This is a genomic window from Bradyrhizobium sp. IC3195 (genome assembly GCF_020193585.1).
Taxonomy (GTDB): Bacteria; Pseudomonadota; Alphaproteobacteria; order Rhizobiales; family Xanthobacteraceae; genus Bradyrhizobium; species Bradyrhizobium yuanmingense.
This window is the reverse complement of the sequence record NZ_JADYVG010000003.1, coordinates 118,966-347,547: the sequence shown is the minus strand read 5'-3', so window position 1 is coordinate 347,547 and position 228,582 is coordinate 118,966. Positions and strand designations below refer to the sequence as shown.

Annotated in this window: 206 protein-coding genes, 1 tRNA gene and 2 pseudogenes (2 of these 209 cut by a window edge); 98 read left to right on the top strand and 111 right to left on the bottom strand. The window is 64.8% G+C overall.

Annotated features, from left to right (window positions below; genetic code table 11):
- Positions 1-467 carry the 5' end (the start) of an LLM class flavin-dependent oxidoreductase gene (locus I6F09_RS08935; protein ID WP_036021573.1) on the bottom strand. Its footprint begins 547 nt before the window's first position, so 467 of the gene's 1,014 nt are visible here — the first part of the coding sequence; it begins with the start codon at positions 465-467; its stop codon lies beyond the left edge, outside the window.
- Positions 468-841: 374 nt separating this feature from the next.
- Here I6F09_RS08935 and metF point away from each other — a divergent pair, with 374 nt between their 5' ends.
- Positions 842-1,762: a methylenetetrahydrofolate reductase [NAD(P)H] gene (gene metF / locus I6F09_RS08930; RefSeq protein ID WP_225187900.1), complete on the top strand. Its 921-nt coding sequence runs from the start codon at positions 842-844 to the stop codon at positions 1,760-1,762.
- A 6-nt stretch (positions 1,763-1,768) separates the two neighbouring features.
- Entirely contained in the window at positions 1,769-5,611 is a 3,843-nt protein-coding gene (metH, locus tag I6F09_RS08925; RefSeq protein WP_225187899.1) for a methionine synthase, read from the top strand.
- 282 nt (positions 5,612-5,893) lie between these two features.
- Here the strand turns inward: metH and I6F09_RS08920 are convergent, their stop codons facing one another.
- Both I6F09_RS08920 and I6F09_RS08915 read right to left on the bottom strand, forming a co-directional pair.
- Positions 5,894-6,523: a glutathione S-transferase family protein gene (locus tag I6F09_RS08920; protein ID WP_225134610.1), complete on the bottom strand. Its 630-nt coding sequence runs from the start codon at positions 6,521-6,523 to the stop codon at positions 5,894-5,896.
- A gap of 140 nt (positions 6,524-6,663) precedes the next feature.
- The gene (locus tag I6F09_RS08915) at positions 6,664-6,966 is read right to left on the bottom strand and encodes a helix-turn-helix domain-containing protein (protein WP_036021541.1); all 303 of its coding nucleotides are present in this window, start codon (positions 6,964-6,966) and stop codon (positions 6,664-6,666) included.
- Positions 6,967-6,993: 27 nt separating this feature from the next.
- On the opposite strand from I6F09_RS08915, the gene I6F09_RS08910 reads away from it, so the two are divergent.
- From I6F09_RS08910 to I6F09_RS08900, 3 genes are read left to right on the top strand one after another with little or no spacing between them, the layout of a single operon-like run.
- Positions 6,994-7,977, top strand: coding sequence for a threonine/serine dehydratase (locus tag I6F09_RS08910; RefSeq protein WP_225134609.1), 984 nt, complete (start codon positions 6,994-6,996; stop codon positions 7,975-7,977).
- A gap of 11 nt (positions 7,978-7,988) precedes the next feature.
- The gene (locus tag I6F09_RS08905) at positions 7,989-8,408 is read left to right on the top strand and encodes a DUF6636 domain-containing protein (RefSeq protein ID WP_225187898.1); all 420 of its coding nucleotides are present in this window, start codon (positions 7,989-7,991) and stop codon (positions 8,406-8,408) included.
- The gene (locus tag I6F09_RS08900; protein WP_225187897.1) at positions 8,405-8,881 is read left to right on the top strand and encodes a hypothetical protein; all 477 of its coding nucleotides are present in this window, start codon (positions 8,405-8,407) and stop codon (positions 8,879-8,881) included. Before I6F09_RS08905 ends, I6F09_RS08900 begins: the two co-directional genes overlap by 4 nt.
- 306 nt (positions 8,882-9,187) lie before the next feature.
- On the opposite strand, the gene I6F09_RS08895 is transcribed toward I6F09_RS08900, so the two are convergent.
- The 7 genes from I6F09_RS08895 to I6F09_RS08865 all read right to left on the bottom strand — a co-directional run bounded on the left by I6F09_RS08895 (position 9,188) and on the right by I6F09_RS08865 (position 19,340).
- A complete protein-coding gene (locus tag I6F09_RS08895; protein WP_109142414.1) occupies positions 9,188-9,781 on the bottom strand; it encodes a GNAT family N-acetyltransferase in 594 nt (197 codons plus the stop codon).
- Between the two features lie 269 nt (positions 9,782-10,050).
- Positions 10,051-11,556, bottom strand: coding sequence for a glycerol kinase GlpK (glpK, locus tag I6F09_RS08890; protein WP_035997987.1), 1,506 nt, complete (start codon positions 11,554-11,556; stop codon positions 10,051-10,053).
- 380 nt (positions 11,557-11,936) lie between these two features.
- Positions 11,937-12,710 carry an SDR family oxidoreductase gene (locus I6F09_RS08885; protein WP_225187896.1) on the bottom strand — a complete coding sequence of 258 codons (774 nt, stop codon included), beginning with the start codon at positions 12,708-12,710 and terminating at the stop codon, positions 11,937-11,939.
- Between the two features lie 143 nt (positions 12,711-12,853).
- Positions 12,854-13,996 carry a pimeloyl-CoA dehydrogenase small subunit gene (gene pimD / locus I6F09_RS08880; RefSeq protein ID WP_036021529.1) on the bottom strand — a complete coding sequence of 381 codons (1,143 nt, stop codon included), beginning with the start codon at positions 13,994-13,996 and terminating at the stop codon, positions 12,854-12,856.
- A gap of 184 nt (positions 13,997-14,180) precedes the next feature.
- Positions 14,181-15,371 carry a pimeloyl-CoA dehydrogenase large subunit gene (gene pimC / locus I6F09_RS08875; protein WP_035997966.1) on the bottom strand — a complete coding sequence of 397 codons (1,191 nt, stop codon included), beginning with the start codon at positions 15,369-15,371 and terminating at the stop codon, positions 14,181-14,183.
- Between the two features lie 19 nt (positions 15,372-15,390).
- Positions 15,391-17,085 carry a dicarboxylate--CoA ligase PimA gene (gene pimA / locus I6F09_RS08870; RefSeq protein WP_225187895.1) on the bottom strand — a complete coding sequence of 565 codons (1,695 nt, stop codon included), beginning with the start codon at positions 17,083-17,085 and terminating at the stop codon, positions 15,391-15,393.
- 158 nt (positions 17,086-17,243) lie between these two features.
- Entirely contained in the window at positions 17,244-19,340 is a 2,097-nt protein-coding gene (locus I6F09_RS08865) for a 3-hydroxyacyl-CoA dehydrogenase NAD-binding domain-containing protein (protein ID WP_225183105.1), read from the bottom strand.
- A 130-nt stretch (positions 19,341-19,470) separates the two neighbouring features.
- Here I6F09_RS08865 and I6F09_RS08860 point away from each other — a divergent pair, with 130 nt between their 5' ends.
- From I6F09_RS08860 to I6F09_RS08815, 10 genes are all read left to right on the top strand, one after another.
- Complete coding sequence (locus tag I6F09_RS08860) at positions 19,471-20,337, top strand: IclR family transcriptional regulator (protein ID WP_198399743.1); 867 nt, start codon at positions 19,471-19,473, stop codon at positions 20,335-20,337.
- A gap of 66 nt (positions 20,338-20,403) precedes the next feature.
- Positions 20,404-21,201, top strand: coding sequence for an ABC transporter ATP-binding protein (locus I6F09_RS08855; protein ID WP_035997955.1), 798 nt, complete (start codon positions 20,404-20,406; stop codon positions 21,199-21,201).
- On the top strand, positions 21,198-21,911 hold the full coding sequence (locus I6F09_RS08850) for an ABC transporter ATP-binding protein (RefSeq protein ID WP_035997952.1): 714 nt from the start codon (positions 21,198-21,200) through the stop codon (positions 21,909-21,911). The genes I6F09_RS08855 and I6F09_RS08850 overlap by 4 nt, the downstream gene beginning before the upstream one ends.
- 13 nt (positions 21,912-21,924) lie before the next feature.
- Complete coding sequence (locus tag I6F09_RS08845) at positions 21,925-22,803, top strand: branched-chain amino acid ABC transporter permease (protein WP_035997949.1); 879 nt, start codon at positions 21,925-21,927, stop codon at positions 22,801-22,803.
- A 2-nt stretch (positions 22,804-22,805) separates the two neighbouring features.
- Entirely contained in the window at positions 22,806-23,825 is a 1,020-nt protein-coding gene (locus I6F09_RS08840; RefSeq protein WP_036021517.1) for a branched-chain amino acid ABC transporter permease, read from the top strand.
- A gap of 30 nt (positions 23,826-23,855) precedes the next feature.
- Complete coding sequence (locus tag I6F09_RS08835; RefSeq protein ID WP_036021515.1) at positions 23,856-25,091, top strand: ABC transporter substrate-binding protein; 1,236 nt, start codon at positions 23,856-23,858, stop codon at positions 25,089-25,091.
- 116 nt (positions 25,092-25,207) lie between these two features.
- Entirely contained in the window at positions 25,208-26,434 is a 1,227-nt protein-coding gene (locus tag I6F09_RS08830; RefSeq protein ID WP_109142407.1) for an ABC transporter substrate-binding protein, read from the top strand.
- A 248-nt stretch (positions 26,435-26,682) separates the two neighbouring features.
- Positions 26,683-27,912: an ABC transporter substrate-binding protein gene (locus I6F09_RS08825; protein WP_035997935.1), complete on the top strand. Its 1,230-nt coding sequence runs from the start codon at positions 26,683-26,685 to the stop codon at positions 27,910-27,912.
- Between the two features lie 178 nt (positions 27,913-28,090).
- Positions 28,091-29,320, top strand: coding sequence for an ABC transporter substrate-binding protein (locus tag I6F09_RS08820; RefSeq protein ID WP_035997932.1), 1,230 nt, complete (start codon positions 28,091-28,093; stop codon positions 29,318-29,320).
- Positions 29,321-29,509: 189 nt separating this feature from the next.
- The gene (locus I6F09_RS08815; RefSeq protein ID WP_225187894.1) at positions 29,510-30,793 is read left to right on the top strand and encodes a glycerate kinase; all 1,284 of its coding nucleotides are present in this window, start codon (positions 29,510-29,512) and stop codon (positions 30,791-30,793) included.
- A gap of 31 nt (positions 30,794-30,824) precedes the next feature.
- Here the strand turns inward: I6F09_RS08815 and I6F09_RS08810 are convergent, their stop codons facing one another.
- Positions 30,825-31,346, bottom strand: a complete 522-nt coding sequence (locus I6F09_RS08810; protein ID WP_225187893.1) for a MarR family transcriptional regulator — start codon at positions 31,344-31,346, stop codon at positions 30,825-30,827.
- 173 nt (positions 31,347-31,519) lie between these two features.
- On the opposite strand from I6F09_RS08810, the gene I6F09_RS08805 reads away from it, so the two are divergent.
- Genes I6F09_RS08805 through I6F09_RS08795 form a run of 3 tightly spaced genes read left to right on the top strand, consistent with a single transcriptional unit; the run spans position 31,520 to position 35,063 of the window.
- On the top strand, positions 31,520-32,560 hold the full coding sequence (locus I6F09_RS08805; protein WP_225111654.1) for a branched-chain amino acid ABC transporter permease: 1,041 nt from the start codon (positions 31,520-31,522) through the stop codon (positions 32,558-32,560).
- A 5-nt stretch (positions 32,561-32,565) separates the two neighbouring features.
- Positions 32,566-34,335: a branched-chain amino acid ABC transporter ATP-binding protein/permease gene (locus tag I6F09_RS08800; protein WP_225187892.1), complete on the top strand. Its 1,770-nt coding sequence runs from the start codon at positions 32,566-32,568 to the stop codon at positions 34,333-34,335.
- Positions 34,332-35,063: an ABC transporter ATP-binding protein gene (locus I6F09_RS08795; protein WP_035997921.1), complete on the top strand. Its 732-nt coding sequence runs from the start codon at positions 34,332-34,334 to the stop codon at positions 35,061-35,063. The genes I6F09_RS08800 and I6F09_RS08795 overlap by 4 nt, the downstream gene beginning before the upstream one ends.
- Positions 35,064-35,269: 206 nt before the next feature.
- On the opposite strand, the gene I6F09_RS08790 is transcribed toward I6F09_RS08795, so the two are convergent.
- Positions 35,270-35,878, bottom strand: coding sequence for a pyridoxamine 5'-phosphate oxidase family protein (locus tag I6F09_RS08790; RefSeq protein WP_109142404.1), 609 nt, complete (start codon positions 35,876-35,878; stop codon positions 35,270-35,272).
- A 121-nt stretch (positions 35,879-35,999) separates the two neighbouring features.
- Here I6F09_RS08790 and I6F09_RS08785 point away from each other — a divergent pair, with 121 nt between their 5' ends.
- A complete protein-coding gene (locus I6F09_RS08785) occupies positions 36,000-36,884 on the top strand; it encodes a LysR family transcriptional regulator (RefSeq protein WP_225187891.1) in 885 nt (294 codons plus the stop codon).
- Between the two features lie 55 nt (positions 36,885-36,939).
- Here I6F09_RS08785 and I6F09_RS08780 read toward each other — a convergent pair whose 3' ends face one another.
- Positions 36,940-37,359, bottom strand: a complete 420-nt coding sequence (locus I6F09_RS08780) for a PaaI family thioesterase (protein WP_035997915.1) — start codon at positions 37,357-37,359, stop codon at positions 36,940-36,942.
- Between the two features lie 414 nt (positions 37,360-37,773).
- On the opposite strand from I6F09_RS08780, the gene I6F09_RS08775 reads away from it, so the two are divergent.
- From I6F09_RS08775 to I6F09_RS08760, 4 genes are all read left to right on the top strand, one after another.
- On the top strand, positions 37,774-38,790 hold the full coding sequence (locus I6F09_RS08775; RefSeq protein ID WP_225156735.1) for a TRAP transporter substrate-binding protein: 1,017 nt from the start codon (positions 37,774-37,776) through the stop codon (positions 38,788-38,790).
- A gap of 279 nt (positions 38,791-39,069) precedes the next feature.
- Entirely contained in the window at positions 39,070-39,579 is a 510-nt protein-coding gene (locus I6F09_RS08770) for a TRAP transporter small permease (RefSeq protein ID WP_035997911.1), read from the top strand.
- 2 nt (positions 39,580-39,581) lie between these two features.
- Positions 39,582-40,901, top strand: a complete 1,320-nt coding sequence (locus tag I6F09_RS08765; protein ID WP_035997903.1) for a TRAP transporter permease — start codon at positions 39,582-39,584, stop codon at positions 40,899-40,901.
- Positions 40,902-41,104: 203 nt separating this feature from the next.
- Positions 41,105-41,566, top strand: coding sequence for a DUF3237 domain-containing protein (locus I6F09_RS08760; protein WP_035997901.1), 462 nt, complete (start codon positions 41,105-41,107; stop codon positions 41,564-41,566).
- 83 nt (positions 41,567-41,649) lie between these two features.
- Here the strand turns inward: I6F09_RS08760 and I6F09_RS08755 are convergent, their stop codons facing one another.
- The 3 genes from I6F09_RS08755 to I6F09_RS08745 all read right to left on the bottom strand — a co-directional run bounded on the left by I6F09_RS08755 (position 41,650) and on the right by I6F09_RS08745 (position 42,999).
- Entirely contained in the window at positions 41,650-41,856 is a 207-nt protein-coding gene (locus tag I6F09_RS08755) for a hypothetical protein (RefSeq protein ID WP_025033895.1), read from the bottom strand.
- Between the two features lie 119 nt (positions 41,857-41,975).
- Entirely contained in the window at positions 41,976-42,251 is a 276-nt protein-coding gene (locus tag I6F09_RS08750; RefSeq protein ID WP_035997898.1) for a YiaA/YiaB family inner membrane protein, read from the bottom strand.
- 52 nt (positions 42,252-42,303) lie between these two features.
- The gene (locus tag I6F09_RS08745) at positions 42,304-42,999 is read right to left on the bottom strand and encodes a PspA/IM30 family protein (protein WP_035997892.1); all 696 of its coding nucleotides are present in this window, start codon (positions 42,997-42,999) and stop codon (positions 42,304-42,306) included.
- A gap of 104 nt (positions 43,000-43,103) precedes the next feature.
- Between I6F09_RS08745 and I6F09_RS08740 the strand changes: the two genes are divergently transcribed.
- From I6F09_RS08740 to I6F09_RS08725, 4 genes are all read left to right on the top strand, one after another.
- The gene (locus I6F09_RS08740; protein ID WP_225187890.1) at positions 43,104-43,733 is read left to right on the top strand and encodes a TetR/AcrR family transcriptional regulator; all 630 of its coding nucleotides are present in this window, start codon (positions 43,104-43,106) and stop codon (positions 43,731-43,733) included.
- 69 nt (positions 43,734-43,802) lie between these two features.
- Positions 43,803-45,257, top strand: a complete 1,455-nt coding sequence (gene hydA / locus I6F09_RS08735; RefSeq protein WP_225111649.1) for a dihydropyrimidinase — start codon at positions 43,803-43,805, stop codon at positions 45,255-45,257.
- A 109-nt stretch (positions 45,258-45,366) separates the two neighbouring features.
- On the top strand, positions 45,367-46,638 hold the full coding sequence (locus I6F09_RS08730) for a DUF892 family protein (RefSeq protein WP_035997886.1): 1,272 nt from the start codon (positions 45,367-45,369) through the stop codon (positions 46,636-46,638).
- Positions 46,639-46,766: 128 nt separating this feature from the next.
- A complete protein-coding gene (locus tag I6F09_RS08725) occupies positions 46,767-48,389 on the top strand; it encodes an ABC transporter substrate-binding protein (protein WP_225187889.1) in 1,623 nt (540 codons plus the stop codon).
- On the opposite strand, the gene I6F09_RS08720 is transcribed toward I6F09_RS08725, so the two are convergent.
- Complete coding sequence (locus I6F09_RS08720) at positions 48,386-49,729, bottom strand: glycoside hydrolase family 3 N-terminal domain-containing protein (RefSeq protein WP_225187888.1); 1,344 nt, start codon at positions 49,727-49,729, stop codon at positions 48,386-48,388. The two genes, I6F09_RS08725 and I6F09_RS08720, sit on opposite strands and share 4 nt — an antisense overlap.
- Positions 49,730-49,917: 188 nt before the next feature.
- On the opposite strand from I6F09_RS08720, the gene I6F09_RS08715 reads away from it, so the two are divergent.
- Genes I6F09_RS08715 through I6F09_RS08705 form a run of 3 tightly spaced genes read left to right on the top strand, consistent with a single transcriptional unit; the run spans position 49,918 to position 53,727 of the window.
- Positions 49,918-51,420, top strand: a complete 1,503-nt coding sequence (locus I6F09_RS08715) for a DUF4173 domain-containing protein (protein WP_225187887.1) — start codon at positions 49,918-49,920, stop codon at positions 51,418-51,420.
- Between the two features lie 19 nt (positions 51,421-51,439).
- Positions 51,440-52,144: a response regulator transcription factor gene (locus I6F09_RS08710; RefSeq protein WP_035997877.1), complete on the top strand. Its 705-nt coding sequence runs from the start codon at positions 51,440-51,442 to the stop codon at positions 52,142-52,144.
- The gene (locus tag I6F09_RS08705) at positions 52,141-53,727 is read left to right on the top strand and encodes an ATP-binding protein (protein WP_225187886.1); all 1,587 of its coding nucleotides are present in this window, start codon (positions 52,141-52,143) and stop codon (positions 53,725-53,727) included. Before I6F09_RS08710 ends, I6F09_RS08705 begins: the two co-directional genes overlap by 4 nt.
- Here I6F09_RS08705 and I6F09_RS08700 read toward each other — a convergent pair.
- Positions 53,724-53,864: a hypothetical protein gene (locus I6F09_RS08700; protein WP_167361649.1), complete on the bottom strand. Its 141-nt coding sequence runs from the start codon at positions 53,862-53,864 to the stop codon at positions 53,724-53,726. The two genes, I6F09_RS08705 and I6F09_RS08700, sit on opposite strands and share 4 nt — an antisense overlap.
- A 79-nt stretch (positions 53,865-53,943) precedes the next feature.
- On the opposite strand from I6F09_RS08700, the gene I6F09_RS08695 reads away from it, so the two are divergent.
- The 3 genes from I6F09_RS08695 (at position 53,944) to I6F09_RS08685 (ending at position 57,033) form a co-directional block, all read left to right on the top strand.
- A complete protein-coding gene (locus I6F09_RS08695; RefSeq protein ID WP_225187885.1) occupies positions 53,944-54,513 on the top strand; it encodes an alpha-ketoglutarate-dependent dioxygenase AlkB in 570 nt (189 codons plus the stop codon).
- A gap of 229 nt (positions 54,514-54,742) precedes the next feature.
- The gene (locus I6F09_RS08690) at positions 54,743-55,672 is read left to right on the top strand and encodes an alpha/beta hydrolase (RefSeq protein ID WP_225187884.1); all 930 of its coding nucleotides are present in this window, start codon (positions 54,743-54,745) and stop codon (positions 55,670-55,672) included.
- Positions 55,673-55,806: 134 nt separating this feature from the next.
- Positions 55,807-57,033, top strand: coding sequence for an ABC transporter substrate-binding protein (locus I6F09_RS08685; RefSeq protein ID WP_225187883.1), 1,227 nt, complete (start codon positions 55,807-55,809; stop codon positions 57,031-57,033).
- A 201-nt stretch (positions 57,034-57,234) separates the two neighbouring features.
- Here I6F09_RS08685 and I6F09_RS08680 read toward each other — a convergent pair whose 3' ends face one another.
- On the bottom strand, positions 57,235-58,797 hold the full coding sequence (locus tag I6F09_RS08680; protein WP_225187882.1) for an adenylate/guanylate cyclase domain-containing protein: 1,563 nt from the start codon (positions 58,795-58,797) through the stop codon (positions 57,235-57,237).
- Positions 58,798-58,989: 192 nt separating this feature from the next.
- On the opposite strand from I6F09_RS08680, the gene I6F09_RS08675 reads away from it, so the two are divergent.
- The 3 genes from I6F09_RS08675 to I6F09_RS08665 all read left to right on the top strand — a co-directional run bounded on the left by I6F09_RS08675 (position 58,990) and on the right by I6F09_RS08665 (position 61,702).
- A complete protein-coding gene (locus I6F09_RS08675; RefSeq protein WP_225187881.1) occupies positions 58,990-60,081 on the top strand; it encodes an enolase C-terminal domain-like protein in 1,092 nt (363 codons plus the stop codon).
- An 80-nt stretch (positions 60,082-60,161) separates the two neighbouring features.
- Positions 60,162-60,638 carry an NUDIX hydrolase gene (locus tag I6F09_RS08670; protein WP_225187880.1) on the top strand — a complete coding sequence of 159 codons (477 nt, stop codon included), beginning with the start codon at positions 60,162-60,164 and terminating at the stop codon, positions 60,636-60,638.
- 206 nt (positions 60,639-60,844) lie between these two features.
- Positions 60,845-61,702 carry a glyoxalase superfamily protein gene (locus I6F09_RS08665; RefSeq protein ID WP_035997829.1) on the top strand — a complete coding sequence of 286 codons (858 nt, stop codon included), beginning with the start codon at positions 60,845-60,847 and terminating at the stop codon, positions 61,700-61,702.
- A gap of 11 nt (positions 61,703-61,713) precedes the next feature.
- Here the strand turns inward: I6F09_RS08665 and I6F09_RS08660 are convergent, their stop codons facing one another.
- The 4 genes from I6F09_RS08660 to I6F09_RS08645 form a co-directional block, all read right to left on the bottom strand.
- Entirely contained in the window at positions 61,714-61,956 is a 243-nt protein-coding gene (locus I6F09_RS08660; protein ID WP_036021432.1) for a hypothetical protein, read from the bottom strand.
- An 8-nt stretch (positions 61,957-61,964) separates the two neighbouring features.
- The gene (locus I6F09_RS08655) at positions 61,965-62,438 is read right to left on the bottom strand and encodes an L-2-amino-thiazoline-4-carboxylic acid hydrolase (protein WP_225187879.1); all 474 of its coding nucleotides are present in this window, start codon (positions 62,436-62,438) and stop codon (positions 61,965-61,967) included.
- Between the two features lie 214 nt (positions 62,439-62,652).
- Positions 62,653-62,727, bottom strand: a tRNA-Val gene (locus tag I6F09_RS08650).
- A gap of 74 nt (positions 62,728-62,801) precedes the next feature.
- On the bottom strand, positions 62,802-63,161 hold the full coding sequence (locus I6F09_RS08645) for a response regulator (protein ID WP_007597092.1): 360 nt from the start codon (positions 63,159-63,161) through the stop codon (positions 62,802-62,804).
- Between the two features lie 333 nt (positions 63,162-63,494).
- On the opposite strand from I6F09_RS08645, the gene I6F09_RS08640 reads away from it, so the two are divergent.
- Both I6F09_RS08640 and hisN read left to right on the top strand, forming a co-directional pair.
- Entirely contained in the window at positions 63,495-64,385 is an 891-nt protein-coding gene (locus tag I6F09_RS08640) for an N-formylglutamate amidohydrolase (protein ID WP_035997849.1), read from the top strand.
- A 522-nt stretch (positions 64,386-64,907) separates the two neighbouring features.
- Positions 64,908-65,690: a histidinol-phosphatase gene (gene hisN, locus I6F09_RS08635; RefSeq protein WP_036021430.1), complete on the top strand. Its 783-nt coding sequence runs from the start codon at positions 64,908-64,910 to the stop codon at positions 65,688-65,690.
- Between the two features lie 253 nt (positions 65,691-65,943).
- Here the strand turns inward: hisN and I6F09_RS08630 are convergent, their stop codons facing one another.
- A complete protein-coding gene (locus I6F09_RS08630; RefSeq protein WP_225187878.1) occupies positions 65,944-66,834 on the bottom strand; it encodes a LysR substrate-binding domain-containing protein in 891 nt (296 codons plus the stop codon).
- Between the two features lie 90 nt (positions 66,835-66,924).
- On the opposite strand from I6F09_RS08630, the gene I6F09_RS08625 reads away from it, so the two are divergent.
- Positions 66,925-67,677 (top strand): sulfite exporter TauE/SafE family protein, encoded by a 753-nt coding sequence (locus I6F09_RS08625; RefSeq protein ID WP_035997816.1) that lies wholly within the window; start codon positions 66,925-66,927, stop codon positions 67,675-67,677.
- Positions 67,678-67,682: 5 nt separating this feature from the next.
- Here I6F09_RS08625 and I6F09_RS08620 read toward each other — a convergent pair whose 3' ends face one another.
- Together I6F09_RS08620 and I6F09_RS08615 are read right to left on the bottom strand one after the other, a co-directional pair.
- The gene (locus I6F09_RS08620) at positions 67,683-68,093 is read right to left on the bottom strand and encodes a GFA family protein (protein WP_036021404.1); all 411 of its coding nucleotides are present in this window, start codon (positions 68,091-68,093) and stop codon (positions 67,683-67,685) included.
- A gap of 54 nt (positions 68,094-68,147) precedes the next feature.
- Positions 68,148-68,780 (bottom strand): LysE family translocator, encoded by a 633-nt coding sequence (locus I6F09_RS08615; RefSeq protein ID WP_036036663.1) that lies wholly within the window; start codon positions 68,778-68,780, stop codon positions 68,148-68,150.
- A gap of 221 nt (positions 68,781-69,001) precedes the next feature.
- Between I6F09_RS08615 and I6F09_RS08610 the strand changes: the two genes are divergently transcribed.
- Positions 69,002-70,798 carry a tetratricopeptide repeat protein gene (locus I6F09_RS08610; RefSeq protein ID WP_225187877.1) on the top strand — a complete coding sequence of 599 codons (1,797 nt, stop codon included), beginning with the start codon at positions 69,002-69,004 and terminating at the stop codon, positions 70,796-70,798.
- Positions 70,799-70,982: 184 nt separating this feature from the next.
- Positions 70,983-73,748: a di-heme-cytochrome C peroxidase gene (locus tag I6F09_RS08605; protein ID WP_225187876.1), complete on the top strand. Its 2,766-nt coding sequence runs from the start codon at positions 70,983-70,985 to the stop codon at positions 73,746-73,748.
- Positions 73,749-73,908: 160 nt separating this feature from the next.
- Here the strand turns inward: I6F09_RS08605 and I6F09_RS08600 are convergent, their stop codons facing one another.
- A complete protein-coding gene (locus I6F09_RS08600) occupies positions 73,909-74,856 on the bottom strand; it encodes an alpha/beta hydrolase (protein ID WP_035997802.1) in 948 nt (315 codons plus the stop codon).
- A 216-nt stretch (positions 74,857-75,072) separates the two neighbouring features.
- On the opposite strand from I6F09_RS08600, the gene I6F09_RS08595 reads away from it, so the two are divergent.
- Together I6F09_RS08595 and I6F09_RS08590 are read left to right on the top strand one after the other, a co-directional pair.
- Positions 75,073-75,537 carry an Hsp20 family protein gene (locus I6F09_RS08595; protein ID WP_035997846.1) on the top strand — a complete coding sequence of 155 codons (465 nt, stop codon included), beginning with the start codon at positions 75,073-75,075 and terminating at the stop codon, positions 75,535-75,537.
- Positions 75,538-75,693: 156 nt separating this feature from the next.
- On the top strand, positions 75,694-76,464 hold the full coding sequence (locus tag I6F09_RS08590) for an alpha/beta hydrolase (RefSeq protein WP_036036655.1): 771 nt from the start codon (positions 75,694-75,696) through the stop codon (positions 76,462-76,464).
- A gap of 62 nt (positions 76,465-76,526) precedes the next feature.
- On the opposite strand, the pseudogene I6F09_RS08585 reads toward I6F09_RS08590, so the two are convergent.
- Positions 76,527-77,277 (bottom strand): annotated as a pseudogene (locus I6F09_RS08585) (hypothetical protein).
- Positions 77,278-77,768: 491 nt separating this feature from the next.
- On the opposite strand from I6F09_RS08585, the gene gltB reads away from it, so the two are divergent.
- Both gltB and I6F09_RS08575 read left to right on the top strand, forming a co-directional pair.
- Positions 77,769-82,514, top strand: coding sequence for a glutamate synthase large subunit (gene gltB / locus I6F09_RS08580; RefSeq protein WP_225187875.1), 4,746 nt, complete (start codon positions 77,769-77,771; stop codon positions 82,512-82,514).
- 146 nt (positions 82,515-82,660) lie between these two features.
- The gene (locus I6F09_RS08575) at positions 82,661-84,112 is read left to right on the top strand and encodes a glutamate synthase subunit beta (RefSeq protein WP_225126481.1); all 1,452 of its coding nucleotides are present in this window, start codon (positions 82,661-82,663) and stop codon (positions 84,110-84,112) included.
- A gap of 183 nt (positions 84,113-84,295) precedes the next feature.
- Here the strand turns inward: I6F09_RS08575 and I6F09_RS08570 are convergent, their stop codons facing one another.
- Complete coding sequence (locus I6F09_RS08570) at positions 84,296-86,038, bottom strand: outer membrane beta-barrel protein (protein WP_225126482.1); 1,743 nt, start codon at positions 86,036-86,038, stop codon at positions 84,296-84,298.
- Positions 86,039-86,229: 191 nt separating this feature from the next.
- Between I6F09_RS08570 and I6F09_RS08565 the strand changes: the two genes are divergently transcribed.
- On the top strand, positions 86,230-87,237 hold the full coding sequence (locus tag I6F09_RS08565; RefSeq protein ID WP_225126483.1) for a KpsF/GutQ family sugar-phosphate isomerase: 1,008 nt from the start codon (positions 86,230-86,232) through the stop codon (positions 87,235-87,237).
- 157 nt (positions 87,238-87,394) lie between these two features.
- Here I6F09_RS08565 and I6F09_RS08560 read toward each other — a convergent pair whose 3' ends face one another.
- The gene (locus I6F09_RS08560) at positions 87,395-87,952 is read right to left on the bottom strand and encodes a carboxymuconolactone decarboxylase family protein (protein WP_225187874.1); all 558 of its coding nucleotides are present in this window, start codon (positions 87,950-87,952) and stop codon (positions 87,395-87,397) included.
- A gap of 71 nt (positions 87,953-88,023) precedes the next feature.
- Here I6F09_RS08560 and I6F09_RS08555 point away from each other — a divergent pair, with 71 nt between their 5' ends.
- The gene (locus tag I6F09_RS08555; RefSeq protein ID WP_035997791.1) at positions 88,024-88,350 is read left to right on the top strand and encodes a helix-turn-helix domain-containing protein; all 327 of its coding nucleotides are present in this window, start codon (positions 88,024-88,026) and stop codon (positions 88,348-88,350) included.
- A 233-nt stretch (positions 88,351-88,583) separates the two neighbouring features.
- Here the strand turns inward: I6F09_RS08555 and I6F09_RS08550 are convergent, their stop codons facing one another.
- From I6F09_RS08550 to hemH, 4 genes are all read right to left on the bottom strand, one after another.
- Entirely contained in the window at positions 88,584-89,027 is a 444-nt protein-coding gene (locus I6F09_RS08550; protein ID WP_036021378.1) for an NfeD family protein, read from the bottom strand.
- A gap of 25 nt (positions 89,028-89,052) precedes the next feature.
- Entirely contained in the window at positions 89,053-90,042 is a 990-nt protein-coding gene (locus I6F09_RS08545; protein WP_057028214.1) for an SPFH domain-containing protein, read from the bottom strand.
- Positions 90,043-90,385: 343 nt separating this feature from the next.
- Complete coding sequence (locus tag I6F09_RS08540; protein WP_225187873.1) at positions 90,386-91,363, bottom strand: ABC transporter substrate-binding protein; 978 nt, start codon at positions 91,361-91,363, stop codon at positions 90,386-90,388.
- Between the two features lie 10 nt (positions 91,364-91,373).
- On the bottom strand, positions 91,374-92,411 hold the full coding sequence (gene hemH, locus I6F09_RS08535; protein ID WP_225185236.1) for a ferrochelatase: 1,038 nt from the start codon (positions 92,409-92,411) through the stop codon (positions 91,374-91,376).
- 83 nt (positions 92,412-92,494) lie between these two features.
- On the opposite strand from hemH, the gene I6F09_RS08530 reads away from it, so the two are divergent.
- Complete coding sequence (locus I6F09_RS08530) at positions 92,495-92,893, top strand: MAPEG family protein (RefSeq protein WP_035997738.1); 399 nt, start codon at positions 92,495-92,497, stop codon at positions 92,891-92,893.
- 6 nt (positions 92,894-92,899) lie between these two features.
- Here I6F09_RS08530 and I6F09_RS08525 read toward each other — a convergent pair whose 3' ends face one another.
- The 4 genes from I6F09_RS08525 to I6F09_RS08510 are packed head-to-tail and all read right to left on the bottom strand — an operon-like array spanning position 92,900 to position 97,177.
- Positions 92,900-93,337 carry a thioesterase family protein gene (locus I6F09_RS08525; RefSeq protein ID WP_035997736.1) on the bottom strand — a complete coding sequence of 146 codons (438 nt, stop codon included), beginning with the start codon at positions 93,335-93,337 and terminating at the stop codon, positions 92,900-92,902.
- An 8-nt stretch (positions 93,338-93,345) separates the two neighbouring features.
- Positions 93,346-94,461, bottom strand: coding sequence for a nickel/cobalt transporter (locus I6F09_RS08520; protein WP_225187872.1), 1,116 nt, complete (start codon positions 94,459-94,461; stop codon positions 93,346-93,348).
- Positions 94,458-95,096: a DUF1007 family protein gene (locus tag I6F09_RS08515; protein WP_036021366.1), complete on the bottom strand. Its 639-nt coding sequence runs from the start codon at positions 95,094-95,096 to the stop codon at positions 94,458-94,460. Before I6F09_RS08515 ends, I6F09_RS08520 begins: the two co-directional genes overlap by 4 nt.
- Positions 95,096-97,177: a M3 family metallopeptidase gene (locus I6F09_RS08510; protein WP_036021365.1), complete on the bottom strand. Its 2,082-nt coding sequence runs from the start codon at positions 97,175-97,177 to the stop codon at positions 95,096-95,098. Before I6F09_RS08510 ends, I6F09_RS08515 begins: the two co-directional genes overlap by 1 nt.
- A gap of 136 nt (positions 97,178-97,313) precedes the next feature.
- Here I6F09_RS08510 and I6F09_RS08505 point away from each other — a divergent pair, with 136 nt between their 5' ends.
- From I6F09_RS08505 to I6F09_RS08485, 5 genes are all read left to right on the top strand, one after another.
- Positions 97,314-97,568 carry a hypothetical protein gene (locus I6F09_RS08505; RefSeq protein WP_036021364.1) on the top strand — a complete coding sequence of 85 codons (255 nt, stop codon included), beginning with the start codon at positions 97,314-97,316 and terminating at the stop codon, positions 97,566-97,568.
- Positions 97,569-98,241: 673 nt separating this feature from the next.
- Positions 98,242-99,384: a type III PLP-dependent enzyme gene (locus I6F09_RS08500; protein WP_035997723.1), complete on the top strand. Its 1,143-nt coding sequence runs from the start codon at positions 98,242-98,244 to the stop codon at positions 99,382-99,384.
- 134 nt (positions 99,385-99,518) lie between these two features.
- Positions 99,519-100,106 (top strand): N-acetyltransferase, encoded by a 588-nt coding sequence (locus I6F09_RS08495; RefSeq protein ID WP_035997718.1) that lies wholly within the window; start codon positions 99,519-99,521, stop codon positions 100,104-100,106.
- A gap of 147 nt (positions 100,107-100,253) precedes the next feature.
- The gene (locus I6F09_RS08490) at positions 100,254-100,643 is read left to right on the top strand and encodes a RidA family protein (RefSeq protein ID WP_036036634.1); all 390 of its coding nucleotides are present in this window, start codon (positions 100,254-100,256) and stop codon (positions 100,641-100,643) included.
- Positions 100,644-100,702: 59 nt separating this feature from the next.
- Complete coding sequence (locus I6F09_RS08485) at positions 100,703-102,145, top strand: homospermidine synthase (protein WP_225187871.1); 1,443 nt, start codon at positions 100,703-100,705, stop codon at positions 102,143-102,145.
- A 151-nt stretch (positions 102,146-102,296) separates the two neighbouring features.
- Here the strand turns inward: I6F09_RS08485 and I6F09_RS08480 are convergent, their stop codons facing one another.
- The 11 genes from I6F09_RS08480 to I6F09_RS08430 form a co-directional block, all read right to left on the bottom strand.
- Positions 102,297-102,635: a hypothetical protein gene (locus I6F09_RS08480; RefSeq protein WP_192893073.1), complete on the bottom strand. Its 339-nt coding sequence runs from the start codon at positions 102,633-102,635 to the stop codon at positions 102,297-102,299.
- Positions 102,636-102,736: 101 nt separating this feature from the next.
- Positions 102,737-103,453, bottom strand: coding sequence for an MgtC/SapB family protein (locus tag I6F09_RS08475; protein ID WP_036021362.1), 717 nt, complete (start codon positions 103,451-103,453; stop codon positions 102,737-102,739).
- A 30-nt stretch (positions 103,454-103,483) separates the two neighbouring features.
- Positions 103,484-104,503 carry a WD40 repeat domain-containing protein gene (locus tag I6F09_RS08470; protein ID WP_225187870.1) on the bottom strand — a complete coding sequence of 340 codons (1,020 nt, stop codon included), beginning with the start codon at positions 104,501-104,503 and terminating at the stop codon, positions 103,484-103,486.
- Positions 104,503-105,552 carry a GTP-binding protein gene (locus I6F09_RS08465; RefSeq protein ID WP_036036600.1) on the bottom strand — a complete coding sequence of 350 codons (1,050 nt, stop codon included), beginning with the start codon at positions 105,550-105,552 and terminating at the stop codon, positions 104,503-104,505. The genes I6F09_RS08470 and I6F09_RS08465 overlap by 1 nt, the downstream gene beginning before the upstream one ends.
- Positions 105,553-105,608: 56 nt before the next feature.
- Positions 105,609-106,472, bottom strand: a complete 864-nt coding sequence (locus tag I6F09_RS08460) for a metal ABC transporter substrate-binding protein (RefSeq protein ID WP_225187989.1) — start codon at positions 106,470-106,472, stop codon at positions 105,609-105,611.
- Positions 106,473-106,474: 2 nt separating this feature from the next.
- Positions 106,475-107,344 carry a metal ABC transporter permease gene (locus tag I6F09_RS08455; RefSeq protein WP_225187869.1) on the bottom strand — a complete coding sequence of 290 codons (870 nt, stop codon included), beginning with the start codon at positions 107,342-107,344 and terminating at the stop codon, positions 106,475-106,477.
- Between the two features lie 6 nt (positions 107,345-107,350).
- Entirely contained in the window at positions 107,351-108,106 is a 756-nt protein-coding gene (locus I6F09_RS08450; protein ID WP_225187868.1) for an ABC transporter ATP-binding protein, read from the bottom strand.
- A gap of 2 nt (positions 108,107-108,108) precedes the next feature.
- A complete protein-coding gene (locus I6F09_RS08445; protein ID WP_035997699.1) occupies positions 108,109-108,351 on the bottom strand; it encodes a hypothetical protein in 243 nt (80 codons plus the stop codon).
- A 56-nt stretch (positions 108,352-108,407) separates the two neighbouring features.
- Complete coding sequence (locus I6F09_RS08440; protein WP_036036588.1) at positions 108,408-108,908, bottom strand: hypothetical protein; 501 nt, start codon at positions 108,906-108,908, stop codon at positions 108,408-108,410.
- On the bottom strand, positions 108,905-109,516 hold the full coding sequence (locus tag I6F09_RS08435) for a permease (RefSeq protein ID WP_225187867.1): 612 nt from the start codon (positions 109,514-109,516) through the stop codon (positions 108,905-108,907). The genes I6F09_RS08440 and I6F09_RS08435 overlap by 4 nt, the downstream gene beginning before the upstream one ends.
- Before the next feature lie 258 nt (positions 109,517-109,774).
- The gene (locus I6F09_RS08430) at positions 109,775-110,371 is read right to left on the bottom strand and encodes a superoxide dismutase (RefSeq protein ID WP_027573470.1); all 597 of its coding nucleotides are present in this window, start codon (positions 110,369-110,371) and stop codon (positions 109,775-109,777) included.
- 245 nt (positions 110,372-110,616) lie between these two features.
- On the opposite strand from I6F09_RS08430, the gene I6F09_RS08425 reads away from it, so the two are divergent.
- The 3 genes from I6F09_RS08425 to I6F09_RS08415 all read left to right on the top strand — a co-directional run bounded on the left by I6F09_RS08425 (position 110,617) and on the right by I6F09_RS08415 (position 113,156).
- A complete protein-coding gene (locus tag I6F09_RS08425) occupies positions 110,617-111,144 on the top strand; it encodes a GNAT family N-acetyltransferase (protein WP_225187866.1) in 528 nt (175 codons plus the stop codon).
- Positions 111,145-111,226: 82 nt separating this feature from the next.
- Entirely contained in the window at positions 111,227-112,612 is a 1,386-nt protein-coding gene (locus I6F09_RS08420) for an MATE family efflux transporter (protein ID WP_035997689.1), read from the top strand.
- A gap of 109 nt (positions 112,613-112,721) precedes the next feature.
- Positions 112,722-113,156, top strand: a complete 435-nt coding sequence (locus tag I6F09_RS08415; RefSeq protein WP_036021332.1) for a DUF2147 domain-containing protein — start codon at positions 112,722-112,724, stop codon at positions 113,154-113,156.
- Here the strand turns inward: I6F09_RS08415 and I6F09_RS08410 are convergent.
- The gene (locus I6F09_RS08410; protein WP_225187865.1) at positions 113,153-114,304 is read right to left on the bottom strand and encodes a DUF3095 domain-containing protein; all 1,152 of its coding nucleotides are present in this window, start codon (positions 114,302-114,304) and stop codon (positions 113,153-113,155) included. The genes I6F09_RS08415 and I6F09_RS08410 overlap by 4 nt on opposite strands.
- 221 nt (positions 114,305-114,525) lie before the next feature.
- Here I6F09_RS08410 and I6F09_RS08405 point away from each other — a divergent pair, with 221 nt between their 5' ends.
- A complete protein-coding gene (locus I6F09_RS08405; protein WP_051056810.1) occupies positions 114,526-114,903 on the top strand; it encodes a hypothetical protein in 378 nt (125 codons plus the stop codon).
- Between the two features lie 4 nt (positions 114,904-114,907).
- Here the strand turns inward: I6F09_RS08405 and I6F09_RS08400 are convergent, their stop codons facing one another.
- The 10 genes from I6F09_RS08400 to I6F09_RS08355 form a co-directional block, all read right to left on the bottom strand.
- A complete protein-coding gene (locus tag I6F09_RS08400) occupies positions 114,908-115,117 on the bottom strand; it encodes a hypothetical protein (protein WP_035997682.1) in 210 nt (69 codons plus the stop codon).
- Between the two features lie 126 nt (positions 115,118-115,243).
- Positions 115,244-115,966 carry an SDR family NAD(P)-dependent oxidoreductase gene (locus tag I6F09_RS08395; protein ID WP_225187864.1) on the bottom strand — a complete coding sequence of 241 codons (723 nt, stop codon included), beginning with the start codon at positions 115,964-115,966 and terminating at the stop codon, positions 115,244-115,246.
- A complete protein-coding gene (locus I6F09_RS08390) occupies positions 115,959-117,341 on the bottom strand; it encodes a fatty acid--CoA ligase family protein (RefSeq protein WP_225187863.1) in 1,383 nt (460 codons plus the stop codon). The genes I6F09_RS08395 and I6F09_RS08390 overlap by 8 nt, the downstream gene beginning before the upstream one ends.
- Complete coding sequence (locus I6F09_RS08385) at positions 117,328-117,573, bottom strand: acyl carrier protein (protein WP_015688794.1); 246 nt, start codon at positions 117,571-117,573, stop codon at positions 117,328-117,330. The genes I6F09_RS08390 and I6F09_RS08385 overlap by 14 nt, the downstream gene beginning before the upstream one ends.
- Before the next feature lie 143 nt (positions 117,574-117,716).
- Positions 117,717-119,522, bottom strand: a complete 1,806-nt coding sequence (locus I6F09_RS08380; protein ID WP_225187862.1) for a long-chain-acyl-CoA synthetase — start codon at positions 119,520-119,522, stop codon at positions 117,717-117,719.
- Positions 119,523-119,733: 211 nt separating this feature from the next.
- A complete protein-coding gene (locus tag I6F09_RS08375) occupies positions 119,734-120,012 on the bottom strand; it encodes a DUF3551 domain-containing protein (RefSeq protein WP_035997672.1) in 279 nt (92 codons plus the stop codon).
- Between the two features lie 168 nt (positions 120,013-120,180).
- Positions 120,181-122,058, bottom strand: a complete 1,878-nt coding sequence (gene htpG, locus I6F09_RS08370) for a molecular chaperone HtpG (RefSeq protein ID WP_225187861.1) — start codon at positions 122,056-122,058, stop codon at positions 120,181-120,183.
- A 110-nt stretch (positions 122,059-122,168) separates the two neighbouring features.
- A complete protein-coding gene (locus I6F09_RS08365) occupies positions 122,169-122,591 on the bottom strand; it encodes a hypothetical protein (RefSeq protein ID WP_109142370.1) in 423 nt (140 codons plus the stop codon).
- Positions 122,592-122,839: 248 nt separating this feature from the next.
- The gene (locus I6F09_RS08360) at positions 122,840-123,454 is read right to left on the bottom strand and encodes a nuclear transport factor 2 family protein (protein WP_225187860.1); all 615 of its coding nucleotides are present in this window, start codon (positions 123,452-123,454) and stop codon (positions 122,840-122,842) included.
- A gap of 154 nt (positions 123,455-123,608) precedes the next feature.
- Positions 123,609-124,415, bottom strand: coding sequence for a response regulator (locus tag I6F09_RS08355; RefSeq protein ID WP_035997648.1), 807 nt, complete (start codon positions 124,413-124,415; stop codon positions 123,609-123,611).
- Positions 124,416-124,646: 231 nt separating this feature from the next.
- Between I6F09_RS08355 and I6F09_RS08350 the strand changes: the two genes are divergently transcribed.
- Both I6F09_RS08350 and I6F09_RS08345 read left to right on the top strand, forming a co-directional pair.
- Positions 124,647-124,880 carry a NepR family anti-sigma factor gene (locus I6F09_RS08350; RefSeq protein WP_025032292.1) on the top strand — a complete coding sequence of 78 codons (234 nt, stop codon included), beginning with the start codon at positions 124,647-124,649 and terminating at the stop codon, positions 124,878-124,880.
- Complete coding sequence (locus I6F09_RS08345) at positions 124,880-125,428, top strand: sigma-70 family RNA polymerase sigma factor (RefSeq protein WP_018316216.1); 549 nt, start codon at positions 124,880-124,882, stop codon at positions 125,426-125,428. The genes I6F09_RS08350 and I6F09_RS08345 overlap by 1 nt, the downstream gene beginning before the upstream one ends.
- A 102-nt stretch (positions 125,429-125,530) precedes the next feature.
- Here I6F09_RS08345 and I6F09_RS08340 read toward each other — a convergent pair whose 3' ends face one another.
- The 3 genes from I6F09_RS08340 to I6F09_RS08330 all read right to left on the bottom strand — a co-directional run bounded on the left by I6F09_RS08340 (position 125,531) and on the right by I6F09_RS08330 (position 133,965).
- Positions 125,531-126,229: a nitroreductase gene (locus I6F09_RS08340; RefSeq protein WP_057028232.1), complete on the bottom strand. Its 699-nt coding sequence runs from the start codon at positions 126,227-126,229 to the stop codon at positions 125,531-125,533.
- Between the two features lie 136 nt (positions 126,230-126,365).
- Positions 126,366-128,597, bottom strand: coding sequence for an adenylate/guanylate cyclase domain-containing protein (locus tag I6F09_RS08335; protein ID WP_225183066.1), 2,232 nt, complete (start codon positions 128,595-128,597; stop codon positions 126,366-126,368).
- A gap of 79 nt (positions 128,598-128,676) precedes the next feature.
- A complete protein-coding gene (locus tag I6F09_RS08330) occupies positions 128,677-133,965 on the bottom strand; it encodes a VCBS domain-containing protein (RefSeq protein ID WP_225187859.1) in 5,289 nt (1,762 codons plus the stop codon).
- Between the two features lie 656 nt (positions 133,966-134,621).
- Here I6F09_RS08330 and I6F09_RS08325 point away from each other — a divergent pair.
- Both I6F09_RS08325 and I6F09_RS08320 read left to right on the top strand, forming a co-directional pair.
- Positions 134,622-135,353 carry a transglutaminase-like cysteine peptidase gene (locus tag I6F09_RS08325; protein ID WP_036021290.1) on the top strand — a complete coding sequence of 244 codons (732 nt, stop codon included), beginning with the start codon at positions 134,622-134,624 and terminating at the stop codon, positions 135,351-135,353.
- A gap of 177 nt (positions 135,354-135,530) precedes the next feature.
- A complete protein-coding gene (locus tag I6F09_RS08320) occupies positions 135,531-136,646 on the top strand; it encodes a lysozyme inhibitor LprI family protein (RefSeq protein ID WP_225111610.1) in 1,116 nt (371 codons plus the stop codon).
- A gap of 187 nt (positions 136,647-136,833) precedes the next feature.
- Here I6F09_RS08320 and I6F09_RS08315 read toward each other — a convergent pair whose 3' ends face one another.
- From I6F09_RS08315 to I6F09_RS08290, 6 genes are all read right to left on the bottom strand, one after another.
- The gene (locus tag I6F09_RS08315; RefSeq protein WP_035997612.1) at positions 136,834-138,033 is read right to left on the bottom strand and encodes an ABC transporter substrate-binding protein; all 1,200 of its coding nucleotides are present in this window, start codon (positions 138,031-138,033) and stop codon (positions 136,834-136,836) included.
- Positions 138,034-138,114: 81 nt separating this feature from the next.
- Positions 138,115-139,953 (bottom strand): AMP-dependent synthetase/ligase, encoded by a 1,839-nt coding sequence (locus I6F09_RS08310; RefSeq protein ID WP_225187858.1) that lies wholly within the window; start codon positions 139,951-139,953, stop codon positions 138,115-138,117.
- A gap of 95 nt (positions 139,954-140,048) precedes the next feature.
- A complete protein-coding gene (locus I6F09_RS08305) occupies positions 140,049-140,837 on the bottom strand; it encodes an ABC transporter ATP-binding protein (protein ID WP_057028237.1) in 789 nt (262 codons plus the stop codon).
- A 3-nt stretch (positions 140,838-140,840) separates the two neighbouring features.
- Positions 140,841-141,599 (bottom strand): ABC transporter ATP-binding protein, encoded by a 759-nt coding sequence (locus I6F09_RS08300; RefSeq protein ID WP_035997604.1) that lies wholly within the window; start codon positions 141,597-141,599, stop codon positions 140,841-140,843.
- Positions 141,596-142,747 carry a branched-chain amino acid ABC transporter permease gene (locus I6F09_RS08295; protein ID WP_225152904.1) on the bottom strand — a complete coding sequence of 384 codons (1,152 nt, stop codon included), beginning with the start codon at positions 142,745-142,747 and terminating at the stop codon, positions 141,596-141,598. Before I6F09_RS08295 ends, I6F09_RS08300 begins: the two co-directional genes overlap by 4 nt.
- 5 nt (positions 142,748-142,752) lie before the next feature.
- On the bottom strand, positions 142,753-143,628 hold the full coding sequence (locus I6F09_RS08290; protein WP_035997599.1) for a branched-chain amino acid ABC transporter permease: 876 nt from the start codon (positions 143,626-143,628) through the stop codon (positions 142,753-142,755).
- A 274-nt stretch (positions 143,629-143,902) separates the two neighbouring features.
- On the opposite strand from I6F09_RS08290, the gene I6F09_RS08285 reads away from it, so the two are divergent.
- From I6F09_RS08285 to I6F09_RS08260, 6 genes are all read left to right on the top strand, one after another.
- Positions 143,903-144,652, top strand: a complete 750-nt coding sequence (locus I6F09_RS08285; RefSeq protein WP_225187857.1) for an ABC transporter ATP-binding protein — start codon at positions 143,903-143,905, stop codon at positions 144,650-144,652.
- On the top strand, positions 144,649-146,178 hold the full coding sequence (locus tag I6F09_RS08280; RefSeq protein WP_225126513.1) for a permease: 1,530 nt from the start codon (positions 144,649-144,651) through the stop codon (positions 146,176-146,178). Before I6F09_RS08285 ends, I6F09_RS08280 begins: the two co-directional genes overlap by 4 nt.
- A gap of 91 nt (positions 146,179-146,269) precedes the next feature.
- Positions 146,270-147,082: an MBL fold metallo-hydrolase gene (locus I6F09_RS08275; RefSeq protein WP_225187856.1), complete on the top strand. Its 813-nt coding sequence runs from the start codon at positions 146,270-146,272 to the stop codon at positions 147,080-147,082.
- A 68-nt stretch (positions 147,083-147,150) separates the two neighbouring features.
- Positions 147,151-148,095 carry an EamA family transporter gene (locus tag I6F09_RS08270; protein WP_225187855.1) on the top strand — a complete coding sequence of 315 codons (945 nt, stop codon included), beginning with the start codon at positions 147,151-147,153 and terminating at the stop codon, positions 148,093-148,095.
- 71 nt (positions 148,096-148,166) lie between these two features.
- Positions 148,167-148,688: a hypothetical protein gene (locus I6F09_RS08265; protein WP_225187854.1), complete on the top strand. Its 522-nt coding sequence runs from the start codon at positions 148,167-148,169 to the stop codon at positions 148,686-148,688.
- Positions 148,689-148,798: 110 nt separating this feature from the next.
- Positions 148,799-149,848: an amidohydrolase family protein gene (locus I6F09_RS08260; protein ID WP_225187853.1), complete on the top strand. Its 1,050-nt coding sequence runs from the start codon at positions 148,799-148,801 to the stop codon at positions 149,846-149,848.
- An 86-nt stretch (positions 149,849-149,934) separates the two neighbouring features.
- On the opposite strand, the gene I6F09_RS08255 is transcribed toward I6F09_RS08260, so the two are convergent.
- Complete coding sequence (locus I6F09_RS08255; protein ID WP_225187852.1) at positions 149,935-150,390, bottom strand: cupin domain-containing protein; 456 nt, start codon at positions 150,388-150,390, stop codon at positions 149,935-149,937.
- Positions 150,391-150,627: 237 nt separating this feature from the next.
- Between I6F09_RS08255 and I6F09_RS08250 the strand changes: the two genes are divergently transcribed.
- Entirely contained in the window at positions 150,628-151,182 is a 555-nt protein-coding gene (locus tag I6F09_RS08250) for a hypothetical protein (RefSeq protein WP_035997579.1), read from the top strand.
- Between the two features lie 89 nt (positions 151,183-151,271).
- Here I6F09_RS08250 and I6F09_RS08245 read toward each other — a convergent pair whose 3' ends face one another.
- Together I6F09_RS08245 and pcaB are read right to left on the bottom strand one after the other, a co-directional pair.
- On the bottom strand, positions 151,272-152,531 hold the full coding sequence (locus I6F09_RS08245) for an aminopeptidase (RefSeq protein ID WP_225187851.1): 1,260 nt from the start codon (positions 152,529-152,531) through the stop codon (positions 151,272-151,274).
- 113 nt (positions 152,532-152,644) lie between these two features.
- Positions 152,645-154,006, bottom strand: coding sequence for a 3-carboxy-cis,cis-muconate cycloisomerase (gene pcaB, locus I6F09_RS08240; protein WP_225146321.1), 1,362 nt, complete (start codon positions 154,004-154,006; stop codon positions 152,645-152,647).
- A gap of 370 nt (positions 154,007-154,376) precedes the next feature.
- On the opposite strand from pcaB, the gene I6F09_RS08235 reads away from it, so the two are divergent.
- The gene (locus I6F09_RS08235; RefSeq protein ID WP_109142357.1) at positions 154,377-155,933 is read left to right on the top strand and encodes a winged helix-turn-helix domain-containing protein; all 1,557 of its coding nucleotides are present in this window, start codon (positions 154,377-154,379) and stop codon (positions 155,931-155,933) included.
- Positions 155,934-155,976: 43 nt separating this feature from the next.
- Here I6F09_RS08235 and I6F09_RS08230 read toward each other — a convergent pair whose 3' ends face one another.
- From I6F09_RS08230 to I6F09_RS08215, 4 genes are all read right to left on the bottom strand, one after another.
- Positions 155,977-156,654 carry a hypothetical protein gene (locus tag I6F09_RS08230; protein ID WP_225187850.1) on the bottom strand — a complete coding sequence of 226 codons (678 nt, stop codon included), beginning with the start codon at positions 156,652-156,654 and terminating at the stop codon, positions 155,977-155,979.
- Between the two features lie 90 nt (positions 156,655-156,744).
- Complete coding sequence (locus I6F09_RS08225) at positions 156,745-157,458, bottom strand: hypothetical protein (protein ID WP_192893067.1); 714 nt, start codon at positions 157,456-157,458, stop codon at positions 156,745-156,747.
- Between the two features lie 133 nt (positions 157,459-157,591).
- On the bottom strand, positions 157,592-157,840 hold the full coding sequence (locus I6F09_RS08220; protein WP_035997560.1) for a hypothetical protein: 249 nt from the start codon (positions 157,838-157,840) through the stop codon (positions 157,592-157,594).
- 136 nt (positions 157,841-157,976) lie between these two features.
- Complete coding sequence (locus I6F09_RS08215) at positions 157,977-158,942, bottom strand: nitronate monooxygenase (protein WP_225187849.1); 966 nt, start codon at positions 158,940-158,942, stop codon at positions 157,977-157,979.
- Between the two features lie 108 nt (positions 158,943-159,050).
- Between I6F09_RS08215 and I6F09_RS08210 the strand changes: the two genes are divergently transcribed.
- Entirely contained in the window at positions 159,051-160,613 is a 1,563-nt protein-coding gene (locus tag I6F09_RS08210) for an AMP-binding protein (RefSeq protein ID WP_225187848.1), read from the top strand.
- 374 nt (positions 160,614-160,987) lie between these two features.
- Here the strand turns inward: I6F09_RS08210 and I6F09_RS08205 are convergent, their stop codons facing one another.
- The 7 genes from I6F09_RS08205 to I6F09_RS08175 all read right to left on the bottom strand — a co-directional run bounded on the left by I6F09_RS08205 (position 160,988) and on the right by I6F09_RS08175 (position 166,572).
- Entirely contained in the window at positions 160,988-161,761 is a 774-nt protein-coding gene (locus I6F09_RS08205; protein WP_225126522.1) for a thioesterase family protein, read from the bottom strand.
- Positions 161,762-161,783: 22 nt separating this feature from the next.
- Positions 161,784-162,752, bottom strand: a complete 969-nt coding sequence (locus tag I6F09_RS08200) for a nitronate monooxygenase family protein (RefSeq protein WP_225140946.1) — start codon at positions 162,750-162,752, stop codon at positions 161,784-161,786.
- A 271-nt stretch (positions 162,753-163,023) separates the two neighbouring features.
- Positions 163,024-164,424 carry an aspartate ammonia-lyase gene (locus I6F09_RS08195; RefSeq protein WP_035997546.1) on the bottom strand — a complete coding sequence of 467 codons (1,401 nt, stop codon included), beginning with the start codon at positions 164,422-164,424 and terminating at the stop codon, positions 163,024-163,026.
- A gap of 30 nt (positions 164,425-164,454) precedes the next feature.
- Complete coding sequence (locus I6F09_RS08190; protein ID WP_035997543.1) at positions 164,455-164,994, bottom strand: hypothetical protein; 540 nt, start codon at positions 164,992-164,994, stop codon at positions 164,455-164,457.
- A gap of 47 nt (positions 164,995-165,041) precedes the next feature.
- A complete protein-coding gene (locus tag I6F09_RS08185; protein ID WP_081492862.1) occupies positions 165,042-165,644 on the bottom strand; it encodes a YqaA family protein in 603 nt (200 codons plus the stop codon).
- A gap of 46 nt (positions 165,645-165,690) precedes the next feature.
- A complete protein-coding gene (hisE, locus tag I6F09_RS08180) occupies positions 165,691-166,095 on the bottom strand; it encodes a phosphoribosyl-ATP diphosphatase (RefSeq protein WP_035997540.1) in 405 nt (134 codons plus the stop codon).
- A 117-nt stretch (positions 166,096-166,212) separates the two neighbouring features.
- Positions 166,213-166,572, bottom strand: coding sequence for a hypothetical protein (locus tag I6F09_RS08175; RefSeq protein ID WP_035997537.1), 360 nt, complete (start codon positions 166,570-166,572; stop codon positions 166,213-166,215).
- 227 nt (positions 166,573-166,799) lie between these two features.
- On the opposite strand from I6F09_RS08175, the gene I6F09_RS08170 reads away from it, so the two are divergent.
- The 6 genes from I6F09_RS08170 (at position 166,800) to I6F09_RS08145 (ending at position 174,462) form a co-directional block, all read left to right on the top strand.
- Entirely contained in the window at positions 166,800-167,849 is a 1,050-nt protein-coding gene (locus tag I6F09_RS08170) for an ABC transporter substrate-binding protein (protein ID WP_225187847.1), read from the top strand.
- Between the two features lie 82 nt (positions 167,850-167,931).
- Entirely contained in the window at positions 167,932-169,728 is a 1,797-nt protein-coding gene (locus I6F09_RS08165; RefSeq protein ID WP_036021230.1) for a glucan ABC transporter ATP-binding protein/ permease, read from the top strand.
- 189 nt (positions 169,729-169,917) lie between these two features.
- The gene (locus tag I6F09_RS08160; RefSeq protein WP_109142350.1) at positions 169,918-171,423 is read left to right on the top strand and encodes a D-alanyl-D-alanine carboxypeptidase family protein; all 1,506 of its coding nucleotides are present in this window, start codon (positions 169,918-169,920) and stop codon (positions 171,421-171,423) included.
- Positions 171,424-171,613: 190 nt separating this feature from the next.
- On the top strand, positions 171,614-173,299 hold the full coding sequence (locus I6F09_RS08155) for a long-chain fatty acid--CoA ligase (RefSeq protein WP_035997514.1): 1,686 nt from the start codon (positions 171,614-171,616) through the stop codon (positions 173,297-173,299).
- Between the two features lie 14 nt (positions 173,300-173,313).
- Positions 173,314-173,868, top strand: coding sequence for a DUF924 family protein (locus I6F09_RS08150; protein WP_057028257.1), 555 nt, complete (start codon positions 173,314-173,316; stop codon positions 173,866-173,868).
- 108 nt (positions 173,869-173,976) lie between these two features.
- Entirely contained in the window at positions 173,977-174,462 is a 486-nt protein-coding gene (locus tag I6F09_RS08145) for a peroxiredoxin (RefSeq protein ID WP_028180275.1), read from the top strand.
- Between the two features lie 161 nt (positions 174,463-174,623).
- Here the strand turns inward: I6F09_RS08145 and rnhA are convergent, their stop codons facing one another.
- From rnhA to ispH, 3 genes are read right to left on the bottom strand one after another with little or no spacing between them, the layout of a single operon-like run.
- A complete protein-coding gene (rnhA, locus tag I6F09_RS08140) occupies positions 174,624-175,088 on the bottom strand; it encodes a ribonuclease HI (RefSeq protein WP_035997507.1) in 465 nt (154 codons plus the stop codon).
- Positions 175,085-176,068 carry a homoserine kinase gene (locus I6F09_RS08135; RefSeq protein WP_035997505.1) on the bottom strand — a complete coding sequence of 328 codons (984 nt, stop codon included), beginning with the start codon at positions 176,066-176,068 and terminating at the stop codon, positions 175,085-175,087. Before I6F09_RS08135 ends, rnhA begins: the two co-directional genes overlap by 4 nt.
- 6 nt (positions 176,069-176,074) lie before the next feature.
- A complete protein-coding gene (ispH, locus tag I6F09_RS08130) occupies positions 176,075-177,043 on the bottom strand; it encodes a 4-hydroxy-3-methylbut-2-enyl diphosphate reductase (protein ID WP_036036458.1) in 969 nt (322 codons plus the stop codon).
- A gap of 263 nt (positions 177,044-177,306) precedes the next feature.
- On the opposite strand from ispH, the gene I6F09_RS08125 reads away from it, so the two are divergent.
- Positions 177,307-178,002 (top strand): cell cycle transcriptional regulator TrcR, encoded by a 696-nt coding sequence (locus I6F09_RS08125; protein ID WP_035997500.1) that lies wholly within the window; start codon positions 177,307-177,309, stop codon positions 178,000-178,002.
- Positions 178,003-178,085: 83 nt separating this feature from the next.
- On the opposite strand, the gene I6F09_RS08120 is transcribed toward I6F09_RS08125, so the two are convergent.
- The 5 genes from I6F09_RS08120 to I6F09_RS08100 all read right to left on the bottom strand — a co-directional run bounded on the left by I6F09_RS08120 (position 178,086) and on the right by I6F09_RS08100 (position 184,154).
- On the bottom strand, positions 178,086-178,829 hold the full coding sequence (locus I6F09_RS08120; RefSeq protein ID WP_225187846.1) for an OmpW family outer membrane protein: 744 nt from the start codon (positions 178,827-178,829) through the stop codon (positions 178,086-178,088).
- Positions 178,830-179,021: 192 nt separating this feature from the next.
- On the bottom strand, positions 179,022-179,291 hold the full coding sequence (locus I6F09_RS08115; protein ID WP_057028262.1) for a hypothetical protein: 270 nt from the start codon (positions 179,289-179,291) through the stop codon (positions 179,022-179,024).
- Positions 179,292-179,448: 157 nt separating this feature from the next.
- On the bottom strand, positions 179,449-181,359 hold the full coding sequence (locus I6F09_RS08110) for a propionyl-CoA synthetase (RefSeq protein ID WP_225187845.1): 1,911 nt from the start codon (positions 181,357-181,359) through the stop codon (positions 179,449-179,451).
- Positions 181,360-181,697: 338 nt separating this feature from the next.
- Positions 181,698-183,089: a tetratricopeptide repeat protein gene (locus I6F09_RS08105; RefSeq protein WP_036021203.1), complete on the bottom strand. Its 1,392-nt coding sequence runs from the start codon at positions 183,087-183,089 to the stop codon at positions 181,698-181,700.
- A 306-nt stretch (positions 183,090-183,395) separates the two neighbouring features.
- Positions 183,396-184,154, bottom strand: coding sequence for a hypothetical protein (locus tag I6F09_RS08100; RefSeq protein ID WP_225187844.1), 759 nt, complete (start codon positions 184,152-184,154; stop codon positions 183,396-183,398).
- Positions 184,155-184,240: 86 nt separating this feature from the next.
- Here I6F09_RS08100 and I6F09_RS08095 point away from each other — a divergent pair, with 86 nt between their 5' ends.
- The gene (locus I6F09_RS08095) at positions 184,241-185,818 is read left to right on the top strand and encodes a sodium:proton antiporter (protein WP_085968676.1); all 1,578 of its coding nucleotides are present in this window, start codon (positions 184,241-184,243) and stop codon (positions 185,816-185,818) included.
- A gap of 111 nt (positions 185,819-185,929) precedes the next feature.
- Positions 185,930-186,700, top strand: coding sequence for a hypothetical protein (locus I6F09_RS08090; protein WP_225146309.1), 771 nt, complete (start codon positions 185,930-185,932; stop codon positions 186,698-186,700).
- Positions 186,701-186,775: 75 nt separating this feature from the next.
- On the opposite strand, the gene I6F09_RS08085 is transcribed toward I6F09_RS08090, so the two are convergent.
- Positions 186,776-188,269 (bottom strand): FAD-linked oxidase C-terminal domain-containing protein, encoded by a 1,494-nt coding sequence (locus I6F09_RS08085; RefSeq protein WP_225187843.1) that lies wholly within the window; start codon positions 188,267-188,269, stop codon positions 186,776-186,778.
- Between the two features lie 229 nt (positions 188,270-188,498).
- Between I6F09_RS08085 and cycA the strand changes: the two genes are divergently transcribed.
- Positions 188,499-188,894 carry a cytochrome c-550 CycA gene (gene cycA, locus I6F09_RS08080; protein WP_035997470.1) on the top strand — a complete coding sequence of 132 codons (396 nt, stop codon included), beginning with the start codon at positions 188,499-188,501 and terminating at the stop codon, positions 188,892-188,894.
- Between the two features lie 119 nt (positions 188,895-189,013).
- Here cycA and I6F09_RS08075 read toward each other — a convergent pair whose 3' ends face one another.
- On the bottom strand, positions 189,014-189,970 hold the full coding sequence (locus I6F09_RS08075; RefSeq protein WP_036021165.1) for an alpha/beta hydrolase: 957 nt from the start codon (positions 189,968-189,970) through the stop codon (positions 189,014-189,016).
- 328 nt (positions 189,971-190,298) lie between these two features.
- On the opposite strand from I6F09_RS08075, the gene I6F09_RS08070 reads away from it, so the two are divergent.
- A complete protein-coding gene (locus tag I6F09_RS08070) occupies positions 190,299-190,481 on the top strand; it encodes a hypothetical protein (RefSeq protein WP_028180446.1) in 183 nt (60 codons plus the stop codon).
- Between the two features lie 7 nt (positions 190,482-190,488).
- On the opposite strand, the gene I6F09_RS08065 is transcribed toward I6F09_RS08070, so the two are convergent.
- The 3 genes from I6F09_RS08065 to ykgO all read right to left on the bottom strand — a co-directional run bounded on the left by I6F09_RS08065 (position 190,489) and on the right by ykgO (position 191,755).
- Positions 190,489-190,749, bottom strand: coding sequence for a hypothetical protein (locus tag I6F09_RS08065; RefSeq protein ID WP_225149335.1), 261 nt, complete (start codon positions 190,747-190,749; stop codon positions 190,489-190,491).
- Positions 190,750-190,873: 124 nt separating this feature from the next.
- Entirely contained in the window at positions 190,874-191,509 is a 636-nt protein-coding gene (locus I6F09_RS08060; protein ID WP_225187842.1) for a hypothetical protein, read from the bottom strand.
- A 120-nt stretch (positions 191,510-191,629) separates the two neighbouring features.
- Positions 191,630-191,755 (bottom strand): type B 50S ribosomal protein L36, encoded by a 126-nt coding sequence (gene ykgO / locus I6F09_RS08055; protein WP_006611362.1) that lies wholly within the window; start codon positions 191,753-191,755, stop codon positions 191,630-191,632.
- Positions 191,756-192,097: 342 nt separating this feature from the next.
- Here ykgO and I6F09_RS08050 point away from each other — a divergent pair, with 342 nt between their 5' ends.
- Both I6F09_RS08050 and I6F09_RS08045 read left to right on the top strand, forming a co-directional pair.
- Positions 192,098-192,982 (top strand): amidohydrolase family protein, encoded by an 885-nt coding sequence (locus I6F09_RS08050; RefSeq protein ID WP_036021159.1) that lies wholly within the window; start codon positions 192,098-192,100, stop codon positions 192,980-192,982.
- Positions 192,983-193,393: 411 nt separating this feature from the next.
- Positions 193,394-195,925, top strand: coding sequence for an NAD-dependent epimerase/dehydratase family protein (locus I6F09_RS08045; protein WP_225187841.1), 2,532 nt, complete (start codon positions 193,394-193,396; stop codon positions 195,923-195,925).
- A 411-nt stretch (positions 195,926-196,336) separates the two neighbouring features.
- Here I6F09_RS08045 and I6F09_RS08040 read toward each other — a convergent pair whose 3' ends face one another.
- Positions 196,337-197,071 carry an SDR family oxidoreductase gene (locus I6F09_RS08040; RefSeq protein ID WP_225187840.1) on the bottom strand — a complete coding sequence of 245 codons (735 nt, stop codon included), beginning with the start codon at positions 197,069-197,071 and terminating at the stop codon, positions 196,337-196,339.
- 160 nt (positions 197,072-197,231) lie between these two features.
- On the opposite strand from I6F09_RS08040, the gene I6F09_RS08035 reads away from it, so the two are divergent.
- Positions 197,232-197,603: a helix-turn-helix domain-containing protein gene (locus tag I6F09_RS08035; protein WP_036021178.1), complete on the top strand. Its 372-nt coding sequence runs from the start codon at positions 197,232-197,234 to the stop codon at positions 197,601-197,603.
- A gap of 100 nt (positions 197,604-197,703) precedes the next feature.
- On the opposite strand, the gene I6F09_RS08030 is transcribed toward I6F09_RS08035, so the two are convergent.
- Both I6F09_RS08030 and I6F09_RS08025 read right to left on the bottom strand, forming a co-directional pair.
- Entirely contained in the window at positions 197,704-198,885 is a 1,182-nt protein-coding gene (locus I6F09_RS08030; protein WP_225187839.1) for an acyltransferase, read from the bottom strand.
- Positions 198,878-199,903: a phosphatase PAP2 family protein gene (locus tag I6F09_RS08025; RefSeq protein WP_225187838.1), complete on the bottom strand. Its 1,026-nt coding sequence runs from the start codon at positions 199,901-199,903 to the stop codon at positions 198,878-198,880. Before I6F09_RS08025 ends, I6F09_RS08030 begins: the two co-directional genes overlap by 8 nt.
- A gap of 334 nt (positions 199,904-200,237) precedes the next feature.
- On the opposite strand from I6F09_RS08025, the gene I6F09_RS08020 reads away from it, so the two are divergent.
- Both I6F09_RS08020 and I6F09_RS08015 read left to right on the top strand, forming a co-directional pair.
- Positions 200,238-200,969 carry a haloacid dehalogenase type II gene (locus tag I6F09_RS08020; protein ID WP_225187837.1) on the top strand — a complete coding sequence of 244 codons (732 nt, stop codon included), beginning with the start codon at positions 200,238-200,240 and terminating at the stop codon, positions 200,967-200,969.
- A gap of 41 nt (positions 200,970-201,010) precedes the next feature.
- Positions 201,011-201,478: a YbaK/EbsC family protein gene (locus I6F09_RS08015; protein ID WP_036036398.1), complete on the top strand. Its 468-nt coding sequence runs from the start codon at positions 201,011-201,013 to the stop codon at positions 201,476-201,478.
- A gap of 6 nt (positions 201,479-201,484) precedes the next feature.
- Here the strand turns inward: I6F09_RS08015 and I6F09_RS08010 are convergent, their stop codons facing one another.
- Complete coding sequence (locus I6F09_RS08010) at positions 201,485-201,823, bottom strand: hypothetical protein (protein ID WP_035997417.1); 339 nt, start codon at positions 201,821-201,823, stop codon at positions 201,485-201,487.
- A 252-nt stretch (positions 201,824-202,075) separates the two neighbouring features.
- On the opposite strand from I6F09_RS08010, the gene I6F09_RS08005 reads away from it, so the two are divergent.
- Complete coding sequence (locus tag I6F09_RS08005) at positions 202,076-204,691, top strand: autotransporter outer membrane beta-barrel domain-containing protein (RefSeq protein ID WP_225187836.1); 2,616 nt, start codon at positions 202,076-202,078, stop codon at positions 204,689-204,691.
- Positions 204,692-204,697: 6 nt separating this feature from the next.
- On the opposite strand, the gene I6F09_RS08000 is transcribed toward I6F09_RS08005, so the two are convergent.
- Positions 204,698-205,684, bottom strand: coding sequence for a tripartite tricarboxylate transporter substrate binding protein (locus tag I6F09_RS08000; RefSeq protein WP_225187835.1), 987 nt, complete (start codon positions 205,682-205,684; stop codon positions 204,698-204,700).
- A gap of 142 nt (positions 205,685-205,826) precedes the next feature.
- Between I6F09_RS08000 and I6F09_RS07995 the strand changes: the two genes are divergently transcribed.
- Positions 205,827-206,084 carry a hypothetical protein gene (locus tag I6F09_RS07995; RefSeq protein WP_225187834.1) on the top strand — a complete coding sequence of 86 codons (258 nt, stop codon included), beginning with the start codon at positions 205,827-205,829 and terminating at the stop codon, positions 206,082-206,084.
- A gap of 114 nt (positions 206,085-206,198) precedes the next feature.
- Here I6F09_RS07995 and I6F09_RS07990 read toward each other — a convergent pair whose 3' ends face one another.
- On the bottom strand, positions 206,199-207,134 hold the full coding sequence (locus I6F09_RS07990) for a LysR family transcriptional regulator (protein ID WP_035997402.1): 936 nt from the start codon (positions 207,132-207,134) through the stop codon (positions 206,199-206,201).
- A 115-nt stretch (positions 207,135-207,249) separates the two neighbouring features.
- Between I6F09_RS07990 and I6F09_RS07985 the strand changes: the two genes are divergently transcribed.
- Positions 207,250-207,948 carry a pirin family protein gene (locus I6F09_RS07985; RefSeq protein ID WP_225111576.1) on the top strand — a complete coding sequence of 233 codons (699 nt, stop codon included), beginning with the start codon at positions 207,250-207,252 and terminating at the stop codon, positions 207,946-207,948.
- Positions 207,949-207,994: 46 nt separating this feature from the next.
- Positions 207,995-208,594 carry an NAD(P)H:quinone oxidoreductase gene (wrbA, locus tag I6F09_RS07980; protein WP_225187833.1) on the top strand — a complete coding sequence of 200 codons (600 nt, stop codon included), beginning with the start codon at positions 207,995-207,997 and terminating at the stop codon, positions 208,592-208,594.
- Positions 208,595-208,660: 66 nt separating this feature from the next.
- Here wrbA and I6F09_RS07975 read toward each other — a convergent pair.
- Both I6F09_RS07975 and I6F09_RS07970 read right to left on the bottom strand, forming a co-directional pair.
- A pseudogene (locus tag I6F09_RS07975) lies at positions 208,661-209,544 on the bottom strand (class I SAM-dependent methyltransferase).
- A 103-nt stretch (positions 209,545-209,647) separates the two neighbouring features.
- Complete coding sequence (locus I6F09_RS07970; protein WP_036021132.1) at positions 209,648-210,124, bottom strand: Lrp/AsnC family transcriptional regulator; 477 nt, start codon at positions 210,122-210,124, stop codon at positions 209,648-209,650.
- A 121-nt stretch (positions 210,125-210,245) separates the two neighbouring features.
- On the opposite strand from I6F09_RS07970, the gene I6F09_RS07965 reads away from it, so the two are divergent.
- Entirely contained in the window at positions 210,246-210,785 is a 540-nt protein-coding gene (locus I6F09_RS07965; protein WP_036021129.1) for an alpha/beta hydrolase, read from the top strand.
- A gap of 21 nt (positions 210,786-210,806) precedes the next feature.
- Here I6F09_RS07965 and I6F09_RS07960 read toward each other — a convergent pair whose 3' ends face one another.
- The 3 genes from I6F09_RS07960 to I6F09_RS07950 are packed head-to-tail and all read right to left on the bottom strand — an operon-like array spanning position 210,807 to position 214,408.
- Entirely contained in the window at positions 210,807-211,952 is a 1,146-nt protein-coding gene (locus I6F09_RS07960) for a GNAT family N-acetyltransferase (RefSeq protein WP_225187832.1), read from the bottom strand.
- Positions 211,949-213,301, bottom strand: a complete 1,353-nt coding sequence (locus I6F09_RS07955) for an O-antigen ligase (protein ID WP_225187831.1) — start codon at positions 213,299-213,301, stop codon at positions 211,949-211,951. Before I6F09_RS07955 ends, I6F09_RS07960 begins: the two co-directional genes overlap by 4 nt.
- 3 nt (positions 213,302-213,304) lie before the next feature.
- Entirely contained in the window at positions 213,305-214,408 is a 1,104-nt protein-coding gene (locus I6F09_RS07950) for a glycosyltransferase family 1 protein (RefSeq protein WP_225187830.1), read from the bottom strand.
- Between the two features lie 250 nt (positions 214,409-214,658).
- Here I6F09_RS07950 and I6F09_RS07945 point away from each other — a divergent pair, with 250 nt between their 5' ends.
- Complete coding sequence (locus tag I6F09_RS07945; protein WP_225187829.1) at positions 214,659-215,645, top strand: glycosyltransferase; 987 nt, start codon at positions 214,659-214,661, stop codon at positions 215,643-215,645.
- An 11-nt stretch (positions 215,646-215,656) separates the two neighbouring features.
- Here I6F09_RS07945 and I6F09_RS07940 read toward each other — a convergent pair whose 3' ends face one another.
- A complete protein-coding gene (locus I6F09_RS07940; RefSeq protein ID WP_036021086.1) occupies positions 215,657-216,685 on the bottom strand; it encodes a glycosyltransferase in 1,029 nt (342 codons plus the stop codon).
- Between the two features lie 322 nt (positions 216,686-217,007).
- Here I6F09_RS07940 and I6F09_RS07935 point away from each other — a divergent pair, with 322 nt between their 5' ends.
- The 4 genes from I6F09_RS07935 (at position 217,008) to galE (ending at position 222,274) form a co-directional block, all read left to right on the top strand.
- Positions 217,008-217,808 carry a class I SAM-dependent methyltransferase gene (locus I6F09_RS07935; protein ID WP_225187828.1) on the top strand — a complete coding sequence of 267 codons (801 nt, stop codon included), beginning with the start codon at positions 217,008-217,010 and terminating at the stop codon, positions 217,806-217,808.
- Between the two features lie 282 nt (positions 217,809-218,090).
- The gene (locus I6F09_RS07930) at positions 218,091-220,466 is read left to right on the top strand and encodes a Wzz/FepE/Etk N-terminal domain-containing protein (RefSeq protein ID WP_225187827.1); all 2,376 of its coding nucleotides are present in this window, start codon (positions 218,091-218,093) and stop codon (positions 220,464-220,466) included.
- Complete coding sequence (locus tag I6F09_RS07925; protein ID WP_035997366.1) at positions 220,459-221,262, top strand: WecB/TagA/CpsF family glycosyltransferase; 804 nt, start codon at positions 220,459-220,461, stop codon at positions 221,260-221,262. Before I6F09_RS07930 ends, I6F09_RS07925 begins: the two co-directional genes overlap by 8 nt.
- Positions 221,263-221,281: 19 nt before the next feature.
- Entirely contained in the window at positions 221,282-222,274 is a 993-nt protein-coding gene (gene galE / locus I6F09_RS07920; RefSeq protein ID WP_225187826.1) for a UDP-glucose 4-epimerase GalE, read from the top strand.
- Here the strand turns inward: galE and I6F09_RS37525 are convergent.
- Positions 222,271-222,399 (bottom strand): hypothetical protein, encoded by a 129-nt coding sequence (locus tag I6F09_RS37525; protein WP_276573856.1) that lies wholly within the window; start codon positions 222,397-222,399, stop codon positions 222,271-222,273. The genes galE and I6F09_RS37525 overlap by 4 nt on opposite strands.
- A 99-nt stretch (positions 222,400-222,498) precedes the next feature.
- Between I6F09_RS37525 and I6F09_RS07915 the strand changes: the two genes are divergently transcribed.
- Positions 222,499-222,840, top strand: coding sequence for a hypothetical protein (locus tag I6F09_RS07915; RefSeq protein ID WP_225187825.1), 342 nt, complete (start codon positions 222,499-222,501; stop codon positions 222,838-222,840).
- Here I6F09_RS07915 and I6F09_RS07910 read toward each other — a convergent pair.
- Both I6F09_RS07910 and I6F09_RS07905 read right to left on the bottom strand, forming a co-directional pair.
- On the bottom strand, positions 222,814-226,920 hold the full coding sequence (locus I6F09_RS07910; RefSeq protein WP_225187824.1) for a GAF domain-containing protein: 4,107 nt from the start codon (positions 226,918-226,920) through the stop codon (positions 222,814-222,816). The genes I6F09_RS07915 and I6F09_RS07910 overlap by 27 nt on opposite strands.
- Before the next feature lie 244 nt (positions 226,921-227,164).
- Complete coding sequence (locus I6F09_RS07905) at positions 227,165-227,620, bottom strand: Lrp/AsnC family transcriptional regulator (RefSeq protein WP_036021113.1); 456 nt, start codon at positions 227,618-227,620, stop codon at positions 227,165-227,167.
- Between the two features lie 152 nt (positions 227,621-227,772).
- On the opposite strand from I6F09_RS07905, the gene I6F09_RS07900 reads away from it, so the two are divergent.
- Positions 227,773-228,582, top strand: partial view of an indolepyruvate ferredoxin oxidoreductase family protein gene (locus I6F09_RS07900; RefSeq protein ID WP_225187823.1) — the 5' end (the start) only. 2,640 nt of this gene lie beyond the right edge of the window; only the first 810 of its 3,450 coding nucleotides appear in the window; it begins with the start codon at positions 227,773-227,775; the stop codon falls past the right edge of the window.

Sequence of the window (228,582 nt, the reverse complement as noted above, 5' to 3'; positions counted from 1 at the left end):
ACGTTGTTGTAGGGGTGCCCCGCGGGGAATTCGCGCGTCTCCCACAGGATCAACTCGTGCAGCCGCTCCAGGAAATCGTCGCCCTCGCGGCGGTCGAGCCGGCTCCTGAGCGCGTAAGCCGTCGCACCATCGGTGCCCGGCGCGCGGCCGAGACCGAGATCGATCCGGCCCGGAAATAGCGCCTCCAGCATCTTGAAGCGCTCAGCGACGACCAGCGGCGCATGGTTGGGCAGCATCACCCCGCCGGAACCGACGCGGAGGTGCTTCGTCACCGCCGCGATCTGGCCGATCATCAGGTCGGGCGCGGGGCTCGCGACGGAGGCGAGATTGTGATGCTCGGCGAGCCAGTAGCGGACATAGCCGAGGCCATCCACGTGACGCGCCAAATCGATGCTGTTGCGCAGCGCCGCGGCGGGCTTGGTGCCTGATGTGACGACGGAGAGGTCGAGGACGGAGAGCGGGATCATGGCGGCTTAACGTAATGGAGGCGGTCGCGGCGACAATGGGCAGGCTGCGCAGGCCTGACGTGTACGGACGGGCTGGCACGCCAGCGGCTGGAGTTGGGACAACCGCCGCTACTTTGCAGACGATTCTGATCTGCCCACCAAGAAAATCGTTCATAAAAGATGGCTCACGAGAGATAATATCTGAAAATTCAACACATTATGTCATGCAGCGCGCTTCCCACCCAAAACATGATTCGCAAGAATGACCCGTCGAACTGCACCTGAATGGGCAACTTCCCATGCATGATGGGCTGTCGATCAAGGGGCCTTTGCCGTATTTTAGCTCTCCGAGGCTAGACCCCGATTGCCGGCCTGACATTGGAGTGAGTGGCGCCATGACTGACCTGACGACGCCTGCGACAGTCGACCGGCAGGACAGGCACCTGAAGCGGCCCGCGATCTCCTTCGAGTTCTTTCCGCCGAAGACGGAAGAGATGGAGCGCAATCTCTGGGAGACCATCAACCGGCTGGCCCCGCTCGAGCCGAAGTTCGTCTCGGTGACCTATGGCGCCGGCGGCTCGACCCGCGAGCGCACCCATTCGACCATCACGCGCATCCTGAAGGAGACCGCGCTGCTGCCCGCCGCGCATCTGACCTGCGTCGGTGCTTCGCGCGGCGAGATCGACGAGATCGTCGACCGCTATCACGAGGTCGGCGTCCGCCACATCGTGGCCTTGCGCGGCGATCCCGTCGGCGGCATCGGCACGCCCTATTCGAGCCATCCCGAGGGTTATCAGAGCTCGGCCGAGCTCGTCGCCGGCATCAAGAAGCGGCACGGCGACATCGAGGTCTCGGTCTCTGCCTATCCCGAGAAGCACCCCGAAGCGCGCGACTTCGATGCCGATATCGACACGCTCAAGGCCAAGGTCGATGCCGGCGCGACGCGTGCGATCACGCAGGTGTTCTTCGACAACGATCTCTACTTCCGTTACCTCGACCGCGTGCGTGCGCACGGCATCGACATCCCCGTAGTGCCGGGCATCATGCCCATGCACAATTTCAAGCAGGCGCGCAATTTCGTGACCCGTGCCGGCACCACGGTGCCCGACTGGTTCGCGGCGAAGTTCGAGGGCCTCGATGACGATGCCGAGACGCGCAAGCTGGTGGCCGCGACCGTTGCGGCCGGCCAGGTGCAGAAGCTCGCCAAGCACGGCGTCGACACCTTCCATTTCTACACCATGAACCGCGCCGATCTCGTGTTCGCGATCAGCCATTTGCTCGGCATTCGCGCGAAAAGCGCGCAGAAGGCGGCGTAAGAGAAAATGACCGTGACCATCTCTCCGAAGCGAACTGCCCTGCTCGACGCCGCGCGCGAGCGCATCCTGGTGCTCGACGGCGCCATGGGCACGATGATCCAGAACCTGCAGCTCGACGAGAAAGCCTTCCGCGGCGAGCGCTTCAAGAACTTCCATCGCGACCTGCGCGGCAACAACGATTTGTTGATCCTGACCCAGCCGCAGGCGATCGAGGACATCCACGCCGCCTATTTGCGCGCCGGCGCCGACATCGTCGCGACCAACACGTTCTCGACGACCTCGATCGCGCAGGCCGATTACGACCTCACCGACATCGTCTACGAGATGGCGCGTGAAGGCGCCCGCCTCGCCGGCAATGCTGCACGGCGCGTCGAAGCCGAGGACGGCAAGCCGCGCTTCGTCGCCGGCGCCATCGGCCCCACCAACCGCACGGCCTCGATCTCGCCCGATGTTTCCAATCCCGGTTACCGCGCCGTCACCTTCGACGATCTGCGCAAGTCCTATGGCGAGCAGATCCGCGGGCTGATCGACGGCGGCGTCGACCTCCTGCTGGTCGAGACCATCTTCGACACACTCAACGCCAAGGCGGCGCTCTATGCGATCGCCGAGATCACCGAAGAGCTCGGCATCGACGTGCCCGTGATGGTGTCGGGCACCATCACCGACAAATCCGGCCGCCTGCTGTCGGGCCAGATGCCGGAAGCGTTCTGGAATTCGGTGCGGCACGCCAAGCCCATCACCATCGGCTTCAACTGCGCGCTCGGCGCGGAAGACCTGCGCGCGCATATCGCCGATATCGGCCGCGTCGCCGACACGCTGGTCTGCGCCTATCCCAATGCCGGCTTGCCGAACGAGTTCGGCCAGTATGACGAGACGCCCGAATACATGGCGCGGCTGATCGGCGAGTTCGCGCGTGATGGCCTCGTCAACATCGTCGGCGGCTGCTGCGGTACGACGCCGGACCATATCGCGGCGATTGCCGCGGCAGTGGCGCCGCACAAGCCGCGCATCGTGCCGGAGATCACCCCGCGCCTGCGGCTTTCCGGACTCGAGCCGTTCGTGCTGACCGACGCGATCCCCTTCGTCAACGTCGGCGAGCGCACCAATGTCACGGGCTCCGCCCGCTTTCGCAAGCTGATCACCGCTGGCGACTACACCGCCGCGCTCCAGGTCGCGCGCGACCAGGTCGAGAACGGTGCCCAGATCATCGACGTCAACATGGACGAGGGCCTGCTCGATTCCGAAGTGGCGATGGTGACCTTCCTCAATCTCCTCGCTGCCGAGCCCGACATCGCGCGCGTGCCTGTCATGGTCGATTCCTCGAAATTCTCGGTGATCGAGGCCGGCCTGAAATGCGTGCAGGGCAAGCCGGTCGTCAACTCGATCTCGATGAAGGAAGGCGAGGAGAAGTTCATCCTTGAGGCCAAGATCGCCCGTCGCCACGGCGCGGCCGTTGTCGTGATGGCGTTCGACGAGGTCGGCCAGGCCGACACGTTCGCGCGCAAGACCGAGATCTGCAAGCGCGCCTACGACATCCTGGTGAACAAGGTCGGCTTCCCGCCGGAAGACATCATCTTCGATCCAAACATCTTCGCGATCGCGACCGGCCTCGAGGAGCACAACAATTACGGCGTCGACTTCATCGAGGCGACGCGCTGGATCCGGCAGAACCTGCCGGGCGCGCATGTCTCGGGCGGCGTCTCCAATCTGTCGTTCTCGTTCCGCGGCAACGAGCCGGTGCGCGAAGCCATGCATTCGGTGTTCCTGTATCACGCCATCAAGGCCGGCATGGACATGGGCATCGTCAATGCCGGACAGATGATCGTTTATGACGACATCGACCCGGAGCTGCGGCAAGTGTGCGAGGACGTCGTCCTCAACCGTGACGCGGGCGCCTCCGAGCGGCTGCTGGCGCTGGCGGAGAAGTTCCGCGGCAAGAAGACCGAAGGCAAGGAAGCCGATCTCGCCTGGCGCGAATGGCCGGTGGAGAAGCGGCTGTCGCATTCGCTGGTGCACGGCATCACCGAGTTCATCGAGCAGGACACCGAGGAGGCCCGCAAGAAATCCTCGCGCCCGCTCGACGTCATCGAGGGCCCGCTGATGGCCGGCATGAACGTGGTCGGCGACCTCTTCGGCGACGGCAAGATGTTTTTGCCGCAGGTGGTGAAGTCTGCCCGCGTCATGAAGCAGGCCGTCGCTTACCTCATGCCGTTCATGGAGGAGGAGAAGGCGCGCAACCTTGCGAGCGGCATCGGCACCGAGGGCTCCTCGTCCGCCGGCAAGATCGTGCTCGCGACGGTGAAGGGCGACGTCCACGACATCGGCAAGAACATCGTCGGCATCGTGCTCCAGTGCAACAATTTCGAGGTCATCGACCTCGGCGTGATGGTGCCGGCGGCGAAGATCGTCGAGACCGTGAAGGCCGAGAAGGCCGACATCGTCGGCCTGTCCGGCCTGATCACGCCCTCGCTCGACGAGATGGCGTTCTTCGCCGGCGAATTGCAACGCGAGGGCTTGAGGCTGCCGCTCCTGATCGGCGGCGCCACCACCAGCCGCGTGCATACGGCCGTCAAGATCGACCCGAGCTATCGCGCCGGTCCCGTCGTGCATGTCAACGACGCCAGCCGCGCGGTCGGCGTCGCCTCCGCGCTGCTCTCGCCGGAGAAGCGCGAGGCCTATGCGGCCGAGGTGCGGGCCGAATACGCCAAGATCTCGGAGGCGCATCTGCGCGCACAGGCCGACAAGAAGCGGCTGAAGCTGGCTGACGCGCGTGCCAACCGCGTGCCAGTCGATTTTGCCAAGAGCAAGCCGGTGAAGCCGACTTTCCTTGGCACCAAGAGCTTCGACGAATACGACCTGGCCGAGCTCGTGCCCTATATCGACTGGACGCCGTTCTTCCAGACCTGGGAGCTCGCCGGACGCTTCCCCGCCATCCTCGACGATTCAAAGGTCGGCGAGGTCGCGCGCTCGCTCTATGACGATGCGCGCAAGATGCTCGACACCATCGTCAAGGAGAAGTGGTTCCGGGCGCGCGCGACGATCGGCTTCTGGCCGGCGAACGCGCAAGGCGACGACATCGTGCTCTATGCCGACGATAACAGGACCAAGAGCATCGCGACGCTGCACACGCTGCGCCAGCAGCTGGAAAAGCGCGAGGGCCGCTTCAACGCTGCGCTCTCCGACTTCATCGCGCCTGCCGGCGTGCCCGATTACATCGGCGGCTTCGTCGTCACCGCAGGGATCGGCGAAGACGCGGTCGCCGACCGCTTCAAGATGGCGAACGACGACTACTCCTCGATCCTGTGCAAGGCGCTGGCCGACCGCCTCGCCGAGGCCTTTGCCGAACGCATGCACGCCCGCGTCCGCCGCGAGTTCTGGGCCTATGCACCGGATGAGGCGCTCTCCAACGAGGAGCTGATCCTGGAGAAGTACTCCGGAATCCGCCCCGCGCCCGGCTATCCCGCGCAGCCCGATCATACCGAGAAGGCGACGCTGTTCGAGCTGCTCGACGCGGAAGCCACCGCCGGGGTGAAGCTGACGGAGAGCTTTGCGATGTGGCCGGGCTCGTCCGTCTCCGGGCTCTATTTTGCCAGCCCCGAAAGCTATTATTTCGGCGTCGGCAAGATCGAGCGCGACCAGGTCGAGGACTACGCCGCGCGCAAGGGCATGAGCGTGGCCGAAGCCGAGCGCTGGCTCGCGCCGGTGCTGAACTACATCCCGTCGCAGGACAAGCCCTTCGCCGCCACGCCGGCGAACGACGAAATGCCGAAAGACCTCGCCTCGCATCCGCCGGGCTGCACCTGCGCGGTGCACTTGGTCTGGCAGAAGAAGCGCGCCGGCGCGGGGTAGACGCCGCCGAAACACAAACGTGAAAAACAACCCCATGCACAGTAGCGATGGGGTTAAAAAGGCTTGACGTTTTCTGACTTGCCGAAAACACGGTTGCGGCGTCGGGCAAAACAGGGGTATTATTGCATCATCGACTGCGGTGGCCGTCCGATACTCTCGCCAGGCCCCGCGCTGTCATTCCGGGGCGCGCCTCTTGGCGCGAGCCCGGAATCCATTGCTCCACATCATCCGCTGCACGGATTCCGGGCTCGCGCTTCGCGCGCCCCGGAATGACAGAGCGCTTCACCCCTTCGGCGGGGACAGCGGCTGCACGATCTCCTTGAACGGCGCCAGTGCCTCGCAACGCTCGCTATGGGCCGCGAGCGCCGGATAGCGCGCGGCATCGAACAGCTGCGGATGCGCTTCGCGGGTGAAGCGGACGACACAGGCGACGGCAACGTCGGCGTGGCCGATGCGGTCGCCCAGCCAATACGGCGTCGTCACCTTGGCGCGCTCGGCCTCGAGCACTTTCAGCACGTCCGCGATCTGCGCCTGGCAACGCTCGACCCACAGCGCGAGCTGCTCCTTCCGCAGCACGCGCTCGTAGAGCAGGCTCACCGCCTTGTCGCCGAGGCCGGAAGCGAGCGCGCAGATGCGCAAATGCTTGCGCCGCTCGGTGCCGCCGCGCGGCAGCATGGCCTTGTCCGCGCCGACGAGGTCATCGAGATAATCGAGGATGATCGTGCTCTCGATCAAAGCCTCACCGTCGTCGAGCACCAAGGTCGGCACGCGGCGGAGCGGATTGTACGGCGCGATCTTGTCGGCATCGCCGAAGGTCGACCATGGCCTGTGCTCGAAGGCGAGCCCGTAAAGCCGGAGCGCAATCGCGACGCGGCGGACGAAGGGGGAATCATATTGGCCGATCAGGAACATGGTTCTCGCTCTTCTCTATCATTGAACAAGGCAGGGCCGATCAGTCTCCACGACCAGCTCGGCGCGGCGCAACAAATATCTCGGAAACGGAGCATTGCGCCGGCTGCAACGACCCGCGACGGCCTCACCGCGCACCACGCTCAAAGGCCGTCCTGGATCGAGCGCTTGATCGCGGCAATGGCGGTCTCGTTGCGCTTGTACATCGTCCACTGCTTGATCCGCTTGGCGCGCACCAGCTTGGCTGCCGTCAGCACCCGCATGTGCTCGCTCAATGTCGGCGCGCTGACCCCGAGCTTTTCGGCGATCAGCAATCCGCAGACACCGTCCTCGACCAGGTCGCCGTCTTCCTGCTCGCGAAAATGCTTCCGCGGATCCCGCAGCCATTCCAGGATCTGCAGGCGGCGTTCGTTGGCGAGCGCGCGCAGGGCGACGGCAAATTTCATTTAGCCATTTTGCTAATTACCTAATTGATGTCAACTCTCAGTTGGGTTATCCTGGACGGCATCATGACAGCGACAATGGACATCACACGGGAGCGGATTGCGGCGACCGAGCCGGTCATCCGTCCGCATATCAGGCGCACGCCGCTTGTTCAGGCCGACCTCGCCGATTTCGGCCTGCCGGCCGCGCCTGTTACCTTCAAGCTCGAGATGCTGCAGCATTCCGGATCGTTCAAGGCGCGCGGCGCCTTCGCCAATCTGCTGCTGCGGCAGGTGCCGCAGGCCGGTGTGGTCGCCGCGTCCGGCGGCAATCACGGCGCCGCCGTTGCCTATGCCGCGCATCGGCTCGGCATTCCCGCCACGATCTTCGTGCCCGACATCACCTCGCCGGCCAAGGCCGAGCGGATCAGGACCTATGGCGCAAAGCTCGTGATCGCCGGCAGCCGCTACGCCGATGCGCTCGCCGCGAGCGAGGCGCATGTCGCGCAGACCGGCGCGCTGGCCGTCCATGCCTACGATCAAGCCGAAACCCTGCTCGGCCAGGGCAGCGTCGGGCTGGAGCTTGAGCAGGATGCGCCCGGCATCGACACGCTGCTGGTGGCGGTCGGCGGCGGCGGGCTGATCGGCGGCATTGCGGCGTGGTACGGCGGCCGGACACGCATCGTCGCGGTCGAGCCGGAGCAATCGCCGACCCTTCACAAAGCGTTCGAGGCGGGCGCGCCGGTCGATGCGCCGGCCGGTGGCATCGCCGCCGACAGCCTGGCGCCGCGGCGCGTCGGCGAGCTGATGTTTCCGGTCGCGCGGGCCCATGTCGAGCGCGTCGTTCTGGTCAGCGACGATGCGATCCGGCAGGCCCAGTCCGCGCTGTGGTCGCACTTGCGCCTCGTGGCCGAGCCCGGCGGCGCAGCTGCATTTGCCGCGGTGCTCTCCGGCCGCTATCGTCCCTCGGCCGGCGAGCGCATCGCAGTTCTGGTCTGCGGGGCAAACACGACGGCGGTGACTTTCGAGAGCTGAGCGGGAATGACATGACGCGACCGCGCGGACTGGTCCTGATGGCGATCCTGCTGCCGATGATCGGCGCCGCCCAAGCGCAGGACCGCGCGATCGGCATTCTGACGCCGTCGAAGAACATCGCCTGCCAGTTCTTCACCGACAACGGACAGGGCGTGCTCCGCTGCGACATCATGAACATGGACGTGCGCCCGCGCCGGCCCGCCGATTGCGAGCTCGACTGGGGCCACGCCTTCGAGATGAGCGCGAAGGGCGCAGCAGGCCGCATCTGCGCCGGCGACACCGTGATGGACCCCTCGCTGCCGGTGCTGGCCTATGGCGAGGTGTGGCAGCGCGGGGGATTCACCTGCAGGTCGGAGCAGACGGGATTGACGTGCTTCAACGCGATGCAGCGGGGGTTTTCGCTGGCAAGGGGGAGGCAGGAGGTGTTTTGAGGAAGCTCGACCAGAACGACAAGAATGCCGACCAGAAGCCATCGCTCAGTATCTTGGGCGTCTACTCGTTCAGCGCGGACAAGGCCGCCTATGCCCGCTTCATCCGGGAGCTGATCGATTCCCACGATCCGCCTAATTTCAGCGAAGAAGTTAAGGATATCCTCCGTAACGGCGGCAGGGGTGACGAGATCGTGCCGTTGACTCCTGAAGAGCGGCAGGATTGGGAAGGCGAGCTGCGTTTCTATATGGACGACGCCGCGGTTCTCGAGGTGCTGGTGAAGAATCCGGACCCACGATTTAATCCCCATGACTTTGCTCAGATTGACCCGTCCAACCCCAAGGACCACTCGGAGATGGCGTGGAACGAGATGTTCCTGACGGCAGACGGCGAGACGGAGATTGAGACCGACTACAAGCAAAGGCTGCCTGCGGCGGTATCGCGTGGTATTCGTCATCCATCGCTGGGTGCCTAGCCTCCCACTGCTTTCCAGCTACGGAGAGCTTCAGGCTCCTCCCGTGCAGCCGCTTCCGGAGCGATTATGGTGTCTTGCTTCCTATGACCTTCCGGAGCCGAGTGCTGGTGCAATCCAGTAGTCCGTAGCGCACAATCCGAATGGGTCGGCCCGTTACCCCATCCACGGCCGCCAATTGGAAGATTGACAGCAGCGCAGCACTCCGTCCTTAGCGCAGCGGAGCGATCCAGAATCTCTCCGTACAGACATTCTGGATTGCTTCGTCGCAAGGGCTCCTCGCAATGACGGTGAGGAGGCAGCCGCGCACTATTCGATGATCGGCACATGCTTCGCTGCATCGCGCGGTGCCGTACCGTCGAGGCGCGGATCATCGGCGATTTCGATCTGGCGGCGGAAGGGGCGGAAGCCGGAGCGCTGGTAGAAGGCGACGGCGGCGGGATGGTCGAGGGTGCAGGTATGGACCCAGACGCGGCGGACGTCGTGTGACCAGGCGCGCTCCAGCGCGCGGTTCATCAGGAAGCGGGCGGCGCCGGTGCCGATCAAGCTAGACGTGACGCCGAAATAAGTCAGCTCGCACTGGCCGGGCTCGCGGAAGTCGAGCTCGAGCAGGCCTTCGTCTCGGCCGTCGAGGACGAGGGCATAGACCTCGATTCCAGGCGCATGGATGATCGCGGCGAGCTCGGCGTCGGTCATGCGCGCGCGCGAGAACCACAGCCAGCCCTCGCCGACGCGGCGGAAGAGATCGCGGTACCAGGGAAGCGCGGGGGCATCGACCTTGCGCAAGGTCCAGGCGCCGGGCGGATCATCGCGGCGCGCGGGCGGTGCAGTCATCTCCAGATGGGTGACGATTGCGGCGATCTTGCCGTTCGGGACGTCGGAATAGCCGTCGGGGACGATCATGCTTCGTTTCTTCTTTTGTTAGCGATTAGCGGGCGGCGCCGTTTGAGGCACCACAGCAGCGCCACACTCCGTCATTGCGAGCGCAGCGAAGCAATCCAGGATTTTTCCGCAGAGGCAGTCTGGATTGCTTCGTCGCAAGAGCTCCTCGCAATGACGGTGTAGAGGCGGTGGTGTAGCCCGGATGGAGCGCAGCGCAATCCGAGATTTGTGCCACCATCGACAGCGGACCCGGATTACGCTGCGCTCCATCCGGGCTACGACATTTGCCGCTACCCCTCCCCCTCGTCGCTCGCCAGCACGCCCTTTACCGCGCGCGCCCAGCCGGCGAGCTTCCGCTCGCGCGTGGCCTGGCTCATGTTGGGCTTGAAGCGGTGCTCGAGGCGCCAATTGTCGGCGAACTTGGTCGGCTCGGGATAAACGCCCGCCTGGAGGCCAGCGAGGTAGGCGGCGCCCAGCGCCGTGGTCTCCTGGATCACCGGGCGGTCGACCGGCGCATCCAGGAGATCGGCGAGGCGCTGCATGGTCCAGTCGGAGGCGGTCATGCCCCCGTCGACGCGGAGCACGACGCTTGCGGTTTCCGAACTCGGCCAGTCCGCGCGCATTGCGGCCCAGAGATCGAAGGTCTGGTAGCAGACGCTTTCCAGCGCGGCATGGGCGAGCTCGGCGGGGCCGGTGTTGCGGGTGAGGCCGAACAGCGCGCCGCGGACGCGCGGATTCCAATAGGGCGCGCCCATGCCGACGAAGGCGGGGACCAGGTAGACGCTCTGCATGGAGTCCGACTGATCGGCAAGCGGTCCGGTTTCGGCGGCATGCTTGATGATGCCGAGGCCGTCGCGCAGCCATTGCACAGCGGAGCCGGCGACGAAGATCGAGCCTTCCAGCGCGTAGGTGCGTTTGCCATCGAGCTGATAGGCGACGGTGGTGAGCAGCTTGTTCTTGGAGACGACGGGCGTGGTGCCGGTGTTGAGCAGCGCGAAACAACCGGTGCCGTAGGTCGACTTCATCATGCCCGGGCGGAAGCAGGCCTGGCCGATGGTGGCGGCCTGCTGGTCGCCGGCGATGCCGGCGATGACGATGGGGCCGCCGAACAGGTCCGGCGTGCTCTCGCCGAAGCGGGCGGAGGAATCCTTCACCTCGGGCAGCATCGAGCGAGGCACGCCGATGATCTCCAGCAGCTCGTCGTCCCACGCGCCGGTGTGGATGTTGAACAGCAGCGTGCGCGAGGCGTTGGTGGCGTCGGTGGCGTGCACCTTGCCGCCGGTGAGGCGCCAGAGCAGATAGCAATCGATGGTGCCGAACATCAATTCGCCGCGCGCGGCGCGCGCGCGGGCGCCGGGGACGTGGTCGAGGATCCAGGCGACTTTGGTTCCGGAGAAATAGGGATCGATGATCAGGCCGGTCTTCTCAGAGATCACGGGCTCGCGGCCTTCTGCCTTGAGCTTGGCGCAGATGTCGGCGGTGCGGCGGTCCTGCCAGACAATGGCGCGGTGCACGGCCTGGCCGGTGGCGCGATCCCACACCACGGTGGTCTCGCGCTGGTTGGTGATGCCGATCGCGGCGATGTCCTTTGCGGTGATCCCGGCATGCTCGATCGCTTCGCGGCAGACCATCACGGTCGAGGTCCAGATGTCCTCCGGCTCGTGCTCGACCCAGCCGGAGGCCGGAAAATGCTGCGGAAACTCGGCCTGCGCCTTCGCCGCGATGGAAATATCGCCGCGAAACACGATCGCGCGCGAAGAGGTGGTGCCCTGGTCGATGGCGAGGACGAAAGACATGGCGGCTTACCTTGGCGTTTTCTTTGGGCGTCTTCCCTGGAGGGGTCATTGTGTCGCGCCAAAGGGAGCGGATTAGGGCGGCAAGGTCAAGGTTTGGATCAGTGGGGGCCGCTGCTCTTCCTTCTCCCCTTGTGGGAGAAGGTGGCATAGGCGGCCGTCGGCCGCCGTTCTCAAGAACGCCGAAGCAAGGCTTCGGCTACGGCGCCGGATGAGGGGTATGCTTTAGCGAATACAGCCGCAAAAGAGTCACACGCGGAGGGATACCCCTCACCCGTCTCGCCGCTTCGCCATAGCCGATGCGAAGCATCGGCGTTCTTGAGAACGGCGGCCGAAGGCCGCCTATGCCACCCTCTCCCGCAAGGGGAGAGGGGAAGAGAGAGCTACACCGCCGCCGTCGTCACGCCGCCGTCGATGACGATGGTTTGGCCGGTCATGAAGCTCGAGGCGTCGGAGGCGAGGTAGGCGACGGCGCCGGCGATCTCGTCGGGTTCGCCGATGCGGCGGAGCGGCGTGGTGGCGGTGCGGCGCTTCAGATTGGCTTCGTCTTCCCAGAGGGCGCGGGCGAAGTCGGTCTTGACGAGGCCGGGCGCGATGCAGTTGACGCGGACGCCTTTCGGCCCCCATTCGCCAGCGAGCGAGCGGCACAGCGCGAAGTCGGCGGCCTTGGAGATGCCGTAGGCGCCGATCACGGTGGAGCCGCGCAGGCCCCCGATCGAGGAGATGATGATCACCGAGCCCTTGCCGCGCTCGGCCATTTGCGGGATCGCGAGCGCGGAGAGCCAGATGTTGCTCTTGACGTTCGAGCCCATGATCTTGTCGAAGGCTTCATCTGATATGTCGAGCAGCGGGCCGTAATAGGGATTCACGGCGGCGTTGCAGACGAGAATGTCGATCTTGCCGTAATGCTTCGTCGCGCCCGCGATCAGCGCCTCGACTTCGTTCTTGCGCGCGATGTTGCAGGGAATGACGATGGCATCGCCGCCAACGGCATTGATGCCGTCGGCGACTTCCTTGCAAGCGTCGGCCTTGCGCGAGGAGACAACCACCTTGGCGCCTAACTTGGCGAGCAACTCGGCGGAGGAGCGGCCGATGCCGCGGCTGGAGCCGGTGACCACGGCGACCTTGCCGGTGAGATCGAACGGGGTGTTCTTCATTGTTGTTGCCTCCTCCTGGTCATTCCGGGGCGCGCATAGCGCGAACTACGATGCGCAATTGCGCATCTGAGAATCCATTTCACCGCACGTATTGCCGCCCGATGGATCCCGGGCTCGCGCTTCGCGCGCCCCGGGATGACAGGTCAGATCAACCCGCCCGCATCCGCGACGCGGCGCTGGTGGTAGTCGGTGTCGCCAAAGGTGTTCTCGATCATGGTGAGGCGCTTGAAGTAGTGGCCGATCTTGGCCTCCATGGTCATGCCGATGCCGCCGTGGAGCTGGATCGACTGCTGGCCGACGAATTTCAGCGACTTGCCGATCTGCACCTTGGCCGCGGCGATCGCGTTGCTGCGCTCCTTGGCGTCCTCGAAGTCGTTCGCCATGGTCGCGAACATCGACATCGAGCGCGCCTGCTCGGTGGCGACGAACATGTCGGAGGCGCGGTGCTGCAGCGACTGGAACGAGCCGATCGCGACGCCGAATTGCTTGCGCGTCTTGATGTACTCGACCGTGGTCTTGAGCGATTCGTCCATCAGGCCGACCGCCTCGGCGCAGAGCGCGACGCGGGCTTCGTCCACCACGCGCTCGATCAGCGCGAGCGAATCCTCGGGGTTGCCGAGCACGGCGTCGGGACCGACCTCGACACCGGTGAAGGTGATGTCGGCGGCGTGCAGGCCGTCCTGGGTCGGATAGGACTTTTTCGCGACGCCCTTGGCATTGGCCGGAACCAGAAACACGCCGATGCCTGACTTGTCGCGGCGGTCGCCCTTGGTGCGCGCGGTGACGATCAGGGTATCCGCGTTCTCGCCGTTCAGCACGACGAACTTCTCGCCGTCGATCACGTAGGCATCGCCCTTCTTCTTCGCGGTCGTGGCGACGTCGAACAGATCGTAGCGCGAGTTCTTCTCGAGCTGGGCGAAGGCCAGCGTCTTGCTGCCGTCGATGATGCCGGGCACGTGCGCGGCCTTCTGCGCATCGGTGCCGGCATGACGCAGGAAGCCGCCGCCGATCACCACCGTCGCCAGATAGGGCTCGAGCACCAGCGCCTTCCCGAGCGCTTCCATCACGATCATGGTCTCGACACCGCCGCCGCCGAAGCCGCCGTCAGCCTCGCTGAAGGGCAGGCCCAAAAGTCCCTGCTCGGCGAGCTTGAGCCAGACCGTTTTGCTCCAGCCGCCCTTCTCCGCCATGTACTTCTTGCGCTGCTCGAAATCGTAGGAATCGGTCAGCAGGCCGTCGATGCTTTCCTTGAGAAGCCGCTGCTCCTCGGACAGATCAAAATCCATTTCTTTGGTTCCTCGTACCCGGACTTATTTGACTTCGTCATTCCGGGATGGCCCGAAGGGCCAGGCCCGGAATCCATTTCGCCTCAGCGTATGCGGCCCCGATGGATTCCGGGTTCGCGACTTCGTCGCGCCCCGGAATGACGGTTGAATATTGCCCTCCCCGCTGTCGCGGAGAGGTGGCAGATCACAGCCCCAGCACCGCCTTGGCGATGATGTTGCGCTGGATCTCGTTGGAGCCGCCGTAGATCGAGACCTTGCGGTTGTTGAAATAGCTCGGCGCGATCTGGGCGGTCCAGTCCATGGCTTCGTTCGAGCCGTCGTCGCCGTGCACGTCGTAGGGCGCGGCGAATGGGCCGATCACTTCCATCAGCAGCTCGGTGGTGGTCTGCTGGATCTCCGAGCCCTTGATCTTCAGCACCGAGGAGGCCGGATTGGGCTTGCCCTTGCCGTGCTTGCCTTCGTCGGCGACGACGCGCAGCTGGGTGAGCTCGAGCGCCTTCAGCTCGATCTCGCAGGCCGCCAGCTTCTCGCGGAAGGCGGGATCCTGGATGATCGGCTTGCCGGCGGATTCGACCTTCGAGGCCAGATCCTTGATGCGGCGGATGCGCTCCTTGGAGACGCCGACGCGGGCGATGCCGGTGCGCTCATTGCCGAGCAGGAACTTGGCGTAATCCCAACCCTTGTTCTCCTCGCCGATCAGGTTCTCGTAGGGAACCTCGACGTCGTCGAAGAAGACCTCGTTGACCTCACGGCCGCCGTCGATGGTCTGGATCGGGCGCACGGTGACGCCCTTCGACTTCATCGAGAACACGATGAAGGAGATGCCCATCTGCTTCTTGGCGTTATTGTCGGTGCGGCAGAGGCAGAAGATCATGTCGGCGTGCTGGGCGAGCGTGGTCCAGGTCTTCTGGCCGTTGATGATCCATTTGTCGCCACGGCGCTCGGCTTTGGTCTTGAGCGAGGCGAGGTCGGAGCCGGAGCCGGGCTCCGAAAAGCCCTGGCACCACCAATCGTCGACATTGGCGATGCGCGGCAGGTACTTCTTCTTCTGCTCCTCGTTGCCGAAGGTGTAGATGACGGGGCCGACCATGCTGACGCCGAAGGCGAGCGGCTGCGGCGCCGGATAGGACTGCAGCTCCTCGTTGAAGATGTAGTGCTGCACCGAGGTCCAGCCGGTGCCGCCATATTCCTTCGGCCAATGGCTGACGCCCCAGCCCTTCTTGTTGAGGATGCGCCACCACGTCACCATCTCGTCCTTGGAGAGGTGACGGCCCTCGACCAGCTTGCGCCGCGTATCCGGCGGCACATTGTCGCGGAAGAACTGCCGGACTTCGTCGCGAAACGCCTGCTCTTCTCTAGTGAATGCGAGATCCATTGGATCCTCCTGTGAAACGTTACTTCATTTTCGTCATTGCGGGGGCATCAGCAGCGCGAATCCCGGATAGCGGTTTCTGCTGCTGGCGCAATTCGTGGCGCGACAATTTCCCGACCGGCGTCCGCGGCAGGTCGTCGACGAACTCGACCGCGGCCGGCAATTCGTGCCTGCCGAGCTTGCCGGCAAGCTGCGCGCGCAGCTCGTCGAGCGTGAACGGCTTTGCCTCGGGCCTCAGCTTGATGAAGGCCTTGGCGGCTTCGCCGCGATAGGGATCGGGAATGCCGAGCACGATCACCTCATGCACGCCCGGAATGGTGTAGATCGCCTGCTCGATCATCTGCGGGTAGACGTTGAAGCCGCCGGAGATGATCATGTCCTTCTTGCGGTCGACCAGGAAGAAATAGCCGTCGCCATCGACATAGCCGATGTCGCCGGTGAGAAAGCGGCCATCGACGAAGGCCTCGGTCGATCCCTCCGGCTTGTTCCAGTAGCCCTTGGTGACGTTCGGGCCCTTGATGCGGATCTCGCCGATCTCACCCGGTGGCAGCACGCGCCTGGGATCGTCGAGCGCGACGACGTCGAGCTCGATGCCGGGCAGCGTCAGGCCGATCGAGCCCGGTTTCTCGGGGCCCTCGGGCGGATGGCCGGTGCCGGGCGAGCAGGTCTCGGTCATGCCCCAGCCGCTCTTCAGCTTCTTGCCGACCTTGCGCTCGAAGAAGCTCGCAATCTCCACCGGCAGCGGCGCGCCGCCGGAGCCGATGGTGACCAGCGAGGAGAAATCGCGTTTGTCGAGATCGGGCAGCGCGGCGATCGCGATCCACATCGTCGGCACGCCGGGGAAATAGGTGGCGCGCTTGACCTCGATGTCGCGCATCACGGCTTCGACGTCGAAGCGCTGATGCAGCGAGATCAGATTGCCGCGGCGGAGCGAGGACAGCAGCACCACCGTGAGCGCGTAGATGTGGAACAGCGGCAGCACGCAGATCACGCGCTCGATTGTCTCGCCGCGCGCGGCACGGGCCGGCTTGCCCCAGACGTCGTAGATCGACACCGCCGAGGTGAGATTGCCGTGCGTGAGCATCGCGCCCTTCGGCAGGCCGGTGGTGCCGCCGGTATATTGCAGCAGCGCGACGTCGTCGGCCGCAACGACAGGCCATTGCGCCGGCGCGATGGCGCCCTCGACGAAAGCCGCGAACGTGACGATGCGGAGATCGTCGGGGATCGCCGCCTGCGGCGTGCCGACCTTGCCCCAATGATCGTCCTCGCAGACGACCAGCTTGTCGATCAGGCCCTTCTCCAGGAATTTCAGCGCGGTCGGCAGCAGGGCCTGGAGGTTGGAGGTGACAAGCAGGCGCGAGCCGGAATCGGTGATCTTGTGCGTCAGCGCGATCTCGCCGTCGAGCGGCGACAGATGCGCGACGCGGCCCCCGGCCTTCAGCGCGCCGAAGAAGCTGACGGGATGATCGGGCGTGTTGCCGAGGAACAGCGCGACCGAGCTGTTCCTGCCGATGCCAGCGCGCAGGAACGCCGCGGCGGCGCGATCGGCCAAGCTTGCGAGCTCGGCGTAGCTGATGGGCCGGTCGCGGAATTCCAGCGCGGTGCGCGGGCCGTAATCGGCGGCGGCCTTGGCGAGAAGGTCCGGCAGCGTGCCCTGGACGATGGTGTCGTCCCACCGCACGCCCTCGGGATAAAACTGTTCGCCGGGATGGGTCATTTTCCTGATTGCTCGAGCGAACAACTAACGCAGACCGTCATTCCGGGGCGCGACGAAGTCGCGAGCCCGGAATCCATAACCACCAGCTGGGGTTATGGATTCCGTGCCTGCGCCTTGCGGCGCATCCCGGAATGACGAAGGTTGGGACGAAGCCCCGATCACGCTGCTTTAGACTCCGCAGCCAGCGACGCAAACGTCTTGCCCTCCGCGGCGAGCTTCTTCAGCAGCGGGGCGGGCTCGAGGCTCGGATCGTTGGTCTCCTTAGCGTAGAAGGCCAGACGATCGGCGATGTGCTTGAGGCCGACGCTGTCGGCCCAGAACATCGGGCCGCCACGGTAGATCGGCCAGCCATAGCCGTAGAGCCAGACCACGTCGATGTCGCTGGGACGCGCGGCGATGCCCTCTTCCAGGATCTTCGCGCCCTCGTTGATCATCGGATACATCATGCGCTCGAGGATCTCCTCGTCGCTGACGACGCGCTTCTTGCGGCCGAGACGCAGCAAGGTCTCGTCGATCAGCTTCTCGACGTCGGGGTCGGGCAGCGGCGCACGAGAACCCTGCTCGTACTTGTAATAGCCCTTGCCGGTCTTCTGGCCGAAGCGGCCGGCCTCGCACAGCGCGTCCGCGATCTCCGACTTGATGCCGCGGTCCTTACGCGAGCGCCAGCCGATATCGAGGCCGGCGAGATCGCTCATCGCGAACGGGCCCATCGGCATGCCGAACTTGGTGACGACGGCATCGACCTGCTGCGGCAGCGCGCCCTCGAACAGCAGCTTCTCGGACTGCTTGCCGCGCTGGGCCAGCATGCGGTTGCCGACGAAGCCGTCGCAGACGCCGACCACGGCCGGCACCTTCGCGATTTTTCGCGCGATCGTCACCGCAGTCACCAGCGCATCCGGCGCGGTCTTGTCGGCGCGCACGATCTCGCACAGCTTCATGACGTTCGCCGGCGAGAAGAAGTGCATGCCGAGCACGTCCTGCGGACGCTTGGTCGACTTCGCGATCTCGTCGATGTTGAGATACGAGGTGTTGGAGGCGAGCACGGCGCCCGGCTTGGCGTACTGGTCGAGCTTGCCGAACACCTCCTTCTTGACCGCCATGGTCTCGAACACGGCCTCGATGACGAGATCGGCATCGCCGACATTCTCGATGCCGACGACGCCGTTGATCAGCGCCATGCGCTTGGCGGGCGCATCGGCCGGGATGCCGCCGCGCGCGGCGGTCGCTTCCCAGTTCTTCTGCATGATGCCCATGCCGCGCTTGAGCTGCTCCTCGCCGGTCTCGATCAGGGTGACGGGAATGCCGGCATTGGCGAAGGACATCGCGATGCCGCCGCCCATGGTGCCGGCACCGAGAATGGCGACGCGGTTCACGGGCCGCGGCTTGGTGCCTTCAGGAACGCCGGCGATCTTGTTGGCCTCGCGCTCGGCGAAGAAGGCGTAACGCTGCGCCTTGGACTGGTCGCTGGCGACGAGCTTGAGGAAGCCCTCGCGCTCCTTCTTCAGGCCTTCGTCGAACGGCAGGTCGATGGCATAGCCGACGGCGTCGGCTGCGGCGAACGGCGCCTCGAGGCCGCGCGACTTCTTGGTCATGGCCGCGACCGCATTGGTGAAGATCGAGCGGTCGGCCTTGGCGGCTGCGAGCTTGGAATCGTCGTCGCGCAGGCGGCGCAGCGGGCGCTTCTCCGCGAGCAGCTTGCGCACGAAAGCCTCGCCGCCGGAGGCCGGGCCCTCGACGATCTCCTCGATCAGGCCGTTCTTCAGCGCCTCCGCCGCCCCGATCGGGTCGCCGCCGACGATCATCTTGACCGCAAGCTCCGGGCCCACCGCACGGGGCAGGCGCTGGGTGCCACCGGCGCCGGGCAGAAGTCCGAGCTTCACCTCGGGCAGGCCGAGCTTGGCCTCTTTCACCGCGACGCGGAAATGGCAGGCCAGCGCGACCTCGAGGCCGCCGCCGAGCGCGGTGCCGTGGATCGCGGCAACGACCGGCTTGGGCGAGTTTTCGATCTCGGACAGTACGTCGTTGAGCGCGGGCGGCTTCGGCGGCTTGCCGAACTCGGTGATGTCGGCACCGGCAATGAACGTGCGGCCGGCGCAGGTCAGCACGATGCCCTTGATGGCGGGATCGGCGATCGCGGCCTTGATGCACTCGAGGATCCCGCCGCGGACTGCGGCACTCAGCGCATTGACCGGCGGGCTGTTGACCGTGACGATCCCGACTTCATCATGACGCTCAAGCTTGACCACTTCGCTCACGGTGTCCCTCCTTGGTGGGGATTTACTTTTATTCGATTTCGCATTGCGGAATTTAATTCCGCATCTTGACGGCAGGGTTATTTTGAAGCACGGACGTTGTCAACGACTCCGCGCAAGAAGCAGATCAGGGATGAAGCGTACAGGAAAGAAGACCGCGACCGATCGGAATTTCGTCGTCGCGCTTTCCCGCGGACTGGAAGTATTGCGCGCGTTCCAACCCAATGACGGCCTGCTGGGCAATCAGGAGATTGCGTCCCGCACCAATCTGCCCAAGCCCACCGTGTCGCGACTGACCTACACGCTGACCAAGCTTGGCTATCTGACGCCGGTTCCCCGCTTCGAGAAGTACCAACTCGCCCCGGCAGCGATGTCGCTCGGCTACGCGGCGCTGGCCAATCTGGGCGTTCGGCATTTGTCCGAGCCGTTCCGCGAAGAGGTGATGCGCGCGACCGGCGGCGCCGTCGCCGTCGGCGGCCGTGACCGCCACAGCATGATCTATTTCGGGCAGAGCCGCGGCAGCGAGACCGTCGGCGTTCAACTTGACGTCGGCTCGCGCGTGCCGATTGCAACCAGCGCGATGGGCCGCGCCTATTTCTGGGCACTCGATGACGAAGGTCGCGCCGAAGTGTCGCGCATCCTGCGCGAACATTACGGCAGCCGCTGGCCGAAGATGCGCGAGGGCTTGGAACGTTCCGGCGAGACGGTCGCGAAATACGGCTTTGCGATTTCGGTCGGCGATTGGCACGACGACATCGGCGCAGCCGGCGTCGCGCTCAAGCTCAACGACGGAACCGGGCCTTACGCATTCAATTGCGGCGCGCCCGCATTCCGTTTCACGGAAGAGCGTTTGATCAACGACATTGGACCGCGTCTCTTAGCGATGGTAAGGAACATCGAGGCGGCGCTCGGGGGTCTGATGCCGCATTCAAAAAAAGACAGCAGCAAAAAGCTGAAATCAGGAGGAAAAGTTGCGCGTGTGGCCGAGGGATTCAGATAGCCTTTGTCATCATCGGGAGCGGCTCGCATCGCCCCATCGCTCACTGTACGTCGTGAGCGAGACGAGATGACGCAGGCACAGCTCGCGCAGGGTACATCGCCCCTGCTCGCGGTTCGCGACGTCAGCGTCGTGTTCGGCGGCATCGTCGCGCTCAACGGCGTGTCCTTCGACATGCACAAGGGAGCCATCCTCGGATTGATCGGCCCGAACGGCGCCGGCAAGACCACGCTCTTCAACTGCCTGTCGCGGCTGTACCAGCCGTCGTCCGGCGACATCTTGATGGACGGCGTGAGCATCCTGACGCGGCCGCCGCACCGGATCGCCGAGATCGGCATCGGCCGCACCTTCCAGAACGTGGCGCTGTTTCCCAACCTTTCGGTGATGGACAACGTCCGCGTCGGCGCCCATTCGAAGACCTCGAGCGACATTATCAGCGACTCCCTGAAGCTTGCCTGGGTCCGGCGCAGCGAGACCAGCATCAACAAGAAGGTGCACGAGATCCTTGCTTACCTCGACCTCGAGGACGTCGCCCATACCGTCGTGTCCGGCCTACCGTTCGGTACGCAGAAGCGGGTCGAGCTGGCGCGTGCGCTGGCGGCCGATCCGAAGATCCTGCTGCTCGACGAACCCGCCGGCGGCCTCAACCACGAGGAAGTTCATGTGCTCGGCGACCTCATCCGCAAAATCCGCGACGAGCGCCATATGACCGTGCTCCTGGTCGAGCATCACATGGGCCTCGTGATGTCGATCGCCGACCATGTCGTCGCGCTGAATTTCGGCAAGAAGCTCGCGGAAGGCACGCCCGCCCAGGTGCAGGCGGACCCGGACGTCATCAAGGCCTATCTCGGGAGCAAGGATCAATGACGCCACTGCTCAACGTCAAGGACCTGCGCGCTTATTACGGCCAGGTCCAGGCGCTCCATGGCCTGTCCTTCTCGCTCAACGAGGGCTCGCTCGTGACGCTGCTGGGCGCCAACGGCGCCGGCAAGACCACCACACTGCGCGCGATCTGCAACATGGTGCGCTCCACCGGCGGCGTCGAGTTCGAAGGCAAGCCGCTGAACAACCGTTCGACCGAGAGCATCGTGCGGTTCGGCATCGCCCACGTGCCGCAGGGCCGCGGCACCTTTACCAACATGACGGTGGAGGAGAATCTCCAGCTGGGGGCCATCACCCGCAAGGACCGCGCCGGCATCGTCTCCGACATCGAGCGCATGTACGCGCATTTCCCAGTGTTGAAGCAGCGCCATACCCAGCAGGCCGGCACGCTCTCCGGCGGCGAGCAGCAGATGCTCGCGGTCGCCCGCGCGCTGATGCTGCGGCCGCGGCTGATGCTGCTCGACGAGCCCTCCTTCGGCCTCGCGCCGCTGGTGGTGCGCGACCTGTTCGGCATCCTCGGCAAGATCAACCGCGAGGACAAGGTCTCGATCCTGGTGGTCGAGCAGAACGCCCAGCTCGCGCTCGAGCTCGCCGACCAGGCCTATGTGATCGAGACCGGGCGCATCGTGATGTCGGGCAAGGCCAAGGACATCGCGAACAACGAAGAAATCCGCAAATCCTATCTGGGTTACTGAGGGAGCCGGCACAATGGAGCTGTTCACCAACCAGGTCCTGGCCGGCATCGCCACGGGGGCGATCTATGCCTGCATGGCGCTCGCCGTGGTCATGATCTACCAGGCCATCGACCATCTCAACTTCGCGCAAGGCGAGATGGCGATGTTCTCGACTTTCATCTCATGGCAGCTGATGCAGTGGGGCGTGTCTTATTGGGCTGCCTTCCTGATCACGCTGGCATTTTCTTTCGTTGCCGGCATCGCGATCGAGCGCATCCTGTTCAAGCCGCTCGTCAAGGCGCCGGTGCTCACCAACGTCGCCGGCTTCATCGCGCTGTTTGCGATCATCAACTCCTCGGCGGGCCTGATCTGGGACTTCACGATCAAGCAATATCCGACCCCGTTCGGCTCCGCACCGTTCCTCGGCAGCCAGCTGATCTCGACGCACCAGGCCGGCATGATCGGCGTCACCGTGGCGCTGCTGCTCGCGCTCTATTTCTTCTTCCAGTACACGCGCATCGGCCTTGCGATGCGAGCCGCAGCGTCGGTGCCCGAATCGGCCCGCCTCGTCGGCATCAACACGAGTTGGATGATCGCGCTCGGCTGGGGCATGGCGACCGCGATCGGCTCGATCGCCGGCATGCTGATCGCGCCTGTCGTGTTCCTCGAGCCGAACATGATGGGCGGCGTGCTGATCTACGGCTTCGCCGCGGCGGTGCTCGGCGGGCTGTCGAGCCCGTTCGGCGCCGTGGTCGGCGGCTTCCTGGTCGGCGTGTTCGAGAATCTGGCCGGTACCTACATTCCCGGCGTCGGCAATGAGCTGAAACTCCCGATCGCGCTCGCGCTGATCATCTCCGTCCTGGTCGTCAAACCCGCTGGTCTGTTCGGCCGGCATATCGTCAAGCGAGTTTGATCATGAGCGCAGCAGAAGAAGTCGTCGCTGAGGGCCACGAGGCGGTCGAGGCGGTTCCGAAGCGGGCCATGACGCTGGGCACCGGCACCTCGCTGGTGGTGCTGGCCGCGCTGTTGATCGTGCCGATGTTCGTCAAGAACTTCATCATCTTCCAGATGACGATGCTCCTGATCTACGGGCTCGCGGTGCTGGCGCTGAACATCCTGACCGGCGGAAGCGGCCAGTTCTCGCTCGGCCAGAGCGCGTTCTACGCCGTCGGCGCCTATGTGTCTGCGGTGCTGATGGAACATGCCAACGTCAACTACGCGCTGACCATTCCGATCTCCGCCGTGATTTGCTTCGGATTCGGTTACCTGTTCGGCAAGCCGGCGCTGCGGCTGTCCGGCATCTATCTCGCGCTCGCGACCTTCGCGCTTGCGACTGCGATGCCGCAGCTGCTCAAGCTGAACTTCCTCGAGCACTGGACCGGCGGCGTGCAGGGCCTCGTCGTCACCAAGCCGGACGCGCCGTTCGGCCTGCCGATGTCGCAGGACATGTGGCTGTACTACTTCACGCTCGCCGTGACGGTCGCGATCTACATCTTCTCGGTGAACCTGTTGCGCTCCCGCTCGGGCCGCGCCTTCATGGCGATCCGCGACAACGAGATCGCGGCCTCCTCGATGGGAGTCAACGTCGCGCTGTACAAGACGCTGGCTTTCGGCGTGTCCGCCGGCATCACCGGCGTTGCCGGCTCGCTCGGCGCCATCGCGGTGCAGTTCGTCGCGCCCGACAGCTACACCATCACGCTCGCGATCTCGCTGTTCCTCGGCATGGTGGTCGGCGGCGTCGGCTGGCTGCCCGGCTCGTTCGTCGGTGCGGCCTTCATCATCTTCGTGCCGAACATGGCGGAGAGCATCTCCAAGGGCCTCTCCGGCGCGGTATTCGGCGTGCTGCTGTTCCTCGTCATCTACCTCGTGCCGCACGGCGCAAGGCAGGTCGCGATCCTGGGCCAGCAACTCGTCGGCAAGCTCAGGAAGAACTGAAGACCCGTTGAATTAACCAAGGAGACCGAATTGTATTTTGGAAGAACACTGCGAGCCGCCGCGCTGATCACGGCAACGGCGGCCATCACTCTCACCTCCGGCGCTGCACTCGCCCAAAAGAAATACGACACCGGCGCGTCCGATACCGAGATCAAGATCGGCAACATCATGCCGTACAGCGGTCCGGCGTCGGCCTATGGCATCATCGGCAAGACCGAAGAAGCCTATTTCAAGATGATCAACGACAAGGGCGGCATCAACGGCCGCAAGATCAACTTCGTCACCTATGACGACGGCTATTCGCCGCCGAAGGCCGTCGAGCAGGTCCGCAAGCTGGTCGAGAGCGACGAGGTGCTGGTCGTTTTCAATCCGCTCGGCACGCCCTCGAACAGTGCGATCCAGAAGTATCTGAACTCCAAGAAGATCCCGCAGCTCTTCGTCGCGACCGGCGCCACCAAGTGGAACGACCCGAAGAACTTCCCCTGGACCATGGGCTGGCAGCCCTCCTACCAGAGCGAAGCGCAGATCTACGCGAAGTGGCTGATGAAGGAGAAGCCGGACGCCAAGATCGCGATCCTCTACCAGAACGACGATTTCGGCAAAGACTACCTCAAGGGCACCAAGGACGGCCTCGGCGCCAAGGCCTCGTCCATGATCGTCATGGAGGAGAGCTACGAGGTCTCCGAGCCGTCGATCGACGGCCATATCGTCAAGATCAAGGCCGCCAATCCCGACGTGCTGCTGATCTACACCACGCCGAAGTTCGCGGCCCAGACCATCAAGAAGACCGCCGAGCTCAGCTGGAAACCGCTCCAGATCCTCACCAACGTGTCGATCTCGGTCGGCAGCGTGATGAAGCCGGCTGGCTTCGAGAACGCGCAGGGCGTGCTGTCGGCCGCCTACGCCAAGGACTCCACGGATCCGCAATGGGCCAACGACCCAGGCATGAAGAAGTGGAACGAGTTCGTCGACAAGTACATGCCGGGTGCCGACAAGTCGGACACCAGCATGGTCTACGGCTATGGCGCCGCGTCGACGCTGGCCAAGGTGCTGGAGATGTGCGGTGACGATCTCACTCGCGCCAACATCATGAAGCAGGCCGCCTCGTTGAAGGACTTTGCCCCGGATACGCTGCTGCCCGGCGTCAAGATCAACACCAGCGCCACCGACTTCGCTCCGATCGCGCAGCTGCAGATGATGCGCTTCAAGGGCGAGAAGTGGGAACTGTTCGGCGAGATCATCAGCGGTGACGTCGCCTCCGAGTGACGCGTGACGCGATGATCGAGGACGAGGAGCCCCCGCGGACAGTCGCGGGGGCTTTTTGTTGACGACAGGCGCCAATCTTGTTCAATGCGATCGATCCATCCCGGGGTAGGAGAGCAATGGCCGCCGTTCGTTCCCAGGTTGCGACGCTCTGGGCCGCGCTTGCCTTGTGCACTGCAATGAGCGGCGAGGCGCTGGCGCAGAAGAAATACGACAGCGGCGCGTCCGATACCGAGATCAAGATCGGTAACATCATGCCCTACAGCGGTCCGGCCTCCGGCTATGCTGCGATCGGCAGGACCGAGGAAGCCTACTTCAACAAGATCAATGCCGAGGGCGGCATCAACGGCCGCAAGATCAGATTCATCTCCTATGACGACGGCTATTCGCCGCCGAAGACGGTGGAACAGGCGCGAAAACTGGTCGAGAGCGACAACGTGCTGCTGATCTTCGGCTCGCTCGGCACCTCCACCAACAGCGCCATCCGCAAGTACATGAACGAGAAGAAGGTGCCGCAATTGTTCGTGGCGAGCGGCGCCTCGAAATGGAACGACCCCAAGCAATATCCCTGGACCATGGGCTGGCAGCCGAGCTACGTCAGCGAGGCCCGGATCTATGCCAAATACATCATGAAGGAGAAGCCAAACGGAAAGATCGGCGTGCTCTACCAGAACGACGATTTCGGCAAGGACTATCTAAACGGGTTGAAGGAGGGCCTCGGCGCCAAGGCTTCGATGATCGTGCGGGAGGAGGCCTACGACACGTCCGAGCCCGCAATCGACGAGCGAGTCGTGAAGCTGAAGGCGGCCGGCGCCGATATCTTCATCAGCCTCACCAACCAGAAATTCGCCGCGCAGGGAATCAAGAAAGCCGCGGAGATCAACTGGCATCCGATGCACATCATCTCCAACGTCTCGGCTTCGGTCAGCGGCGTATTGGAGCCGGCCGGCATTGAAGTCTCGCAAGGCATCCTGTCGGCGACCTACACCAAGGACGGCTCCGACCCGCAGTGGAATGCCGACGACGGCATGAAGAAGTTCTACAGTTTCCTCGCGCAATACGAGCCCAGGGCCAACAAGCTCGATGCCGGCGTCGTGTACGGCTATGCCGCCGCACAGACCATCGTGAAGGTGCTGCAGATGTGCGGCGACGATCTCACCCGCGAGAACGTCATGAAGCAGGCCGCCAGCCTGAAGGACTTCGCACCCGACACGCTGCTGCCAGGCATCAAGATCAACACCGCGCCCGACGATTTCGCCCCGATCGAGCAGCTGCAGATGATGCGCTTCAAGGGCAGGAAATGGGAGCTGTTCGGCGACATCATCTCGAGCGAGATGAGCCACTGAACGACGCAATTCAAAATAGCCGCATTCTCGTAAAGCAACTCAAGCGGTGAGTTTGCCCCGCAAAAAGAATCTCACGCGCCGGAATATTCAGCACCGCCTTCGACGAGATCGCCGCCTGCGCGAGGCCCGTGCAGGCGTTCTTCTTGCTGACGGCCGTGGATAGGTATTGAATGCGTGACGGAGCGACGCGCAACGATCGCTCCCAATAAGAACAAACGACACATTCAATCCTGTCCAGGGAGATCAAAATGCCTGCAATGCATGTGCGATTGGGGGCCTTCTCGGCTGCCCTCGTGCTAGCCGCCACGCTGTCCACGACAGCGCTCGCGCAGAAGAAATACGACACCGGCGCATCCGACACGGAGATCAAGATCGGCAACATCATGCCCTATAGCGGTCCCGCGTCCGCCTACGGCGTGATCGGCAAGACCGAAGAGGCCTATTTCCGCAAGATCAACGCAGAAGGCGGCATTAACGGCCGCAAGATCAACTTCATCACCTATGACGATGCCTATTCCCCGCCGAAGACCGTGGAGCAGGCGCGCAAGCTGGTCGAGAGCGACGAGGTGCTGCTGATCTTCAACTCGCTCGGCACCCCGCCGAACTCGGCGATCCAGAAGTACATGAACCAGAAGAAGGTTCCGCAGCTGTTCGTCGCCACCGGCGCCACGAAGTGGAACGACCCGCAGACCTTCCCGTGGACGATGGGCTGGCAACCCAACTACCAGATCGAGTCGATCATCTACGCCAAGTACATCCTGAAGAACCATCCGAACGCCAAGATCGCCGTGCTCTACCAGAACGACGATTACGGCAAGGACTATCTGAAGGGGTTCAAGGACGGGCTCGGAGCCAAGGCCGCCTCGATGATCGTCATCGAGGACAGCTACGAAGTCTCCGAGCCGACCATCGACTCCCACATCGTCAAGATGAAGTCGACCAACGCCGACGTGTTCTTCAACATCACGACGCCGAAATTCGCGGCACAGGCGATCAAGAAGAACGCCGAGATCGGCTGGAAGCCGCTGCACTTCCTCAACAACGTTTCGGCCTCGATCGGCAGCGTAATCAAGCCGGCCGGCTTCGAGAATGCGCAGGACATCATCTCGTCGCAGTACTTCAAGGATCCCACCGACGCGCAGTGGAAAAACGACAAGGCGATGATCGCCTGGAACGAATTTCTGGATAAGTACTATCCGGAAGCGAACCGCGCCGATGCCTCGGTAATGTACGGCTACATCGTCGCCCAAGGCCTCGTTCACGTGCTCAAGGCCTGCGGCGACAATCTGACCCGCGAAAACATCATGAAGCAGGCCGCCAACATCAAGGACTTCGAGCCGGCGGGCCTGTTGCCAGGCATCAAGGTCAACACCTCGGCCACCGACTTCGCGCCGCTGTCGCAGCTGCAACTGATCCGGTTCAAGGGCGAGCATTGGGTGCCATTTGGCGAGGTGCTGAGCGGCGACGTCGGCGGCTGACCATTAACCACTTGCTCAAGATGTAGCCAAATCGACTAAAGACGCAGCCCCTGCGGCCATGCCGCAGGGGCTTTTCCTTGAAGCGTTCAGGCAAATCGTATTGAATTGCGGCCGCGTCGCGAAGAAAAACGAGACAAGAAAAGGGACGCACACACAAAGAAAAAACAGGGAGATTGGAATGCCTGCTGTCACCGGCAAGCTTGCGGCCGCATCATTGGCGCTCGCGCTCATAGCGGCCTCGGCCTCAACCGCAACGGCCCAGAAGAAATACGATACCGGTGCGACCGACACCGAGATCAAGATCGGCAACATCATGCCCTACAGCGGACCGGCCTCCGCCTACGGCATCATCGGTCGCACCGAAGCCGCCTATTTCAAGAAGATCAACGAAGAGGGCGGCATCAACGGCCGCAAGATCAATTTCGTCTCCTACGACGACGCCTACTCGCCGCCGAAGACGGTGGAGCAGGCGCGCAAGCTGGTCGAGAGCGACGAGGTGCTGCTCGTCTTCAACTCGCTCGGCACGCCGCCGAACTCCGCGATCCAGAAATACATGAACTCGAAGAAGGTGCCGCAGCTGTTCGTAGCCACCGGCGCCACCAAGTGGAACGATCCGCAGAACTTCCCGTGGACCATGGGCTGGCAACCCAACTACCAGAGCGAGACGCAGATCTACGCGAAATACATCCTCAAGGCCATGCCGAACGCCAAGATCGGCGTGCTCTACCAGAACGACGATTACGGCAAGGATTACCTGAAGGGCCTGAAGGACGGCTTGGGGGCCAAGGCCGCGAGCATGATCGTGCTGGAGGAAAGCTACGAGACTTCGGAGCCGACCATCGACAACCACATCGTCAAGCTGAAAGCCACCGGCGCCGACGTCTTCATCAACATCACCACGCCGAAGTTCGCGGCGCAGGCGATCAAGAAGATCTCCGAGATCGGCTGGAAGCCGACCCACTTCCTCAACAACGTCTCGGCCTCGGTCGGCAGCGTGATCAAGCCCGCCGGCTTCGAGAATTCGCAGGACATCATCTCGGCCGCCTATCTGAAGGACGTCTCCGATCCGCAGTGGAAGGACGACGCCGGCATGAAGGCGTTCCTGGAGTTCATGACGAAGTACTTCCCCGAGGGCGACAAGCTCGACGGCGGCACCATCGTCGGCTACGGCGTCGCGCAGACGCTGGTCGAGGTGCTGAAGAAGTGCGGCGACAATCTCACGCGCGAGAACGTCATGAAGCAGGCGGCGAGCCTGAAGGACTTCCGCACCGAAGTGCTGCTGCCCGGCATCAAGATCAGTACCGGGCCGAACGACTTCGCACCGATCAGCTCGCTGCAGCTGATGAAGTTCAAGGGCGACAAGTGGGACCTGTTCGGCGAGGTGATCAGCGCCGACGCCGGCGGCTAGAAGCTTCAAAGCCCGGACGACGAGCCCCCTGCGCTGATCGCGCAGGGGGTTTCTGCTTGTGTGGCAATTGTGATCACGCGATTGCACAATCGAATGACGGCGAAGGCGCTTACGCTTTGGCACACGATGCGGTAGGCAGATGGCGGCGACCTCGTCGCCGCCAGTCCAGTCTGCGCAAGGCCATTGTCCATGACCGACCGACGTCCCCTGCTCCGCGCGCTCTACGACACTGCCGTTGCTGCCGCCCATCCGAGCGTGATGCTGGCCCCTCACCTGCGGCCTGCGCCCAGGGGGCGCGTGATCTGCCTTGCGGCCGGCAAGGGCGCCGGCGCAATGGCCGCAGCCGCGGAGCGGCATTATCTCGATGCGCTGGGATTGGCGCCGGAGCGCCTCGTCGGCATCGCCACCACGCGCCACGGCTACGGCGTGCCGACGCGCAGCATTCGCGTGGTCGAGGCCGGTCATCCCGTGCCTGACGAAGCGGGCCTGAAGGGCGCGGCCGACACGCTCGCACTCGCGGGCGAGGCCGGGCCGGACGATCTCCTGCTGGTGCTGCTCACCGGCGGCGGCTCGGCCAACTGGATCGCGCCGGTGGACGGCATCAGCTTCGCGCAGAAGCAGGCGGTCAACAAGGCGCTGCTGCGCTCGGGCGCGCCGATCGGCGAGATGAACGTCGTGCGCAAGCACCTGTCGCGGATCAAGGGCGGCCGCCTCGCCCGCGCTGGCAGCAACGCCGCGGAGATCGTGACGCTCGCGATCTCCGACGTGCCGCATGACGATCCGTCCGCGATCGCCTCCGGCCCCACCGTGCCCGATCCGACCACGCTGGCGGATGCGCGCGCGATCGTGGCGAAATACAGGCTCGACATCGACGATGCGGTGCGCCGCGCGCTCGACGATCCCAACAACGAGAGCTGCAAGCCGGGCGACGCCGCCTTTGCGCGCGCCTCGTTCGAGCTGATCGCGCGGCCCAAGCAGTCGCTGGACGCCGCGGTCAAGCTCGCGCGCGAGGCCGGCTACGAGACCATCGATCTCGGCGCCGATCTCGAAGGCGAGGCGCGCGAGGTCGCCGCCGATCACGCCAGGCTGGCGCTTCAGGCACGTAGCCAAGGCAAGCGCGTCGCGATTCTCTCCGGCGGCGAGCTCACGGTCACCGTGCGCGGCAACGGGCGCGGTGGGCCGAACCAGGAATACGCGCTGGCGCTGGCCTCGCTCTTGAAGGACACTTCCGGCATCGCGGCGCTGGCCGGCGACACCGACGGCGCCGATGGCGGCGCCGGCCACCCGACCGACCCCGCCGGCGCGCTGATCGATGCGGCGACGTTCGCGAAGATGAAGGCGCTGGGGCTCGAGCCGCAGGCCTATCTCGCCAACAACGACGCCACCACGTTTTTCGAGGCGACCGGCGACCTGCTACAGCCTGGACCGACGCTGACCAACGTGAACGACATCAGGGTGATTTTGGTGGATTGACGTTCGCTTACCCTCCCCTGGAGGGTAAGAGTCAAAACTCGTTGGCGATCTTCGCGAGCATCTCGATCAGGGCTTCGCGGTTGGCCTGGCCGAGCAAGTCGTTCAGCCGGGCCTCGTGCTTGGTGGCGACGAGCTTCTTGGCGCGCGCCAGCACGGCCTTGCCCTTGTCGGTCAAGACCAGGATGTGCGAGCGCCGGTCGTTGGTGGAGCGGATCCGCGCACAGAGGTCGCGGCTCTCCAGATTGTCGAGCATGGCTACGAAGTTCGGCCTGAGGATGCCGAGCGTGGAGGCGATCTCGGTCTGGTTACGGCCGGGGTTCTTCTCGACCAGCAGCAGCACCGAGAACTGCGCCGGCGTCAGCTGGAGCGAGGCCATGCAGCGCAGAAAATTCTCGAACACCTTGAGCTGCGCACGTTTCAGGACATAGCCGAGCTGCTCGGAAAGCTCGCCGAGCTGGAGGGCCTCCGCCTGCGGCTCGCTCGCGTCCTTGCGGCCCTTGGCCGCGTCGGCCGGCTTGTCGGAGGACTTTTCAGCGGTTTTGGAAACGGTCATCGCCTCGTGCTCGTAATCCCGCTAAATTCCGGGGCGGGTCGTTCCCACCCTTGAAGTTATATTTGATAATTGTTATGGACCATACCAAATATCGCCTGCGTTTTTCAATGGCTGTGAGCGGACCGTCCACCGCAATCGAGGGGACCGGTCCGGATTAGGGGGAGCGTCCGGTCTTGAATACCACCATCATGCTGTTCCTGGTGCAGGACGGCATCACCAATGGCGCGATCTATGCGCTGCTCGGCCTGGCGCTGGTGCTGGTGTTCGCCGTCACCCGGGTCATCCTCATTCCCCAGGGCGAATTCGTCACCTACGGCGCGCTGACCTATGCCTCGCTGGCCGCCGGCCAGATGCCGGGCACGGCAAAGCTGGCGCTGGCGCTCGGCATCGGCGCCTTCGTCTTCGACCTGTTCGTCGCGCGCAAGGCGCTGCACGGGCGGCTGGTCGTCCGCAGCTTCATCGCCAACGTCGTGCTGCCCGCGATCGTGTTGGCGCTGACCCTGTCCCTCGCCGCGCAGAAGGCGCCGGTCGCGGTCTGCATCGCGCTGTCGCTGGTGATCGTGGCGATGATCGGCCTCTATCTCTATCGCATCGCCTTCCAGCCGCTGGCGCACACTTCGGTGCTGGTGCTGCTGATCGCCTCGGTCGGCGTCCACCTCGCGCTGCAGGGCCTCGGCCTGTTGTTCTTCGGCGCCGAAGGCCAGCGCGGGCCTGCCGTGCTGTCCGGCGCCTTCACCGCCGGCGCATTGCGCTTCACCGGCCAGAGCATCACCGTCTATGCCATCACCATCGCCTTCATCGTCGCCCTCTGGCTGTTCTTCGGCCTGACGCTCTACGGCAAGGCGCTGCGCGCGACCGCGGTCAACCGGCTTGGGGCGCGGCTAGCCGGCATCCGCACCACGCTGTCGGGCCAGATCGCCTTCCTGCTAGCTTCCGTGATCGGCGCACTCTCCGGCATCCTGATCGTGCCGATCACGACGCTCTACTACGACTCCGGCTTCCTGATCGGGCTGAAGGGCTTCGTTGCCGCGATCATCGGCGGCCTCGTCAGCTATCCCCTCACCGCCGTCGCGGCGCTGGTGGTCGGCATCGTCGAGGCGTTCTCGTCCTTCTATGCCTCCAACTACAAGGAGGTGATCGTCTTCATGCTGCTGATCCCCGTGCTGCTGCTGCGCTCGCTCGCCGCGCCCGCGGTCGAGGAAGAGAAGGACTGAGCCCGATGCAGAGCCGGCTTCCCATCCTCGTCTTCGCGATCCTCATGGCGGCGATCCCGCTCATCCCGGGCGTGCCCCCGTTCTGGATCGTGCTGCTCGACAATATCGGCCTTGCCGCGCTGGTCGCGATGGGCCTCGTGCTGCTGACCGGCGTCGGCGGCCTCACCTCGTTCGGGCAGGCCGCCTTCGTCGGTTTCGGTGCCTACACCACCGCCGTGCTGACGACGGCCTATGGCCTGTCGCCCTGGCTGACGCTGCCGCTGTCGCTCGTGGTCAGCGGCTCGCTCGCGGTGCTGCTCGGGCTGATCACCGTGCGCCTCTCCGGCCATTACCTGCCGCTCGGCACGCTCGCCTGGGGGCTTGGGCTGTTCTACCTGTTCAGCAAGCTGGAGTTTCTGGGACGTAACGACGGCATCTCGGCGATCCCGCCGCTGTCGATCGGTGCCTTCAAGATGCTCTCGCCCGGCTCGATCTATTACGCGATCTGGATCGCCGTGATCCTCTCGGCCCTGCTGACGATGAACCTCTTGGACTCCCGCACCGGCCGCGCCATCCGCGCGCTGCGCCGCGGCCATGTCGCGGCCGAGGCCTTCGGCGTCCACACGCCGCGGGCAAAGCTGCTGGTGTTCATCCATGCCGCGGTGCTCGCGGGCCTGTCCGGGTGGCTCTACGCCCATCTCCAGCGCGCCGTGAACCCGACGCCGTTCGGTGCGCATATGGGCATCGAATACCTTTTCATCGCAGTGGTCGGCGGCGCCGGCTATGTCTGGGGCGGCGTGCTGGGCGCCGCGATTGTCGTGATCCTGAAAGAGGTGCTGCAGAGCTATCTGCCGCTGATCCTGCCGGGCTCCGGCCAGGTCGAGACCATCGTGTTCGGCATCATGCTGGTGGCGCTGCTGCAGCTTGCGCCCGGCGGCCTCTGGCCCTGGCTGATGTCGTTCTTCCCCGAGCGCACCGACGGCAGGAAGCCGGACACCTCGCTGAAGCTGGAGCATCGCACCCGCGCGCCCGCCGAGACCGGCGTCCTGCTTCAGGTCGAGAAGGCGCGAAAGCAGTTTGGCGGCGTGGTCGCGGTGAACAACGTGTCCTTCGACGTGCAGGCCCGCGAGATCGTCGCACTGATCGGCCCGAACGGCGCCGGCAAGAGCACGACCTTCAACCTGATTACCGGCGTGCTGTCGGCAACCTCGGGCTCGATCTCGGTGCTCGGCAGGAAGGTCGACAACGCGCCGCCACAGGAGATCGTCAAGCTCGGTATCAGCAGGACCTTCCAGCACGTCAAGCTCGTCCCCGACATGACCGTGCTGGAGAACGTCGCGATTGGCGCACATTTGCGCGGCCATTCCGGCCCAATCTCCTCGATGCTGCGGCTCGACCGCGCTGACGAGGCCAAGCTGCTCGCCGAGGCCGCCCGCCAGATCGAGCGCGTCGGCCTCGCCGAGCAGATGCACCAGCTGGCAGGCTCGCTCTCGCTCGGCCAGCAGCGCATCGTCGAGATCGCCCGCGCGCTCTGCGTCGATCCGATGCTGCTGCTGCTCGACGAGCCGGCAGCCGGACTGCGCCACATGGAAAAGCAGCGGCTGGCAACACTGCTCCGCGAGCTGCGCGACGGCGGGATGTCCGTCCTCTTGGTCGAGCACGACATGGGCTTCGTGATGAACCTTGCCGACCGCATCGTGGTGCTCGATTTCGGCACCAAGATCGCGGAGGGCACGCCGGCGACGATCAAGACCAATCCCGAAGTGATCAAGGCCTATCTCGGAGTGGCGGCATGAGCACGCTGTTGTCCGTCACCGACGCGCATGTCGCCTATGGCAAGGTCGAGGCGGTGCGTTCGGTCTCGCTCGAGGTCGGCGCCAACGAGATCGTCACCATCGTCGGCGCCAACGGCGCCGGCAAGACCACGCTGCTCTCGGCCATCATGGGTATCCTGCCGCTGAAGGGCCGCGTCGCCTTTGCCGGGCAGGATCTCGCCCGCCTCGACATCGAGGACCGTGTCGCGATGGGCCTCGGTCTCGTTCCCGAGCATCGCGAATTGTTCGTGACCATGAATGTCGAGGACAATCTCGAGCTGGGCGCGTTCCGGATCGAGCGCAGCAAGGCCAAAGCCTCGATGGAGCGGGTCTATGCGCTGTTTCCGCGGCTGAAGGAGCGGCGCAAGCAGCTCGCCGGCACGCTCTCCGGCGGCGAGCAGCAGATGCTCGCGATGGGCCGCGCGCTGATGGGCGAGCCGAAGCTCTTGATGCTGGACGAGCCGAGCCTGGGCCTGGCCCCGATCATCGTCGCCGACATCTTCCGCATCGTCACCGAGCTCCGCGCCGCCGGCGTCTCCGTGCTGCTGGTCGAGCAGAACGCGCAGGCCGCGCTGAAGATCGCGGACCACGCCTACGTCATGGAGCTCGGCGAGTTCGTGCTCAGCGGCAAGGCCAGCGACATCGCCGCCAACGAACGGGTGGCCGCGAGCTATCTCGGCTTCCAGCACGAAGGCGAGAGTGTGATTTAGCGATTCAGCGCTCTTCTTCCCTCCCCTTGTGGGAGAAGGTGGCGCGAAGCGCCGGATGAGGGGTTCTCTCCGCGCGTGAGACCGTCCGAGAGGATAGAACCCCTCACCCGGCTTCGATGCTTCGCATCGAATCCACCCTCTCCCACAAGGGGAGAGGGTGCACCGCGCAGCCTGCTTCAGCTTTCGTTAGAGGCTAAGCTCGCCGCCTACCCCTTCAGCGCCGCAACCTGCGCCTCCAGCTCTGCGATCCTCGCATCTCTCGCGGCGAGCGCGGCCGCGACATCGGCTGCATCAAACTTCTGCGGGATGTGCTGCGGGCAGTTGGTGTCCCAGGCTGCGATCTTGAAGAGGATCACCTGCTCGGGCCGGGCGCGGTAGTCTTTCGGCATCAATGACGTGGTCAGGGCTTCGTCGTCCTCGACCACGCGCGCCTCGCCCCAGATCTTCACCCGGCGGCGGTGGGCGTAGTCCATCACGAAGATGTAGGCCTTGGGATTCTCCGAGAGATTTCCTTGCGTGATGAACTGCTGGTTGCCGGCGTAGTCGGCGAAGGCGAGCGTCTGCTTGTCCAGCACCTTGAGAAAGCCCTTCGGGCCGCCGCGGTGCTGGATGTAGGGCTGGCCGTCGGCTGAAGCCGTGGCGAAATAGAAGCTGTTGGCGTCGGCCAGGAACGCGGCGAGATTGTCGTCGACCTCGGTGCGCCAGCCGCGCTGCTCGCTGCGCGCATAGGCCTCGCGCGAGCCCTTGCGCGCCTGGATCGTCTTCACCGCCGGCGAAAAGGCCACGTCGCTGGCATAGGTGTGAACTGCCGTCATCGGAACATCTCCTGAAATTCCGGCGCATTGCTGCGTCTTCCGCACCTAATCTGGACCTTTCGGCGTCTAAAACAATTGAGCAGCTTGACACTTCATCATTGCAATATATGCAATAATGGCCATGGACCGGCTCGAAGCCATGCACGTCTTCGTCACCGTGGCCGACCTGCGCGGCTTTGCGCCGGCGGCGCGCAAGCTGCGCCTGTCGCCCTCGGCGGTGACGCGGATGATCGCGGCGCTCGAGGAGCGTCTCGGCGCGCGGCTGCTGCAGCGGACCACGCGGCAGGTGGCGCTGACCGACGTCGGCACGCGCTATTTGGAACGCGCGCGGCGCATCCTCGCCGACGTCGAGGAGGCTGACGGCTCGGCGCGGGAGGAGCGCAATCGGCCGAGCGGGCGTCTCGTCGTGTCCGCGCCGGTCGGCTTCGGCCGGCTGCATGTCGGGCCTCTCATGACCGCCTATCTCAAGCGCTATCCCGAGGTCGCCGCCGAACTCAGGCTGTCCGACCATCTCGTCAACCTCGTCGAGGACGCCGTCGATGCCGCGGTGCGGATCGGCCATCTCGCTGATTCCTCGCTTGTGGCGCGCCAGGTCGGCGAGATGCGGCGGATCGTGGTGGCCGCGCCCGGTTATCTCAAGCGCAACGGCGAGCCGAAGACGCCGGAAGCGCTCGCCACGCACCAGACCATCCAGTTCGGCCCCTGGTCCGAATGGCGCTTCCTGCGCGACGGCCGCGATATCGGGCTGCCGCTGTCGCCTCGCTTCATCAGCAACAGCGCCGACGCCGCCCTGCAATATGCCGAGGCCGGCGGCGGCGTGACGCGGGTGCTGGCCTATCAGGCCGCCGAGGGCCTGAAGCGCGGGCGCCTGAAGATCGTACTGGCGCAATACGAGCAGCCGGCGCTGCCGATCCACATCGTCTACCCGACCTCGCGCCTGCTCTCGGCCAAGGTGCGCGCGTTCGTCGACCTCGTGGTGGAGACGGCGGAGTGGAGGTTTGGGTGATCTTTTCCGTCATGGCCGGGCTTGCCCCGGGCATGACGACGGAGAGAGTTGGGCCTCACCCCTTCTTCGGCACTACCCGAAACGTGCCGCTGGCCCGCGCGATCACGGCGTCGTCCGCCTTCACCAGGCACTGCGCGAAGCAGATCGTGTTCCCGGTCTTGATCGCCTCGCCCTCGACCGCCAGCCATTGGCCGATCTCGGCGGCGCCGACATAGTCGACCGACAGCGAGATGGTGACGAATGACGTGGTCCAGCCCGTCGCCTGGGCGCAGCTGTAGCCCATGGCGGCGTCAGCGAGCGCCGCGATCAGCCCGCCATGGATCAATCCGCGGGCGTTGGTGTGCGGCGTCGCCAGGCGCAGTCCGACGGTGACGCCCTTATCGGTCTTCTTCGAATAGAGCGGCTCCCAGGGATCGGTCAGCGGCGCTTTGCGGAAATGTGGCTCGTAGCCGGCGGGGATGTCGGTGCGGGTCATGGCGGTCTCGCTTCATTGCCTCGGCTGCATTGGAAGCGAATGACGCGAGGAATGCATCACCTACAAAGCTTTAAACGGAATTTGTGCAGATGTTTGAAACGAGCCCCGCCATCGCCGCAACGGCCGACGATTGCGACCTTTGTCCGCAATACATGCTGCTTCCGATCCTGTTAGGCTTTGGCCGCAGCCTGCTTGTGGCAAAGGCTCGCAGGCGATAATTATACGATATAACGTTTGCGCAAAGGGAGAGCGGTGGTCGCCCGAGCAGCGACAAATCCATGCAACATGACTGACGAAGATGGCGCGACACGGCGGGCCTCAGTTCCGGCTTGAACGCGCCGGCGAATTAGATAACATGTTAATTAACGAGACCGGGCCAACGAAGCCCGCCGTCGCAAAAGGGAGAGACGCGTGATGAGGAAAGCCTGTCTGGCCTTGCTGCTGGCAGCAAGCGTGAGCCCCGCGCTCGCGCAGGACAAGACATTTGACCTGAAGGTCTCGCACTGGGTGCCGGCATCGCATCCGCTGCAGAAATCGCTGGAAGACTGGGTGGCTGCGGTGAACAAGGATTCCGGCGGCACCATTACCGGCAAGGTGTTTCCGGCCCAGCAGCTCGGCAAGGCCTTCGACCATTACGACATGGCGCGCGACGGCATCGCCGACGTCACCTATGTCAATCCCGGCTACCAGCCCGGCCGCTTCCCGATCATCGGCGCCGGGGAATTGCCGTTCCTGATCTCGGATGCCAAGGGCGGCTCGATGGGGCTCGACGCGTGGTATCGCAAATATGCCGAGAAGGAGATGAAGGACGTCAAATACTGCCTCGCCTTCGTCCACTCGCCCTCCTCGTTCCATTCCCGCACCAAGAAGATCGTCAACCCCGAGGACGTGAAGGGCATGAAGATCCGCCCGGCGCACGCTACCATGGCGAACTTCGTCACCTCGCTTGGCGGCACCAATGTGCAGTCCTCGGCGCCGGAAGTGCGCGACATCATCGAGCGCGGCGTCGCCGACGGCGTCACCTTCCCCTGGGGCTCACTGGTGCTGTTCGGCATCGACAAGGTGACCAAATACGACATGGAGGCGCCGCTCTACACCACGACCTTCGTGTTCGTGATCAACAAGGACAAGTACAATGCGATGTCCGACAAGCAGAAGGCCGCGATCGACAAGAACTGCACGGTCGAGATGGCAGGCGCGGTCGGCGAGCATTGGGGCAAGTTCGAGGACGCCGGCATCGCCAAGGTGAAGGCGGAATCCAGCCATGAGGTCTACAAGCTGACGCCCGAGCAGATCGCCGCCTGGAAGAAGGCCGCCGAGCCGCTGGTCAAGACCTGGGGCGACGGCGCCAAGAAGGCCGGCGCCGAACCGGATGCGGCGCTCGCGGAGCTCAAAGCCTCGCTGAAGAAATACAACGCGCTGGCGGAGTGACGGCGGTGGCGAAGGAAACGCGGCGGCGGGATTGGTCCTGCCGCCGTTGCCTTGCAAGCTGAGAGCAGGTGAGGAGCGCACCGTGTCTCTTCCCCCTCTCCCCGCTTGCGGGGAGAGGGTTGGGGTGAGGGGGAGTCTCCGCAGGACGGTGACAATTGGACTCGTGGATAGTCCCCCTCACCCGCCACGCTTCGCGTGTCGGCCTCTCCCCGCAAGCGGGAGAGGCGAAGTGCCGTCGCCAGAGCCGAGAATGAGAACAGCAGTGCTTAGGAAACACCCATGAAGCGCTCCTGGATGGATCGCGTGATCGACTCGATCGAATGGATCGCGGCCGGCTTCGTCGGCATCGTCGCGCTCGACATCTTCCTGTCGGTGCTCTTGCGCAACACGCTGAACTATTCGATCCCCGACAGCTTCGACATCGGCCGAATGCTGCTCGGCATCCTCATTTTCTGGGGCATCGCGGCAACCTCCTATCGCGGCACCCACATCACCGTCGACCTGGTCTGGGGCAATGTCGGGCCGCGCCATCAGCGCTGGATCGACGTGTTCGCGACCCTGGTGCTGCTGTTCGTCGTCACCGTGCAGACCTGGACGCTGTTCGACAAGGTCCGGCTGACCTACAACGACAACGTTCAGACCTTCGACCTGCACATGCCGACATGGCCGTTCTTCCTCGTCGCGTGGATCGGTGACGTCTGCGCCGTGCTGCTGATCGCGATCCGCACGTACCGGCTGATCTTCCACCCCGAAGACATGCATGAACCCAAGATCAAGGTGACGGAGTAACCATGAGTACCGACGCCGTCGCCGTCATCGGCTTCGTCGCCCTGTTCGCCCTGATGCTGCTGCGCGTGCCGGTCGGCATGGCCATGGGCCTCGTCGGCGTGTGCGGCTTCAGCTATCTCGTGGGCTCGACACCGGCCCTGAAGATGGTCGGTCAGGTCACCATGCGCACCGTGACCGACTACACCTTCGGCGTCATCCCGATGTTCCTGCTGATGGGCTCCTTCGTCAGCAATTCCGGCATGAGCCGCGAGCTATTCCGCGCCGCCAACGGTTTCGTCGGACATTTGCGCGGCGGACTCGGCATTGCCACCGTCGGCGCCTGCGGCGGCTTTGCCGCAATCTGCGGCTCCTCGGTCGCGACCGCCGCGACCTTCTCCGCCGTCGCCTATCCCGAGATGCGCCGCTTCGGCTATCCGCAATCCTTCGCCACCGGCGTGATCGCGGCCGGCGGCACCCTGGGCGCGATGCTGCCGCCCTCCACCGTGCTCGCCGTCTACGGCATCATCACCGAGCAGGACATCGGCAAGCTGTTCATCGCCGGCATCATCCCGGGCCTGCTCGCGATGACCATGTACATGATCACGATCTCCCTGATCGGCTATTTCCGCCCCGAGTTCCTGCCCAAGGGCAAGGTGACGCCGTGGCGCGAGCGCTTTGCCGGATTGAAGGAGATCTGGGCACCGGTGCTGCTGTTCATCTTCGTCATCGGCGGCCTCTACGGCCTGCCCTTCCTGCCGCGCTTCACGCCAACCGAGGCCGGCGGCGTCGGCGCGACCGGGGCCTTCATCATCGGCGTGCTGACCGGCCGGCTCGACCGCGAGAAGGTGCTGGCCTCGCTGCTGCAGGCGACGCGCACCGCGGCTGCGGTGTTCACCGTGCTGATCGGCGCGCTGATCTTCGGCTATTTCCTCACGGTGACGCAGACGCCGCAGAAGGTGACGGAATTCCTCACCGGGCTCGGCCTCGGCCCCTACGGCGTGCTGGCGCTGATCATGGTGATGTATCTCGTGCTCGGCTGCCTGATGGATGCCATGGCGATGATCATCCTGACCGTGCCGATCATCTTCCCGGTGATCATGCATCTGGGGTTCGATCCGATCTGGTTCGGCATCATCATCGTCGTGACCGTCGAGCTCGGCCTGATCACTCCGCCCGTGGGCATGAACGTCTTCGTCATAAAAAGCGTGGTGAAGGACGTCTCCTTCTCCACCATCTTCAAGGGCGTAAGCCCGTTCGTGGCAACGGACCTCGTGCGCCTCGTGATCCTGATCGCCTTCCCGCTGCTGGCAACCTGGCTGCCGACGCGGATGATGGCGCATTAGAGGTGACAAGATTGAATGCCGCACGGCGTGGCTGCTTCCCCTCTCCCCTTGTGGGAGAGGGTGGCTCGCCGCGATAGCGGCGAGACGGGTGAGGGATCTCTCTCCGCGAGCACGCTTGTGGAGATAGACCCTTCATCCGGCGCTTCGCGCCACCTTCTCCCACAAGGGGAGAAGGGAAGGCTCGTCGATAATTGGAGGCAGAGATGACCACCCCGACCCTCGAAACAAGATACGTTTTCACCATCACCGCGCGGATCGGCGACGTCGTGACCGCGGGCGAGACCGGGATCGGCGTCCGCCGCATCATTCCGATCATCGGCGGCGAGGTGACGGGCGCGGTCAGCGGAAAGGTGCTCCCCTTCGGCGCCGATTTCCAGACCATCCGGCCCAACGAGTTGATCGATCTCGAAGCGAAATACGCCTTCGAGACCGACGACGGTGCGACCGTCTACGTCGAGAACAAGGGTATGCGCTTCGGCCCGGTCGAGCTGTTGCACAAGCTCAAGCGCGGCGAGCCGGTCGATCCGAAGCTGATCTATTTCCGCACCGTGCCGAAGTTCGAGACCGGGCACGAGACGTACCGCTGGCTGATGGAGCACATCTTCGTGGCGTCAGCGGCGCGCCATGCGGATCGCGTCGTGATCGACGTGCATCAGGTGATGTGAGGGAGAGGCCGTAGGGCCCTCACCCGGATCGCGGCAGACGATGCTGCGCATCGCCGAAGCGACCCGGGTAGAGGCGAAGACGCCTACAACGTCTCTTGCTTATGCCCGCAGTTCTTGCAGGCGAACTTGACGCGGGTCTGGCCCTTCTCCGCCTGCACCCGGTTCGGCGCTCCGCACTTGCCGCAGACAGCCTCGATGCGGGTCGTGCCCTGCTTGACCACGATGGTCTTCTTTTCCATCGATTCGCGGATCAGGCGCTCGGCCTCCTCGCGCAGGGATTGTTTCGACAAAGCTCGTCTCCGCCTCTGGAAAGCGCGAGAGCCATATCGCACCTGCACGCGAAGCACAATGCACCCTGCCTGCCGCGCGCGCCCCTGTCGCCCCAGAGCGCGCGCTGCGACCGTTCGCCTTACGCCGCCTTGGAGACCTCCATCAGCAGCCGCTCGGCCTTGGCATCCTCGATGCGGTTCACGAGGCGGCTGCTCTCATGATTGTCGCGCACGGTCTTGGTCAGGGTGACGCAGGTCTGGATCATCATCACGATGCCCATGGTGAGATAACCCTTCATCCAGAGGTCGATCGGCAGGAAGAAGATGCCGATGGCGACGAGGAAGGCGGAAGCTGCGAAGGACGCGTAGGTGAAGCTCACCCAGGCGCCGCTGTGGGGCTGGCCATTCTGGTTCATGATGGTCTCCTGTCGATTGGAATGATGATGGTGTTCGGGTTGGAACTTGAGATCAGGCCGCCGGCATGCGCCTGGACTTCAAGCGCGCCAGCACGTCGTCTGCGGTCGTCTTGAGCCGCGGGCCGAAGCCCTGCTCGGCGAGTCGTTCGGCGGTGGCGAGCGGGCCGGTGGCCGCGTCGAGCTCGACCAGGGCATCGTCGGCCGCTTGAGCCTCCATCTGCCGCTCGCGCAGACGCCTCAGCGTCCCCTCCGCCTCCGGCAATGTCGATTCATAGGGGCGCGCGGCCTCGATGCCGCTGCGGCGAAGCGAGCGCACCGCTTCCGAGGCGCGGGCGATCCGGCGACCGCGATCGAGCTCGGTGATGCGGGCCTGCGCGTTGGCGACGTGGCGCTTCAGCCTGATGATCTCGGTCGCGAACAGCGCGCGCGCCGTCATGGCCGCATCGCGATCGGCCTCCAGTGCCGCAATGGCTTCGGCGGCCTCCTTGGCGAGATCCTCGCGGCCGCCATCCAGCGCCGCAACGGCACGGGTCTCGAGATCGGCGATACGCGCATTCGTGGCCTCGAGCTTGCGGCCTTCCTGCTGGTCCTGCGCGATTGCCAGCGCCAGCGTGCGCTTGCTGCGCTCGACGGCTGCGGCTGCATCGCGCATCTGCTGATCCAGGATCAGAAGGGCGGTGCGATCTTCCAGTTCCTCGCCCGCAGCGGCGACGCTGCCGCGGAAGAGGGTCACGACGGTCTTGAACATTGGTTGCTCCCTGTCTATGAGCGCTGCTCACAGATGGTTTGTAGCAGGAACCTTGAACATCGTTCAATATTAATTTTGAGCGACGCTCAAGAATTTGGTTAAGAATGACTAACGCCTTGGAACGGCGAACGAAATTGCGTGCGGCCCTGATCCAGGCGGCCGAACAGATGATCGCCGAGCGGGGGCTGGCGGGTCTCAAGACCCGCGATTTGGCCCGCGAGATCGGCTGCGCCAATGGCGCGGTCTACAATCTCGTGGCTGATGTCGACGAACTGATCCTGCGGGTCGGCTCGCGCACGCTGCTCCGGCTCGACGAGACGCTGACTCTCGCAACAAATGCCGGCGAGCCATCGCCACGGGAATCCCTGGTCCGCATCGCCCTCGCCTATTGCGATTTCGCCGCCGAAAACCTCCAGCTCTGGCGCGCGCTGTTCGAGCACCGGATGGAGACGGGCAAGCTGGTGCCGGATTGGTCCGTGCACGACCAGATGCAGCTGTTCCGTCATATCTACCAGCCGCTGGCCGCACTGTTTCCTGGGCGCAGCCCGGAGGAACTCGGCATCACCGCACGCAGCCTGTTCTCGGCCGTGCATGGCATGGTGGCGCTCGGGCTGGAGCAGAAGCTGGTGGCCGTGCCGCTGCCGGCGCTGCGCAAGGAGATCACGGGCCTCGTGCGCGCGATGATCGACGGGCTGATCGCGCACGACGTGAAAGGAGCGGCGGCGGCTGACTAAAATTTCACCTGTCGCATCGCCAGTCGCGCGCTTAGCCTTCGAGCCGTCCCTCACCTCTCGGAGCACCTCATGCCCCTCCTCATCCGCGGCGGCACCGTCGTCAATCACGATCATTCGCGCCGCGCGGACGTGCTGATCGACGGCGAGACCATCGTCGCGATCGGCGCCTCGCTCGATGCCCCGACAGGTAGCGAGATCATCGACGCAGGCGGCGCCTACGTCATTCCGGGCGGGATCGATCCGCACACCCATCTCGAAATGCCGTTCATGGGCACCGTCACCGCCGACGACTTCGAATCCGGAACCAAGGCGGCGCTGAGCGGCGGCACCACGATGGTGGTGGATTTCTGCCTGCCCGATCCCGGCCAATCCATGCTCGCGGCGTATCAGGAGTGGCGGCACAAATCCGAGAAGGCGGCCAGCGACTACGGCTTCCACATGGCGGTGACGTCGTGGTCGAAGCAGATCCATGACGAGATGGAGATCGTGGTCAGGACCTACGGCATCAACACCTTCAAGCATTTCATGGCCTACAAGGGCGCGCTGATGGTGAACGACGACGAGCTCTACAACTCGTTCGCGCGTTGCGCCCATCTCGGCGCCATGCCTGTCGTCCATGCCGAGAACGGCGACGTCGTCGCCCTGATGCAGGACGCGCTGATTGCGCGCGGCGTCACCGGCCCGGAAGGCCACGCCTATTCACGGCCGCCGGAGGTCGAGGGCGAAGCCACCAACCGCGCCATCATGATCGCGGACATGACGGGCACGCCGGTCTATATCGTCCACACCAGCTGCCGCGAGGCGCATGAGGCCATCGCTCGCGCGCGGGCCAGTGGAAAGCGGGTCTATGGCGAACCGCTGATCCAGCATCTGCTGCTCGATGCCGGCGAATACCGGAACAAGGACTGGGACCATTCCGCACAGCGCGTGATGTCGCCGCCGTTCCGCGACAAACAGCATCAGGACAGCCTCTGGGCCGGGCTGCAAGCCGGCTCGCTCCAGGTGGTTGCGACCGATCATTGCGCCTTCACCACCGAGCAGAAGCGGTTCGGGCGCGGCGATTTCAGGAAGATCCCGAACGGCACCGGCGGCCTCGAAGATCGCCTGGCGCTGCTCTGGACCGCGGGCGTCGCCACGGGGCGGCTGACCAAAGAGGAATTCGTCGCGGTGACCTCGGCGAACATCGCCCGCATCCTCAACATCTATCCGCGCAAGGGCGCGGTCGTCATAGGCTCGGATGCCGACATCGTGGTGTGGGATCCCAAGCAGAGCAAGACCATCAGTGCCAAACGGCAGATGAGCCGGATCGATTACAACGTGTTCGAGGGCTTTGCCTGCACGGGTGGTGCGGCCGCGACCCTGTCGCGCGGCCGTATCGTCTGGACGGATGGTGATCTGCGCGCCGAGGCCGGCGATGGGCGATACGTCGAACGTCCCGCCTTTTCGCCGGTGCATGTGGCAAATTCGACCTGGAAGGAACTGACGGCTCCGCGCGCCGTCGCGCGCAGTGCGGTGACGCCGTAGCCATCGCGCTCCCTGGCAGACGTCCGGCCTCAATCTCGGAGAGACTTAGGAACGAACGGCTGGAGGTCTCGTTGTCGCGCATATTTCCCTCCAGCACGCGAGTCCCTCCATGTATCACCACGTCAAGAAGCTGATGTTCACCGTGCGCGTCGACGAACCCGATCCGCGCTTCGGCAATATGCTCCTCGAGCAGTTCGGCGGCGCCAACGGCGAACTTGCGGCTGCGATGCAATATTCGATTCAAGGGTTGAATTGCGAGGATCCCGACCGCAAGGACCTCTTGATGGATATCGGCACCGAGGAGCTCAGCCATCTCGAGGTCGTCGGTTGCCTCGCCCGGATGCATCTTGCGCCCTCGCGCAACGACCGCCAGGCGGCGGAGGCCGATCCGCTGATCGCGATTGCCGGCGGAGGCGGCGTCAATCTGTTCAACTCGCAAGGCAATCCCTGGACCGCCGACTATCTCAAGATCACCGGTGAGCTCGACGTCGATCTCCGCAGCAACATCGCCGCCGAAGCGCGTGCCAAGATCGTCTACGAGCGACTGATCAATTTCTGCGACGATGCCGGCAGCAAGGACGCGCTGCAATTCCTGATGACGCGCGAGATCACGCATATGAAGGCGTTCGCGCGCGCACTCGAGAGCCTGTCGAAGCCGGCCTTCAGCATCGGCCGGATTGCGCCGACGCCCGGCCTCGTGAACCAGTACTTCAACGATTCCACCGGCAGCGGCGACCACGGCGAAATCGATACCCGCGGTCCCTGGAACGAGGGCGAGGACTGGGTGTTCACAGAATCGCCTGCGCTGCAATCCTCCGATCCCGGCGCTGCCCCGTCGATCGTCGCGGAGAGCTCACCGCCTGTCGACGAGGCGGGCCTGACCGATCTGCTGCTGCATGAGCTGCGTGACATCCTCCATGCCGAGAAGCAGCTGACCAAGGCGCTCCCGAAGATGGCGCAGGCCGCCCGCTTCGATCAGTTGCGCGAGCTGTTCGAGCAGCATCTGGCCGAGACCGAAAATCAGGTCGAGCGCATCAACGAGTGCTTCGAGCTGCTCGGCGAGAACGCCCGCGCCAAGCCTTGCAAGGGCATGATGGGCCTGATCGAGGAAGGCCAGGAGGTCATGAAGGAAAGCCAAGAGAAGGAGGACGCTGCCGCCGACCTCGCGCTGATCTCCGCGGCGCAACGCGTCGAGCATTACGAGATGTCCGGCTATACCACCGCGCGCAACCTCGCGCAGCAGCTGCGCCACAGCGCCATCGTCGGCCTGCTCTCCAAATCCCTCGCCGAGGAAGAGAATGCCGATCTCCTGCTCAACCAGGTCGCGCGATCGCTGATGTCGGTGGCGAAGATGCCCGCCGCGCTGGAGCAGGCCGAGTAGACCTAAGCCGACGCGCAACACCTATCGATCCAAGCCGCCTCGCCTTGTCGCGGGGCGGCTTGGCGCTTCCTGACTCTGGCATACAGCTTGCCTCTCGATGCCGGACAATTCCGGAACGGGAGGCACTCTTGAGCATTTCACCCCTCGATTTGAACCGCCGCAGCGTCGTGCTCGGCGGCCTCGGTGTCGCCGGTACGGCAGCCTTTGCGCCGCGTCTTGCCTGGGCGCAGGGACGCAGCGAGACGTTGCTGGTGGTGCAGGAGCTGGGGCCGAATTCGCTGGACATGCAGGGCGTCGGCTCCAACCAGACCGTGAACGGCCTGTCCTGGAATTGCTACGACCGCCTGCTCACCTACGCCTCCAAGACACTGCCGGACGGCACGTTGTCGTATGACCGCGAGAAGCTCGCGCCCGAGCTCGCCGAGAGCTGGGAGGTCGCCGCCGACGGCATGTCCTGCACCTTCAAGCTTCGCAAGGACGCAAAATTCCACGACGGCACGCCTGTGACCGCCAAGGACGTCAAATGGTCGTTTGACCGCGCCGTGAAGGTCGGCGGCTTTCCGACCTTCCAGATGTCGGCGGGATCGCTGGAGAAGCCGGAGCAGTTCGTGGTGGTCGACGACCACACTTTCCGTATCGACTATGTCCGCAAGGACAAGATGCTGCTGTTCAACGTGGCCGTCGTCGTGCCCTTCATCGTCAATTCCGAGCTCGCCAGGAAGAACGCGACGCCGGAAGATCCGTGGGCGCTGGCCTGGCTGAAGAACAACGAGGCCGGCGGCGGCGCCTACAAGATCGAGAGCTGGAAGCCGGGCAGCGAGACCGTGCTGACGCGCTTCGACGACTGGAAGAGCGGGCCGCTGCCGAAGGTCAAGCGCGTGATCGCCCGCGACGTTCCCTCCGCCGGCACGCGGCGTGCCATGCTGGAGCGGGGCGATGCGGATATTTCCAGCGGCTTTGCCCCGCGCGATTTCGAGCAGATCATCAAGGAGGGCAAGGTCAAGGTCTCGGGCGTGCCGATCCCGAACGCGCTGTGGTACGTCGCGCTGAACACCGCCAAGCCGCCGTTCGACAATGTCAAGCTGCGCCAGGCCATCGCCTGGGCCATGCCGTACGAGCAGATTCAGACCAGCGCCTTCTTCGGCCGCGCCGTTCCCATGTATGGCGGCACCGCCGAAGTCTCAAAGCCGGTGTGGCCGCAACCGTTTCCTTACGTCACCGATCTCGACAAGGCCAAGGCTCTGCTGAAGGAAGCGGGCTTCGAAGCCGGCCTGGAAACGACGCTGTCGCTGGACACAGGCACCGCCACCGTCGGCGAGCCGACCGCGATCCTGATCCAGGAGAATCTCGCCAAGATCGGCATCAAGGCGGCAATCGAAAAGATTCCCGGCGCGAACTGGCGCACGACGCTGAACAAGAAGGAGCTGCCGCTCGCGCTCAACCGCTTCAGCGGCTGGCTCGATTATCCCGAATATTACTTCTACTGGAACTTCCACGGCAACAACTCGATCTTCAACATCTCCTCATACAAGAACAAGGAGATGGACGCCCTGATCGACAAGGCGCGCTTCACCACCGATGCCGCCGAATACGACAGGACGGTGAAGGATTTCATCGCGCTCTGTATGCGCGACGTCCCCGTGGTTCCGCTCAACCAGCCGATCCACGACGTTGCCATGCAAAAGGGCATCTCCGGCTACGAATTCTGGTTTCACCGTGAACCGGACTACCGCCAGTTCGCGAAGGGCTAATTCTGCCGGGCGACGCTGATGGCGCGTGAGGCAGCTCGTGCCTGCATGGTCGAAAAGCCGCGCTCCAGGCGCGCGGTGCTCGCATGCAGCATCGCCGCGTCGAGCCTGCCCTGTCGCGATCCTTCCAGGGCGCAGGCAAAGACACGATAGAACTGCGCGCCGTCATAGGCGACCAGCAGCAGATCGACGCCGGCATTGATCGCCTCGACCACGGCCTTGCAGACGTCGTTCTGGTAGATCGCGCCCATGATGAGGTCGTCGGTCATCACCACGCCCTGGTAACCCCACGTCCCACGAATGATCCCATCGACGACGCGCTTCGAATGCGAGGCGGCGCGATCGGGATCGACGGCTGTGAGCGTGACGTGGCCGACCATGAGGGCGCTGCGCGAATGCGACAGCACCTCGCGGAACGGGAGCCAGTCGGTTGCCTCCAGCTCCTTCACCGGCGTGTCGAGATTGGCGCTGAAGTGATGCGTGTCGGCGCGCACGCGGCCGATGCCGGGAAAATGCTTGAGCGTGGCGCCGACGCCCGTCTCTTCCAGCCCGCGCACATAGGCGCTCGCGATGGTGCTGACGACGGCGGGATCGCTCGCAATCGCGCGCTGGCCGATCAGCGTGTGAAAATCGAGACGGTTGCGCCGCGCCGGCGGCTTGAGGTCGAGCACCGGCGCGAGATTGAGGTTGACGCCGACTTCGGCGAGCTCGCGGCCGTGAATGCGGCCGAACTCCTCGGCCTTGGCCTGCTGCTCATCGGAAGCCAGTCCCGTGAGCGTCGCCAGCGCCGGCACTTTCGTCAGCGGCGGCGCAAGATGCCCGACGATGCCGCCCTCCTGATCGGCGGCGACGATCAGCGGCGGCAGGCCGGCTGTGCGCCTGAGATCCTGCAGCGCCGCGATCTCGGCCCGCAGCGTCTCGATGGCGCGGCCGCGGATGTTGTGCCGGGTGACATAGACGCCACCGATCAGGCCCTGCCTGGCGAGACGCGCGACCTCGGGAAAGGAGGAATAGCCGACCATGAAGTGCGGCCCGAGCTGCCGCGCTTCGACGGCGCCGGCGCCGAGAACGTCATGCTTGCGCAGCTCGAACTTAAGATGCGCGGCGGACATCAAGACAGGCGGCACGCACCAGAGCACGACGAGCGCCTTGCCGGCGAAGGTGCGCCAGTGACCGCTGCGCAACAAAAGAGCGACGATTGCGATGCTTGCGACGACGAGGGAGATGTTTCCGGCGCCACGCAGCACGAGCAGATAGGGATCGTTCTTGTTCGCGGCGACAAATGCAGCGAGCGGCGCGGCGAGCCAGAGCAGGGCGAGACCGATGCGGTTGAGCAATTGCATGATGCACCAGGTGCGATGGGCGATGAATGTTTCGCACCTAGCAAAGCGAATCGCGCTGCGCGAGAGGCAAAAGCGCGCCTGCACGAAAACTGCAAAAGACTCCTGAAACCGTGCAGACGATGGCCGCGGCTTCTGCGCAAGCACCGTTCAGAGTTCGTGATGCCACCATTCACGGAGACTTTCTGGACATGACGAGCCTGGCTTCGACGACGGATATCCAACCGATCAGGCCTTCTGCACTGTCGGCCAAGCTCGCAATGGCGCTGCTGCTGGCCGGGCTCGCCGACTGGCTGTTCTACGGTCAGCGGATCGGGCTGTCGCTGACGCTGTTTGCGGTCGCGACCGCCTGCGTGTCGGTGCTGTTCAATCACGCGGCCGTGGACTGGCGGCGCGCGGCGATCAGCGGCGCGATCCTCGTGCTCGGCCTTGTGCCGGCCATGGAAGAGCTCAACACGCTATCGTTCCTGATCCTCGTCGCGTCGCTGACGATTGCGCTGTTGCTTGCAACCAATCCCGATACGACCGGGCTCACCGACCGCGCCCGCGCGCTGTGCAATTTCCTCCTGCTCGGTCCCTTCAGGTTCTTCCTCGATGCGCCCCAGGCCTTCAACATGTCGGCCTTCACCCGCGGCATCGCGCTCTGGCTGATGCCCGCGGTGCTCGGCGCCGTCTTCATCGCATTGTTCGCCGCCGCCAATCCGGTGATCGAGCAATGGGTGTCGCTGCTCAATCCCAAGGTGATGTTCGACTATGTCAACATGTGGCGCGTCCTGTTCTGGACCTTGATGCTGGCTCTGGTCTGGCCGTTCATCCATGTGCGCTGGCGGCGCAGGGCGGTCGTCACGGCCGCCGTGGCCGAGGGCCCCGTGCCACCGCCGCTGCCGCCCATGGTCTCGGCGGAATTTCTCGGCCCCTCCACCATCCTGCGCTCGCTGATCCTGTTCAACCTGCTGTTCGCGGCACAGTCCATTCTCGACGGCATTTATCTCTGGGGCCACGTGGCGCTGCCCGACAACATGACTTATGCGACCTACTCCCATCGCGGCGCCTATCCGCTGATCGCGACCGCCCTCCTCGCCGCTGCCTTCGTGCTGGTGGCGATGCGTCCGGGCGGGCCGGCCGAGAAATCGAAGGTCATCCGGCCGCTAGTCTATCTCTGGGTCGGACAGAACGTGCTGCTGGTCGTCTCCTCCATCCGCCGGCTCGATCTCTATGTCGACATCTACATGCTGACCTATTGGCGGATTGCAGCGTTCGTCTGGATGGGACTGGTAGCGCTCGGCCTGATCCTGATCGTCGCGCGCATCGTGCTCGACAGGTCCAATCAATGGCTGATCGGCGCCAATCTCGCCGCATTGGCGATCGTGCTCTATGGCTGCTCGCTCGTGAACTTCGACGCCTTCATCGCCGACTACAATGTCGTCCACAGCCGGGAAGTTTCGGGAAAAGGCGTGCAGATCGACATCGACTATCTCCTGACGCTCGGGCCGCAGGCGGTGCCAGCCATCGACAAGGCGATCGCGCTACGGCCCGCCGTCAAAGAGGGCTGCCTTGTGTCACGCCGCGACCGCCTTGTAGAACAGCAGCGTCAGGACCTGGCCTGGCGAAGCTGGGGCTTTCGCAACTGGCGACTCCAGCGCAGGCTGGACGCCGAGGCGAAAGCTCAGGCCGGCAGCCAGCCGGCGAGTTGACGAGGACACGGAGAGTTTCTTGGCGCATCGCATTCTCATCGTCGACGACGAAGGCCACATCCGCGAGGTCATCCGCGTCGCCCTGAAGAAGGCCGGCATGGACGTGATCGAGGCCCGCGACGGCAAGGAGGCGCTTCTCCGCTTTGCCGCCGACAGGCCCGATCTCATCGTGCTGGACATCGGCATGCCCGAGTTCGACGGCCTCGACGTCTGCCGCGAGATTCGCAAAGGCTCCGACGTGCCGATCCTGTTCCTGTCGGCGCGCGACGAGGAGATCGACCGTATCCTGGGCCTCGAGATCGGCGGCGACGACTACGTCACGAAGCCGTTCAGCCCGCGCGAGCTGGTGGCGCGGGTCAATGTCATCCTGCGCCGCCTCAGCCCGCGCAACGGCGAGGCCAAGGCCGGGCCCACCGCGCTGACGCAAGGCGGGCTGCTGATCGATCCCGAACAGCATGTCGCGTCCTTTGCCGGCACGCCGCTGAAGCTGACCGCGATCGAGTTCGGCATCCTGCGCGCGTTCCTGAGCCGGCCGACATCGGTGTTCAACCGCGAGCAGCTGATGCGGGCCGCCTACCAGCTCAACATCCAGGTTTCCGACCGCACCATCGACAGCCATATCCGCAACATCCGCGCCAAGCTGGCGGCGCTTTCCTGCGACAACGTGATCGAGACCATCCACGGCGTCGGCTTCAAGCTCGGCCGCTGCGAGAAAGAGGCATGAGCTCTGCGCCCGACAAATGGCGTCCGTCGCTCACGCTCGTGATCTTCACGGTGCTGGCGACGGTCGGCATATTGCCGCTGGTCGGCCTGTTCTTCTTCCGACTCTACGACAACCAGCTGATCCGCCAGACCCAGGCCGAGCTGATCGCACAGAGCCGCGTGCTGGCGACGATCTATGCGCAGGAGGTGACGGCCCGGCTCGACAGCGGCCTCGTGCTCGGCGCCGAGGTGCCGCCGGGCGTGCTGCCCGATCCCGGCGACCAGGTCACACCGATCCGCCCCGCGCTCGACCTCACCGCGAACGATCTCCTGCGGCGGCGACCCGACGCGTTGCCCGCGCCGCAAGCACCGCAGCCAGCCTATGTCGAGATCGGGGCCAGGCTGACGCCGATCATCCGCGAGACCCAGAAGGTGACATTGGCCGGCTTTCGCATCCTCGATCCGCAAGGCGTGGTGATTGCCGGGCGGCAGGAGGTCGGGCAGTCGCTCGCCCATATCGAGGAGGTCGCGGACGCCCTGCACGGGCAATACCGCGCGACTTTACGCAACCGCGTGCCGGACAAGCCGCCGCCGCCGATCTATTCCTTCAGCCGCGGCCTCGGCGTGCACGTGTTTTCGGCCATGCCCGTCATCGTCAACAACCGCGTCGCCGGCGTGATCTACACGACGCGCACGCCGAGCAACATTTTCGACCATCTCTATCAGGAGCGGGCCAAGTTCGTGCTGGCCGGCCTTGCCGTCATCCTCGGCACCATCGCGATCGGCCTCGTGTTCTCACGCACCATCACGCTGCCGATGCGCGAGCTGATCGACCGCGCCGCCCGAATCGGCCGCGGCGACCGGGAGGCGTTCCAGCCGCTGAAGCATTACGGCACGCGCGAGTTCGCCCAGCTCTCGCACAGCTTTCTCGGCATGGCCGAGCAGCTGGCGCGGCGCTCCGACTATATCGCGACCTTTTCGGCCCATCTCACCCACGAGCTGAAATCGCCGCTGACCTCGATCAAGGGCGCAGCCGAGCTGTTGCAGGATTCGGTGCAAGGCAAGGCCGAGGGCCTGACGCCGGCCGAGCAGAACACCTTCATCGCCAACATCCTGTCGGATACCCAGCGGCTGGAGGCGATGGCGCAGCGGCTGCGGGAGCTCGCCCGCGCCGAGAGCCTGCCGCAGAACGAGCGCACCGAGCTGGCACCCGTGATCGCCGATCTCAGAAGCCGGTTTCCGGCAAGCGCGGTCGAGGCCAGCGGCAGCCTCGACCGGGCGATCGGAATGTCCTCGGAGAAGGCGCTGATCGTGCTGTCGCACATCGCCGACAATGCGGTGCGGCACAAGGCCGGCACGATCAGGCTGGAGGCGGTCGACGCACGGACGACCGTGCTTGTGACGGTCAGCAATGACGGCGAGCCGATCTCGGCGCCGAACCGCGACAGGATCTTCGATGCGTTCTTCACCACCCGCCGCGACCAGGGCGGCACCGGGATGGGGCTGGCGATCGCGCGCGCGGTGATGGCGAGCCATGGCGGCTCGATCAGGCTTAAGCCGACCGACGAGGGCGCAGCCTTCGAGCTCCAGTTTCCGGTTGCCTAGATCGCAAAGACCCAGACGGCGACGATGGTGCCGATGGTGGCGAGACCGGCGATGGTCCAGCCGGCGGCGTATTCCAACTCAGGATGACCGGTCGCCCGCATGATCTCAACCGGATCGGCGGTATGCTTCTCTGCCATGACAGCCTCGCACGTTTCTTCCCGCGTCATAGATAAGTCGCATCAGCCGCCAACAGGTTCCATCACGGAAATGCGAGGCATGACGCAGCTAGGTTTGTTCGCCGACCCGCAGAAAGGCCCGGCCGGACTTCGCTACACGGACGATTTTATCGATCGGGCCGCCGAGCAGGATCTGATCGGCCGCATCGCAGCATTGCTGCTCCAGCGCTTTCAGTTCGGCGCGTTCGAGGGCAACCGCCGGGTGGCGTCGTTCGGCTATCGCTACGACTACACGCTGCAGCGTCTGGCCGAGGCCGATCCGATCCCGGACTGGGTGCGACCGGTCGCGCGGCAGGCCGAGGCCTGGGCGGCGCTGCCGGAGGGCAGCGTCCGGCAGGTGCTGTGCACCGAATACGAGGTCGGTGTCGGCATCGGCTGGCATCGCGACAAGCCGCATTTCGACAAGGTCCTCGGCCTGTCACTGGGCTCGCCGTGCAACTTCCGCTTCCGCCGCCGCAAGGGCGAGACCTGGGAGCGCCACACGCTCACCGCCCTGCCGCGCTCGCTCTACATGATGGATGGCGAGGCGCGGTCGCAATGGGAGCACAGCATCCCGCCGGTCGCGGCGCGGCGCTATTCCATCACCTTCCGGACGATGAAGCGGGCCTGACGGACCAGGCCAAAACAAAAGGTGCGAAAACAACCCCATGCACAGTAGAAAGCCGTTTCAGGCGCGAGCCTCGGCGGCGCTGGACAACGGCCTGACGGATCGGGATAAACGGCGGCTGCGCATCCAAGGTGCCGCGAATTCGCCTCAAGGCCGGCTGACTAATGAGATGAATTGAAAAGACGGGCCAGATCAGCGAGCCGATATGGAGCCCCACAAGGCCGCCACATCCATGAAGAATTATCTGACATTTTTCCTGTTTCTGGCCATGACCGCGGCCTCCGCGCATGGACCCGTGCCGGGCCGGCTCCCGCCGCCCTCGGGTCTCGTGCAGGCGGGCCTCACCGATTCCGACACCACCGCAGGCGGCACCGCACGGCTATGCGAGCAGGTCACCTTCTCGCGCGGCCTGCGCTATGGCGAGAGCGAGGCCAATGTGCTCGATGTCGCGACCAGCGCAACCAAGGCCGACACGCCGCGGCCGGTGCTGCTGTTCGTGACGGGAGATACCTTCACCGGCGACCGCGGAGCGCCGGAGCTGTCGCGCCAGATCCAGGACCAGGCGATGTGCTTTGCCGCGCGCAACGGCATGATCGGGGTCCGCGTCGATTATCGCCTGGCGCCCGCGGCGACCTGGCCGGCCGGCGCGGCCGATGTGGCCGCGGCGCTGTCCTGGGTTCATGGCAATATCGACCTCTTCAACGGCGATGCCCGCGAGATCGTCGCGGTCGGCTACGGCGCCGGCGCCTTCCACGTCGCGACCATGCTGGCGCATCCCGAGCTGCAGACCGCCGGCGCCGACGTCGCGGGCGTGGTGCTGGTGTCCGGAATCTACCGCGTCGGCAAGGACGCGAGCGACAGCGAGAAGGCCTATCTCGGCGGTGACGCCACCCAGTACGACAAGCGCTCGGTATTCCCCGGCATCCTCAATGTCGACGTGCCGATCGTGCTGGCCTGGGCCGCGGATGATTCCGCCGGCCTCGTGGCGCAAGGCGAGACGCTGAAGAAGACGCTGTGCGGCGCCGGCCATTGCCCGCGCAGCACGCTGCTGCGCAGCCGCGACGGCATCGCGAACGCCTTCGGCCTCGATGGTTCCGGCGACAGCCTCGCGGAGCCGACGCTGCTGCTGGTGCGTCAGCTGGAAGCGCGAGGGTTGCCGTAACGCGTTGCGGCAGCACGCCTGCCGCTTTCATCGAAGCGCGACAGCCACACGATTGCCAAACGCTTGACCTAGATCAAGCGGCCTTGGTGGGGATTGAGCCGACCTCGTTGGGGGCCAACCACGAGGCATCGAACATGCGCGTCATCGGCAGGATGCTGTTCGTTTCCGTGATTGCCATCGCATCGCTGGGCGCGATGTCGCGGCAGCAGCACTCGGATCAACCCGCAAGCGATGAGGAAATCCGCATCGGCAATGTCATGCCGTATTCGGGGCCGCTCTCGGAATTCGGCGCGATCGGCCAGGCGGAAGCGGCCTATTTCGACATGGTCAACGCGCGCGGCGGCATCAATGGCCGCAAGATCCGCTTCATCACCCGCGACGACAATTCCGATCCGGCGACCGCGCTCGAGCTGACGCGCAAGCTGGTCGAGAAGGACGGCGTGCACCTGATGTTCGGCTCGTTCGGCACGCCCGGTAATCTCGTCACGCGCTCGTACCTGAACGAGAAGAAGATCCCGCAACTGTTCGTCGCCTCCGGCGACGAGGAGCTGAGCCAGCCGAGCGCGTTTCCCTGGACCATGGGCTGGCAGCCGTCGTTCCGGTCGGAAGGGCGCATCTACGCCAACTACATCCAGGCCTCTTACCCGAGGAAGAAGATCGTCGTGCTCTGGCAGAACGACCAGTTCGGGCGCATGCTCTACAAGGGCATCCAGGAGGGCCTCGGCGATCTCAACCGTCACGTCCTGGTCGACATCGCCTTCGACCTTGCCGACGAGCATCTCGACGGGCACGTCTCGATCCTCAAGCGCGCCGGTGCCGATATCTTCGTCTTCCTCGGCGTGCCCTCGACCGCATCCAAGGTGATCAAGCTGGCAGCGTCCCTGAATTGGCGTCCCGTCTTCATCGTCAACGATGCCTCCGCCTCGATCGCCAACGCGATGGCGCCCGCGGGGCTGGAAAACTCTGCCGGCGTGATTTCGGCGGCCTTTTTGAAGGATCCGAGCGATCCCACCTGGAAGGACGATCCCGGCATGAAGGACTGGTTCGCCTTCATGGACAAATACCATCGGGTCGAAAGCACCAACAACAGTGCGGCCGTCTATGGCTACGCCGCGGCCGAGGCGCTGACGCAGGTGCTGAAGCAATGCGGCGACGATTTTTCACGCGACAACATCATGCGCCAGGCGGCCTCGCTCAGGGACTATCAGCCTTCGGTCGCATTGCCCAACATCAGGATGAACACCTCGCCCAACCGCTACCTGCCGATCAGGCAGATGCGGCTGGTGCAGTTCGACGGGCGGTCGTGGCAGCCGTTTGGGGATGTGATCGAGACGGCGTTCACGGAAGGGGCGGCAAGGTGAGGTCACTTACCCTCCCCTGGAGGGGTCCGGGACGAGCGTAGCTCGCCCGTAGGTCGCTACGCATGTAGCGAAGCGGAATGCGTAGCGGGGTGGGGTGACGGTCTCTCAACATCCGACACCGCCCGAGGGGAGAGATCACCCCACCCCGCTCGCGCTACGCGCGATCGACCCTCCCCTTCCAGGGAGGGTAAGAAGCTCCCCTCACGCCGGCTTGAGCGAGGCCAGCGCGTTCTCCAGCAGCGAGCGCACGCGTGCGGCGTCGCCTGATTTCACCACGGCGGGATCGAGATAGAGCTCGAGGCCCGGCGCGCGTTCGGTGATGATGCCGCTGTTCTCCGCAGCTTTGTCGCTCAGTGCATCCACCGAATAGGGGATCACCTCGCGGCTGATGCCCTTCATCGTGATCGCCGGCAGCGCATGCGCGCGGACGATGTCGCTGACGAGGGCGAAGGTCTCGTAGCTCAAGACGATGCCGCCGGGCTCAGCGATCGATTGCAGGCGCGCGGCGAGGTTCGCCTCCGCACCGATGATGGTGTAGTCCATACGGTCGGCGCTCCCGAAATTGCCGACATTGCAATAGCCCGAGTTGATGCCCATGCGCGAGCGGAACGGCTGCTCGATGCCGGACGCCCGCCATTTCGCATTGAGCTCGGCAAGGCGCTGCTGCATGCGCCAGGCCATCTGCAGACAGGCCTGTGCATCGGCGCGATCGCCCTTGGTCTCGGGGTCGCCGAAGAAGATCAGCATGGCATCGCCAATGAACTTGTCGATGGTGCCGCCATATTCGTGGGCGATCGCCGACATTTCCGTGAAATATTCGTTGAGGAGCTGGGTCAGCTGCTCCGGCTGCAGCCGCTCGGCGGTGGCGGTGAAGTTCTGGATGTCGGAGAAGAAGATGGTGAGCTTCTTGCGCTCGGTGTGGATGGTGACGTCCTTCTGGCCCGAGAAGATGCTCTTGTAGACCTGCGGCGGGATGTAGCGCGAGATCTTCATCGACAGCGAGGCCAGGAAGTCGTTGGCGGATTCGAGCTCCTTGTTCATGTTCTTGATGCGGCGCGCCTGACGTCGCTGCAATGACAGGAACGCCAGTCCGCTCCCGGCGGCGATCACGAAATAGGCCAGCAGGAACTTGAACGAGAAGATGTTGGCGGCGATCGGCTGGGCGATGATCACCTCCTGGATGCCGCGGACATCCCCCACCTTCCAGTCCTTCTTCGGGCTCTCGGGGTGGCTGTTGTGGCAGCTGACGCAGGCCGGACCCATCGTGACGGGCGCAACCAGGCGGACCTTGTCGTTGAACAGCGAGGTCTCGGTCTCCACGACCTTCTGCTCGGGATCCCGGCGCAGCGCATCGAGCGCGTCCTTCTCGAACTTGTCGAGCTGGTGCGGAGCGCGGTTCTGGAACGGGAAGTCCGAGACGAAGCGATAGGTGATGTTCTCCTGCTGGGCGCCGATCACCCGGCCGAGCTCCAGCGACAGCGTCGCCGGGATCGGGATCGCGCCGGGCACGGATTCGTAGTTGTGAACGACCTTGGTGCTGCCGTTCGGATTGGCCAGCACGCGGCCGACCACGTTGGAGGCGTAGTAGCTGCGCACGCTCGTGATCACCGAGTTGAGATCGATCGCCTGCCGGCGCAGCGCCGTCTTGCTGAGCTCGGTCAGGTCCAGCCACACCGCGACCGGCAGGGCGAGCAGGAGGAAGACGATCACGGCGCCGGTGAGAATGCCACTCTTGCGCTGTTGTTCGGAGATCTTTTGTTTCACCCTGTGGCTCCGTTCTGTGCGATTTTGTCGCAAATCCTTCCGGAATCCGAGACAATGCATGCGGCGGCACAGAGCCAAGAATTGCCGGCCGGCGCAACCCCATTTTATGGTGGTCGCAGCAAGCGCCTTTTCGTTTGATCACGGATGCTTAAGATCGGCGCCGACCTGCATCCGCTCCGCCGGGAGAGAGCCATGACCGAGACCGTCCGCATCAAGCGCTTCCAGGCACGTCCCGTGATCGTGCCGATGAACCTGCCGCTCCAGACCGCGACCGGGGCGGTCGCCAAGGCACCGCTGGTGCTGATCGACTGCGAGACCGACCACGGCGCGGTGGGTCATTCCTATCTGTTCTCGCTCACGCCCTCGGCCTTGAAGCCGCTGGCGGCGATGGTCACGGAAATGTCGGACCTCGTCGCCGGCGACGAGCTGCTGCCGTTCGAGATCGAGCGCAAGCTGAGCCAGCGCTTCACGCTGCTGGGCCTCGCCGGCCTGCAGCGGCTGGCGCAATCCGGCATCGACATGGCGGCATGGGACGCGCTGGCGCGCTCGCGCGGCCTGCCGCTCGCCCGCCTGCTCGGCGGCAGGCCGAAGCCAGTGCGCGCCTACAACTCGAAGGGGCTCGGCATCATGCCGGCAGGCGCCGCGGTGGAGGAAGCCCACAAGCTGCTGGCCGAGGGGTTTCACGCCGCAAAGATCCGCGTCGGCCGACGCGATGCGCGGGAGGATCTCGCCGTCGTGCGCGCGGTGCGCAAGGCCGTCGGCGACGAGGTCACGCTGATGTGCGACTACAACCAGGCGCTGACGGTCACCGAAGCGATCCGCCGCGGTGAGATGCTCGACGACGAGGGCCTCAGCTGGATCGAGGAGCCGATCCGCCACGACGATCATGCCGGCTGCGCCCGCATTGCCGACGCGCTGCAGACGCCGGTCCAGATCGGCGAGAATTTTGACAGCGCGTTTTCCATGCAAGCCGCGCTCTCGGCAGAGGCCTGCGACTACGTGATGCCTGATGTCCAGCGCATCGGCGGCGTCACCGGCTGGCTCCGCGCCGCTTCGCTTGCCCATGCTGCCGGCATCGAGATGTCGTCGCACCTGTTCTCTGAAGTCAGCGCGCATCTGCTCTGCGTGACGCCGACCGCGCATTGGCTGGAATATGTCGACTGGGCCGACGCGGTGCTGGCAACGCGGCTGCAGATCAAGGACGGCTTTGCGCTGCCGAGCGAGGAGCCGGGCAACGGGATCGCGTGGGACGAAGCGGCGGTGAAGAAGTATCTGGTGGAGTGACGGGTCTCTCATCTCGCCATCGCAAGCACACGATCTCGTCCCTCGTTGCGAAAGCATGCGACACGGATTAACGATCCGCCATGACCACTTGGCGCCCACATCCCGGTATCCGCGTCGTCGCTATCGGCCTGCATTGGCGCGGCGGGCGGCTGCTGGCGGCCGAGGTGCGCGACGATGCGGGGCGGATCAAGGGGGTGCGCCCGCTCGGCGGCGAGATCGAGTTCGGCGAGAGCTGGCGCGCGGCCTTGGTGCGGGAATTCAACGAAGAGCTCGGCATCGACGTCGGCATCGTGGGTGAGCCCTTGATGCTGGAGAACATCTTTGTGCACGAGGGATCGACCGGGCACGAGGTGATGTACATCGCGGAGGTCGCGTTTCCGGCTGGCGCATTCGCCGGCCGGGAGCGCATCGACTTCCGCGAGGACAATGGAGAGCAGATCGTCGCGCGGTGGTTCGACCTTGCCGATCTCGACCTGGACGGCGGGCCGAAGCTCTATCCGACCGGACTGAAGGACTTGCTGCTGCAGCCTGCGCGTCGTGCATCAACGGAAGAGTGATGCGTGATCCATGTCGAGACGCCGACGACGTCAGTTGACAAGCATGGCGCTCTCAAGCAAATTTCGAAAGGTTGATACCGCCGGCCGCTTGCGCCCTTCGGGGTATGGTGAAGTGTATCGGACCGCCGCCCGCTTCCTTTGCTCACGCGAACGGGTCAGTAACGCAAGCCCTGACATTCTCCGTTCATGTTGCAAAGGAACAGAGTATGCGCGATTTCCGCGACGCCAAAGCCATGGCGCAGACGCTCCGAGAATCCCTCAACGCCCGATCGGTCTCCCTCACCGTCAGCGAGAGCCTCGAGCTCATCGCGAGGTTATTCGGGCTGGCCGATTGGAATGTCCTGGCGGCCCGAATCCGTTCTGCGGAGCAGGCCGGCTCGGGCCGCAGCAACGAGGAAAGCACCAAGACCGATGCTGCGGATCAGCTCCGCTCGAGAGCCAAAGAAACTCAGTTGCCGCAGGCGGTGCTGGATCGTTATGCCGGAACATACCAATTCCATAGCGCCGTCTTCACCGTGACGCGTGAACAGGATCATCTGTCTGGACGGCTGAGCGGTCAAAGCTCGGCGCAATATTACGCGGTGGGCGAAACGGAATTCGCCGCGCGGGAGATCGATGTCGAGCTACGGTTTACCCTCGGGCCGGATGGGGTGCCTACCGCCGTGATCCTGCGCCAGCACGGCAACGATCACACCATGCCACGCATCGACACGAGCACGGCGCAAGAGCTCCAACGCGCGATCGAGTCTCGTATGAGCAGCCGGTCCGCCAATCCCGGGACCGCGGCCGCGCTTCGCCGTCTGATCGAGAGCGTCGCATCGGGCCAGCCCAATTACGGCGAGATGAGCGCCGACTTGGCCGAGGCGACACGCAAGCAATTGCCGCGCCTGCAGCCGGGCCTTGCCGAAATGGGTCCGATCACCTCGATCGAATTCCTCGGTGTGAACGCACAAGGACAGGACGTCTATTCCGTCTGGCATCAGGGTGGCGCAGCCTCGCACTGGCACATCGCGCTCGGCAACGACGGCACGATCATCTCGGCCTTCGTCACGCCGGGGCCATGAGCTCGGTCAGGCTACCACACCTCCGCGCCGGGAATTCTCTTCCGCACCGCCATCCGCTGGATCCAGATGCAGCGGCGGACGGACCTGCTGGAGCGGCCGACGGCGGAGATCCCCTCGCCGGCCTGAAGCAGCGGCGCCACGTTCTGGCGCAAGCTGCGGCAGCGCTGGAGCTCGGCTTGCCAGTCGACGATCGCGGCGTCGGCGCGCGGCGCCATCAGCGCCAGCATCGCCATGGCGAGACAGATCGTCCGCATCGCTCCTCTCACTGTGATCCGCCTCCATCCCGGCGGTGGCGGAAATCGCAATGAGAGGCGCCCTGCATGATGGTCTGCGTGCGCGTGAGCCTGACGTCGGGACCGAACCCCTCCGCGGTCGCAAAGTCCGCGGTGCAGATCAGCAGGAAGCCGAGTTCGGGCTCGCCCAGGGCCTTGTAGAACTCGGCATAGGCGCAGCGCGTCACGTCGAACGCGAAGGCGTCCGCCGTCTGTTCGATCACGTCATAAGCGAGCGCATCGTCGCGGGCATAAGTTTTGAAGGCCGACGACACGGCCTTGCCGAGATTGCTCTCGTTCTTGGCCTTCCAGAACGCCTCGCCGAAGCCGCGATAGAGATCGCCGAGCGCCTTGCGCACCAGCGCATTGGCGCGCGCCTCGCCGAGCTCGGCCTGCAACGTCTTGATCAGCGGCACCAGCACCTGCGCCTGGATCTTCGCTTGCTCGATGACGGACACGGTCATGGGCGGCCTCGTGTCGGAGATGTCATTGTAGCCCGGATGGAGTGCAGGGTCATCCGGGACAGCGGCCGGGAAACTGCGGCCGGATTGCGCGTCGCTGCAACGGGCTAGAAGCTTTCGAGCAAGCCGCACCAGTCCGTCTTCGCTCTTCGAGCTACGCCGGACACGCTTCGCCGCAATCTTCCAGGCTGTGCCACGCGAAGCCGAAGGCGAAGCGTGGTGGGCACGACAGGGATCGAACCTGTGACCCCTACCATGTCAAGGTAGTGCTCTCCCGCTGAGCTACGTGCCCTAAAGTCCACTTGTGTCGGGTGGGGTCCCTATAACGGCTCAGGGGAGCCGGCGCAAGGACGGAAGGGGGCCGATTCAGGCCGCCAGCATCTTGTTCACTTCGCTGACCAATTCGCGCAGATGCACCGGCTTGGACAGGACCTTGGCGTTCTTGGGGGCGTCCGAATCCGAGTTCAGGGCGACCGCGGCAAAGCCAGTGATGAACATGATCTTGATGTCGGGGTCGAGTTCCGAGGCTCGGCGGGCGAGCTCGATGCCGTCCATTTCCGGCATGACGATGTCGGTCAACAGCATCTCGAACGGCTCTTCCCGCAGCCGCTGATAGGCGGCCATGCCGTTGTCGTGGGACGAGACCTGAAAACCGGCGTTTTCCAGCGCCTTGACCAGGAAACGGCGCATGTCGTTGTCGTCTTCGGCGAGCAGGATCTTTGGCATGGCAGGAAACGTCGAATCCCCAGAGGATATCAGCAGAGGTCACTAAGCCCGACAGAGGGTAAATTTGGGGTGAAAATCTTAACCCTGCGCCGGCCCCGCTGCCGGCTCTTTGTGGACCGGAACGAGGTCCAGATCAATCGAGCCGGACCGGCGCGTCCCCATCCCGATGCCTGCACGGTTAAGACGTGTTCCAAGGGGCCATGACATCTTTTCGCTTGGCAGAATGGTTGCGATTCCGGACAATGACGACACATAAGAGCCGCGAGATCGGCCGAATCATTGGACCCGGAGCTTGTCCGGATCGTGCGGCACGAAGGGACGAAGCCTGAGAAGATGACCCGCTTTGACGGCGACATGTCGCCAGCCTTCGAGATCTTCGAGCCTGCCGAATGGCGCGCGCCCGTCATCTTCAACTCGCCGCATTCCGGCTCGACCTATCCTGAAGAATTCCTGGCGGCGTCGCGGATCGACCTGCCCACGCTGCGACGGTCGGAAGATTCGTTCATGGATGAGCTGATCGGCCATCTGAGCGCGCGCGGCTTTCCGACGGTGCGGGTCAACTTTCCCCGCTCCTATGTCGACGTCAACCGCGAGCCCTATGAGCTCGACCCGCGCATGTTCACTGGCCGGCTGCCGAGCTTCGCCAACACCCGCTCGATGCGGGTCGCCGGCGGCCTCGGCACCATTCCGCGCGTGGTGGGCGACGGCCAGGAGATCTATCGCGACCGCCTCCTGGTCGACGATGCGCTGGGGCGGATCGAGACGCTGTACAAGCCCTACCATCGCGCGCTGCGCCGGCTGATCAACAAGGTGCACCAGATGTTCGGCACGGTGGTGCTGGTCGACTGCCACTCGATGCCCTCGGTCGGCGTCAGCAGGGACGAGCCGCGCCGGCCCGACGTCGTAATCGGCGATCGCTACGGCACCAGCTGCACGCCGCTCTTGCCCGATCGCGTCGAGGAGACCATGAGCGGGCTCGGCTATTCGATCGGCCGCAACAAGCCCTATGCCGGCGGCTTCATCACCGAGCATTACGGCAATCCCGCGAGCGGCCTGCACGCCGTGCAGCTCGAGCTCAACCGCGCGATCTACATGGACGAGCGGCGGCGCGAGCGCGGCGCTCGCTTTGCGCAAGTGGCCTCCGACTTCGGCGTTCTCGCCGACGTGCTGGCGACCACGATTCCGTTCGCCGATCTCGGCCCGTTCCAAGCCGCGGCGGAATAGGACGCAGCTTCTCTCCGAAACGACGAGGCCTTGCGCGCGACTGCGTTTTCGCTTCGCAAGCTTGCGCGCCCCAAATGAAAACGGCGGGGCTAAGAAAAAAGGGCCGCTCGCGAATGACGCAAGCGGCCCAAGTCTAGGGAGGAAACGCCCAAGGAGGGCAGCGGTAACGCGAGGCGCTACCGCACCGCAACAATATGCGACCGCGCCGCACAAAGTGCAAGGGCTTTTGCGCGGTTTCCCATGCAAATCGCACATGGCTCAGTTGCTTCTATGGAAACCCAGATTCAGTTTCTTTGATGAGGGAATTCAATGGGTTGATAGTCATTTGCATGCGAACAAGGCAAGGTCGGAACTAAGATTTCAACTCCATGATCGATATTTGGCCAGCAGATGACTGGAATGGGGCAGCCCGCCGCGGCATCCAAAATACCAGGGAGCAATATCAAGACAGCGCTGCACGCGGCAGGCGAATTGAGCTAGGCAGGAGGCAAGCTCTCCAACTTCGCTTCGAGGATTTCGCCTGTGACGGTGATCGACTTCTCCGCCTTCATCGGTCGGCTCGCCACCGCCTCCGGCGAAACCATCCTGCCGTTCTTCCGCACCTCGCTGTCGATCGACGACAAGAGCAAGACCAAGGATTTCGACCCGGTGACGGAGGCCGACCGCGCCGCGGAGGCGGTGATGCGGCGGCTGATCAAGGCCAACTTCCCCCAGCACGGCATCGTCGGCGAGGAATTCGGCAACGAGCGCGAGGACGCCGACTATGTCTGGGTGCTCGACCCCATCGACGGCACCAAATCCTTCATCGGCGGCTTTCCGATCTGGGGCACGCTGATCGCGCTGTTGCACAAGGGCACGCCGGTGTTCGGCATGATGCACCAGCCCTTCATCGGCGAGCGCTTTTCCGGCGACAACGGTTCGGCCAATTATAAAGGGCCGTCGGGCGAGCGCCGGCTCCAGGTCCGCCGCTGCGCTTCGCTGTCGGAGGCCACGACCTACACCACCAGCCCGCTGCTGATGAACGAGAGCGACCGCGCCATCTTCGGCCACATCGAGAAGAGCGCGCGGCTGTCGCGCTATGGCGGCGACTGCTACTCCTATTGCATGCTTGCCGCGGGCCACGTCGACCTCGTGGTCGAGACCGAGCTGAAGCCCTATGACATCGCGGCACTGATTCCGATCGTGACCGGCGCCGGCGGCGTCGTCACCACCTGGGAAGGCAAGCCGGCCCAAGGCGGCGGCCGCATCATCGCCGCCGGCGACGCACGGGTGCACGAGGCAGCGTTGAAGCTTTTGAACCAGTAGCGCGCGGGCGGAGGGCTTGCATCACCGACGCGGGAGCGGAGATGGCGAAGTAGGTGTCTTACCCTCCCCTGGAGGGCAGGGCTATCGCATATGAGATGCCGCTATGGCAGCGTCATGGCCGGGCTTGTCCCGGCCATCCACGCCTTTCCACGCGGCACAAAGAACGTGGATGCCCGGGACAAGCGCGGGCATGACGACCTCTGCAAAATTCAATTGCGATTGTCCTGACCCTCCAGGGGAGGGTAACAGGTCCTCACACCGCCTCGGCTCGCAAATGCTCCACCAGCAGCTTGGCCGGCCTTGGCAGCGCCTTGAAGCTGCGCGCGCAGATCACGAGACGGCGGTTGGCGAAGGCATCGCGCAGGCGGATCATGGCGAGCGGCATGGTCCTGGCGCAGCGGCGGGCGGCGGCTTCGGGCACCAGCGCCACGCCGACATCGGCCGCGACCATCTGGCAGATCGCGTCGAAGTCGCGCAGGCGCGCGCGGAAATGCGGCCGCATGCCGAGCCGCGCGGCGTGCTTCGAGATGTGCATCTGGAGCGCGGTGGCGCTGGTCAGCCCGACGAAGTCGCAAGCCCCTGCCTCCTGAAAGTCGATCTGGCGGCGGCCGGCGAACGGGCCGCGTTTCGACGTCACCAGCGTCAGGCGATCCTCGCTGAAGGGAAAGCGCTCGATATGCTCGGGCAGCGCGTGCTCGGCGGCGAAGCCGAGATCGGCGGCGCCTGCGGTGATCGCCGCCGCGATATCGGTGCTCTCGCGCTCCTCGATGTCGACGGCGACGTCGCGATGCTGGCGCAGGAAACCGGCGAGCGCTTTCGGCAGATGCTCCGACAGGCCCGACGTGTTGGCGAGAAAATGCACGCTGGCGCGCACGCCGCTGGCAAAGCCGGCGAGATCGCCGCGCATGGCGTCGATCTGGTGGATCACGAGCCTGGCATGATCGAGCAGGCTCTCGCCGGCCGCGGTCAACTCGACGCCGCGGCGGCCGCGCTTGAGCAGCGCGACGCCGAGCGCATCCTCGAGCCCCTTGATGCGCGCGCTGGCCGAGGCCAGCGCGAGGTGCGAGCGCTCCGCGCCGCGGGTGATGCTGCGCTGGTCGGCGACCGCGATGAAGAGCTGGAGATCGACCAGGTCGAAGCGCATGCGATGTCTCCTTGAGCCTTCGTTGAGGCCGAAGGCTCTCTCCGTAACCTCCAGATTGTGCGCCGGCGCGGCTTCGGTCAATGTGCAGACATGATCGACCCGCTGCTCATCCTCATCGCCGCCGTGTTCCTGCTCGCCGGATTCGTCAAGGGCGTGGTCGGGCTCGGCCTGCCGACGGTGTCGATGGGCCTGCTCGCCGTGAGCATGGCGCCGAGCCGCGCCATCGCCATCGTCATCGTGCCGGCCATCGTCACCAACATCTGGCAGACCTTCGTCGGCCCGTATTTGCGCGACATCCTGCGGCGGCTGTGGCCGCTGATGATCGGCACCGTGGTCGGCTGCTGGCTCAATGCCGGCGCGCTGACCGGGCCGCATGCGCGCTACGGCACGATCGTGCTGGGCGCCCTGCTCGTCGTCTACGCCGTGATCGGACTGAACAAGTTCCACTTCCGCGTCGCGCCCGAGAACGAGAAATGGGTCGGCGGCGTGGTCGGCGTCATCACCGGGGTGATTTCGGCCTCAACAGGCGTGCAGGTGATCCCGTCGATGCCGTTCATGCAGGCGATCGGCATGGAGAAGGACGAATTGGTGCAGGCGCTCGGGGTGTTTTTCACCACCGCAACGCTGGCGCTCGCCTTCAACCTGACCGCGGTCGGATTGCTCACGCCCGCCAATGTCGTGCCGGGCGCGATCGGACTCGCCATGGCCTTTGCCGGCATGTTCATCGGCCAATCGGTGCGGGCGCGGATGCCGGCGGAGGCGTTTCGCCGCTGGTTCCTGATCGCGATGATCCTGCTCGGCCTTTACCTCGCCGGCAGCGCGCTGGCGAAAGAATTCGCTTAAGCGCCTTACGATTTCGGCCCGTAGCCCGGCACCCATTTTTCGTGCTGGGGCAGGTCGTCCTGGATTGTCCACCACGACGCGCGCGACGAGGTGAAAACGTGGAGGCGAGGCCGGACTTCCGGGTCGTCATCGAGCAGGCCAGCGGGAATGCTGACGGTCGGGAGATAGCTCGCCTTGCCCGGCGTCGGGCAGCCGCAGGTCCTGCAACGGTAGCGGATACTGCCCGGCGAGGATTCGTAAGATGCCGTCATGTCCTCGCCCGCCACGAAGCGAAACTTGTCGGCATCGACATGCGCGTAGGTGGCGAAGGCCGCGCCGCTCAGCTTGCGGCAATTGACGCAATGGCAGTGCGTCAGCGCGCGCACCTTCTCGATCTCGAACCGCACGGTGCCACACAGACAGCTTCCACGGATCATCGAAACCTCCCGAGCGCAGCCTCGATCGGACCGCTTCTCATTCACTAGAAGGAGCTACCGTGTCTCCAGCATGGCGACGCGGATGCCGAGATAGATGAAGAGGCCGCCGAGCGCGCGGTTGACCCAGGCGATCGCGCCCTCGGACTTGCGCAGCCGGTAGGCGGCTCTGGCGGCGAACGCCGCCAGCACCAGGCACCACAGTGTCCCCGTAAAGATGAAGATCAGGCCGAGCGTCAGGAAGGCGAGCGGCTTGTGCGGGGCATCGGCTGCGACGAATTGCGGCAGAAAGGCGAGGAAGAACAGCGCGACCTTGGGATTGAGCGCGTTGGTGAAGACACCCTGGAGGAAGACCCGCTGCAATGAGCTCCGCGCCGGCTCGTCGATGCTTGCAGCCAGCGCCGGGCGCGACCACAGCATCTGGAGACCGGTCACGACCAGATAGGCTGCGCCGACCAGCTTCAGGATCGAAAAGGCCGTGGACGAGGCCATCAGCAGAGCCGAAAGCCCGATCGCCGCGCCCGCGACATGGACGAAGCAGCCGCAACTGATGCCCAGGGCGGCAGCGGCTCCCCCCCGCCAGCCCATCTGCATGCTGCGGCCGATCACGTAAACCGAATCCGGCCCCGGCGTGATGTTGAGCAGCACGCCCGAGAGGATGAAAAGCCCGATCTCGTGAATGCCCAGCATGAAGGTCCTCCGCTGCCGTCCTGGCGGTCCTGGTTCCGCTTAGTCGGTTCGCCCGTTCCCATCCACCGCCGGGATTGCGCAGGATTTACCTCGAATTTGCAATGCGGATCATGCTTCCGCTGCGGCGCATCTGCTCTATAAAGGCGGGGTTCTTGAAATGCGGGATTCGCGGCAACCGCCACGCTGTGGCCGGTCATCTGGTCCCTTGGAGCTTTGAGGATATGGAAAGACGTCTGGCCGCCATCGTCTGCGCCGATGTCGCCGGCTATTCGCGCATGATGGGCAGCGACGAGGCCGGCACCCATGCCGCCTTCAAGGCCCATCGCGCCGCGATCCATCCCATCATCCTCAATCACGGCGGCCGCGTCGTGAAGAACACCGGCGACGGCTTCCTGCTGGAATTCGCCTCGATCGTCGGCGCCGCCGAGGCGGCGATCGCGATGCAGACGCTGATGGCCGAACGCAACCGCCATCTGCCAGCCGACCGCGCCATGCAGTTCCGGCTCGGCATCCACATGGGCGACGTCATCGCCGACGAGGACGAGGTCTTCGGCGACGATGTCAACATCGCCGTCCGCCTGGAATCGGTGGCGAGCCCCGGCGGCTTCGCGATCTCGGCCAAGGCCTACCGGGAGGCGAGCAAGCATCTCACCGTGCCGCTGACCGATGCCGGCAACCATCGCTTCAAGAACATCAAGGATGCGATCGGGGTCTTTACCTGGACGCCCGAAGGGGCGCCGGCGCTTGCCCCCGAGCTCCGTGAGGCCTCGGCGCTGTCGCAGCAGTACCGCACGGCCATCGTCGGCGTGCTGCCCTTTGCCAATCTCAGCGACGCCCAGGACGAATATTTCTCCGACGGCCTCACCGAGGACCTGATCCACGCGCTGTCGCTGCAATCCTTCTACCGGGTGCTGAGCCGCAACTCGACCTTCGCCTTCAAGGGCAAGAACGTGGGCACCCGGCTGATCGCGCGCGAGATCGACGCCTCCTATCTGATCCAGGGCTCGGTGCGGCGCGCCGGCGCCAAGATCCGCGTCACCGCCGAGCTGATCGCGCCGGAGACCGGCGAGCAGCTCTGGACCGGCCGCTACGACCGCGACATCGGCGATTTGTTCGCGATGCAGGACGAGATCACCACCAACTTGTCCGCCGCCATCGCCACCGAGATCGTCCGTGCCGAGGCCTCGGCGCCGGCGCGGCTCTCGACCGACGTCACCGCCTGGGACCGCTTCCTCAAGGGGCTGTCGCATTACTATCGGCAAACCAAGGAAGATCTGGCCGTCGCGGTCGACCTATTCCGCGAGGCCATCGGGCTCGATCCCAAGCTGTCGATCGCGCATGCCTATCTCGCCACGATCCAGATCCAGAGCATTCAGTTCGGCTGGGTCAAGGGCACGCGCGAGATGTGGGCCGAGGCGATGAGCCTCGCCGAAACCAGCGTCCGGCTCGATCCGCGCTCCTCTTTCGCGTTCTCGATCCTGACCTGGGCGCACGCATTGGAGGGTCATCACGAGGCGGCAATGGACGCCGCCAAGCGCGCGGTCGCGCTCAACCCTTACGACAATGGCGCGCGCGGCGTGCTCGGCATCTGCCATTTCATGATCGGCGAGCACCGCGAGGCGATCGAGCTGTTCTCGATGGCGTCGCAGCGCGACAACAGCGACCCGCGCTATCAATGGGCGGCGCTGAACGCGTTCAGTCATTACCTTCTGCGCCAATATGACGCGACGCTGTCGTGGGCCCGCGAGCAGCTCTACATCAACCCGAATCACATGCAGGCGCTGGCGATCCGCGCCGCGGCGCTGGCGCAGCTCGGACGAAGCGACGAGGCCAGCGAAGCCGCCCGCGTGCTGATGGCAAATTATCCAACGCTGAATGTCGACAGGCACTTGCGCAACTTCCACTGGAAGCGGCCCGAGGACATCGCTCATTATCGCGAGGGGCTGCTGAAGGCCGGCGTGCCGCTCGGCAAGCTGACGCTGGTGCAGAGCGACGTGAAACGGGCCGCAGAATCCTGAGCGAAAGGGCCGCAGGCCCGACGTGGTTCCGGTGCGACCGCCTGCTCGTTGTTGACACGACAGTGAAATGGGCCACACTCGTCACACGCTGAAGTAGTATATCGTGCTGTCGGTTTGTTAGGACTTTCCGCGCTCTAACAGCGCGCCTGCTTTTTCAAGATTCGCTGCTTTCAGGATTTGGGCCATGCATCACCCCGCTTCGAAGCCGCCCCTCGATCCCTCGATTCCAGTCTCGCCGAACAATCCCTGCCCGTTCCTGCGCGGCCTCGTCGGCGAAGGCTTCGTCGAGGGCGGCACCGTCCCGCTCAACACGCTGTCGCAGACCATCGCCAATGCGACCGGTGAGACGGGGCTGAAGAAGGTCTCGGCCCGCATCCAGGTCCGCGGCGTCGCGATGATCGCCAACGGCGTCAAGCACATTCTGAAGAGCATCTTTTCGGGCGCGCAGCTCGACGCGCTGCGCGGCGGCCCGCTGGACAAGCGCGGCGCCGGCTCGCGCATCCTCGGCATCGACGGCAAGATCGACGAGGACGAGATCGCGCGGCTCGCGAGCTTCGGCCGGAACTACACCGACCCGAACACCGGCAGCAGCGAGCCCGGCCTCAACGCCGCGGAAATCAAGACCTTCATGCGTGACAACCTCGAGCGCGCCGGCAGCGCCGCTCGCTGGTACTACCCGCTGCTGATGAAGTTCGAATGGCCCATCCTTTTGAAGATCATCGGCAAGGGCAAGCAGGGTGAAGAGCGCTATCTCAGCGTGGCCGACGTGCGCACGCTGTTCGAACAGCGCCAATTCCCCGACCGCATCAATCAGCGGATCGTATCGCAGCCGCTGCTGTCGTCCTGCCAGCTCCGCTTTCGCTGGGCGGTCGCGCTCACGGCGTTCGTCATCGGCCTCGGCCTCGTCGCCCTGGTCGCGGTCGCCGAATTCCCCAACCAGGTTCGTGCCATGCTGCCGCAGAAGGGCGTGCTGGTGAATCTCCTGCCGCCGCCCCTGCCGGCGATGCCCGAAACCAAGGCTGCCTATTGGCTCGAGCAAAACTGGTCGCTCAAGGACCGACATTGGTTCCACCACGCCAGCCAGGGCACCGCGACGTTCCCGGTGCCCTATGAGTGGTTCGTGGCGCTGGAGCAGCCGCAGCTCCACCTGTTCTCCAAGCCGGGCCTGATCAAGGACAGCGCCTATCTCGAACGCTTCGGCTTCATCCCGAGCCCGCAGACGATCCAGACCGACACGGCGACGCTGCGCCGCTTCGGCTACGCCAATGTCTACGAGACCACGCAAGCGTCGGACTGGTCGACGCGCTGGACGCCGGCGGAGAACGTTGACGGCCTGCCGGTCGGCTTCGCGCGCATGACCGGCGTGGTCGATCCCGCGACGAGCCGCCGCGAGGACGACATGATCGGACTGACCTGCGCCGCCTGTCATACCGGCCAGATCCATTACCAGGGCATCGACGTCCGTTTCGACGGCGGCCCGGCGATGACCGACCTGAAGAAGCTCGAGCTCGCGACCGGCCTGTCGATCGCCTATACGCTGTACGTCCCGTTCCGCTTCCAGCGTTTCGCCGATCGCGTGCTCGGCCCCGACGCCAGCAAGGCGGACCGCGCTGCGCTCAAGCAGAAGCTGAGCACGATCGGCAGCTTCCTGATCGACTGGGCCAAGACCTACGAGAAAACGATCGAAGGCAAGACGACCTGGGACGGCAAGCAGCAGCAGGACACCGAGGAAGGGTTCGGCCGGCTCGATGCCCTCAACCGCATCGGCAACCAGGTGTTTTCGCAGGACCTCGCAATGAGCGGGGTCAAGGGATTCGAGAAGAACCTGCACGCCCAGGACGCGCCGGTCAGCTATCCCGCGATCTGGACGGTGCCCTGGTTCAAATTCGCCCAGTACGACGCCTCGATCGAGCAGCCGCTGATCCGCAACGCCGGCGAAGCCCTCGGCGTGACGGCGCTGCTCAATTTGTCCGATGCCTATCCGCAGGACAGGCTGTGGCGCTCCTCGGTGAACATCAGGACGCTCGGCTGGATCGAGGACATGCTGAGAGGCCCCGATCCATTCAAGGCGGCTGATGGTCCGAAGTTCGGCGGCCTGCTCGCACCGAAATGGCCCTCGCACATCCTCGGCGATGCCTGGAAGCTGAAGCCCGATCGGGTCGAACGCGGCCGCGCCATCTACGCGGAGATGTGCTCCGGATGCCATCTGCCTGACATCAACACCCCGGCCTTCTGGTCGTCGAAGCGCTGGGAGCCGAGCGGCGACAGCAAGGTGCTGAATGCGGTGACGATCCCGCTCGACGAGATCAAGACCGATCCCGAGCAGTCCCTCGTTCTCAGCAAGCGGACCGTCGACGTGCCCGGCTTTCTGAAAGTCAACACGGCTGACCTGCAGACGTGGTGGCAGTGCGAGATCCCGACCGCGAGCAAATCGCCCAACGAGATGGTCTATGCACTCGGGCTCATGACGGTGGTCGATCTCGTCGCCCGCAAATGGATGGACGACGAGAAGATCCCGGAGGCCGAACGGGCGCAAATGTGGAATATGGCGCGCAAGAACTGTCTCAATCCGGCGCCCGATCCGCGCTATCGCGCGCGGCCCTTGAACGGCATCTGGGCCACTGCGCCTTACCTGCACAACGGCTCGGTGCCTTCGCTGTACTGGCTGCTGAAGCCGCAGAACGATCGACCACAAAAATTCTGCATGGGCCGTCGCGACTACGACCCCGACACCGTCGGTTTCGCAGTCGCCGCCAACGAGCGCTGCAAGACCGGTGAAACGGAGTTCTCCGCGACCGGCTCCGACGGCAAGCCGATCCAGGGCAACAGCGTGCTCGGCCATTCCTTCGAGCGCAAGGACGGCGAGCCGAAGCGCCCCGGCGTCATCGGCCGCATGTTCAAGGATGACGCCGAACGCTACGACCTGATCGAGTATCTGAAGACGCTGTAAAGAATCTTGCTTCGTCATTGCGAGCGCAGCGAAGCAATCCAGGCTGTCAGCGCGGAGATAGCTGGATTGCTTCGTCGCAAGAGCTCCTCGCAATGACGGAGAATGAGGACGCTCCTCGACTCCGATTCTCACCGTCCTCGTGGAGGCTCCCGATCTCTTCTCACTTGAACAGCGGCGTGCCCGGCACGAAGGCGTCGAAGGCGGCCCAGAACTGCGCGCGGTAGCGGTCCTGCTCCTGGAGGATCTCGTGCTTGGCGCCGGCGATCACGAGATGGGAGCCGGCGCGCAAATGATAGGCGAATTCCTCGATCGCCGCGGTCGAGACCACGGTATCGTTGGAGGCCGCCAGCATCAGGATCGGCTGGCGGATCTGGGAGGGGTAGTTCACGCGCTTGAAGGTGTGCATCGCGCGGAAGGCGGTATCGGCCCAGGCGACCGTCGGCGAGGCTAGGCCAAGCGTCGGGTCTTCCTCCAGGATCGCGGCGTTGCGCGCATAGCGGACGGGATCGCTGGTCAAGGGATTGTTGATGAAGGGTTCGAGCCCGGTGAGGCGGTCGCTGCCGCCGGGGACGTAGCGGCCGCCCTGCCCGAGCAGGCGCATCGTCTTGAGCAGCGCACGCACGGGGAGCGAGGTGGTGCGCCCGGGCAGGTCGATCATCGGCGCAGACAGCACCATGCGGTCGAACCAGCGCTTGCCGGCATGCGCCACCCGCAGCAGCACCGTGCCGCCCATGGAATGGGCGAGCGCGAAGAAGGGTGGCGGGCAATCCGGCAGCACCACCTGCTGCACGAAGGTCTCGACGTCGATCTCGAAATCGGCGAAGTCGCGCACATAGCCCTTGCGCGGATCGCGCAGGCGGCGCGACGAATGGCCCTGCCCGCGCCAGTCGATCATCGCCACCGCAAAGCCGCGGTCGCGCAGGTCGCGCACGGTCTCGAAATATTTCTCGATCTGCTCGCTGCGCCCGGTGAAGACGCAGACCGTACCCTTGCGGTTCGCCGGCGGCGCCCAGCGCGCAAAGCGCAGCTCGACGCCATCAGGGGTCTTGATGGTGCCGCTGACGACGTTTTCGGGGACCGGATTGGCGGGAATCGAGACCAGCGTCATTGGGCGTGCTTGGGCGGGAAGTGCTGCAAATCAAGGGGCCAAAGCGCCGAAAAGGCGCCTGTCCCGCCCTCTTGAACGCCGTCTCGTTCCACCCATATCACCTTCGTGCAGGCCGCTACCAGTGTTTCGGAACCGGAACATCAGGCTGCACACAGACTAAAGCCCGGCCCGATTGGCGGGCGGGTTACCAACAGTCGCTCAATGGAGGACTTGACCATGCGTAGCTACGATCTCACTCCGTTCTATCGTTCCACCGTCGGCTTCGACCGTCTCTTCAACCTGCTCGACCAGGCCAGCTCGGACGGCAGCCCCGGTTATCCCCCCTACAACATCGAGCGCACCGGCGAGAATGCCTACCGCATCACCGTTGCGGTTTCGGGCTTTGCCAAGGATGAGCTCTCCATCGTCGCGAAGGAAAACACGCTGACGATCAAGGGCGAGAAGGTCGCGAACGAGAACTCGAAATCCGAAGTGCTCTACCGCGGCATCGCCGCGCGTGCCTTCGAGCGCGCCTTCCAGCTTGCCGACTTCGTGCAGGTGAAGGACGCCTCGCTCGAGAACGGGCTGCTTCATGTCGACCTCGTCCGCGAGATTCCCGAGGCCAAGAAGCCGCGCCAGATCGCGATCAACGCCGGCGCCAAGGCGCAGGTGATCGAGAACTCCGCCGCGCAGGCCGCCTGAGCCAGGCGACCAAACCCAGCGACTTCCAGGTTGCGAAAACGCCCCGGTGCCCCGGGGCGTTTTTTTCGTTGCAATGCATCACAGAGCAGTGATGGCGTAACACCGTCGCCTCGCTCTCCGTCCTTTGGGCATCGAACCAAAAACACGGAGAAGATCATGTCACTCTGGCGCAGCCTTTTCGTCGCCGCGAGCCTTTTGGCCGCTCCCCTCAACCTCGCTCATGCCCAGACACCGCAGACGGTCAAGGCGAAGAACGTCGTGCTGGTGCACGGCGCCTGGGCCGACGGCTCGAGCTGGTCGGAGGTGATCCCGATCCTGCAGGCTGCAGGCCTGCATGTGACCGCCGTGCAGAATCCGCTGTCCTCGCTCAGCGACTCCGTCGAGGCGACCAAGCGGGCGCTGGCCGAGCAGGACGGGCCGACGGTGCTGGTCGCGCATTCCTGGGGCGGCACCGTGATCAGCCAGGTCGGCACCGACCCGAAGGTCACCGGCCTCGTCTACGTCGCCGCACGCGCGCCCGATGCGAACGAGGATTTCGTGGCGCTGTCGAAGCAGTTTCCGGCCGGGCCGGCGCGCGCCGGCATCGTCGAGCGCGACGGCTACACCAAGCTCTCGGAAGAGGCCTTCCTGAAGTACTTCGCCAACGGCGTGAAGCCGGAGCAGGCCAAGGAGCTCTACGCCGTGCAATGGCCGACGGCGGCCTCGATCTTCGCCGGCCGCACCACGGAGGCGGCCTGGCGCTCCAAGCCGAGCTGGTACGCGGTGTCGAAGAACGACTACACCATCAACCCCGATTTCGAGCGCTTCCTCGCCAAGCGCATGAACGCCACCACGATCGAGCTCGATGCCGGCCACCTCTCGCTGGTGTCGCATCCAAAGGAGGTGGCGAATCTGATCCTGGATGCGGCGGGCTATCCGCGGAGCTGAGGCGCAGTCAGTTCACGCAAAAGCGCCCGAGAGATTCTCGGGCGCTTTCCGTTTGCTGAGGCCTAATCCAGCCCCAGTGCGGCTGGCATCTCCTGCGTCGGCAGGATGGTCGGGGCCGGCCTGACCTGACCGACGGTCGGCGCGGTTGCTTGCGGAGCGGCTTCGGTCGGCTTGGCTTGCACCACGGCGGCTTGCTGCGCGGGTTGGGCCTGCGCTGCCTGCGCCGCCGGCTCGGCTGGCTTGGCAACGACGACCGGCGGCTCGGCGCGCCGCGGGGCGGCCTTCGGCAGCGGCACGGCGCGGCTTGCCACATGCGGGATCGACGCCGGCGGGCGCGGCGGGCCGCCGCGGACCACGGTCGGCGGCAGTGCGGTTTGCGGCCCGTAGGGCGCGACCGCGCGCTCGTCATAGGCGGGCGCCATGCCATAGGCGTCAGGGGCGGGCATGAAGCGGATGATCCGCCCGTCCGCGGGCGTCGATCACCAGCCGGCCATCGTCGCCGTTTCTGTCGATCACCGCGATGGTGTAGACGCCGCCGCGCAGGCGCGGAATGCCGAGCGGCGAGAAGCCGTTTTCGCGCAGCACAGCGTAAACCTCGGTCGGCGGCAACAAGGCCAGCGCAGGGCCGCGCTCCTCGTAGCCATAACCGTAGCGCGGCGGCGGGGCGGCTTCCGGCGGCGCATAGGGCCCGTCGAAATCCGAGACCGCGATGACGGCCCCTCTGGCGATACCGCTCGCGGGAACCTGGGCCTGCCCCGCACTGGCACCCAGCGCCAGCACGGCGGCGGCCACACATCCTGTGAAAAACTTCATGATCCAGACGCTCCTGTCAGGCCCTCCGGTGGCCGCCCTCTTTCGCTTCTCGCGGCGTGGCGCGCCTTCCGAAGGGTTGATCCGAAGCTTCATTTGGGATTTCGGCGCCGCCGGGGCCGGATCAGGGCGTGTTTGCCTCAAAACCGGGGCTGCGCAACTTTTGGAAAGCGATCGATTGACTTCTGCGGAATCGGGACTTCCGCGCGCTTGTGTGCTAGACAAAAATTTGGCAAGGTGATGGTTAGGACAGGAAGACTGTCTCAATTTTGCCTGCGGTTCCGGCATAGGGATTGCAGCGAGAACTGGTGCTCTCGAGCGCCGGCAAGGTACCAGGCAAAGCCGTTCTCGGGGACGAAGAACGCCTAGGCCTGAATTTAAGAAAATGCGGCTCGCAGAGGACGAGCGGTGGCCCAGGAGCGGGTGCCGCGGGACGCCCAAGGTGCGCCGAAGATGGCGGTGAGGCAGCTTGCCGCATGGAGAGGACAGGAACAATGAACGGGTCGCAATTCGAGCGCGCAAACATCGTGGCAGAAGAGCTGTCGGCGACGGTCGCCTCGAAAACGACCGATCCGATCACCTCACCGATTCAAGAGCACAATTCGCGCCCCAAAGCCGAAGGCCTGTACGATCCGAGCCTGGAGAAGGACTCTTGCGGCGTCGGCTTCATCGCCAACATCAAGGGCAAGAAGTCGCACGAGATCGTCTCGGACGCGCTGAGCATCCTCTGCAACCTCGAGCATCGCGGCGCCGTCGGCGCCGACCCGCGCGCGGGTGACGGCGCCGGCATTCTGGTGCAGATCCCGCACGCCTTCTTCAGCCGTAAGGCCTCCGAACTCGGCTTCAAGCTGCCGGCGCCCGGCGAATACGCCATCGGCGCGTTGTTCATGCCGCGCGACACCGCCTGGCGCAACGTGATCAAGAGCATCGTCGCCGACCAGATCAAGGAAGAGGGTCTGACCCTGCTCGGCTGGCGCGACGTGCCGACCGACAATTCCTCGCTCGGCGTCACCGTGAAGCCGACCGAGCCCGCCTGCATGCAGGTGTTCATCGGCCGCAACGGCACCGCCAAGACCGAGGACGAGTTCGAGCGCCGGCTCTACATCCTGCGCAAGTCGATCTCGCAGGCGATCTACCAGCGCCGCGACCGCGGCCTCGCCGGCTATTACCCGTGCTCGATGTCCTGCCGCACCGTGATCTACAAGGGCATGTTCCTCGCCGACCAGCTCGGCAAGTACTATCCCGATCTGCACGAGGCTGACTTCGAGAGCGCGCTCGCGCTCGTGCACCAGCGCTTCTCGACCAACACCTTCCCGGCCTGGTCGCTGGCGCATCCCTACCGCATGATCGCGCATAACGGCGAGATCAACACGCTGCGCGGCAACGTCAACTGGATGGCGGCACGCCAGGCTTCGGTCAGCTCCGAGCTCTACGGCAAGGACATCAACCGGCTCTGGCCGATCTCCTATGAGGGACAGTCGGACACCGCCTGCTTCGACAACGCGCTCGAATTCCTGGTGCAGGGCGGCTACTCGCTGCCGCACGCCGTCATGATGATGATCCCGGAGGCGTGGGCCGGCAATCCCTTGATGGATGAGAAGCGCCGCGCCTTCTACGAATATCATGCCGCGCTGATGGAGCCGTGGGACGGCCCCGCCGCGATCGCCTTCACCGACGGCCGCCAGATCGGCGCCACGCTCGACCGCAACGGCCTCCGGCCCGCGCGCTATCTCGTCACCAAGGACGATCGCATCGTCATGGCGTCCGAGATGGGCGTGCTGACGATCCCAGAGGACCAGATCATCACCAAGTGGCGGCTGCAGCCGGGCAAGATGCTGCTGGTCGACCTCGAGCAAGGCCGCCTAATCCCGGACGACGAGATCAAGGCTTCGCTCGCCGCCAGCCATCCCTACAAGGAGTGGCTGGAGCGGACCCAGATCGTGCTGGAAGACCTGCCGAAGGTGCCGACCACGGGCGTGCGCTCAAACCTGTCGCTGCTCGACCGCCAGCAGGCGTTCGGCTACAGCCAGGAAGACATCACCCTCCTGATGACGCCGATGGCGGCCACGGGCGAGGAAGCCGCGGGCTCGATGGGCAACGACACGCCGATCTCGGCGCTGTCGGACAAGGCCAAGCCGCTGTTCACCTACTTCAAGCAGAACTTCGCGCAGGTCACCAACCCGCCGATCGACCCGATCCGCGAAGAGCTGGTGATGAGCCTCGTCTCTATCATCGGGCCGCGGCCGAACCTGTTCGACCTGCAGGGCATGGCCACGACCAAGCGCCTCGAAGTGCGCCAGCCGATCCTGACCGACGCGGACCTGGAAAAGATCCGCTCGATCTCGGAGGTGGCGGAGTCGCACTTCAAGTCGCGCACGCTGGACACCACCTTCCACGCCGGTCTCGGCGCGGCGGGCATGGACCAGGTGCTCGACGAGCTCTGCGCGCGCGCCGAAAGCGCGGTGCGCGAGGGCGTCAACATCATCATCCTGTCCGACCGCATGGTCGGCACCGACCGCGTGCCGATCCCATCGCTGCTCGCCTGCGCCGCCGTGCATCATCACCTGATCCGCACCGGCCTGCGCACCTCGGTCGGCCTCGTCGTCGAATCCGGCGAGCCGCGCGAAGTGCATCACTTCGCCTGCCTTGCCGGCTACGGCGCCGAAGCGATCAATCCGTACCTCGCGTTCGAGACCATCACCGCGATGAAGGACCGCCTGCCCGGCTCGCTCGACGACTATGAGATCGTCAAGCGCTACATCAAGTCGATCGGCAAGGGCCTGCTCAAGGTGATGTCCAAGATGGGCATCTCGACCTACCAGTCCTATTGCGGCGCGCAGATCTTCGACGCGGTCGGCCTCAAGGCCGACTTCGTCGCCAAGTTCTTCGCCGGCACGCACACCCGCGTCGAGGGCGTCGGCCTTGGGGAGATCGCGGAAGAAGCCGTGCGCCGCCATGCCGACGCGTTCGGCGAGGCGCAGGTCTACAAGACCGCGCTCGATGTCGGCGGCGAATATGCCTATCGCAGCCGCGGCGAGGACCATGCGTGGACCGCGGAGTCTGTGTCGCTGCTGCAGCACGCCGCGCGCGGCAATTCGCAGGAGCGCTACCGCGCCTTCGCCAAGATCCTCAACGAGCAGTCGGAGCGCCTGTTGACGCTGCGCGGCCTGTTCCGGATCAAGAACGCGGAGGAAGAAAAGCGCAAGCCGATCCCGCTCGACCAGGTCGAGCCGGCCAAGGAGATCGTCAAGCGTTTCGCCACCGGTGCGATGAGCTTCGGCTCGATCTCGCGCGAGGCGCACACCACGCTCGCGATCGCCATGAACCGGATCGGCGGCAAGTCGAACACCGGCGAAGGCGGCGAGGAAGCCGACCGCTTCAAGCCGATGCCGAACGGCGATTCCATGCGTTCGGCGATCAAGCAGGTCGCCTCGGGCCGCTTCGGCGTCACGACGGAGTATCTCGTCAACTCCGACATGATGCAGATCAAGATGGCGCAGGGTGCCAAGCCCGGCGAAGGTGGCCAGCTGCCCGGCCACAAGGTCGACGCGACCATCGCAAGAGTCCGGCACTCGACGCCGGGCGTCGGCCTGATCTCGCCGCCGCCGCACCACGACATCTACTCGATCGAGGACCTGGCGCAGCTCATCTACGACCTCAAGAACGTCAACCCGACGGGTGACGTCTCGGTCAAGCTCGTCTCGGAGATCGGCGTCGGCACTGTGGCCGCAGGCGTTGCCAAGGCGCGTGCCGACCATGTCACCATCGCGGGCTTCGAGGGCGGCACGGGTGCTTCGCCGCTGACCTCGATCAAGCATGCGGGATCGCCGTGGGAAATCGGGCTCGCCGAAACCCACCAGACCCTGGTGCGCGAGCGGCTGCGCAGCCGCATCGTGGTCCAGGTCGACGGCGGCTTCCGCACCGGCCGGGACGTCGTGATCGGCGCGCTGCTGGGCGCCGACGAGTTCGGCTTCGCCACCGCGCCGCTGATTGCGGCCGGCTGCATCATGATGCGCAAGTGCCATCTCAACACCTGCCCGGTCGGCGTCGCGACCCAGGACCCTGTCCTGCGCAAGCGCTTCACCGGCCAGCCCGAGCACGTGATCAACTACTTCTTCTTCGTCGCCGAGGAAGTCCGCGAGATCATGGCTTCGCTCGGCTTCCGCACCTTCAACGAGATGGTCGGCCAGGTGCAGCTGCTCGACCAGACCAAGCTGGTCGCGCATTGGAAGGCCAAGGGGCTCGACTTCTCCAAGCTCTTCGTCAAGCAGAAGGAAGAGAAGGGCCAGAAGATCTATCACTCCGAGCGCCAGAACCATCATCTGGAGGCGGTGCTCGACCGCACGCTGATCGAGAAGGCGCAGGCAGCGCTCGATCGCGGCGCGCCGGTGAAGATCGAGGCCGCCATCAACAGCACCAACCGCTCCGCAGGCGCGATGCTGTCCGGCGCGGTGGCCAAGATCTACGGCCATGCCGGCCTGCCGCACGACACCATCCATGTCAGCCTCAAGGGCACCGCGGGCCAGGCCTTCGGCGCCTGGCTCGCCCACGGCGTCACCTTCGAGCTCGAAGGTGAAGGCAACGACTATGTCGGCAAGGGCCTCTCGGGCGGCAAGATCATCGTCAAGCCGCCGAGGAACTCGGCCATCGTGCCGGAAGAGAGCATCATCGTCGGCAACACCGTGATGTACGGCGCGATCGAGGGCGAGTGCTACTTCCGCGGCATCGCCGGCGAGCGTTTTGCCGTGCGTAACTCGGGCGCGGTCGCCGTGGTCGAGGGCGCGGGCGATCATTGCTGCGAATACATGACCGGCGGCATCGTGGTCGTGCTCGGCAAGACCGGGCGCAACTTCGCGGCCGGCATGTCCGGCGGCATCGCCTACGTGCTCGACGAGGCCGGTGACTTCGACAAGCTGTGCAACCTCAGCATGGTCGAGCTCGAGCCGGTGCTGTCGGAGGAGCTGATCAACGCCGGCACCTATCACCATGCCGGCGACCTCGAGGCGCATGGCCGGGTCGACGTGTTCAGGAACCTGCTCGCCTCCGACGTCGAGCGGCTGCACGTCCTGATCTCGCGCCACGCCAAAGCCACCGGCTCCAAGCGCGCCGCCGACATCCTTGCCAATTGGAAGGACTGGCTGCCCAAATTCCGCAAGGTGATGCCGGTCGAGTACCGGCGCGCGCTGCGCGAGATGGCGGCCAACGCGGACGCCGAGCCGAAAATCGCGATCGGGGCGTAAGGCATTACACCTCGTCATTGCGAGCGAAGCGAAGCAATCCAGAATCTCTCCGCGGAAAAAAGACTGGATTGCTTCGTCGCTTCGCTCCTCGCAATGACGGTGAGGAAACAACAAGACGAATTTAAGCGGCAGGGACTTCGGGTTTAATGGGCAAGATCACGGGTTTTCTGGAAATCGAACGGCACGACCGCAAGTACACCCCGGTCGCCGAGCGCGTGAAGCATTACAAGGAATTCGTCGTTCCGCTCTCCGAGAAGGAGGTGCGCGACCAGGCCGCGCGCTGCATGAATTGCGGCATTCCCTATTGCCACGGCACCGGCTCGGTCGCGCCGGGCACGCCGGGCTGTCCGGTCAACAACCAGATTCCCGACTGGAACGACCTCGTCTACCAGGGCAATTGGGAAGAAGCCTCGCGCAACCTGCATTCGACCAACAATTTCCCGGAGTTCACGGGGCGCATTTGCCCGGCGCCGTGCGAGGCGTCCTGCACGCTCAACATCGACGACAACCCCGTCACCATCAAGACCATCGAATGCGCGATCGTCGATCGCGCCTGGGACAATGGCTGGCTCCAGCCGGAAGTCGCGACTGTGAAGACCGGCAAGAAAGTCGCGGTGATCGGCTCGGGTCCGGCCGGCATGGCCTGTGCGCAGCAGCTCGCGCGCGCCGGGCACGACGTCCACCTCTACGAGAAGTACGCCAAGGCCGGCGGCCTGCTGCGCTACGGCATCCCCGACTTCAAGATGGAGAAGGGCGTCATCGACCGCCGCGTGGCGCAGATGGAAGCCGAAGGCGTCACCTTCCACTACAACAGCCATGTCGGCGCGGACGGCAATGTCGATCCGCGCGAGATGCTCAACGAGTACGACGCCGTGGCGCTGACCGGCGGTGCGGAAGCCCCGCGCGACCTGCCGATCCCCGGCCGCGAGCTCGCCGGCATCCACTACGCCATGGACTTCCTCCCGCAGCAGAACCGCCGCGTTTCCGAGGAGCCGCTCGGCGGCGTCCAGGAGATCCTGGCCGGCGGCAAGCATGTCGTCGTCATCGGCGGCGGCGACACCGGAAGCGACTGCATCGGTACCTCGCTGCGCCAGGGCGCGCTCTCGGTGACCCAGCTCGAGATCATGCCCGCTCCCCCTGAGCGCGAGAACAAGGCGCTGACCTGGCCGAACTGGCCGCTGAAGATGCGGACCTCGTCGAGCCAGGCCGAAGGCGCGGTGCGCGAATACGCCGTGCTGACCCAGAAATTTTCCGGCGAGAACGGCCAGGTCAAGAAGCTGCACTGCGTCCGCGTCGACGACAAGTTCAAGCCGATTGCCGGCACCGAGTTCGAGCTCGATGCCGAGCTGGTCCTGCTCGCGATGGGCTTCGTCCATCCCGTGCACGAGGGCCTCTTGAAGCTGCTCGCGGTCGAGCTCGACCCGCGCGGCAACGTCAAGGCCAACACGCTGGACTACCAGACCTCGCGCCCCAACGTGTTCACCGCCGGCGACATGCGGCGTGGGCAATCGCTCGTCGTGTGGGCGATCCGCGAGGGCCGGCTGTGCGCGCGGTCGATCGATACGTTCCTTATGGGGAAGACGGATTTGCCGCGCTGAGATGTCATTCCGGGGCGCGCGAAGCGCGAGCTATGGTGCGCAATTGCGCACCTGAGAATCCATTCATCACCAACCCAGACGCCCGATGGATTCCGGGCTCGCGCCAAGTGGCGCGCCCCGGAATGACAATTGGAGAGAGCCGCGCCTTTCGGCTTCGTCTCGTGCGACGCGCTAACAAGCGCCTCAATTCTGCAGCCTCACCCCGAGCAGCACCACCGTGCCCTGCGAGCTCGAGCCCGGCTGGCTCGAATTCAGGATGTCGTGGCGCAGCGTGCCCTTGACCCAGATGTTGCGGTTGAGCTTGTAGATCAAATTGCTTTCGAACGAGTAGGTCTTGTCGTTGCGGTTCTGGCCCTGGTAGTCGAGCGTGCCGTAGGTGAACTTGCCGACCGCGGTGAGCCAGCGGCGGAAGTCGTGGTCGACTTGGGCGGAGTAGGTGCGCACCAGGACGCCGGATGAGCCGGGGACCGTGGTCTCCGATATCTGCGTGTCGGTGAAGAACTTCACCGTGGTGAGGCCGCTGGCGCTCCAGATCAGCGAGCCCGTGGTCAGAAACCCTGCGAGCTGGCTGAGGCGCGGATCGGTGTAGCTGCGCGCGGAATAGCCGACCGAGATCTCGCCGGTGAGGATGCGCGAGAACTCGAAGGACGAGCCGACCTTGGCATAGCCGCCGTTGGAATCGCGGAAATAGCCGTTGCGGTCGGAAGCCTGGTCGTGGACGCGGGTATCGCCCTGGATCTCGACGAAGGGTTTTAGGCCGGGCTTGAGGTCGTAGGAGAAGCGGCCGACGCCGCCATATTGGTTGAAGTTGCGGTCGTCGTTGCTGAAGGTCGAGCCGTCGGTGAGCTTGGAATCGGTGTAGGCGGTGCGATCGATGGTGGCGCCGGCCGCGACCTGGAAGCGGTTGAAGGTCTGGTCGAAGCCGAGCGTCGTGCCATAGGCGGCGTAGACCGGATATCTCTGCAGGCCGGCCTGCACGTTGGGGCTGCCGGGATTGTCGGTGGCGAGCCGCAGGCGCAGCTGCGAGGTCAGCTTGAAATCGCGGGTGACGTCGAGCCGACCATCGACATGGCCGTTGAAATCGGGACGATTGGCCTCGACCGGGGACGGCGAGGCCAAGCCGTTGATCGTCGCCGGCATGTCGTTGGTGTAGCCCGAGAACGAACCGCGCAGATCGGCAACCAGCGCGTGGCGCTCCCAATCGGACACCACGAGCAGATCGGGCGCGATGACATAGGCGGGCGAACCGACCGGCCTGTTGAGGCGCGTCGGATTGCTGTCGTAGCCGGCGGAGAGCTCGAGCCCGCCCTTGATCAGGAAGCTGCCGGCGTAATCGCCGACCGCGCCGAACGGATCGTCATCGGCCCTGAGGCGGCGGCGCAGCGGCTGGCCGGGCACGTTGCCCGCCATCGCCGCCGGTACCGGGACCTTGTGCGCGGTCTCGGAGGGCGGTGGCGCGATGCGCGGCGGGCCCAGCGTCGTGGCCGGCGTTGCGGGCGGCGGTGGCGAGCCGGGACCTGTGGCGCGCTTCGGCTTCGGCTGGCCCGGATAGAGCTTGGGCTGCTGCCGCTTGCGGTTGAGCGAATCGTAGCCGGAGCCGCTCGCGCCGGTGGCGGCCGGCAGGCCGTAGGTCGGGACCTGACCGACACGCGAGCTCGCCGGCGCCTGCTGGCGCTGGCGCGGGTCGGCGTTGGGATCAGGCAGTTTCGGCAGTGCGTCGGAGGGCGCCTGCGACACGCCGGCGGTGCGGCGGGTCGGCAGCGTGTCAGGCGAAGCAAAGGCGCCGCGGTTGGGATTGAACAGGTCGGGCGTGAGGCCCTGGGCCGCCGCCGGGCCGCTTTCAAGGGCTGTCAGCACGAGGCACGGCAAAGCGGCGCGCAGGAAATGCGCGACCTTGCTCCGGCCCCTGCCTGGAGACGACCCCACGATGGAATTACCCCAACGAAATCAAACACTTTCTCGATCACCCCCGCCGGCTGGCGAGAACCATCGTTAATGGAGTTAAAACAATTATGGTTAATGACCGGTTGAGGGCATCCGGGCGCGCGTCGCCTCGCTGGCCGGGGCGTGCTAAGCAGGCGCCAATGGGCGAACGCCCCTCCTCCCTGGACCCGACCATGCCGAGCTCGAAACCGCTGATGACCCAATCATCCGGCTCCATTCCCGATAGCGTCGAATCTGCGCTCCGCACCCTGGAGACGGAGAGCGGCGGCATCAATGCTCTCGCCGCCGCGCTGCGCGGCCCGCTGGGCGAGCCGTTCGCCAAGGCGGTCGAGCTGATCCGCAACGCCAAAGGCCGCGTCATCGTCACCGGGCTCGGCAAATCAGGCCATATGGGCCGCAAGATCGCCGCGACCCTGGCCTCGACCGGCACGCCTTCCTTCTTCGTGCACGCCGCCGAAGCCGGTCATGGCGACCTCGGCATGATCACTCCCGACGACGTCATCATGGCGCTGTCCTGGTCCGGCGAGCAGCCGGAGATGAAGAACCTCGTGAACTATTCGGCGCGCTTTGCGATCCCCATGATCGCGGTGACCTCGAGCGCGTCGTCCTCGCTCGGCCAGGCCGCCGACCTCGTGATCGAGCTGCCCAAGGCGCGCGAGGCCTGCCCGCACAATCTGGCGCCGACCACCTCGACGCTGATGCAGGCCGCGATCGGCGACGCGCTCGCGATCGCGCTGCTGGAGGGACGCGGCTTCACCGCGCTGGAGTTCGCGCATTTCCACCCCGGCGGCAAGCTGGGCGCGATGCTGAAATTCGTCCGCGACTACATGCGCACGGGCGCTGAGATTCCGCTCAAGCCGCTCGGCACCGAGATGTCGGAAGCCGTGGTCGAGATGTCGGCGAAGGGGCTCGGCTGCGTCTGCATCGTCAACGATGCGGGCGAGGCCGTCGGCATCATCACCGACGGCGATCTGCGCCGCCACATGCGGCCCGATCTGCTGACGGTGACCGTCGACGAGATCATGACGAAGCAGCCCAAGACCGTGCCGCCTTCGATGCTCGCGACCGAGATGATCGAGGTGCTGAACACCCGCAAGATCACCTCGCTGCTGGTGACGGAAGCGGGCAAGGTGGTCGGGATCGTGCATCTGCACGATCTGCTGCGCGCGGGCGTGGCGTAGGGCGCGCAGCCCGCTTCACCCGTCATTCCGGGGCGCGCCACTTGGCGCGAACCCGGAATCCATTCACCCCGAGGTCGCTGCCCGATGGATTCCGGGCTCGCGCTTCGCGCGCCCCGGAATGACGGTAAGGATGAGACGCTCCTCGCAATGACGGCCGCTAGAGCGGCGCCGGAAACCGCGCCGCGTTCTCCTCCAGCGGCAAGCGCAGCCCGTTCGCCAAATACGACACCGTGCGATAGAAGCCGCACAGCAGCATGATTTCCAGGATCTGCGCCTCGTCGTGATGCGCGGAGAGCGCGGCGAATTCATCGTCGCTCAACGTCGCGCGATGATGCAGCGCGTCGACGGCTGCGATCAGCGCCTGCTCGGCCGGCGACCAAAGGGCCGAATTCGCATCACCCAGCACCGTCGCACGCACCTCCTCCGCGGTGAGCTTCGCCGGCCCGGCGAAGATCGCGACATGCACGCCCCATTCATATTCGCATCCGTTCAGCGCGCAGGTGCGGTCGATGACGATCTCACGCTGCCGCAGCGAGAGCGGCCCCGGATCAAGCAGCCCGCCCGCGCGAAACTTGTCCCAGGCGCGGTCATGGCCCGCCACCACCCGGAACAGCACCAGCGGCGGCGCACCCCGCATGATGCGGTCGAACTGCGCCTGGATGTCCAGGGGATAAGGCGGCGAGAGCGGGGCGATGCGCGGTGAGGCCTGGGACATGAGCGATTTCCGTTGCTACATTTACCGTAGCACTATGCTACATTATCCGTAGCATGACGCAAGAGGTGACCATGGCGAAACGGGCGACAACAGCAGAACGCCGCGTCCGCGGCTCGCGCACCGGACGGCCGATCATGGCTTTGCTCGACCTGCTCGGCCGGCGCTGGGCCTTGCGGATCTTGTGGGAGTTGCGCGGAGAGCCCCTCACCTCGCGCGCCCTGCGCAGCGCCTGCGACGAGGCCTCGCCCACGGTGCTGCAGGCCCGGCTGACCGAGCTGCGCGAGGCGGGCTTCGTGGAGCTGGGCGACGGCGGAGGTTACGGACTGACACCGCTGGGCCGGGAATTGTGCGAGACGTTCATGCCGCTGCACAGGTTTGCGGAGCGATGGAGAAGGTGAGTTCGTAAGGCCGCTACGCACTCCGATCTTCCTTCTCTCCTTGCGGGAGAAGGTGGCATAGGCGGCCTTCGGCCGCCGTTCTTAAGAACGCCGAAGCGAAGCTTCGGCTATGGCGCCGGATGAGGGGTCTCTCTCCACGAACTCAGCTTAGCTATCGCGGAGAGACACCCCTCACCCGTCTCGCCGCTTTGCGGCGATCCACCCTCTCCCGCAAGGGGAGAGGGGAAAAGTCCTCACGCCGCGGCGACCGTCAGGTTCGCGCCGTCGACCTGTACCACCTTCACCCGCGTGCCGGCCGGCGTATCGGGCCCAGCCACGCGCCATACCGTGTCGCCGATGCGCACGGTGCCGGTGCCGTCGATGATCGGCTTCTCCAGCGTGAACTCACGGCCGAGCAGGGCTTCGGTACGCTTGTTGAGGAATGGACTGGCGCTGGCGTCCGGCTTCGGCTTGGCCAGGCGGCGCCAGACCGGCACGGCAGCGGCGGCAAAGATCGCGAACATCACGAGCTGGATCTGCCATGAGATTGCAGCCGCGAACGAGATCAGGCCGACCAACAGCGCAGCGAGCCCAAGCCAGAACAGGAAGATGCCGGGCGCCAGCACCTCCAGGGCCATCAGGATGAAGCCGAGGATCAGCCAGTTCCAGTTGCCGAGCGATACGAACATGTCGGTCATGACAAGACCTCTGTGAATAGTCCCGTTACTGCTGCGGCACGAACGGCGGTGTCGGGCCCGACGACGGTACCGAGCCGCCGCGGCGGGCCGCCGCCACCGCGCTCTCCCCGAACGTGGCCTTCGCAATTTCGCCGATGCCGGCGAGCGAGCCCAGCATGCTCATCGCTTCGACCGGAAGCATGATGACCTTCTGGTTCGGCGAGTCGGCCAGTTGCCCGAATGCCTTGATATACTTGTCGGCGATAAAATAGTTTAGCGCAGCGACATCGCCCTTGGCGATGGCCTCGCTGACCATTTGCGTGGCCTTGGCCTCGGCTTCCGCCGACCGCTCGCGCGCCTCGGCATCGCGGAAGGCGGCCTCGCGGCGGCCTTCCGCCTGGAGGATCTGGCCCTGCTTGGCGCCCTCGGCGCGCAGGATCTCGGACTGGCGTTGGCCTTCGGCCGCGAGAATGTCGGCGCGCTTGACCCGCTCGGCCTTCATCTGCCGCCCCATGGCTTCGACCAGGTCGGCGGGCGGCACGATGTCCTTGATCTCGATGCGGTTGACCTTGACGCCCCAGGGCGAGACCGCGGCGTCGACCACGCGGAGCAGGCGCTCGTTGATTTCGTCGCGGTGCGACAGCACCTGGTCGAGGTCCATCGAGCCCATCACCGAGCGGATGTTGGTCATGGTCAGCACCGTGATCCCCTGGTTCAGGTTGGCGACCTCGTAGCTCGCCTTGGCGGCATCGAACACCTGATAGAAGGCGACGCCGTCCACCGTCACCGTGGCGTTGTCCTTGGTGATCACCTCCTGCTCGGGAATGTCGATCACCTGCTCCATCATGTTGATCTTGCGCCCGACGCGATCGAAATAGGGCACGATCAAATTGAGCCCGGGGCTCAGCGTCTGGGTGTATTTGCCGAACCGCTCGATGGTCCAGTCATAGCCCTGCGGCACCGTCTTCACGCCGGCGACCAGCGTGACGATGACGAGCAAAACCAGAACAATCGCGAAAATGTCGAAGCCGCTCATATCTCCTCCAAGCCGGGACAAGACGTCAGGAAAAAGCCCTTTCCGGCGCTGTCATTGGTCGGGATCACGATCCTACCGGTTCAGCGGTCGCAATTCACGTCGGTATCGGAGCAATTCCACACAAGACACACAGCAAGAGAACGGTCGCGATATGTATTTGCGACAGGCTCTTGAAAGCGCGCGGGCGCAGGCCTAAAGCGCGATGCGATCAGGATGAATCGTCATCGCACTTTAGGTTATTGTTTGAGCATGATCTTTTCGGAAAACCGCTTCACACTTTTCCGGATCATGCTCTAGCAGCGGAAATTAGCGAATTCGGGCGAGGCGTCCGTCACGGACGGGTTCATTCGATCACGTCATTCGCAATTGCAAGCAGGCCCGGGGAAAGCGTGACGCCGAGCGCTCTCGCCGCCTTCAGGTTGATCACCAGCTCGAACTTGGTGGGATTCTGCACCGGCAGGTCGGCCGGCCGTGCGCCCTTCAGGATCCGATCGATATAGTCCGCGGCGCGGCGAAGCTGCTCGACGCTGTCGGTGCTGTAGGACATCAGCCCACCCTCATCGACGAACGTCCGGCTCCAGAATACCGCGGGTACACGCGCCTGTGCGATCGCCGAGAGCAGTTGCGCGCGGTTGGCCATGGTGAAGAAGTCCGGCAGGACCAGGATGGCGCCGTCTTGCCTGGAAGCCAGCGCCCCGATCGAGACGGCGTCACGGACGGGCGCGGGCTCGACCGTCAGGCGCAGCGTCCGTGCGGCGTCCTCGATGGCGCGCAACATCAGTGGCGCGAACGGCGCGGTGGCGGGATTGAAGACGACCGCAGCGCGGGACACCTTCGGCGTGACCTGCGTCAGCATCTCCAGCCATTTGCCGGCGAGCGGACCGTCGTAATCGGTAAAGCCGGTGAGGTTGCCGCCGGGATGCGCGAGGTTTTCGACAAAACCCTGGCTGACGGGATCGGTGACGACGGCGAACACGATCGGGATCGTCGTGGTGCGCCGGCGCAGCTCTTCGACCGAGGGTGTGCCGACCGCAAGCAGGATGTCGGGCTTGAGCGCGATCAGCTCGTCGGCGAACTGCGCGATGCGGGCGCGCTCGCCGCCGCCGTTGCGCCAATCGATCTTGAGATTGTCGCGCTCCTTCCAGCCTTGGCCGGCGAGCGCTTCGACCAGGGCCATGCTGCGCGTCTGGCCGATCGCATCATCAGCAGCCGTGACCGAGAGCACGCCGAGCCGCCGTGTCGCGTTCGGCTGCTGCGCCAGGGCCGGGGCCGGCAGCGCCGCGAGCATCCCAAGAAGCGCCAGGCACCGGCGGCGGTTCATGGGATGCCCATCAGATCCAGCCCTGGAGCTCGCGCAGCACCAGGGTGCGGATCACGTTCATGCCCGGTCCGCTGTCGTTGAGGCAGGGGATCGCGGAAAACTGCTCGCCGCCATTGTGCTTGAAGATCTCCGCGTTCTCCTGCGCGATCTCCTCCAGCGTCTCCAGGCAGTCGGCGGAAAAGCCCGGCGTCACCACTGCGATGCGGCGCACGCCCTCTTTGGCAAGCCGCTCCATGGTCTTGTCGGTATAGGGCTGCAGCCACTCGTCGTTGCCGAAGCGCGACTGGAAGGTCAGCAGCAGCTTGGTCTCGTCCATGCCGAGCCGGCGGCGCAGCGCCTCGGTCGTCGCGATGCAGTGCTGCTGATAGGGATCGCCCTTGTCGACATAGGCTTTCGGCATGCCGTGGAAGGATGCCACGATCAGCTCCGGCTTGAAGGACAGCGTCGCCAGATGGCCCTCGATCGAGGCGGCGAGCGCCTCGATATAGGCTTTGTCGTCATAGTAGGGCGGCGTCACCCGCAGAGTCGGCTGGTTCCGCAGCTGCGCGAGCACGCGGAAGACTTCGTCGCAGACGGTCGCCGAGGTCGAGGCCGAATATTGCGGATAGAGCGGCACGGCCAGGATACGCTCGCAGCCCTTCGCGATCAGCGCGTCGATGCCCGACTTGATCGACGGATTGCCGTAGCGCATCGCCCAATCCACGACGACGTTGTCGCGGTCCGACAAGGCGGCCGCGAGCTTGTCGCTTTGCGAGCGCGTGATGGTTTTCAGCGGCGACTCGTTCCGCTCATTGTTCCAGATCTTCTGGTAGTCGAGCGCCTTGGTGCGCGGACGGCTGCGCAGAATGATCCCGTTCAGCACCAGTTTCCAGATCAGGCCCTGGTCCTCGATGACGCGGGCGTCGCTGAGGAACTCCTTGAGGTAGATCCGCACGCCCGGAGCATCGGCCGTATCGGGCGTTCCGAGATTGATCAGGAGCACGCCGACGCGCGGTAGGGCGGATCGGGTGGCCGGTTTCGCGGTCTCGAGGGGGAGGACGCTGTTCATGACTGGTTGGGTCGCGCGTTGGTCCGAACTTGTCAAGATGAGCCGGGGTTCGCTAGGGTCGCACCCAAGCGGGGGGAGGCAGGATGACACTCGCGGAATGGTGCGTCTTCGGGGCGCTGCTGCTCTATCTGTCGACGATCGTCACGGTCAAATGGATCAGGTTTCGCCGCTTCGACAATTCCCGGCCGCGCGACCCCGCCTTCTATGAGGACGCCCTGTCGCAACGCGCGCTCGGCGCGCACCAGAACGGCATCGAGACGTTTCCGTTCTTTGCGTTCGCGGTGCTGCTCGCCGAATACAGGGAAGCGCCGCAGCGGCTGATCGACGAGCTCGCGGCGCTGTTCCTGATCGTGCGGATTGCCTATGTGCTGACGTATCTCGGCAACCGCCCGACGCTGCGCTCGATCCTCTGGAGCATCGGCTTTGCGATCAATCTCGGCATCTTCTTCATGCCGGCATTGAAGCGGTTTCTGCCGGTGTGAGCGGCTTCACGCCGAAAGATGGCGTTCTCGCGTCGCGATCAGTGCCCGCATTGATGCCGGGATCGTGACCGGACGATGGGTGTTCTGGTCCGTGTAGACCCAGACGATCTCGCCGGTTACCAGCGCCTCAGTGCCGCCCTTCCGGAAGATGGCGAGCTCGAACAGGAGGCTCGAATTGCCGATCCGCGCCACGCGCGCGCCGACGTCGAGCTCCCAGTCGAACCTAACAGGCGCCTTGTACTCGATCAGCGATTTGACGACGTGGAAATCGATGCCGCTCGCCTTTGCATCCGCATATTGGTCGAAGCCGAGCGCGCGGAAATATTCGGTGATGGTAGTGTCGAAATAGGTCAAATAATGCGCGTTGAAGACGACGCCCTGGCCGTCGATCTCGGAATAGCGCACCCGGAACGGATGGAAGAACCAGAAGTGTTCGCGCGACATCTATCGCCTCAAAAACACGTGGTCCGTTCGGCGGCGATGTAGCCGAACAGGAGGCCGATGCCGAACAGCAGGACCAGACCCGCGGCGCCGAACTCGATGCCGCGCATAAACAGCGCGCCACCGCCGTCGCGTCTGGCGCTGAGGCGGGCGGCGATGTCCTTGGCGGAGACGGCAACGACAGCAATGGCCGCCACCGTGATCGCGGTGCCCAACCCCATCAGGAAGGTCGCGGCGATCCCTGCCCAGAACAGGCCCTGCGCCAGCGCGAACACCAGGACCAGGATTGCGCCCGAGCAGGGGCGGATGCCGACGGTCAGGATCGCAGCGAAGCCGCGCCGCCAGCCGCCGGGGCCGGCGAGTTCGCTTGGCGTGGGTCCGTGGGAATGGCCGCAATGCTCGTCGTGGACGTGGTCGTGCCCGTGGTGATGGTGAGCGTGGCCGTGGCCATGGTGTTGATCATGGCCGTGATCGTGGTGATGATGATCATGCGCATCATGATGGTGGTGATCATGGTCGTGCGGCACGCCCGCCATCGCCGGCACCGGCTGGATGGCCTGAAATGCGCGGATGAAGGTGCGGCCCTTGACCCAGACCAGGCGCAGGCCGAACAGCGCGATCAGGGCGTAGCTCGCAATCTCGATCACGCCTTCCGCCTTGCACATCGTCTTGGCCGTCGCATTCAGCAGCCAGGCCGAGATGCCGACGATGAGGATCGCGACCAGCGACTGCATCAGGGCCGAGGCAAAGGACAGCGCGATGCCGCGCCGCGCCGTCTCGCGGTTGGCGACCAGATAGGAGGCGATCACCGCCTTGCCGTGGCCGGGACCGGCGGCGTGGAAGATGCCGTAGGCGAACGAGATGAACAGCAGCGTCCACACCGCCGAGCCATCGGACTTCGCGGCGCGGATCGTCGCCGACATCTGGCGATAGAATTCCGACTGCTTGGCGAGCAGCCAGCCGATGAGGCCGCTTGCTTCAGGCTGGGCCGCCTGCGCCGGTCGCGGCGCACCGAACGGGTTTTGCGCGAGAAGATCATGAAGGGCGGCATCAGTCACGGCCACGACCAGCAGCACAGCGGCAGTGGCGAGCAGCCCACGCGCAAGCGAAGAGAGTTGCGGCTTCAAGGGCAATCCACCGTGATCTTGTTGGCGAACATCATGCCGAAATTCGAGTTCTCACCGTTCAGGAAGGTCTGCTCGTTCAGCTTCTGCGCGCTCGCGGTGCCGTCGTTCGGCCGCTCCAGCTTCATCTGGCACCCCGCGGGCGCACCGACCAGCTTGACCGGACTGTCCTTGGCCATCTGGAAGTCGATGAAGAAGGAGCGGTCGAACACTTCGAGCACCAGCTGCCTGGGCTTGACCGGATTCTTCAGCGGCAAGGTGAAGTGCAGGGTCAGCACCGTGTCCTTGTAGTCGAGGAAATAGTCGACCGGCTCCTGGAACCGCTCCTTCTTCCCGTCGGCCTTGGCGAAGGTGAAGTAGGCGTATTCCTTCAAGGACTCGACGTTGGTCTGCGCCAGGGGCTTCAGCTCCTCGCTTGTGTATGCGCCCTTGGTCTTGCTCTCGAGCCCCTGCACCGCATAGGCCGAGAACATGTCGTCGAAGGTCCAGGCGTGGCGCACGCCGGTGACGCTGCCGTCGGCAGCATAGAGCAATTCGCTGGTGGCGGTGATCCAGACATGCGGATGTGCATTCGCTGCCCCGGCCGCGAGCGTCATCGCGGCGGCGAGCAGGTATCCGAACAGGGCGCGCATGCTCATCAGGCTGCCCTGGCGTCTTCGAGCAGGCCGCGGCGGCGGAGCAGCGCATCCGGCTCCGGCGGGCGGCCGCGGAACGCCTCGTAGGCGGCTTCCGGATCGACCGATCCGCCCGACGAATAGATGTCGTCGTGCAGGCGCTTGGCCACGGCGGGATCGAAGATGTCGCCGGCCTCCTCGAACGCGCCGAAGGCGTCGGCGTCCATCACCTCCGACCACATGTAGCTGTAATAGCCGGCGGCGTAATGGTCGCCGGTGAAGATGTGGCCGAACTGCGTCGGCCGGTGACGCAGCGCGATCTCCTCGGGCATGCCGATCTTCTCCAGCTCGCGTTTCTCGAAGGCGCGGACATCCTGCGCGGCGGCGGCCGGCTGGGTGTGGAATTCCAGGTCGACCAGCGCCGAGGAGACGAACTCGACCGTGGCAAAGCCCTGGTTGAATTTTCGCGCGGCGAGGAAGCGTTGCAGCAGGTCGTCCGGCAGCGGCTCGCCGGTCTGGTAGTGGCGGGCGAACTTCTGCAGCACCTCGGGCCGCTCCTGCCAGTGCTCGTAGAGCTGTGACGGCAGCTCGACGAAGTCGGTGAACACGGAGGTGCCCGACAGCGAGGGATAGGTCACGTTGGAGAGCATGCCGTGCAGGCCGTGGCCGAACTCGTGGAACAGGGTGCGGGCATCGTCGGGCGACAGCAGCGACGGCTCGCCGCCGGCGCCCTTGGCGAAATTGCAGATGTTGAGAACCAGCGGCGCGACGTCGCCGTCGAGCTTCTGCTGGTCGCGCAGCGAGGTCATCCAGGCGCCGGAGCGCTTGGACGGCCGGGCGAAGTAGTCGCCATAGAACAGCGCCTTGTGCTTGCCGCCCCTGTCCTTCATCTCCCAGACCCGGACGTCCGGGTGCCAGACCGGAACGTCCTTGCGCTCCTCGAAGGTGACGCCGAACAGGCGCGTGGCGCAGTCGAAGGCGGCGGCGATCATGTTGTCGAGACCGAGATACGGCTTGATCGCGGAATCGTCGAAATTGGCGCGCTGCAGACGCAGCTTCTCGGCGTAGAAGCGCCAGTCCCAAGGGGCGAGCTTGAAATTGCCGCCCTCCTCCGTGATCAGCGCCTGCATCTCGTCGCGGTCGGCAAGCGCGCGGGCGCGGGCCGGCTTCCAGACCCGCTCCAACAGGCCGCGCACCGCGTCCGGCGTCTTGGCCATGGAGTCCTCGAGCCGGTAGGCGGCGTAGGTCGGATAGCCCAGGAGCCCGGCGCTCTCCTCGCGCAGCTTCAGGATCTCGACAATGGTCGCATTGTTGTCATTGGCGTTGCCGTTGTCGCCGCGCGCGATGAAGGCCTTGTAGACCTTCTCGCGGAGGTCACGCCGGGCGGAGCTCTTCAGGAACGTTTCGACCGAGGAGCGCGACAGCGTGACGATGGCCTTGCCTGCCATGCCGCGCTCTTCCGCCGCAGCCTTGGCGCTGGCGACGAAGCTCTCCGGCAGGCCCTGGCGGTCGGACTCCCCGAGCTCCAGGAACCAGTCCTGCTCGTCGCCGAGCAGATGGTGGCTGAAGCCGGTGCCGAGCTGGGCCAGCCGCTCGTTGATCTCGGCCATCCGCACCTTGGCTTCTTCGGAGAGGCCGGCGCCGGCGCGGTGGAAGCGGGTGTAGGTGCGCTCCAAGAGGCGGAGCTGCTCGGGCGTGAGACCGAGACCCGCGCGGTTCTCGTGCAGATGGGCGATGCGGCCGAACAGCACGGCGTTCATCATGATCGGATTCCAGTGCCGCGCCATCCGCAAGGAGACCTCCTTGTCGATCTCCAGGATGGCCGGGTTGGAATGCGCCGAGACGAGGTCGTAGAAGACCGCCGCGACCTTGCTCAGGAGCTTGCCCGAGCGCTCCAGCGCCGTGATGGTATTGGCGAAGTCGGGCGCCGCGGGATCGTTGGTGATCGCCGCGATCTCGGCGGCGTGGTCGGCGAAGGCCTGCTCGAAGGCCGGCAGGAAATGCTCCGGCTTGATCTCGTCGAAGGGCGGGGTCGCGAACGGTGTCACCCAGGCCTTCAGCAGCGGATTGGTCTCGGCGTCCGTAGTTTGGCGGGGTTCTGACATCACAAGTCCCGGATTTCGTGGCTCGATTGTTGCGGCCAGCTATAGCACGCGTGGGGCTTTTTTGGGCCGTTTGCCCTTGCCCCCAGCCTCCTTTTCGGGGAGATTGCGGCCCTCGAAGCCAGGACTCTCTGAAACCATGAACGCGCCTTCTTCATCGCCCCGCCAGATCGTCTGGTCCAGCGTCATCACCGTCATCAGCGCCGCCATCCTGATCGGCGCGGAGGTGTTCGGCGCGGCGTTTGCCGGCGGCTGGGCGCTCGCGATCCTGTTCGGGCTCGGCGACCAGGGCGCCCATATCCTGCAGGCCGTGCTGTTCGCACTCGGCGTGCTCGTGATGACCGCCTTCATCCGCGGCGCTCAGCGCATCGAGCCCTTCACCAAGCGCGGCTGACGCGTCTCGCGCGTGGGCAGCACGCGCTGCGCGGCGAAAACTTAACGCGCGTTCATCTTCCGCGTCGCTCGCGCAACAGTGCGCAAGCAGATGTTAGGCAATCCTGTCCGCAGCCTAAAAAAATTCTTGCGAACCAGAGTCAAAACGCTTATGTGCGGACTTGCCCAATTTCGCACGTGCCTGTGGTCGTGTGTCAGTCGGTAGGTATCCGGACAAGAGGCCGGACAGCCGCCAAGGGGTGAAGAAGCCGAGGGGCTCTTCGGAAGTGCGGAAGTCGAGACTGAAACGTCGAGCGACCGAAGCAAACCCGGAGCGCCCAGCATCTCTCTCAAAGAGATGCCATGTCGAAGGTGACTTCGCTCTTTGCAACCGTGACTGGCAGCCGGAGGCGAACCGGCGCACCCCGCTCTCAACGGGGGACGCGACTTAAAGCAACGACGGATCGGGCTTTTTTGGTCTCTACCGGCAGTCCAACGCCGGCGCGGGCTACTGAAAAGGCTTGTCCTTCATTGCCAGGTGAGCGGGCGGGAAACTCTCCCAACCAATCCACGGCAGCACAGTCTGGTTTGAGTTTTTTGGCCCCAGCGCGCCTCCATCGCGCGATGCGGCCGAAGCACTCTCATCAGACGTCACGTTGATACGGCTCCCGTCGCTGGGACCGTTGGAGAGTGCCATGACCGAACGTATCCAGGAATTCCTGCGCAACCGCCGCAACGAAGGCCTCGACACCGAGCCGTGCCTCGTCGTCGACCTCGAGGTCGTGCGCGACAATTACCAGAGCTTCGCCAAGGCGCTGCCCGACAGCCGCGTGTTCTATGCCGTCAAGGCGAACCCGGCGCCGGAAGTGCTGGCCTTGCTGGCGTCCATGGGCTCCTGCTTCGACACCGCCACTGTCGCCGAGATCGAGATGGCGCTGGCTGCGGGTGCGACGCCCGACCGCATCTCCTTCGGCAACACGATCAAGAAGGAGCGCGACATCGCGCGCGCCTTCGCGCTCGGCATTCGCCTGTTCGCGGTCGATTGCGCCGCCGAGGTCGAGAAGATCGCCCGCGCCGCTCCCGGTGCGAAGGTGTTCTGCCGCATCCTCTATGACTGCGCCGGCGCCGAGTGGCCGCTGTCGCGCAAGTTCGGCTGCGACCCGGAGATGGCGGTCGAGGTGCTCGACCTCGCCAAGCGCCTGGGCCTGGAGCCGTGCGGCATCTCCTTCCATGTCGGCTCGCAACAGCGCAAGGTGAAGGCGTGGGACCGTGCACTGGCGATGGCCTCGCAGGTGTTCCGCGACTGCGCCGAACGCGGCATCAACCTGTCCATGGTCAACATGGGCGGCGGCTTCCCGACCAAGTACCTGAAGGACGTGCCGCCGGTCGTCACCTACGGCCGCTCGATCTTCCGCGCGCTGCGCAAGCACTTCGGCAACCAGATCCCGGAGACCATCATCGAGCCGGGCCGCGGCATGGTGGGCAACGCCGGCATCATCGAATCCGAGGTCGTGCTCATCTCGAAGAAGAGCGATGAGGACGAGGTGCGCTGGGTGTACCTGGACATCGGCAAGTTCGGCGGTCTCGCCGAGACCATGGACGAGTCGATCCGCTACGCCATCCGCACCCGTCACGACGGCGCGGACATGACCCCGTGCGTGCTCGCAGGTCCGACCTGCGACAGCGCCGATGTGCTGTACGAGAAGACCCCGTATCCGCTTCCGGTGACGCTCGAGATCGGCGACAAGGTGCTGATCGAAGGCACCGGGGCTTATACGTCGACCTACTCGTCGGTGGCGTTCAACGGCATTCCGCCGCTGCGGACGTACCACATCTGATCCGCCTCTCTTTTCCAGAGGCCTGACGAACCCGGGAGCCGGTCCGCCGGCTCCTCATCCAACATCTCGATTTCTGACGACGTCTTGGACAGGCGTGCTGTGCGCACGCCGGTTCAAGCGGGGACTGACGTGCCATGACTGCTCCTCGGAAGCCGCAAGTTGCCCTCACCTCGAAAGCCGCTCCGTTCGTGATCCGTGCGGAACGTGCTGGAGACGTCGCGACGCGTGAAGCGCTGCTCGATGCCTGCTTTGGCGAGAACCGCCATGGCCGCACCTGCCAGCGCCTGCGCGACGGACGCGCGCCCGCTGCAGGCCTTGCCCTGTCGGCGATGCGCGAGGGCAAGCTCGTGGGAACCGTGCGGCTGTGGCACGTCAGCGCCGGAGGCAGGCCCGCTCTGGTCCTCGGACCGCTGGCGGTCGACCCTGCCTGCCGCGAGCTCGGGATCGGCGCCGCGCTGATGCAACAAGCGCTGGCTGCCGCCCGGGCGCGCGGGCATGGCGCCGTGATCCTGCTCGGCGATGCCCCCTATTACGCCCGCTTCGGCTTCACAGCCGAGAAGACCGCCGAGCTGTCGCTGCCCGGCCCGTTCGAGCGCAACCGCCTGCTGGCGATCGAGTTCACTGATGGCGCGCTTGATGGCGCCGCCGGGATGATCGTCCCGACCGGCGCGGCCCTGCCCAAACGGAGGTCGGTTCGCGCGCCTGAGGCGCACGCGGCCTGAGGGCTCGCTCGTGTAGCGACGACCGCAGCCGCATTGAGCGGCAACGCCCTGCCGCGCCTGCGCGAGGCCCGTTCCTTTGGGGTTGCGCAGGCGCCGGAAACGCCCTTTAACCCCGCGAAACACCCCCTTCAGTCGAGGCCCATGACCATGTCCCGTCGCCTGATCTCCACCGGCTCCCCGCTCGAGAAGTCCGTCGGCTACAGCCGTGCCGTGATCGACGGCGAGTTCGCCTTCGTCGCGGGAACGACTGGCTATGACTACACCACGATGACGATGCCATCAGATGTCACGAGCCAGTCACGCAACTGCTTCAAGACCATCGCCGCCGCCCTGAAGGAGGGCGGATTCGAGATGGCCGATATCGTCCGTGCGACCTATTACGTGACCGACGCCAGCTATATCGATGCCCACTTCGCCGTCTGCGGCGAGGTCCTCGGCGACATCAGGCCGGCGGCGACCTTGCTGGTCGTCTCTGCCCTGGCGAGGCCCGAGATGAAGGTCGAGATTGAAGTCACCGCCAAGCGCCGCAGCATCTGACAAGCGCTGCAGCGCCTGATCCATCCCTCACTGCCAGCACGTTCCGGAGAATCCATCCCATGAGCCCTCCCTCGCAGATCTACGCGAAGATCACCGGCCCCATCGTCATGGTCGGCTTCGGCTCCATCGGCAAAGGCACGCTGCCCCTGATCGAGCGGCATTTGGACTACGACAAGTCGCGCATCACCGTGCTCGATCCCAAGGACGAGGGCCGCAAGGCGCTTTGCGAGAAGCACAATGTCCGCTTCATCCAGAAGGGGCTGACCAAGGATAATTACCGCGAGGTGCTGACCCCGCTGCTCACCGAGGGCGGCGGCCAGGGCTTTTGCGTCAATCTGTCGGTCGATACCGGCTCGACCGACATCATGGAGCTCTGCAACGAGCTCGGCGCGCTCTACATCGACACCGTCAACGAGCCCTGGCTTGGCTTCTATTTCGATTCCTCGAAGGGTCCGGAAGCGCGCTCCAATTACGCGCTACGCGAAACGACGCTGGCCGCCAAGAAGGCCCGTCCCGCCGGCTCGACCACGGCCGTGTCCTGCTGCGGCGCCAATCCCGGCATGGTCTCCTTCTTCGTCAAGCAGGCGCTGCTCAATGTCGCCGCCGATCTGAAGCTCAATGCACCCAGGCCGAAGACCAAGGGCGAATGGGCGGATTTGATGCGGCAGGCCGGCATCAAGGGCATCCACATCGCCGAGCGCGACACCCAGCGCTCGAAGAAGCCGAAGGAGCCGGACGTCTTCGTCAACACCTGGTCGGTGGAAGGCTTCCTGTCGGAAGGCATGCAGCCATCCGAGCTCGGCTGGGGCACCCACGAGAAATGGATGCCCGAGAATGCGCACACCCATGAAGCCGGCTGCGGCGCTGCCATCTATCTGATGCAGCCCGGCGCCAACACGCGCGTGCGCACCTGGTGCCCGACCCGCGGCGCCCAGTATGGCTTGCTCGTCACCCACAACGAGTCGATCTCGATCGCCGATTACTTCACCGTGCGCGATGCGTCGGGCAAGGCGATCTACCGGCCGACCTGCCACTATGCCTACCATCCGGCCGACGATGCCGTGCTGTCGCTGCATGAAATGTTCGGCCGCGCCGGGAAGATGCAGGGAAAGCACCACATCCTCGACGAGAACGAGATCGTCGACGGCATCGACGAGCTCGGCGTGCTGCTGTTCGGCCACGACAAGAACGCCTATTGGTTCGGCTCGCAGCTCTCCATCGAAGAGACCCGCGAGCTCGCGCCCTACCAGAACGCCACCGGCCTGCAGGTGACCTCCGCCGTGCTCGGCGGCATGGTCTGGGCGCTGGAGAACCCGAACGAAGGCATCGTCGAGGCCGACGAGATGGATTTCGAGCGCCTGCTCGAAATTCAGCTGCCCTATCTCGGCCCGGTGAAGGGCTTTTATACCGACTGGACGCCGCTGACGGATCGTCCGGGACTGTTCCCGGAGGACATCGACACCAGCGATCCCTGGCAGTTCCGGAATATTCTGGTGCGGTGAGGCGGGCTCTCTCCGCCCGTCATTCCGGGGCGCGCCACTTGGCGCGAGCCCGGAATCCATCGGGCGGCAGACTCTGCAGGTAAATGGATTCTCAGGTGCGCAATTGCGCACCGTAGTTCGCGCTTCGCGCGCCCCGGAATGACCGGAAAAACTACTTCTTCTCCATCGGCGGCGCGATCTTCTCGGCCGGGGCCGGCGGCAGCGCCGGTTTGGCCGCACCAGCCGCGCCCTGAGTCTGCGGATCCGGCCGTGCCGGCTCGGGGGCCGGCGTCGTCGGGCGATCACCGCCGGGCTTCGCCTCCGCGGGCACCTTGCTCTGTTCGTCGGACGGGGTGCCCTGGAGCGGGGGCGTCGCCTGCGCCAGCTGCATGCGGCTTTCGGCGCGGATTTGCGCCAGCGACATCACCGACACCGCAACGCCTGCTGCGAACAGCGCACCGGCGATTGTCAGGTTGAGCTTCAGTCTACGTTTGTCATCTCGGCCGGGCATGTCGATCACCGCCTTTGTTCGCGGAATCAACGAAACTGGGGCGCGCCGGTTCCGGAACCTGAAAACGCGCGGAACCCACCCGCACGCGCCAAAACGCCGCGCTACTCCGTCGTGCTGACTTCCCATGTTGCATGCCGGACGCCTGGCAGATGCTGCAGATCGGTCGCGACCGCGTTCAGCTCGTTCGGGTCGACCGCGGTCGCAACCAGCTTGGCGGCGATCTCCAGAATGCCCTCGCTGATCTCGGCGACTTCGATATCGGCCACGGCATATTTCGCCGCTTCGAGCTTGTCGACGAGGCGGTCACGCATGTCGGGCAAGGCGTCGGCCGCAACCGCGAGCTTGAAATAGTAGGTCGCCTCCAGCGCCTTCTCGTTCAGCGGGATGCGGTTGATGGCGTTGACCAGCGGGCGCAGCATGGTGTTGCCGGCGATGACGAACACGGTCAGCGCGGCCGCCTGTGCGATCATGTCGGCGCCGGCACAGGAGCCGACCGCGGCCGAGGCCCACAGCGTCGCCGCGGTGTTGAGCCCGCGCACATCCATGCCCTGCTTCATGATGACGCCGGCTCCCAGGAAGCCGATGCCGGAGACGACGTAGGCGATCACCCGGACCGCGCCGTCGGCGCCATCCAGCTGCATGGCGAGATCGACGAAGGCGGCAGCGCCCACCGCGACCAGCACGTTGGTGCGCAGCCCCGCGGTGCGCTGACGGTATTGCCGTTCGGCGCCGATCAGTGTGCCCAGCACGAAAGCCGTGATCAGGCTGACCAGGGTGTCGCCAAAGTCGGCAAGCTGGAAGGTCGTCAGAAATCGCATGGTTCCCTATACGGCGGGAACCATGACAGATTAAAGCTCGAGCAGACCGCCGTCCCCATTTTCGTCGGCAAAGGCCAGCAGCGTGCCTTTGGCGTTCCAGGCGATCGCGGCCACCGGCGGCGTGCCATTGCGGCGGACCAGGATCTCCGCGCCATCCTCCAGACGGACCATCAGCACGGTGCCATCGCTGTAACCGGCGGCGAGGATGTCGTTCTTGGGATGACAGGCGACCGCGGAGACGCGCGCCTGCAGCGGCGCGAGCATCGCGGGCTCCTTGCCCATCGGACCGTCCTTGCTCCCGAACGGCCAGATGATCACCGTGTCCGCGCCCGAGGTCGCCAGCCCCTTGCCGCCGGCGCTCCACGACATCGAGCGGACGCGGCCGGGATAGCCGGTCATGCGCATGTGCCTGTTGTCTGCGAGCCGCCAGCCGTGCAGCGCCGGCTCATGCATGGCGGTGACCAGGAATTTGTTGTCGGGGCTGAAGGTGACCGCGTGATGCGAGCCGGCCCAGGGCAGGAATTCGGCCGATACCGCCATGTTCGGAAACCACAGCGTCACGCCGTTGTAATGCGCGATTGCGAGCCGCAGGCCCTTCGGCGCGAAGGCAAGGCCGCCGACGGTCGAGGGCACGTCGATCGACTTCTCCTCGGCCTTGCCGCTCTTGACGGTCGCGGTCTTGCCGGCCGACCAGGCGAACGCGCCGTCGGCGTGCAGCGCCACCGCGTCGATCCAGCGCCGCTTGGGATCGGTGGCGAGCAGCGTCACCTCGCCCTTGGCATCGATCGAGACGACCTTGCCGTCGTCGCCGCCCATGACGAGGCGCTTGCCGTCGGAGGCGGTCGAGAGAATGCCGCCGCTATGAACGGCAACCGTGGTGATCTCGCAATTGGCACCGACGAATGCGACGTTCTCCTCGCCGCCGACGAAGGCGGCGCGATCCTTCAGGAAATGCACCGAGGTCACGGCCATGCCGAGCGCAATCGGCTGGACGCGGTCGGTGACGGAAACGATCGAAGCGGACTCGGGCGCTGGCGTAAACTCTTTCATCACGAGACGATGCAGCTCTCGAAACCCTTGCGGATCGCCTCTTCGGGCAATTCGCGGCCGATGAAGACGAGGCGGCTCTCGCGCGGCTCGCCCTCCTTCCACTTCCGCTGGTGGTTGCCCTCCAGCATCATGTGGACGCCCTGGAAGACGTAGCGATCGTCGTCGTCGTGGAAGGCGAGGATGCCCTTGGAGCGCAGGATCTTGCCGCCCTCGACCTGCACCAGGTTCTGCAGCCAGGGCATGAACACGTTGGGATCTAGCGGCTTGTCGGTCTTGAGCGAGAGCGATTGCATCTCCTCGTCGTGATAGTGCTTCAGGCCGTGGCCGTGATCATGGTGATGGTGATCGTGGCCGTGATGGTGGTGATGATCATGATCGTGGTCATGATCGTCGGCCTCCAGGAAGTCAGGCTCGATGTCGAGGATGCGGTCGAGGTCGAACGCGCCGCGGTCGAGCACGTCGGCCAGCGCCACCGCGCAGCGCTCGGTGCGATGCAGCTTCGCATAGGGATTGATGCCGCGAATGCGGGCCTCGACCTCGGCGAGCTCGCCCTTGTTGACGAGGTCGGTCTTGTTCAGAACGATGACGTCGGCAAAGGCGATCTGGTTCTTGGCCTCTGGTGCATCCTTCAAACGGTCGGACAGCCATTTGGCGTCGGCGACCGTCACGACCGCATCGAGCCGGGCGTTCTTCTGCACGTCCTCATCGACGAAGAAAGTCTGCGCGACGGGGGCGGGATCGGCAAGACCGGTGGTCTCGACGATGATGGCGTCGAACTTGCCCTTGCGCTTCATCAGGCCGTCCATGATGCGGACGAGGTCGCCTCGTACGGTGCAGCAGATGCAGCCGTTGTTCATCTCGAACACTTCCTCATCGGCGCCGATGATGAGGTCGTTGTCGATGCCGATCTCGCCGAATTCGTTGACGATGACAGCGTATTTCTTGCCGTGGTTCTCCGACAGGATACGGTTGAGCAGCGTGGTCTTGCCGGCGCCGAGATAGCCGGTCAGCACGGTCACGGGAATCTTTTGGGAGGTCGCGTCAGACATAACAACTCCGGACTTCAAGGCTTTTTCGCGCGACGCGAGGCGGGGTGGCCCCTGCCCTAATGGTCAAGCGCGCTGGTCAGGGCCTTTATATTGTGCCTGACCATGTCAATGTAAGTGGGTGCAGGGCCCTTTTCGCCGGTCAAGCCGTCCGAAACCAGGGTGCCACCGACCTTGGCGCCGGTCTCGGCGGCGATCCGCCGGATCAGGCGATCGTCGCTGATATTTTCAAGGAACACGGCGGGGATTTTCTGGGCCTTGATCTGGCCGATGATGGCGGCGATATCGCGCGCGCTCGGCTCGGTCTCCGTGGAGACGCCCCGGGGGGCGATGAATCGGATACCGTATTCGCTGGAGAAATAGCCGAAGGCGTCATGGGTGGAGATCACCTTGCGCCGCTCCGGCGGGATTTTTGCGACGGCGTCGCGGACCTCGCGATCGAGGGCTTCGAGCTTTTCCAGATAGGCCTTGGCCTGGGCGCGGAAGAACTCCGCATCGTCAGGAGCGGCCGTGGCGAGCGCGCTCGCAATGTCGGTGACGTAGATCTTGGCGTTCAGGATGGACTGCCAGGCGTGGGGATCAGCGGCCGAGCCCAGCTTCAGCGGCGCGATGCCGGTGCTCGCGGTGATCACCTTGGCCTTGCTCCCTGCGGATTGCACGAGGCGCGGCAGCCAGCCCTCCAGCCCGAGCCCGTTGACGATGACGAGCTTCGCCGCCGCGACCCGCTTGGCATCGCTAGGGGCCGGCGTATAGACGTGGACGTCGCCGTCGGGCCCGACCAGCGTCGTCAGGTTGATGCGGTCACCACCGACATTGCGGACGAAATCGCTCAGGATCGAGAAGCTCGCGACGACGTTGAGGCGCTCCGCGGCCCGCAGCGGCGAGGCGATCAGCAACAGTGCAAAGACCAGGATGAGCCGCATCGTCATGCTTCCAGATGCCGGCCGGGAAACAGCTGCCGGACGATGCCGCCGACACGGCCGAACAGGACGGAGACGATGTAGAGCACCGTCGCCACTAGGATGATCGCCGGGCCCGAGGGCACGCGGGTCTGAAATGAGAGCACGAGGCCGGCATAGCCGGACACCGCAGCAGCAGTGACGGCGATGCAGATCATCGCGGTGAGATCGCGCGACCAGAACCTTGCGATGCCCGCAGGCAGGATCATCAGCCCCACCGCCAGCAGCGTGCCCAGCGCCTGAAAGCCGTTGACGAGGTTGATGACGACCAGCGCGAGGAAGGCGAGATGGGCGGGGCCACCGGCGCGGCTCACGGTGCGCAGGAACAGGGGATCGACGCTCTCGATCACCAGCGGGCGGTAGATCACCGCGAGCACCAGCAGCGTCACCGTGGCGTTGAAGGCGACCACCAACAGCGTCTGATCGTCCATTGCGAGGATGTTGCCGAACAGCACGTGCAGGAGATCGATGTTGGTGCCCTTGATCGAGAGGATGGTGACGCCGAGCGCAAGCGAAGCGAGATAGAAGGTCGCGAGCGAGGCGTCCTCCTTCAGCCCGGTCGAGCGTGCGACCACGCCAGCGAGGATCGCGACGGCAAAGCCGGCGACCAGGCCGCCGGCCGTCATCGCGAACAGATTGAGGCCGGAGAGCAGGAAACCAACCGCCGCGCCAGGCAGGATCGCGTGCGCCATGGCGTCGCCGACGAGGCTCATCCGCCGCAGCATCAGGAACACGCCGATCGGCGCCCCCGCCAGCGCCAACGCGATCACCGCGGCGAGCGCGCGCCGCATGAACTCGAATTCGGTGAACGGACCGATCAGCGCGTCATAGAGCATCGGATATCAGGCCGCCCGCGAGCTGATATCATCGGCCGCGCAGGCCACCGCGCTGTCGTCGAAGGCCTCGCACATTCGCATCGCGACCAGCAGATTTTCCGGCGTCAGCACCTCCGCCGTCGGGCCCCACGCGACCGGGCCGCGCGCCAGCACCAGCGTTTCGGCGAAGTGGTTGCGCACCATCTCCATGTCGTGCAGCGCGGCGAGCACGGTACGGCCCTCGCCGTGCCAGCGCTTCACCAGCGCGAGCAGATCGGCGGTGGTCTTGCTGTCGATGGCGTTGAAGGGTTCGTCGAGCACGATCAGGCTGGCATCCTGGAGCAGCACACGGGCGAACAGCACGCGCTGCATCTGACCGCCGGAGAGCGTGCCGATCGGGCGGTTCTCAAAACCGCTGAGGCCAACTGCTCCGATTGCCCGGAGAATCTTGTCGCGCGCGGCCTTGCCGATGCCGCCGAACAGGCCTGTGCCACGCCACAGCCCGGTGCCGATGAAATCGAACACTGAGATCGGGAAGCTGCGATCGATCTCCGCGCTCTGCGGCAGATAGGCGATGTCGCGGGCATCGAGTCCGCCGAGATGGATCGTGCCGTCGAGCGGCTTGAGGATGCCGACGATGCCGCGCAACAGCGTCGACTTGCCGGCGCCGTTCGGGCCGATCACCGCAACCAGCGCGCCCGGCGCGACCTCGCCGCTGAGATGATGCACGGCGGGGTGCCGGTCATAGCCGAGCGTGACGTTGTGAAAGTGCAGCGCTGCCATCGTCACCTCATCGCCAGCAAGACGATGCCCCACAGCACGGCACAGACCGCGAGCGCGGCCGCGAGACGGCCCGCCATGGTCATGCGCAGGATCGACCAGGGCGCGGTCTGGGCCGGATGCGGCGAGGTCGCATCGTGGACATGGGCGTGGGCGTGATCGTGCCCGTGCGAATGTCCATGGCCGTGACCATGGGAATGGCCATGAGCATGGTCGTGCTGGTGGGCGTGGGACGCGGCGGGAGCCATTTGCGGACGTTATATTATAACATTACGCCTGTCCACGGCGGGACTGACATCGCGGCTCAGGGCTTGCCGATCACCATGGCGATGGCGGCTGCCACGAATGGGAACGGCACCGAGACGGCGCAGCGGAACCAGACGAAACGGGCGGGCATGAACGGGATCTCCCACAAGATCACCCGCTGGAAGGCGAACAGCGCCCAGGCGACGACATAGGCAACCACCTGCGGCACCCCGCCGCCCGACTTCAGCGCGACGGTGCCAATGGAGAAGCCGACCACGGGACCGCCGGGCGTGGCGGCGCCGGCGACCACGGCGGTGGCAACCCCGAGCCAGCCGCTATCAGGGCCGAGCCAGCCGGTGATCACCTCTTGCGGGATGATGGCGGCGATGTAGCCGGAGCCGATCACGCCAAGCGCAATCCGCGGCACGATGTTGACGAAATCCATCGTGCCTTCGCGCAGCGAGGCCACGAACACCGGGCGCCCACGACGAAAGGCGATCAGCCCGACGCCGAGCACCGAGCCCCACAGCAGGATGTCGATCAGAAGCGCTGCGCTCAACTCTCGTCGTCCTTCGCGAGCGGCTTCGGATAGAGCCTGACATAGACGAAGCGGCCGAGGGCGCCGGCGAGCACCGGCAGCGGCAGCGAGATCACGATCCGCCACAGCGTGAAATCGGTGCCCATGATCGGGATTTCCCAGGCGACCGCCCGGCCATAACCGATCAGCGTCCAGCTCACGACCATGGCGATGGTGGCGCCGAAATCGGCGCCGACCGCGAGCAGTGCGCTCGCCACCGGGTAGGCCGTGAAGGGACCGCCGGGCAGAATCGCGCCGAAGGCGGTGCCGATCAGCAGGCCCATCAGGCCGGATTTCGGCCCGAGCGAGCGCGAGACCTTCTCGTGCGGCAAGATCTCCGAGATGAAGGCCCCGAGCAGGCAGCCGGCGAGCACGCGCGGCAGGATGCCCGAGAACAGCGAGAGATCGTGGGTGAGGATGTCCAGAACGCCGTCGGTGCCGTCCCGCCGCCAGACCAGTGCCGCACTCACCGCCACCAGAGCTGCGATGATGATGGTCGACCAGCCGATCGGCTTGCGGACCCGGCCCGGCCGCGGCTCGGATTCCGCGTCGCCGGAAGGCGCTGGATGGTTCGGGCAAGGTTCTGACAACGGGCTAGAGTCGCTCGAGGGTGATGCCCTTCCTGATTAAGGGCGGTGTTCCCCCGATGCAAACGGTGTGACGACAGACCCATGCGCGCGCCACGCAGGGCAATTCCGCACAGCAAAAAGGCGGTCGCGCCTGCGACCGCCTTTGTTTCTGTCATTCCGGGGCGGCGCGTCAGCGCCGAACCCGGAATCCATCGGGCGTCACCCGAGCAGACAAATGGATTCCGGGCTCGCGCTTCGCGCGCCCCGGAATGACACCTGTCACGCCTTCTCGAACAGGGACTCCACGTATTCCCAGTTCACGAGGTTCTCGACGAACGCCTTGAGATAGTCGGGACGGCGATTGCGATAGTCGATGTAGTAAGAGTGCTCCCAGACGTCGCAGCCGAGGATCGGTGTGGCGCCGTGCACCAGCGGATTCTCGCCGTTCGGGGTCTTGGAGATCTCGAGCTTGCCGTTCTTGACCTGGAGCCAGCACCAGCCGGAGCCGAACTGGCCGACGCCGGCCGCCTGGAAGTCGGTCTTGAACTTCTCGAAGCCGCCGAGGTCCTCGTTGATCTTCTTCTCGAGCTTGCCCGGCAGCTTGGTGCCGCCGCCATTGGGCTTCATCCAGCTCCAGAAGTGGATGTGGTTGTAGTGCTGGCCGGCGTTGTTGAATACCGCGGGGTTCTTGCCGAACGAGCCCTTGACGATCTCTTCAAGGGACTTGCCTTCCCATTCGGTCCCCTTGAGCGCGTTGTTGCCGTTGGTGACGTAGGCCTGATGATGCTTGTCGTGGTGATATTCCAGCGTCTCCTTCGACATGTACTGGCCGAGGGCGTCATAGGCGTAAGGAAGTGGGGGCAGCGTAAAGGTCATGGCTTCTTGTCCGCAACTGGTGGGGAACGAGTTCTAACGGTCACCCCTTATAGAAGGTTCCGCGGCCATTAAATACCTCAGAATTTGCGAAAAGGCGTGACTTGGCGCGTCCTGCTTGAATGCACAAATTCGCCGCAACCCGGCCGCCGTGATCAGACCTGCGGTTCGCTGTAAAATATCATTGCCTTTGAGGCGCTTAAGACAGAACAAACGCGCGAAGAAGCGGAGCTGTGGAGGACGAGGCCATGAGCATCGAGATCGACATATTGAACGGCGACGCCTCGTGGCCGAGGGCCGAGCCGCTACTTCAGGCGGTCTGGGCACCGCAGTTGGTCGCAGGCAAGCCCTGGGCTCATGTCAAATGGGCCAATGCCGATCTCCGCGTGCTGGTCGAGACGCCCGAGGATGGTCTCGTGTGCCATGTCGGCATCTACTTCCGCACCATCACCTGGAATGGACAGAAGGTTCATATCGGCGGCATCGGCGGCGTCTCGACGCGCGAGGACCAGCGCGGCCGTGGCTATGCGACCGTGGCGATCGACGCGGCGGTGCATACCATGCGCGCCAACGAGGCGGTTCGGTTCGCCCTACTGGTCTGCGAGCCGCACAATTTCGCGTTCTACGAGGCCCGGAGCTGGCTGCCGTTCAAAGGCGAGGTCTATTGCGAACAGCCGGAAGGGCGGATTCGGTTCACCTACATGGCGCCCTATGTCTTCCACATCGTGCGCGGGCCGACGCTGGGCACCATCGACCTATGCGGCCTGCCGTGGTGAGCCCTGCGTGAGCCAGGGCTGCGCCGGCCGGCTCATTCTCTTATAATATGTCGGTCATCATTTAATTTTCCGCCCGGTGAACATGACGATCGACGCCCCCGCAGATGCCGTCCCGCCGGTTGCGCCGGTCGCCTCCCCCATCGCGAGCCTCCTGACCGCGCCGATCCTGCCGACGCTGCTGCGGCTCGCGATCCCCAACATGATCGCGATGGTCGGCAGCACGCTCGTCGCAGTGGCTGAGACCTCCTATATCGGCCGGCTCGGCACCATCCCGCTCGCCGCGATCGCGCTGGTGTTTCCGTTCGCGATGCTGACGCAGATGATGAGCGCGGGCGCGATGGGCGGCGGCGTCTCGTCCGCAATCAGCCGCGCCCTCGGCGCAGGGGATCGCGACCGCGCCGCGACGCTGGCGCTGCATGCCGCCATCATCGGCCTTTGCGGCGGGCTGTTCTTCACGGTGATGATGCTCGCCTTCGGCCGCTCCTTCTTCGCGCTGCTCGGCGGACGCGAGCGCGTGCTCGAGGAGGCCAGCGGCTATTCGCAGGTGCTGTTCTCCGGCGCGGTCGCGATCTGGCTCGTCAACACGCTGGCCTCGGTGATCCGCGGTACCGGCGACATGCGCCTGCCTTCGATGATTCTGATCGGCGCGAGCGCGCTGCAGATCGTGCTCGGCGGCACGCTGGGGCTCGGCCTGTTCGGAGTGCCGCAATTCGGCATGCCGGGCGTGGCGAGCGGGCAGCTGATCGCGTTCAGCTGCGCGGCGATCTTCTTCATCTGGTATCTGTTGTCGGGGCGCAGCCGGCTGCCGCTGGATGTCCGCGCCTTTCATTTCGAGCGCGCGATGTTCCTGGACATTCTCAAAGTCGGCGCGGTGGCCTGCCTGTCGCCGCTGCAGACCGTGCTCACCATTCTGATCTTCACGAAGATCCTCGCGACCTTCGGCACCGAGATGCTGGCGGGCTACGGTATCGGCTCGCGGCTGGAATTTCTGCTGATCCCGATCACCTTCGCCTTCGGCATCGCCTCGGTGCCGATGGTCGGCATGGCGATCGGCGCCGGGCATGTGAAGCGCGCGCGGCGTGTCGCCTGGACCGCGGCTGCCGCCTCGGGACTCACGGTGGGGCTGATCGGCCTCGTCGTTGCGCTCGCGCCGTCACTGTGGGTCGGGCTCTTCACCCGCGATCCCGGCGTCACCGCCGCCGCGCACAGCTATTTCCACTGGGCCGGTCCGGCTTTCGTGTTCTTCGGCATGGGCGTGTCGCTTTACTTCTCCTCGCAAGGCGCCGCACGCGTCGGCGGTCCGGTGCTCGCTTCCACGGCACGGCTTCTGATCGTTGCGATCGGCGGCATCGGACTGATGACCGCGCAGGCGCCGGCCTGGACCCTGTTCGCGCTGGTCGGCGGCGCCATGGTCGTGTTCGGGCTCTCGACCGCCGCCTCGGTCGCTTTCGCGCGCTGGGGCAAATGATCGCAGGCAAATAAGCGCAGGCAGATAAGCTCAGAAATGTGATTCCATCGGGCGTTGCGCGCGCTCGAATTGCTGCTATGGAGGCGCCTCCATTCCAGGGCCCCTCTCCATGACATTCAGATTCGCCGCTCTCACCGTCATTCTGGCTGCGCTGATCGGTGCGCCTTTCGCCCATGCGCAGAGCGCCGACGGGACCTGGCTCACCCAGGCGGGCGATGCGCGCGTCAAAATCAGCAAATGCGGCGGCGGCATCTGCGGCCACATCGTCTGGCTGCGCGAGCCCATGGACAGCGCGACCGGCCAGCCCGCCACCGACAGCAAGAATCCCAATCCCGCGCTGGCCAGGCGTCCGATGATCGGCCTGCCATTGTTCAGCGGCATGGAGCCGGCTGGACCGAACAAATGGTCGGGCCAGATCTACAATGCCGACGACGGCAGCACCTATGCGAGCAACATCAGCCTGACTGGCGCGGACGCGCTGCGGGTCGAAGGCTGCGTCGGCGCGCTCTGCGGCGGTGAGACCTGGACGCGCGCGGGGCGCTAACCCGCTGCCATCATCGCCTTCAACGCCGTCGCCGCCGAGGCATAGCCGCCGCGCGCGCCGTCGATGAAATGGACGTGATCGCTGCGCAGCGCCGACGGCGCGAAGCAGGTCATCATCGCAGCGTCCTGCTGGTAGAGGCCGTAGCGCACGATGCCCTCGCGCGCAGCGGCTTTGAGACGATCGTTCAACGCGCGCTCGAGCTGCGGCGTGCAGTCCAGAATCATGCGCAGGCCGTCGTCGTATTTACGGAAGTCCGAGTTCTCGACCACCTGCCGCTTGTAGAGGCTGGGCACGAAACCGCCGATCTTGATGTCGAAGCGCATGATGAAATAGGCGAACAACGTATAGGCGAGTACGCTGGCTCTGCGCGCGAGCAGCGGACCCCCGCGCCTGGTTCGGGCCTCGAATTCCACGCCCTGCGGCGGCCATTTCAGCGGCGGCCCCTGCGGCGGCACCGGCCGGCCGCCCTCCGGGCTGCGCTCGACGAGATGAATGATGTCCTCGATCACCCTGCGGAAGGCCACCTGATCGACGCCGCGCGCCGGCATCACCAGCACCGACAGGATCAGGCCGCGCGCCGCCGGCATCACCTCGAAACGACACGACAGGCCCGAAAGGTCCGGCTGCGTGCCGGCGGGCGCCTCATCGACGGCAAACTCGCCGCGCTTCATCGCTGCGTCGGCCCAGGCGAGCCCGCCGCCCGAAAACATCGCATAGGACAGGTTGGCCGACGGCCCGAACCGGGCGACGCGCACATCGAGGCCGTGTGTGCGAATGACGCTGACCGGCACCAAGGCGACGCGCAGGGTCAGATCGAGGTCTTCGCGCACCCAGGTTGCGGTCGCAGCCAGCGCCTGGCGGGCAAGCTCGACGTCGTCTGGCGCCACCGCGAAGCTGGCGCCGTCGCCGCCGAACACGAAGGGAAATTCCCGCCCCTCCAGCGCATTGGTCACCGCCGCGATCACGGCGGCACCCGCCATGTTCACGGCCTTGTAGCGCTGCGCCGCGATCGCCTTGGTCGAATCGACGATATCGGCAACACCGATGCTCCAGTCGTCCGGCAGCGGCGCATAAAGCGCAGGATCCATCAGGCTGGTGAAGCCTCGGAAGACGGGAATGCCGCCATAGAAGGACTCGCCTGAGCTCATCGGGATTGCCGGACTGTTGGAATGCGAAGCAAGATACGTGGCAGGATCGATCCGGGTTCGCTGGCTCGCGCCCCCTTTCGATCATTGGCCGAAAGTGGCCCGGACAACAAGATGCGGCCGCCTTGCAATGCCTCGGCGGGATCATTGATCGGCATCAAACGGCCATCCGGGGAGAGCGGCTATCGTCGGTCGGCTCCAAGGGGTTGCATGGGAAAATCGAGGTGTCCGACTTCAGCAGCAAGGACTCCACCTCTCCGGTCCGCCGGCGCACGGGTGTCGACCCGATCAGCGCGGTGAAGATGCCGGAAAGATTGACGGAGGCGGTCGATGCCTGGGCTGAAGCTCACCGCCTGACCCGCTCGGATGCGATCTGCAAGCTGATCGAGCTGGGGCTGAAGTTGGCACTCCCCGTCTCCGCGCCCGCGCACCCGGTCGTATCGGACGCGACCAAGATCGAAGAGATCGCAGTGCATGAGATCGAGTTACTGCTCGATCCGGCATTGCCGCCAGACGAGCGCGAGCGCCGCATTCGCCGCCTCACCGAAGGGCCGCCGGAATTTTCACACGAACGATTCGACCTGCCGAAGCAGCGGCCGTGAGCGGCTAGTGCAGCTTCTCGTCCTGACGCTTGCGCAGCTGGGATGCAGGGACGTCGTGGCAGCCGATCAGGCGCACGAATTGCTGCGGATACGCCTCGTGGCCGTGATCGCCGGAATTCTGATGCGACATCGGCGGGCAGCGGACCTCATCCGACTTCACACGCACCGGCTCTTTCAGGGCCCGGCTTGAAGCGGTCATGTCTGAAGTGGCCATCGACTGCTCCCCTTCGTTTAGGGCAGATCGATTGACGTAAACCAATCGATTGCGGGGCATCTTACGACCAAATCCGGCTGGCTGTCATTGCGCACGATCAACGCAATTGTGGCAGCCGGGTTCCGTCTACGCCGTGTTCCCGGCATCGATGGTGAACACGGTGCCGGTGACGTTGCGGCCGCCTTCGCCCAGGAGGTATTCCACCATGCGCGCGACGTCATCCGTCTCCGGCAGCCGGCGCAGCGCGCTGCGGCCCGCAATGCGCTTGCGGCCTTCCTCAGACAGATTGTGGGTGAGCTCGGTGTCGATGAAGCCCGGCGCGATCGCGTTCACGGTGATGCCGAGCTTGCCGATCTCACGGGCCAGCGAGCGGGTGAAGCCGGTCGCGGCGGCCTTGGTCGCGCCGTAGACGGAGAGGCCGTTATAGCCTGTCGTCGCGATGATCGAGGAGATGTTGATGATGCGGCCGGCGCCGTCGGCCATCATCTGGCGCGCCACATATTTGGTGAGGATGATCGGCGACAGCACGTTGAGCTGCACCAGCGCCTCGATCTCGGAATTGTGCATGGTGGCCAGCAGGCCTTCGGTGCCGAGACCGGCATTGTTGACGAGGCCGTAGATCGGGCCGAATTCGTCGCGCACGAGCTTTGCGAAGGCCGGGATTGCATCGATCACGGCAAGATCGCAGGCACGGAAATGCAGGCGCCCGTCGGCGGCTGCGATGGCCGTCTTGAGCTCTTCGCTTTCGCGCCGCGCCGCCGCGATGACGTTGAAGCCGGCCGCGACAAGGCGCTTGCCGATCGCAAGCCCGATGCCGCGGCTGCCGCCGGTGACGAGAACATTATGCATCGGTGCGCGCCAGTTTTCCGGCCGGGGTGACGTCGAGCGCCTCGACGAAGCGGAGGACCGCCGGCACCTTGTGGGATGCGAGCTGGGCGCGGCACAGATCCAGGATTTGGTCGCGGATCTCTTTCGCGCGCGCCGGATCGGTGCCCTCGGTGAGGATCACGTCCGCGACGACGATGCCGCCGGTGATCGGGCTCTTGCGCGACTTCGCGCGCGACATCCGCACATCCGGATGGCGGTTGATCACCGCCTCGATCTCCTCGGGGTGGACCTTCAGCCCGCCGATATTGATGATGCCGCCGCGCCGGCCGACGAAATAATAGCGGTTGCCGCGCAGCTCGACGATGTCGCCGCTGTCGACAAAGCCGTCGTCGTCGGTGAGCGCGGAGGCGTTGCGGCCGATATAGGCATGAGCCGTGCGCGTCGAGCGGATGCGCAGCGAGCCGTCGACGACTTTCATCTCGACGCCGTTGCGGTTGCCGAGATAGTCGGCCGGAAAGCCTTCCAGCCCGTCATTGACGGCGAACCCGACGCCGGCCTCGGTCGAGGCATAGGCATGGCCGACGGACGCATGGGGGAATGCCGCCTTCAGGCCGTCGAGCACGGCTTGGTCGGCGATCTCGCCGGAGAGACGGACGTAAGCCGGGGCGAACTGGGCGGCCGAGCCGCTCATCAGAAGCTTGCGCCAATGCGAAGGCGTGCCGGAGATATGCGAGACACCGCGCGCCTTCAGCCGCGCGACGTGATCGGCGAGCGCCTCATGGGGATCGGACAGCACCAACGAGCCGCCGGAGAGGATGGCACGGAGAAAGATTTGCAGGCCGCCATAGCGGCGGATGTCGTAGAACGTTGCCCAGACCGGTGCAGGTCGGCGCGATGGGCCTTCGGCGACGATCGCGCCGGTCAGCGCTTCCAGCGTATGGCCGGCGATCTTTGGCACCCCCGAGGTGCCCGAGGTGAGCATCAGCCATTCGGTGCCGCGCGCGGTCTTGGCCGGCGCGGCGGCTTGCGGCGGCAATTGCGCGGTGACGACCAGCGGCACGCCGGACGCCGCCCAGAGTTCGGGCTCGTCGGTGACGACGGCATCGATCCCGGCATCCGCGATCAAGGCGTCGAGATGCGCCGGGTTGAGGTCCGGCGGACACAACAGCATGCGGCGGGCGATACCGTCGAGCTCGATCATGGCAAGGCCGGACCGGAGCTGGTCCGACAGCTTGAGCAGCACGGCACGGCCAGAGAGCTCGTGCAGCCGCCCGCCCAGAACAGTGTGCGACAGGATGCCCGTCAGCGATACGACATCATGCGCATCGGAGATGGTGCGGCCTTTCAGCTCCGCGCCAAGATGGTCGCGAAGTGCAAAGATCTCACGCGGGGACATTTTCGTAGGCCCGCACGAAATCGCCCACCGTGGCGGGGAACGCTGCGTCCTCGGAAATGGTGAAGGGATCGACGCCGGTCTCGTCCTCGAGGCGGGCGACCAGGATGGCGAAGGCGAGCGAGTCGAAGCCCGTCTCATGCAGGGACAGATCGTCCGAGAGGGCGGGAAGCGTGACGTGCTGCTCCTTGGCGATCTGCTGAATCGCTTCAATGACCTTTGACCTTACCGACATGGCTGGCTCGCTTTGTTATCGATCTCGTTGTTGCGGCGGCTCTTGCTGACCGCCTCCCCATCGCGGTCTGTTTACCCGACAGAAGTAAATGGCTTCTTGGACAATTCAGATAAAATTGGACCTATCTCTCGATTTTGGTTGCCCTACAGCCTGATCGTACCGCCCGAGATGGCCGCATATGTCTCCGCGTCCAGCGCGACGTAGACGCCGGATATCGGGTCGAGCATGAACAGCGGATCGGCGACCGCGGCCGGGTCAAATCCCTCGCGGGCGAGCTCGCCCTTCTTCTGCTTGAAGGTCTCGGTGGCGTCGAGCTCGCGCGAGATGCGGATGAAGAGCGGGCGGGCGTAGACCGGCAGGCGTTGCGCGAGATGGGCGGGCAGCGCGCTGATGTCAAAGCCCTCGTTCACGACGATCGCGCTCATCCCGGCCCGGCCGTCGGCGCCGGGAATGCTGACGCCATAGGTGGCGGCATCGACGACGCCAATGAAATCGCGCACGGCATCGTTCACCTCGGAGGTCGCGACATTCTCGCCCTTCCAGCGGAACGTGTCGCCGATACGGTCGACGAAATGGAAAAATCCCTTGTCGTCCATCCGCATCAGATCGCCGGTGCGGAACCAGGCATCGCCCTTGACGAAGACGTCACGCAAGACTTTTTTCTCGGTCTCACCGGCATCGGTGTAGCCCTCGAAGCGCCCACCGCCCTCGTCCGCGGTGCCGATGCGGCCGATCGCTTCGCCGGCCTCGCCGCGGCTGCAGGCGATGCAGAAGCCCTCTTCATTGCGCAGCGGCGCGCCGCTATCGGGGTCAAGCTTGACGAGCCTGGCAGGAAAGCGGTGCGCGAGCAGCGCCGGGACGCGGCCGATCGCACCCGGCTGGCCCTCGACGTTGAACAGCGAGAAATTGCCTTCGGTCGCGGCGTAGAATTCGAGGATGCGCGGAATGGCGAAGCGCGCCTGGAAATCCTCCCAGATATCGCCGCGCAGCCCGTTGCCGCAGGCGAGCCGCAGGCGATGCCGATTCTCGTATTCCGAGGGTGCGGCCTTGAGCAGGTAACGGCAGAGCTCGCCGATATATTGAAACAGCGTGCAGTCGTGCCGGACGATGTCGGACCAGAAATGCGAGGCCGAGAATTTCTCGGCGATCACTACCGAACCGCCGGCGGCCAGAATGCTGCACGGCGCGACGATGCCGCCGACCGAATGGAACAGCGGCAGACAATCGTAGAGCCGATCCTGCGGCGTCGCGCCGGTGAGGCCAGCGAACCAAAACCCCCAATTCAGGATGCGGCGGTGGCTGATGCTGGCCGCTTTCGGCAGGCCGGTGGTGCCGGAGGTGTAGATCAGCAGCGCACGGTCGTCGATGGTGACCTCGCCATGCTCCTCCGGCGATAGCGGGCCGTCGTCGAGAACGGCAAGCGCGACGTCGATCGCACGTTCGCTGCGGCTATCGCCATGCGTCCAGACTTTTGCCGCCGTCTTCAGATGAGGTGCCGCGCTGTCCAGCATCCCCGCTAGCTCATGCGCAACGATGACATGCATCGGCTTCGCGACATCAAGGCAGTGCGCGAGCGATTGCCCGACGAGCTTGGTGTTGATCAGTGCGACCACGCCGCCGACGCGGCTGATGCCGAGCCAGGCCGCGATATAATCGATGCCGTTCGGCATGATCAGCGCAACGGTATCGCCCTTGGACAGGCCGAGCGAGCGCGCCCAGCGGGCGTAGCGATTGATCCTCTTCGAGAGGCCTTCGTAATCGAGGCTTGCCTCGTCCGCCACCAGAGCAACGCGGTTAGGCTGGCGCTGCGCCCAATCGTCGACGACGTCGGCGAACAGGCGGCCCGGCAGCGTTTCGATCTGCGCGGTGAGCTCGATCGCCCTCAACCAGATCTTGGAAGCCGACGGTGCGCGCGCGGCTTTCGGCTTCTCGATGACGCCGGTGGTCATATTGTTTACTCTTTCGGGCGGTCTGCGGTTTCCGGCAGTTTAGCCCGCGCGCCCTGACCCAGGCGTTAAGAGACAAGGTAAAACCCGGTTAGGGCGCGATTAACTGTCGGCAGCGCGCAGCCAAGGTCGCACCCGCCGGCAGCGCGCCGACGGGTGTGACCAGGTCGAAAGAGCGATGAATGCAGAAGTCCCGGGCTTGGTCCCGTTCGCCTCAGTGCACCTTCTTGGGACGCCGGCGCGGCGGCGGCGATTCGTTGAAGGCGTAATAGGGATTGAGGTCGCAGGTCGCGGCAAGGCCCGACGCCGTGGCGCGGCACTGCTCCAACGAGGTGAACGAGCAGTCGAAATAGTCACTGCCTCCGCCACCAGGGCCGCCACCGACGTAGCGGTGCATGCAGACGGGATAGGCCGGATCGTATCGCTGCGCGCTGGCATCCGCTGCGCCCAGCAGCGTGAAGACCGCGGTAAGAGTGAGGAATGACAAGCGCATGGGAAATCCTCGAACTGGTGACGTCGCTTCATATGACACAACATCTCGCCGTCCGCGACTGTTCCTGAGACCTGATGACGTCAAGGTGAGTGAGACGCGCAGCGCCAGAGGCGTTGCGCGATGAGCGATCTGACAACCTGGCGGTCCGAATGATGCTGCGAGGCAGCGCTAGCCGCCGAGCCCCTGCAACACCAGCCGGTTCAGCCGTGCCGCGAACGCCGCCGGGTCTTCCGGCAATTCGCCGTCCAGGATCTGCGCCTGCTCGAGCAGAAGCAGGCTGATATCGTCGACGACTGTCGAGCCAGCCTGCGCCTTGGTGACCGCGGTGACCACCGGATGGCGCAAATTGATCTCGAGGATCGGCTTGGTCTTCATGCCGCGGTTCTGCTGCGACAAGATGCGCTCGAGCTCGCGGCTCGGACCCTGGCTGTCGGCGACGAGGCAGGAGGCCGAGCTGGTCAGGCGCGTCGAGACCTTGACGTCGCTGACGCGCTCGCCCAGCGCGGCCTTGATCACGGCGATGGTGGCTGCTTCGTCCGCAGCCGGCTCGTCCCTCTTCGCCTCGTCCTTATCGTCGATACGCGGAATCAAATCGAGATTGAGATCGCCCTGGCTCAGCGACTTAAGCGGCTTGCCTTCGAAATCCGAGGGCATCGAGGTCCAGAACGCGTCGACGGGATCCGACAGCAGCAGCACCTCGATGCCGCGCGCGGTCGCAGCTTCCAGCCGCGGATTGGACTTCAGCCGCTCAATGCTGTCGCCGACGAGATAATAGATCTCGGTCTGGTTCGGTTTGAAATCGGCGATGACCTGCTTCAGCGACCGCTTCTCGCCCGACGTGGTGGTGAAGCGCGACAGTGCGAGCAGCTTTTCGCGCCGCTCGAAATCCTCGTAGATGCCTTCCTTCAGCACCGGGCCGAAGGCGTCCCAGATCTTGGCAAAATTCTCGGGGTCCTTGTCGGCAAGGCTTTCGAGCTCGGACACCACACGCGTCGCCACCGCCTTGCGGATCTGCGCCAGCTGCGGATTGTTCTGGAGCATCTCGCGCGAAATGTTGAGCGGAAGATCCTCGCTGTCGACCACGCCGCGGATGAAGCGCAGGTACCCCGGCAAGAGGTCGGCATCGTCGGTGATGAAGACGCGCCGGACGTAGAGCTTCACGCGGCCCTTGCGGTTCGGCTCGAACAGGTCGAACGGCTTGGTCGAGGGCGCGAACAGCAGCACGGCGTAGGAGTAACGTCCTTCCGCGCGGTAGTGCAGCGTCATCGCGGGATCGTCGAAGGCAGAGGCGATCTGCTGATAGGCCTTCTTGTAATCGTCAGCCGTGAGCTCGGATTTGGAGCGCTGCCACAACGCGCTCGCCGAATTGATCTGTCGCGGCTCGCCGTCTTCGGGCACGAGCTCGATCGGAAACAGGATGTTGTCGGAATAGGCGGTGACGATACGCTCGATCTCGTAGGTCTCGAGATATTTCTTGGAATCGTCCTTCAGGTGCAGGACGATCTCGGTGCCGCGCGTCAGGCGCGCCGCTTCCTCGTCGCTGGCACGGGCGATCTCGAAGCCGGAGCCGCCGGAGGACGTCCAGGTCCACACATCGCTCTCGCCGGCGCGGCGGCTGATCACGACGATCTTCTCGGCGACCATGAAGGCGGAATAGAAACCGACGCCGAACTGGCCGATCAGGCCGAGCCCGTCCTTGGCCTCTTTCAATTTGGACACGAACGCCTTGGTGCCGGAGCGGGCGATGGTGCCGAGATGGTCGATCAGCTCCTGCCGCTCCATGCCGATGCCGTTGTCGGCGATCGTGAGCGTCTTGGCCGTCTTGTTCGGGACGATGCGGATCTTGAGTGCGTCGCCTTCGCCCAGCAGGGCGGGACTGGCGATGGCCTCGTAGCGCAGCTTGTCGCAGGCATCGGAGGCGTTGGAGATGAGTTCGCGGAGGAAGATGTCGGTTTCCGAATAGACGGAGTGCACCATCAGGTGCAGCAGTTCGGAAACTTCGGCCTGGAAAGGCTGCGTATGCACAGCCGTATCTGACGTCGTCATGCGCTTACCCGGTCAAACAAAAGGGAGGGAACCCGGATATAGCGCGAGGCAATGGCGGATCAAGAGGATGTGAAGTCTGAGTCCGCCAAACCCCCCTCGCGGAGAGGGGGTCAGGTCACGCAGCGGCCGGGCTGGAGCAGCCTTGCGACCTCGGTCAGGGAGCTGACCATCGGCTCACAGGCGATCGTCGGCTTGTTGCGAGGCTTCTTCTGGTTCTGGAGCAGCACCGGCGTCTTGGCATTGCCGGTCTCGATCACGGCGGGGACCCGCAGCAGCACCGACGTATCGGCGAGGTCGTTCAGCCGCATGGAGACGGTACGGGTGGGCACGGCTGCCGGCTTGATCTCGGCGAGCCGGTCTGTCTTGGCGACGCGGTTGACGTTGTGGCCCACCGCGGCTGTGGAGCTATGGCTGGGGATGTCGGCGACCGCCTGCCAGCGGTCCGCAAGATCGTGGCCGGAGGCCAGTTGCACGGCACCGAGGGTGGCGACGACCGCAATTGCGCTCAAAAAAACCTTTTGAATCTGTGACATGGCTGTCGATCCCTCGCCCCATGGCGGGCACGGGAACAACGCCGCCGCAGGATCGGGGGTTCTCGACAGCTACGATCACTTAACCGTGTGCGAAAAAAGCAGCAGACGGCAAAATATTTCGCGCGCCGTGGAACGACTTTCGCGCACAGGAGTCGTCTCAGCAGCCGGCTATTCCCCCCTGCCCCATAAGCCGGCGACGTAGGGCGCGACTGTGGTGATGCCAGTCGCGCCTTACTTTTATCTGGGGCCTACTTCGCCTTTCCTGCCAGCCACTCCCGGCCCTCGCCATAGAGCTTCTCGACCTCGGGGCCGATCAGGCCCGGCATGTCGCGCTTCACCTTGTAGCCGATCAGCTCCTGCATGTAGGCGAGGTGGCGGTAGCCCTCGGGGAGTGCAGCCAGCGCATCCTGGTCGAGCCGAAGCGTCGCGGCGGGATCGACCGGGTCGATGCGGTCCTTCTCGTAGATGGGCTGGCGGCGGACGATGCCCCATTTGCCGATACCTGATGGGTCGTCCCGCTTCTCCAGGAAATCATAGAAGCGTCCGGTGCAGACGACGTCGCAGAGCACGTCGTGCACGAGGCCGCGCTGCGAGATGGTCATCTTGGTCTGCGCGATCGCTCGCGCACCCGCAAGATCGATGCTGGTGCCGCCGAGGAAATGCAGGATGCGCACGCCGCTGGCAAAACCCTCCTGGCTGACCCGCATGAAATCCCGCGCCGGCCCCTGAAACCAGGTCGCGGACATCCAGCCTTCTTCGTGCCAAACCGTGGCAAAGCGCTCCCAGTCGCCGGCATCGCGCCACACCGCCCAGTTCTCGACGAGATCGCGGATGGCGAGACGATCGAGGAGTTGCTGGTCCATGGGCACGTCTCCGATTGGCGTGGTCGCACGCGCAGCTGCTACATGAGCTATGGGCGGCGAATTCAGCGCCCGTCAAGCGGGCCGGCGGCATGAAAAAATCCGGCGTGCCTTGGGCACGCCGGACTTCGCTATTGGGACGGCCGCAGGCGCCTTGTTACGCCGCAGGCGCTTTGGGCGTGCGATTGCGCGAGTTGCGCTGGAAGAACAGGGCCTGGCTCGCCACCGCCGATACCATCGCGGGCTGGAACGGCTTTGAGATCAGGAACGCCGGCTCGGGACGCTCGCCGGTGAGGAAGCGCTCCGGATAGGCGGTGATGAACACCACCGGCACCTCAAAGGTGCGCAGGAGCTCGTTGACGGCGTCCAGGCCGGACGAGCCGTCGGCAAGCTGGATATCGGCAAGGATCAGGCCGGGCCGCTTGTTCTTGGCCAGCGCCACCGCATCGGCATGGGTGCGCGCGACGCCGACGACGTTGTGGCCGAGATTCTTCACCAGGCTCTCGAGGTCCATGGCGATGAAGGTCTCGTCCTCGATGATCAGCACGTCGGTGGCGATCTCGGCGGCCATCTCGCGTCCGGCTGCGTCCGCAAGACGGCGCGTCTCGGCAACATCGGTGCCGAGAATGAAGGCGACTTCCTCTTCCGAAAAGCCCTCGAGCGAGAGCAGCAGGAAGGCTTGGCGCGGCAGCGGGGTGATGTTCGACAGCCGCCGTTCCGGCGGCATCGGCAAGGTCGTCACCTCGGCATCGTCGTTGATCGAGACTGAATTCCAGATCTGGGTGAAGAGCCGGAACAGGCCGGCCCGGGGCCCATGGTTCTCGTCGAGCACCGACGGATCGCCCAGCATGGCTTCCAACATGGCGGCGACATAGGCGTCACCGGAGGCCTGGCTGCCTGTCAGAGCCCGCGCGTACCTGCGCAACAACGGCAAGTGTTCAGCAACTACCTGTGAACGGGACATCCCCACTCCATTCGTCTTCGGGCCAACCTTGAGGTCCAATCCTGAGGTCAGGCATCACGCGGGGGGCCCAGGTTCCCCTGCTGGGCTGTCTACGCCTCACGACAACAAAAGTTCCGCCAAGCTGGGAACTTTTTGGCGCAGCTGGAATTGTGCCTATCCAGGGAACGGCTCCCGGTTGAGAAAACTTCTCGATTTTACAGTCACTTAACTCGGGGAAACGTGGAACAGGTCATGAAAGATCTCAAGTCTCAAGCCAGCAGAAGCACGACCCCCGGCAAGGGAGGCCTGACTCCGGAGATTCAATCCCGGATCGGGCACCAGTTGCGCGCCATGTACGACGATGTCGTGCGACAGGGGGTTCCGGATCGGTTCGCAGAACTGATCAAGAAGCTTGATGCGCCGGGAGCGTCACCCCACGTAGAAAATGAGGGCGGATCCAACGACAACAACAATGGGAGGGATTAATGCCTCTCACGGACTCCCTGCGTAACGACATCTTGGCGGCCGTGCCCAGTCTGCGCGCCTTCGCCATCTCGCTCAGCGGCAATGCGGACCGCGCCGACGATTTGGTCCAGGAGACGCTGCTGCGTGCGCTCGCCAACATCGACTCGTTCCAGCCCGGCTCCAACCTGCCGGCGTGGCTATTCACGATCCTGCGCAATTTGTTCCGGTCCGACTATCGCAAGCGGCGGCGCGAGGTCGAAGATGCCGAGGGCAATTACGCCAAGACGCTGAAGACCCAGCCCTCGCAGAATGCGCACCTCGAATTCGAGGAGTTTCGCACCGCGCTCGACAAGCTCCCGCAGGATCAGCGTGAAGCCTTGATCCTGGTCGGCGCGTCCGGCTTCTCCTATGAGGACGCGGCCTCGATCTGCGGCTGTGCGGTCGGCACCATCAAGAGCCGCGTGAACCGCGCCCGCTCGAAGCTCGCCGCGCTGCTCTATGTCGACGGCGCCGAGGATTTTGGGCCTGACGAGACCGTGCGGGCCGTGATCGGCGGCAGCGGCGGCTGACCGCCGCCGTCAATCGCACCGGAACGAGACGAAGACGGCCGCTTCCACGGCTGTCTTCGCGCGCGCGTCTGACGCCGATGATGCGTCCGGCTCACGTCGCGATCACACATCCACGAAGGTTGCGGTCTCGGCCACGCTCGCGCGCGAGGTGCGGTAGCTGTTGACCTTGTGCGCATGGTCCGCATAGCCGAACGAGATGCCGCAGACGACGCGGCGGTCATCGGGCAGATCGAAGTGGCGGCGGATCAGGCCGGAATGCCGCGCCAGCGCGGCCTGCGGAATGGTGCCGAGCCCGAGCGCCTGCGCCGCCAGCACGAAGTTGGAGACATAGGCGCCGCAATCGATCGCACCGTAGATGCCGAGCGGCTCGTTGGTGTGGATGATGGCGACATGCGGTGCGCCGAAGAAATTGTAGTTCTCCAGCGCCTGCTTGGCATAGGCCGCCTTGTCGCCGCGGGCGATGCCGAGCGTGTTGTAGAGCTGGAAGCCGCTCTCGCGGCGGCGATCGAGATAGACCCCGACATATTCGCGCGGTGGCGTGAAGTCGTAGTCATCGCCGAGGCCTTTCGAGGCCTCCGCGTAGATCGCCTTGCGAAAGCGCTCCTTGGCCTCGCCGCTGGCGATGATGACCTGCCAGGGCTGGCTGTTGCACCAGGACGCCGTGCGCTGCGCGGTCGCCAGCACATGCTCGATGGTGGCGCGATCGACCTCCTTGGGGAGAAATGCGCGAACGGAGTAGCGCTCGTTGAGGAGCTCTTCGAGCACCTCGATGCGGTCGTTCTGTCTCACTTGTGCGTCCATCACTCAGCTCGCCCTTTTTTCTTTTGGTTGGGCAGAGGCGCCAAGCGCCGTCCCACCACCATACTTACCTCGATGCACCTGCATATGGTAGGCATGCAATGTTTTGCCCACCCTGCACGAGCGGTGACCGTGACGACTACTTGGTCAGCAGGGCATAGGCGCCGGTCCAGCCCTCCGGCGGCGGATCGATCTGGAAATCCTTGATCCGCGCCTCGTAAAGCCTGAACAGCTTCTCCAGCGTGTCGGCGTCCTCGCTCTTGCGGCCGCGCTCGATGGCATCCAGGGCGCCCTGCCAGTCGCGGCTGCGGTAGCAGCCGAGCATCTCGATGGTGATGTTGCGCAGGCGCTGGAACGCGGCCGAATGCATCACGTCCTCGCGGCCGGCGATGGCGTAGATCACTTCCGGCTCGGTCTTGCCCTTGACCATGATGAAGTCGAGCTCGAGGATCGCGAATTTCTCCTTGGCAGCGAGTGCCGTGCGCGAGCCCACGATGATCGGAAATCCGTATGCCTTCGACTGGCCCTCGAGGCGCGAGGCCAGGTTCACGCTGTCGCCGAGCACCGAATAGTTCTTCTTCAGGTCGGACCCCATGTTGCCGACCACGCCGATGCCGGTGTTGAGACCGATGCCGACATTGAGCGGGATATAGACGTGGCCGCCGTCGGCGGCCTCCTGCTCGCGCTCCTTGTTGACCTCGTCGATCTGCTCGAGCATCTGGATCGCGGCTTCGCAGGCGTTGATCTCGTGCTCGGCGTCGTCGAGCGGCGCGTTCCAGAACGCCATGATGGCGTCGCCCATGTACTTGTCGATATAGCCCTTGCGGTCGATGATGACGTCGGTCAGCGGCGTCAGGAAGCGGTTCATCAGCTCGATCAGCCCCTGCGGATCGTGCTTGTAGCTCTCGGAGATCGTGGTGAAGCCGCGCACGTCGGAGAACATGATCGTCATCTCGCGTTCCTCGCCGCCGAGCACGAGCTTTTCCGGCGACTGCGCCAGCTGCTCGACCAGCACAGGCGACATGTATTGCGCGAATTGCCCGCGGATCTGCACGCGCTGACGCTGCTCGCGCACGAAGCTCGCAAAGATCAGCGTCAGGTAGACTGCGGTCGTCGACAGCAGCGGATAGGTGAAGTCGATGAGATAGCGGTGCTGCGTGTAGGAGAACCAGGACACGCCGATCAGGATGGCCGCGAAGGCCGCGCCCACCAGCACGAGGCGGACGGGGCCGAGATTCGGCGTGAAGATGATGACGAGCAGGCCGATGATCAGCGCCGCGATCAGCTCGACGCCCAGGGCATAGTTCGGCTGCGAGATCACCGCGCGGCTCAGCACGCCCTCCAGCACCTGGGCATGGATCTCGACACCCGGCATGGCCCGGGACACCGGCGTGGTCTTGATGTCGTTCAAGCCGCCCGCGGAAGTGCCGACCAGCACCAGCTTGCCGGCAAACCTCGTGGGCGGCACCGCATTGTCGAGCACGTCGACCGCGGAGACGTAGATCGAAGGATCCCGGCGGGCATAGTGCACCCAGAGCTGACCGTTCTTGTCGGTCGGAACCTCCAAACCCTTGAGGCGGATCGACTTGATGCCCGTCTTATCGGTACGGACCAGCAGGGTCGGCGTGCCCGTGACGACGCGCAGGATCTCGAGGCTGAGCGAGGGCATGATGTTGCCCTGGGCGCGCATGATCATCGGCACGCGGCGGATCAATCCGTCACGCTCGGTCCGGATCGAGAACAGGCCGCGGCCGGCCGCGGCCCTCTCGATGACCGGCACGTTGCGGAGCAAGCCGGGGAATTCGAACAGGAAACGCTCGGCCCCGTCCTCCCCCACCGTTGCAACCCCCGTGAACGGCAGCGACTTGTCGAGCTCGGACAAGACCTCCGGAAGCCCGGTCTCGCCCAGCACGACGTGCGAGCGCTTGATCGCGTCGGCGAGGATCTGATCGTTGCTCGGCAGCTCACGCAGCTTGGCGCGGGTCGCGTCGTCGAGATAGCGCATCTGGCTCGCGACCTGCTCCGGGTTGAGCCGGTCGGCTTCGGAGAAGACCATGTCGAAGCCGATCGCCACCGCGCCGTTGTTGGTGAGGTTCTGGACCATGTCGGCGATGCGCGTGCGCGGCCACGGCCACTGTCCGAGTCTGGTGAGGCTCTTGTCGTCGATATCGACGATGACGACCGGCCGCGCCGCCTTCTCGCGCGGATCGATCAATTGAAACATGTCGAAGGTGCGCAGCCGCAATTCCTGGATCGGCGGCGGATCCCACAGGCGCGCGCCCGCGAACAAGACCAGCAGCGCAAGGCAGATCAGTCGCGCAAGGCCGAACTTCTGCGCAAACCACCGCCGCAGGATTTTGAGACGTTTCATGGTGGTGGAATATCACGCTTTCGTGGCAAACGGCAGCACGGATCGGATGAGCAGACGCCCGCGGCCGATCTCGCCGCGATCAGGCATGGAGTATGTCGCTCGCCTGAAGACTGCTGACGCACTTCAGGAGAACCGTGTTTGCCGCGTCGATCGTGATCAGGGTGTCCGCCGTCCCCGACGCGGACACATGTTGATCCATCCACGCCTCGATGTCGCTGATCGTCCCCAAGGCCGTCAGGTCGATCTTGTCCGTACCCGAGGTGAAGTTTAGGATCGTGTCCTGGTTCGAATTGGCCGCGAACTTGAACTGGTCCTGATAACCGGTCCCGAACAGCACGTCCTTGCCGGTCGTGCTGGCGAGCGTCACCGGACCTTGTTCGCTCAAATTGAAGATCAGGTTGACCGTATCGGTCGCGCCATGACCGTCGGTGACGGCAATAGCCACTTTGTCCGTGGCAGCCGTGCTTTGGCCGGGCTCGGTGTATGCCAGCCCCTGGAGTGCTGAATTGACGCTGTCCAAGGTATCGGACATCGGTGCAGGCTCCACATAAGTGCCCGAGTCCGCCACCGCGGTGAGTGCAAAGGTTTCATCGAGAGCAGCGTCGGCGTCGGTGACCGTGATGCCCTGAACGAAGACCAGGACGCCTTCCTGCGATACGCTGATCCGGTTGACGTCGATCACCGGTGCGACGTTCTCGTCGTCCGCGCCGGTCACGTCCACCGTGAGCATTGCCGTGCCGGTCGCACCATGCGCATCTTTAGTCTGGACGGTGAATATATCGGTATAGGCCCCATCCGAAAGGGCGTTGATAGCCGCTGCGTTGGGAACGTAGCTGTAGCTGCCGTTGGAATTGACCGTCAGCGAGCCGTAGAGTCCCGCGACCGTCGTGGCCGCCTGGTGATCTGAATTGAGGACGGCATAGGTCAGCGTCGCCGTCTCACCGCTGTCGGCGTCGGTCCCCGCCAGTTGCCCGGTGAGATTGGAGAAGCTGTCGTCGTCAGCGGTGTCCGTGAGCGGGCCGATGTGGAGATCGGACAGCGTCGGTGCGTCGTTCGTGCCGGTGATGTTGATGGTCACGACCGCGCTAGTTCCAAAGCCCTGAGCATCCGACGGAACGATGGTGTATTGCAGCGATAGCGTCTGACCGGCGGCGAGGAAGTCGAAGGCCTGGCCGGCCGAGTTGAATTGCCAGGTAAACTGGGCGTGGGTCGCCGTGCCGTTGAGAATGTCGCCGGACGGCACGGTCAGATAGTTCAGGAGATCGGCATGCGACAGCCCGCCGACGCTGCCCGTTTGCAACACGTTGTCGAGCTTAACCTGCACCGCATCGACCGATACCGTGACGTGATCGGTCGCGTCGACGTCGGAGACCGCCAGCACGCCATGCGAGAGCTGGCCGCCATTGGTCTCCGTCAGATCGGCAAATGCGCCGCCCGGCCCGGAGGTCCCGCTGGCCCAATCCGCATCACCTTCAATGGCGAGGCTCTTGGTTGGGTTGACCGTGTTGGAGGCCGTGCTCCCGCTGCCGTCGCCAAGCGTATAATAGGCGGCCAGATTGGCCTCGTTGCCGGTGAGCGCGGTGAAGTCGTACGACTGGATTTGCGCCTGCGTGAGTGCGGTGGTCCAGACGCTGACATCGGCGATCGAGCCGGTGAAGCCTTGCGTACCGAAGCCCGGAGCGTACCTGCCGCTCGCCGCTCCGATCATCATGTAGGACGGCTCCTGAGCGCCAGCGATCGCGTTGACGCCGCCACTGTGGGAATAGACGGCGTTGCCATCGACATAAAGCGTGAAGATGCCGTCGTCACGCGTCAAGGCGAGGTTATGCCATTGCCCCGCAGTAAGCGCGAAGCCGGTATCCTGGATCTCGACGCCGCCCTCGAGAATCGCGATCTCCAGCTTGCCGCTGATGACAGTGCCCATGAGGCCGAAACCGGTGGTCGAGGTATTGCCATTGTAGAACAAGACCTGGCTGGCGGAGGCAGCGTCTCCGTTCCAGTTCACCCAGCCGTCCAGCGTCACGTCGTCGGTGGCGACGGTCGGTACGTCGCCGACCGCGATGGTCGCACCGTCGAAGTTCATGTAGTCGGACGTCACATAGGAGACGGTCGGCGCATCGTTGGTGCCGGTGATGGTGACGGTGACGTCTTGCGTGACAGTCGCGTTGTGATTGTCCTTGAAGGTGACGGTGTAGACCTGAGTTATGGTCTGCCCTTCCGCCAGCGACTGCAGCACGGGATCGTTGTTGTCGAGCGTGAAGTGCCAGTCGAGCGTCGCGCCGGTGCTGGTGTCGGCGTTGGATTCGGACACCGCGCCGATGGAGAAGGTGCCGATGTTCGTGCTGTCGTCCTCGAATCCCGGCAGAGCCGAACTGACGGACGATGACTTGAACTGCACCTGCGCCGTATGGGTGTCGATCAGGTCAACGTCCTGGATCGCCAGCGTACCGCTGGTCGTCAGCGAGGCGCCGTCATCCTCGGTAACCGCACCCGTTGCCGCCTCGGGATCGCTCGTGATCGTCGGCGCGTCGTTGGCGCCGTTGATCGTGACAGTGACGTCCTGGGAGACCTGCGCACCGTGATCGTCAGTAAAGGTGACGGTGTAGACCTGGGTGATGGTCTGGCCATGCGCCAGCGATTGCAGCACCGCATTGTCGTTGTCGAGGCTGAAGTGCCAGCCCAGCGTCGCGCTGTTGTCGGTATCGGTGTTGAACTCCGCGACCTCGCAATCGATCGTGAAGGTGCCGAGCGGCGCATTACCATCGAAGCCCGGCAGATGCGCGTTCGACGTCGCCGACTTGAATGCGGCCTGCGCGGTGTGGGTGTCGATCAGATCGAGATCCTGAATCGCAAGCGTGCCCTCGATCGACAGCGTCGCGCAGGCATCCTCGGTGACGCTGCCCTTTGCAGCGTCTGCATCACTCGTGATGGTCGGCGTGTCATTGGTGCCGGTGATGGTGACCGTGACGTCCCGGGTGACGGTGCCACCGTGATGGTCGTCGACGGTCACGGTGTAGACTTGGGTGATGGTCTGGCCTTCGGCCAGCGACTGCAGCACCGGATCGTTGTCGTTGAGCGTGAAGGTCCAACCCACTGATCCGCGCGTGCTGACACCCGGACTCTCGCTCACCGCGGTCAGCGCGAAGGTCCCGATATGCGAGGTGCCGCTGCCGAAGCCGGGCAGATGCGCGTTCGACGTCGTCGACTTCAGGACGTAACTGGCAGTGTGCGTATCCGTGAGATCGGGGTCGTTGAAGGCGACGCTGCCGTTCGCCGTCAGGGTTGCCGCCGTATCCTCTGTCACTTCTCCGGTGGGCGTCGTCGAGTCCTCGACGATCGTCGGCACGTCGTTGGTGCCCTCGACATTGACGTCCGCACCGTCGATGGACACGGTGATCGGCGTGCTGACGACGCCGCCGTGCCCGTCATCGACCTGCACCACGTAGTTGAGGATCAGCTTCTCGTCCTCGGCCAGGAAGTCGAAGAGCTGATCGGGAACGCTGTAGGTCCAGGTGGCCGTGCCGTTGTTGCTGTTTCCGGCACCCTGAACCACGGTCAGCGGCACTTTGACGGCAGCGATCGCCGCGAGTTGCTCCGGCGTCAGGGACGCAGTGATATCGTTGCCTTCGGCATCGAGATATTTGAACGGCTCGACGGACGAGAGCGCCGCGCTCACGATCGGCCGGTCCGTCAGATCGACGTCGGTGAAGGTGACCGTGCCCGTGATGATGTCCAGCGCCTCGTTGCCGGTCCCGACCTGTTCGACGACGGTGCCGCCTGACGTCGCAACGGTAGGCTTGTCGTTCGTTCCCGTGATCGTGATGGTGATCGGGATGAACCTGGACTCGGGGTTCACCGTGAAATTGGTGTCGACGCGGACCATGTAGGTCAGCGTCAGGGTTTCGCCGGCCGCGAGGAAGTCGAAAACGTGGTCGGGGATCGTGTAGGTCCAGACCGCCGAGCCGTTGTTGTTGTTGGCGGGGTCGGGGACGACGCTGATCTGGATCTGCGTCGCCGCGATGCCCTGCTTCTGGAGCTCCGAGAGGGAGCCGGTGACGTCGTTCTGGCCCGCAGTTTTGTAGACGTAGTTCGGCGCCTCGGCGAGGCTGATGCTCACCGTCGGCCGGTCGCCGAGGTTCTGATCGACGAACCTGATCACGCCGGAAATCGTGTCGGCGCGCGTGTCGCCGGTCGTGTCCGCACGCTCCGTCAACGCGAACGCCGTCTTCACGTTGCCGCTCGCGTCGAAGCTCTGCGCGATCGGCTGGCCGGGAATGCGTACGATGAGCGGCGTGGAGGTGGTGGGCGTCTCCGATCCCTGCGGATTGAGATTGACGAATGTTGCGGTGGCGCTAGGGCCGGACGACGATTTGAGTAACACCTCATAGCCGAACGGCGTGATCGTATCGGTGTAGTTCGTGGTCAGCTTGGTGTTGGTGTTGTTGTCGGTAAACTTCAGCGTGAACACGTCCGTGATCAGCTTCTGCACCTCCGGCGACATCAGTGCATTGGTGATCGAGACGTTGCCGCCGCTGATCTGGATCATCTGGCCGGCCTGGTTGACCGTCGCGATCGGCAGCAGCGTGACCTTGTCGAACAGGATGTAGGAGCCGGTCGTGCCGTTCGGCTCGACCAGCACCTGGAAGCTCGCCTGCGGCTGCGGATCGCCGCCGCCGGCGGGAACGACGAAGTTGATCTGGGTCAGCACCGCCGTGCCGCGGATGCCCATGGTGGCGACCGGCGTGTCGACCTTCATGTCGCCGCGCTTGGCGGTTTCGCCGGCGACGAAGGTGATGGTGCCCGCGACGAGGCTGAGCAGCGAGGAATTGTTCGACCCGTTGGGGTCGTAGACCATCTCGTTCAGCACCATCCGCGCGTTGGAGGACAGGCCGAACACGGTGCCGTCAATGAAGGTGATGCCGAGCGTCGAGTCGGCGCCGGTCGAGACCACGTCGCCCTTCTCGACGTTGTCGCCATTGTTCAGGATGACCGAGACGCCGTTGCGGATCGCGGTCGCGCTTCCCACGAGCTTGGTGACGTGACCGATGACCTGGCCCGCACCGGCACTGGGCGCGGCCTGGGCAACCTGGACATGGCCGGTGAGGGCGTTGACGACGTCGCCGCTGAGGTGGGCGCCGTCGGGCGAAGCGAGCGCGGCGCGCTTGTCGCCCCTGAAATAATCGTGAACGACGAACTCATGGCCGTCGTGGGACAGCACAAGGTCGAGCCCGGCACGCTTGAACTCGCCGTTGAAGATCAGATTGGGGTCGGGAACGACGAACGCGCCGTCGGGCGCGTGACCGTTCGCCTTCGCGGTAAAAGAATCGATATTTGCCCCGACGGGCGAGCGGGAACCCTGGCCGTCCAAAGAAATCGCGCCGTCAAATTGGCCAGCGTAATTCAACCGGGCACCGTAAAAAGGGTTAAAATCTAAGTAAGTATCGACCGCCTAAGCTTGCATAGCATTAGCAAGTCCTTAGCGATACCATCTATTGCTTGTGTGATTTCGCATCACTTGGCCCCGGGAGGCCCCACGGCGTGGCGCCGCGACAGAGGAGTGAAAGTAATTCCTCAAATATTCGTATGTCGAATTCAGCCTGTTTCCACGCATTTCCAGTCATCCAAAGTAACCTGCTGTATAGTTACGAAGCAGATACTTTCATCATCTTTCCGTCGCGAGCTCCCGCAGCATCCTGCGGCAAATACGGAGTTAAATCTGTGACCTATCTAACAGAACCCCATGAAATGGGGGTTGTTAGCCATAGGACCCAGATTCGGCACTGCCACAACCTGGGTCTGCAATTGGCTCCATTTCGCGGCAACGCGACACCTCCTAGCCGGCGAATCGTAGAATTTTACGCAATTTCGGTAGGCCCATTTCAGCCTGTCACCCGGTTTTGGAACCCCTGCCGGGCGCGTTAAGCAGAACAAAACGGCCCGTCTCGCACTATCTCCGCGAAAGCAACAAAGCCCGGCACGTCGAGATCGAGGGGGATCTCGTGAAGCCTGGGAAGGGGATGTCAGATGGAGACCGCTGCTCGCTCGCGCGCCTGGCGCGCAATCCTTGTCATGTGCGGCTTGATCCTGCTCGGATCGGCCGCCGAGCTTCGCGCCGGCACGCTGCTGTCGCCCGGAGCCGGCGTCCTAGTGCGCAAATCCGCCGAACCGTTCGGCGTGTTCGCCTTCGCCATCTCGTCCGGTAGCCTGCAGCAGAGATGGTCCGTGCTGAAGGACAAGCTCGACGACGACATGGTGCAGCTCGCGCTGTGCGACGGCGACCGGGACAATTGCGCTTCACCGGCAGCGCTCGAGCTGCTCGCCATAGTCGACCACGCCCGCGCCCGCGACGGTCGCGCGCGGCTCGGCGAGGTCAACCGCGCCATCAATCTCGCCATCCATGCCGCCAATGATGGCACCGACGACGTCTGGAGCTCGCCGCTTTCGACCTTCGCGCGCGGGACCGGCGATTGCGAGGACTATGCCATCGCCAAGCTGGCCGCGTTGCGGCTGGCGGGAATTGCCTCTGAGGACCTCCGCATCGTTGTGGTGCGAGACGTCAGGGCCGGCGAGGCGCACGCAATTGCCGCGGCAAAGCTCGACGGGCAATGGCTGATGCTGGACAATCGCCGCATGGCGATGGTCAAGGATGACGCGACGCGGAGCTATCAGCCACTGTTCGTGCTCCACCAGTCGGCCGTGCTGAAATATGTCGACGAGCCGGTGCAGGTCTCGATGGCGGCCGCCGAGGCACGTTGATTGTTCGTAGCTGGATAGAGCGCAGCAAAATCCGGGACTCTTACCACTCGCACCGGCCCCGGATTAAGCTTGCGCTCCATCCGGGCTACAGACCTTCCACTGCTCGTCCCCACAAACCCATTTCACCGCGCAAGACCAGACGCTAGCATGGCGCCTTCCGTGCGGGGGCGACTTGGAATGCGATTCATCGTGCTGTCTGTGCTTGCGCTGCTGGCATTGCCGGCGGTGCCCGCGTCCGCGCAATCCGACCGCGCGATCGCCGACAGGCTGCCGCTGTTTGCCAGGAACAAGTGCCAGCCGATTCGCGACCCCGGCAACCAATTGTTCTGCGGTGATGCCGCGCTTGCCGCCGCCGCCGAGAAGCTGAGCATCGCGATCGAGGAGCGGCTCGCCCGCCTGCCGGATCGCCTGCCCGCTATCGAGGAGAATGCGATCTGGGTCCGCCAACGCAACCTCAGCTGCGGCATCGTCGGCCAGACCGCGATCCGCCCCGACCAATTCGAGACCGTCAAGGCGTGCCTGCTCAAGGTCACCGAGGAGCGCGCCGCGATCGTTCGCGATCCGGATTTCGACTGCCTTGCGGCCAACACTGCTGCGGGCGCGGTGATCTGCGCAGACCCCTCGCTGACGCTTGCCGAAACCGAGCTCAACGGCCAGGTGCTCGGCCTGATCGGCAAATTGGACCCGACTGCGGCACGCTTTGCCTTCGCCGAATATGGACGGTGGACGCGCGAGCGCGACCGCAAATGCAATCTGGTCGGCAAGGAGAACGTGCCGCTGCAGGAGCTGGAATCCGCGGAGGACTGTCTCGCCGACCATTTGAAGCGCAAGACAGATGAAATCCGCGCCGCGAAGGGCGATCCCAAAAAAGTGTTCGGCCGGCAGGTCGCGGCCCGCATTCCCGACGCCGACGCCGTCGATTTCTGCGCCGCGCGGATTCATGCGGCCAATTCCTGCGGCAACTTCCTGCGCATCAACCGCGTCTATGCGCTCGACAGCCAGGTGACCGACCAGGAGGCACAGGTCACGGGCGAAATCGAGATGGCCGTGCTCGCTCCCTTCACCGTGTGCAGCAGGATCGCCTCCATCTGCACCGGCACCTGCTGGGACGCCACGACGGGTCGGCCGCAGCAGGGAGCCGGCAACAAGACGCGCCCAGCAGACGTCTTCAACGTCACGCGCCGGCTGAGGGTCCAGCGAACCTTCGCCTTCGTTAAAGCCGCCGACGGCTGGCGCTGCCGGGAAGACGAGCTCGCCCCGGTGAATTCGGGCACCGCGGGCGGAGGATCGTAGGGTTCTCTCTTCCTTCTCCCCTTGTGGGAGAAAGTGGCGCGCGCAAGCGCGCCGGATGAGGGGTTCTCTCCGCACGCAAGACGTGCGTGAAGGATAGAGACCCCTCACCCGGCTCGCCGCTTCGCGGCGATCCACCCTCTCCCACAAGGGGAGAGGGTGCACTGAGCTCGACGCAAGAGAGCCCGCATCAGAACATCAGATTGTCCTTCACCAGGACCCAGCGGCCGCCCTTGACCTGCTGCACCTGGGTGATGGTGTTGGCGAGGTGGTCGGTCTTGGAGAACTTGGTGGGGGGCGAGTTGAAGATGTCGAGGAATTTCTCGCCCGACTCGAGCGCATCGAGCATCTTCTGCCCGGTGAGATCCTTGCCGGCCTTGTTGGCATAGAACGCAAAAGTCATCATGGCATTGTAGCCGATGATGGCTTGCGTGTTGGCGTCGGCGTTGAACATCTTCTTGTAGTTGACGAGCCAATCCTTCACCTTGCCCTTGGCGGTGTCCTCATAAGGAATCTCGAAGCCACTGGCAGCATAGAGACCCTCGACGGCGTCCTTGCCCAGCGCAGGAACCTCCATCACGTTCGTGGGGGTGGCCCCGAGGAAGGTGACGTCCCAGCCGAGCTTCTTGGCTTCGGTCATCGCCCCGATGGTCTCGCGCAGCACGGTGCCGAGCACGACGAGGTCGCAGCCATCTGACTTCATCTTGGCGATCTGCGCGCTGAAATCGGAGGCGCCGCGCTTGTAGCTCGTGATCGAGGCCGGCTGCGCCTTCATGGCAGTGAGCTGCTGATTGAAGCCATCGAGCACGTTCTTACCGTACTCGTCGTCCTGATGCATGATGCAGGGCTTCTTGAAGCCCTTCCACTCGATCATGTATTTCACCGCAGCCCGCGTGCTCTCGACATAAGGCAGCAAATTGTTGAACTTCAGACGCTCCTGCGGCTTGGCCGGATCGAACTTGAAGGTGAATTCGGCCGCCGTCAGCGGGAACAGCTGCAGGACACCGGCATCGAACAGGATGTCTTGCGCGGCGAGCACCGTCGGTGATCCCATCGGCCCCACCATCGCGAAGATCTTGTCGCGCTCGATCAGCTTTTGCGACGCCAGCACGGCCTTCTTCGGATCGTAGCCGCTGTCCTCGACGACCAGCCGGATCTTGCGGCCGTGAATTCCGCCGGCCGCATTGATCTCCTCGGCCGCCATCTTCATGCCGTTCGCGACCGGAACGCCCCACCCCTTGATCGGGCCTGACAGGTCCTGGTGAGTGCCGATGACGATCTCGGTTGCCGAGATGCCCTCGTTCGTGACCTTGGTTTGCGCTGCGGCCGGCAGACAGGTGAGCACCACGGCACCCACAGCAAGGCCGAATGCGCTGAACGATTTCGACATTGACGTCTCCTCTCCTAAAGGCCCGTATTGCACGAAGGGCGGGGCCACAGCTCCTTCGCTTTCTCGAAATGGACCGGCTCGTCACGCCACCGCACGCTCGCGATACATCGCCTCGATCTCGGCGGCGTAGCGCTTGTTCACGAAGCCGCGCTTCAGCTTCATGGTCGGCGTCAGCTCCTCGTCCTCGGGCGTGAGCTGGCGCTCGATCAGGTAGAACCTCTTGATGGTCTCGACGCGGGCAAAATTGCCGTTGACATGCTCGATCTCGCGCCCGATCAGGTCCTGGATCTCCCTCGCCCGGCACAGGCTGGCATAATTGGTGAAGGGGATGTCGTGATCCTGGGCGAACTTCTCAACATTCTCCTGGTCGATCATCACGAGGCAGGTGAGATAGGGCCGCTTGTCGCCGATCACGACCGCGTCGGAGATGTAGGGCGAGAACTTGAGCTGGTTCTCGATCTCGGACGGCGTGATGTTCTTGCCGCCCGAGGTGATGATGATGTCCTTCATCCGGTCGGTGATGCGCACGAAGCCCTCATTGTCGATGGTGCCGACGTCACCGGTGTGCAGCCAGCCGCGGGAATCGATCGTCTCTGCGGTCTTCTCCGGCTGGTTCAGATAGCCCATGAACAGGAAGTCGCCCTTGATCAGGATCTCGCCGGCGGGCGACAGCGCGACCTCGCCCCAGGGCACCGCGGTGCCGACCGAGCCGAGCTTGATCTTGTCCGCGGGCATCATGGTTGCGACCCCGCAATTCTCGGTCTGACCGTAGACCTCGTGCATGTCGATGCCGAGCGCCAGATACCAGCGGATCAGCTCCGGTGCGATCGGGGCTGCGCCGGTGAACGCGATGCGGCAGCGGTCGAGTCCGATCATGCGGCGGATGTTGCGGAACGCGACCAGGTAGGCGATGCGGTTGGCGATGCGCAGCGATAGCGGCGGCGCCCTGCCCTCGAGCCGGCAATCGACCATGCGGTAGCCGATGCCGATGGCGCGGCGATAGACCCATTGCTGCAGCGGCGTTGCATCCTTCAGCGCGATGGTGATGGCGGAATAGAACTTCTCCCAGACGCGCGGCACGGCCAGAAAGGCGGTCGGCTGCACCTCGCGCAGATTGTCAGGCACGGTTTCCGGGCTCTCGGCAAAATTCATCACCGAGCCGAGCGCGACCGAGATGTAATAGCCGCCGATACGCTCTGCGACGTGGCAGAGCGGCAGGAAGACCAGCCGGTTCTCGTCCTCTCGCGCAGGTATGAAGTCGTTGGCGTGCCGCATCTGGTGGGTGACGCTGCGATTGGCGTGCATCGCGCCTTTCGGCGGGCCGGTCGTGCCGGACGTATAGACGAGGACCGCGAGATCGCCGGCACTGCGGCTGTCGATCATCTCCTGCCACAGCGCTTCGCGGCCGACCATGTGGTTGCGGCCGAGCGCGCGAAACTCGTCCAGCGACATCACCATGTCATCCGAGAAGCCGCTGAGGCCTTCCATGTCGAACACGATGATCTTCTGCAAGCTGGGGCATCGCGCGCGGCAGGTGAGAATCTTGTCGAGCTGCTCCTCGTCCTCGGCGAAGATCACCTTCGTGGCGGAGTCGTTGACGAGATACTCGACCTGGGACGAAGAATCGGTCGGATAGATTCCGCTAGAGACGCCGCCGGCGCACAATATGCCCATGTCGGCATAAACCCATTCGGGCACAGCATTGGCGATGATGGAGGCGACCTCGCCGGGCATGAAGCCGACGGCGCGGAGCGCGTAGGCGATCTCTTTGGAGATCTCCAGCCATTCTCGCCAGCTCGTCGGCTGCCAGATGCCGAACTTCTTCTCGCGGATCGCCGGCCTGTCGCCCCGCGTCTCGGCGGCGCGCAAGAAGCTCTTCGCGATCGTATCAGCGACCGTCAGCACCGCCGGTCGGGCCATGCACCTCTCCTCCTTGTCGCCTTCCCTCCGCTGCCTGCCTTGCCGGCCGGTCTTTGCTCAACGTTGGGCAAGCTCATCTTACTGCCAGCTCGTCCTCACCGCCACGTCTTCTTCTTTTTCCAGCGCCGCTCGCCGCGCGCGCCGGCTTCCTTGGCGCCAAGGTAGAATTCCTGGATGTCCTGGGAATGCATCAAGCGGTCGCAGGTATCGTTCATCACGATACGGCCGATCTCCAGCACATAGCCGTAATGGGCGGTTTCCAGCGCCACCTTGGCATTCTGCTCGACCAGCAAGATCGACATGCCCTGCTCCTCGTTGACCCGGCGGATGATGGTGAATATCTCCTTCACCAGGAGCGGCGACAGGCCGAGCGATGGCTCGTCGAGCAAGAGCAGCGTCGGCCGGTTCATCAGCGCGCGCCCGATCGCGAGCATCTGCTGCTCGCCGCCGGAGAGCTGGCCCGCCGGCTGGTTAATGCGCTCCTTCAGGCGCGGGAAATAGCCGTAGACGCGATCCATGTCTTCCGCGACGCCGTCCCGGTCCTTGCGCGGATAGGCACCCATCATCAGGTTCTCGCGCACCGAGAGGAACGGGAACACCTCGCGCCCCTCGGGCACGTGGCTGAGGCCGAGCCGCACGATGCGGTCGGCCTCCATGCGCTGGATCGGCTTGCCCATGAACTCGATCGCGCCCTTCTGCGGATCGAGGATGCCGGAGATGGTCTTCAGCACCGTGGTCTTGCCGGCCCCGTTGGCCCCGAGCAGCGTGACGATGCGCCCGCGCGGCACCTCCAGCGAGATGCCGCGGATCGCCATGATCGGCCCGTAATAGCTCTCGATGTTGGAGAGCTTGAGGATGATATCCTGGGGCGCAGCGGCATCCATCGATCAGGCTCCCAGATACGCGGCAACGACGTCGGGGTGCTGCTGCACTTCAGCGGGCGAGCCCATCGCCAGCACCCTTCCGTAGTTCAGTGCGATGACGCGATCGGAGACCCGGTTGACCAGCGACATGTCGTGCTCGACCATCAGCACCGTGATGCCGAGCTCGGTTCTCATGTCCCGAATCCAGAACGACATATCGCCGGTCTCCTCCACGTTGAGACCCGAGGACGGCTCGTCCAGCAGGATCAGCTTCGGCTCCGAGCATAGCGCGCGCGCCAGCTCGATCACCTTGCGCACGCCGTAAGGCAGGCCCGAGATCAGCTTGTCGCGATAGGGTTCGAGGTCGAGGAATTCGATGACCTGCTCGACCCGGCGGCGGTGAACCTTTTCGTTGGCCCGCACGCTCGGCAGGAACAAGAGCTCCTGCCACAGCTGCGTGGTCGAATGGCGGTGGCGGCCGACCAGAAGGTTCGACAGCACGGTCGCGTTCTCGAATAGCTCGATGTTCTGGAAGGTACGGGCGATGCCGAGCTTGGCGATGTCGTAGGGTGGTTGCTCGGTGATGTCCTGGTCCTCGAAGAAGATACGGCCCGAGGTCGGCCGGTAGATCCGCGAGATCAGGTTGAAGATCGAGCTCTTGCCGGCTCCGTTCGGCCCGATGATCGAGAGGATCTCGCCCTTCTCCACCGCGAACGAGACCGCATCGACCGCCTTGAGGCCGCCGAAATGCAGCGACAGGTTCTCGGCGCGGAAATAGCTCATCGATTGCGCTCCGACTTCACGTAGATCTTCTGCCGCTTGAAGGTGGCGCGCTTGTAGAGCGGGAACAGCTGGAAGAAGAGCTTGATCTTGAGCCAGCGGCCGTAGAGCCCGAGCGGCTCGAACAGCACGAACAGCACGATGATGATGCCGTAGATCGCGCCCTTCAGGCCGTTGAGCGAGGCGAAGGCCGCGACTTTCGCCTGGATATTGCCCGCAGTCGCCGTGCCGGCGCCGAATGTCGCGGCAATGCCGGCGATGATGCCGGGCATGTCGTCCTTGAGATAGGTGAGGAACGGGTCGATCATCACGATGAAGATCGCGCCGAGCACGGCGCCGTGCAGGCTGAAGGTGCCGCCGATCAGGATGACGATGATGAACTCGATCGAGAGCTGAAGCGTGAACATCTCCGGCGAGATGAAGGAGAGCTTGTGCGCGAACAGGACGCCGGCAAAGCCGGTGATCGCGGCCGAGATCGCGAACGACTTCACCTTGTAGAGCGCGACATTGACGCCCATGCTGCGCGCCGCCGTCTCGGAATCGCGGATCGCGACGAAGGCGCGGCCCGTCGGTGAACGCAGCAGATTGAGCGTGCCGACGATGGTCAGCACCAGCACGGCGAGGCAGAGATAATAGAAGGTCGGGCTGTCGCGCGGCACGGCGACGCCGAGCAGCGACAGCGTCTTGACCCGCATGCCCTCGTTACCGTGGGTAACGCTTTCCCACCGCGCCAGGATCTCCTCCACGATCAGGGCAAACGAGATGGTGGCGATGACGAGATAGATGCCGGTGAGGCGCAGCGCCGGAAAGCCGACCATCGCGCCGATGATGCCGGTCAACAGCCCGGCGGCGAGGAAGTAGACGGGGAACGGCACGTTGTATTTCTGCAAGTACGCCGCCGTGTAGGCGCCGATCGCGAGGAACGCCGCGTGCCCAAGCGAGGCCTGGCCGGTGAAGCCGGTCAGAATCAGCAGCGCCACGCCGACGATCGCATAGATGCAGACGAAGACGAGCTGGCTCATCAGATAGCTGGAGAGCACGTGGGGCGCGATCAGCAGCAGCGCAAGCAGGACGCCGTAGGTGACGACGTAGCCCGAATGCGGGAACAGCTTGATGTCGTCCTCGTAGTCGGTCTTGAACAGGAAGCGCATGGCGTTCAGACCTTCTTGCGGACGTGGAGGCCGAACAGGCCCTCGGGCTTCAGCAGCAGCACGGTGAGCAGCACGATGTAAGGCGCGGCGTCCTTCCAGCCCTCGGGCAGGTAAAAGCCGGCCATGCTCTCGATCACGCCGATCAGGACGCCGCCGACCACCGCGCCCGGGATCGAGCCGAAACCGCCGAGCACGGCGGCGGGAAACGCCTTCAGGCCGAGCACGAGGCCGACATTGGAGTGGATGAAGGTGATCGGCGCCAGCAGCACGCCGGCGCAGGTCGCGACCGCCGCGCTGATCGCCCAGACCACCGACACCACACGCTTGACCGGAATGCCCATGTAATAGGCTGCCAGCATGTTCTCGGAGCTGGCGCGCATCGCGGTGCCGAGCGTAGTCTTGTTGAAGAACAGCCACAGCAGGGTGCACAGGATCATCGTCGCTGCGATCACCGAGAGCTTGTCGTAGGCGAGCACCAGCGAGCCCATGCGCAGCACGCCCTGGCTGAACGGCGTCTCGATCTTCAGGTCGTCGGTGCCCCAGATCATCCCCGCGACCGAACGCAGAAAATAGCCGAGACCGATCGTGACCATGATGATGGAGAACTGCGGATAGCCGAGAATCGGCCGCACAACCACGCGCTCGGCCAGCATGCCGAACAGCGCCATGGCGGCGACCGCACCGGCGAAGCCGATCCAGTAGTTCAGGCCCATCATGCCGATGAAGGTGAAGGCGAAGAAACCGCCCAGCATCATCAGATCGCCCTGGGCAAAATTGACGACTTCGGTGGCCTTGTAGACGAGCACGAAGCCGAGCGCGATCAGGCCGTAGACGCAGCCGAGCGCAACACCGCTGACCAGCTGCTGAACGAAATCCAGCATTGACGCGCGTCCTCCCCGATGCAACCGGCGTTCTTCGAGGCCGCCTTGCCGCATCTTGTGTCCAGTCGCTACGCAGTCGTTTCGCCGCGTTAGCGCCATTTGTCCGGAATCAATTCAGCCTGAACGCCCGCGCGCTGTCAACAAACGGTGACTTGTCGGGATGCCTTGCCTTTAGTCCAATCCGGTTGGCGGAATTTGCGGCAGTGCGATTCACGGTGCCGAAACATCTTCGGGTCATGGTCGCGGGCGATGCAAACCGGATGGTGTGGCCGTCATGAAGCCGGACAACTCGGCCCTGGAAGTCCGAGGGTTAACGAAGCGTTTTGACCGTCTGGCGGTCGACAGCCTCGATCTCACCATTCACGCCGGCGAATTCTACGTGCTGGTCGGCCCCAATGGCGCCGGCAAGACCACCACTTTACGCATGGTTGCGGGCCTGCTCAGGCCCGATGCCGGCGCCGTCTCGATCTTCGGCATCGATGCGCTCCAGGACCCCGTCGCCGCCAAGCAGGTGATGGCCTGGGTCTCCGACGAGCCCATGATCTACGACAAGCTCACCCCGCTCGAATATCTCGAATTCGTCGCCGGCCTCTGGGGCATCGCGCCGTCGATCTCGCAACCGGCCGCCGAGGAACTGCTCGATTCGCTCGGCCTCGAGGCGCACCGCCACGAGCGCTGCGAGGGCTTTTCCAAGGGCATGCGCCAGAAGGTCGCTCTCGCAGGGGCGCTGGTGCACGATCCCCGCCTCATCATTCTCGATGAACCCTTGACGGGGCTCGATGCGGTTTCCGCCCGCCATGTGAAGGGCCTGCTCAGCGCGCGTGTCCGCGCCGGCTGCACCGTCATCATGACCACGCATATCCTCGAAGTCGCCGAGCGCATGGCCGACCGCATCGGCGTGATCGCCTCCGGCCGCCTGGTCGCGGAAGGCACGCTCACCGAGCTGCGCCACCAGAACGGCCATGCCGACACCAGCCTGGAAGATCTCTTCATCGCGCTGGTGACGCTTCAGGAAGCGGCATGAGCTCGGCCACCGCGCTGTCCTGGTTTGCCCGCCACGAGCTGCGGCTCGCCTGGCGCGAATGGCTCGCCATGATGACGGGCGGGCGGCGCAAACGGGCGCGCGCGGCAATGATCGGCCTCATGTGCTTCGCCGCGCTGCTCCACCTGCCGGCCTGGGCGGTGATCGGCCGTTTCGCCGACCTGCAGTTGCCGCTCGACAAATCCTCTCTGATCGTGATTTCGGCGACGATCTTTCTCGCCTGGACCTTGATGCTGTCGCAGGCGATCGAATCCGTGACGCGGGTATTCTACGCCCGCGCCGATCTCGACCTGATCATGTCCTCGCCGGCGCGGCTGGCCAATCTGTTCTCGGTCCGCATCGCCGCGATCGCGCTGACCGTCACCGTGCTGGCGCTGCTGTTCTCGACGCCCTTCATCGACGTTCTGGTGATCGGCGGCGGCGCGCGCTGGCTGGCGGCCTTCGGCGTCGTCATTGCGATGGGCCTGTCCGCGGCGGCGATCGCGATCGCCGTCACCATTCTCCTGTTCCGGTTGATCGGCCCGGCGCGGACGCGCCTGATCGCACAGATCCTCGCCGCCATCATCGGTGCGGGTTTCGTGATCGCGCTTCAGGTCGCCGCGATCATGTCCTACGGCACGCTGTCGCGCTTCACCATCCTGACCTCGGGCAGCGTTGCCGCCTACGCCCCCGACGTCGACAGCATCTGGTGGTGGCCGGCGCGGGCAGCGATGGGCGACAGCGAGGCGCTGGCGCTGCTTCTCGCGCTCGCTCTGGTCATGCTCGGCGGCGTGATGGCGATCTTCTCGCACCGCTTTGCCGACACCGCGATCGATGCGGCGGCCTACGCCACGTCCGGCCGCGTCCGTGCCAAGGAGCGCCCGTTCCGCGGCGGATCGCGCCAGCAGGCGCTGCGTCGCAAGGAATTCATGCTGCTGTGGCGCGATCCATGGCTGATCTCGCAGACCTTGATGCAGCTGCTCTATCTGGTGCCGCCGGCGCTGCTGCTCTGGCGTAATTTCGCCGACAGCTCCGCGGCGCTGACACTGATCACACCCGTCATCGTGATGGCGGCCGGACAGCTCGCCGGCGGGCTCGCCTGGCTGACGATCTCGGGCGAGGACGCGCCCGACTTGGTCGCGACCGCGCCCTTGATGCCGTCCGGCATCATCCGTGCCAAGATCGAGGTGGTGCTGATCGCGATTGCCGCAATCTTCGCTCCGCTGCTCGCGGCGCTGGCCTTTGCCTCGCCATCCCAGGCCGCAATCAGCGCGGGTGCGATCATCATCAGCGCGGCCTCGGCGACCGCGATCCAGCTCTGGTTCCGGGTGCAGGCAAGGCGCAGCCAATTCCGGCGCCGTCAGACGTCTTCGCGGCTTGCAACCTTCGCCGAGGCCTTTTCCTCGATCGGCTGGGCCGCCACCGCCGCACTGCTGCTCGCCCTTCCCGTGGCCGGCCTCATCAGCGGCCTAATCACCGCAGGCCTCGTCGCGGTCACCTGGAAGTTCAGCCCGAAGCGCGAGCAATAGGTGCGACACTGACGCGCTGTTGATCGCACCCCATTGGCGATGCTCCGAATTGCACGCTAGACTTCGCCGCGAAGTCATCGGGGACGGATCCATGCGGCGACTGGTTTTGGCGGCTATCGCGCTGTTCGGCGCATTCCTGACCCCTGCCCTGGCCCAGCAGCCACTGCGCAGCGAATGCCTGGCGATGGCCAATGCGGCGCCGCGAATCATGCCGGTCGTCTTCAGGCAGGCTGCAGCTGCGCCCGAGGTCGAGATCACCTATGCCGGCCATTCCACCTATTTCATCGACACGCCCGCCGGCTTGCGCATCGCCACCGATTATAGCGGCGCCTACCAGGTCGGGCGACTGCCCGATGTCGTCACCATGAACCGGGCGCACAGCACCCATTACACTCTCTTTCCGGACAAGCGCATTCCCCACGTGCTGCATGGCTGGAGCGAGGACGGCAAGCCGGCGATCGTGTCGCAGCGCATCAGCGACACCTTCATCCGCAACGTCACGACCGACATCCGCCGTTATTACGGCGACGATGCCGGCAGCAACATGATCCGCGACGGCAATTCCATCTTCATCTTCGAGGCGGCCGGCCTCTGCATCGGCCATCTCGGCCACCTCCATCACAAGCTCGACGACAGCCATTTCGCCCAGATCGGACGGCTCGACATCGTGATGGTGCCGATCGACGGCACTTATACCATGACGCTCGACGGCATCTCCGAGATCACCAAGCGGCTGCGCGCCTCGGTGGTACTGCCGATGCACCGCTTCGCCACTCCGCTCGACGACTTCATGCGCCGGATCGGCCAGCAATTCGAGATCGACCGGCGCGTCGAGCGCTCCTTCCGGATGTCGCGGGATACGCTGCCGACCAAGCCGACGGTGATCATCCTCGACGGGGTCTGACTCAGAGCCGGAACGCATCACCCGTCAACGACTTGGTTGCTCCAAGACCCACCTCAGTCGGAGCAATCATGAGCAGACGGTTCCTGGTCATCGGCTCGTTTGCGGCCATCTATCTCCTGTGGGGTTCCACCTATTTCGCCATCACGCTGGGCTTGCAATCGATACCGCCGTTTCTGCTGATGGCAGTTCGATCGTTATGCGGCGGCATGATCTTGCTCGCCTTCAGCGGCAGGCATGTCGCGAATACCCCGGGCCGGACATGGTTGCAGGCAGGCCTTTGCGGGCTGCTTTTCTTCGTCGGCTGTCACGGCGTTCTCGCCTTCGCACAACAATCGGTTCCGTCCGGCGTGGCCGCCATCGTGCTCGCCACGATTCCGTTCTGGATCCTTCTGGCGGACACGCTCTTTCCGGGCGATCAGCGCCCGCGGCCGATCGCGCTGCTCGCGCTCATCCCCGGCTTCGTGGGCGTCGGGCTCGTGGCATGGCAAAATGCCGAGCAGGCCGGCATCAGCATGCTTCCGATCGTCTGGCTGCTCGCGGCGGCGCTGTCGTGGTCGATCGGCACCGTGCTGTCGCGCAGCATGTCGCATCAAGCATCCGCCATCGCGCTGTCTGGCATGCAACTGTCGATCGGGGGCGCCGTGTTGTTCGCGATCAGCTGGCTGACGGGCGAGCTGGAGAGTTTTAGACCGAGCGAGGTCTCGATGACGTCCGTTGCAGCAGCTCTTTGGCTGATCGTCTCCGGCAGCGTCATCGGCTTCGCCGCCTACAATTGGCTGCTCGAGAATGTCTCGACCTCCCTGGTCTCGACCTACACATTCGTCAATCCGGTCATCGCGGTGCTGCTCGGCACCTTCGTGCTCGGAGAGCCGTTCTCTCGCATGATGCTCGTGGGCGCGAGTCTCGTCATTGTCGCCGTTGTCGCCATCTGGCGTGCTGAGAGCTCGAGCAATCGGTCGACGCAGGCGGAGGCCGATCGTCCCATGAGACATCTGTCGCTGCGCAAGACCTGACGACCGACGGCAATTTTCTCCAAGTCGCCCGCGGCTCATCCGTGCTGAATCCTCCGCAGCAGGAGAGCAACATGAACGACTTTGCGAGACTTCTTCACGCCAGCGCACCGCATCCCGAGCACGCGGCCGCGCTCCGGCTCTACGGCCGTTTCGTCGGCGACTGGGACACCGAGATCACCGCCTTTGGACCGGACGGCAGAAGCCACACCGCGCCGGGCGAAATCCATTTCGGCTGGGTGCTGGAAGGCCGTGCGGTGCAGGACGTCTGGATCATTCCCCGGCCGGCGGGCAGCGCAGCCTTTCCGATCGCCGGCAACTGGTACGGCACCACGCTGCGCGTCTACGATCCGGCCATGGATGCGTGGCGGATTTCCTGGTTCGATCCGGGCCGCCGCGTGTTCCGGCAGCAGATCGGCCGTCCCCGCGGCGAGGACATCGTGCAGGAAGGCACGACCGAATCCGGCGAGCTGACGCGCTGGAGCTTTACTGAGATTACCGGGGACTCCTTCCGTTGGCGTGGGGAGGTCAAGCCGGCCACGACAGTGGACTGGCGGCTGATGGTCGAAGTAAGAGCAAGACGGCGGACGGGCTGACGAGCATATCGCATTGCTCGTGATGATGGGTGCGGTTGCGCAAGGCGCGCTGCTACATGCGGAAATGAGGTGCTAGGCTCCCGACACAAAACATCAGGGAGCGAAGGCCGATGGCAGCAAGCGGTGTACCCGCCAACACGAGCGGGCTGTTCGTCGATCCGCGTGAGGACTGGCTCGCGCTGCATCGGGAGGAGATCATCGATCCCTTGCGGCCGATCGTCGATCCCCATCATCATCTGTGGAATCGCGGGCACCGCTATCTGATCGAGGAGATGGCCGCCGACATCGCCTCCGGTCACAACGTCATCGCCACCGTTTATGTCGACTGCCGTTCGATGTACCGCGCGCATGGGCCCGAGGCGTTCCGGCCCGTTGGCGAGGTCGAGTTTGCCAACGGCGTCGCCGCCATGAGTGCGAGCGGTGGCTACGGCAAGGCCGCGATCTGCGCCGGCATCGTCAGCCATGCCAATCTGCTGCTCGGCGACGCTGCAAAGGGCGTGCTGGAAGCCGAGATCGCCGCAGGCAACGGCCGCTTTCGCGGCATCAGGCATTCCTCGGCCTGGGATGAAGATCCTGTCGTCGCCGGCATGTATGCGAACAGGCCGAAGAGATTGTTGCAGGACCCGACCTTCCGCAAAGGCTTTGCCTGCCTCGCCCCCCTCAAGCTCAGCTTCGATGCCTGGCTGTTCCATCCGCAGATCGGCGAGCTCACGGCGCTGGCGCGCGCCTTCCCCGACACCAGGATTGTGCTCGACCATTGCGGCGGCCCGGTCGGAACCGGCCGCTTCGCGGGCCGGCGCGAGGAGGTGTTTGCGCAATGGCGCGCCTCGATCCGGGAGATCGCGACATGCGAAAATGTGGTGGTGAAGCTCGGTGGTCTCGCGATGTGCCTGCTTGGCTACGACTTCCATTTGCGCGAGAGGCCGCCGACATCCGAGGAGCTTGCCGCGGCCTGGCGGCCCTATGTCGAGACCTGCATCGAGGCGTTCGGCCCGAAGCGCGCGATGTTCGAAAGCAATTTCCCCCCGGACAAGGGCCAGTGCAGCTACCAGGTGATCTTCAACGCCTTCAAGCGTATCGCCTCAAAGCTGAGCGAGGCCGACAAGACGGCGTTGTTCTCGCAGACCGCGATCGACGTCTACCGGCTCGAGCTGCCGTAATGACGAAAAGAGGGGCCGGGACATGGATCCCGACCCCTCTTCGTCGTGGCCGCTGGGAAGCGTCCTTGAAACCTTTGGGTGTCCGCTTAGCCAGTGCCCATCAGCGAGGCGGGACGCGGCGCGGCGGTGGAGGTGAAGATCTTCTTTAGCTTGTTGATGACGCGGATCAGGAAACCGATCATCACCGGATTGGTCTTGCGGCAGAAGGCGATCTTCTTGACGTGGCCTTCGACATGCCATTTGGCATGCGCGCCGTCGCGGAAGAAAATGACGTCGCCGGGGCCGTAGCGCTTGGGCGGCATGCCGTCGCTCTCGAGCACGATCGATCCTTCCATGATCATGATCGTCTCGTCGATGTCGTAGTACCAGTTGAAGCGGCCTTCGGTGCAGTGCCAGATGATTGTCTGCGCGGTGCCATCGGCGCTGGTCGACAGCACCCGGGAGCGGGATACCGGATTGCCCTCGATGATCCAGGACGGCTCGATCGGCCGCAGCTCGAGGTCCACATTGCAACTACCGATTTCAATCAATGTGCGCGACATCTGCTTCCCCAGAAGATTTAAATATGAATGGCCGGGTCTCGGCCCGGATTGCTTCGAAAGAAGTTGGGACGCTAGTAGGCTGCTTTTAATTCTTTCTTACATGGCACTCGACAATCAGCCCCGAGTTGCGGGTGCGATACGGTTAACGTCACGATTTCCTCTGCGAATTCGCACATATGAACCTAGCTTGTCCGGGGTGCGACAAAGTGCGCGAAGTCTTGGGAAGGAGCCGCACCGATGCCCCTCACGCCGGAGATGCTGACAGCCAACAGCGAGGTCGTCGCCAGGCTCCGCAGTCTCGACGTCTCCTTCGCACCGGACGAGGAGCCCTGGTTCACCATCGACGGCGTCGAAAGCCCGCGGCACATCGGCAGTGACAGCTCCGGCAGCGCGTTCGTGCTGCTGCCGTCGCAGAATGTGCTCTATGTCTCGTCAGAGGGCCGCGCAGGCATCATCGCGGAAAGTTTCGATGCATTGATCCAGCTTGTCGTTGCCCGTCCCTACTGGCGCGACATCCTCAAATTCTCCGGGGGCGGCGACCTTGCAGAGATGCGCCGCGCGGCGGATGCGCTGGAGGCAAGGCTCCAAGACGAGGATGACGTCAGCGAGGCCCGCGAACAGATCCGCGGCGCGCTCGCGCTGGCGGACGCGGACGATCCGGTTGGCGCGCTCTACGAGGCGGTGGCGGCGTCCGACGCGATCGTGCGGGCCACCGACGGCAGCCCGTTCACGACGCTGTTCAACCGCTTCAGCATCGACAACAGCCCGACCCTGCGCAACGCGGCGGCGTGAGGGGGAAGACTGACGCGAGGACGTTCACCTCTCCCCAGCGGGGAGAGGTTGAGCACGTCCTGGGCTGCCTATTTGGACCAAAATCTAGATTACGACTTCGCCCATTCGCCCTTGCGGAAGACGGGCACCTTGCTGCCGTCGGCCAAGATGCCGTCGATGTCGGTCTCGGCCGAGCCGATCATCCAATCAATATGGATCAGGCTCTGGTTGCCGCCTTGCGCCGCGATCTGCTGCGGCGTGAGCTGGGCACCGTTGACGAAGCATTTCGAATAGCACTGGCCGAGCGCGATGTGCGAGGCCGCGTTCTCGTCGAACAGCGTGTTGTAGAACAACAGCCCGCTCTGCGAGATCGGCGAGGAATGCGGCACCAAGGCCACCTCGCCGAGGCGCCGCGCGCCCTCGTCGGTATCGAGCACCTTGTTCAGCACCTCGGCGCCGCGCGAGGCCTTGGCGTCGACGATCTTGCCGTCCTCGAACCGCACCGCGATGTTGTCGATCAGCGTGCCCTGATAGGACAGCGGCTTCGAGCTCACGACGTGGCCGTAGACGCGGCGGCAATGCGGCGTGGTGAAGACCTCTTCGGTCGGGATATTGGCGTTGCAGCTGATGCCGTTCTTGGACAGCGAGGCGCCGCCTTCCCATTCGTGGCCGTCGGCAAGGCCGATGGTGAGATCGGTGCCGGGACCCGAGTACTGAAGCGCGCGGAAACGCTGGCCGTTGAGCCAGTTGGTGCGCTCGCGCAGCACCGCATTGTGGCTCGCCCAATTGCTGATCGCGTCCTCGCGATCGACACGGGACGCGGCGAAAATCGCGTCTGCGAGCTTGCCGACCGCAACGTCCTCGGGATCGTTCGGGAACACCAGCTTCGCCCAGGACGCGCTCGGATAGGCGATGATATTCCAGTTGGTGTCGAAATTGACGATCTTCTCCAGCGCGGGCTGATAGGCCATCGAATTGGCCTTGCTGGCGCGCGCCACCTTGGAAGGATCCTCGCCCGACAGCAACATCGGGTTGTCGCCGACGATGGCGAGCCGTGCAGTGTTGTCGGAGAACGCCTTGGCCATGCCCTCGTAGAGCCAGCCGGCGGCACGATCGAAACTGTTGTCGTGGCCGTGGCGGTAGCGCGCCAGCGTCATCTCCTCGTCCGACAGGATCGGCGTCACGAGGCCGGCGCCGGCCTTGTAGGCGTGCACGGCGATCCGCCGCACCAGCGGCAGCGCCATCGCGGGCGCCGTCAGAAGCAGATCCTGTCCCGGCCGCAAGCCCAGGCCCACTTTCACCGCCACCTCGGCCAGTCGGTCGAGCTTCGCCGGATCGATGGGAGTGGAAGGATTGCGTTGATCAGTCATGCCGGGCCCTCTGCCGAAAGTCGCTCACTCAATTTAAGTCTAGCATCGCGGGGCACAAGTATGCGAGCGTCTTGCGCCCTTGGAAAGATACGCAGTTTCACGCATTTTGGTTTTCAACGCGTTGCCGATGCCAGCACCCGGTCGACCATGGCGGGCGCAAGGCCGAGGTAATTTTTCGGTGAAGTGAGCGCCTCGATTGTGGCACGATCGATGTGGCTCGATATCCGTGAATCTGCGGATAGCGCGTCAGCAAGGGTCATTCCCTTCTCGTTGGCCTGACGGCAGGCGTCATAGACGACGTCGTGCGCCTCCTGCCGGCCGATCTGCGGGGCGAGGCCCATCATGACCGCTTCGGCCACAATCAGGCCGCGGCTGATGGCGAGATTGTCGTTCATCTTCGCCTCGTCTACGATGAGGCCCGCGAGCGCGAACTTCGCCTGGTGCAGCGCGCCGGCGGCCAGCACGAAGCTTTCGGGAATCGCCATCCATTCCGCGTGCCAGGGGCCGGTGGCACGCTCGAAATCCTGCACCATGGCGTCGAGCATCAGGCCGGCGTGCTGGCGCACCGCCTTGGAGGCCGCAAGCATCAATTCCGAGGAGATCGGGTTGCGCTTCTGCGGCATGGTCGAGGAGGCGCCGCGCCCCTTGACGAAGGGCTCGTAGACCTCGGCGAATTCGGTCGAGGCCATGATCATGATGTCGAGCGCGATCTTGCCGAGAGAGCCGGTGACGAGAGCAAGGAAGTTCACGGCTTCGGCGAAGCCGTCGCGCGCTACGTGCCAGGTCGAGGCGGGAACGCCGAGCTTCAGCTCGTTGCAGAGCGCCTCCTGCACCTCGAACCCCCTGTCGCCGAGCGACGCCAGCGTACCGGCCGCGCCGGCGAACTGACCGACCAGCACGCGCGGCTTCAGCTGCGCCAGCCGCTCGGCGTGGCGGTCGAACATCGCGAGCCAGATCGCGCTCTTGTAGCCGAAGGTCACCGGCAGCGCCTGTTGCAGATGGGTGCGGCCCGCCATCGCCGTGTCGCGATGGCGCTTCGACAGATCGGCGAGGATCTTGCGCAGCTCGGCGATGTCACGTTCGACGATCTCGAGCGCGGCGCGCAGTTGCAGCACCACGGCGGTGTCCATAATGTCCTGCGTGGTGGCGCCCCAATGCACGTAGCGGCCCGCCTCGCCGCATTGCTTCACCATTTGATGCACCAAAGGCAGGATCGGGTAGCCGACGACATCGGTCTCCTGCCTGAGCAGATCGAAGTCGAGCGCGCCGATGTCGGTCCGCGCCGCGATCGCTGCGGCCGCCTCGTGTGGGATCACACCGCACTTCGCCTCCGCCTTCGCCAGCGCCACCTCGACCTCGGCATAGCGTGCGACCGTCGCGACGTCCGAGAACACCTCGCGCATCTCAGGCGTACCGAAGGCGTCGCGAAACAGCAGGGAGTCGAGCACAGTGGTGGCGGCGGGGAAAGCAGGCATGGACACTTCTTCTGGGTTGGTGTTTTCTGTCGGTGTACCTTACGTACGCAGGGCAGATCGGCAAAGGACATTCCCCGTTGTGCGCGACACTAAAACGGCATTCCCGCGCAATGGCGAAGCCGTTGTCGCTGAGAGGGCCTGCGCTACGCTCCCGCGCTCCAGGATGACGGTGCTGGAGGGGCGCCTGATCTCGTCGCCAGATTTACACCGCAACATTCTAGCTGCGGATGTATTCCCCTCGGAAAACCACATGGCTGCCATCACGCGATTGCGATGAACCAAACGCCCCCTTCGGCAGACACACGATCTTTCGACCCAAATTTCATTTTGTTTGTTTGCCCGATTTCGCAATGAGGCCCGAGTTTTCGACGTGCAGTTTCTGTTCCGGGACCACCTTCTCGATACCGACCGGCGCGAGCTGAGCCGCGAGCAGGTTCCCATTGCCGTGGAGCCGCAGGTTTTCGACCTCGTCGTCCACCTCATGCAGAACCGCGACCGGGTCGTCAGCAAGGACGAGCTGATCGACAAGATCTGGCACGGGCGCAGCGTCTCCGAATCCACCCTGACCAGCCGGATCAACGCGGCGCGCAAGGCGATCGGCGACGATGGCGCGAGCCAGTCGCTGATCCGCACCATCACCCGCAAGGGTTTTCGCTTCGTCGGCGACGTCCAGACGCAAATCGGCGCGGTCGCGCCGGAGCCGGTCCGGATCGCCCCGTCCCAGGCCACCTTCGCTCTGCCGGAGCGGCCCGCGATCGCTGTGCTGCCCTTCACCAATATGAGCGGCGAGGTCCAGCAGGATTATTTCTCCGACGGTATCAGCGAGGACATCATCACGGCGCTGTCGAAGCTGCGCTGGTTCTTCGTCATCGCGCGCAACTCCTCCTTCGTCTACAAGGGCCGCGCCGTGCACATCCACGAGGTCGCGCGGGAGCTCGGGGTGCGCTACGTGGTCGAGGGCAGCGTGCGGCGGAGCGGCGAACGGGTGCGCATCTCGGCCCAGCTCAACGACGTCTCGACCGGCAGCCATCTCTGGGCCGAACGCTACGACCGCGAGCTCGCCGACATCTTCGCCGTGCAGGACGAGATCACGGAAGCGATCGTCGCCGCCATCGAGCCGCAGCTCTATGCTGCCGAAAGCTTCCGGGCCCAGCAGAAGCCGCCGGGCAGCCTGGATGCATGGGACCTCGTGATGCGCGCGTTGTCGCATTATTGGCGCATCACCCGCGAGGACAATGCCGCCGCGCAGAAGTTGCTGGAAGAAGCGGTCGCGGTCGATCCCGCCTATGGCAAGGCGCTCGGCCTGCTCGCCACCAGCCATATCTTCGGCGCGCATATGGGCTGGGCCGACATGGCTGCCACCATGCCGGTCGCCGAGCGTGCGGCGCTCGCGGCGGTGGAGGCCGACCGCGAGGATGCCTGGGCCCATCACGGCCTTGCTTACACCTACCTGTTCCGCCGCCGCTTCGACGACGCGCTGGCTGAATTCGAGCTGGCCTTGCGGCTCAATCCGAATTTCGCGATGGCGCATGCCTTCCACGGCGTGACGCTGTGCTATGCCGGACGTTGGCAGGACGGCGATGCCGCCGCCCGCCGCGCGCTGCGGCTGAGCCCGCGCGACCCGCTCGCGGCGATCTATTGCGGGGTTGCGGCCTATGCCCGGTTCGTCGGCCGCGACTACGCGGGCGCCGTGCAGATGGCTCGGGAATCGATGCGCCAGCGCGGGGATTTCGTCGGCGCCCACCGCGTGCTGACGGCCGCCGCCGGCATGCTCGGCGATCCCGCCCTCGCGGCATCCGCCCTGGAAGGCCTGCGCCGCACCCAGCCCGAGGTCTCGCTGGCCTGGATCACGCGCGAGCTGCCGATGCTGCGGGAAGAGGATCGTACGCACTATCTCGAGGGGTTGCGGCGCGCCGGAATGACGTGACGGTCGCTGGCGCGACCGCTCCGCTTGATCCCCGTGTCAGGTGCTAATCGTCGTCAGGCCCGAACAGCCTGATCTGCGGGAAGCCGCTGCGCGACCGCCCCGCGTAATCGCGCGCATCGGAATCCTCGCGGATGTTGCGCGCGACGTCATCCCAATCGGTGCGGTCGCGCAGGCCGCGCGGCTCGCGGGACTCGTAATAATAGCGGCGCTCGGCCCAGCGCTCGCGACGCTCGGCTCGGCGCCGTTCGGACGCGGCGCGCTTCACATCGGAATCCCTTGCCTTGGCATAGGCGTTATTCGGTGAGGACGACGGCTCGGTCGAGGCCTGCTGCTCGGCAGGCCTTGCGGCCTGTGGCGCAGCGGCGGGCTTGGGTGGCTCGACTGCAGCGGCTTGCGAGGGTTGCGGCGCCGGTGCGACATTCGCCTGCGTGGTTGGCGTGTCGGGTTTTGCGGGTTCAGACTTTGCTTCGGCCTGTGCGGGCGCGGCGATCATCGCACCGAAGGCTTGCGAGCCGGTGAGATAGTTCACGCGCTCGGAGGGAGCGTTGGTGCTGACCGGCGTGGGACTTGCCGCGCGCTGCGCCATCTTGCTGGTGTCCGGCCCCTGTTTTGACGCAACCGGATTCATGATGTTGCCGGCGACGATGCCGCCACCGAGACCAATGGCGATGGCCGCGACGATGGTTCCGGCACCGACAAAATAGGCTGTCGAGGCGCGCATTTGTCCACTCCCTCTTTCGGAGCGGGCAACGCGTGGGGATTGCCAGATGTTCCTGATAAGCCGCGGCTCCTCGACGAGGAACCGCGTGCGTCAGATCTGCTGCGCGACCTTCTCAAGCCCGATGAGGCGAGCGAGCTTGCGCACTTCTTCCTTCTGGTCGTCGCGAAGCTGGAATAACAGCGGCATCGCGGCCGACTTCAGCTGCTGCACCTCGTCGCAATTCGGATCGATCTGTGCGCTGGGCGGTGCATTCGGATTCGACAGCCTGTTCGCCTGGATCTTGCGCGCGACGTTGCGCAGCGCGGTCTCGACCGAGGGCCAGTAATATTCCTGAGACGAGGAGAGTTTCAGGCGATCCCTGATGCCTGCGATCTGCACGTCGGACAGCAGCGAGTAGGATTTTTGCGGCTGCGGCTTGGCGACGACTTTCGGCTTGGCCGGAACTTCGACGGCCGGAACCTCGGTCGCGGCGGGCGCCTCGTGCGCGCTCGGCTTCGGCATCGGAAAATCGGAGGGGGTGGCGGCGGCGAAGGCCTGACGCAGCGGCTCGGTCAGGACCGGTGCCTGCGCCAGCTTGTCGGCGGCAACCTGGACCGGCTCAATCGCGGCCGAGGCCAGCGCGAGCGTCGGAACCAGACGGTCGGCCTTGGCGGCGCGGTTGGTTGCGAGCGGCTTGGCTGGGGGCGTCTCGGCGATCATCGCGGCGCTGACGCTGGGAACGCTGTCGCGGCCGAGGATGGCGGTGGTGGCGGCGCCGAGGACGAGGAAACAGGTCAGCGCGACGATGGTGATGGCTTTGGACAAACGTCTCTCCGCGTCCGACTTCAAGTCCACGTGATCACTGCCCGGAAACTGGGCGATAATTAAGGCTGAACCGTGCTATTGCGGCGGCAATCGCGCGGACTAAGGCGACATCGCCCGGAAACCCCCAACGAAATCAGGCTGCTGCCGCAAGGTCATAGGCATCCTGGATGTCGGCGACGATCTCCGAGGCTTCCCAGACCGCGCGCGGCTCGACCGATTGCAGCGTCACCGTCCAATTGCCGCCGCGGCGGGTCCGGGGGATGCTGACGATGTCAAACCGGACGTTGCGGCACAGCGGGTGGCGGGCCAGCGCATGGGCGACGCGGACGCGGATCTCGTCCAGGGTCGCGGCCGTTTTGCCGTTGAGATAATTGAAGTCCATCGCCTGTCCCTCTCGTCCTGATTGGCGGCCACAAGAGGGATTCTTGGCTGGCGATGGTTAATCCGCCGTTAAGTGGGATGGGCCGGAGGCATACGGGATTAACCCTGCCCGATCCGCTGTGGAAGAGGCGACGACGCTACCGCCCACCCGCTTCCCGATATTCGGCGATCGTCTGCGTAACGAGATCCTCGACCGCGAGCACATCGGTGACACCCGAGGTCGAATGCCCGCCGCTCCAGATATCGCGCCAGCGCTTGGGGCGGCTGTCGCGGGCGGCGACGTCGATATCCTCAGTGATATTGATCGCGCCGCGCGCCGGCAGATTGTCGGGATCGAGCCCGGCGGCCGCGATCGATGGCCTCAGCATGCTGGTCTGCAAGCCCGTGAACGCGGTGGTGAGCAAGATGTCGTCGGCGCTGCTCTCGACCAGCATCTGCTTGTGACGCTCGTCCGCCATGCTCTCACGCGTCGCGATGAACTTCGTGCCCATATAGGCGAGATCGCAGCCGAGCACTTCGGCGGCACGCAGCGCGCGACCGTCGCTAATTCCGCCCGCGAGCACGATGATGCCGTCGTAGAATGCGCGCACCGCACGGACGAAGGCGAACGGGTTGAGCCAGCCGGTCTGGCCGCCAGCACCGGCAGTGAGCAGGACCAGCCCGTCCGCCCCCGCTTCCGCGGCGCGTTCGGCATGGCGGATCGAGGCCACGTCCGCCAGCACCAGCGCGCCGGCGTCGTGCAGCAGCTTCAAGACTGGCGCCGGCGAGCCGACCGACGTAATGACGATCTCCGGCTTGTGCCGCAGCAGCACGGCGAGATCCTGCTCCAGCCGCGCATTGGAGCGGTGGACGATCAAGTTCGGGCAAAGTGGCGCTGCCTTTCGCCCGGTTTGATCTTCATGCTGCCGCAGCCGCAGCTTGATTTCGGTCAGCCATTCATCGAGCTGTTCCGCGCCACGGCAATTCGCGGTGGGAAAGCTGCCGATCACCCCGTTGCCGCAGGCTGCGACCATGAGCTCGACGCCCGATACCAGAAACATCGGCGCCGCGATCAGCGGCAGAGCAAGACGATCGCGGAAGCGTTGCAGTCGATCCGATGGCATGCATGCCTCCCTCGCGCGGGCTTTGTGGTTTCCTCCCGCAGTCTCTGTGCTAGCGTCGTCAGCAACATTGGCACGCCATAAGCCGGTGACAAAGCAACGAGGAAACATATGCCTGATCCGCTCCACGCATCATCCCCGGCTTGTGCGCAGACGCTACGGGCGCTGTCGCGCTATCCCGACCGCATTGCTTTCGCCTGGCCCGAGGGATCGCTGAGCTATCGGGGTGCCATCGACCTGATCGGACGGATCCAGGGCGTGTTCATGCGGCTCGGCTTGGAGCCCGGCGCCCGCGTAGCCTTCCTCACCGCGAACCGCGCCGACAGCTGGTGCGCCGGCGTCGCCGCCCAATTGGCCCGCCTCTGCATCACCTGGCTCCACCCTCTGGGCTCGCTGGAGGACCAGCTGTTTCAGCTCGAGGATTCCGAAGCCGAGATGCTGGTGGTGGATGCGGCCGCCTTCCGCGACCGCGGCGGCGAGCTCGCCGCGAAGGCCGGCCGGCTCAAGGCGGTCTTCAACATGGGACCGGCCGGCTACGGCGTCGATCTGCTGGCGGCGGTCGAGAGTGCGGGGCACGCCAGCGCACAGTGCCTCGCCAGCTCCGACGATCTCGCCACACTGAACTACACCGGCGGCACCACCGGAAAATCCAAGGGCGCGCTGCGCTATCACCGCGAAAATGCCGGCGCCGCCGGCGCGATCCTGGCCGACTTCGAGATCCCCGAGGCTGCGCGCTACCTCACGGTCGCGCCGATCAGCCATGTCGCGGGCACGAAGGTGCTGCCGACCCTGATGCGCGGCGGCACCGTGCACATGCTGAAAGGCTTCGATCCCGAAGCCGTGCTGTCAACGATCGCACGCGAGCGCATCAACTTCACGCTGTTCGTTCCGACCATGATCTATGTGCTGCTCGATCAGCCCGCGCTCGGCAAGACCGACCTCTCCTCGCTCGAGCTCGTGCTCTATGGCGCCTCCGCGATGTCGCCGAGCCGACTGCTGGAGGGCATCGAACGCATCGGCCCTGTGTTCTCGCAGCTCTACGGACAGACCGAATGCTATCCCGTCTCGGTGCTGCGCAAGGCCGATCACGATCCCAAGCGGCCGGAGCTGTTCCTGTCCTGCGGCTTCCCGATCGCGGCCTGCGAAGTCAAGATCCTCGACGACAACGACCAGGAGGTGAAGACGGGCGAGGCCGGCGAGATCTGCGTGCGCGCGCCGCATGTGATGGCGGAGTACTGGAAGCGGCCCGATATCACCGCCGAGACGCTGAAGAACGGCTGGGTCCACACCGGCGACATCGCACGTCAGGACGAGCGCGGCTACATGTTCATCCTCGACCGCAAGAAGGACATGATCGTCACAGGCGGCTTCAACATCTTCCCCCGCGAGGTCGAGGACGTCCTGTCGCAGCACGCGGACGTGGCGATGGTCGCGGTCGTCGGCATTCCCGACGAGAAATGGGGCGAAGCCGTCACCGCCATCGTCGTCCCGCGCGAAGGGACGAACCCCAATCCGGACGAGCTGATCAACCTGGTGAAGACGCGAAAGGGCTCGGCGCATGCGCCCAAGCAGATCCAGTTCGTCAAGCAATTGCCGATGACCGGCGTCGGCAAGGTCGACAAGAAGGTGCTGCGCGCGGGCTTTTGGAGCGGGCGAGACCGGATGGTGGGGTAAATACTCCGGAATTCTACGGTGTCGTTGTTGCTTCGGCACCACAGCCCGCAACGGAGTCTGCGACGGCGATGCCCGCGCAATTGCCGGCGAATCAGGGAATCAACTAGACCGCTGACGGGGCTGGGAAGCGGAGAGTGAAATGAGAGTCGCTTCCCTGGAAAGTGCAGTCGCCGCGATCACGTTGATCACGGCCATCATCGTGGTGCTGTGGGGGATCAAGATCTTCTACGGTGTGTGAACTGGCAGGATGTCCTGGTCGAACACGACCTTGCATCCCTTCCGCGGCGGCGGAAGTCTGCCGTTCAATCCCGCGATACGCGAGAGAGCTCTCACACGATCGGTGTCATCGCCCGGCTGATCGCACATAGCGCCTCTCACCGCTTCTCGATCACGAGGCTCTGCACCGCGCGGCCGAAATAGCCTTGGCGGTCGGCGAGGCGTGACATCGCAAGGCCCGCGCCGTCGGGGCCGATCCAGGAATCGCCGTCGAGCAGGATCCACTCGCCGACCGGCTGGCGTGCAAAGCTCACGGTGAGGTCGGCGTTGATGTAGGTCCAGGCACGGAAGTCGAGCGTCGAGGCGGTGCCGTTGGAGAAATCGGCGGCGACCACGGCGCGCATCGCCTGCGAGACGGCCTCGCCTTCGATCAGCGGATGGTCGACACGAAACCAGATCGCGCCGGCGCCGGCCTGGCCGAAGCGGCCGCGCGCGGCGCGCATCGAGACCGATCGCACGAACGGGCTGGTGGCGGCGTGACCGTCCTCGACCAATGAATCCTCCGGCGACGGCAACGTGACCGGAAGTTCCTCGACCTCGTCGGGCAGCGTCAGCGCCTGGCGCCTGATCTTGAGCACGGTGGCGCCGACCACCTGCACGCCGTCGGCGACCAGCTTGATCCCGCAGAGCTGGATCTTGCGGCCCTCGCGCAAGATTTCGGTGGCGATCGTGAGCGGCGCCACCGGTACCGGGCGCATCAGATCGATGGTCACGCGCGCGACATCCATCGGCACCGCCGCAGGGATGCGCTCAGCCGCCCATGTCACCAGCGATGCCGGTGCCGAGCCGTGCTGCATGCGCCGGTCCCAGGGGCCGGCTGCATCGGGGCTGGTGACGACGTCGTTGCCGTCGACGCGGTAAATGGGGGGCATGCAGCACTCGATCTGGGTGCGATCACAACGGCGGATCGATCGCTTCGTCGTATTCCTTCTTGAAGCGCGCGATCAGCTCGGCCGCCGGCACGACCTTGTCGATGCTGCCGATGCCCTGGCCGCTTCCCCAGATCTCCTTCCAGGCCTTCGGCTTGGCGCGCTCGCCGGAGGCGTCGGTGCCGAAGTTCATCTTGGAGGGATCGGACGTCGGCAGATTTTCGGGGTCCATACCCGCCGCCAGGATCGAGGGCTTCAGATAATTGCCATGCACGCCGGTGAAGAGATTGGAATAGACGATGTCGTCGGCGCTCGAGCCCGCGATCATCTCCTTGTACTTCTCGACCGCATTGGCCTCCTTGGTCGCGATGAAGGCCGAACCGATATAGGCGAAGTCGGCCCCCAGGATGCGCGCTGCGCGGATTGCGTTGCCGTTGCCGATCGCACCCGACAGCGCGATCGGACCGTCGAACCATTTTCGTGTCTCGGCCACGAAGGCCAGCGGCGAGATGGTGCCGGCATGGCCGCCGGCGCCGGCCGCGACCAGGATCAGGCCGTCGGCGCCCTTCTCGATCGCCTTGTGCGCGAATTTCTGGTTGATCACGTCGTGGAAGACGATGCCGCCCCAGCCGTGCACGGCCTGGTTCAGCTCCTCGCGGGCGCCGAGCGACGAGATGATCATCGGCACCTTGTACTTGGCGCAGAGCTGCATGTCGTGGTCGAGCCGGTTGTTCGACTTGTGCACGATCTGGTTGACCGCGAACGGCGCCGACGGCCTGTCGGGATGGGCGCGGTCATAGGCCGCGAGCTCTTCGGTGATCCGCGCCAGCCATTCGTCCAGCAGCTCCGGCGGCCGCGCATTCAGCGCCGGAAACGAGCCGACCACACCCGCCTTGCACTGCGCGATCACGAGATCGGGCACCGAGATGATGAAGAGCGGCGAGCCGATCACGGGGATCGACAGGCGGCCCTTGAACAAGGCAGGCATGGACATTGCGGTACGATCCTCTCAGCCGGTCAAATTGAAGTTGGGAGCCATACCAACAAGGCAATCTTTCCACTGTCAAGTATTGCGTTTTGGCGCCGCAGCGGAGGCCATTGCCGCAATTCCAAGCAGCGGAATTCCTTCACCCCTTATTCCGGGGCGAGGCGGAGCATCGAGCTATGATGCGCGATTGCGCATCAGAGAATCCATCGGGCGTCAGCACGCGTGGCGAAATGGATTCCGGGCTCGCGCTTCGCGCGCCCGGAATGACAGCGACCGCCTACCCGATCAAATCCGGGTTGATCAGCCGCTCGAACGAGAACATCTCGTCCCACTTCTCCTGCGTCAGCAGCTTGCGTTCGGTCACGACGATCTGGTGCAGCGACTTGCCGGTCTTGTAGCCTTCGCGCGCGATCTCGGCGCATTGCTTGTAGCCGAGCAGCGGCTTCAGCACCGTGACGATGCCGAGCGAGTTCAGCACCATGTTGCGGGTGTGCTCCTCGTTGGCGGTGATGCCGACGACGCAATTCTCGCGCAGGCTGTTGACCGCGCGCTCCATGGTGCGGATCGAGAAGAACAGCGCGAAAGAGATCACCGGCTCCATCACGTTGAGCTGGAGCTGGCCGGCGCTTGCCGCCAGCGTCACCGTGGTATCGAGGCCGATGACGAGGAAGCTGGTCTGGTTGACGACTTCGGGAATGACCGGATTGACCTTGCCGGGCATGATCGAGGAGCCTGGCTGAAGCTGCGGCAGGTTGATCTCGTTCAAGCCCGCGCGCGGACCGGAAGCGAGCAGGCGGATGTCGTTGCAGATTTTCGTCAGCTTGCTGGCCGTGCGCTTGAGAACGCCGGAGAGCTGCACATAGGCGCCGGTGTCGGAGGTCGCCTCGACGAGATCGCCGGCGAGGATGAAATCGACGCCTGTGAGCGCGCTGAGGTGCCGGACGGCGAGCTTGGGATAACCGACCGCCGCCGTGACGGAGGTGCCGATCGCGGTGGCGCCGAGATTGATCTCGCGCAGCAGCGCGCGCGCTTCCGAGATGCGGTCGACCTCCTCGCCGATCGTGGTGCCCCAGCCCCGGAATTCCGCGCCGAGCGACATCGGCACCGCGTCCTGCAGATGCGTGCGGCCCATCTTCAGCACCCGCTCGAACTCGCGTCCCTTGGCGAAGAAGGCTTCCTGGAGCTGACGCAACGCCGTCATGTAGCTCTCGAGCCGCAGGATCAGGGCCAGCCGAAAGGCGGTCGGATAGGTGTCGTTGGTGGACTGGCCGTAATTGACGTGATCGTTCGGACTGACGTGCTGGTAGTCACCCTTGGCAAAGCCGAGCGATTCCAGCGCGAGGTTCGCGATCACCTCGTTGGCGTTCATGTTGGTCGACGTGCCGGCACCGCCCTGGATGAAATCGGTGACGAACTGATCCATCATGTCGCCCGCGATGACGCGGTCGCAGCCGAGGATGATGGCGTCCGCGACCTTGGCGTCGATCGCGCCGAGGTCGCGATTGGCCATCGCGGCGGCCTTCTTGACGTAACCGAGCGCCTTCACGAAGTAAGGCTCCTGGTTCATCGGAATGCCGGTGATGTGGAAGTTCTCCTTACCCCGGATGGTCTGGACGCCGTAATAGATGTCGTCGGCGATCTCACGCTGTCCGAGGAAGTCCTGCTCCGTGCGGCTCATGGGCGCTCCTTGGTTCTCGCGCGCCGGCCTTCAGTTCTGGCACAGCGCGCTGGTCACGAAAGTGTCGGTGCGGCAGTCGTCCGGTTTACGTTGCCGGCCCGGGATCAGGACCTTGGCCGAGCATTTTTCCGCGGAGTCGGCGTTCAGACTCTTGCCTTCCTTGTAGCCCTTGCCCTGGCAGAGCTGGTCGGCCGCCTGCTTGCAGTCGGGCGCGCCGTTCGCAGAGACCGGGCAGATCACGCGCCCCGACACCATGGTCGAAGGCTTGGCCAGCCGCGACAGGTCGTCCATGGTTTCACTGGGGCTTTTGATCGGCGGCAGGATCGAAGGCAGCTTGTCGAACAGCTTGCCCATTTCGTTGATCAGCCCGGGATTCTCCTCGCGCGCCGGCGGCGCCGAGGGAGCGGGCGTCGATGGCGACGGGCCGGCCTGCGCTCCCTGCTGCTGAAGGCCGAGCGCCGGCGGGGCGGATTGCGGCCGGGCCGTCCCTCCGGCAGCGAGCAGCAGCAGCAGCGCTGTCGACATCAGCGTCCCATGCCGTGCCGCCGGATTGCCGGATCGAACCATCATGACGACAACCGTAGCCGAAGCCGGCGCGGCGGCAAAGCGCCGCGGCTCTAGATCAGCTTGATGGCGATAACGAAGCCGAGCACCAGCACGATCGCGCCGAGCGCGACCCACAATCCGAGATGCCGCTCGATCCTGACCCGGATCCAGTCACCGTAGCGGTTGAGCAGGATCGCGACGACGAAGAAGCGTCCGCCGCGCGCGACGATCGAGCACAGGACGAACAGGAGGATGTTGTAGCCGGCAAAGCCCGAGGTGATGGTGACGAGCTTGTAGGGGATCGGCGTCAGTCCTTTGAGCAGGATGATGACCGCACCCCATTCCGCATAGGAGGCGCGGAAGGCGTCAACCTTGTCGGCGAGGCCGTAGACCTGGATCAGCCACTGGCCGACCGAGTCGAACAGCAGCGCGCCGATGGCGTAGCCGACGACGCCGCCGAGCACCGAGGTCACGGTGCAGATCGCGGCATAGAACCAGGCGCGCTGCGGCCGCGCCAGGGACATCGGAATCAGCATCACATCCGGCGGGACCGGAAAGAAGGAGCTTTCGGCGAAGGACACGATGCCCATGATCCAGAGCGCATAGGGCTTGTGGGCGGCGTCGATGCACCAGTCGTACATTCGTTTCAGCATGGCGCCGCGATGAAGCACCATGGGACGGATTTGTCCATCGCCAGTTTTTGAGCGATTTGTGACGCTTCTAGTGGCGCTTGCGCGCGGCACGGCCGTCGAGCGCGACAATAGGCCGCCGCGAGGCTATGCGCGGTGACGCGACTTTGGGCAATTTCGGCGGCGACTTCGGCAGTTTCTCGGCAATTCCGAGCATGTCCTCCCGCCGCGTCATTTCCCGCCAGACGTCCTCGGGGCGCACTCCGGCCGAAGCCCACAGCACGGTGAGATTGTAGAGCAGGTCGGCGCTTTCCCGGATCACGGCCTCGCTATCGCCATTGACCGCATCGATGACGACTTCGATGGCCTCTTCGGCGAGCTTCTTTGCCATTTTTGAGGGCCCACGCTGAAACAGCCGGGCCGTGCGCGATGTTGCCGGATCAAGGTCTCTGGCCGCGAGCACAGCGAGATATAGCCGCTCAAGCGAATCACTCATGGTACGCAAAACTACTCGAAACAAATGGCCGGCGTGTTAACACGCGGCAATGTAAGCAAAAAACAGGCCGCCGCGGCAAGCGCGACGGCCTGTTCGTCGATCAGAATGGCCGATCCGTCAATAGCAGCTGTAGCCGGAATAGCCGTGGGCGCAGGGGTTCTTGTAGCCGCCATAGGTGTAGCGGCGGCCCGAGTCGTAATAATAAGAACCATAGCCGGGGCCGCCGTAATAGGCCGGGCCGCCCTCGTAATAGTAAACCGGACCCGGATCATAGGCGTAGGCATTGCGGCTGGCTGCGATCGCGAGGCCGGTCGCGGCGAGGCCGAACATCGCGGCAGCAGCGGCGCCGCCGCCACCGCCATGCCAATGACGACCGCCCGCGTAAGAGGCGCTGGGTGCAGCGGCAGTCAGGGCCACCACGGCGGCCGTGGCCAGAACGGCCTTGCGGCCGACGAACTTCGAAAGGCTGTCAAACATGATCTGGACCCTCCTTGGGACCTCGGATTGTGCCTGACGACAGGCTGATGTCAGTCAAACACTCACCACCTAAGTAGGTTCCCCAACCCCAACACAAGCTGAACGGGGTTGCGTAACGATGCCGCAAGCCCGCTCATCCGCCGTTCATGTTCGCGCGCGCACGTTCGTCGCGGGCCGGCGCTTGCCAAGCGTCACGAAACCATAACAATGCGGGGCCGGCGCGACCGATGTCCGGATTCAAGACGATCGCCCTTCAGTGCCTGCTGGCCCTTGCAATCTCGTTCGCCGCATCGACGGTGCGCGAATGCATTGCGGCCGAGAGCGGCACTCCCTCGACCGCCATCCATTTCACCTTCGACCGTCCTATCGATGCGAGCATGGCGCCATTCTTCCTTGCGGCGAAGGACGGCAGGTTCGGCGCCGAGCATCTCAACGTGTCCTTCAACAGCGCGAGCGGATCGCCAGAGGCGCTCGCACGGCTCGCCAAAGGCGACAGCGAGCTCGCGCTCGTCGACATCAACGAGCTGATACGCTTTCGTGACAAGGACGACGCGGCGCCGGTCAAGGCCGTGTTCGTGCTGTTCGACCGCGCGCCTTACGCGATCGTCGCGCGCAAAAGCCGCGGCATCCGTCTCCTGCCCGACCTCGACGGCAAGACCGTCGGCGTTGCCGACGGCGATCTGTCGATGCGGCTGTGGCCGGCGCTGGCGCAGCAGAACGGCATCAAGGCATCGCACGTCAAATTCCACAAGATCAGTGCCGCGGTGCGCGAGCCGATCCTGTCAGCAGGACAGGTCGATGCCGTCGCCGGGTTCAGCTATCTCTCGGCGGTGAACCTACGCGATCGCGGCGTACCCGAAGCCGATCTCGTCGTGCTGCGCTATGCGGACTACGGCTGTGAGGCCTACGGCTTTGCCGTGGTCGCCAACACCGCCTTCGCCGCAGCGAAGCCGGATGCCGTGAAAGGCTTCGTCCGCGCCTTGATCGCGGGCATCACCGCGACGGCCAGGGAGCCGGCGCGTGCGGCGGAGGAGGCCGCGAGCCGCATCGACGACGGCGACCGCAATTTGGAGCTGAAGCGCCTGCACGCGGTCCTTGCCGACAATATCCTGACCGACGAGGTCAAGCGCAACGGCCTCGGCGGCGTCGAGCCGGCGCGCCTGGAACGTTCGATCGATCAGATCGCGCGGGACTTCAAATTCCGCAAACGGCCGACGGCTCGCGACGTCTTCGACGGCCAGTTCCTGCCGCCGCTGGCAGAGCGGCTGATCAAATGAGCAAAACTGAAAGCTTGCGCTGTATCTCGCGGCGGTCCCTGCTTAGAATGTGAGCTCCGTCGTCACCGAGTCCCCCGCCCGCATGTCCATTCTCCGACTCTACACCCGCGTTCTCGAGTTGCTCGGCAAGGAGGCGCGGCTGGGCTGGCTGCTCGCGGTCGCCAACCTCCTGCTGGCGGGATCCCAGTTCGCCGAGCCCGTGCTGTTCGGCCGGATCGTCGACGTGCTCTCGGGCAAGACCGTGGCCGGCTCGAGCTCGGCCTGGCCGTTCCTGGTCGCCTGGGTCGCGTTCGGACTGTTCACCATCGTCTGCAGCGCGCTGGTGGCCTTGCAGGCCGACCGGCTCTCGCATCGTCAGCGCCAGGCGGTGCTGACCGACTATTTCGAGCACATCCTGCAGCTGCCCTTGACCTTCCACTCCGGCACCCATTCCGGCCGGCTGATGAAGGTCATGCTCAACGGCACGGACGCGCTGTGGCGGCTGTGGCTCGGCTTTTTCCGCGAGCATTTTGCCGCGATCCTTTCGGTCCTGGTGCTGCTGCCGTTGTCGCTCTACCTGAACTGGCGGCTGGCGATCCTCCTGTTCGTGCTCTGCATCGTTTTCACGGCGCTGACCACCTTCGTGGTGCGCAGGACCTTCGGCATGCAGATGGCGGTCGAGGAGCACTACAGCGAGCTCTCCGCGCGCGCGTCTGATGCGCTCGGCAACGTCGCGCTGGTGCAGAGCTTCGTGCGCGTCGAATCCGAGGTCAAGGGGCTGCGCTCGGTCGCCGACGAGCTGCTGGCCGCGCAGATGCCGGTGTTGTCGTGGTGGGCGCTGGTCACGGTGATCACGCGCGCCTCCACCACCATCACGGTGCTCGCGATCTTCACCCTCGGCATCGCGTTGCACGACCAGGGCCTGACCTCGGTCGGCGAGATCGTGATGTTCGTGAGCTTCGCGACGCTGCTGATCCAGAAGCTCGAGCAGGTGGTCAGCTTCATCAACAACGTGTTCATGGAAGCTCCGCGGCTGCGCGAGTTCTTCAATGTGCTCGACGCCGTGCCCGCGGTGCACGACCGGCCCGACGCAATCGATGCCGGCAGGCTGTCGGGCCTCGTCGAGTTCCACGACGTCACGTTCTCCTATGACGGCAAGCGGCCGGCGATCGAGGACCTCACCTTCACCGCGCTGCCGGGCCAGACCATTGCGCTGGTCGGCCCGACCGGAGCCGGCAAGTCCACCGCGATTGCGCTCCTGCACCGGGCCTTCGATCCGCAATCCGGCGTCATCAAGATCGACGGCATGGACGTGCGCGGCGTCACGTTGACCTCGCTGCGGCGGAACATCGGTGTCGTGTTCCAGGAAGCGCTGCTGTTCAACCGCTCGATCGCGGAGAACTTGCGCGTCGGCAAGCCGGATGCGACCGAGGCCGAGATGCGTAAGGCGGCGGAGCGCGCGCAGGCGCTGGAATTCATCGAACGCAGCGGCGGCTTCGAGACCAATGCCGGCGAGCGCGGCCGCATGCTCTCCGGCGGCGAACGGCAGCGGCTCTCGATCGCCCGCGCCCTGCTGAAGGACCCGCCGATCCTGATCCTGGACGAGGCGACCTCCGCGCTCGACGCGGTCACCGAGGTCAAGGTGAACGCCGCTCTCGACGAAGTGATGAGGGGCCGCACCACCTTCGTGATCGCCCATCGCCTCTCCACCATCCGCAACGCCACGCGGATCCTGGTGTTCGAGAATGGACGGGTGATCGAAACCGGAACTTTCGATGAACTCGTGGCCAAAGGCGGCCATTTTGCCGAGATGGCCAAGGCCCAGTTCATGGTGCAGGAGAACGCACGGGCCAGCGTGACGGCCGCCGAGGCTGCCGCGACAGCTGTCAAATCCCCCTAGCAAGTCCCGAGAGGACCGTCGAAATTCGGCCTACTTCGTTGCGGAATACCGCGCCGATCCCCCTATTCTCGACGCACCAGCCGGTATAGGTTTGCGACGCCGCAAGCGGCGGCGCTGGATTTCAGAACCGACAATCAGATCACGAGAACCGGCCGTATCAGGCGGATCTCCAAGGACCGGAATCGGATAGTGCACGCCCTTCGCCCGCTGCTTCGCAAATCCCTGTTCAACCTGTTCGCTGCGACGCTCGCCTGTACCGCGATGCTCGCGCCGCGCACGGCGAGCGCCGAAGCGCTCCTGCTGATCGAGGCCGACAGCGGCAAGGTGCTGCAGGCCGAAAACGCGACCCTTCCCTGGTACCCGGCCTCCGTCACCAAGATCATGACCGCCTATGTGACGCTGAAGGCGGTCAAGGACGGCAGGCTGACGCTTGACACGCTGCTCACGGTGTCGCCGACCGCGGCCTCGCAATCGCCATCGAAGATGGGGTTCCGCCCGGGAACCCAAGTCACCGTCGACAACGCGCTGAAGATGATGATGGTCAAGTCGGCGAACGACATGGCCGTGGTGCTCGCCGAAGGCGTCAGCGGCTCGGTCGACGGCTTCTCCGCGGTGATGAACGACACCGCGAGGAAGCTCGGCATGGCGCAGACGAGCTATGTCAATCCGAACGGCCTGCCCGCCGAAGGCCAGATCACCTCTGCGCGCGACCTCGGCATCTTGGCGCGGTCTTTCCTGCGCGACCTGCCGGAATACGAGTACTACATGCATATCCCGGCGATCCGCTTCGGCAAGCGCGTCACCGGCAATTTCAACAAGCTGATCGGCCGCTATCCCGGCGCCGACGGGTTCAAGACCGGCTTCATCTGCGCCTCCGGCTACAACCTCGTCGCCTCGGCCACGCGCAACGGCCGCCGGCTGATCGCGGTGGTGCTCGGTGCAAACTCCGGCACGGCACGCGCGGTGAAGGCGGCGCAGCTGCTGGAGCGTGGCTTCGCTCCGGACAACCTCACCTGGCTGCGCCCCTCGCTCGGCACGGTCGACAATCTCGTGCCGGTCGATGCCACGCCGCCGAACCTGCGCGACGAGATGTGCGGACCCAACCGCAAGCGGCCGGCCAGCGACGACGACGATGCGCTGATTGCGGCCAGTGGCGGCGCGACCGGATCGGGCTCCGCCACCGGCGGCGCGGCCCAGTTCACCTTCTTCACGGCAGGCCTGCAGCCGCCGCTGATGAAAGCTTCCGAGCTGATGGCCTCGGCTGCGGCTCCGACCGAGCCCGTGCTGGTCTATACCGGCCCGACCCGCACCGGCACCGCCCTGATTGCCGCTGTGGCAGCCGATGCCGACCAGCAGGCCGCGTCCAAGCCGCGCGCCAAGAAGCCGCGCGTCGCCAAGAAGCCAGACGCCGCCGACAAGCCGGCCGATAAGCCCAAGGACACCAAGACCGCGGCGGCCAAGCCGGATGCCAAGCCGACTGACGGCAAGGCGGCCAAGCCGGCCACGCCCCAACCGGCCGCAACCAAGCCGGCTGGCGCCAAGCATGCCGCGACCAAGCCGGATGCGGTGGCGAAGCCCGCCGAGAAGCCTTCGGCCGGCGGCGATCAGGCGGCGAAGCCCGCAAAGCCCAAGGCAGCGACGACCCCCGCTGCGACGAAGCCTCCCGCCGCGGCCAAGCCGGCCAACAACAGTTAACGCCGCTCGGCACTAAACCGCAGCCCCGCTTCGCACCTGCGGCAGCACCGTTTTGCGACGATTCCAGTAGCGACGGCCCGACCTTTGCCCTAAGCCACGACGGCTTGCCACCCGTTCCGGCAAGCTGGATACTGGCGACAACGAGGCAAGCCCGAGAACAACGGGCCCTGGTCAATGAGGGGAGTCTTCCATGGAGCGCATCTGGCTCAAGCAATATCCGCCCGGCGTGCCTGCCGATATCGAGCCGACGCAATACGCATCGCTGGTCGACCTGCTGGAGGAGAGCTTCACCAAGTTCGCCGACCGCAAGGCATTCATCTGCATGGACAAGTCGATCAGCTATCGCGACCTCGACCAGATGTCGGTCGCGCTTGCCGCTTACTTGCAGGGCCGCGGGCTGCAGCGCGGCGCGCGTATCGCCATCATGATGCCGAACGTGCTGCAATACCCGGTCGCGACGGCCGCCGTGCTGCGCGCCGGTTTCGCGGTGGTCAACGTCAACCCGCTCTATACGCCGCGCGAGCTCGAGCACCAGCTGAAGGATTCGGGCGCCGAAGCGATCATCGTGCTGGAGAACTTCGCCCACACCGTCGAGCAGGTGATCGCGAAGACGCAGGTGAAGCACGTCATCGTCGCCAGCATGGGAGACCTGCTCGGCTTCAAGGGCGTGATCGTCAACCTCGTCGTCCGCCGGGTCAAAAAGATGGTACCGGCCTGGTCGTTGCCGGGCTCGGTCTCCTTCAACGACGCGCTGTCCGCCGGCCGCGGCATGACGTTCAACAAGCCGAAGCTGTCGCCCGGTGACGTCGCCTTCCTGCAATATACCGGCGGCACCACCGGCGTCTCCAAGGGCGCCACGTTGCTTCATCGCAACATCGTCGCCAACGTCTTGCAGAACGATGCCTGGCTGCAGCCGGCGCTCGCTTCGCCGCCGCATGTCGAGCAGCTCATGATCGTCTGCGCGCTGCCGCTCTATCACATCTTCGCGCTGACGGCCTGTTATCTGCTGGCTGTGCGCGCCGGCGGCTGCAACCTGCTGATCCCGAACCCGCGCGACATACCCGGCTTTATCAAGGAGCTGGCGAAATACCAGGTCAACACCTTCCCGGCCGTGAACACGCTCTACAACGCCTTGATGAACCATCCCGACTTCAAGAAGCTCGACTTCTCCAAGCTGAAGATCTCGAACGGCGGCGGCATGGCGGTGCAGCGCCCCGTTGCCGAGCAATGGAAGAACATCACGGGCTGCAGCATCGCCGAGGGCTACGGCCTGTCGGAGACGTCGCCTGTCCTGACCTGCAATCCGCCCACGGCGACCGAGTTCGCCGGCTCGATCGGCATCCCCGTGCCGTCGACTTACATCTCGATCCGGGACGACGAGGGCAACGAGGTCCCGCTCGGCCAGGCGGGCGAGATCTGCGCCAAGGGCCCGCAGGTGATGTCCGGCTACTGGAACAGGCCGGAAGAGACCGCCAAGGTGATGACCGCGGACGGCTATTTCCGCACCGGCGACATCGGCGTGATGGACGAGAGGGGCTATATCAAGATCGTCGACCGCAAGAAGGACATGATCCTGGTCTCCGGCTTCAACGTCTATCCGAACGAGGTCGAGGAAGTCATCGCGAGCCATCCAGGCGTGCTCGAATGCGCCGTGATCGGCATCCCCGATTCCAAGTCGGGCGAAGCGGTGAAGGCCTTCGTGGTGAAGAAGGACCCGAACCTCACGGCGGATGCCGTGATCAAGTTCTGTCACGACCAGCTCACCGGCTACAAGGTGCCCAAGCACGTCGAATTCCGCAATGACCTGCCGAAGACCAATGTCGGCAAGATCCTGCGTCGGCAGCTGCGCGACGAGAAGAAGGCGGAGGCGGCGTAAGGCGCCCTCCGTTCATGGCTGACGCCCGCGACATCACGCCATCAGGCGTTCTCGCCTTCTGGCGAGAGGCCGGGCGCCAACGCTGGTACGAGCGCAGCGATGATTTCGATGCGGAGATACGACGCCGCTTTCTCTCGCTGTGGCAGAAGGCGGCCGCCGGCGAGCTTGCCTCATGGGAGACAAGCGACGACGGCGTGCTGGCACTCGTCATCGTGCTCGACCAGTTTCCCCGCAACATGTTTCGCGGCACGCCGCAGGCCTTTGCCAGCGACGCACAGGCGCGCGACGTCGCCCGCCGCGCCATCGCGCGCGGCGTCGATCGCAGGGTCGATCCCCTCCTGCTCGAATTCCTCTATTTGCCCTTCATGCATTCCGAGCACCTAGCCGACCAGTTGCACTGCGTCGCGCTGTTTCAGAACACCGACAATACCGAAAGCCTGAAATACGCGCGCGACCACGCCGATATCATCGCGCGGTTCGGCCGCTTTCCCCACCGCAACCGTCTCCTCGGCCGCGACACCACCGAGGAGGAGCAGGCCTTCCTCGACGGCGGCGGTTTTGCCGGCTGATGACATCACGGTGAACGGCCGCCATCCTCGCCGCTTCCGCCACTGGCAATATTGTGCAGGCCCGCCGCCCGGTCTAAAAAGCGGGACCGATTTTCAGGGAGACTGACGATGGCGATCCAGATTGGCGACAAGCTGCCCGAGGCGAAATTCCGCGTGATGACGGCGGAAGGCCCGCAGGTGAAGACCACCGACGACATCTTCAAGGGCAAGAAGGTGGCGCTGTTCGCGGTCCCCGGCGCCTATACCGGCACCTGCCACAAGATGCATCTGCCGAGCATCTTCCTCAACGCCTATGCCATGAAGGACAAGGGTGTCGACACCATCGCCATCGTCTCCGTCAACGACGCCTTCGTCATGAACGCCTGGAAGCGCGACACCGACCAGCGCGACGAGGCCGTCTTCCTCGCCGACGGCAATGCCGACTTCACCAAGGCGATCGGCATGGAGCTGGACGCCTCCGCCAACGGCCTCGGCATCCGCTCCAAGCGCTATTCGATGCTGATCGAGGACGGCGTGGTCAAGAAGCTGAACCTCGAGGCGATGCCCGGCAAGGTCGAGGTCTCCGGCGGCGATACGCTGCTCGGGCAGCTGTGAGGCGCCACCGGTCTTAGCCACACATGACGCTGTCATGCCCCGCGAAGGCGGGGCATCCAGTACGCCGAGGCTTCTCGGTTGAATCAGAAACGTATCGGAGTACTGGATCGCCCGGTCAAGCCGGGCGATGACAGTGGTGAATGAGGCGACGATGGCGCCCCCTACTCCCTCACCCGCTGCTGCAACCGCGCCATGACGATGCCGTCGCGCGCCAGCTGGTCGGCGCGCTCGTTCTCGGGGTGGCCGGCGTGGCCCTTGACCCAGTGCCAGCGGACCTCGTGCTGCTTCAGCGCTGCGTCGAGGCGCTGCCATAGCTCGACATTCTTCACCGGCTTCTTGTCGGCGGTGCGCCAGCCGTTGCGCTTCCAGCCGAAGATCCAGCCGGTGATGCCCTGCCGGACATACTGGCTGTCGGTGTAGAGGTCGACCGTGCACGGCCGCTTCAGCGCTTCGAGCGCCGAAATCGCCGCCATCAATTCCATCTGGTTGTTGGTGGTGTGCGGCTGGCCGCCGTTCAGCTCTTTCTCCTTGTCGCCGAACTTCAGGATCGCGCCCCAGCCGCCCGGCCCGGGATTTCCGGAGCAGGCGCCGTCGGTATAGATCGTGACATTGGGTAGCTCGCTCACGCCACCAGCCCCGACGGCATCAGCCCATAATCGCGCACGCTCGTCACGCTCTGATGGAAGCGCAGCTTGCGGACATACTCGAGCGGATCCTTCGGCTTGACCAGCGCGCCTGCGGGCACGTTGAGCCAGTCGACCAGCCGCGTCAGCAGGAAGCGGATCGCCGCGCCCCGCGCCAGCAGCGGCAGCGCGGCCTCTTCGGCTTCGCTCAGCTTGCGCACCCGGCCATAGGCGTTGAGGAAGGCACGCGCCTTGGTGACGTTGAAGGAATGATCCGGCTCGAAGCACCAGGCGTTGAGGCAGATCGCGACGTCATAGGCCAGCATGTCGTTGCAGGCGAAGGTGAAGTCGATGATCCCCGAGAGCTTGTCGCCGAGGAAAAAGACGTTGTCGTTGAAAAGGTCGGCGTGGATCACGCCTTCGGGCAGGTTGCTCGGCCAGACGCCGCTCGAGAGATAATCAAGTTCGGCGGCAAGAAAATCGCGCAGACCGGGCTGCACCTCGTCGGCGCGGCTTGAAGCTGCGTCGAACAGCGGTCGCCAGCCGGAAACCGAGAGCGCATTGGTGCGCTTGATCGCAAAATTCGCGCCTGCCAGATGCATCTTCGCCAGCCCCTCGCCGACCCCGGCGCAATGGGTCGCGTTCGGCTTGCGCGGCCAGACGCCTTCGAGGAAGGTGATGATCGCTGCGGGCCGGCCTGCCAGCTCGCGCAGCGCCTCGCCGTCTCTTGCCTTCACAGGCAGCGGACAATTGACGCCGTGCTCGGCCAGATGCGTCATCAGCGCGAGAAAGAACGGCAGATCGTTCCTTGCCACGCGCTTTTCGTACAGCGTGAGGATGAACGAGCCTTTGCTTGTGTGCAGCAGGAAGTTGGAATTTTCGACGCCCTCGGCGATGCCCTTGTAGGAGAGCAATTCGCCGAGATCGTATTGCTTCAGGAAATCCGCAAGCTCGTCGGCGGCGACGTCGGTGTAGACCGCCATCAAGGTCTACTCGGCGGCAGCTTCGGGGCGCACCTGACGCGGCAACGGGAAGAACTCGTTCTCTTCCGCGGCCGAGACCGTCTCCACGTGCAGCGTGTAGCGCTCGGCGAAGGCGTCCATGATCTCCTCGACGATCACCTCAGGCGCGGACGCGCCAGCGGTGATGCCAAGGCTCTTGATGTTGCCGAACCTGCTCCAGTCGAGGTCCGCGGCGCGCTGCGCCAGCACCGCGATCTTGCAGCCCTCGCGCTCGGCAACCTCGCGCAGGCGCTGCGAGTTCGACGAGTTGGGAGCACCGACCACGATGAGCGCGTCCACCACCGGCGCCACCTTCTTCACCGCGAGCTGGCGGTTGGTGGTGGCGTAGCAGATGTCTTCCTTGTGCGGCCCGTTGATGTTGGGGAAGCGTTCCTTGAGCAACGCGACGATCTCCGCGGTGTCGTCGATCGACAGTGTGGTCTGCGTCACGAAGGCGAGGTTGTTGGGGTCCTTCGGCGTGATGGTCTTGGCATCCTCGGCGGTCTCGATCAGGGTCACTGCGCCGGGCGGCAGCTGGCCGAGCGTGCCGACTACCTCGGGATGGTGGGAATGGCCGATCAGGAAGATCTCGCGGCCGCGCTTGAAATGGATCGCGGCCTCGCGATGCACCTTGGTCACCAGCGGGCAAGTCGCATCCAGCGAGAACAGGTTGCGGGACTGGGCGTCGGCCGGAACCGATTTCGGTACGCCATGGGCCGAGAACACCACCGGGGCGGTGGTATTCTCGGGGATTTCGGCGAGCTCCTCGACGAAGATGGCGCCCTTCTTCTTCAACCCATCGACGACGTACTTGTTGTGCACAATCTCGTGGCGAACATAGACGGGGGCGCCGTACTTATCGAGCGCCCGTTCCACGGTGTCGATCGCCCGGACCACCCCGGCACAGAAGCCGCGGGGAGAACAAAGCACGATCTTGAGGTCTGGTTTGGCTGACATTGAGCGATCTCGGGACCGAATCACCCGATCGCGTTCTGCCGGGGCGGTCGATGGATGGGAATTTGGCTTAAAACTGTCGGCTTGAACCTTACAGCGGTTCAAAGGGAATTGGGCCCCCTTTCGGGCGGTGTCAAGGCACTATCTATAGCAGAACCATTGCATGGCTACCCCCTCCGGGCTTATATAGCGCGAATTCCCTGTCATCGCTGATGACCACCGGTTTCGCCTCCAGAGGGGTGGGCGAAGCACAAAGGAGATTTGCCATGAGCAACGCACCTCTGATGCCCAAGGCGACCGCCGTTTGGCTGCTCGACAACACCGCGCTGACCTTCGACCAGGTCGCCGATTTCACCAAGATGCATCCCCTCGAGGTGCGCGCCATCGCCGACGGCGACGCCGCCCAGGGCATCAAGGGCATGGATCCCCTCTCCAATGGCCAGCTGACCCGCGAGGAAATCGAGAAGGGCGAGAAGAACCCGGACTACCGGCTCCGCCTCCAGGAGAGCAAGGTGGTGCTGCCGCCCCAGCCCAAGCGCAAGGGCCCGCGTTATACCCCGGTCTCGCGCCGCCATGAGCGCCCGAGCGCCATCCTCTGGCTGCTGCGCAACCATGCGGAGCTCAAGGACGCCCAGATCATGCGCCTGGTCGGCACCACCAAGAGCACGATCGCGAGCGTGCGCGACCGTACCCACTGGAACACCTCGGCGCTGACCCCGATCGACCCGGTCACGCTCGGCCTGTGCTCGCAGATCGAGCTCGATTTCGAGGTGCAGCGCGCGGCGAAGGAGAAGCCGATCGACGCAGCCTATGGCGGCGCCACCCTGCTGCCGGCCTCCGAGACCACCCGCAAGGACGAGTACGAGCCCGCGGAGAAGTCCAGCGACGACCTCAACGTCGACGCCGTGTTCGCCAAGCTGAAGACGCTCGGCGGCAAGAAGCACGAGGACGAGGAGGAGTAATTCCTCCCGTTCATCCACCATCAACGCAAACGCGGCAGGAAAACCTGCCGCGTTTTGTTTGTACGCCCGAGCTGGGCTTCAGGTCAGAACTTGTAGGTCACACCCGCGCCGACCAGCCACGGATCGATATGCGCGGTGCCGGTGACCGGCAGGCCGGAGACGATGGCGCTGTAGTTCGGGCGCAGCCAGAGCTTCTTGACGTCGACATTGAGACCCCAGTGCCGGTCGATCATGTAGTCGAAGCCGAACTGGACGGCGCCGCCCCAGGCGTTGCTGACGTGCAGGTTGGTGGTGGTGGCGACGATCGCGGGCGGACCGGCGATCGCGGAAGGCGCATTGGCCGCGGAATTGTTGAAGAACACGGTGTAGTTCACGCCCGCGCCGACATACGGCTTGAACGCGCCGAACTGGTCGAAGTGATATTGCAGCGTCAGCGTCGGCGGCAGCAGCGTGGTCTTGCCGATCGGCAGATTCGCGAGCGAGCCGGTGCCGCTGATCGAATGCCTGGTCACGCCCAGGATCAATTCGGCAGCGATGTTCTTGGTGAAGAAATAGCTGATGTCGAGCTCGGGGACGACCTGGTCGCTGATCGACAGGCCTGAATTCGGCGACGACAGCGAAGGCACGCCCGCGACATTGACGGTGCTCCCGCCCGCATCCGGCAATACGCCGAGCACCCGCAGGCGGATCATCCACGGATTGAACGCCTCCACCGGCACCGGCGCCTTGTAGACCGGCAGATCTGCCGCCTGCACTGATGCAAAAGTGCCCACGAGCATCGCGCCGAGCGTCGCGACCCGCGCCAAGTTTCTTATCGTTCCATCCATTTTCAATCCCCTTCAACCATGTCGACGCGTCGTTGCGCGACATCAGCGTCAGAGCAGAAAGAGAATGGTGAAGGATTTGATGCCGATCAAACCAGGACTATCGCGACGCGATTTGGCCCCGGCGTTGCAGATGTGTCACGGAAACCGCGAATGCAAAGCGGGTGGCGCGGCAGCATAGTGCCGCAGCTCACATCACGGGCGCACGGGGTTGTTCAGCATGTACTCGCCGAGATCGCGCTGGCGGCGGTCGGCGCGCGCGGTGGCCGCGTTGCGCTGGACGTCGCGGTCCTTGCGGCAAGCCACGTAATCCGGCGAGCCCTGCGCATAGCCGCGGCTCTGGCAGACGGCGTCGTCATCATCGCCGCTCGCCGCCACCGGATTCTGGTAGCGTGCCGAGCAGGCGGAGAGAGCGACGGCGAGAGCTAAGGCGGTCAGCAGGCGTGGCGCGGCGGCAAGTGGCATACGAGGTTCCCTATCGGCCGGCCCTGTTTAGCGCGGAATGCGGAGATTGTAAGTCCCTGGACGCCGTTCCACGCTCGCTGTCGTTCCCCGCGAAGGCGGGCGATGACAGTGGAGAGCGGTGAGCAACGCCCTTCCCGCCCCGGGATGAGGCTTCGCCTCACATCCGTCCCTTCAGCGCCTCGCCGATCTCCTCGAGTGCCTTGGGATCCTCGATCGTCGCCGGCATGGTCCAGGAGTCTCCGTCGGCGATCTTCTTGATAGTGCCGCGCAGAATCTTTCCGGAGCGCGTCTTGGGCAGGCGGCCGACGGTGATGGCGAGCTTGAACGCGGCAACCGGGCCGAGCTTGTCGCGCACCAGCGCGACGATCTCCTTCTCGATCTCGGCGGGCGGGCGCTTCACGCCTGCCTTCAGCACCAGGAAGCCGCACGGCACCTCGCCCTTGATCGCATCCTTGACGCCGAGCACGGCGCATTCGGCGACATCGGGATGCGAGGCCAGGATCTCCTCCATGCCGCCGGTGGAGAGGCGATGCCCGGCGACGTTGATGATGTCGTCGGTGCGGCCCATCACGAAGATATAGCCGTCCTCGTCCTTGTAGCCGGCGTCGGAGGTTTTGTAATAGCCGGGGAATTCGCTCAGGTAAGCCTCCTTGAAGCGCGCGTCCTGATTCCACAGCGTCGGCAGGCAGCCCGGCGGCATCGGCAGCCTGATGACGATCGAGCCCATGGTGTTGGGGCCGACCGGCTTTGCCGCTTCGTCGACGACATCGACCTGATAGCCCGGCATCGGCACCGTCGGCGAGCCGTGCTTCACCGGCAGCATGCCGAGGCCGACCGGATTGCCGGCGATGCACCAGCCGGTCTCGGTCTGCCACCAATGGTCGATCACCGGTACCTTCAGCTGCTGCTCCGCCCATTCCACGGTCGGCGGATCGGCGCGCTCGCCGGCGAGGAACAGGGTACGTAATTTCGAGAGGTCGTACTGCCGGATGAATTTCCCTTCCGGGTCTTCCTTGCGGATGGCGCGGAAGGCCGTCGGCGCGGTGAAGAAGGCCACCGCCTTGTGCTCGGAGATCACGCGCCAGAACGCGCCGGCGTCGGGCGTGCCGACCGGCTTGCCCTCGTACATGATCGTGGTCGCGCCATGCAGCAGCGGGCCGTAAACGATGTAGCTGTGGCCGACCACCCAGCCGATGTCGGAGCCGCACCACCAGACCTCGCCCGGCTTGACGCCATAGAGGTTGAACATCGACCATTTCACCGCGACGAGATGCCCGCCATTGTCGCGCACGACGCCCTTCGGCACGCCTGTTGTGCCCGAGGTATAGAGGATGTAGAGCGGGTCTGTCGCGGCGACAGGCACGCAAGCCGCGCGCTTGCCGTCGTTCAGCGCCTTGCGGCGCAGGCTGGCCCAGTCGTAATCGCGGCTCGGCGTCATCTCGCAGGTGAGCTGCGGACGCTGCAGCACGATGCAGGCCTTCGGCTTGCTGCTGGCAAGCTTGATCGCCTCGTCGAGCAGCGGCTTGTACTGCACGATGCGGCCGGGCTCGATGCCGCAGCTGGCGGACAGGATCAGCTTGGGCTGCGCATCGTCGATGCGGGTGGCAAGCTCCTTCGCGGCAAAGCCGCCGAACACCACCGAGTGCACCGCACCGAGCCGCGCGCAGGCGAGCATCGCGACCACCGCCTCCGGCACCATCGGCATATAGAGGATGACACGATCGCCTTTGGCGACACCGAAATCCTGCATGATTGCGGCGAGCGCCTGGACCTCGTTCAGCAGTTCAGCATAGGTGAACTTGGTGACCGAGCCCGTCAGCGGCGAATCATGGATCAGCGCGACCTGGTCGGCGCGCCCCCGTTCGACGTGGCGGTCGAGGGCGTTGTAGCAGGTGTTGACGACGCCGCCGGCGAACCAGCGGCCGTAGGTTCCTTGCGAGGGATCGAAGACCTTGGTCGCAGGCTCGATCCAGTCGATCTCCTTCGCCGCCTCGGCCCAGAAGCCCTCGGGATCGGCCAGCGAGCGCGCATGGACTTCATGATAGCTGCTTTTGCCCTGGATATTCATTCCCGCGCTCCCGTTCCCTTTATTCACCTGGCTTGAACCTCGTGGCAGGACAGGCGCCCCGCCATGACCAGGATCAATTGCCGGCCTTGTTTGGAGCCATTTTCCCGGGAACGGGCCGCGGTTCAAGCTGAAAAGGATGGGTTTTTTTGGCGGAGGCGCGCGGCTGCGGCACGGGCGGTGCGCTCCCTCTCCCCGTTCTTACGGGGAGAGGGTTGGGGTGAGGGGCTGCATCCGCAATCATCGTGCAAATTGGACTCGCAGAGAGTCCCCTCACCCGGAATTTGCTGACGCAAATTCCGGCCTCTCCCCGCAGGCGGGGAGAGGCGAAGAAGAGCCTCTCAGCTCTCCATCGCGTTCAGCCGCTGCAAGCGGTCCTGCATGATCCTCTTCAGATCGTATCCGGGGCGGCGGAAGCTCGCATTGCGCGTCGTGAGGAACTCGCGCTGGGTCTTGCGCAGGTCGCTAGCGGAACGTCCTTTGGAAGCCCTCAGCACGCGTTCATAGGTCTCGGCGATCTGACGGTCGAGCACGCCGAGCTGCGGATCGGCGCAGATCACTTTCTCGACCTCACGCTTGGCGGTGGCGCACTTGAAGGACGGACCGCTATCGTCGGCCGAGCGCGCATGCATTGGGCCCGGCGACGCCGCGCCGAACCTGGCGATCTCGGCAATCATGCTGCGGCGGCCGTTCGCTGCATTCTCATTGCCGGGATCCAGCTTCAGCGCCGTCTCATAATCGGCAAGCGCCTTCTTGCGCTCGCCCATCTTCTTGTAGAGCACCGCGCGGTTGTTGTAGGTCTTGGCGAAATTCGGATCGAGCTTCAGCGCAGCCTCGTAGTCGCTCAGCGCCGCCCCGAGCTCGCCTTTGAACTGGTAGGAGTCGCCGCGGTTTGTCAGGAAGTTGGCGCGCTGCTCCCGCCGGATCGCCTGGTCGTAATCGGCAATCGCCTTGTCGTACTCGCCCATCGCAGCATAGGTCAGGCCGCGGTTGTCGTAATATTCCGGCACCTTCGGGTCGAGCCTGATCGCCTCGCCGTCGTCGGCGACCGCCTTGTCGAGCTGGCCGAGCTTCTTGTAGGCCGCGCCGCGATTGGTGTAGGTGCGCGCGCGGTCGGGATCGAGCCGCAGCGCCTCGTCGAAATTTCTGATCGCCTTCTCGTTGTCGCCGCCGAGATAATAGGCCACACCACGGTCGGACCAGGCTTGCGCATCGTCCGGCTTCAGCTTGATCGCCTGGTCGTAATCGGCGAGTGCGCGGTCGAGGCGGCGCTGATTGGTGTAGACGACGCCGCGCAGCTCGTAAGCTTCGGCATCCTGCGGGTCGAGCTCGATCGCCTTGGTCAGATCCGCCGCGGCGCGGTTGAGATCGCCGCCGGCCTCGCGCAGGAGATCGCCGCGCACGCGCCAAGCCTTCGCGTTCTTGCCGTCGAGCGCGATGGCGCGGTCGAGATCCCGCAGCGCCTGTGACTGGCCTCCAAGGGTCTGCGCATTGGCTTCGGCGCGGACGACGAGGGCCGCGCTGCGTTCGGCGGCCGAATTGGCGGTCTGGTCGATGATGGCGCTGCACGCGGAGATCAACTCGACCGGGGCGGCCTTGCTTCCCAGCACGCACTCGGTGCTCGCCGCGGCGGGAGCCGCGAGAACGAAACTCATGGCCGCGCCGAGAAAGAGGGCGCGAAGCGAGATTTTGGCAGGCGAAAGCGCTTGCGCGGAGGCGTGAGTGCCGCACATGACATAGGGCTCCGTGACGTCGGGTTCTCACCGTTGTCGCAGCTGGCAAGCGATGGGTTCAAACCGGGCCTGGGAGGGACGGAGCGCTGCCGGCTCTCCCTCGCCCTGCTTGGGCAGGACTATCGCATATGAGATGTGGCTATGGGCACCGGCTGCTTCCACAGCGTCATGGCCGGGCTCGTCCCGGCCATCCACGCCTTTTCACACGGCACAAAGAACGTGGATGCCCGGGACAAGCCCGGGCATGACGACCCCTGCAATATTCAAATGCGATTGCCCTGCCGCTTGCGGGGAGAGGCGAAAATCTCAATATCCATCCACACCGTTCAGCCGCTGCAAGCGCTGCTGCATCGCCTTCTTCAGGTCGTATCCCGGCCGGCCGAAATCGGCATTGCGGTGCGCGACGAACTCGAGCTGCTCGCGCTGGAGCGCTTTGACCTCGGCCGCATTGCGCGCCTCCCGGATCGCACGGGCATTGGAGGCAAAGACCTCGCGATCGAGATCGGCGAGCTCGCGATTGCCGCAGATCGCCCGTTCCACCGCCCGACGCGCTCGCCCGCAATTGAAGCTGGGCTTGCCGGCGACCGCCATCTGCGCGCCGATCCGCTCGATCTCGCGCGCCATCGCCTTGTGATTGGCTTTGGCCTTCTCGTGGTTCGGATCGATCCTGAGCGCTGCGCCGAAATCCTGCACCGCCTTCGGCTTGTCACACTTCTTCAGCCAGAGTTCGCCGCGCGCATTGAAGACGTCGGCAAGGCCGGGATCGAGCAGAAGAGCACGGCTGTCGTCGGCGATGGCATGGTCCACCTGATTGTGCCGCGCATAGAGCGCACCGCGCGCGATCAGAGCCTTGATCAGATCGGCCTTCGTCGTCTTCTCGTTGTCGATCACTTCGGCGCAGGCAGTGGCGGCCTTGTCCATGTCATCGGCTGCGGCCGCGGCGAGGCAGGGCGCGACATCGACCTGCGTCACAGCCACCGGCTCGCCGCCGGTCGCGGCATCGGCCGGGGCGAACGATAGCGCATAGAGCAGTCCGGCGCCGATCAGCTGAATGAGAAAACGCATGCGTTGCAGTCGAAGCCTTGTCGTCGATGTTAAGCTCTTGCCTTGAAGCCGCACTATCCATCATACGGCCGGATTGGTGCTAGCTTGTGGCGCCGCTGAAATCGGCTTCGGGGATCATCGTGTCGACATTCGAATGGATCATTGTGTTGCTGCTCGGCGCGGTTGGCTTATCGGCGCTGGCGCGGCGGATCAAGGTGCCCTACCCGACCTTTCTCGCCATCGGCGGCGCGCTGATCGCCTTCGTGCCGTCGAGCCCGTCCTGGACGCTGGAGCCGGACCTCGCCCTTGCCCTTTTTGTCGCGCCGGTCCTGCTCGATGCCGCCTTCGACACGTCGCTGCGCGACCTTCGCAAGAACTGGGTTCCGGTCTCGACCCTGGTGGTGGCCGCGGTCGGCCTCACCACGGCCGCCGTGGCCTATGTCGCGCACCGGCTGATGCCCGACATGCCCTGGGCCGCCGCGGTCGCGCTCGGCGCCATCGTGGCGCCGCCGGATGCGGCCGCTGCGGTTGCGATCCTGAGCCAGGTCAAGCTGCCCCACCGCATGGTCAAGGTGCTGGAGGGCGAAAGCCTGCTCAACGATGCCAGCGCGCTGCTGATCTATCGCATCGCCGTCGGCGCGGTCGCCACCGAGCATCTGACCTGGAGCCAGGTCGCCCCGACCATGGCGCTGGCGCTGGTCGGCAGCGTCATCGCTGGTCTGGCCGCAGGCCGCATCATTCCGCTGTTCATGGAGCGGGTGACGGAGGCGCCGAGCGCCATCATCGTGCAGTTCGCCACCACCTTCATGGTCTGGATCGCCGCCGAGCATCTCGGTCTCTCCGGCATCCTCACCATCGTGGTCTACGCCATCACGGTCGCGCGCACCGCACCGGCGCGCATCCCGGCGCGGCTGCGGGTGCCGTCCTATGCGGTGTGGGAGACGACCGTGTTCGTGCTCAACGTGCTCGCCTTCATGCTGATCGGCATGCAGATGCGGCCGATCTGGACGCGGCTGGATGCGGACGTGCGCTGGGAATATTGCGTGGCCGCCGCCTGGATCCTGCTTACGGTGATCCTGGTACGCCTGTTCTGGGTGACGTTCTATCGCACGAGCCTGCGGGTGCTGATCGCGCAGGGGCTCTATCATCCCAAGGATCCGCAGCAGGTGGCCTCGCCCAAGGGCGGGCTCATCATCTCCTGGTGCGGCATGCGCGGCCTCGTCACGCTCGCCACCGCCTTTGCCCTGCCGGAAAACTTTCCCTATCGTGACTTCATCGTCTTCATCGCGTTTGCGGTGGTGCTGGGATCGCTGGTGATCCAGGGCCTGACGCTGCGGCCGCTGATCCTCGCTTTCAACCTCAAGGACGACGATCCCGTCGGCATCGAGGTCGCCCGCGGCCGCGCCGTGGCCTATCGCGCCGCGCTCGATGCGATCGAGAGCGATCCGTCGGAGGAGGCGGAAATCCTGCGGCTCGAATATCGCGCCATCCTGATGCAGGCCGAGACCGATCCCAACGGCGGCATCAGCAACGGCGAACTGCCCGCCGATCCCCTGCGCCGCCGCGCTATCGAGGCCGCGCGCAAGGCGATCTTCGACCTGCGCGCCACCGAGGTGATCGGCGACGATGCGTTTCATCGGCTCGAGGAGGAGCTCGATCGCGCAGAATTGAGCGCGGGCGGATGATGTCTCTCCGCTGTCGTCCCGACAAGAGTTTGGGCGCTCTGCAATGTGCGCCGAGTCACACACAGCATCCCGCAGCTTGAACCAAACCCCGCCTCTCCAGACTCACCCCTGATGACGACCCTGATTGACGACCGTCGTGTACGCGCGCGTGATGCGTCGCCTGCACGATATTTTTATCTCCACATGGCGCTCGCCTGCGCCGCCACTGCCTTTCTCGGCTTCGCACCGACCTATTGGGTGCCGCTCGCTCACCGGACATTGTCCGCAAGCCCGGTGATCCATTTTCACGGACTCTTGTTCTTCACCTGGTCGCTTTATTTCGTGCTCCAGACCTGGCTCGCGGCCTCCGGCCGCGTGGTCAATCACCGCTCGTTCGGCATCGTCGGCGTCTCGCTTGCGACCGCGATGGTCATTTCTGGCTTCTTCGCGTCCGTGACCTCGATGAAGAACGCCGCGGCGCTCGGACAGGCCGATGCAGGCATCGCCTTCTCGATCGTGCCGCTGAGCGGCATCACATTCTTTGCCGTGGTGTTCGCGCTCGCCATCATGAACACGCGCAGGCTCGAGGTTCACAAGCGCCTGATGCTGCTCGCGGCGGTCTCGATCCTCGACGCCGCGATCGCGCGCTGGTTCCTGACCTTCCTCGCACCATCAGGACCGTCCGGCCCGCCGCCGGTGCCCGTGACGATCGCGCCTGCTGTGGTCGCCTCCCTTCTGCTCGTCGTCGCCATGGTGCGCGACTGGCGCGCCGAGGGCCGCATGCATCCGGTGTACATCACGGGCACGCTCGCGCTTCTGGCGGTGAAGGTGCTCAACTGGCCGGTCAGCGAAACGGCGGCGTGGCACGCATTTGCCGGCGGCATCCTGGCGCTGGCGCAGTAGGCGACCAACATGCCGCTGTCGTCCCGAGCATCAAATCCGTCATGCTGGGAGAGGTTGCACCCGTCACGGTGGAGCCTAGAACCGCGGCAAATCCGGGAACGCCAGCTTGCCCGCGTGGACGTGCATGCGGCCGAGCTCGGCGCAGCGGTGCAGGGTCGGAAATACTTTTCCGGGATTGAGCAGGCCCTGCGCATCGAAGGCGCATTTCAGGCGCTGCTGCTGGTTGAGGTCGATCTCGCTGAACATGTCGGGCATGAGGTCGCGCTTCTCGATGCCGACGCCGTGCTCGCCGGTGAGCACGCCGCCGAACTCGACGCAGGCGCGCAGGATATCGGCGCCGAAGGCTTCGGCGCGCTCGATCTCGCCGGGCTTGTTGGCATCGTAGAGGATCAGGGGGTGCAGATTGCCGTCGCCGGCATGGAACACGTTGGCGCAGCCGAGCTGGTACTTTTCCGAGAGCTCGCGGATGCGCGCCAGCGCCTTCGGCAGCGCGCCGCGCGGAATGGTGCCGTCCATGCAGAGATAATCGGGCGAGATGCGGCCCACGGCGGGGAACGCGGCCTTGCGGCCGGCCCAGAACAGGTTGCGCTCGGCCTCGGAATTGGAGATCTGCAGCGTCACCGAGCCGCAGCCTCTCGCGATGGTCTCGACACGCGTGATCAGCTCGTCGACCTCGATCTTGGGCCCGTCGAGCTCGATGATGAGCAGCGCTTCGACATCGAGCGGGTAGCCGGCATGGACGAAGGCCTCCGCGGCGTGGATCGCGGGCTTGTCCATCATCTCCATGCCGCCGGGGATGATGCCGGCGCCGATGATGCGGGCCACGCATTCGCCGGCCGCCTCGACTTGCGCAAAGCCGACCATCAGCGCGCGCGCCGTTTCCGGCTTCTGCAGGATGCGCACCGTGATCTCCGTGATGACGCCGAGCAGGCCTTCCGAACCGGTGATGACGCCCATCAGATCATAGCCGGGATTCTCGCAGCCCTTGCCGCCGATGCGCAGGATCTCGCCGCTCATCAGCACGATCTCGCAGCCGAGCACGTTGTTGGTGGTCATGCCGTATTTCAAGCAGTGCACGCCGCCGGAATTTTCCGCCACGTTGCCGCCGATCGAGCAGGCGATCTGCGAGGACGGATCGGGCGCGTAATAGAAGCCGGCATCGGCGACCGCCTGGCTGATTGCGAGGTTGGTGACGCCGGGCTCGGTGACGACGACGCGGTTGTCGAAATCGATCTCGCGGATGCGCTTGAACTTGCCGAGGCCGAGCAGCACGCCGTCCTCGAGGGGCAGCGCGCCACCGGACAGCGAGGTGCCGGAGCCGCGCGGAACCACCTTGATGCCTTGCGCGGCACAATATTTCAGGACGAGCGAGACCTGCTCGGTCGTATCGGGCAGCACCACGACCATCGGCGGCTGCCGATAGGCGGTCAGCCCGTCGGATTCATAGGCCCGCATCTCGGCGAGGCTGTCGATCACGCCCTCGCCCGGCACGATTGCGCGCAAGGCGGCGACGATTTCGCTGCGACGCGCCAGCACGGCCTGGTCGCTTGCGGGCATCATGATGGCCATTTTAAGAAGCCTTCGTCCGACGGATGGAATTATCTCGGCAAATCAATCACGTCTTGCGGACTTTGGGTAGGTCCTCCGAAGGTCGCATTGCTTTGTTGCAGCGCAAGTTCTCTCTGGGGCAAGTCTGCTAGCAGGAAACCTGTCAGAGTTTCGCGGCTTGTCCACTTGCACCGGACCTGCCAAAACCACGACCCTCCATCTGACCCGGGAAGAGACGAAGAGCACACTTATGACAAAACTGACTTTCGGCGCGGTGACAATCCTCACCGTCATTGCCACCGCACCCGCCGCGATGGCGCAGGATGTCGCGGCCGGCAAGACATCGTTCAACAAGTGCCTGGCCTGCCACGCGATCGGCGAAGGCGCTAAGAACAAGGTTGGCCCGGAGCTCAACGGCCTCAACGGCCGCAAGTCGGGCGCGGTTGAGGGCTATAGCTACACGGACGCCAACAAGAATTCCGGCATCACCTGGGACGAGGCCACGTTTAAGGAATACATCAAGGATCCCAAGGCCAAGATCCCCGGCACCAAGATGGCGTTCGCCGGCATCAAGAACGAGACCGAGATCAACAATCTCTGGGCCTTCCTTGCCCAATACGACAAGGACGGGAAGATCAAGCAGTAAGCGCGCACGAGGCGGACGCTAGAGCTTCGGTTCTGATCGGACCAGAATCGAAGCTCTGGCTTTCTTGTTCTGACGCGTTTCTTCGCGCGAACCGGTTTCCACTTCGCTCGAAAAACGCTTTAGTCGGCGACCGCCTGCGCCGGGGCGATGTTTCCGATCATCGTCTCGATCTCCGCCTTCACGAGATCCGGCACGGCGTTCTGCACCATGTGGCCGAGATCGGGCAGCACGATCAGCTTTGCATTCGACACAGCCGCGGCGAACGGACGCGCGTGGATATTGGTTCTCACTGTCTTGTCGGGCTCGCCGGCGATGATCGTAACAGGCGCCGTAATCGCGCCATAGCGCGCGACTTGCGCGGCGACCGACTCCTTCAGCGTCACCAGATCATAGGCATTGGCGATGAACTCGCGCGGGCGCAGTAAGAGCGGTGTCGCGGAGTCCTGCACGAAACCATCCGGCATGATCTGCGGCAGGAACACGTTGCGGGCCCCGGCTTCGGTGATGAAATAGCCGAGCGGCAGCGTGATGGTGTAGGCGAGCAGCGGGCCGATCACGGGCGTTGCGATGATCTCGTTGTAGCGCCCGACACCGCCGCGCCAGGGATGCGTGACGGGCGCGAGCATCACGAGACCTGCCACGCGGCGCGGGTGATCGAGCGCGATCCGCGCGCCGAGGGCGCCGCTCCAGGAATGCACCACGAAGACCGCGCGATCGATCCCGAGCTTGCCGAGCGCCTCGTCGATCATGCGCGCCTGAATCTGCGGCGTCGAATCCTGCCGGCTTGCGCGCGTGCTCCAGCCATGGCCGGGGCGGTCGATCAGAATCACGCGATGATCCCGGGCGAGGAGATCGCCGAGCGGCCGCCGCATCGCTTCGAGGTTGGAGCTCGCGCCGTGCAGCATCACGATCGGCGGGGCGGCCTCGCGCGGGCCGATCTCGACGACGTGAAGCGCGGCGCCCTCGACCTCGACCATGCGCCCCTGCGGCGGAAAGGCCCGCTGCACGGCGACGATTCCGGCCTGCGTGAGCAGCGCCAGCAGGACCAGCGCCGTCACGACTGACATCACGATCATGGAGAGAATCCGGGTGATCCTGGGCACGGGGCAGTTACGGGTCTGCTCGGCCGGCAGTTTCGCCGCCGGCGGTGCGCGCTTCCACCAAAAATGCTGGGGCTGTGGATATGTGCATAATTGCTGATCGAGAAAACTCAATGAAATCAGAGCCATTCTAAGCCGCACGCAAGCTTCGGACCAGCTTCATGCGGGCGTCATCGCAGCTTCCATATAATCGCCATGGTCGGTTCCGCCATCTAGGCGCGGGTGGGCGCCGATCCTCCCCGCAACATCAGGGGGATGCGGGAAAGACCGGCAGGATTGTCCTGGTTTGAACCGGAGAATTTCGATGAGCTTCAGATCGAACGATACTGCAATCGACGAAATCGTCGCGAGCTGCAACGGCGACCTGCGCGGTGCGGTGCGGGCGCTGCTCCTGATCAACGAGCATCTCGAGACCGAGCTGGCAAAGGCCTACGCCGCAGCCGCCGACCGCGGCCTGGTCGAGCGCGGCAGCAGCGTGCTGCATTAAGCGCAGCCTAGTTCGCCCCCTCCTCCTGCTTTTCTTCCTCGGGCGTGACCGGGGGACAGACGCGAATCGTCGAGCGCGCAAGCTTGGCATCGGCCCTGGACTTGTAGGGACCGTCGCCGAACCAGATGTCGCCAATGATGACTGGATTGCTGGTCACGATGGCGCATTTGCCGGTGGCACGGTTGCCGACCACCCAGAACAGTCCGTCGGCGAAGCTCACCGTTCCCGACGCGAGCAGCAATGTCGCTGCGACCATCAAACGCTTCATGGCTTTCGCTCCTGCCATGCAGGTAGGCCTGCAACAGGCCTTGCAATAGTCCTTGCAACGTCCCGGCTCGGATCGTGGTTAATCCGCGGCGGCCGCGATCGCTCAAGATATGATCGAGTTATAGCTAGATGTCGCGGCCTTCGACCTTTTCGGTCAGCGCCTTGACCTGGTCGGGGATCTTTTCCAGGTGCGGATTGACGGCGAGCGCGTTGCGGTAGGCCTCGAGCGCGCGCCTCTCGTCCCCGACCTCCTGCATGATCATGCCGAGGCCGGCGAGCGCGCCGAAATGGCGGGGCTCCCGGATCAGCACTTGCTGAATGTCCGCGAGCGAGCGGCCATAATCGTTCTGCATGTAATAGAGCGTCGCACGCCGGTTCCAGGCTTCGATGTAATCGGGCCTGAGCTTGATGATCGAATCCAGGAGCTTGATCGCGACGTCGATCTTCTTCGCATCGACGGCGGTCTTGGCGCGCGACATCAGGAGCGCGGCGGTGTCGCTCGGGGTCTGCAGCCAGATCGCCCAGATCCGCGCCTCGACATGCTTGGCGCTGGCCTCGTCGGGCGCCGCCTTCAGCGCGCCGAATAGGAAATCGAGATTCTTGCTGCGGTCGACCTTCGGCAGCTTTGACGGCGCCTCCGGCAGTTTCTTCTGCTTGCCGGGCGGCTCGACCTGCTGGGCCAGGGCCGCCGGCGCAAGGCCGGCGGTTCCCAGCACGAGGGCCAGACACAGGGTGCGCGCGAAACGGAATCTCACTGCCATGGTGGAAGTCTAAACGCGCAAAGCCGCCCTTGCAAAGCAAAGGCGGCGTCAAACTCGTGTGAGACCGTGGTCTTGCGGGGCGCGCGAAGGCTCCCGGCAGGGCGTGATCAGCCGCTCAGATCAGCCCTGGCGCGCCTTGAAGCGGCGCTGCACCTTGTTGATCACATAGACCCGGCCCTTGCGGCGGACCAGGCGGTTGGCGCGATGGCGACCGCGCAGCGATTTCAGCGAGTTACGGACCTTCATGGCAGAATCCTGAACGTTCGAAAGGCCGTGTTCGGCACTACCGTTTCGGCACGCGCGAATGTGGCAAAATGAGATTTTTCCCGCTGGCGGACCGACCGCCCGGGACAGAGCGGTTCTTAAGGCATGGCGGGAGGTCATGTCAATGTTAACTGCCCGCCTCCCAACGAGCAAAACCGTGAAAACAACCCCATGCACAGTAGAAGCGGCCGGATCGGCCCGATCCGGCGCATGGGAGGTCAGGCCCGGCAAAGACTGTCGCGGCCTGCGCTTTCGCCGCCACCAGCGCCTTGCCAAATTCGTTATATCCTATAATCAATTCGGCAACCCGTCGGGAGGACACCCATGCCGAAGCTGAAGCTGCCTGATATCGACAAAGTCGTCGCCATCGACATCCACACCCATGCCGAGGAGCCCTGCGGCACCCATCCCGACGACGGCTATGACGATTTCCAGGCGCAGATGGCGGAGTATTTCAAGTCGCCGCACAAGCATCCGCCGACCGTGCCGGAGACCGCGGCCTATTACCGCTCCAAGAACATCGCCGCGGTGATCTTCCCGGTCGATGCCGAGCGCGAGACCGGCTTCCGCCGCTACAAGAACGAGGAGATGCTGGAGATCGCCTCCGAGCATCTCGACGTGCTCATCCCCTTCGTCTCGATCGACCCGCACAAGGGCAAGCTCGGGGCCCGCGAGGCGCGCAAGCTGATCGAGGAATACGGCGTACGCGGCTTCAAATTCCATCCGACCATGCAGGGCTTCTACGCCAACGACCGCATGGCCTATCCGCTCTATGAGGAGATCAACAATGGCGGCGCGATCGCGCTGTTCCACACCGGCCAGACCGGCGTCGGCTCCGGCATGCCCGGCGGCATGGGCATGCGGCTGAAATATTCCAACCCGATGTACATGGACGATGTCGCGGCCGATTTCCCCGACCTCAAGATCATTCTCGCCCACCCCTCCTTCCCCTGGCAGGAAGAGGCGCTGTCGGTCGCGACCCACAAGCCGAACGTCTACATCGATCTGTCGGGCTGGTCGCCGAAATACTTCCCGCCGATCTTGGTGCGCTACATCAACTCGATTCTGCAGGACAAGATGCTGTTCGGCTCGGACTGGCCGGTGATCACGCCGGACCGCTGGCTGTCGGATTTCGCCAAGATCGAGATTCGCGACGAGATCCGGCCGAAGGTGCTGAAGGCGAACGCGCGCAAGCTGCTGGGAATCTAGACGATCCGCTTCCATGAAACCGGCATGCAACTAGGTTTGGCCACGGGGTACACATCTCGGCTGGCGTAGCCTGGCGTAGCCTAGCATATCCTTCCATATCTGGTCCGGATTCGGACGGCGCGTAGAGTACCTCGAACACGACGCGCGCCGCCTGCTCCGGATCCTCTGGGTACGTCAGAGCGACCGACATCGTACCCACAGTTCTTTCAGGCTGGCGGCCGGGCCGCGGTCCACATCGACCTCACGACGTTGTGTGATTCCACCCGATTCAAGCTTGGGCGGCTCACCAGCGGCGTCGAAGTAGGTGGATGGGGCGCGTGATACTCCGGCGATCCAGGACGCAAAAGCAGGTTGGAGGGAAACTTTCGGGTACCCGGGTCGTTCGCTAAGACACGTTGAGCAGCGAATGCCATGTCTCGCCCCACCGTCCTGATCACCGGCAGCAGCGGCTTTCTCGGCCAGGCGATCGCGCGCGGCTTGATGGATCGTTACCAGGTCATCGGCCTCGATGTCAGCCGCCCTAAGAAGCCGTTGTCCGGCATCGAGACGATTGAGATCGACCTCACCTCGGATGCAATCGTGGCGAAGGCGCTGGACCAGGTTCGTGCGCGAACAGGCCGTCGGATCGCCTCGGTCATTCACCTTGCCGCCTATTACGACACGACCGGCGAGGACAACCCGAGATACGATGCCGTCACCGTTCAGGGAACGCGCCGACTGCTGGCGGCCCTTCAGGCATTCGACACGGAGCAGTTCGTCTTCTCGAGCACGCTGCTCGTGCATGCTCCTAGCTCGGCAAAGGGAAGAAAGATCGATGAAGATTCGCCGATCGAACCAGCTTGGGCCTATCCGCAGTCAAAGGCGAAGACCGAGACCCTGATCCTGAACGAGCATGGCAACATCAAGGTCGCGATCCTGAGGCTTGCAGGTGTCTATGACGAGGATTGCCGTGCGGCATTCATCGCGCAGCAGATCGCCCGCATCTTCGAGCGCTTGCCGACCGCTTATCTCTTCACCGGCGACATCACCACTGGCCAGCCCTATCTCCACAAGAACGACCTCGTCGAGGCCGTGGTACGCGTGGTCGATCGACGCAATGATCTTGCTGATGAAACGACACTGCTCATTGGCGAAGAGGAAACGCCGAGTTACGATGAGATGCAGAGGCGGATTGGCCAGCTTGTGCATGGGGAGAGATGGCGGACGATGTCCCTCCCGAAAGAGATGACGAAGCTCGGCACTTGGATGCAGGAGAACGTTCTCGATCAGGATACCGACATCAAGTCGTGGATGATCGAGAATGCCGACGACCATTATGAGATCGATACTTCGCGAGCGAGGAGCCTCTTGGGGTGGAAACCCCGACACAGTCTGACCGCCACGCTGCCCGAAATGATCCGGCGGCTTAAGGTCGACCCGACGGACTGGTACGAGACGAACAAACTTCATCCTGCGACGGTCGCCGCTTCCGAACCCGAGCTCGACCAGGCCGCGGAGAGACTGCGGCAATCGGTGGAGCCTTCGAAAGATGAGGTTGAGGCCGAGACGGAACGGCATCGGGCGCGCACGCTCTGGGCGCCGCTGACCAATGCAGCGATTGGACTGTGGCTCGTCGCCTCGCCTGTCACGCTTGGTCTCTTCGATCCATCCGCGGCGCCAATTCCACCGGCGCTGGGACATGAGATCGCTTCGCCCGAGACACGTGACGGCAGGCTCGGCATCAGCGAGATCGTGTCCGGCATTCTTGTCGTCGCGTTCGCACTCATCGGCATGCGTCGGCGCTGGCGCTGGTTGCAGTGGCTCACCGCTGCCGTCGGCATATGGGTCATGTTCGCACCTCTCGTGTTCTGGACCACGAGCGCTGGAGCCTACGCCACCGATACGCTTGCTGGCATGCTGATCGTGACGCTCGCGGTGATGGTTCCTCCAACACCGGGCATCAGCCGCCAAGCCCTCGCCGCCGACGATGATCGCCCCCTCGGCTGGACCTACTCGCCATCCACATTCAGCCAGCGCCTCCACATCATTGCTCTGGCCTTTGTCGGCCTGTTCGTCTCGCGCTATCTCGCCGCCTATCAACTCGGTCATATCGACGGCTTGTGGGATCCTTTCTTCGGCCCAGGTGATGCAGCGGTCGCCAATGGCAGCGAGGCGGTGGTGACCTCCTGGGTCTCGAAGGGCTTTCCGGTCGCCGATGCCGGGTTTGGCGCCTTCGCCTACGCGCTAGATGCCCTGGCAGGCGCGATCGGCGACCGTCGCCGCTGGCGCACAATGCCATGGATGGTGATTCTGTTCGGCCTACTGGTTATCCCGCTCGGGCTCGTGAGCGTCAGCTTCATCATTATCCAGCCCCCTTTGATCGGTGCACTGTGTACGCTCTGCATCATCCAGGCCGCGATCACGATAGTGCTCATCCCCTATTCGATAGATGAGGTACTGGCGAGCTGTCAGTATCTTTGGGGCGCGAAGCAGGCGGGCCAGCCGTTCTGGCGCACTTTCTGGCGCGGTGGCCCGGCGCTCTCCGAGAAGCAGACGCCGACGCCCGATCTCGACCGCCCGTTATCGGCGGTGCTGCGCGACATAGTCACCGGCGGCGTCAATTTTCCCTGGACGCTGGTCGCGAGCTCTTTCCTTGGAATGCTGCTGATGATCACGCCGCTTGCCTTCGGCACGAGCCCGATCCTCTACTTCAGCGACCATATCACCGGCTGCCTTGTCATCCTCGTCGCCGTTACGGCGATGGCGGAGGTGGCGCGTGCCGCGCGGTTCGCCAACGTCGCGCTCGGAGCATGGGTGGCAATCTCCCCCTTTGTCCTCGACGGCGCCACGACAATCGCGACGATAGCCAACGTTGCAACCGGTGTCCTCCTCATCGGGCTGAGCCTGCCACGCGGCACCCGTAGCGCCGCGCATTACGGCGGATGGGACCACGCAATAGTATGACGCAACGGCGGGCTCTGCGTGGGCGCCACCGAAGATGATGCGGGGAGCTTTCTCATGACGCATCTGATCGGACAGCGGCATCACGTATGGCTCGCCGAGTGCTTGATCGCTGCAACAACAGAGGTGCCCTCTCTCCCGCAGGCTTGCGGGAGCGAGTCGGGAGAGGGTGCTTCCGCAATGGGACAATTCCCAAGAGGACAAAGCCCTCACCCGGCGCCATAGCCGATGCGAAGCATCGGCGTCTTAGAGAACGGCGGCCAGAGGCCGCCTATGCCTCTCCGCAAGCGGGAGAGGTGAACGAGCCCCACCGATCAATTCAACCTAAAGCCATTTCGCTCTAATCGTATCCTCATCGCAGCGCATGAGGGCTTCGATCCCATTGACCAAAGCCCTCGCACTCAGACGAAGGCTTCAGACTTGAGCCAAGCCTCCATCGACAAAGACCTCGCCGCCGGTCATGTAGCTGCTGTCCGAGGACGCCAGGAATGCGGCCACTGCCCCGGTCTCGCTGGGGTCAGCGACGCGCCCGATGGGCGTCGCGCTGCCGAGCGCGTCGAAGGCTTCCTCGCCCACGACCTCCAGCGCCAGCTCCGTCTTGGTCGGCCCCGGCGACAGAACGTTGACGCGGATGCCGGTGCCGCGCAGGTCCAGCGCCCAGCTGCGCGCCAGATTGCGGATCGCGGCCTTGGTCGCGCTGTAGATGCTGAATTGCGGCGTTCCCATCACGCCCGTGCTCGAGCCGGTCAGGATGATCGACGATCCCCTGCGCATCAGCGGCAGGGCTTTCTGCACGGTGAACACCAGCCCCCTCACATTGACATCGAAGATCTGATCGTAGTGCTCGGGGGTGATCTGGCCGAGCGGCGCAAACGCGCCGGTCCCGGCATTGGCGAACAGGACGTCGACATTGCCGCGTTCGGCCTTCACCGTCGCATACAGTCGGTCGAGGTCGGACAAGTCGGTGACCGATCCCCTGACTGCGCGCGCCGAGGACCCCAGCTGCGCGAGCGCGGCGTCGAGTGGCTCCTGCCGTCGCCCGAAGATATAGACGAATGCGCCCTCATCGACGAACCGTTTCGCGGCTCCGAGCCCGATGCCCGTTCCACCGCCCGTCACCACCGCCGTCTTGCCTTGTAGTCTGCTCATGATGTGCTCCTTCATTGAGGTTGCACTGAGCTGGCGGCCTACCTACCTGACCACAAGTATGCACCTTTTGGTAAGTACCCAAAAAATGTCGTCAGATCGTACAGACCTCATCTCCCCGCCGGCGCAAGCCCAAGCGGACGTCCAACGTTGCACGCCGAACCTGCCCGGCTTCACCTGCGGCTTGGATGCGACCTTGCGGGTCGTCTCGGGCAAGTGGAAGCCGCTGATCCTGTACTTTGTCGCCCAGGACGGACCGACCCGTTACGGCGAGCTCCGGCGCGCCATACGCGACGTCAGCGACAAGGTGTTGATCCAGCAGCTCAAGGAGCTGGAGGCCGATGGCCTCGTGAAGCGGACCGACTACAAGGAGGTGCCGCCGCGGGTGGACTACAGCCTCACGCCTCTGGGCCAGAGCCTCGCCGAAGCGCTGGTGCCGCTCTGCACGTGGGGCACCGAGCACATGGCGGAGGTCAGCCGGGTGTTCGCAGAGCGGGCGACCTGGACGCGGCCAGGACGTCAGCCGACCGGCTAGCTTCCGCTGCACTTCGTCCGCCCCTGATCGCAGCGTTGGCGCAATTCGCCTTGAGTCCCCGTGAGCCGTTTGCCGACGCCGACTGCGGAAGAGAGTTTGTTCACTCGATACTTGCTGGATGCACGGTCCCTTCCCGCTTGCCTGTGTCCGACGTTGATTGGCTCCGGCGCATCAGGCTCAACCTTCTTCCCCAAGAGAGGATTGGCGCTTCAATGAGGACGTGCAAGACAATGGCAAGACCGACAGAGAGCAGGATGAGTGCGATAACTGTCCCGGCGACTGACAGCAGCCACGGCCTGTCAAAATTGGCGATCCATTTCACCAACGGGTAGTGGACCATGTACAGCGAGTACGAAATCTTGCCCAGGTATTGCAGGACGGGCGAGAAGGATTGCCCTTCGATCTCGGCAGATACCACCGCATACATGAGCAATCCCGCGCCTAAGCCATAGGTCGGTACGCGGGCAAACTGTGGATCGGTCGCTCCCTGCACAAAAATCCAGTACCAGCCGGCAAAGAACAGGCCCGCTGAACAAGCTATGAGACGGGGCGAAAAGCGCAATCCGCGTTCTTTCAAGAGATAGGCGATGCCAACGCCGGCACCGAATTCCAGCACCAGCGGGTGGGAGTAGATGCCGAGCTGAATTTGGAAGAAGGATGCGACGACGACCATGCCGAGCCACGCGAAAAGGATCTCGAATAGACGGTTCGGCTTAATCGCAAGGATGATTGCGACTGCAGCATAGAAGTGCAGCTCGAAAGCGAGTGACCATGCTGGCCCTATGTACCAGTTCGGATATGTCCACGCGAAGATCGTTCCGGCGTCGAGTGCCGGACGTTCCCCCGGCGCCAGTATGATCCAGTAGGAGCTGGCGAACGCCGCCAGCAACACGAGCCAATAGACCGGATAAATTCGAAGGGCTCGTCTGAACGCAAAATTGAAAGGGTTGTGTTGTGCCGCCGCTGTTGTTGCGATGATGAAGCCGGAGATAACGAAGAAAATGTCGACACCGCTCGCAAGAATGGTCATCGCTCCTTCGGCAAGCTCCGGGCCCACCATATCGGGTCTCGCACTGACTGCATGCCCGCAGACTACCGACAGCGCCGCAATGCCGCGCATTGCCTGTATACCCGCGAACACCTGCGGCGTTTTAGAAGCTTGGCGTCTGGCCGAACCATCGCAGTAAGTCTCGCCCTGCGGCGGGAGTTCTGCCGCTACGAGGGAGTGACGGGGACGTTGCATCTGGTGATCTGCTAGGTGCAGAAAAGACTGGTCACGCATGGGCCGCCGCCGCGGTCGTGAGCGGCAGCGGTGCCGGCTTCGCCATCTTATGGTTGCGGGACAAGCGACGTCCAAGCCAATGAACGGCAACTATTGTCAGCAAAGCGATGACGGCCCCGGCAATGACATCGACGAAGAAATGACCGCCTCCGATCGGCGTCGCAGCCAGCATGACCGCGTTCCACAGCGCGCCCGGAATTCTCAACCACCGGATCGGCCACATCGCCCACACATAGAGGACAGCTAAAACGGCGTGAAAACTGGGAAAGGTCAGAACGGGAGCCAAGGCGTACACATCGATCACCCTGGTGACGCCCTGCCGGATCAATGGCAACTCGCGCAAAGTCGCGTAATAGCAAACCGGCTCGAAGTTCGGGTGGTCGGAGAGATCAAGTCCTGCGGCTTCATACGCTCCCGTCGCAGGAACGAGCGTCGAGATGAAGGTGGTTCCGATGAGAGCTACGGCCAAGCCGAGCACCAACTCCGTCCCCCGCTGATGGAATCCGAACAGCGGCAGGAGGATAATCAACAGAAGCATCTGCTTATTGATGGAATCATAGGTGAGCGCGAACGCATGCAGCAAGCCCGGCCTCTCGTTCACAAAGTGAACATAGGCCCGGAAGTCCAATCCCAGCATGCGATCGAACGCCAGCAGCCTGGCTTCCTGCATTGGCAGATTCGCGGAGGCGGCAATGTAGCCGAGGGATACGAGAAGGATGAGAAATAGGACGGTCTGCGCTGGCAGCAGAAGCGTTGCATAGACCCTGGGACTGGCGGTCGAGGATCTGGCGTTGAATTGCCCCACAAGTCCGTAAACCGCTGCCACCCCACCTACTGTGAGATATCCGCCCCATTTGATGCTGAAGCCTGTCAGGAGAACGCCAGCGCCGAATAGTGCGGCAAGTGCAGCGATAAGCGCCCAATTCAGCCGAAGTAACGACAGTGACGGGTCAAACTGCGGCGGTTCGACCAGCGCAGAGGGAAGCGATTGCGAAAGAGCCTCATCGCTTTCTTTCATTGGGCATTCTCACATTCCAGGAGAGTGCTTCTGCCAGAACAACTCTTAAGAGATTCACAATTTCAGGATGTGCAATTCGTCGATACGTCCCCTAATAGAAATTCGGGAAAACTTGGCAGGCAATTTGGCAGCGGAAGTGGCCTATGAACAAGGCTGCGAATGACCAACGAACGCGCCGTGAGGAATATGCGGAAGCAACCCGGCAAGCGCTGCTTGCTGCGGGGCGGGAAATATTCGCCCGGGACGGGCAGTGGCAGACGTCCGCAGTGATTTGGTAAGCTGACATGATGAGCACTCCCCGATCGGAGTTCTCAACGGGCCGAAAGGACAATTCATGCCCATCAAAGCCGTCGTCTTCGACGCCTATGGCACGCTCTATGACATCCAGTCGGTCGCTGACGTCACTGAGGATGCGTTTCCCGGCTACGGCGCGATCATCACGCAGGTCTGGCGCATCAAGCAGCTCGAATACACCTGGCTGCGCTCGCTGATGCGGCGCTACCAGGATTTTGACGCGGTCACGCGCGACTCCCTCGTCTATACGCTGCGCGTGCTCGGGCTCGCCTATGAGAGCGAGGCATTCGAGCGCGTCATCGAGAAATATCTGCATCTCGATCTCTATCCGGATGTGGCCGAAACGCTCGCGGCCCTGAGACCGCGCAAGCTCGCCATCCTCTCCAACGGCAGCCCGGACATGCTCAATGCGCTGGTACGCAATTCCGGGCTCGACCGCCTGCTCGATGCCACCATCAGCGTCGACGCGAAAAAGATCTTCAAGCCGAGCCCACAGGCCTATGAGCTGATCGGCGAGGTGCTCGGCACCGCGCCTGATGAGGTTCTGTTCGTCTCCTCCAATCCCTGGGACGCCGCCGGGGCAAAATCGTTCGGACTGAAGGTTGCCTGGATCGAGCGGGTGACGCCCGAAGCGATGGCGCTGGCTTGCGTCGAGAACGAACTCGTGGCACCGCTCACCATGTTCAAGGCGATCCGCACCCAGATGGATGAGCTCGGCTTTGCGCCGGATCATCGCGTCCGCGCCCTCTCCGAGCTGCCGGGAATCGCTTAGGGGTCGTCGCCCGCCTGTAAGATTGGAATGAGCTGCCCGGAATGAGCCTGGAATCCGTTCGCGCCTTCTTCGCCGAGAAAGCCCCCGACATCTCCGTCATTGAATCCCCGATCAGCTCCGCGACCGTGGCGCTGGCGGCCGAAGCCTATGGCGTCGAGCCGGGAATGATCGCCAAGACGCTGAGCTTGCGGATCGGCGAGCGCGTGATCCTGATCGTCGCGAGCGGCACCTCGCGCATGGACAACAAGAAGGTGAAGGCGCAGTTCGGCGGCAAGCCGAAGATGCTGGGTCTGGAGGAAGTCGCCGACATCACCGGACACGAGGTCGGCGGCGTCTGCCCGTTCGGCCTGAAGTCGCCGCTGCCGATCTATTGCGACATCTCGCTGAAGGCATTCGACGTCGTCGTGCCGGCTGCCGGCTCGACCCATAGCGCGGTGCGCATCACACCGGAGCGGATGGCCGAGCTGACCGCGGCTGAATGGGTCGACGTCTGCGAGCACAGGCCCTGAGCGGCGCTATTCGTCCTCGTCGTAAGGCCGCTGTGGAGGCGGCGGAGCAATGTAGCGTGGTGGCGGTGCGGCCCGGCCGCGCGGAACCTGTTGCTGCGGCGGCATCTGGTTGCTGGACTGGAACACCGCACGGCAGCCGCTCGAAAGCTGTGGCGTATTCTGCTGCAAGCAGGCCACGATGCGGTTCACGTCGGGAATCTGATCGCTGCACAGGCGCCACACATCAGGTGTGCAGGCCATCTGCTGTTCCATCGTGCCGCGGTATTCCTGCGCGGATGCAGCGCTGTGCGCCATGATGCCGCCGACCGCAAGCGCCACACCTAGCGCGATCCGCTCTGTTCGCATGTCCAGATCCTTCCCAAGTCTCTCGAATTCTCTTCAATCAATGAGACGCGAGCTTGTTCTGGACCAACAACAAAATGTGAAAAGCGCGACTGGAACCATGGCAGCTCCCGCTGACGCCTTGGTCCGTGGCGCCCCAGCAACAGGGCAGAAGCAAACCGGCCTCTTGCGCCTTTCGCCATAAGGCATTTCGCCTGACGCCAAGAATCATCACGGCGCTCCCGCTAGCAATGGGCTGCAATGAGGGGAATGTCGATGCCGACTGCAAGACCGGTCTGTGCGCAAAACGTCGCCACGGCCGCAATCTTTCGCCGCAAGCTGCTGGTCACCACCGCGCTGGCGCCCCTCGTGCTGGCCTTCCCGGTCCTGACGTCCAGCCCGGCGCGCGCCGCCTGCACCGTGGCCGGCACCGGCACGATCGGCGCACTCAATTCGGGCGATGTCGCAACCTGCACCGGCCTCGGCAACACCGATCACATCAACGCCACCGGCGGCAGCAACGTGACGGTGAATGTCGGTGACGGCATCATGACGTCGCTGCTGCCGGGCGCAGGCATACCTGCGGTCGTTTTCGACGGCACCATCGGCTCGCATGTCACCGTCAACAATCAGGCGACAGTCTCGACCTCCAGCGGAGCGGTTCTGCTCTCCAACGGATCGACCCACAACAATGTGACGGTCGCCGCCGGTGCGATCGCGGAGGGTACGGGCAACGCCGAAGCAGCCATCGTCATCGACAATTCGAACGACAACCTCCTCAACATTCGCGGGACGGCCGTCGGCACCGGAGGAAACACGACGGGACTGCGGATCAGCGGGACGTCGAGCGGCAATGTCGTCCTCGTCTATGACAGCGGATCGATCGGCGGCGGCCATACCGGCGTGCAATTCATCGCCGGCGGCAATTCGCTCGTCAATGGCGGCACGATCTCCGGCGGCTTCTTCATCGCCATCCAGGGCTCTTCCGGCAGCGACACCATCTTCAACGCCGGCACCATCTCGGGCGGCGGCAGCGGAGCGATCGAGCTGAATGGCGGCGATGATCAGCTCGGCCTCGCTCCGGGGGCGACGATCACCGGGAATGTTCGCGGCGGGAGCGGTACCGACACGCTGAACTTCGGCAGCATTGGCAGCGCCACGTTCGACCTCGGCAATCTCGGCCCCGGCCTGCAATATGACGAGTTCGAGCAACTGAAGAAGAACGGCAACTCCGTCTGGACGCTGACCGGCACCACCGCCTTCAACGGCGCGACGACAGTGGACGCGGGCGGGCTGATCGTGAACGGCACATTGCCCTCGGTCGTCACGATCAATGGCGGCTATCTCGGCGGCACCGGCACCGTCGGCGGAATCGTCGTCAACAATGGCGGCATGGTCGCGCCCGGCAATTCGATCGGGACGCTCAACGTCAACGGCAACGTCGCCTTCAATGCCGGCTCGACCTTTCAGGTCGAGATCAACCCCGGCGGCCAGTCCGACAGGATCGCAGCGACCGGGACCGCGACGCTCAACGGCGGCACGGTGCAGATCGTGCCGCTCGGCGCGGGCTTTATCGCCAATACGCAATACACCATCCTCTCGGCGGCCGGCGGCGTCAGCGGCACGTTCGCGGCGCTCACGAGCTCTGGCAGCCCGCTAGTCACAGGGCAGCTCAGCTATGACGCCAACAACGTCTACTTCCTGCTGCAGCAGATCGGCGGCTTCGGAACGTTGTCGGGGCTGACGCCGAACCAGGCTGCGGTGGCCGGCGCACTCGACCAGGCACAGCTCGGCGGCGCATCGGGACCGCTGGCTACTGCGATCAACACGCTCGCCGCGCTCAATACGCCAGGCATCAAGGCCAGCCTCGACGACCTGGCCGGTCAAATCCACGCCGATGGGCGCCGCTTCGTTGCGGATCAGGCCGACATGTTCCAGAGCTTCATGTGGAATGCCGGGACGCAGTCGCGCGGCGAGACCGTTCGGATGACCGCGTCCGCCTACGCGCCGGAGCCCAGGGACCCGATCGGCAAGGCGCTGAACCGCCGCCGCGCGGCGCCGATGCAGAGCGTCTGGTTTGGTGGCTATGGCAATTGGGACAAGGTGGCCGCGAGCGACATTGCCTTCGGAACCAACACGACCATCGCCGGCGCCGCGCTCGGTGCCGACCTCTGGCACATGCCGGGCTTTACGGCAGGCCTCGCGGTCGGCGCATCGACCGGCCAACTGCGAATGACCGGCCGCGCCGACCGTATCGAGGCCAATGCCGGGCATGCCGGCGTCTACGCGCGCGGCGAAGCCGGCGGCTTCAATCTCGCATCGGCGATCAGCTATTCCTTTGCGGCGCTCGACTCCTCGCGCACGATCGCGTTCCTCGGCGAGACGGCAACTGCCGCCTCGCGCGCAAACACCTTTGCCGCTTCGCTGGGCATCTCGCGGCCGTTCCAGACAGGATGGGGTCTTGTCGCCGAGCCCTTTGCCAAGGCTGACTGGTACGCGACACGCCAGGGCAGTCTCTCAGAGGCCGGTGCGCCGGGGGTGAATCAGCTGGTGCGAAACGGCAGCTTCGACCTCGGCTATGGCACGGTCGGCTTGCGCGGCAGTCACCGCATGATGATGCCGAATGGCCACGCGGCACAGTTCGGCGCGACCATTGCCGTTCGTCATGAGTTTACCGGCAGCGCGGCAACCACGACGGCGGCGCTGGAAGGCGCACCCGGCATTCCGTTCGCGATCACCGGCGTCGAGCGCGCGCGCACGGTGGCGCTTGCCGGCGCCGAAATCCGGTGGGACCTGACGACCGCGACATCGTTCAAGGCCTCGTACGAGGGCGCGTTCGCGCCGGGATACGACCGTCACACGCTGCGCGGCCTGGTCCGCAGCGAATTCTGAACGGCCCTACTCCACCTTGCCGATCTTCTTCACCGCCGCGATCAGCCGCTTGCTGTCGGTCGCGACGAACTCAGAGAAGGCCGGCGCGTCCTGATAGGCGACGAGGCTGCCCGAGGTCTCGAATGCCTTGAGCACATCAGGGCTCGTCATCACTTGCGTCATCGCCTCGCGCAGGCGAATCGCGATCGGCGCAGGAAGAGCGCTCTGCGCGAACAGCCCGGCCCAGATGTAAAACTCGACGTCCTTGTAGCCGAGCTCCTGGAAGGTCGGCACATCAGGGAAGCTTGCGATGCGCTGCGCGCCGCAATTGCCGAGCACGCGCAGCCTGCCGTCGTCGACCTGCGGTTTCAGCGTGCCGGGTGCAGCGGTGATCGCCTGCACGGTGCCGCCGAGGATCGCGGTCAGCGCAGGACCTGCACCGCGGAACGGCACGTGCAGCAGTTTGATGCCGGCGCTGCTCGCGAACATCTCCATGGCCACATGCAGCGTGCCGTACGGCCCGGACGAGCCATAGGCGATCTGGCCCGGCCGCTTCTTCGCATCCTCGACGAAATCCTGCGCGGTTCTCCAGGGCGCCGAGGCCGGCACCGCGAGCAGCGTGGGATCGGCGAGCACGCGCGCGATCGGCATGAACTGCGAGACCTCGTAGGCGACGGGTCGGTCGAACAGCCGGTCGGCCTCGGGGAGCACCGCGAGCGAGGACAGCGTCATCAGCAGCGTGTAACCGTCGGGCTCGGCACGCGCGGCCGCGGCATTGCCGACCGATCCGCCGCCGCCTCCCGCCCGGTTGTCGACGATCACGGGCTTGCCGAGAATTCGCTCCAACGCCGTCGCGACCGGTCGCGCAGCGAGATCGGCCTGTCCGCCGGCCGGGAACGGCACGATCAGGGTGATGTTACGCGCCGGATAGGCTTGCGCAGCGGCCTTGTCCGGCCAAGCAGCCCGCAGCAACGGCAATGCCGCAGCGGCGCGCAGGAGATCGCGTCGATCCATGCTGGTCCCTCCCCTGATTTTCTTGTTTCGCCAGCCTAGCGTGGCGACCGGCAAGGACAAGTCGTTTACCAAACGTTAGCCATGTCCGGGGTGGCCAGGAACGCCGGCCTGGAGCCGCCGTTGGCCTTCCAGGGAGTGAGTGATGCACAATCTTGGAACCATCGACGTCGCCTTGGACGAGATGCTGGTGAATCTCGCGGCGATCGTGTTGCGGCTTTCGACGCCCGAATTGACGCGAACGCCCGAAGCGCGGCGCGCGCTGGCGCGATCCGTCCATCAATATGGTGTGTGTGCGGCGCGGTCGAGCGACCCACGCGTTCACGAATTGAAGGCGCAATTGGAGGGGACGCTGAAGCCAAGCCTGCGCGTCGTCGCGATCCATGGCGTGAAGGTGTCGTAGTTCGTCATTGCGAGGAGCTCTTGCGACGAAGCAATCCAGAATCTCTCCGAGGAGACATGCTGGATTGCTTCGCTGCGCTCGCAATGACGGAGAGCGTTGAAGCCGCGCGCGCTCCTACGACGCTTTGCTTTTCCCGCGCGGCCGGCGCTTGCACGTGCCCGGCAGCTTGGCTGCGAGGAAATCGGCGAGCGCTTCGACGCGCGCGGGGCGGGGGCCGCCGGGCGGGGTCACGAGGTGCACGGCGCCTTCGGCCTGCTTCCAGTCCTTCAGGATGACTTCGACCTCGCCCGACGAGATCGCCTCGCCGACGATGAATTCCGGCAGCTCGGCGATGCCGAGCCCCGCGATCAACGCCGGCATCACGGCTTCGCCGTTGTTGACGCGAAGCTGGCCGCCCGGGCGCACGCTGGCCTGCTCGCCGGCCGAATTGGTGTAGTGCCACGCGTTGGGCGTGGAGAGATAGGCGTAGCTGAAGCATTTGTGCGCGGCGAGATGCATCGGGTGCGTCGGCCGGCCGTGCTTCTTGAGATAGGACGGCGCGGCGACCGTGTAGCGCGGCATGGTGAAGAGACGCCGCGCGATCAGCGAAGAGTCCGGCAGCCGCGCGATCCGAACCGCCATGTCGAAACCTTCGCCGATCAGGTCGACGGTCGCATCGCTCAAATGCAGATCGACGGAGACTTCCGGATAGGCCTGGAAGAACTCGGGCAGCAGCGGCGCCACCGCCTTGATGCCGAACGTCATGGGGACGGCGAGCCGCACCAGGCCGCGCGGCGCCACCGACTGCGCCAAGGCCTCGTTCTCGGCGGCCTCGCCGTCGGCCAAGAGGCGCGTCGCGCGTTCGGCCAGCTTGTGTCCGGCATCGGTCAGCGCGAGCCGGCGCGAGGTGCGGTTAAACAGCCGCGCGCCGAGCCGCTCCTCCAATCGCGTGACCGCCTTGGACACCGTGGCCTTTGACATCCCGAGCTCGCTCGCAGCCCCCGCAAATGATCGCAGCTCCACGACTTTGGCGAAGATCGCGAGCGCTTCGAAATCTGGAAGTTTTGCCATGGCAGCCGGTCCCGATGGGGCATTTAAGGAAACAATGCGTTTCGACAGTTTCTATTTCTATACCACAGGCGAAGGCTTATCCAACAGGTCAATCCGACATCAAGGAATTGCACAGATGATCGAACTCAGACCTTTCGCGAAGCTCGGCGGCGCCGATCACGGCTGGCTCAAGGCCAAGCATCATTTCTCGTTCGCTGGCCATTACGACCCGAACAATATGGGCCACGGCGCCTTGCGGGTGTGGAATGACGACGAGATCGCGCCGAACACCGGCTTTCCCGCCCATCCCCACGCCAACATGGAGATCATCACCTATGTGCGCGAGGGCGCGATCACCCATCAGGACAGCCTCGGCAACGAGGGCCGCACCGAAGCGGGCGACGTGCAGGTGATGAGCGCCGGCAGCGGCATCCGCCACTCCGAGTACAATCTCGAGCCGACCAGGACGCGGATCTTCCAGATCTGGATCGAGCCGGCGATGCGCGGCGGACAGCCGACCTGGGGCTCGAAGCCGTTTCCGAAGGCAGACCGCTCCGGCAGGCTCGTCACCATCGCGAGCGGCTTTGCGGGCGACACGGACGCACTGCCGATCCGCGCCGATGCCCGGGTGCTCGCCACCACGCTGAAGGCGGGCGAGAGCGCGGAGTATGAGCCGCAGACGTCGCGGCATCTCTACCTGGTGCCGGCGGCAGGCGTTGTCGAGATCAACGGCGTCCGCGTCAATGCCCGCGACGGCGCCGCGATCCGCGACGAGGCCAAGCTGAAGATCACGGCGCTCGAAGATTCCGAGCTCGTGCTCGTCGACGCGGCGTGACGATCAAGCAACCAATCACCCTCACCCAATCCCAACGGAGACCACCATGACCAAAGTTCTCGTCCTCTATTATTCCGCCTATGGCCATATCGAGGCGATGGCCAATGCCGTCGCCGAAGGCGCGCGCGAGGCCGGCGCGACCGTTGACATCAAGCGCGTGCCCGAGCTGGTGCCGGCCGAGGTCGCGAAAGCCTCTTACTACAAGCTCGACCAGGCCGCGCCGGTCGCCAAGATCGAGGACCTCGCCAATTACGACGCGATCATCGTCGGCACCGGCACCCGCTTCGGCCGCATGGCCTCGCAGATGGCGAACTTCCTCGACCAGGCCGGCGGGCTCTGGGCCAAGGGCGCGCTGCACGGCAAGGTCGGCGGTGCCTTCACGGCCACCGCGACCCAGCACGGCGGCCAGGAGACCACGCTGTTCTCGATCATCACCAACCTGCTGCATCTCGGCATGGTCGTGGTCGGCATGAACTACGGCTTTGCCGGCCAGATGAAGCTCGACGAGGTCACGGGCGGTGCGCCCTATGGCGCCACCACGATCACCGGCGGCGACGGCAGCCGCCAGCCCAGCGCCAACGAGCTCGCCGGCGCGCGCTATCAGGGCCGCCAGATCGCGGAGACCGCCAAAAAGCTGCATGGATGATGCGACCCTGGGCGGCATTCTCAGCCGGGAATGCCGCCCCAATCCCGGATCGGGATACGGTCACCATTAAATCTGCGTGATGTCGGCGTGAGGCCGAACCGGCTCCGTCGGTAGAGGTGCGGGCGCCGTCGAAAGCCACCAGCCCTCGCCGGCAAACCAGCATGTCTCGTCGGGGACGCCCTCTCTCCGCAACGACTGCACCCCTTCCCAACCTTTCGTGAACGCCTCGCCCAATCGCCGGCCGGCCTCGGCATCCTGCAATCCCGCGCAGCCGATGAATTGGGCGCGACTGAGGAATTTCGCCGGCCAGATTTCACCGTCATCCGGCCGCGTGATCATCAACATGCCGCCGTACATGCCTTCGGGCGCGAGCGGAACACCAGCCGCCCGCCGGGCCGCAGCGCATCGAGCCATTCCGCCGCCGGCTGCGCCGCGCCCGCGCAGACATAGATCACGTCGGCCTCCGGCAGATCCGCCGCGATGCCCGAGCGTCCGCGCACGTCCACATGGGCGATGTCCTTCAGATTGTCGCGCGCAAGTCCCGCCAGACGTTCATCGATCTCATAGGCGTGAACGCGGCCGCCGGGACCGACGAGATGCGCGAGAATTGCGGTGTAATAGCCGCTGCCGGCGCCGATCTGGACCACAGTCTCGCCTTCCTTCACGGCGCAGGCGCTGAGCCAATAGGCGTGCGCTCCGGGCATGCCGATGTTGAGACCGCGCGCCGGGTCCAGCGCCAACAGCGCGTTCTGATAGAGGAAGGCGGGATCATCGTCAGGCGTGACCACATAGGGATGACCGCCGAGACAGATCGACCACGGCCCGGGCCCGGCGAACGGCTCGCGCCTGACGGTCCGAAAGGCCTGCTCGAGGCGAGGGTCCGCAGCCTTCGCCGCCGCGCAGATCAACTGCGCATAGAATGCACGATATTTTGCCGAACGGTCTTCCATGTCGCCTCCGCGGAATGGAAGCGACGATAACACAACGAGGACGATCATCGGAAGGCTTGCGCAATCGCGGCCTTTTGTGACGGCGCCGTGACGTAGCCACGCCTCAACTCCGTTCCATTTTCTTCCTGACGAGGTCCTTGCCGATCGGCCGCACGGGTTCGCTCCGTAGCACCAGCGAGGTCGTCACAGCCCCGAAACCTGCAATGCGATCCACGATGGTCTCGAGATCCTCCGGCGCCGGAACGAGCACCTTGAGCACGAAACAGTCATCGCCCGTGACGCGATGGACTTCGATGATGTGAGGGATTTCGCTGAACCGCTTGAGGCAGGTCTTGATGTGCTCGTGCGAGGTGCGCAGGCGCACCAGCGCCATCAGGCCGAGCCCGAGAGCGCGCGGGTTGATGCGGGCGCCATAGCCCTCGATGATGCCGGCTTCCTCGAGCCGCTTGACGCGTTCGGACACGGCCGGCTGGGACAGCCCGACGGAACGGCCGAGCTCGGACAACGGCACGCGCGCATTGGCCTGCAGCGCCTCGAGGATCTTCAAATCCTTGGCATCGATGCTCCCGAAGCGATCCAAACTCAATTCTCCGTTCCACCTTGAGATCATCGGCAGATGATCGATTTCGCCGATGACTTGCCATGTGATGCAGGACCGCGATCGGTCACACTGCGGTCACCTCAGATATCACGGGACGTTCATGCACGACATCATCACATTGCCCGGGCTCGGCGGCTCCGGAGATACCCACTGGCAGACGCTATGGGAGCGCGCTGACGCGCGCTTCACGCGATTCCAGCCGGCGAGCTGGGACCAGCCGGAGCTCGACGACTGGGAGCAAGCCCTGGAGCACGTGGTCGCGCGCTGCGCCAGGCCGCCCCTCCTGGTCGCACACAGCCTCGCCTGCCTTTTGGTGGCGCACTGGGCCGCGCGCTTCCCTTCCGCGATTGCGGGCGCCTTTCTGGTCGCCGTGCCCGATCCCGATGGCGGCCATTTTCCCGCGGAGGCCGCAGCGTTCAAGCCGGTCCCCGGCGGCGCGTTGCGCTTTCCCGCGCTGATCATCGCGAGCACGAATGATCCATATGGAGCGCTCGAGGTGACACGGCGGCGGGCGCAGGACTGGCAGTCCGGCCTGATCGTGCCGGGCGCGCTCGGCCACATCAATGCCGCGAGCGGGCTCGGCGACTGGCCGCAAGGACGCGCGTTGCTGGATGCTTTCCGGGCGGGCCTTCCGAGGTGATGGCGAAACAGACGGCGCCCGTCAGCGCGCTCCCTTGCCCATCGCCCTCGCCGCGAGGGAGGCGAGCTTCGGATAACGCCGAAGGCCCTGCGCGGCGTGATCGCGCCAGGCGAAGGGCAGACCGCGCCAGGACAGCGCGACGCTGACATCGGTCAGCGGCACCCTCTCGGCGCCGAGGCGCCGCTTGTAGTCCTGATTGCCGATGCTGAGGTCGAAACGGCGCAGGCCTTGCGCATGCAGCGCCGCCAGGGTGCGCTCGGTGACGAGCAGACCCGGCGAGCAGCTCGACCATTGATCGCCGCCATGGCTGATGCGCAGCAGGACATAGGTCGCGCCATGCTTGACGCCGAGCGCGGTGGCGACAATGCCTTCCTCGCACACCAGTGCCGAGACCATGGCATGACCTCCCGCGAGGCCCCGGCGGACGACCTCGCGATAGAATCGCGCATGAGTCTCGTCGTTGAGAACGAACCGCGAGCCGAGCTTTTGCATGCGTGCCTGCTGCTGGAGATCCATCACGTCCAACAGCTCGTGCGCACGCCCGACATCGGCGGCGATCTCGAACCGCGCACCGGCAAGACGGCTGAAGACCCGCCAGCAGCGCGGCATCTGCAGGCGCTTGATCGCGGCCTGATAGCCGCCATAGTCGTCGCCCATCAACACGAGATTGCCGTTGAGCGAGGAGGATCCGATCCGGCCGAGCGATACCAGCGGGTTCGGCTTGCCGCCGACCTCTGCCGGCATCTTCTTCAGGCGGAGCAGATCGAGACGATCGGGCAGCGCGCGCAACGCGCCGATCAGCGCCGTGTTGATCGCGTCCGCCGTTCCCGCATCCAACGCGGCATCGAGCGCCAGGATCGGTGCGTTGTTGTCGGAGACGCCGAGGTCCGCGAACTCGACGATGCGGGTGCCGCGCCTGACATGGCTGATCATCGGCACGACCGCGATGTCCTTACCGGTGGTAGCATCGGAGATCACGGCGATCAGTGGCGCGACGTCGTGAAACGACTCGTACCAGGCGCCGAGCCAGTCAGCATGCTGGAAGGCGGTGCGGTGCCCGGCGCTCAGGCGCGAGGCCGCGTGCCGCCAGTCACGCAGGAAATCGACCGCGATGGCCGACGCGCTGGACGCAAGATCGTCGGGCTGATCAACGCTGAGGAAGGTCATGCGCGGGGCTCGGTCTGCTCGATGCATTGGAACCTCGCCAGGAAGTGCAGGCCGGCCACCGCCAGCGCGAACATGAACCAGATCGGATTCTGTCGTTCGAGCAGGAAGGTCTCGGTGGCACCGTAGTACAGGCCGAACAGCCACACGGTCAGGAACAGCTTGGCCAGTGCGCCACTGCGGCTGTGAGCCTGCGCCGTCTGGAAATTGCGGAGCGGGGCGAGCACGAAGATGAGGATGACCAGCAGCAGCCCCGGCAAACCGATCGTGACCGCGAGATCGAGGTAGCTATTGTGGCTGTGCGCCGCCGATGTCGCCCATTCGGCTCCTTCCGCGGTGGCCCGCGCACTCACGTCGTCCCAGAACGCAGAATAGCCGTGGCCGATGATCGGCTTCTCGGCGACGGCCGCGAGCGCGAAGTCCCAGATCGCGGAGCGTCCGGTGAAGGTGGGATCGAGCGGAAGCAGCCGTGTCATCGCCGCCAGCACCGGACTGACGACACTGCCGACGGTCAACAGGTTCATCGCAATCAGCGGCACGAAGCAGATGAGCCGCTTCAGCCACAGGCTTGGCGTGACATAGACCAGCGAAGCGAGCACGTAGATCGCAAGGCACAGCACCGAGGACGTCTTGCCGCCGGTGAAGATCAGGAAGGTGCCGGCCAGCACGGCGATCACAGGCCCCATCACGAACGAGCCGACGGCGGACAGGTAGACGCCGACATAGACCAGGATGGTCATCACGGCGGAGGCGATGTTCTTGTGGCCGAAGCTGCCGCGCCAGTCGCCGGCAAGCTGCGGCTCGGTGACGTCGAGCGCCGTGTGGACCGCATATTGCGGCGCGAGGAAGACGCCGAGATAGCACAGCGCGAGCAGCACGAGCGCGGCGCCGCCCAGGCAAAGGTTGAAGCTGCGCCGAGTCGGCGGCAGCAATGGCAACACGATGGCGAGCGACGTCACGCTGACCGTGAGCACGAATCGCTGCATCGAAACGCCGCGGCTTTCCGAGAACACGATGTTGATCACAAGCCAGCCCAGCAGGCAGAGATGCAGCGGCGTCACCAGGCTCTTCAGCGCGAGCGCATCGGTGGCAGCGACACACAGGATAGCGACCGCAGCCAGCAGGCCCCAGGCGATATAGGTCAGCGCCATTCGTCCGCCGACGATCATGGTGACGTCGGGATTGCGCAGGTCCGGGAACGGATCGAGTGTCACCAGCACCAGCAGCAGCGCCCCGACCGCGACGAGGCAGCGCGCCACCTGCACGGCATCGAGCCCTGCGAGGCGATCACGCAGGATATGGCCGAACGATCGGGCCTCGACGTCGGTCATGTTGGCGGCACTGCGGTCCATGGCTCAAGACATTCGGTAACGCCAGTGAAGCTTGGGGTCGCGGCTCAACCCTTCCGAGGCTTCGTCAACGGGTCTTGCGGAGGTCTGCGACATCGCGGGCTGCCGCATGACGCTCCGCGCGATCTCGTAATATTGCAGCGCCCGTTGCTCCAGCGTGAGATTGTCCAGGATGTAGCCGCGCGGATCGAACGCGCCCGCGGTGCACCCGGCCCAGAAATTGTCCCAGCCCGTCTCGAAACCGGCGATGTCGGTGAACTTGACCCCGCAGCGTTCGTCCCAGTACGGCACCGACGACACCGGCGCGAACTGCACGCGATGCGGATAATAGTCGGGGTCGCGCCATGGCCCGCCCGGATCCCAGGCAAAGACCGGCACGCCGCAGGACAAGGCCTGCTGATAGGCGATGCCCTGGCTCTCGCTTTGGCACAGGAAGATCATCGCGCGCGAACGCGCGAGCGCCGCCTGAAAATCGGCTTCCTTGTAGCTGCCGTAGCGCAGCTCCGTGAACGAGCGGCCTTCCTTAACGAGCCGGGCGCGCACGGGCTCAATCATCTCCGACGCGTAGCGCTCGCGGTCCCAGTGGACCTTGTCGTAGATCAGAACATCGACGGTCTTTTGCGCTCGAGCCGACGGCGCCCAGAGATTCGTGTCGATGCCGACAGGCCAGGCCTCGGTCTCGGGCCAATATGACCGGTACATGTCGACGTACCAGGGACCGGGCACCACGACCTTCTTCACCGGTAGGCGCTTGAATAGATCAGGGTCGTCGAGCGGATGATTGTGGACGGCAGCGCCGAGCAGGATCGGGTTCTTCCATAGGAACTTGTCGAGCAGGAACGTGCGCCCGACGATACAGGCAAGCTCGTGGGGATGTTCCGCGATGTAACCGTAATCGTTGACGCGGTAGCGGATGCCGAGCCGGTCGAGCCCCGCACAGAGATTGAGGAACACGCGCAGCTGGCCACTCATGCGCGGCTCGCCGAGCAACAACCGGCGGGCGATGCGACGCAGATGCCTGTCGCCCGGAAACCAGCGGTCATCCTTGTCCTCGTAAAAGAGGTTCAGGATCATCGTATCGGGGGCGTGTTCGAACGTGTTTGCGGGCACGGGATTCCATCCGCGGCAGTCCGATGCGCATTCTCGCACGAGGCAGTCCGCCGCACTCTTCCAAATTTGCCACAGGCTTAATGCCAGCGGCTTAACGTTATTCTACGAAACCGGCGGCACACGAGCCTTCTCGGCAACGGTTCGAGCGGAATGCGAGTATCATGCGCGCACGCCGGACTTGCAGATCGCCAGCATTACCAGCGCGGCACATGGGGTCCTGGTTAACGGATCATTAAAGGCGAGCCGTAGCTTGATCACCGCCGAAGAGGTTCTCGAACTGCCAGCCGCCTCCCGCGCGGCAGCGCCGGCGCGCTTGCCGCTTCAGGTCGGCTCGACCACACCGGTATCGGTCGTCATTCCGGCCAAGAACGTTGCGGCCTATGTCGGCGAAACGCTTGCCAGCGCTCTGGCGCAGCGCGAGGTGACCGAGGTGATCGTCGTGGACGACGGCTCGGACGACGAAACCGTTGCGATCGTCCGCGGCATGCGTGACCCGCGGCTGCACTTGTTCCACAACGATTCCGCGGGCGTATCGGCCGCACGCAATCTCGGCGCAAGACAGGCAAGCGGCGAGTGGTTGCTCTTCCTCGATGCCGACGACCGCCTGCGCCCAGGCGCGGTGGCGGCGCTGCTCGCTGCTGCGCGTGGCGCGCCGCGCGCCGTCCTCGTCTATGGCGATTACAACACGATCGACAGCGAAGGCCGCCAGATCGGCCGGCGCGGCCTCTTGAAGGGGCGCCGGAAGCCGTCCGGAGACGTGCTGACGCGGCTCGCCGCCGGCAATTTCATCGTCAATGGCGGCATCGCGCTCGCACGCGCGGAAGCTTTCCGCGCCATCGGCGGCTTCGATACGTCCCTCAAATATTGCGAGGACTGGCATTGCTGGTGCCGCCTCGCTGCGATCGGGGAGTTCGCGTTCGCGCCAGAGCTGTTGCTCGATTATCGTCTTCACACCGCCAACACCATGAACGCCGCGGTCCGGACGCCGAAGGACTTCCTCCCGGCCGTCGCGCGGGTGTTCGATGACGGATTGATCCTGGCGAGATTGCCCGAGCACATGACAGCCGGGCTGCGCCTTGCCGCCGAGATTCATCTCGTTACCTACTCGGCGATGCAAGCGGTCCGCTTCGGCAGGTATCGCCAGGCGTTCGCTTATCTCGCGATGATCGGCCGGCAGTCGCTCAAATCGCTGCCACGCTCGGCAATCCGGGTCGCCCTCGCCCGTTTCGGTATCTAATCCTCGCCGCGTCAGGACGCGATCTTCGAGGCCTCGTAAGGCTTCGGCTCGAGGCCGAGGGCCGCCAGGGCGGCGCCAAACGCAACCATCACGGGATGCATCGCGACGACGGCTTTCGACGACGGCAACAAGGCGGCGGCGCGAAGCAGCGACAGCGGCAAGCGGCCCAGCATCTGCGCAAACACCCGCGCCCGCGCTGCTGCGCTCGGGGCGGCTTTGTACTGCACACGATAATTGATCGCGCCGATGCGCAAGCCGCGCTTTGCGATCCAGCCGAGGCTGGTGCGGCTACGCGGCACGGTCTCGGTGATGACGGCCTCCGCCGTCCAGTGGAACAGCATACCGGCGTCACGGCACCGCACGAAGAAATCACAATCGCCGCCGCCAAGAAAATTGAAGCGCAGGTCGAACGCGGGACGGTCGAACCGCTCGAAGGCGGCCCGCGTGATCAGGCAATTGCCGCAGCCGTAGATCAGCGGCACCGCACCGCTGTAGTCGTAGGCGGGACAGAAGGCGGGATGACGCGAAAGCCAGGGCTTGCTGTCGTCGTCGAAGACCGGCAGCACCGGCCCGCCAACCACTTCGGCGCCGGTCGCCTCCGCGGTGCGGACCATCAGTTCGAGCCAGTCGCTTGATGCGATCTCGTCGTCGTCGATCATCAGGAAACGGGTGGCGGCGGGAAACAGCTGCTGCGCCGTCTCGAAGGCAGCATTGATCGCCTGGCAGTTCCCCTGCCGCTTCTCGATGAGGCAGACGCCCTGGAGCCTTCCACGGGCCAGAAACTCCACGGCAACCGGCGCGCTTTCACGCCGCACCGCATCGTTCTCGACCATGACGACGGCAAAGGAGCGCGGGGTGCGCTGGTTCGCGAGCGACTCCAGCGTCAGGCGCAGGTGTTGCGGACGACGGAAGCATGGAACGCAGACGACGATGCCGACCGACAGGTCGATGACGCGAGAGCTCGCCACGATCTCGCGGTTGGGATCGCGCACGGCATCCGAGATGCGCGCCGCAGACAAGTCTGTCGGGATCAATGTCATGAGGTCTAGATGTCCGAGATGTATTGAAAAAGCCCTGCTTCGATCGCGCGTCCCACGACGGCACATCGCCGCGGGACAGATGCGTCTCAAAATGAACGGCTGCCGCGCGGTACATAGCCACCAAGTTCGCCGCGCGTCATGCTGCAATTGGCGGTCCATGCGCCGACAACGCTCCAACATGAACAATACCGTAGTTAATGCGCATGCGCATTAACCGGGCCGTAAGCACTGCGACCGGTGAGACGGTGCGGCATCCGATTTGCTCTTCGGGCAGGCGCATTTTTTCCTGTAAATTTGAATAGAACAAGCGCGGTCAGAATCCATGAACAAGCCAGCCCCGATCGATTTCGCGACAGCCACGGCGATCCAATTCCCCGCGGCTGCACCATATGCCGAGGCGCTCCATGATCTCGTTCCGGGCGAAGCCCGCGACAGCCTGCTCGCCGTCCACGACGTGCTGGGCCGCGAGCTCCCGCAGGGCCGCCTCGCGATCTATGAGGCGGGCGGCGGCTCGTGCAGCGTTCTGCCACCGGAATTGCTGAGCCGCAGCAAGGTCACCGTGGTCGACATCGACGAGGACCAGGTCCGCAACAACACCTACGCCGACGAGGCGATCCTCGGCGACGTCCAGACCTACAGCTTCGCCCGCGAGACCTTCGATCTCGTGATCTGCTACAACGTGATCGAGCACTTGCCCCATGTCGACGCCGCGCTCTTGAACTTCCGCGATGCGCTGAGGCGCGGCGGGATGATCCTGATCGGCGCACCGAATCCGCGCTCGCTCTCCGGGTTCGTCACCAAATATTCGCCGCACTGGTTTCACGTCTGGTTCTACCGGCACATCCGCGGCATCAAGGACGCCGGCCTGCCGGGCGAGCCGCCGTTCCCGACGTTCTTCCATCCCTTGGTGACGTTGCCGCGGCTGGAAGCATTCGCGGCCGCCAACGGCCTTGAGATGATCTATCGTCGTGAGGTCGAGAGTCCGCGCTATCCCGAGATGCGCCGGCGCAAGCCGCTGTTTGCGGCCCTGGTCGACGCCGGGGCCGCGGTGCTCAACGCCGTGCTGCCGCGCGGCACCGACGTCCGCCGCGGCGACTATCACGTCATCCTTCGGAGGATCTGACGGCGATGGCACGTGCGCGGCCCATCAACGGACGAACGACGGCTCGCGGCCATGCTGCGCGCGGTAACGAACCGTTAAGGAGCGGGTATCGCGAGGTTCACAGGAAGGCGCCGAGGGATGGCATGCGCTTAAACGCTTTGTTTGCCATTTCGGTGAATAGTCCCACAATGAGTATGGTTAATTTTCCCTGTTGCGTTGATTGGGCACCTATATCCCGGGTGCGTGGCGTAAAGCGAAGAGTAACCCCTCAGCCCGCGGCACTTGGAATGAAAGCTGGGGATCATGCTTGATTATAGCCAGCCGATCGATCGAGCCAGACCGGAGGCCGCGCAACGGAAGCCTCAGGCCGGCTTCAACGTGCTGGAGCTCGCCAATCTGCTCTGGCGGCGGAAGGTCGCGATCGCCGCGGCCGCCCTGCTCGGTGCGGCGCTTGCCGTCACGATCGGCAAGAGCGTGACGCCCCGCTACACCGCCACCGCTCAGCTCTATGTCGACCCGCGCGAGCTTCAGCTCGTCGACCGCGAGCTCACGCCCCGGGCCCAGGACGTCACCGGCATGGCCATGGTGGTGGAGAGCCAGGCGCGCCTGATCACCTCCAACAGCGTGCTGCTCCAGGTGATCCAGCAGGCCGGCCTCGACAAGGATCCGGAATTCGGAGGCGGCGAGGCTGGGAGCCTGATGTCGTCGCTGCTCGGCCTGATCGGCCTGCAACCGCGCGCGCCCTCCGCTGCGGAGAAGAGGGAAGTGGAGCTCGCGGCGCTCGATGCGTTGAACAAGCACATCGCGATCCGCAAAACCGAGAAGAGCTTCATCGTCGACATCGAGGTCTGGTCGACGGATCCCGCCAAGGCTGCGATGCTCGCCAACACGCTGACCAATGCCTATCTCTCCGAATCCCGCAAGTCGCAGGCTTCGGCGGCACGGCGCGCCACCAACGATCTCTCCAGCCGCCTGAAGGAGCTGCGCGACCGGCTGCGTAACGCCGAGACCGCGCTGGCGACCTACAAGGGCCAGAACAATTTCGTCGGCACGCAGGATGCGCTGATCAGCGATCAGCAGCTCTCCGCCAGCAACCAGCGGCTTTCCGCGGCCCGCGCGGCGACGATGGACGCGCAGGCGCGGCTCGACCAGATCGAGGCGAGCCGCCGCACCGCTGCCGATGCCGGCGCGATTCCGGAGGCGCTGCAATCGCCGACCATTGCGAATTTGCGCGCGCAATATGCCGACGCCCGGAAGAAATATGCGGAGCAGGCCGGTGAGCTCGGGCCGCGCCATCCGGCGCTGCGCCAGACCGAGAAGCAGGTCGAGGACCTCAAGCGCACCATCAACGAGGAGATCGACCGCTTCGCCCAGTCCGCCAAGAACGATCTGACGCGCGCCCGCGACTTCGAGGCCTCGCTCAACCGCGCGCTGGAAGCGCAGAAGCGGCAGAGCGTCCAGCTCAGCCAGGCCGCCGTGCGCCTGCGCGAGCTCGAGCGCGAGGCCGACGCAAGCCGTGACGTCTATCAATCCTTTCTCAAGCGCTCCCGCGAGACCGAGGAGCAGGAGAGCCTGAACACCTCGGCCGCCCGCGTCATCGGCGAGGCGACGGTGCCGCAGCGGCGCTCGTTCCCGCCGGCCATGAGCCTGTTCGCCATGATCGGCTTCATCTTCGGGGCGATCGCGGCGTCGAGCTGGTTCGTCGTGGCAGATTTGCTTTTCGCCGGTGCAGCCGCGCCCGCGACGCCGACACCCGCCCGGCGTGAGCGCTCGCCGGCGCCGCAGGCGTCCCGAGCACCGGAGCTCCCGCGCGCTGCGGAGGTTGCTCAGCCGCGCCAGGCCCCGCGCGCTCCTGAAGCTGCGCCGTCGATGCCGGAGCTCGCCGCGCCCCCGCTGCAGCCTTCGATGGTCGAGCAGCCAATGATCGAGAAGCCGCTGATCGCACGCTTCCAGGAGGCCGACGTCATCCATACGCTCGGCGCCATACTTCCCACCGGCGGCGGCGTCGATCTCACGCGGCTGGGTTGGCCGACGCTGCGCCCCGGCTTTCCCATGACGAGCTTGCTCAACGCCTGGCGCGACATGCGCGCCGCGGTGACGCGGCGCGCCGGCGGCAAGGCGATGCCGGTCGTCGCGCTCGTCGGCACCGGCAAGACCAGCGGCCGCAGCGTGGCCGCGCTGAACTTCGCGCTGGCGGCCGCACGCGACGGCGCCCGCGTGCTGATGATCGATGCCGACCATCAGGCGCGCTCGCTCACGAACAGGGTCATCCGTCCCGGCAAGAGCGAGCCGAGCAGGCTCGGCTGGCTCTCGATCGGCAGCAAGGACGCGCGCGAGATCAAGACGGTCAACGGCATCTCGGTGCTGCCGGCCGCCGAAGGCGACGCCGGCAAAGCCGCCGATGCCATCCACAAGGCGATTGCGCAGGCCCGTTCCGCGGGAGGCTATGATCTCGTGATCCTCGACGGCCCGGCCATTCCGCTCGCGGCCGGCGGCCGCAAGCTGCTCGAGGACATCGACTCGCTGGTGGCCGTGCTGCCGACCAGCCTCGACGTCAACGATAGCCTGGAAGAGATCCTGGCCGCGCTCGGCCCGGCCGAGCGCAAGCTCGTCGGCGTCGTGCTCGACGAGCTCACCCCTGCAATGCAAACGCGCCAGCGAGGCAGACAATATGCTTGAGCGCCGCGTCAACCTCGACGGACGGGCAGCAACTGCCGAGGTGCCGAGAATCACCGTCGGCGGACTTCGCATGGCCGCGATCGACCTGGAAGAGACCGCCGATTTCATGATCGAGGCGACGAATCCCGACCATCGCATCGGCCGTCCGCTGTTCCTGACCTCGGCCAATGGCGAGGTGCTGGCGCGCTGCTCGACCGAGCCGCAGACCGAGCAGCTGTTCCGTGCCGCCGATTTGATCAACGCCGACGGACAGCCGCTGGTCGCCGCTTCAAAGCTGCAATCCTGGTTCCCGCTGCCGGAGCGCGTCGCAACCACGGACCTGTTCCACGTCGTCGCGCGCAAGGCCGAAGCCGCCGGCCGCACCTTCTACATGTTCGGCGCAAGCGAGGCCGAGAACGCCGCGGCGGTCGCGAACGTCCAGAAAATGTATCCACATCTCAAGATCGTCGGGCACAGCCACGGCTATCTGCGCGGCGAGGCGCTGCGTGCCAAGGTCGAGGAGATCAACGCCCTGGCACCGGACTATCTGTGGGTCGCGCTCGGTGTGCCCAACGAACAGGCATTCGTGAAGGAATTCACGCCGCACCTGACCAATGTTGGCGTCATCAAGACATCCGGCGGATTGTTCAACTTCTTGTCAGGCAGTCGTTCCCGCGCGCCGCAATGGATGCAGAAGATCGGGCTCGAATGGGCCTGGCGCACCTTGCTCGAGCCGCGCCGTCTGCTCTGGCGTTATTTGACCACCAACCCCCGCGCGCTCTATCTTCTCTTCAGCCGCAACCGGCCCCTCCGTTAAGAGAAGAGCAGAATACGACATGACCGACCGACCGACCGTCCTCGTCACCGGGGGCGCTGGCTATATTGGCTCGCATGCCTGCCGTGCATTGTCCGCCGCCGGCTATCAGCCCGTCGTTTATGACAATCTCTCGACAGGTCATCGCAGCTTCGTATCCGGCCCGCTGGTGACGGGCGATCTGCTCGACGGCGCGGCGCTGGCGCGCGCCTTCGCCGACCACAAGATCGCGGCGGTGATGCATTTCGCGGCGGCGAGCCTCGTCGGGGAATCCATGACCGACCCGCAGAAATATTACATCAACAACGTTCAGGGCACGCTGTCGCTGCTGCAGGCGATGCGCAACGCGGGCTGCCATCGCATCGTGTTCTCCTCGACCGGCGCCGTCTACGGTAACGCCGATTCCAAGGCGCTGCCGGAAGACTTTCCTTGCGCGCCGATCAATCCTTACGGCGCGTCGAAATTGATGATCGAGCGCATGCTCGCCGATTACCGCACGGCCTATGGCTTCGGCGCGTTCTGCCTGCGCTATTTCAACGCCAGCGGCGCCGATCCGGCCGGTGGCATCGGCGAGCTGCGCGACAACGAAACCCACCTCATTCCCCGCGCGATGATGGCGCTTCAGGGCCATGTCGAGTTCGCGGTGTTCGGCGACGATTACGACACGCCCGACGGCACCGCGATCCGCGACTACATCCATGTCACGGACCTTGCGGCGGCGCATGTGGCGGCCTTGAGGCTCTTGGAGCAAGGCCATGCCGGCGGCAGCTTCAATCTCGGCACCGGCTCCGGCTTTTCCGTGCGCGAGATCCTCGACGCGATCAAGCAGGAGACCGGGCGCGAGGTGCCGCACACGATCAAGCCGCGCCGCGCCGGCGATCCCACCTTTCTGGTCGCCGATCCCTCTGCTGCAAGAAAGGTGCTGAACTTCGTTCCGCGTCACTCCGACCTACCGACGATCGTCCGCACGGCCTGGGCCTGGCATCAGAAGGCGCATCCGTTCAGGCCGCGTTAGGCAATCGCGGCTCCAATCGCTTGCTTGCCGTGCCCTGCAGCGGCTAGAATGACTTGTCGCGGCTGCGTCGGCACATTGCCGGCAGCCGCACGTTCCGCATTGCCGACGACGACGTCGGCCTGCATGGTTCGGCTCGCTTGCACGAGCCGATTTTTCCGAACGACGTGACGATCAAGTCAGCGTGTCGACCCGTCGTCGGACGCGATTCTGGGAGCATCGACCACATGCATCAGGCTGTCCGCCTGGAATTCGAGCGCGTGATGGAGGAGTTCGTCTGCTGGCATGTGGTGCCGGAGGACGAGCGTTCGCCCGCGCCCGCCTGGTGGTGGGGGCCCGCGATGGCCGTGGTCGACGACCAGGAGCCGATGAGCGCAACAAGCTGCTGCGCGTTGAACGTGAGCGAAGGGACGAGCTTCGCCGAGGGCGCACGCGCCATTCTCGCGCTGTTCACCGAGCAGACGTCACTGACCGGTCCCCAGGACTTTCCGAGCAAGGCCGAGGGGGAAGAGCACGAGGTGCGCGAGCTGCACCCGCAGCCGTCAGACGACAGCGCGTTTCAGCCCTGAGGCTGCGTCTTCGTCGGCCGCTTCCGGCTGGAGCGGCGGCGCGACGGGCAGCGCCATGGGCCGCAGCAGCTCGCCCATCTGCCGCGCCGGCAGCGGCTTGGAGATCAGGAAGCCCTGCATCTCGTCGCAGCCATGGGCGCGCAGGAATGCCTCCTGCTCGGCGTTCTCGACGCCTTCGGCGACGACGGTCATGCCGAGGGCCTTGCCCATGCTGATGATCGCCTGCGCGATGGCCTGATCCTCCGAATCCTGCGGCAGGTCGCGCACGAAGGAGCGGTCGATCTTGATGGTGTCGATCGGGAAGTGCTTCATCAGCGACATCGACGAATAGCCGGTGCCGAAATCGTCGATGGCGAGACGGATGCCGCGGCTCTGGATGGAGTCGAGCACCTTGAGCGCGCGACCGACATTGCGCATCATCATGCTCTCGGTGACCTCGAGCTGGAGCAGCACCGGCGACATGCCGGAGGCCGCCAGCGCCTCGTCGACGTCCTGCAACAGATGCTCGTCGGCAAACTGCCGCGGCGACAGGTTGACCGCCATCGACAGCGGCAGCAGGCCGCGGCGCTGCCAGGCCATGGCCTGCGCGCAGGCCTCTTTCAGCACCCAGCGGCCGATTGGCACGATCAGCCCGGTTTCCTCCGCGAGCGGAATGAACTGTGCCGGCGAGACGTTGCCGAGATCAGGATGCGTCCAGCGCAGTAGCGCCTCGACGCCCGTGATCTGACCCGTCGCCATGTCCACCTTGGGCTGGTAGTTGAGCGAGAACTGCTCGCGCTCCAGCGCGCGGCGCAGCGCGCTCTCCAGCGACAGCCGCTCGATCGACTGCGTCTTCACCTCGTTGGAGAAGAAGCGATAGCCGTTCTTGCCGTCCTCCTTGGCGAGGTACATCGCCATGTCGGCGTTCTTGGTCAGCGTCTGCGCGTCGGAGCCGTTGGCTGGATACATCGCGATGCCGATCGAGGCGGTGGAATGGCACTCGTGGCCGGCCAGCTGCATGGGCTCGGCGAGCGCGGCGAGCAGCCCGGTGGCGATGCGCTGGACGTCCTCGATCTCGCCGCACTGGTCGAGGATCACCACGAACTCGTCGCCGCCGAGCCGCGCGACCACGTCGCTCGCCCGCAGGGCGCCGCGCAGACGGTTCGCCACCTCGAGCAGGAGCAGGTCGCCCGCCTCGTGACCCAGCGAATCGTTGATGACCTTGAAGCGGTCGAGGTCGATGAACAGCACCGCAAAGCGGTGATCGTGGCGTTGCGCCGCATCGATCGCCTCGCGCAGCAGGGCGTTGAAGGTCTCGCGGTTCGGCAGATCGGTCAGGCTGTCGTGCGAGGCGAGGTATTCGATGCGCTCGTCGGCCTTGTTCTTCTCGTCGGCGCGATCGAAATTCTCCATCGCGAAGGAGACGTTGTCGGCGAGGCGCTGCAGCAGGTCGACGAATTCGGGCGTGAAGGTCGCCGGTTCGGTGGACATGTAGATCATGACGCCGACCGCGTGGTCATGCGCGATCAGCGGAAACGCGGCCCCCGACCGCGCGCCGTCGCCGCGCACGATGGCGTGGAAGGCGCTCACGCGGTCGTCGTTGAGATAGTCGTTGCTGATGCAGGGCTGGCGCGTGCGGAACGCCGTGCCGCTCATCCCACGTCCTTCGGGCCGCTCCGGATCGACGGAGAGCCGCACATTACGGGTGGTGTCGGCGGACGGGCCCGCGCTCGCTACGATTTCCAGCCGATCACTGCCGGCCCTTGCCAGCGCGATCGTGGTCGAGGTGAACTTGGCGCCGTTCGACGCCGCAAGGCAGACGAGGTCGAACAGCTCGGCCCGCGACTTCGCGCGCATGATCGCCTCGTTGGTCGCGCTCAGCGCCGCGAACATGCGCGTCAGGCGCTCCTTCTGCGCTTCGGTGCGGGCCTTCTCCTCGGCGCGCTCGAAATTGTCGAGTGCGAAGGAGACGTTCTCCGCGAGCCGCCCGAGCAGCTCGACCAGATCGGGCGTGAACGTATTCTCTTCCGGTGCGAGGAAGAGCAGAATGCCGACCGGTTCCCGTCCCGCTCTCAGAAGCGGGAAGCTCGCCGCAGCCCGCGTTCCATCCTCGATGGCCTGCGCGCGCCAATATGCGGAGCGCGGCTCGTTCAGATAATCGTTCATCACACTGGGCCGGCACGTCCGCAGCGAGGTGCCGATGATGCCCTGGCCCTCGGGATGGTCGGCGGAAATGATGCAGGTACGCCCGCTCATGCGCTCCTGCAAGCGTCCCTTGACGGCAACGACGCGGACGAGCTCGCGTGCTTCGTCGATGATGCCGATCGTCGCCGAGGCGAACAGATCGCCGAGCACGGCCGCCTGGCAGGCCGCGTCGAACAACTCCTCGCGCGTCTTGGCGCGCATGATGGCTTCGTTGGTCGCGCTCAGCGCCTCGAACATTCCGCTCAGACGATTGCGCTGCTTGTCCGCCCGCGCCTTCTCATCGGCACGGTCGAAGCTTTCGAGCGCGAAGGCGACGTTGGCCTGAAGCTTGCGCAGCAGCTCGACGAGCTCCGGCGTGAAGGTGCCGCGCTCCGGGGAGTTGAACAGAAAGACGCCCTCGACCCGGTCGCCGTTGAACAGCGGCAAGGCCGCGGAGGATGCGATGCCGGTGCGGCGGGCGCTGGCCTGCCAGGGCGCAATGCGGTCGTCGGCGAGCACGTCGTTGCTGACGGCGGGCTGGCGCGTGCGAAACGCGGTGCCGGTCAAGCCGCGCCCTTCGGGCACCTGGTCGGAGGTGGAGAACGTGAAGTTGCGAACCTGATCCGCATTCGGGCCGTAGCAGGCGACAACGCGCAGCAGCCCGGTCCGATCGTCGACCAGCGCGACGGTGGCTGAGGTGAACTTTGCTCCCGTTGCGGTCGCCTCGCAGACGAGGTCGAACAGCTCAGCCCGCGACCGTGCCCGCAGGATCGCCTCGTTGGTGGCGCTGAGCGCCGCATACATGCGCGCCAGGCACTCTTCTTCGGCGGAGATCCGGGCTTTCTCGGCCTCGCGGCCGAAATTCTCGATCGCGAAGGAGACGTTCTCGGCCATGCGCAGCAGCAGCGCGACGATCTCCTCGTCTTTGGCCCAGGACCGGCTGATGAAGAACAGCAGCACGCCGACGCTCTCGCCGTGCCTGATCAACGGCGCGACCACGCAGGCGGCGACGCCGGTGTTGACGTTGGCCTGCTCCCACGGCGTGCCCCTGGTGCGGCTGGCGAGATCGTCCTCGACAATGGCTTTCTGCGTCCGGAACACCTCGCCCGAGATACCCTTGCCGTAAGGATTGTCCGGATCGACCGAATAGCGTGCCTGGGTGACGAGATCGAGGTTCTGCCCGGTGGCGGCGACAGGCTTCATCCAGTGCGAGTCCGGCTCGCGAAGCAGCACGATGGTCGCCAGCGACTTGCCGCTGTGGACCGAAGCGTCGCACACGAGCTGGTATAGCTCCCGCTCGGTCTTGGCGCGCAGGATAGCTTCGTTGGTGGCGCTGATGGCGCCGAACATGCGGTTGAGGCGCCGTGTCGCCCGCTCGCTGGTCTGCCGCGCGGTCTCACGGGCGAAATTGTCCAACGCGTAGGAAATGTTCGCCGACATGCGCTCGAACAGTGACACCATCTGCTCGTTCAGCGAGTTGGCCTCGCTCCGCGTCACATACAATACGCCGACGCTCTTGCCATTGCAGAGCAGCGGCAGCGCCGCGGCCGCACCGATATGCGCCTTGGCGGCGCCCTCGCGCCACGCCAGCGAGCGCGGATCGTTCAGATAGTCGTTGCTGACGCAGAGCTTCTGATCGCGAAACGCCTCGCCGCCGACGCCGGCTCCTTCTGGCGTGCCGGCTTCCGTCGTGATCACGATCGAGCGGAGCCGCGCAACGTCATCGCCACAACCGGCCGCGTAGCGCAGCCTTCGGCCGTCCGGCTCGACCAGGAAAACGGCAACGGCCAGAAAATCCCCGCTCGAAAACCCGGCGTCGCAGACCTTCTGGTACAGCTCCTCCGGCGATCTTGCGTACAGGATCGCTTCATTGATGGCGCTCAACGCCGCAAAGGTGCGCGCGAGTGTCGTCGGCACGATCTCAGCTCCCAGGCATTTCTGCCTATTTATCCCGGGACCTTTATGCGCGGCGATCGCCTAAGTGGTCGTTATTGCGCGGCGCAAACCGTCGATCAAAGTGAACGAGCTGCGAACGAGCGCGACAAAACTGACCGGAATACCGCTGCGACGCCGAACCGCCTACGAATGGCATGTTCAGTTACCACTTTGCAGCCTGTGTTGGTTTACGGGAGGTTGATATCGCGGTGCCGTAGCACCTCCTTCAAAACGGCAGCGCCACGCTGGTCTTGATCTCCTTCAGCACCACGTTGCTGCGGACGTAGCGGATGCCGGGGATGCGGAACATGAACTCGTCGAGGAAGCGGTTGTAGGCCGCCATGTCCTGCACGACGACGCGCAAATGATAATCGGCGTCCCCGGTGGTCGCAAAACACTCCAGCACCTCGCGGCGCTTGGTGACCCTCGCCACGAATTCATCGACGAACTTTGCATCGTGCCGCTCCAGCGAGACGTGGAGGATGGCGGACATCGCAAAGCCTGCCCGTTCGCGCGCGACCAGCGCCGCATAGCCCTGGATGACGCCGCTCTCCTCCAGCGCGCGCACCCGCCGCCAGCAGGCCGAGGTGGACATGCCGACCCCGTCGGCGAGTTGCTGGTTGGTGGCGCGGCCATCTCGCTGGAGATGGGCGAGAATGCGGGTGTCCTGCTCTTCGATCATGGGAGGCTCCAATTCGAGCAGATCTACCAGATTGGGCGCCTGCATGCAAAATTCTACCGGATTTCCATAACAGAAGGGATAAATAGGTAAGACCTACCAGCGGCCCGGGCATAACCTTCCAGCACTGGGCAGGATGCCGCGCGAGGTCCGCCATGGACGCCATTCCGTCACTCGACACGTACGAGCTCTCCGATCGCTATGAGCGCGAGGAGGGCCGCGTCTTCCTCACGGGCACGCAGACCATCGTCCGCATCGCGCTCGACCAGGCGCGACGAGACCGTGCGGCCGGGCTCAACACCGCCGGCTTCATCTCCGGCTATCGCGGCTCGCCGCTCGGTGGCATCGATCTCGAGCTCTGGCGCATCCAGCAGCGGCTCAAGCGGGATCACATCGAATTCCTTCCCGCCGTGAACGAGGACCTCGCGGCGACAGCTGTACTCGGCTCGCAACAGGTCGAGACGCAAGGCGACCGCGAGGTCGATGGCGTGTTCGGGCTCTGGTACGGCAAGGGCCCGGGCGTCGATCGGTCCGGCGATGCGCTCAAGCACGGCAATGCCTATGGCTCCTCGCCGCATGGCGGCGTGCTGGTGGTCGCCGGCGACGACCATGGCTGCGTCTCCTCCTCGATGCCGCACCAGTCCGACGTCGCCTTCATGAGCTGGTTCATGCCGACGTTGCACCCCTCGGACGTCGGCGAATATCTGGCGTTCGGCGAATATGGCTACGCGCTGAGCCGCTTCTCCGGCATGTGGGTCGGCTTCAAGGCGATCTCCGAGATCGTGGAATCAGGCGCATCCATCGCGCTACGCCCGCCGCGCGTCTTCCGCACGCCAGACTTCACGCCGCCGCCGGGCGGCCTGCACTATCGCTGGCCCGATTTGCCGGGCCCGCAGATCGAGGAACGGCTGGAAGCGAAGAAGCACGCGGTCTACGCCTTTGCCAAGGCCAACCCGATCGACCGG

Coding starts and splice junctions, on each gene's coding strand:
- metF (WP_225187900.1), top strand. CDS start 842: ATGACTGACCTGACGACGCCTGCGACAGTCGACCGGCAGGACAGGCAC.
- metH (WP_225187899.1), top strand. CDS start 1,769: ATGACCGTGACCATCTCTCCGAAGCGAACTGCCCTGCTCGACGCCGCG.
- I6F09_RS08920 (WP_225134610.1), bottom strand. CDS start 6,523: ATGTTCCTGATCGGCCAATATGATTCCCCCTTCGTCCGCCGCGTCGCG.
- I6F09_RS08915 (WP_036021541.1), bottom strand. CDS start 6,966: ATGAAATTTGCCGTCGCCCTGCGCGCGCTCGCCAACGAACGCCGCCTG.
- I6F09_RS08910 (WP_225134609.1), top strand. CDS start 6,994: ATGTCAACTCTCAGTTGGGTTATCCTGGACGGCATCATGACAGCGACA.
- I6F09_RS08905 (WP_225187898.1), top strand. CDS start 7,989: ATGACGCGACCGCGCGGACTGGTCCTGATGGCGATCCTGCTGCCGATG.
- I6F09_RS08895 (WP_109142414.1), bottom strand. CDS start 9,781: ATGATCGTCCCCGACGGCTATTCCGACGTCCCGAACGGCAAGATCGCC.
- glpK (WP_035997987.1), bottom strand. CDS start 11,556: ATGTCTTTCGTCCTCGCCATCGACCAGGGCACCACCTCTTCGCGCGCG.
- I6F09_RS08885 (WP_225187896.1), bottom strand. CDS start 12,710: ATGAAGAACACCCCGTTCGATCTCACCGGCAAGGTCGCCGTGGTCACC.
- pimD (WP_036021529.1), bottom strand. CDS start 13,996: ATGGATTTTGATCTGTCCGAGGAGCAGCGGCTTCTCAAGGAAAGCATC.
- pimC (WP_035997966.1), bottom strand. CDS start 15,371: ATGGATCTCGCATTCACTAGAGAAGAGCAGGCGTTTCGCGACGAAGTC.
- pimA (WP_225187895.1), bottom strand. CDS start 17,085: ATGACCCATCCCGGCGAACAGTTTTATCCCGAGGGCGTGCGGTGGGAC.
- I6F09_RS08860 (WP_198399743.1), top strand. CDS start 19,471: ATGAAGCGTACAGGAAAGAAGACCGCGACCGATCGGAATTTCGTCGTC.
- I6F09_RS08855 (WP_035997955.1), top strand. CDS start 20,404: ATGACGCAGGCACAGCTCGCGCAGGGTACATCGCCCCTGCTCGCGGTT.
- I6F09_RS08850 (WP_035997952.1), top strand. CDS start 21,198: ATGACGCCACTGCTCAACGTCAAGGACCTGCGCGCTTATTACGGCCAG.
- I6F09_RS08845 (WP_035997949.1), top strand. CDS start 21,925: ATGGAGCTGTTCACCAACCAGGTCCTGGCCGGCATCGCCACGGGGGCG.
- I6F09_RS08840 (WP_036021517.1), top strand. CDS start 22,806: ATGAGCGCAGCAGAAGAAGTCGTCGCTGAGGGCCACGAGGCGGTCGAG.
- I6F09_RS08830 (WP_109142407.1), top strand. CDS start 25,208: ATGGCCGCCGTTCGTTCCCAGGTTGCGACGCTCTGGGCCGCGCTTGCC.
- I6F09_RS08825 (WP_035997935.1), top strand. CDS start 26,683: ATGCCTGCAATGCATGTGCGATTGGGGGCCTTCTCGGCTGCCCTCGTG.
- I6F09_RS08820 (WP_035997932.1), top strand. CDS start 28,091: ATGCCTGCTGTCACCGGCAAGCTTGCGGCCGCATCATTGGCGCTCGCG.
- I6F09_RS08815 (WP_225187894.1), top strand. CDS start 29,510: ATGACCGACCGACGTCCCCTGCTCCGCGCGCTCTACGACACTGCCGTT.
- I6F09_RS08810 (WP_225187893.1), bottom strand. CDS start 31,346: ATGACCGTTTCCAAAACCGCTGAAAAGTCCTCCGACAAGCCGGCCGAC.
- I6F09_RS08800 (WP_225187892.1), top strand. CDS start 32,566: ATGCAGAGCCGGCTTCCCATCCTCGTCTTCGCGATCCTCATGGCGGCG.
- I6F09_RS08795 (WP_035997921.1), top strand. CDS start 34,332: ATGAGCACGCTGTTGTCCGTCACCGACGCGCATGTCGCCTATGGCAAG.
- I6F09_RS08790 (WP_109142404.1), bottom strand. CDS start 35,878: ATGACGGCAGTTCACACCTATGCCAGCGACGTGGCCTTTTCGCCGGCG.
- I6F09_RS08785 (WP_225187891.1), top strand. CDS start 36,000: ATGGACCGGCTCGAAGCCATGCACGTCTTCGTCACCGTGGCCGACCTG.
- I6F09_RS08780 (WP_035997915.1), bottom strand. CDS start 37,359: ATGACCCGCACCGACATCCCCGCCGGCTACGAGCCACATTTCCGCAAA.
- I6F09_RS08775 (WP_225156735.1), top strand. CDS start 37,774: ATGAGGAAAGCCTGTCTGGCCTTGCTGCTGGCAGCAAGCGTGAGCCCC.
- I6F09_RS08770 (WP_035997911.1), top strand. CDS start 39,070: ATGAAGCGCTCCTGGATGGATCGCGTGATCGACTCGATCGAATGGATC.
- I6F09_RS08765 (WP_035997903.1), top strand. CDS start 39,582: ATGAGTACCGACGCCGTCGCCGTCATCGGCTTCGTCGCCCTGTTCGCC.
- I6F09_RS08760 (WP_035997901.1), top strand. CDS start 41,105: ATGACCACCCCGACCCTCGAAACAAGATACGTTTTCACCATCACCGCG.
- I6F09_RS08750 (WP_035997898.1), bottom strand. CDS start 42,251: ATGAACCAGAATGGCCAGCCCCACAGCGGCGCCTGGGTGAGCTTCACC.
- I6F09_RS08745 (WP_035997892.1), bottom strand. CDS start 42,999: ATGTTCAAGACCGTCGTGACCCTCTTCCGCGGCAGCGTCGCCGCTGCG.
- I6F09_RS08740 (WP_225187890.1), top strand. CDS start 43,104: ATGACTAACGCCTTGGAACGGCGAACGAAATTGCGTGCGGCCCTGATC.
- hydA (WP_225111649.1), top strand. CDS start 43,803: ATGCCCCTCCTCATCCGCGGCGGCACCGTCGTCAATCACGATCATTCG.
- I6F09_RS08730 (WP_035997886.1), top strand. CDS start 45,367: ATGTATCACCACGTCAAGAAGCTGATGTTCACCGTGCGCGTCGACGAA.
- I6F09_RS08720 (WP_225187888.1), bottom strand. CDS start 49,729: ATGCAATTGCTCAACCGCATCGGTCTCGCCCTGCTCTGGCTCGCCGCG.
- I6F09_RS08715 (WP_225187887.1), top strand. CDS start 49,918: ATGACGAGCCTGGCTTCGACGACGGATATCCAACCGATCAGGCCTTCT.
- I6F09_RS08705 (WP_225187886.1), top strand. CDS start 52,141: ATGAGCTCTGCGCCCGACAAATGGCGTCCGTCGCTCACGCTCGTGATC.
- I6F09_RS08700 (WP_167361649.1), bottom strand. CDS start 53,864: ATGGCAGAGAAGCATACCGCCGATCCGGTTGAGATCATGCGGGCGACC.
- I6F09_RS08695 (WP_225187885.1), top strand. CDS start 53,944: ATGACGCAGCTAGGTTTGTTCGCCGACCCGCAGAAAGGCCCGGCCGGA.
- I6F09_RS08690 (WP_225187884.1), top strand. CDS start 54,743: ATGAAGAATTATCTGACATTTTTCCTGTTTCTGGCCATGACCGCGGCC.
- I6F09_RS08685 (WP_225187883.1), top strand. CDS start 55,807: ATGCGCGTCATCGGCAGGATGCTGTTCGTTTCCGTGATTGCCATCGCA.
- I6F09_RS08675 (WP_225187881.1), top strand. CDS start 58,990: ATGACCGAGACCGTCCGCATCAAGCGCTTCCAGGCACGTCCCGTGATC.
- I6F09_RS08670 (WP_225187880.1), top strand. CDS start 60,162: ATGACCACTTGGCGCCCACATCCCGGTATCCGCGTCGTCGCTATCGGC.
- I6F09_RS08665 (WP_035997829.1), top strand. CDS start 60,845: ATGCGCGATTTCCGCGACGCCAAAGCCATGGCGCAGACGCTCCGAGAA.
- I6F09_RS08660 (WP_036021432.1), bottom strand. CDS start 61,956: ATGCGGACGATCTGTCTCGCCATGGCGATGCTGGCGCTGATGGCGCCG.
- I6F09_RS08655 (WP_225187879.1), bottom strand. CDS start 62,438: ATGACCGTGTCCGTCATCGAGCAAGCGAAGATCCAGGCGCAGGTGCTG.
- I6F09_RS08645 (WP_007597092.1), bottom strand. CDS start 63,161: ATGCCAAAGATCCTGCTCGCCGAAGACGACAACGACATGCGCCGTTTC.
- I6F09_RS08640 (WP_035997849.1), top strand. CDS start 63,495: ATGACCCGCTTTGACGGCGACATGTCGCCAGCCTTCGAGATCTTCGAG.
- I6F09_RS08630 (WP_225187878.1), bottom strand. CDS start 66,834: ATGCGCTTCGACCTGGTCGATCTCCAGCTCTTCATCGCGGTCGCCGAC.
- I6F09_RS08625 (WP_035997816.1), top strand. CDS start 66,925: ATGATCGACCCGCTGCTCATCCTCATCGCCGCCGTGTTCCTGCTCGCC.
- I6F09_RS08620 (WP_036021404.1), bottom strand. CDS start 68,093: ATGATCCGTGGAAGCTGTCTGTGTGGCACCGTGCGGTTCGAGATCGAG.
- I6F09_RS08615 (WP_036036663.1), bottom strand. CDS start 68,780: ATGCTGGGCATTCACGAGATCGGGCTTTTCATCCTCTCGGGCGTGCTG.
- I6F09_RS08610 (WP_225187877.1), top strand. CDS start 69,002: ATGGAAAGACGTCTGGCCGCCATCGTCTGCGCCGATGTCGCCGGCTAT.
- I6F09_RS08605 (WP_225187876.1), top strand. CDS start 70,983: ATGCATCACCCCGCTTCGAAGCCGCCCCTCGATCCCTCGATTCCAGTC.
- I6F09_RS08600 (WP_035997802.1), bottom strand. CDS start 74,856: ATGACGCTGGTCTCGATTCCCGCCAATCCGGTCCCCGAAAACGTCGTC.
- I6F09_RS08595 (WP_035997846.1), top strand. CDS start 75,073: ATGCGTAGCTACGATCTCACTCCGTTCTATCGTTCCACCGTCGGCTTC.
- I6F09_RS08590 (WP_036036655.1), top strand. CDS start 75,694: ATGTCACTCTGGCGCAGCCTTTTCGTCGCCGCGAGCCTTTTGGCCGCT.
- gltB (WP_225187875.1), top strand. CDS start 77,769: ATGAACGGGTCGCAATTCGAGCGCGCAAACATCGTGGCAGAAGAGCTG.
- I6F09_RS08575 (WP_225126481.1), top strand. CDS start 82,661: ATGGGCAAGATCACGGGTTTTCTGGAAATCGAACGGCACGACCGCAAG.
- I6F09_RS08565 (WP_225126483.1), top strand. CDS start 86,230: ATGCCGAGCTCGAAACCGCTGATGACCCAATCATCCGGCTCCATTCCC.
- I6F09_RS08560 (WP_225187874.1), bottom strand. CDS start 87,952: ATGTCCCAGGCCTCACCGCGCATCGCCCCGCTCTCGCCGCCTTATCCC.
- I6F09_RS08555 (WP_035997791.1), top strand. CDS start 88,024: ATGGCGAAACGGGCGACAACAGCAGAACGCCGCGTCCGCGGCTCGCGC.
- I6F09_RS08550 (WP_036021378.1), bottom strand. CDS start 89,027: ATGACCGACATGTTCGTATCGCTCGGCAACTGGAACTGGCTGATCCTC.
- I6F09_RS08545 (WP_057028214.1), bottom strand. CDS start 90,042: ATGAGCGGCTTCGACATTTTCGCGATTGTTCTGGTTTTGCTCGTCATC.
- I6F09_RS08540 (WP_225187873.1), bottom strand. CDS start 91,363: ATGAACCGCCGCCGGTGCCTGGCGCTTCTTGGGATGCTCGCGGCGCTG.
- hemH (WP_225185236.1), bottom strand. CDS start 92,411: ATGAACAGCGTCCTCCCCCTCGAGACCGCGAAACCGGCCACCCGATCC.
- I6F09_RS08530 (WP_035997738.1), top strand. CDS start 92,495: ATGACACTCGCGGAATGGTGCGTCTTCGGGGCGCTGCTGCTCTATCTG.
- I6F09_RS08525 (WP_035997736.1), bottom strand. CDS start 93,337: ATGTCGCGCGAACACTTCTGGTTCTTCCATCCGTTCCGGGTGCGCTAT.
- I6F09_RS08515 (WP_036021366.1), bottom strand. CDS start 95,096: ATGAGCATGCGCGCCCTGTTCGGATACCTGCTCGCCGCCGCGATGACG.
- I6F09_RS08510 (WP_036021365.1), bottom strand. CDS start 97,177: ATGTCAGAACCCCGCCAAACTACGGACGCCGAGACCAATCCGCTGCTG.
- I6F09_RS08505 (WP_036021364.1), top strand. CDS start 97,314: ATGAACGCGCCTTCTTCATCGCCCCGCCAGATCGTCTGGTCCAGCGTC.
- I6F09_RS08500 (WP_035997723.1), top strand. CDS start 98,242: ATGACCGAACGTATCCAGGAATTCCTGCGCAACCGCCGCAACGAAGGC.
- I6F09_RS08495 (WP_035997718.1), top strand. CDS start 99,519: ATGACTGCTCCTCGGAAGCCGCAAGTTGCCCTCACCTCGAAAGCCGCT.
- I6F09_RS08490 (WP_036036634.1), top strand. CDS start 100,254: ATGTCCCGTCGCCTGATCTCCACCGGCTCCCCGCTCGAGAAGTCCGTC.
- I6F09_RS08485 (WP_225187871.1), top strand. CDS start 100,703: ATGAGCCCTCCCTCGCAGATCTACGCGAAGATCACCGGCCCCATCGTC.
- I6F09_RS08480 (WP_192893073.1), bottom strand. CDS start 102,635: ATGCCCGGCCGAGATGACAAACGTAGACTGAAGCTCAACCTGACAATC.
- I6F09_RS08475 (WP_036021362.1), bottom strand. CDS start 103,453: ATGCGATTTCTGACGACCTTCCAGCTTGCCGACTTTGGCGACACCCTG.
- I6F09_RS08470 (WP_225187870.1), bottom strand. CDS start 104,503: ATGAAAGAGTTTACGCCAGCGCCCGAGTCCGCTTCGATCGTTTCCGTC.
- I6F09_RS08465 (WP_036036600.1), bottom strand. CDS start 105,552: ATGTCTGACGCGACCTCCCAAAAGATTCCCGTGACCGTGCTGACCGGC.
- I6F09_RS08460 (WP_225187989.1), bottom strand. CDS start 106,472: ATGCGGCTCATCCTGGTCTTTGCACTGTTGCTGATCGCCTCGCCGCTG.
- I6F09_RS08455 (WP_225187869.1), bottom strand. CDS start 107,344: ATGCTCTATGACGCGCTGATCGGTCCGTTCACCGAATTCGAGTTCATG.
- I6F09_RS08450 (WP_225187868.1), bottom strand. CDS start 108,106: ATGGCAGCGCTGCACTTTCACAACGTCACGCTCGGCTATGACCGGCAC.
- I6F09_RS08445 (WP_035997699.1), bottom strand. CDS start 108,351: ATGGCTCCCGCCGCGTCCCACGCCCACCAGCACGACCATGCTCATGGC.
- I6F09_RS08430 (WP_027573470.1), bottom strand. CDS start 110,371: ATGACCTTTACGCTGCCCCCACTTCCTTACGCCTATGACGCCCTCGGC.
- I6F09_RS08425 (WP_225187866.1), top strand. CDS start 110,617: ATGAGCATCGAGATCGACATATTGAACGGCGACGCCTCGTGGCCGAGG.
- I6F09_RS08420 (WP_035997689.1), top strand. CDS start 111,227: ATGACGATCGACGCCCCCGCAGATGCCGTCCCGCCGGTTGCGCCGGTC.
- I6F09_RS08415 (WP_036021332.1), top strand. CDS start 112,722: ATGACATTCAGATTCGCCGCTCTCACCGTCATTCTGGCTGCGCTGATC.
- I6F09_RS08410 (WP_225187865.1), bottom strand. CDS start 114,304: ATGAGCTCAGGCGAGTCCTTCTATGGCGGCATTCCCGTCTTCCGAGGC.
- I6F09_RS08400 (WP_035997682.1), bottom strand. CDS start 115,117: ATGGCCACTTCAGACATGACCGCTTCAAGCCGGGCCCTGAAAGAGCCG.
- I6F09_RS08395 (WP_225187864.1), bottom strand. CDS start 115,966: ATGCATAATGTTCTCGTCACCGGCGGCAGCCGCGGCATCGGGCTTGCG.
- I6F09_RS08390 (WP_225187863.1), bottom strand. CDS start 117,341: ATGTCCCCGCGTGAGATCTTTGCACTTCGCGACCATCTTGGCGCGGAG.
- I6F09_RS08385 (WP_015688794.1), bottom strand. CDS start 117,573: ATGTCGGTAAGGTCAAAGGTCATTGAAGCGATTCAGCAGATCGCCAAG.
- I6F09_RS08380 (WP_225187862.1), bottom strand. CDS start 119,522: ATGACCACCGGCGTCATCGAGAAGCCGAAAGCCGCGCGCGCACCGTCG.
- I6F09_RS08375 (WP_035997672.1), bottom strand. CDS start 120,012: ATGCGCTTGTCATTCCTCACTCTTACCGCGGTCTTCACGCTGCTGGGC.
- htpG (WP_225187861.1), bottom strand. CDS start 122,058: ATGACGACGTCAGATACGGCTGTGCATACGCAGCCTTTCCAGGCCGAA.
- I6F09_RS08365 (WP_109142370.1), bottom strand. CDS start 122,591: ATGTCACAGATTCAAAAGGTTTTTTTGAGCGCAATTGCGGTCGTCGCC.
- I6F09_RS08360 (WP_225187860.1), bottom strand. CDS start 123,454: ATGGACCAGCAACTCCTCGATCGTCTCGCCATCCGCGATCTCGTCGAG.
- I6F09_RS08355 (WP_035997648.1), bottom strand. CDS start 124,415: ATGTCCCGTTCACAGGTAGTTGCTGAACACTTGCCGTTGTTGCGCAGG.
- I6F09_RS08350 (WP_025032292.1), top strand. CDS start 124,647: ATGAAAGATCTCAAGTCTCAAGCCAGCAGAAGCACGACCCCCGGCAAG.
- I6F09_RS08345 (WP_018316216.1), top strand. CDS start 124,880: ATGCCTCTCACGGACTCCCTGCGTAACGACATCTTGGCGGCCGTGCCC.
- I6F09_RS08340 (WP_057028232.1), bottom strand. CDS start 126,229: ATGGACGCACAAGTGAGACAGAACGACCGCATCGAGGTGCTCGAAGAG.
- I6F09_RS08335 (WP_225183066.1), bottom strand. CDS start 128,597: ATGAAACGTCTCAAAATCCTGCGGCGGTGGTTTGCGCAGAAGTTCGGC.
- I6F09_RS08325 (WP_036021290.1), top strand. CDS start 134,622: ATGGAGACCGCTGCTCGCTCGCGCGCCTGGCGCGCAATCCTTGTCATG.
- I6F09_RS08320 (WP_225111610.1), top strand. CDS start 135,531: ATGCGATTCATCGTGCTGTCTGTGCTTGCGCTGCTGGCATTGCCGGCG.
- I6F09_RS08315 (WP_035997612.1), bottom strand. CDS start 138,033: ATGTCGAAATCGTTCAGCGCATTCGGCCTTGCTGTGGGTGCCGTGGTG.
- I6F09_RS08310 (WP_225187858.1), bottom strand. CDS start 139,953: ATGGCCCGACCGGCGGTGCTGACGGTCGCTGATACGATCGCGAAGAGC.
- I6F09_RS08305 (WP_057028237.1), bottom strand. CDS start 140,837: ATGGATGCCGCTGCGCCCCAGGATATCATCCTCAAGCTCTCCAACATC.
- I6F09_RS08300 (WP_035997604.1), bottom strand. CDS start 141,599: ATGAGCTATTTCCGCGCCGAGAACCTGTCGCTGCATTTCGGCGGCCTC.
- I6F09_RS08295 (WP_225152904.1), bottom strand. CDS start 142,747: ATGCGCTTCCTGTTCAAGACCGACTACGAGGACGACATCAAGCTGTTC.
- I6F09_RS08290 (WP_035997599.1), bottom strand. CDS start 143,628: ATGCTGGATTTCGTTCAGCAGCTGGTCAGCGGTGTTGCGCTCGGCTGC.
- I6F09_RS08285 (WP_225187857.1), top strand. CDS start 143,903: ATGAAGCCGGACAACTCGGCCCTGGAAGTCCGAGGGTTAACGAAGCGT.
- I6F09_RS08280 (WP_225126513.1), top strand. CDS start 144,649: ATGAGCTCGGCCACCGCGCTGTCCTGGTTTGCCCGCCACGAGCTGCGG.
- I6F09_RS08275 (WP_225187856.1), top strand. CDS start 146,270: ATGCGGCGACTGGTTTTGGCGGCTATCGCGCTGTTCGGCGCATTCCTG.
- I6F09_RS08270 (WP_225187855.1), top strand. CDS start 147,151: ATGAGCAGACGGTTCCTGGTCATCGGCTCGTTTGCGGCCATCTATCTC.
- I6F09_RS08265 (WP_225187854.1), top strand. CDS start 148,167: ATGAACGACTTTGCGAGACTTCTTCACGCCAGCGCACCGCATCCCGAG.
- I6F09_RS08260 (WP_225187853.1), top strand. CDS start 148,799: ATGGCAGCAAGCGGTGTACCCGCCAACACGAGCGGGCTGTTCGTCGAT.
- I6F09_RS08255 (WP_225187852.1), bottom strand. CDS start 150,390: ATGTCGCGCACATTGATTGAAATCGGTAGTTGCAATGTGGACCTCGAG.
- I6F09_RS08250 (WP_035997579.1), top strand. CDS start 150,628: ATGCCCCTCACGCCGGAGATGCTGACAGCCAACAGCGAGGTCGTCGCC.
- I6F09_RS08245 (WP_225187851.1), bottom strand. CDS start 152,531: ATGACTGATCAACGCAATCCTTCCACTCCCATCGATCCGGCGAAGCTC.
- pcaB (WP_225146321.1), bottom strand. CDS start 154,006: ATGCCTGCTTTCCCCGCCGCCACCACTGTGCTCGACTCCCTGCTGTTT.
- I6F09_RS08230 (WP_225187850.1), bottom strand. CDS start 156,654: ATGCGCGCCTCGACAGCCTATTTTGTCGGTGCCGGAACCATCGTCGCG.
- I6F09_RS08220 (WP_035997560.1), bottom strand. CDS start 157,840: ATGGACTTCAATTATCTCAACGGCAAAACGGCCGCGACCCTGGACGAG.
- I6F09_RS08215 (WP_225187849.1), bottom strand. CDS start 158,942: ATGCCATCGGATCGACTGCAACGCTTCCGCGATCGTCTTGCTCTGCCG.
- I6F09_RS08210 (WP_225187848.1), top strand. CDS start 159,051: ATGCCTGATCCGCTCCACGCATCATCCCCGGCTTGTGCGCAGACGCTA.
- I6F09_RS08205 (WP_225126522.1), bottom strand. CDS start 161,761: ATGCCCCCCATTTACCGCGTCGACGGCAACGACGTCGTCACCAGCCCC.
- I6F09_RS08200 (WP_225140946.1), bottom strand. CDS start 162,752: ATGTCCATGCCTGCCTTGTTCAAGGGCCGCCTGTCGATCCCCGTGATC.
- I6F09_RS08195 (WP_035997546.1), bottom strand. CDS start 164,424: ATGAGCCGCACGGAGCAGGACTTCCTCGGACAGCGTGAGATCGCCGAC.
- I6F09_RS08190 (WP_035997543.1), bottom strand. CDS start 164,994: ATGATGGTTCGATCCGGCAATCCGGCGGCACGGCATGGGACGCTGATG.
- I6F09_RS08185 (WP_081492862.1), bottom strand. CDS start 165,644: ATGGTGCTTCATCGCGGCGCCATGCTGAAACGAATGTACGACTGGTGC.
- hisE (WP_035997540.1), bottom strand. CDS start 166,095: ATGAGTGATTCGCTTGAGCGGCTATATCTCGCTGTGCTCGCGGCCAGA.
- I6F09_RS08175 (WP_035997537.1), bottom strand. CDS start 166,572: ATGTTTGACAGCCTTTCGAAGTTCGTCGGCCGCAAGGCCGTTCTGGCC.
- I6F09_RS08170 (WP_225187847.1), top strand. CDS start 166,800: ATGTCCGGATTCAAGACGATCGCCCTTCAGTGCCTGCTGGCCCTTGCA.
- I6F09_RS08165 (WP_036021230.1), top strand. CDS start 167,932: ATGTCCATTCTCCGACTCTACACCCGCGTTCTCGAGTTGCTCGGCAAG.
- I6F09_RS08155 (WP_035997514.1), top strand. CDS start 171,614: ATGGAGCGCATCTGGCTCAAGCAATATCCGCCCGGCGTGCCTGCCGAT.
- I6F09_RS08150 (WP_057028257.1), top strand. CDS start 173,314: ATGGCTGACGCCCGCGACATCACGCCATCAGGCGTTCTCGCCTTCTGG.
- I6F09_RS08145 (WP_028180275.1), top strand. CDS start 173,977: ATGGCGATCCAGATTGGCGACAAGCTGCCCGAGGCGAAATTCCGCGTG.
- I6F09_RS08135 (WP_035997505.1), bottom strand. CDS start 176,068: ATGGCGGTCTACACCGACGTCGCCGCCGACGAGCTTGCGGATTTCCTG.
- ispH (WP_036036458.1), bottom strand. CDS start 177,043: ATGTCAGCCAAACCAGACCTCAAGATCGTGCTTTGTTCTCCCCGCGGC.
- I6F09_RS08125 (WP_035997500.1), top strand. CDS start 177,307: ATGAGCAACGCACCTCTGATGCCCAAGGCGACCGCCGTTTGGCTGCTC.
- I6F09_RS08120 (WP_225187846.1), bottom strand. CDS start 178,829: ATGGATGGAACGATAAGAAACTTGGCGCGGGTCGCGACGCTCGGCGCG.
- I6F09_RS08115 (WP_057028262.1), bottom strand. CDS start 179,291: ATGCCACTTGCCGCCGCGCCACGCCTGCTGACCGCCTTAGCTCTCGCC.
- I6F09_RS08110 (WP_225187845.1), bottom strand. CDS start 181,359: ATGAATATCCAGGGCAAAAGCAGCTATCATGAAGTCCATGCGCGCTCG.
- I6F09_RS08105 (WP_036021203.1), bottom strand. CDS start 183,089: ATGTGCGGCACTCACGCCTCCGCGCAAGCGCTTTCGCCTGCCAAAATC.
- I6F09_RS08100 (WP_225187844.1), bottom strand. CDS start 184,154: ATGCGTTTTCTCATTCAGCTGATCGGCGCCGGACTGCTCTATGCGCTA.
- I6F09_RS08090 (WP_225146309.1), top strand. CDS start 185,930: ATGACGACCCTGATTGACGACCGTCGTGTACGCGCGCGTGATGCGTCG.
- I6F09_RS08085 (WP_225187843.1), bottom strand. CDS start 188,269: ATGGCCATCATGATGCCCGCAAGCGACCAGGCCGTGCTGGCGCGTCGC.
- cycA (WP_035997470.1), top strand. CDS start 188,499: ATGACAAAACTGACTTTCGGCGCGGTGACAATCCTCACCGTCATTGCC.
- I6F09_RS08075 (WP_036021165.1), bottom strand. CDS start 189,970: ATGATCGTGATGTCAGTCGTGACGGCGCTGGTCCTGCTGGCGCTGCTC.
- I6F09_RS08070 (WP_028180446.1), top strand. CDS start 190,299: ATGAGCTTCAGATCGAACGATACTGCAATCGACGAAATCGTCGCGAGC.
- I6F09_RS08065 (WP_225149335.1), bottom strand. CDS start 190,749: ATGAAGCGTTTGATGGTCGCAGCGACATTGCTGCTCGCGTCGGGAACG.
- I6F09_RS08060 (WP_225187842.1), bottom strand. CDS start 191,509: ATGGCAGTGAGATTCCGTTTCGCGCGCACCCTGTGTCTGGCCCTCGTG.
- ykgO (WP_006611362.1), bottom strand. CDS start 191,755: ATGAAGGTCCGTAACTCGCTGAAATCGCTGCGCGGTCGCCATCGCGCC.
- I6F09_RS08050 (WP_036021159.1), top strand. CDS start 192,098: ATGCCGAAGCTGAAGCTGCCTGATATCGACAAAGTCGTCGCCATCGAC.
- I6F09_RS08045 (WP_225187841.1), top strand. CDS start 193,394: ATGTCTCGCCCCACCGTCCTGATCACCGGCAGCAGCGGCTTTCTCGGC.
- I6F09_RS08040 (WP_225187840.1), bottom strand. CDS start 197,071: ATGAGCAGACTACAAGGCAAGACGGCGGTGGTGACGGGCGGTGGAACG.
- I6F09_RS08030 (WP_225187839.1), bottom strand. CDS start 198,885: ATGCGTGACCAGTCTTTTCTGCACCTAGCAGATCACCAGATGCAACGT.
- I6F09_RS08025 (WP_225187838.1), bottom strand. CDS start 199,903: ATGAAAGAAAGCGATGAGGCTCTTTCGCAATCGCTTCCCTCTGCGCTG.
- I6F09_RS08020 (WP_225187837.1), top strand. CDS start 200,238: ATGCCCATCAAAGCCGTCGTCTTCGACGCCTATGGCACGCTCTATGAC.
- I6F09_RS08015 (WP_036036398.1), top strand. CDS start 201,011: ATGAGCCTGGAATCCGTTCGCGCCTTCTTCGCCGAGAAAGCCCCCGAC.
- I6F09_RS08010 (WP_035997417.1), bottom strand. CDS start 201,823: ATGCGAACAGAGCGGATCGCGCTAGGTGTGGCGCTTGCGGTCGGCGGC.
- I6F09_RS08005 (WP_225187836.1), top strand. CDS start 202,076: ATGCCGACTGCAAGACCGGTCTGTGCGCAAAACGTCGCCACGGCCGCA.
- I6F09_RS08000 (WP_225187835.1), bottom strand. CDS start 205,684: ATGGATCGACGCGATCTCCTGCGCGCCGCTGCGGCATTGCCGTTGCTG.
- I6F09_RS07995 (WP_225187834.1), top strand. CDS start 205,827: ATGCACAATCTTGGAACCATCGACGTCGCCTTGGACGAGATGCTGGTG.
- I6F09_RS07990 (WP_035997402.1), bottom strand. CDS start 207,134: ATGGCAAAACTTCCAGATTTCGAAGCGCTCGCGATCTTCGCCAAAGTC.
- I6F09_RS07985 (WP_225111576.1), top strand. CDS start 207,250: ATGATCGAACTCAGACCTTTCGCGAAGCTCGGCGGCGCCGATCACGGC.
- wrbA (WP_225187833.1), top strand. CDS start 207,995: ATGACCAAAGTTCTCGTCCTCTATTATTCCGCCTATGGCCATATCGAG.
- I6F09_RS07965 (WP_036021129.1), top strand. CDS start 210,246: ATGCACGACATCATCACATTGCCCGGGCTCGGCGGCTCCGGAGATACC.
- I6F09_RS07960 (WP_225187832.1), bottom strand. CDS start 211,952: ATGACCTTCCTCAGCGTTGATCAGCCCGACGATCTTGCGTCCAGCGCG.
- I6F09_RS07955 (WP_225187831.1), bottom strand. CDS start 213,301: ATGGACCGCAGTGCCGCCAACATGACCGACGTCGAGGCCCGATCGTTC.
- I6F09_RS07940 (WP_036021086.1), bottom strand. CDS start 216,685: ATGACATTGATCCCGACAGACTTGTCTGCGGCGCGCATCTCGGATGCC.
- I6F09_RS07935 (WP_225187828.1), top strand. CDS start 217,008: ATGAACAAGCCAGCCCCGATCGATTTCGCGACAGCCACGGCGATCCAA.
- I6F09_RS07930 (WP_225187827.1), top strand. CDS start 218,091: ATGCTTGATTATAGCCAGCCGATCGATCGAGCCAGACCGGAGGCCGCG.
- I6F09_RS07925 (WP_035997366.1), top strand. CDS start 220,459: ATGCTTGAGCGCCGCGTCAACCTCGACGGACGGGCAGCAACTGCCGAG.
- galE (WP_225187826.1), top strand. CDS start 221,282: ATGACCGACCGACCGACCGTCCTCGTCACCGGGGGCGCTGGCTATATT.
- I6F09_RS37525 (WP_276573856.1), bottom strand. CDS start 222,399: ATGCAGGCCGACGTCGTCGTCGGCAATGCGGAACGTGCGGCTGCCGGC.
- I6F09_RS07915 (WP_225187825.1), top strand. CDS start 222,499: ATGCATCAGGCTGTCCGCCTGGAATTCGAGCGCGTGATGGAGGAGTTC.
- I6F09_RS07905 (WP_036021113.1), bottom strand. CDS start 227,620: ATGATCGAAGAGCAGGACACCCGCATTCTCGCCCATCTCCAGCGAGAT.